This is a genomic window from Pseudomonas mandelii (assembly GCF_024138395.1).
Lineage (GTDB): Bacteria > Pseudomonadota > Gammaproteobacteria > Pseudomonadales > Pseudomonadaceae > Aquipseudomonas > Aquipseudomonas mandelii_E.
On record NZ_JAMYDU010000002.1, the window covers coordinates 173015 to 402953 of the forward strand.

At 58.9% G+C, this 229939-nt stretch carries 209 protein-coding genes and 4 pseudogenes (2 of these 213 cut by a window edge); 116 read left to right on the plus strand and 97 right to left on the minus strand.

All coding sequences use genetic code 11. The features are described 5' to 3' along the window. The 3 genes from NHU87_RS04155 to NHU87_RS04165 all read right to left on the minus strand — a co-directional run. Positions 1 to 368, minus strand: the 5' portion of a protein-coding gene (locus tag NHU87_RS04155) for an autotransporter outer membrane beta-barrel domain-containing protein (RefSeq protein WP_253545896.1). It extends 1684 nt beyond the left edge of the window; 368 of the gene's 2052 nt are visible here — the first part of the coding sequence; its start codon is at positions 366 to 368; its stop codon lies beyond the left edge, outside the window. A 349-nt stretch (positions 369 to 717) separates the two neighbouring features. Continuing rightward, positions 718 to 1554, minus strand: coding sequence for an amino acid ABC transporter permease (locus tag NHU87_RS04160; protein ID WP_253545898.1), 837 nt, complete (start codon positions 1552 to 1554; stop codon positions 718 to 720). After that, positions 1551 to 2372, minus strand: coding sequence for an ABC transporter substrate-binding protein (locus NHU87_RS04165; RefSeq protein WP_253545900.1), 822 nt, complete (start codon positions 2370 to 2372; stop codon positions 1551 to 1553). Before NHU87_RS04165 ends, NHU87_RS04160 begins: the two co-directional genes overlap by 4 nt. Before the next feature lie 111 nt (positions 2373 to 2483). Between NHU87_RS04165 and NHU87_RS04170 the strand changes: the two genes are divergently transcribed. Beyond that, positions 2484 to 3383, plus strand: coding sequence for a homocysteine S-methyltransferase family protein (locus tag NHU87_RS04170; protein ID WP_253545902.1), 900 nt, complete (start codon positions 2484 to 2486; stop codon positions 3381 to 3383). 120 nt (positions 3384 to 3503) lie between these two features. On the opposite strand, the gene NHU87_RS04175 is transcribed toward NHU87_RS04170, so the two are convergent. The 3 genes from NHU87_RS04175 to NHU87_RS04185 are packed head-to-tail and all read right to left on the minus strand — an operon-like array spanning position 3504 to position 5273. Further along, complete coding sequence (locus tag NHU87_RS04175; protein ID WP_253545904.1) at positions 3504 to 4175, minus strand: GNAT family N-acetyltransferase; 672 nt, start codon at positions 4173 to 4175, stop codon at positions 3504 to 3506. Between the two features lie 17 nt (positions 4176 to 4192). After that, the gene (locus NHU87_RS04180) at positions 4193 to 4639 is read right to left on the minus strand and encodes a GNAT family N-acetyltransferase (RefSeq protein ID WP_253545906.1); all 447 of its coding nucleotides are present in this window, start codon (positions 4637 to 4639) and stop codon (positions 4193 to 4195) included. Positions 4640 to 4649: 10 nt separating this feature from the next. Further along, complete coding sequence (locus NHU87_RS04185; RefSeq protein WP_253545908.1) at positions 4650 to 5273, minus strand: FMN-binding negative transcriptional regulator; 624 nt, start codon at positions 5271 to 5273, stop codon at positions 4650 to 4652. Between the two features lie 90 nt (positions 5274 to 5363). Here NHU87_RS04185 and NHU87_RS04190 point away from each other — a divergent pair, with 90 nt between their 5' ends. Next, the gene (locus tag NHU87_RS04190; RefSeq protein WP_253545910.1) at positions 5364 to 6917 is read left to right on the plus strand and encodes a PLP-dependent aminotransferase family protein; all 1554 of its coding nucleotides are present in this window, start codon (positions 5364 to 5366) and stop codon (positions 6915 to 6917) included. A gap of 17 nt (positions 6918 to 6934) precedes the next feature. On the opposite strand, the pseudogene NHU87_RS04195 reads toward NHU87_RS04190, so the two are convergent. The 6 genes and pseudogenes from NHU87_RS04195 to aspA all read right to left on the minus strand — a co-directional run. Further along, positions 6935 to 8032 (minus strand): annotated as a pseudogene (locus NHU87_RS04195) (polyamine ABC transporter substrate-binding protein); the annotation flags it as partial. Positions 8033 to 8045: 13 nt separating this feature from the next. Further along, positions 8046 to 9077, minus strand: coding sequence for a histone deacetylase family protein (locus NHU87_RS04200; RefSeq protein WP_253545912.1), 1032 nt, complete (start codon positions 9075 to 9077; stop codon positions 8046 to 8048). A gap of 248 nt (positions 9078 to 9325) precedes the next feature. Next, a complete protein-coding gene (locus NHU87_RS04205; RefSeq protein WP_253545914.1) occupies positions 9326 to 10318 on the minus strand; it encodes an AraC family transcriptional regulator in 993 nt (330 codons plus the stop codon). Between the two features lie 150 nt (positions 10319 to 10468). Beyond that, positions 10469 to 11473: an asparaginase gene (locus tag NHU87_RS04210; RefSeq protein ID WP_253545916.1), complete on the minus strand. Its 1005-nt coding sequence runs from the start codon at positions 11471 to 11473 to the stop codon at positions 10469 to 10471. Between the two features lie 166 nt (positions 11474 to 11639). Beyond that, positions 11640 to 13091 (minus strand): alanine/glycine:cation symporter family protein, encoded by a 1452-nt coding sequence (locus NHU87_RS04215; protein ID WP_253545918.1) that lies wholly within the window; start codon positions 13089 to 13091, stop codon positions 11640 to 11642. Between the two features lie 506 nt (positions 13092 to 13597). After that, complete coding sequence (gene aspA, locus NHU87_RS04220) at positions 13598 to 15022, minus strand: aspartate ammonia-lyase (RefSeq protein ID WP_030132480.1); 1425 nt, start codon at positions 15020 to 15022, stop codon at positions 13598 to 13600. A gap of 180 nt (positions 15023 to 15202) precedes the next feature. On the opposite strand from aspA, the gene NHU87_RS04225 reads away from it, so the two are divergent. The 5 genes from NHU87_RS04225 to NHU87_RS04245 all read left to right on the plus strand — a co-directional run bounded on the left by NHU87_RS04225 (position 15203) and on the right by NHU87_RS04245 (position 19152). Beyond that, positions 15203 to 16120: a LysR substrate-binding domain-containing protein gene (locus NHU87_RS04225; RefSeq protein WP_253545920.1), complete on the plus strand. Its 918-nt coding sequence runs from the start codon at positions 15203 to 15205 to the stop codon at positions 16118 to 16120. Positions 16121 to 16424: 304 nt separating this feature from the next. Beyond that, positions 16425 to 16916, plus strand: a complete 492-nt coding sequence (gene purE / locus NHU87_RS04230; protein ID WP_003196369.1) for a 5-(carboxyamino)imidazole ribonucleotide mutase — start codon at positions 16425 to 16427, stop codon at positions 16914 to 16916. A gap of 11 nt (positions 16917 to 16927) precedes the next feature. Beyond that, positions 16928 to 18010: a 5-(carboxyamino)imidazole ribonucleotide synthase gene (locus NHU87_RS04235; protein ID WP_253545922.1), complete on the plus strand. Its 1083-nt coding sequence runs from the start codon at positions 16928 to 16930 to the stop codon at positions 18008 to 18010. 259 nt (positions 18011 to 18269) lie between these two features. Next, positions 18270 to 18518, plus strand: coding sequence for a GlsB/YeaQ/YmgE family stress response membrane protein (locus NHU87_RS04240; RefSeq protein ID WP_253545924.1), 249 nt, complete (start codon positions 18270 to 18272; stop codon positions 18516 to 18518). 97 nt (positions 18519 to 18615) lie between these two features. Beyond that, a complete protein-coding gene (locus NHU87_RS04245) occupies positions 18616 to 19152 on the plus strand; it encodes a DUF3299 domain-containing protein (protein WP_253545926.1) in 537 nt (178 codons plus the stop codon). A gap of 116 nt (positions 19153 to 19268) precedes the next feature. Here NHU87_RS04245 and NHU87_RS04250 read toward each other — a convergent pair whose 3' ends face one another. Both NHU87_RS04250 and NHU87_RS04255 read right to left on the minus strand, forming a co-directional pair. Beyond that, a complete protein-coding gene (locus tag NHU87_RS04250; protein ID WP_253545928.1) occupies positions 19269 to 20168 on the minus strand; it encodes a D-hexose-6-phosphate mutarotase in 900 nt (299 codons plus the stop codon). 82 nt (positions 20169 to 20250) lie between these two features. Next, positions 20251 to 20655 (minus strand): acyl-CoA thioesterase, encoded by a 405-nt coding sequence (locus NHU87_RS04255; protein WP_253545930.1) that lies wholly within the window; start codon positions 20653 to 20655, stop codon positions 20251 to 20253. A gap of 367 nt (positions 20656 to 21022) precedes the next feature. Between NHU87_RS04255 and NHU87_RS04260 the strand changes: the two genes are divergently transcribed. From NHU87_RS04260 to NHU87_RS04295, 8 genes are all read left to right on the plus strand, one after another. After that, entirely contained in the window at positions 21023 to 22321 is a 1299-nt protein-coding gene (locus tag NHU87_RS04260) for an MFS transporter (protein ID WP_253545932.1), read from the plus strand. Between the two features lie 249 nt (positions 22322 to 22570). Then, entirely contained in the window at positions 22571 to 23569 is a 999-nt protein-coding gene (locus NHU87_RS04265; protein WP_253545934.1) for a phosphate ABC transporter substrate-binding protein PstS, read from the plus strand. A gap of 501 nt (positions 23570 to 24070) precedes the next feature. Beyond that, positions 24071 to 26104: an ABC transporter permease subunit gene (locus NHU87_RS04270; protein ID WP_253546627.1), complete on the plus strand. Its 2034-nt coding sequence runs from the start codon at positions 24071 to 24073 to the stop codon at positions 26102 to 26104. Positions 26105 to 26119: 15 nt separating this feature from the next. Further along, complete coding sequence (pstA, locus tag NHU87_RS04275; RefSeq protein ID WP_253545936.1) at positions 26120 to 27790, plus strand: phosphate ABC transporter permease PstA; 1671 nt, start codon at positions 26120 to 26122, stop codon at positions 27788 to 27790. 205 nt (positions 27791 to 27995) lie between these two features. Beyond that, positions 27996 to 28829 (plus strand): phosphate ABC transporter ATP-binding protein PstB, encoded by an 834-nt coding sequence (pstB, locus tag NHU87_RS04280; RefSeq protein WP_253545938.1) that lies wholly within the window; start codon positions 27996 to 27998, stop codon positions 28827 to 28829. Positions 28830 to 28900: 71 nt separating this feature from the next. Continuing rightward, a complete protein-coding gene (phoU, locus tag NHU87_RS04285; protein ID WP_007896483.1) occupies positions 28901 to 29662 on the plus strand; it encodes a phosphate signaling complex protein PhoU in 762 nt (253 codons plus the stop codon). 165 nt (positions 29663 to 29827) lie between these two features. After that, positions 29828 to 30778, plus strand: coding sequence for a response regulator (locus NHU87_RS04290; RefSeq protein WP_253545940.1), 951 nt, complete (start codon positions 29828 to 29830; stop codon positions 30776 to 30778). 206 nt (positions 30779 to 30984) lie between these two features. After that, the gene (locus tag NHU87_RS04295) at positions 30985 to 31881 is read left to right on the plus strand and encodes a peptidoglycan DD-metalloendopeptidase family protein (protein WP_253545942.1); all 897 of its coding nucleotides are present in this window, start codon (positions 30985 to 30987) and stop codon (positions 31879 to 31881) included. 113 nt (positions 31882 to 31994) lie between these two features. Here the strand turns inward: NHU87_RS04295 and NHU87_RS04300 are convergent, their stop codons facing one another. From NHU87_RS04300 to phoB, 3 genes are all read right to left on the minus strand, one after another. Beyond that, complete coding sequence (locus NHU87_RS04300) at positions 31995 to 33335, minus strand: hemolysin family protein (RefSeq protein ID WP_253545944.1); 1341 nt, start codon at positions 33333 to 33335, stop codon at positions 31995 to 31997. A gap of 124 nt (positions 33336 to 33459) precedes the next feature. Continuing rightward, positions 33460 to 34746, minus strand: coding sequence for a phosphate regulon sensor histidine kinase PhoR (gene phoR / locus NHU87_RS04305; protein ID WP_253546629.1), 1287 nt, complete (start codon positions 34744 to 34746; stop codon positions 33460 to 33462). A 74-nt stretch (positions 34747 to 34820) separates the two neighbouring features. Further along, positions 34821 to 35510 (minus strand): phosphate regulon transcriptional regulator PhoB, encoded by a 690-nt coding sequence (phoB, locus tag NHU87_RS04310; RefSeq protein WP_007896474.1) that lies wholly within the window; start codon positions 35508 to 35510, stop codon positions 34821 to 34823. 152 nt (positions 35511 to 35662) lie between these two features. On the opposite strand from phoB, the gene NHU87_RS04315 reads away from it, so the two are divergent. Next, complete coding sequence (locus tag NHU87_RS04315) at positions 35663 to 36055, plus strand: COG4315 family predicted lipoprotein (protein WP_253545946.1); 393 nt, start codon at positions 35663 to 35665, stop codon at positions 36053 to 36055. Positions 36056 to 36121: 66 nt separating this feature from the next. On the opposite strand, the gene ubiA is transcribed toward NHU87_RS04315, so the two are convergent. Together ubiA and NHU87_RS04325 are read right to left on the minus strand one after the other, a co-directional pair. Continuing rightward, the gene (gene ubiA, locus NHU87_RS04320) at positions 36122 to 37012 is read right to left on the minus strand and encodes a 4-hydroxybenzoate octaprenyltransferase (RefSeq protein ID WP_253545948.1); all 891 of its coding nucleotides are present in this window, start codon (positions 37010 to 37012) and stop codon (positions 36122 to 36124) included. After that, positions 37012 to 37575, minus strand: a complete 564-nt coding sequence (locus NHU87_RS04325; protein ID WP_253545950.1) for a chorismate--pyruvate lyase family protein — start codon at positions 37573 to 37575, stop codon at positions 37012 to 37014. The genes ubiA and NHU87_RS04325 overlap by 1 nt, the downstream gene beginning before the upstream one ends. A 200-nt stretch (positions 37576 to 37775) precedes the next feature. On the opposite strand from NHU87_RS04325, the gene NHU87_RS04330 reads away from it, so the two are divergent. The 3 genes from NHU87_RS04330 (at position 37776) to NHU87_RS04340 (ending at position 39570) form a co-directional block, all read left to right on the plus strand. Next, positions 37776 to 37943, plus strand: coding sequence for a rubredoxin (locus NHU87_RS04330; protein WP_007896465.1), 168 nt, complete (start codon positions 37776 to 37778; stop codon positions 37941 to 37943). A gap of 10 nt (positions 37944 to 37953) precedes the next feature. Beyond that, positions 37954 to 39102: an NAD(P)/FAD-dependent oxidoreductase gene (locus tag NHU87_RS04335; RefSeq protein WP_253545952.1), complete on the plus strand. Its 1149-nt coding sequence runs from the start codon at positions 37954 to 37956 to the stop codon at positions 39100 to 39102. Between the two features lie 192 nt (positions 39103 to 39294). Continuing rightward, positions 39295 to 39570: an HU family DNA-binding protein gene (locus NHU87_RS04340; RefSeq protein ID WP_003213368.1), complete on the plus strand. Its 276-nt coding sequence runs from the start codon at positions 39295 to 39297 to the stop codon at positions 39568 to 39570. A 192-nt stretch (positions 39571 to 39762) separates the two neighbouring features. Here NHU87_RS04340 and NHU87_RS04345 read toward each other — a convergent pair whose 3' ends face one another. From NHU87_RS04345 to tssA (NHU87_RS04430), 18 genes are all read right to left on the minus strand, one after another. After that, the gene (locus NHU87_RS04345) at positions 39763 to 40920 is read right to left on the minus strand and encodes an ankyrin repeat domain-containing protein (RefSeq protein WP_253545954.1); all 1158 of its coding nucleotides are present in this window, start codon (positions 40918 to 40920) and stop codon (positions 39763 to 39765) included. 115 nt (positions 40921 to 41035) lie between these two features. After that, the gene (locus tag NHU87_RS04350) at positions 41036 to 42046 is read right to left on the minus strand and encodes a hypothetical protein (RefSeq protein WP_253545956.1); all 1011 of its coding nucleotides are present in this window, start codon (positions 42044 to 42046) and stop codon (positions 41036 to 41038) included. 82 nt (positions 42047 to 42128) lie between these two features. After that, positions 42129 to 42512, minus strand: coding sequence for a hypothetical protein (locus NHU87_RS04355; RefSeq protein ID WP_253545958.1), 384 nt, complete (start codon positions 42510 to 42512; stop codon positions 42129 to 42131). Then, complete coding sequence (locus NHU87_RS04360) at positions 42502 to 42990, minus strand: hypothetical protein (protein WP_253545960.1); 489 nt, start codon at positions 42988 to 42990, stop codon at positions 42502 to 42504. The genes NHU87_RS04355 and NHU87_RS04360 overlap by 11 nt, the downstream gene beginning before the upstream one ends. Positions 42991 to 43146: 156 nt before the next feature. Further along, positions 43147 to 43482, minus strand: a complete 336-nt coding sequence (locus NHU87_RS04365; protein WP_253545962.1) for a barstar family protein — start codon at positions 43480 to 43482, stop codon at positions 43147 to 43149. Beyond that, positions 43479 to 47852 (minus strand): RHS repeat-associated core domain-containing protein, encoded by a 4374-nt coding sequence (locus tag NHU87_RS04370; protein ID WP_253545964.1) that lies wholly within the window; start codon positions 47850 to 47852, stop codon positions 43479 to 43481. Before NHU87_RS04370 ends, NHU87_RS04365 begins: the two co-directional genes overlap by 4 nt. 12 nt (positions 47853 to 47864) lie before the next feature. Further along, entirely contained in the window at positions 47865 to 48299 is a 435-nt protein-coding gene (locus NHU87_RS04375) for a DcrB-related protein (protein ID WP_253545966.1), read from the minus strand. Positions 48300 to 48317: 18 nt separating this feature from the next. Then, entirely contained in the window at positions 48318 to 50255 is a 1938-nt protein-coding gene (locus tag NHU87_RS04380) for a type VI secretion system Vgr family protein (protein ID WP_253545968.1), read from the minus strand. Positions 50256 to 50426: 171 nt separating this feature from the next. Then, the gene (gene tssH / locus NHU87_RS04385; RefSeq protein ID WP_253545970.1) at positions 50427 to 53105 is read right to left on the minus strand and encodes a type VI secretion system ATPase TssH; all 2679 of its coding nucleotides are present in this window, start codon (positions 53103 to 53105) and stop codon (positions 50427 to 50429) included. Further along, on the minus strand, positions 53098 to 54150 hold the full coding sequence (tssG, locus tag NHU87_RS04390; protein WP_253545972.1) for a type VI secretion system baseplate subunit TssG: 1053 nt from the start codon (positions 54148 to 54150) through the stop codon (positions 53098 to 53100). The genes tssH (NHU87_RS04385) and tssG (NHU87_RS04390) overlap by 8 nt, the downstream gene beginning before the upstream one ends. Next, the gene (tssF, locus tag NHU87_RS04395) at positions 54114 to 55973 is read right to left on the minus strand and encodes a type VI secretion system baseplate subunit TssF (RefSeq protein WP_253545974.1); all 1860 of its coding nucleotides are present in this window, start codon (positions 55971 to 55973) and stop codon (positions 54114 to 54116) included. Before tssF (NHU87_RS04395) ends, tssG (NHU87_RS04390) begins: the two co-directional genes overlap by 37 nt. Beyond that, complete coding sequence (gene tssE / locus NHU87_RS04400; protein ID WP_253545976.1) at positions 55970 to 56482, minus strand: type VI secretion system baseplate subunit TssE; 513 nt, start codon at positions 56480 to 56482, stop codon at positions 55970 to 55972. The genes tssF (NHU87_RS04395) and tssE (NHU87_RS04400) overlap by 4 nt, the downstream gene beginning before the upstream one ends. Next, the gene (locus NHU87_RS04405; protein WP_253545978.1) at positions 56476 to 56922 is read right to left on the minus strand and encodes a hypothetical protein; all 447 of its coding nucleotides are present in this window, start codon (positions 56920 to 56922) and stop codon (positions 56476 to 56478) included. Before NHU87_RS04405 ends, tssE (NHU87_RS04400) begins: the two co-directional genes overlap by 7 nt. Continuing rightward, positions 56919 to 57356: a type VI secretion system amidase effector protein Tae4 gene (locus NHU87_RS04410; protein ID WP_253545980.1), complete on the minus strand. Its 438-nt coding sequence runs from the start codon at positions 57354 to 57356 to the stop codon at positions 56919 to 56921. Before NHU87_RS04410 ends, NHU87_RS04405 begins: the two co-directional genes overlap by 4 nt. An 82-nt stretch (positions 57357 to 57438) precedes the next feature. Then, a complete protein-coding gene (locus tag NHU87_RS04415) occupies positions 57439 to 57927 on the minus strand; it encodes an Hcp family type VI secretion system effector (RefSeq protein ID WP_253545982.1) in 489 nt (162 codons plus the stop codon). 233 nt (positions 57928 to 58160) lie between these two features. Beyond that, a complete protein-coding gene (gene tssC, locus NHU87_RS04420) occupies positions 58161 to 59654 on the minus strand; it encodes a type VI secretion system contractile sheath large subunit (protein ID WP_253545984.1) in 1494 nt (497 codons plus the stop codon). Between the two features lie 15 nt (positions 59655 to 59669). Then, the gene (gene tssB, locus NHU87_RS04425; protein ID WP_007894500.1) at positions 59670 to 60179 is read right to left on the minus strand and encodes a type VI secretion system contractile sheath small subunit; all 510 of its coding nucleotides are present in this window, start codon (positions 60177 to 60179) and stop codon (positions 59670 to 59672) included. An 80-nt stretch (positions 60180 to 60259) separates the two neighbouring features. Then, entirely contained in the window at positions 60260 to 61291 is a 1032-nt protein-coding gene (tssA, locus tag NHU87_RS04430) for a type VI secretion system protein TssA (protein WP_253545986.1), read from the minus strand. A gap of 405 nt (positions 61292 to 61696) precedes the next feature. On the opposite strand from tssA (NHU87_RS04430), the gene tagH (NHU87_RS04435) reads away from it, so the two are divergent. The 42 genes from tagH (NHU87_RS04435) (at position 61697) to NHU87_RS04640 (ending at position 113091) form a co-directional block, all read left to right on the plus strand. Beyond that, entirely contained in the window at positions 61697 to 63091 is a 1395-nt protein-coding gene (gene tagH / locus NHU87_RS04435; protein ID WP_253545988.1) for a type VI secretion system-associated FHA domain protein TagH, read from the plus strand. Between the two features lie 75 nt (positions 63092 to 63166). Then, positions 63167 to 63673: a type VI secretion system lipoprotein TssJ gene (tssJ, locus tag NHU87_RS04440; protein ID WP_253545990.1), complete on the plus strand. Its 507-nt coding sequence runs from the start codon at positions 63167 to 63169 to the stop codon at positions 63671 to 63673. A gap of 15 nt (positions 63674 to 63688) precedes the next feature. Beyond that, positions 63689 to 65023: a type VI secretion system baseplate subunit TssK gene (gene tssK / locus NHU87_RS04445; protein ID WP_253545992.1), complete on the plus strand. Its 1335-nt coding sequence runs from the start codon at positions 63689 to 63691 to the stop codon at positions 65021 to 65023. A gap of 6 nt (positions 65024 to 65029) precedes the next feature. Beyond that, positions 65030 to 66328 (plus strand): DotU family type VI secretion system protein, encoded by a 1299-nt coding sequence (locus NHU87_RS04450; RefSeq protein WP_253545994.1) that lies wholly within the window; start codon positions 65030 to 65032, stop codon positions 66326 to 66328. Then, entirely contained in the window at positions 66325 to 69825 is a 3501-nt protein-coding gene (tssM, locus tag NHU87_RS04455) for a type VI secretion system membrane subunit TssM (protein ID WP_253545996.1), read from the plus strand. The genes NHU87_RS04450 and tssM (NHU87_RS04455) overlap by 4 nt, the downstream gene beginning before the upstream one ends. Further along, a complete protein-coding gene (gene tagF, locus NHU87_RS04460) occupies positions 69822 to 70472 on the plus strand; it encodes a type VI secretion system-associated protein TagF (protein WP_253545998.1) in 651 nt (216 codons plus the stop codon). Before tssM (NHU87_RS04455) ends, tagF begins: the two co-directional genes overlap by 4 nt. Next, the gene (locus NHU87_RS04465; RefSeq protein WP_253546000.1) at positions 70473 to 71204 is read left to right on the plus strand and encodes a PP2C family protein-serine/threonine phosphatase; all 732 of its coding nucleotides are present in this window, start codon (positions 70473 to 70475) and stop codon (positions 71202 to 71204) included. It abuts the gene before it with no gap. Then, complete coding sequence (locus NHU87_RS04470; RefSeq protein WP_301271345.1) at positions 71201 to 74245, plus strand: serine/threonine-protein kinase; 3045 nt, start codon at positions 71201 to 71203, stop codon at positions 74243 to 74245. The genes NHU87_RS04465 and NHU87_RS04470 overlap by 4 nt, the downstream gene beginning before the upstream one ends. Then, the gene (locus tag NHU87_RS04475) at positions 74245 to 74961 is read left to right on the plus strand and encodes an ABC transporter ATP-binding protein (protein ID WP_253546002.1); all 717 of its coding nucleotides are present in this window, start codon (positions 74245 to 74247) and stop codon (positions 74959 to 74961) included. Before NHU87_RS04470 ends, NHU87_RS04475 begins: the two co-directional genes overlap by 1 nt. Then, complete coding sequence (locus NHU87_RS04480) at positions 74961 to 76157, plus strand: ABC transporter permease (protein WP_253546004.1); 1197 nt, start codon at positions 74961 to 74963, stop codon at positions 76155 to 76157. Before NHU87_RS04475 ends, NHU87_RS04480 begins: the two co-directional genes overlap by 1 nt. Positions 76158 to 76194: 37 nt before the next feature. Continuing rightward, positions 76195 to 77892: a formylglycine-generating enzyme family protein gene (locus NHU87_RS04485; protein ID WP_253546633.1), complete on the plus strand. Its 1698-nt coding sequence runs from the start codon at positions 76195 to 76197 to the stop codon at positions 77890 to 77892. 84 nt (positions 77893 to 77976) lie between these two features. Beyond that, positions 77977 to 78906 carry a type VI secretion system-associated lipoprotein TagQ gene (tagQ, locus tag NHU87_RS04490; RefSeq protein ID WP_253546006.1) on the plus strand — a complete coding sequence of 310 codons (930 nt, stop codon included), beginning with the start codon at positions 77977 to 77979 and terminating at the stop codon, positions 78904 to 78906. Positions 78907 to 79770: 864 nt separating this feature from the next. Beyond that, the gene (tssA, locus tag NHU87_RS04495; RefSeq protein ID WP_253546008.1) at positions 79771 to 81327 is read left to right on the plus strand and encodes a type VI secretion system protein TssA; all 1557 of its coding nucleotides are present in this window, start codon (positions 79771 to 79773) and stop codon (positions 81325 to 81327) included. A 32-nt stretch (positions 81328 to 81359) separates the two neighbouring features. Continuing rightward, positions 81360 to 81863, plus strand: a complete 504-nt coding sequence (gene tssB / locus NHU87_RS04500) for a type VI secretion system contractile sheath small subunit (protein WP_253546010.1) — start codon at positions 81360 to 81362, stop codon at positions 81861 to 81863. A 28-nt stretch (positions 81864 to 81891) separates the two neighbouring features. After that, positions 81892 to 83367 (plus strand): type VI secretion system contractile sheath large subunit, encoded by a 1476-nt coding sequence (gene tssC / locus NHU87_RS04505; protein WP_008007668.1) that lies wholly within the window; start codon positions 81892 to 81894, stop codon positions 83365 to 83367. A 12-nt stretch (positions 83368 to 83379) separates the two neighbouring features. Next, positions 83380 to 83787: a type VI secretion system baseplate subunit TssE gene (tssE, locus tag NHU87_RS04510; protein WP_007894554.1), complete on the plus strand. Its 408-nt coding sequence runs from the start codon at positions 83380 to 83382 to the stop codon at positions 83785 to 83787. A gap of 10 nt (positions 83788 to 83797) precedes the next feature. Further along, complete coding sequence (locus tag NHU87_RS04515) at positions 83798 to 84301, plus strand: PAAR domain-containing protein (protein ID WP_253546012.1); 504 nt, start codon at positions 83798 to 83800, stop codon at positions 84299 to 84301. 6 nt (positions 84302 to 84307) lie between these two features. Beyond that, positions 84308 to 85159 carry a hypothetical protein gene (locus NHU87_RS04520; RefSeq protein ID WP_253546014.1) on the plus strand — a complete coding sequence of 284 codons (852 nt, stop codon included), beginning with the start codon at positions 84308 to 84310 and terminating at the stop codon, positions 85157 to 85159. Further along, the gene (locus NHU87_RS04525; protein ID WP_253546016.1) at positions 85147 to 85527 is read left to right on the plus strand and encodes a hypothetical protein; all 381 of its coding nucleotides are present in this window, start codon (positions 85147 to 85149) and stop codon (positions 85525 to 85527) included. Before NHU87_RS04520 ends, NHU87_RS04525 begins: the two co-directional genes overlap by 13 nt. Before the next feature lie 190 nt (positions 85528 to 85717). Beyond that, positions 85718 to 86095, plus strand: a complete 378-nt coding sequence (locus NHU87_RS04530) for a hypothetical protein (RefSeq protein ID WP_253546018.1) — start codon at positions 85718 to 85720, stop codon at positions 86093 to 86095. After that, positions 86088 to 86483 carry a hypothetical protein gene (locus NHU87_RS04535; protein WP_253546020.1) on the plus strand — a complete coding sequence of 132 codons (396 nt, stop codon included), beginning with the start codon at positions 86088 to 86090 and terminating at the stop codon, positions 86481 to 86483. The genes NHU87_RS04530 and NHU87_RS04535 overlap by 8 nt, the downstream gene beginning before the upstream one ends. Before the next feature lie 129 nt (positions 86484 to 86612). Next, entirely contained in the window at positions 86613 to 86834 is a 222-nt protein-coding gene (locus NHU87_RS04540; protein ID WP_253546022.1) for a hypothetical protein, read from the plus strand. After that, a complete protein-coding gene (locus NHU87_RS04545; RefSeq protein ID WP_253546024.1) occupies positions 86831 to 87253 on the plus strand; it encodes a hypothetical protein in 423 nt (140 codons plus the stop codon). The genes NHU87_RS04540 and NHU87_RS04545 overlap by 4 nt, the downstream gene beginning before the upstream one ends. Beyond that, the gene (locus NHU87_RS04550) at positions 87246 to 87671 is read left to right on the plus strand and encodes a hypothetical protein (RefSeq protein ID WP_253546026.1); all 426 of its coding nucleotides are present in this window, start codon (positions 87246 to 87248) and stop codon (positions 87669 to 87671) included. Before NHU87_RS04545 ends, NHU87_RS04550 begins: the two co-directional genes overlap by 8 nt. Before the next feature lie 27 nt (positions 87672 to 87698). Next, entirely contained in the window at positions 87699 to 89486 is a 1788-nt protein-coding gene (gene tssF / locus NHU87_RS04555) for a type VI secretion system baseplate subunit TssF (RefSeq protein ID WP_253546028.1), read from the plus strand. Beyond that, positions 89450 to 90457: a type VI secretion system baseplate subunit TssG gene (gene tssG / locus NHU87_RS04560; RefSeq protein ID WP_253546030.1), complete on the plus strand. Its 1008-nt coding sequence runs from the start codon at positions 89450 to 89452 to the stop codon at positions 90455 to 90457. Before tssF (NHU87_RS04555) ends, tssG (NHU87_RS04560) begins: the two co-directional genes overlap by 37 nt. A gap of 4 nt (positions 90458 to 90461) precedes the next feature. After that, positions 90462 to 93119, plus strand: coding sequence for a type VI secretion system ATPase TssH (gene tssH, locus NHU87_RS04565; protein ID WP_253546032.1), 2658 nt, complete (start codon positions 90462 to 90464; stop codon positions 93117 to 93119). A gap of 10 nt (positions 93120 to 93129) precedes the next feature. Beyond that, entirely contained in the window at positions 93130 to 94650 is a 1521-nt protein-coding gene (locus tag NHU87_RS04570) for a sigma-54 interaction domain-containing protein (protein ID WP_253546034.1), read from the plus strand. A 93-nt stretch (positions 94651 to 94743) separates the two neighbouring features. Next, on the plus strand, positions 94744 to 94884 hold the full coding sequence (locus tag NHU87_RS04575; RefSeq protein ID WP_253546036.1) for a type VI secretion protein: 141 nt from the start codon (positions 94744 to 94746) through the stop codon (positions 94882 to 94884). A gap of 17 nt (positions 94885 to 94901) precedes the next feature. Beyond that, positions 94902 to 96098 (plus strand): type VI secretion system-associated FHA domain protein TagH, encoded by a 1197-nt coding sequence (gene tagH / locus NHU87_RS04580; protein ID WP_253546038.1) that lies wholly within the window; start codon positions 94902 to 94904, stop codon positions 96096 to 96098. A 5-nt stretch (positions 96099 to 96103) separates the two neighbouring features. Next, complete coding sequence (gene tssJ, locus NHU87_RS04585; RefSeq protein WP_038980687.1) at positions 96104 to 96604, plus strand: type VI secretion system lipoprotein TssJ; 501 nt, start codon at positions 96104 to 96106, stop codon at positions 96602 to 96604. A gap of 2 nt (positions 96605 to 96606) precedes the next feature. Beyond that, complete coding sequence (gene tssK, locus NHU87_RS04590; RefSeq protein ID WP_253546040.1) at positions 96607 to 97938, plus strand: type VI secretion system baseplate subunit TssK; 1332 nt, start codon at positions 96607 to 96609, stop codon at positions 97936 to 97938. Positions 97939 to 97943: 5 nt separating this feature from the next. After that, the gene (icmH, locus tag NHU87_RS04595; protein ID WP_253546043.1) at positions 97944 to 98819 is read left to right on the plus strand and encodes a type IVB secretion system protein IcmH/DotU; all 876 of its coding nucleotides are present in this window, start codon (positions 97944 to 97946) and stop codon (positions 98817 to 98819) included. 13 nt (positions 98820 to 98832) lie between these two features. Then, positions 98833 to 102357 carry a type VI secretion system membrane subunit TssM gene (tssM, locus tag NHU87_RS04600; RefSeq protein WP_253546045.1) on the plus strand — a complete coding sequence of 1175 codons (3525 nt, stop codon included), beginning with the start codon at positions 98833 to 98835 and terminating at the stop codon, positions 102355 to 102357. After that, positions 102357 to 103085, plus strand: coding sequence for a PP2C family protein-serine/threonine phosphatase (locus NHU87_RS04605; RefSeq protein ID WP_253546047.1), 729 nt, complete (start codon positions 102357 to 102359; stop codon positions 103083 to 103085). The genes tssM (NHU87_RS04600) and NHU87_RS04605 overlap by 1 nt, the downstream gene beginning before the upstream one ends. Then, positions 103082 to 104113, plus strand: coding sequence for a serine/threonine-protein kinase (locus NHU87_RS04610; protein ID WP_253546049.1), 1032 nt, complete (start codon positions 103082 to 103084; stop codon positions 104111 to 104113). The genes NHU87_RS04605 and NHU87_RS04610 overlap by 4 nt, the downstream gene beginning before the upstream one ends. Before the next feature lie 28 nt (positions 104114 to 104141). After that, complete coding sequence (locus NHU87_RS04615) at positions 104142 to 106184, plus strand: type VI secretion system Vgr family protein (protein ID WP_253546051.1); 2043 nt, start codon at positions 104142 to 104144, stop codon at positions 106182 to 106184. A gap of 53 nt (positions 106185 to 106237) precedes the next feature. Next, a complete protein-coding gene (locus tag NHU87_RS04620) occupies positions 106238 to 108928 on the plus strand; it encodes a glycoside hydrolase family 19 protein (RefSeq protein ID WP_253546053.1) in 2691 nt (896 codons plus the stop codon). Further along, the gene (locus NHU87_RS04625; RefSeq protein ID WP_253546056.1) at positions 108925 to 109695 is read left to right on the plus strand and encodes a hypothetical protein; all 771 of its coding nucleotides are present in this window, start codon (positions 108925 to 108927) and stop codon (positions 109693 to 109695) included. Before NHU87_RS04620 ends, NHU87_RS04625 begins: the two co-directional genes overlap by 4 nt. A gap of 92 nt (positions 109696 to 109787) precedes the next feature. Beyond that, entirely contained in the window at positions 109788 to 110327 is a 540-nt protein-coding gene (locus tag NHU87_RS04630; RefSeq protein ID WP_253546057.1) for a hypothetical protein, read from the plus strand. Positions 110328 to 110521: 194 nt separating this feature from the next. Further along, positions 110522 to 111517, plus strand: coding sequence for a lysozyme inhibitor LprI family protein (locus NHU87_RS04635; protein WP_253546059.1), 996 nt, complete (start codon positions 110522 to 110524; stop codon positions 111515 to 111517). Between the two features lie 233 nt (positions 111518 to 111750). Further along, complete coding sequence (locus NHU87_RS04640) at positions 111751 to 113091, plus strand: lysozyme inhibitor LprI family protein (RefSeq protein ID WP_253546635.1); 1341 nt, start codon at positions 111751 to 111753, stop codon at positions 113089 to 113091. Between the two features lie 69 nt (positions 113092 to 113160). Here NHU87_RS04640 and NHU87_RS04645 read toward each other — a convergent pair whose 3' ends face one another. Next, on the minus strand, positions 113161 to 113541 hold the full coding sequence (locus NHU87_RS04645; RefSeq protein ID WP_253546061.1) for a DUF6124 family protein: 381 nt from the start codon (positions 113539 to 113541) through the stop codon (positions 113161 to 113163). 483 nt (positions 113542 to 114024) lie between these two features. Here NHU87_RS04645 and NHU87_RS04650 point away from each other — a divergent pair, with 483 nt between their 5' ends. Beyond that, on the plus strand, positions 114025 to 114408 hold the full coding sequence (locus NHU87_RS04650; protein WP_163910639.1) for a helicase: 384 nt from the start codon (positions 114025 to 114027) through the stop codon (positions 114406 to 114408). 273 nt (positions 114409 to 114681) lie between these two features. Here the strand turns inward: NHU87_RS04650 and NHU87_RS04655 are convergent, their stop codons facing one another. After that, on the minus strand, positions 114682 to 117795 hold the full coding sequence (locus tag NHU87_RS04655; RefSeq protein WP_253546063.1) for a metallophosphoesterase: 3114 nt from the start codon (positions 117793 to 117795) through the stop codon (positions 114682 to 114684). A gap of 480 nt (positions 117796 to 118275) precedes the next feature. On the opposite strand from NHU87_RS04655, the pseudogene NHU87_RS04660 reads away from it, so the two are divergent. Next, positions 118276 to 118520: pseudogene (locus NHU87_RS04660) on the plus strand (helicase); the annotation flags it as partial. Positions 118521 to 118638: 118 nt separating this feature from the next. Here NHU87_RS04660 and NHU87_RS04665 read toward each other — a convergent pair. From NHU87_RS04665 to exbB, 7 genes are all read right to left on the minus strand, one after another. Then, complete coding sequence (locus tag NHU87_RS04665) at positions 118639 to 118908, minus strand: hypothetical protein (protein ID WP_253546065.1); 270 nt, start codon at positions 118906 to 118908, stop codon at positions 118639 to 118641. 115 nt (positions 118909 to 119023) lie between these two features. Next, positions 119024 to 120424: an aminoacyl-tRNA deacylase and HDOD domain-containing protein gene (locus NHU87_RS04670; protein WP_253546067.1), complete on the minus strand. Its 1401-nt coding sequence runs from the start codon at positions 120422 to 120424 to the stop codon at positions 119024 to 119026. A gap of 78 nt (positions 120425 to 120502) precedes the next feature. After that, complete coding sequence (gene recG, locus NHU87_RS04675; RefSeq protein WP_253546069.1) at positions 120503 to 122578, minus strand: ATP-dependent DNA helicase RecG; 2076 nt, start codon at positions 122576 to 122578, stop codon at positions 120503 to 120505. Between the two features lie 9 nt (positions 122579 to 122587). Next, positions 122588 to 123517 (minus strand): hydrogen peroxide-inducible genes activator, encoded by a 930-nt coding sequence (locus tag NHU87_RS04680; RefSeq protein ID WP_008007618.1) that lies wholly within the window; start codon positions 123515 to 123517, stop codon positions 122588 to 122590. Positions 123518 to 123806: 289 nt separating this feature from the next. Continuing rightward, a complete protein-coding gene (locus NHU87_RS04685; RefSeq protein WP_038980715.1) occupies positions 123807 to 124553 on the minus strand; it encodes an energy transducer TonB family protein in 747 nt (248 codons plus the stop codon). After that, positions 124550 to 124978, minus strand: a complete 429-nt coding sequence (exbD, locus tag NHU87_RS04690) for a TonB system transport protein ExbD (protein ID WP_038980717.1) — start codon at positions 124976 to 124978, stop codon at positions 124550 to 124552. Before exbD ends, NHU87_RS04685 begins: the two co-directional genes overlap by 4 nt. A gap of 6 nt (positions 124979 to 124984) precedes the next feature. Continuing rightward, a complete protein-coding gene (gene exbB, locus NHU87_RS04695; RefSeq protein WP_253546071.1) occupies positions 124985 to 125941 on the minus strand; it encodes a tonB-system energizer ExbB in 957 nt (318 codons plus the stop codon). Positions 125942 to 126131: 190 nt separating this feature from the next. Between exbB and NHU87_RS04700 the strand changes: the two genes are divergently transcribed. Continuing rightward, positions 126132 to 126989 carry an SDR family oxidoreductase gene (locus tag NHU87_RS04700; protein WP_253546073.1) on the plus strand — a complete coding sequence of 286 codons (858 nt, stop codon included), beginning with the start codon at positions 126132 to 126134 and terminating at the stop codon, positions 126987 to 126989. Positions 126990 to 127127: 138 nt separating this feature from the next. Here the strand turns inward: NHU87_RS04700 and NHU87_RS04705 are convergent, their stop codons facing one another. From NHU87_RS04705 to NHU87_RS04730, 6 genes are all read right to left on the minus strand, one after another. Next, positions 127128 to 127868, minus strand: a complete 741-nt coding sequence (locus tag NHU87_RS04705) for a hypothetical protein (protein WP_253546075.1) — start codon at positions 127866 to 127868, stop codon at positions 127128 to 127130. Between the two features lie 51 nt (positions 127869 to 127919). After that, the gene (locus NHU87_RS04710) at positions 127920 to 128300 is read right to left on the minus strand and encodes a RidA family protein (protein ID WP_253546077.1); all 381 of its coding nucleotides are present in this window, start codon (positions 128298 to 128300) and stop codon (positions 127920 to 127922) included. Positions 128301 to 128324: 24 nt separating this feature from the next. Then, positions 128325 to 130430, minus strand: a complete 2106-nt coding sequence (spoT, locus tag NHU87_RS04715) for a bifunctional GTP diphosphokinase/guanosine-3',5'-bis pyrophosphate 3'-pyrophosphohydrolase (protein ID WP_253546079.1) — start codon at positions 130428 to 130430, stop codon at positions 128325 to 128327. Positions 130431 to 130487: 57 nt separating this feature from the next. Continuing rightward, on the minus strand, positions 130488 to 130751 hold the full coding sequence (rpoZ, locus tag NHU87_RS04720; RefSeq protein ID WP_003177259.1) for a DNA-directed RNA polymerase subunit omega: 264 nt from the start codon (positions 130749 to 130751) through the stop codon (positions 130488 to 130490). A 167-nt stretch (positions 130752 to 130918) separates the two neighbouring features. Further along, the gene (gene gmk / locus NHU87_RS04725) at positions 130919 to 131539 is read right to left on the minus strand and encodes a guanylate kinase (RefSeq protein ID WP_050681654.1); all 621 of its coding nucleotides are present in this window, start codon (positions 131537 to 131539) and stop codon (positions 130919 to 130921) included. A 12-nt stretch (positions 131540 to 131551) separates the two neighbouring features. Further along, a complete protein-coding gene (locus tag NHU87_RS04730; RefSeq protein WP_253546082.1) occupies positions 131552 to 132415 on the minus strand; it encodes a YicC/YloC family endoribonuclease in 864 nt (287 codons plus the stop codon). A 269-nt stretch (positions 132416 to 132684) separates the two neighbouring features. Between NHU87_RS04730 and rph the strand changes: the two genes are divergently transcribed. Next, on the plus strand, positions 132685 to 133407 hold the full coding sequence (rph, locus tag NHU87_RS04735) for a ribonuclease PH (protein WP_030132447.1): 723 nt from the start codon (positions 132685 to 132687) through the stop codon (positions 133405 to 133407). A 29-nt stretch (positions 133408 to 133436) separates the two neighbouring features. Further along, a complete protein-coding gene (locus tag NHU87_RS04740; RefSeq protein WP_217856866.1) occupies positions 133437 to 133805 on the plus strand; it encodes a DUF4870 domain-containing protein in 369 nt (122 codons plus the stop codon). A gap of 176 nt (positions 133806 to 133981) precedes the next feature. Here NHU87_RS04740 and NHU87_RS04745 read toward each other — a convergent pair whose 3' ends face one another. Beyond that, positions 133982 to 134761 (minus strand): exodeoxyribonuclease III, encoded by a 780-nt coding sequence (locus NHU87_RS04745; protein WP_007934608.1) that lies wholly within the window; start codon positions 134759 to 134761, stop codon positions 133982 to 133984. Between the two features lie 82 nt (positions 134762 to 134843). On the opposite strand from NHU87_RS04745, the gene pyrE reads away from it, so the two are divergent. Then, on the plus strand, positions 134844 to 135488 hold the full coding sequence (gene pyrE / locus NHU87_RS04750; protein ID WP_007894680.1) for an orotate phosphoribosyltransferase: 645 nt from the start codon (positions 134844 to 134846) through the stop codon (positions 135486 to 135488). Positions 135489 to 135538: 50 nt separating this feature from the next. On the opposite strand, the gene NHU87_RS04755 is transcribed toward pyrE, so the two are convergent. The 7 genes and pseudogenes from NHU87_RS04755 to coaBC all read right to left on the minus strand — a co-directional run bounded on the left by NHU87_RS04755 (position 135539) and on the right by coaBC (position 142765). Next, positions 135539 to 136282, minus strand: a complete 744-nt coding sequence (locus tag NHU87_RS04755) for a hypothetical protein (RefSeq protein WP_253546084.1) — start codon at positions 136280 to 136282, stop codon at positions 135539 to 135541. A gap of 111 nt (positions 136283 to 136393) precedes the next feature. Further along, positions 136394 to 137452 carry a type IV toxin-antitoxin system AbiEi family antitoxin gene (locus NHU87_RS04760; RefSeq protein WP_253546087.1) on the minus strand — a complete coding sequence of 353 codons (1059 nt, stop codon included), beginning with the start codon at positions 137450 to 137452 and terminating at the stop codon, positions 136394 to 136396. A gap of 543 nt (positions 137453 to 137995) precedes the next feature. Next, a complete protein-coding gene (locus tag NHU87_RS04770) occupies positions 137996 to 138253 on the minus strand; it encodes a zinc ribbon-containing protein (RefSeq protein ID WP_253546090.1) in 258 nt (85 codons plus the stop codon). 200 nt (positions 138254 to 138453) lie between these two features. After that, complete coding sequence (gene argB, locus NHU87_RS04775) at positions 138454 to 139359, minus strand: acetylglutamate kinase (RefSeq protein ID WP_008007602.1); 906 nt, start codon at positions 139357 to 139359, stop codon at positions 138454 to 138456. 17 nt (positions 139360 to 139376) lie between these two features. Further along, positions 139377 to 140753, minus strand: a pseudogene (locus NHU87_RS04780) (phosphomannomutase/phosphoglucomutase); the annotation flags it as partial. A gap of 342 nt (positions 140754 to 141095) precedes the next feature. Next, positions 141096 to 141551 carry a dUTP diphosphatase gene (gene dut, locus NHU87_RS04785; protein ID WP_253546093.1) on the minus strand — a complete coding sequence of 152 codons (456 nt, stop codon included), beginning with the start codon at positions 141549 to 141551 and terminating at the stop codon, positions 141096 to 141098. A 5-nt stretch (positions 141552 to 141556) separates the two neighbouring features. Next, positions 141557 to 142765 (minus strand): bifunctional phosphopantothenoylcysteine decarboxylase/phosphopantothenate--cysteine ligase CoaBC, encoded by a 1209-nt coding sequence (gene coaBC / locus NHU87_RS04790; protein WP_253546637.1) that lies wholly within the window; start codon positions 142763 to 142765, stop codon positions 141557 to 141559. A 135-nt stretch (positions 142766 to 142900) separates the two neighbouring features. Between coaBC and radC the strand changes: the two genes are divergently transcribed. Then, positions 142901 to 143575 (plus strand): RadC family protein, encoded by a 675-nt coding sequence (radC, locus tag NHU87_RS04795; protein ID WP_253546096.1) that lies wholly within the window; start codon positions 142901 to 142903, stop codon positions 143573 to 143575. 134 nt (positions 143576 to 143709) lie between these two features. Here radC and NHU87_RS04800 read toward each other — a convergent pair whose 3' ends face one another. After that, positions 143710 to 145299 (minus strand): ABC transporter substrate-binding protein, encoded by a 1590-nt coding sequence (locus tag NHU87_RS04800; protein WP_253546099.1) that lies wholly within the window; start codon positions 145297 to 145299, stop codon positions 143710 to 143712. A 444-nt stretch (positions 145300 to 145743) separates the two neighbouring features. Between NHU87_RS04800 and rpmB the strand changes: the two genes are divergently transcribed. Beyond that, positions 145744 to 145977, plus strand: coding sequence for a 50S ribosomal protein L28 (gene rpmB, locus NHU87_RS04805; RefSeq protein WP_007894701.1), 234 nt, complete (start codon positions 145744 to 145746; stop codon positions 145975 to 145977). Positions 145978 to 145988: 11 nt separating this feature from the next. Continuing rightward, entirely contained in the window at positions 145989 to 146144 is a 156-nt protein-coding gene (gene rpmG, locus NHU87_RS04810) for a 50S ribosomal protein L33 (RefSeq protein WP_007894709.1), read from the plus strand. A gap of 189 nt (positions 146145 to 146333) precedes the next feature. Here the strand turns inward: rpmG and NHU87_RS04815 are convergent, their stop codons facing one another. Beyond that, a complete protein-coding gene (locus NHU87_RS04815) occupies positions 146334 to 146696 on the minus strand; it encodes a cupin domain-containing protein (RefSeq protein ID WP_253546102.1) in 363 nt (120 codons plus the stop codon). A 226-nt stretch (positions 146697 to 146922) separates the two neighbouring features. On the opposite strand from NHU87_RS04815, the gene NHU87_RS04820 reads away from it, so the two are divergent. After that, on the plus strand, positions 146923 to 148416 hold the full coding sequence (locus tag NHU87_RS04820; protein ID WP_253546105.1) for an aldehyde dehydrogenase: 1494 nt from the start codon (positions 146923 to 146925) through the stop codon (positions 148414 to 148416). A gap of 191 nt (positions 148417 to 148607) precedes the next feature. Beyond that, entirely contained in the window at positions 148608 to 149750 is a 1143-nt protein-coding gene (locus tag NHU87_RS04825; protein WP_253546108.1) for an MFS transporter, read from the plus strand. Positions 149751 to 149795: 45 nt separating this feature from the next. Here the strand turns inward: NHU87_RS04825 and NHU87_RS04830 are convergent, their stop codons facing one another. Both NHU87_RS04830 and NHU87_RS04835 read right to left on the minus strand, forming a co-directional pair. Then, the gene (locus NHU87_RS04830; RefSeq protein ID WP_253546111.1) at positions 149796 to 151370 is read right to left on the minus strand and encodes a phospholipase D family protein; all 1575 of its coding nucleotides are present in this window, start codon (positions 151368 to 151370) and stop codon (positions 149796 to 149798) included. 56 nt (positions 151371 to 151426) lie between these two features. Further along, positions 151427 to 152848 (minus strand): PLP-dependent aminotransferase family protein, encoded by a 1422-nt coding sequence (locus tag NHU87_RS04835; protein WP_253546115.1) that lies wholly within the window; start codon positions 152846 to 152848, stop codon positions 151427 to 151429. Between the two features lie 179 nt (positions 152849 to 153027). Between NHU87_RS04835 and NHU87_RS04840 the strand changes: the two genes are divergently transcribed. Beyond that, positions 153028 to 153273, plus strand: a complete 246-nt coding sequence (locus tag NHU87_RS04840; protein ID WP_253546118.1) for a DUF1127 domain-containing protein — start codon at positions 153028 to 153030, stop codon at positions 153271 to 153273. A 143-nt stretch (positions 153274 to 153416) separates the two neighbouring features. On the opposite strand, the gene NHU87_RS04845 is transcribed toward NHU87_RS04840, so the two are convergent. Then, positions 153417 to 154730 carry an NAD(P)/FAD-dependent oxidoreductase gene (locus NHU87_RS04845; protein WP_253546121.1) on the minus strand — a complete coding sequence of 438 codons (1314 nt, stop codon included), beginning with the start codon at positions 154728 to 154730 and terminating at the stop codon, positions 153417 to 153419. A 147-nt stretch (positions 154731 to 154877) separates the two neighbouring features. Here NHU87_RS04845 and NHU87_RS04850 point away from each other — a divergent pair, with 147 nt between their 5' ends. Beyond that, positions 154878 to 155231, plus strand: coding sequence for a YkgJ family cysteine cluster protein (locus NHU87_RS04850; RefSeq protein ID WP_253546124.1), 354 nt, complete (start codon positions 154878 to 154880; stop codon positions 155229 to 155231). Positions 155232 to 155330: 99 nt separating this feature from the next. On the opposite strand, the gene NHU87_RS04855 is transcribed toward NHU87_RS04850, so the two are convergent. Further along, positions 155331 to 155819 (minus strand): Lrp/AsnC ligand binding domain-containing protein, encoded by a 489-nt coding sequence (locus NHU87_RS04855; RefSeq protein ID WP_003206849.1) that lies wholly within the window; start codon positions 155817 to 155819, stop codon positions 155331 to 155333. 156 nt (positions 155820 to 155975) lie between these two features. Here NHU87_RS04855 and dadA point away from each other — a divergent pair, with 156 nt between their 5' ends. The 6 genes from dadA (at position 155976) to NHU87_RS04885 (ending at position 162091) form a co-directional block, all read left to right on the plus strand. After that, positions 155976 to 157280, plus strand: coding sequence for a D-amino acid dehydrogenase (gene dadA, locus NHU87_RS04860; RefSeq protein WP_253546127.1), 1305 nt, complete (start codon positions 155976 to 155978; stop codon positions 157278 to 157280). Beyond that, the gene (locus tag NHU87_RS04865; RefSeq protein WP_253546130.1) at positions 157252 to 157605 is read left to right on the plus strand and encodes a RidA family protein; all 354 of its coding nucleotides are present in this window, start codon (positions 157252 to 157254) and stop codon (positions 157603 to 157605) included. The genes dadA and NHU87_RS04865 overlap by 29 nt, the downstream gene beginning before the upstream one ends. Positions 157606 to 157704: 99 nt before the next feature. Beyond that, positions 157705 to 158784 carry an alanine racemase gene (gene alr / locus NHU87_RS04870; RefSeq protein ID WP_253546133.1) on the plus strand — a complete coding sequence of 360 codons (1080 nt, stop codon included), beginning with the start codon at positions 157705 to 157707 and terminating at the stop codon, positions 158782 to 158784. Between the two features lie 121 nt (positions 158785 to 158905). Then, positions 158906 to 159454, plus strand: a complete 549-nt coding sequence (locus NHU87_RS04875) for a cupin domain-containing protein (protein ID WP_052964500.1) — start codon at positions 158906 to 158908, stop codon at positions 159452 to 159454. 170 nt (positions 159455 to 159624) lie between these two features. Next, positions 159625 to 160050: a c-type cytochrome gene (locus tag NHU87_RS04880; RefSeq protein ID WP_367399008.1), complete on the plus strand. Its 426-nt coding sequence runs from the start codon at positions 159625 to 159627 to the stop codon at positions 160048 to 160050. 118 nt (positions 160051 to 160168) lie between these two features. Then, positions 160169 to 162091 carry an acetyl-CoA hydrolase/transferase C-terminal domain-containing protein gene (locus NHU87_RS04885; RefSeq protein WP_253546136.1) on the plus strand — a complete coding sequence of 641 codons (1923 nt, stop codon included), beginning with the start codon at positions 160169 to 160171 and terminating at the stop codon, positions 162089 to 162091. Between the two features lie 127 nt (positions 162092 to 162218). On the opposite strand, the gene NHU87_RS04890 is transcribed toward NHU87_RS04885, so the two are convergent. Then, positions 162219 to 162791: a xanthine phosphoribosyltransferase gene (locus tag NHU87_RS04890; RefSeq protein ID WP_253546139.1), complete on the minus strand. Its 573-nt coding sequence runs from the start codon at positions 162789 to 162791 to the stop codon at positions 162219 to 162221. Between the two features lie 57 nt (positions 162792 to 162848). Beyond that, positions 162849 to 164858 carry a DNA helicase Rep gene (gene rep / locus NHU87_RS04895; RefSeq protein WP_253546142.1) on the minus strand — a complete coding sequence of 670 codons (2010 nt, stop codon included), beginning with the start codon at positions 164856 to 164858 and terminating at the stop codon, positions 162849 to 162851. Positions 164859 to 165121: 263 nt separating this feature from the next. Here rep and NHU87_RS04900 point away from each other — a divergent pair, with 263 nt between their 5' ends. Beyond that, positions 165122 to 166786, plus strand: a complete 1665-nt coding sequence (locus NHU87_RS04900) for a putative bifunctional diguanylate cyclase/phosphodiesterase (RefSeq protein WP_253546145.1) — start codon at positions 165122 to 165124, stop codon at positions 166784 to 166786. Positions 166787 to 166891: 105 nt separating this feature from the next. Here NHU87_RS04900 and NHU87_RS04905 read toward each other — a convergent pair whose 3' ends face one another. Next, positions 166892 to 168280 carry a NorM family multidrug efflux MATE transporter gene (locus NHU87_RS04905; protein ID WP_253546148.1) on the minus strand — a complete coding sequence of 463 codons (1389 nt, stop codon included), beginning with the start codon at positions 168278 to 168280 and terminating at the stop codon, positions 166892 to 166894. A gap of 157 nt (positions 168281 to 168437) precedes the next feature. Between NHU87_RS04905 and NHU87_RS04910 the strand changes: the two genes are divergently transcribed. From NHU87_RS04910 to NHU87_RS04920, 3 genes are all read left to right on the plus strand, one after another. Beyond that, positions 168438 to 169358 carry a LysR substrate-binding domain-containing protein gene (locus NHU87_RS04910; protein WP_048396276.1) on the plus strand — a complete coding sequence of 307 codons (921 nt, stop codon included), beginning with the start codon at positions 168438 to 168440 and terminating at the stop codon, positions 169356 to 169358. Between the two features lie 184 nt (positions 169359 to 169542). Then, positions 169543 to 171519: a methyl-accepting chemotaxis protein gene (locus tag NHU87_RS04915; protein WP_253546151.1), complete on the plus strand. Its 1977-nt coding sequence runs from the start codon at positions 169543 to 169545 to the stop codon at positions 171517 to 171519. 261 nt (positions 171520 to 171780) lie between these two features. Next, entirely contained in the window at positions 171781 to 172995 is a 1215-nt protein-coding gene (locus NHU87_RS04920) for an aldose 1-epimerase family protein (protein ID WP_253546154.1), read from the plus strand. A gap of 12 nt (positions 172996 to 173007) precedes the next feature. Here the strand turns inward: NHU87_RS04920 and NHU87_RS04925 are convergent, their stop codons facing one another. Continuing rightward, positions 173008 to 174540, minus strand: a complete 1533-nt coding sequence (locus NHU87_RS04925; protein ID WP_253546157.1) for a Fic family protein — start codon at positions 174538 to 174540, stop codon at positions 173008 to 173010. Between the two features lie 107 nt (positions 174541 to 174647). Then, complete coding sequence (locus NHU87_RS04930; protein ID WP_253546160.1) at positions 174648 to 176141, minus strand: YifB family Mg chelatase-like AAA ATPase; 1494 nt, start codon at positions 176139 to 176141, stop codon at positions 174648 to 174650. 452 nt (positions 176142 to 176593) lie between these two features. Here NHU87_RS04930 and NHU87_RS04935 point away from each other — a divergent pair, with 452 nt between their 5' ends. Beyond that, a complete protein-coding gene (locus NHU87_RS04935) occupies positions 176594 to 176860 on the plus strand; it encodes a HigA family addiction module antitoxin (RefSeq protein WP_253546163.1) in 267 nt (88 codons plus the stop codon). An 11-nt stretch (positions 176861 to 176871) separates the two neighbouring features. On the opposite strand, the gene NHU87_RS04940 is transcribed toward NHU87_RS04935, so the two are convergent. Together NHU87_RS04940 and NHU87_RS04945 are read right to left on the minus strand one after the other, a co-directional pair. Beyond that, positions 176872 to 177399 (minus strand): BRO-N domain-containing protein, encoded by a 528-nt coding sequence (locus NHU87_RS04940; protein WP_253546166.1) that lies wholly within the window; start codon positions 177397 to 177399, stop codon positions 176872 to 176874. A 476-nt stretch (positions 177400 to 177875) separates the two neighbouring features. Continuing rightward, on the minus strand, positions 177876 to 178142 hold the full coding sequence (locus tag NHU87_RS04945) for an accessory factor UbiK family protein (RefSeq protein WP_237885082.1): 267 nt from the start codon (positions 178140 to 178142) through the stop codon (positions 177876 to 177878). Positions 178143 to 178558: 416 nt separating this feature from the next. Between NHU87_RS04945 and glnK the strand changes: the two genes are divergently transcribed. The 4 genes from glnK (at position 178559) to sutA (ending at position 181336) form a co-directional block, all read left to right on the plus strand. Beyond that, positions 178559 to 178897 (plus strand): P-II family nitrogen regulator, encoded by a 339-nt coding sequence (gene glnK / locus NHU87_RS04950; RefSeq protein ID WP_002555808.1) that lies wholly within the window; start codon positions 178559 to 178561, stop codon positions 178895 to 178897. A 35-nt stretch (positions 178898 to 178932) separates the two neighbouring features. Beyond that, the gene (locus NHU87_RS04955) at positions 178933 to 180270 is read left to right on the plus strand and encodes an ammonium transporter (protein ID WP_253546170.1); all 1338 of its coding nucleotides are present in this window, start codon (positions 178933 to 178935) and stop codon (positions 180268 to 180270) included. Positions 180271 to 180484: 214 nt separating this feature from the next. Beyond that, positions 180485 to 180910 carry a secondary thiamine-phosphate synthase enzyme YjbQ gene (locus NHU87_RS04960; protein WP_253546173.1) on the plus strand — a complete coding sequence of 142 codons (426 nt, stop codon included), beginning with the start codon at positions 180485 to 180487 and terminating at the stop codon, positions 180908 to 180910. A gap of 102 nt (positions 180911 to 181012) precedes the next feature. Further along, the gene (gene sutA, locus NHU87_RS04965) at positions 181013 to 181336 is read left to right on the plus strand and encodes a transcriptional regulator SutA (protein WP_030129119.1); all 324 of its coding nucleotides are present in this window, start codon (positions 181013 to 181015) and stop codon (positions 181334 to 181336) included. A 187-nt stretch (positions 181337 to 181523) separates the two neighbouring features. On the opposite strand, the gene NHU87_RS04970 is transcribed toward sutA, so the two are convergent. Genes NHU87_RS04970 through lptM form a run of 6 tightly spaced genes read right to left on the minus strand, consistent with a single transcriptional unit; the run spans position 181524 to position 186131 of the window. Further along, positions 181524 to 182228 carry an HAD family hydrolase gene (locus tag NHU87_RS04970; protein ID WP_253546176.1) on the minus strand — a complete coding sequence of 235 codons (705 nt, stop codon included), beginning with the start codon at positions 182226 to 182228 and terminating at the stop codon, positions 181524 to 181526. Then, positions 182225 to 183124 (minus strand): tyrosine recombinase XerC, encoded by a 900-nt coding sequence (gene xerC, locus NHU87_RS04975; protein ID WP_253546179.1) that lies wholly within the window; start codon positions 183122 to 183124, stop codon positions 182225 to 182227. Before xerC ends, NHU87_RS04970 begins: the two co-directional genes overlap by 4 nt. Positions 183125 to 183126: 2 nt before the next feature. Continuing rightward, entirely contained in the window at positions 183127 to 183852 is a 726-nt protein-coding gene (locus tag NHU87_RS04980; RefSeq protein ID WP_253546182.1) for a DUF484 family protein, read from the minus strand. A 13-nt stretch (positions 183853 to 183865) separates the two neighbouring features. Further along, positions 183866 to 184696 (minus strand): diaminopimelate epimerase, encoded by an 831-nt coding sequence (gene dapF / locus NHU87_RS04985; RefSeq protein WP_253546185.1) that lies wholly within the window; start codon positions 184694 to 184696, stop codon positions 183866 to 183868. Between the two features lie 4 nt (positions 184697 to 184700). After that, on the minus strand, positions 184701 to 185948 hold the full coding sequence (gene lysA / locus NHU87_RS04990) for a diaminopimelate decarboxylase (protein WP_253546188.1): 1248 nt from the start codon (positions 185946 to 185948) through the stop codon (positions 184701 to 184703). 9 nt (positions 185949 to 185957) lie between these two features. After that, a complete protein-coding gene (gene lptM / locus NHU87_RS04995; RefSeq protein ID WP_123720251.1) occupies positions 185958 to 186131 on the minus strand; it encodes an LPS translocon maturation chaperone LptM in 174 nt (57 codons plus the stop codon). 308 nt (positions 186132 to 186439) lie between these two features. Between lptM and cyaY the strand changes: the two genes are divergently transcribed. The 4 genes from cyaY to rnk all read left to right on the plus strand — a co-directional run bounded on the left by cyaY (position 186440) and on the right by rnk (position 187654). After that, positions 186440 to 186772, plus strand: a complete 333-nt coding sequence (cyaY, locus tag NHU87_RS05000; RefSeq protein WP_237885072.1) for an iron donor protein CyaY — start codon at positions 186440 to 186442, stop codon at positions 186770 to 186772. 4 nt (positions 186773 to 186776) lie between these two features. Next, positions 186777 to 186995, plus strand: a complete 219-nt coding sequence (locus NHU87_RS05005) for a DUF1289 domain-containing protein (RefSeq protein WP_253546191.1) — start codon at positions 186777 to 186779, stop codon at positions 186993 to 186995. Then, positions 186904 to 187140 carry a hypothetical protein gene (locus NHU87_RS05010; protein WP_253546657.1) on the plus strand — a complete coding sequence of 79 codons (237 nt, stop codon included), beginning with the start codon at positions 186904 to 186906 and terminating at the stop codon, positions 187138 to 187140. Before NHU87_RS05005 ends, NHU87_RS05010 begins: the two co-directional genes overlap by 92 nt. Positions 187141 to 187243: 103 nt before the next feature. Next, positions 187244 to 187654, plus strand: coding sequence for a nucleoside diphosphate kinase regulator (rnk, locus tag NHU87_RS05015; RefSeq protein WP_063342163.1), 411 nt, complete (start codon positions 187244 to 187246; stop codon positions 187652 to 187654). Positions 187655 to 187661: 7 nt separating this feature from the next. Here the strand turns inward: rnk and NHU87_RS05020 are convergent, their stop codons facing one another. The 3 genes from NHU87_RS05020 to NHU87_RS05030 form a co-directional block, all read right to left on the minus strand. After that, positions 187662 to 190508, minus strand: a complete 2847-nt coding sequence (locus NHU87_RS05020; protein WP_253546194.1) for a class I adenylate cyclase — start codon at positions 190506 to 190508, stop codon at positions 187662 to 187664. Positions 190509 to 190702: 194 nt separating this feature from the next. Beyond that, positions 190703 to 190948: a TIGR02647 family protein gene (locus NHU87_RS05025; protein ID WP_007894898.1), complete on the minus strand. Its 246-nt coding sequence runs from the start codon at positions 190946 to 190948 to the stop codon at positions 190703 to 190705. A 227-nt stretch (positions 190949 to 191175) separates the two neighbouring features. After that, positions 191176 to 191460 (minus strand): hypothetical protein, encoded by a 285-nt coding sequence (locus tag NHU87_RS05030; RefSeq protein ID WP_030129109.1) that lies wholly within the window; start codon positions 191458 to 191460, stop codon positions 191176 to 191178. Positions 191461 to 191585: 125 nt separating this feature from the next. Here NHU87_RS05030 and NHU87_RS05035 point away from each other — a divergent pair, with 125 nt between their 5' ends. Continuing rightward, the gene (locus tag NHU87_RS05035) at positions 191586 to 192245 is read left to right on the plus strand and encodes a glutathione S-transferase family protein (RefSeq protein WP_253546197.1); all 660 of its coding nucleotides are present in this window, start codon (positions 191586 to 191588) and stop codon (positions 192243 to 192245) included. Positions 192246 to 192364: 119 nt separating this feature from the next. Here the strand turns inward: NHU87_RS05035 and argH are convergent, their stop codons facing one another. Next, positions 192365 to 193759 (minus strand): argininosuccinate lyase, encoded by a 1395-nt coding sequence (argH, locus tag NHU87_RS05040; RefSeq protein WP_253546200.1) that lies wholly within the window; start codon positions 193757 to 193759, stop codon positions 192365 to 192367. Between the two features lie 342 nt (positions 193760 to 194101). Here argH and NHU87_RS28550 point away from each other — a divergent pair. The 8 genes and pseudogenes from NHU87_RS28550 to rsd form a co-directional block, all read left to right on the plus strand. Next, positions 194102 to 194224 (plus strand): annotated as a pseudogene (locus tag NHU87_RS28550) (sensor histidine kinase); the annotation flags it as partial. After that, positions 194221 to 194967 (plus strand): LytR/AlgR family response regulator transcription factor, encoded by a 747-nt coding sequence (locus NHU87_RS05045; RefSeq protein ID WP_007899317.1) that lies wholly within the window; start codon positions 194221 to 194223, stop codon positions 194965 to 194967. The pseudogene NHU87_RS28550 and the gene NHU87_RS05045, both read left to right, overlap by 4 nt. A gap of 136 nt (positions 194968 to 195103) precedes the next feature. After that, positions 195104 to 196045, plus strand: coding sequence for a hydroxymethylbilane synthase (hemC, locus tag NHU87_RS05050; RefSeq protein ID WP_253546203.1), 942 nt, complete (start codon positions 195104 to 195106; stop codon positions 196043 to 196045). Next, positions 196042 to 196809, plus strand: coding sequence for a uroporphyrinogen-III synthase (locus NHU87_RS05055; RefSeq protein ID WP_253546206.1), 768 nt, complete (start codon positions 196042 to 196044; stop codon positions 196807 to 196809). Before hemC ends, NHU87_RS05055 begins: the two co-directional genes overlap by 4 nt. A 16-nt stretch (positions 196810 to 196825) precedes the next feature. Beyond that, positions 196826 to 197980, plus strand: coding sequence for a uroporphyrinogen-III C-methyltransferase (locus tag NHU87_RS05060; RefSeq protein ID WP_253546209.1), 1155 nt, complete (start codon positions 196826 to 196828; stop codon positions 197978 to 197980). Then, the gene (locus NHU87_RS05065; protein WP_253546212.1) at positions 197977 to 199215 is read left to right on the plus strand and encodes a heme biosynthesis protein HemY; all 1239 of its coding nucleotides are present in this window, start codon (positions 197977 to 197979) and stop codon (positions 199213 to 199215) included. Before NHU87_RS05060 ends, NHU87_RS05065 begins: the two co-directional genes overlap by 4 nt. A 342-nt stretch (positions 199216 to 199557) precedes the next feature. Next, the gene (locus NHU87_RS05070; RefSeq protein WP_253546216.1) at positions 199558 to 200109 is read left to right on the plus strand and encodes a disulfide bond formation protein B; all 552 of its coding nucleotides are present in this window, start codon (positions 199558 to 199560) and stop codon (positions 200107 to 200109) included. 179 nt (positions 200110 to 200288) lie between these two features. Then, on the plus strand, positions 200289 to 200747 hold the full coding sequence (gene rsd, locus NHU87_RS05075; RefSeq protein WP_253546219.1) for a sigma D regulator: 459 nt from the start codon (positions 200289 to 200291) through the stop codon (positions 200745 to 200747). A gap of 62 nt (positions 200748 to 200809) precedes the next feature. Here the strand turns inward: rsd and NHU87_RS05080 are convergent, their stop codons facing one another. Next, complete coding sequence (locus tag NHU87_RS05080; protein ID WP_253546222.1) at positions 200810 to 201475, minus strand: FKBP-type peptidyl-prolyl cis-trans isomerase; 666 nt, start codon at positions 201473 to 201475, stop codon at positions 200810 to 200812. Between the two features lie 192 nt (positions 201476 to 201667). Here NHU87_RS05080 and NHU87_RS05085 point away from each other — a divergent pair, with 192 nt between their 5' ends. Further along, a complete protein-coding gene (locus NHU87_RS05085) occupies positions 201668 to 202810 on the plus strand; it encodes an AlgP family protein (protein ID WP_253546225.1) in 1143 nt (380 codons plus the stop codon). Here the strand turns inward: NHU87_RS05085 and NHU87_RS05090 are convergent. Further along, complete coding sequence (locus NHU87_RS05090; RefSeq protein ID WP_253546228.1) at positions 202807 to 203271, minus strand: TIGR02444 family protein; 465 nt, start codon at positions 203269 to 203271, stop codon at positions 202807 to 202809. The two genes, NHU87_RS05085 and NHU87_RS05090, sit on opposite strands and share 4 nt — an antisense overlap. Before the next feature lie 50 nt (positions 203272 to 203321). Between NHU87_RS05090 and NHU87_RS05095 the strand changes: the two genes are divergently transcribed. The 3 genes from NHU87_RS05095 to NHU87_RS05105 all read left to right on the plus strand — a co-directional run bounded on the left by NHU87_RS05095 (position 203322) and on the right by NHU87_RS05105 (position 206697). Further along, complete coding sequence (locus NHU87_RS05095) at positions 203322 to 205232, plus strand: ATP-binding cassette domain-containing protein (protein ID WP_253546231.1); 1911 nt, start codon at positions 203322 to 203324, stop codon at positions 205230 to 205232. Then, positions 205232 to 205813: a mechanosensitive ion channel family protein gene (locus NHU87_RS05100; protein ID WP_253546234.1), complete on the plus strand. Its 582-nt coding sequence runs from the start codon at positions 205232 to 205234 to the stop codon at positions 205811 to 205813. The genes NHU87_RS05095 and NHU87_RS05100 overlap by 1 nt, the downstream gene beginning before the upstream one ends. Positions 205814 to 206064: 251 nt before the next feature. Then, positions 206065 to 206697: a LysE family transporter gene (locus tag NHU87_RS05105; RefSeq protein WP_253546237.1), complete on the plus strand. Its 633-nt coding sequence runs from the start codon at positions 206065 to 206067 to the stop codon at positions 206695 to 206697. 174 nt (positions 206698 to 206871) lie between these two features. Here the strand turns inward: NHU87_RS05105 and NHU87_RS05110 are convergent, their stop codons facing one another. From NHU87_RS05110 to NHU87_RS05130, 5 genes are all read right to left on the minus strand, one after another. Next, on the minus strand, positions 206872 to 207615 hold the full coding sequence (locus NHU87_RS05110; RefSeq protein ID WP_253546240.1) for a penicillin-binding protein activator LpoB: 744 nt from the start codon (positions 207613 to 207615) through the stop codon (positions 206872 to 206874). A 3-nt stretch (positions 207616 to 207618) separates the two neighbouring features. Next, positions 207619 to 208206 carry a penicillin-binding protein activator LpoB gene (lpoB, locus tag NHU87_RS05115; protein WP_007899345.1) on the minus strand — a complete coding sequence of 196 codons (588 nt, stop codon included), beginning with the start codon at positions 208204 to 208206 and terminating at the stop codon, positions 207619 to 207621. A gap of 39 nt (positions 208207 to 208245) precedes the next feature. After that, entirely contained in the window at positions 208246 to 208617 is a 372-nt protein-coding gene (locus tag NHU87_RS05120) for a YcfL family protein (protein WP_007899347.1), read from the minus strand. Positions 208618 to 208633: 16 nt separating this feature from the next. Further along, positions 208634 to 210028, minus strand: a complete 1395-nt coding sequence (locus tag NHU87_RS05125) for a COG3014 family protein (protein ID WP_253546243.1) — start codon at positions 210026 to 210028, stop codon at positions 208634 to 208636. Between the two features lie 206 nt (positions 210029 to 210234). Further along, on the minus strand, positions 210235 to 211635 hold the full coding sequence (locus NHU87_RS05130; protein WP_253546245.1) for a COG3014 family protein: 1401 nt from the start codon (positions 211633 to 211635) through the stop codon (positions 210235 to 210237). A gap of 153 nt (positions 211636 to 211788) precedes the next feature. Between NHU87_RS05130 and NHU87_RS05135 the strand changes: the two genes are divergently transcribed. Together NHU87_RS05135 and NHU87_RS05140 are read left to right on the plus strand one after the other, a co-directional pair. Continuing rightward, a complete protein-coding gene (locus tag NHU87_RS05135) occupies positions 211789 to 213687 on the plus strand; it encodes an FTR1 family protein (RefSeq protein WP_253546248.1) in 1899 nt (632 codons plus the stop codon). 126 nt (positions 213688 to 213813) lie between these two features. After that, positions 213814 to 214269 (plus strand): YaiI/YqxD family protein, encoded by a 456-nt coding sequence (locus NHU87_RS05140; protein WP_008012502.1) that lies wholly within the window; start codon positions 213814 to 213816, stop codon positions 214267 to 214269. A gap of 125 nt (positions 214270 to 214394) precedes the next feature. On the opposite strand, the gene elbB is transcribed toward NHU87_RS05140, so the two are convergent. Further along, positions 214395 to 215063 carry an isoprenoid biosynthesis glyoxalase ElbB gene (elbB, locus tag NHU87_RS05145; RefSeq protein ID WP_253546251.1) on the minus strand — a complete coding sequence of 223 codons (669 nt, stop codon included), beginning with the start codon at positions 215061 to 215063 and terminating at the stop codon, positions 214395 to 214397. Between the two features lie 114 nt (positions 215064 to 215177). On the opposite strand from elbB, the gene NHU87_RS05150 reads away from it, so the two are divergent. Beyond that, the gene (locus NHU87_RS05150) at positions 215178 to 216425 is read left to right on the plus strand and encodes a sterol desaturase family protein (protein WP_253546254.1); all 1248 of its coding nucleotides are present in this window, start codon (positions 215178 to 215180) and stop codon (positions 216423 to 216425) included. On the opposite strand, the gene NHU87_RS05155 is transcribed toward NHU87_RS05150, so the two are convergent. After that, a complete protein-coding gene (locus NHU87_RS05155; protein WP_253546257.1) occupies positions 216406 to 217038 on the minus strand; it encodes a DedA family protein in 633 nt (210 codons plus the stop codon). The two genes, NHU87_RS05150 and NHU87_RS05155, sit on opposite strands and share 20 nt — an antisense overlap. Positions 217039 to 217245: 207 nt before the next feature. Between NHU87_RS05155 and hemB the strand changes: the two genes are divergently transcribed. Together hemB and ppk1 are read left to right on the plus strand one after the other, a co-directional pair. After that, the gene (gene hemB, locus NHU87_RS05160) at positions 217246 to 218259 is read left to right on the plus strand and encodes a porphobilinogen synthase (protein ID WP_008076082.1); all 1014 of its coding nucleotides are present in this window, start codon (positions 217246 to 217248) and stop codon (positions 218257 to 218259) included. An 18-nt stretch (positions 218260 to 218277) separates the two neighbouring features. Then, positions 218278 to 220500, plus strand: coding sequence for a polyphosphate kinase 1 (ppk1, locus tag NHU87_RS05165; RefSeq protein ID WP_253546260.1), 2223 nt, complete (start codon positions 218278 to 218280; stop codon positions 220498 to 220500). A gap of 167 nt (positions 220501 to 220667) precedes the next feature. On the opposite strand, the gene ppx is transcribed toward ppk1, so the two are convergent. The 5 genes from ppx to NHU87_RS05190 form a co-directional block, all read right to left on the minus strand. Then, the gene (ppx, locus tag NHU87_RS05170) at positions 220668 to 222170 is read right to left on the minus strand and encodes an exopolyphosphatase (protein ID WP_253546263.1); all 1503 of its coding nucleotides are present in this window, start codon (positions 222168 to 222170) and stop codon (positions 220668 to 220670) included. Between the two features lie 246 nt (positions 222171 to 222416). Further along, a complete protein-coding gene (locus NHU87_RS05175) occupies positions 222417 to 223154 on the minus strand; it encodes an amino acid ABC transporter ATP-binding protein (RefSeq protein WP_253546266.1) in 738 nt (245 codons plus the stop codon). Next, positions 223141 to 223791: an amino acid ABC transporter permease gene (locus NHU87_RS05180; protein WP_253546269.1), complete on the minus strand. Its 651-nt coding sequence runs from the start codon at positions 223789 to 223791 to the stop codon at positions 223141 to 223143. Before NHU87_RS05180 ends, NHU87_RS05175 begins: the two co-directional genes overlap by 14 nt. Next, the gene (locus NHU87_RS05185; RefSeq protein WP_253546271.1) at positions 223788 to 224456 is read right to left on the minus strand and encodes an amino acid ABC transporter permease; all 669 of its coding nucleotides are present in this window, start codon (positions 224454 to 224456) and stop codon (positions 223788 to 223790) included. Before NHU87_RS05185 ends, NHU87_RS05180 begins: the two co-directional genes overlap by 4 nt. A 22-nt stretch (positions 224457 to 224478) precedes the next feature. Then, complete coding sequence (locus tag NHU87_RS05190; protein ID WP_253546273.1) at positions 224479 to 225264, minus strand: transporter substrate-binding domain-containing protein; 786 nt, start codon at positions 225262 to 225264, stop codon at positions 224479 to 224481. A gap of 256 nt (positions 225265 to 225520) precedes the next feature. Between NHU87_RS05190 and NHU87_RS05195 the strand changes: the two genes are divergently transcribed. The 5 genes from NHU87_RS05195 to NHU87_RS05215 all read left to right on the plus strand — a co-directional run. After that, positions 225521 to 226228: a FadR/GntR family transcriptional regulator gene (locus NHU87_RS05195; protein ID WP_253546275.1), complete on the plus strand. Its 708-nt coding sequence runs from the start codon at positions 225521 to 225523 to the stop codon at positions 226226 to 226228. A 122-nt stretch (positions 226229 to 226350) separates the two neighbouring features. Next, positions 226351 to 226680, plus strand: a complete 330-nt coding sequence (trxA, locus tag NHU87_RS05200) for a thioredoxin TrxA (protein ID WP_007899382.1) — start codon at positions 226351 to 226353, stop codon at positions 226678 to 226680. Positions 226681 to 226927: 247 nt separating this feature from the next. After that, a complete protein-coding gene (gene rho, locus NHU87_RS05205) occupies positions 226928 to 228187 on the plus strand; it encodes a transcription termination factor Rho (protein ID WP_007899384.1) in 1260 nt (419 codons plus the stop codon). A 142-nt stretch (positions 228188 to 228329) separates the two neighbouring features. Next, positions 228330 to 229796, plus strand: a complete 1467-nt coding sequence (gene ubiD / locus NHU87_RS05210) for a 4-hydroxy-3-polyprenylbenzoate decarboxylase (protein ID WP_007899385.1) — start codon at positions 228330 to 228332, stop codon at positions 229794 to 229796. Beyond that, on the plus strand, positions 229796 to 229939 hold the 5' portion of the coding sequence (locus NHU87_RS05215; protein WP_253546277.1) for a CDP-6-deoxy-delta-3,4-glucoseen reductase. It continues 825 nt past the right edge of the window; 144 of the gene's 969 nt are visible here — the first part of the coding sequence; its start codon is at positions 229796 to 229798; its stop codon lies beyond the right edge, outside the window. Before ubiD ends, NHU87_RS05215 begins: the two co-directional genes overlap by 1 nt.

The following is a 229939-nucleotide window of genomic DNA, read 5'->3' on the forward strand; positions in this document are numbered from 1 at the left end:
CGCTTGATGTGCAGGGAGTGAAAGTTCCGGCTTTCCCCGAATTCGCCGCCGTTCGCGACATCGAGTTGCAGTACGTTTTCACCACCGCCACCGTCAACCAAGCCGTTGAAGCGGCCGCGTCCACTGACCGTAACAAGATCATTGGTGTCACCCAGTTTTAATGCGATGCCTTCAGGTCCGGATTCTGTCTTGGTGACTTTGGTTGCGAAGGTATCTGGATGCTTGATGAATGCCTCGATCCGTGCCATTTGGTCGGCGGGTGACGGAATGCCGGCTGGCTGTTGGGCAAGCGCGGAGCCTGCGTGGCCGAGGGCGAGGGCTATCGCCAGCGCCATGTAATGGGGTCGAAAAGTGTGTCGGATGGGCATCGGGTTCAGCCTCTCGTGAAAAGAGACCAAACTTTAAAATCGATGCCAATGCCCGGATGCCGGGCGTTTCCGGGCGTTGCGCAAGACCCGGAGACTTCGCTTGTAGCCGAATCAACAACGGAATTCGACCCTGTACGAATTCACTCGTCCATCAGGCGTCTTTCCCTACAGCGCTCTAGGACGTGTCCGTTGGCGAGATATCAAAAGCTCATCTACCGGTGCCCGATCAACCCGCTGCGGTGTTTATCAAAGCTGCGCTTTGAAGATCAAAAGATCGTCCGAACGCGGCCCGAGCCTTCGGCAACTCCTACGGGGGATTTGCGTACATCCGACGGTTGCGATCTTTTTGCTAACTACGGCTCAAATAGGCCTTCCCATAATGCCGCTCCATCCGCGCCTGAATCAGCTCCAATCCAATCGACATCAACCAATAAATAATCGCCGCCGTCGTGAGCATTTCGATGTAGCGATAGCTCGAGCGCCCATACGACTGCGCCAAAAACATAACCTCCCAAACCCCCATCACCGAGATCAGCGACGAGTCTTTAAGCATCGAGATAAATTGGTTGGTGGTGGGCGGAATGATGGTGCGCATGGCCTGGGGCAGGGTGACGCGCCAGAAGATTACGGTTTCGCGCATGCCCAGGGCCAATGACGCTTCGCGTTGGCCGTGGGGGACGCCGAGGATGCCGGCGCGGAAGATTTCGCTCAGGTAAGCGCCGTAGTTCAGCGACAGGGCGATGATGCCGGCGGCAATGGCGCCGGGTACGATGCCGAGTTGTGGCAAGCCGAGGTAGATCAGCAGGATCTGGATCAGCAGCGGTGTGCCGCGAAAAAATGAGGCGTAGAAGCTCGCGATGCCGAACGCCACCGCGCTTTTCGACAGCCGCGCCAAGGCGGTGATGAAGCCCAGCAGCGATGACGCCACGATCGAGCACAGGCACAAAAACAGCGTCAGCGCCGCGCCTTGCAGAAAGCCGTTGGGCGCCAGGTGCAGGCCGATCAGGTTCGGCAGTTTGTCGAGGATGATCGAGAACTTCAGGTCGAAGCTCAGGAAGAAACTGGCGAACAAGCTGAACATCGCCGCCCAGGTCAGGTACAGCCGAGTACGGAAGCCGAAGACCCGTTGCAGCAATGACTCAGCCACTGGTTGCGGCGGCTGAGGTGGTTTGGGGAAAGAGGTCATTTGCTGATGTCGGCGCCGATCCATTTTTGCGACAGCTTGCTCAAGGTGCCGTCCTGTTTCAGCTGGGCAAACACATCACGTACTTTGGCGTCCCACTGGGCGTCGCCTTTTTCGATGGCCACCGAGTTCGGCTCCGAGTACAGCGGATCACCGGCGAGCTTGAAGCGTTTGTCTTCGTTCAGGCGCGGTTGCGCGGTCACCAGGTTGGTGAGAATCGCGTCCAGACGAACGCCATCGCCCAGGCCCAAATCCTGGAACGCGACGTTGTCGGTGTCGTACGGGGCGATCTGCACATTCTCGAACGGGTACTGCAACTGGGTGTCTTCGGCGCCTTCGATCACCAGGTTTTTGTTCAGGTAGCTTTCATAGCTGGAGGCGCTGGTGAGGCCGACTTTCTTGCCGCTCAGGTCCTTGGCGCTGTGAATGCTGTCGTCTTTGGCATTGACCACAATCACCGCCGGGGAGGCGTAGTACTCGACCGGGAAGTCGAAGACTTCAGCGCGGGCTTTGCTCGGGGTCATGGAGCAGATGCAGATGTCGTAACGCCCGCTCCAGCGACCGGCGGCGATCACATCCCAGGACGGCGTTTCGAGGCGCAGCTTGACGCCCAGTTTGTCTGCCACGGCTTTTGCCACGTCAACGTCGAAACCGTCGAGCTGGTTTTGATCGTTGAGAAACGAGAAGGGTGGATAGCTTTCCATCAACACGCCCACCAGTTCTTTCTTTTTCTCGATGCGATCCAGAGTGGCGCCCGCAAAAGCTTGAGTGGAGGCAGCCAGAATCGTCAGGCCCAGGGCCAGCAGTGGTTGAAATTTCACAGTTGATCCCTGAAAAAAAGAGGTTGTTATTAACCGGGTGGTGCGTATTAAATAGTTATAAGAACGACTCTGATAGTGAGTTATTTTCATAAGCTTATGAGTGAAAAGCATATGGGCGCAGGCAGCACGGTAATTCTGGATGGCGGCATGGGTCGTGAGCTGCAACGCCGAGGGGCGCCGTTCAGGCAGCCTGAATGGTCCGCGCTGGCTTTGAGCGAAGCGCCGCAAGCGGTGGAGGCGGTGCACGCGGCTTATATCGAAAGCGGTGCCAACGTGATCACCAGCAACAGTTACGCGGTGGTGCCGTTCCATATTGGCGAAGAGCGTTTTGCCGCTGAGGGTCAGGCGCTCGCGGCGTTGGCCGGTGAACTGGCCCGGCGTGCGGTCGATGCGTCGGGCAAACCGGTGCGCGTGGCCGGTTCATTGCCGCCGTTGTTTGGCTCCTACCGTCCGGACCTGTTCGACGCTGCGCGGGTGACTGACCTGCTGACGCCTCTGGTCAATGGTCTGGCGCCTCATGTCGATCTGTGGCTGGCGGAAACCCAGAGCTCGATCGTCGAGGCACGGGCGATCCACGCCGGTCTGCCGAAGGACGGCAAGCCGTTCTGGCTGTCGTTTACCTTGAAGGATGAAGACACTGACGAAGTGCCTCGTCTGCGTTCCGGTGAACCCGTGGCTGAGGCTGCCGCGATGGCGGCTGAGTTGGGCGTCGAGACCTTGCTGTTCAACTGCAGCCAGCCAGAAGTGATCGGCGCTGCGATCGATGCGGCGCGGGAAACCTTCGAGCGCTTGGGGGTGAAGATCCACATCGGCGCGTACGCCAATGCCTTCCCGCCGCAGCCGAAAGAGGCTACGGCCAATGATGGGCTGGACCCGTTGCGCGACGATCTCGACCCTCCGGGTTATCTGCAATGGGCGGCCGATTGGCAGAAACGCGGGGCCAGCCATTTGGGCGGCTGCTGCGGGATCGGGCCGGAGCATATTGCGGTGTTGGCCCAGAAGTTAGCGTGATGCCATTCGCGGGCAAGCCTCGCTCCTACAGGTTTTCGGTTGACCATAATATGGTGATCGACGCAAAACCCTTGTAGGAGCGAGGCTTGCCCGCGAAGGCGTCCTCCCTGTCGCCGAAGATTACCCGCGGCACTCAACCAGAGTTTTCACCTGCCCCGATTCCGTCTGGTTCTCATCGGACAACCACCGCTCGAACCCCGCGCCGATTGCCGGCCATTCCGAATCCAAAATCGAATACCACGCCGTGTCACGGTTCTGCCCTTTGACCACCATGTGCTGGCGGAAAACCCCTTCAAAACTGAACCCCAACCGCTCGGCCGCGTACTTGGAGCGGGCATTGCCGTTGTTGCACTTCCACTCCAGACGCCGATAACCCAACGCAAAGGATTCCCTGGCCAGCAGGTAAACCGCCTCGGTACTTTTCGGCGAACGCTGCATCGGGGCGCCGAAGGTCACATGGCCGATCTCGATGCGGCCCTGAGAAGGCACAATCGACATCAGGCTGAGGATACCCTGCACGTCGCCACTGGCGCGGTCGATCACCGTGAAGAAATACGGGTCGCTGTTGGCCGCATGGTTATTCAGCCAATCGTTGAACGCACTGCGCTCCGGGAAAGGACCATAAGGCAAATAGTCCCAGAGTTTCGGATCCGAGCCCGGGCCTTCGAGGGCTTTCCACAAGCCGTCGGCGTGACGGGCCGGGTCAAGTTTTTCCAGGCGGATGAAACGCCCTTCGATCAGTTGAACCGAGGGCGGCGGAACACCTTTCCAGTCCGCGAGTGAAGTCGACATGCTGCTCTCCTTGAACCTTAAAGGGCTTTGCGAAACTGGATGAAACCGGGGCGCTCGGCGATGCGCTCATAGAGCTGGATCGCGGTGGCGTTGGTTTCGTGGGTCAGCCAATGGACCTTGCAGCACCCATCGGCCTTGGCCGTGGTGTAGACGAATTCAATCAGTTGCCGCCCGACACCGGTGCCGCGGGTTTCTGGCGTCACCAGCAAGTCTTGCAGGTAACAGGAGTTTTCGATGCTCCAGTTCGAGCGGTGGTAGATGAAATGCACCATGCCCACCGCTTTACCATCGGCCCAGGCTAGCGCCCCATGGGTCGGTTCGCTCGGATCGAGCAGGCGCTGCCAGGTGCTCTGGGTGACTGCGTCGGGCAATTCGGTGTTGTAGAAGCGCAAGTAGGCTTGCCACAGCGGCAGCCAGGCAGCGTGATCGTCGGCGGTGACCTGGCGGATGTCGATCTGACTCATGTGGGTTCCTTTAACGCATCAATTTGGCGAGGGCCTGGTCGTGCACATCCGGGCTGGCGGCCAGCCCCTCGCGCACACCGGCGATGTCTGCGGCATTGCGGTTCTGGCTGAGCTTGCGTTTGCCCTCCAGACGCTGGATCGGCAAGGCAAAACCGACGATGGCCTTGAGCATGCCATCAATGTAGTCGGTGGGAGCGTCATCGACTTTCCATGGGTTGGAGCGCCCCGACTCATGACGATCAGTCAGAGCGCTGACCAGAGTGCGCAGGCGATCGGCGTCGGTGAACACCTCGGCCATGCCATAGGCGTGCACGGCGACGTAGTTCCAGGTCGGCACGACTTTGCCGTGCTCGGCTTTGCTCGGGTAAAACCCCGGGCTGACGTAGGCATCGGCACCCGCAAAAATCATCAGCGCCTCGGCACCGTTCAGCAATTCTCGCCATTGTGGATTGGCCCGGGCGAGGTGGCCGTAGAGGGTGCCATTCGGGCCTTGGTCAACATTCAGTAGCAGCGGCAGATGACTGGCTTGCAGGCCCTGTTCACCGTGGGTGACCAAAACGGCAAGACGCGTGTCGCGTATCTGCTGATGCAGTTCGTTCAATTCATCGATGGCGAAGTTGCTGGTCGTGTACATGGAAATATTCCTTGGCGAATGCCTGCATCCTAGGCAGGCTATTGGTCTGTTGTAAGAGCCATTAATGACCAATCTCATAGGTCCATTACCATGTCGAATACACCGCTTCCCTCGTCGTTCAATCCGGCGGGTATCGAACTCGACCGCCGTCAGGGCCTGAGTCGTCAGCTCTATCAAGCGCTGCGGGTGCGAGTGCTCGACGGACGATTGGCCAGCGGCACACGACTGCCGGCCAGTCGCGATCTGGCGACGGCGTTATCGATTTCCCGCAATAGCGTGGTCCGTGCCTACGATCAGCTCTACGCCGAAGGCTTCATCGAGGGGCGTGTTGGCGACGGGACTTATGTCGCGCAATTGCCTCAAGCCGCGGTGTCGGTGAAAAAATTATCCACAAAAGTATCCACAGGGTTTTCAACAGGGTTACCCACAGCCTTATCCACAAATTGGCTGGATTTACCTGTGGTTTCAACCAGTAAAGTTATCCACAGCGGTGCTTTGGGCCGGGTTGAAAAGAACCATTTGTCCTTGCCTCCCAGTGGTCCGCCTCGGGCATTTCGTGTCGGCGTTCCCGCTTTTGATCTATTTCCTTTCGAAGTCTGGGCCAAGCTGAACGCGGCTTTCTGGCGTAAGCCGGATTTACAGCAACTGTGTTACGGCGACCCTGCGGGTGATGCACGATTGCGAGGGCTGATTGCTGCGTACTTGCGCAGTTCGAGGGGCATGCAGTGCTCGGCTGAGCAAATAGTGATCACCAGTGGCGCGCAACAGGGGATTAGCCTTTGTGCACAGTTGCTGGTGGAGCCTGGCGATGGGGTGGGCATTGAAAATCCGGGGTATCGAGCGGCAGGGCATGCGTTCGCTGTCGCCGGCGCGCGATTGCACGGGATAGCGGTGGACAGCGAGGGCATTGATTGCACCGAATTGGCGGGGCACAGCGATTGTCGATTGGCTTATGTCACGCCGTCGCATCAGTACCCGACAGGGGTGGTCATGAGTCTGGCGCGACGTCTTGAATTGTTGGCTTGGGCCGAACGCACCCAAGGCTGGATCGTCGAGGACGACTACGATGGCGAATACCGTTACAGCGGCGCGCCGCTGGCACCATTGGCTGCACTCGATCGGCAGGGACGGGTGCTGTATGTCGGCACCTTCGGCAAGGTCGCATTCCCGGCATTAAGACTGGGTTATCTGGTGTTGCCGCCCGGATTGGTTGAGGCGTTCTCCCAGCGTCGTGCGGTGGACGTGCGGCACTCGGAGGTCAGCACGCAAGCGGTAATGGCTGAGTTCATGGCGGCCGGGCACTTCCAGCGACACATCCGGCGTATGCGCCGTGCTGCGTTGAGTCGGCGTAACGTCTTGCTCAATGGCTGGCCTGGGGATATCCCGGGCGTCGGCAAGCTGCCCAGTGTGGCGGCCGGTTTGCACCTGACGGTACGTGTCGACAGCGTGGCCCGTGAGCGCGAATTGATCGAACAAGCCGCCAGCGTCGGGGTGGAGATCAATGGTTTGAGCAGTTATTGGCTGCCGGACACAACGCTCCCCGAGGACCAGCGAGCGGGGCTGGTCCTGGGGTTCGCCGCAGTGCCGGAGACGGCTATCGAATCGGCACTGGCGAGGCTCAAAGAGATTTGGCGCGCAGTGTAAGCGGCGCCGCCCGGATCAGTGCCGGACTTGATCTTGGTCCAGGCGCGGGTCCGTGCCCGTTCGGCATCGCGAGGCAACGGTTGCAGGGTGTAGAGCGTGCTCATCGCCGCTTCGGTCGGGTACAGGTTCGGGTTGTTGCGAATCGCCGGGTCGACCATTTCCGTGGCGTCCTTGTTCGGGTTCGGGTAGCCGACGAAATCGCTGACCGGTGCGATGACTTGGGGTTGCAGCAAGTAGTTGATGAAGGTGTAGGCGTCTTCCGGGTTTTTCGCGCCTTTCGGAATGGCGAGCATGTCGAACCAGATCGGCGCGCCTTCTTTGGGCAGGCGCATGTCGACGATCACGCCATTCTTGGCTTCCTTGGCGCGGTTGGCGGCCTGGGAGAAGCTGCCGGAATAGCCGACCGCCACGCAGATGTCACCGTTGGCAATGTCGGCCATGTACTTGGAAGAATGGAAGTAGGTGATGTACGGACGAATCTTCATCAGCAGCGCTTCAGCCTTGGCGTAGTCCGCCGGCTTCTGGCTGTTAGGGTCCAGGCCCAGGTGTTGCAGGGCCAGCGGCAGGATCTCTGACGGCGAGTCGAGCAGCGCCACGCCGCATTGTTTGAGCTTGCTGATGTTCTCTTCCTTGAAGATCAGGTCCCAGCTGTCCACCGGTGCGTTGTCGCCCAAAGCCGCCTTGACCTTGTCCGGGTTGAAGCCGATCAGAATGGTCCCGTACATGTACGGCACGGCGAATTTGTTGCCCGGGTCGTTGGCTTCGATCAACTTCATCAGCTTCGGATCGAGGTGGTTCCAGTTCGGCAGTTTGCTGCGGTCCAGTGGCTGGAACACCCCGGCTTCGATCTGCTTGGCGAGGAACACGTTGGACGGCACCACCACGTCGTAACCGGAGTTGCCGGTCAGCAACTTGGCCTCCAGTGCTTCGTTGGTGTCGAAGATGTCGTAGACCAGTTTGGTCTGGGTGTTCTGGGTCTTGAAATCTTCCAGCGCTTTGGGGGTGATGTAGTCGAACCAGTTGTACACCCGCAATGTGCGCTCTTCAGCGTGCACGGCGCCACTGACTATCATGGCGCACAGGGTTGGAACGATCAGACGCTTGAGTCGGTTCATTTGTTCTAATTCCTCATTGGGCGCTTTCAAAACCTTCGAGAACGTTCACGGCATTGATGCCGATTTCCTCTACCGCGTAACCGCCTTCCATCACGAACAGTGTCGGCTTGCCGAGGCCCGCGATGCGCGCGCCCATCGCCAGGTAATCCGGGCTGTCGAGTTTGAACTGGGAGATCGGGTCGTCCTTGAACGTATCGACGCCCAAGGACACGACGACGATGTCGGCGCCGTACTTTTCGATTTCTTTGCAGGCCTGCTCCAGCGCCGCGCTCCAACGGTCCCAGCCTGAACCGGCGGGCAAAGGGTAGTTGAAGTTGAACCCTTCGCCCGGGCCTTCACCGTGTTCGTCTTCGTAGCCGAGGAAGAACGGAAACTCGGCTTCCGGATGGCCATGGATCGAGGTGAACAGCACGTCGCTGCGCTCGTAGAAAATTGATTGGGTGCCGTTGCCGTGGTGGTAATCGACGTCGAGGATCGCGACCTTTTTGTGGCCTTGATCGAGGAATGCCTGAGCGGCGATGGCGGCGTTGTTGAGGTAGCAATAACCGCCCATCAAATCGCTGGCGGCATGGTGTCCCGGTGGACGGCACAAGGCGAAGGCGCTGCGGGCACCGCGCTGAATCACCGCTTGTGCCGTGAGGGCAACTTGCGCCGCGCTATATGCCGCTTGCCAAGTGCCGGCGGTAATGGGTGCGCCGCCGTCGAAGCTGTAATAGCCGAGCTGGCCGTGCAGGCTGGTGGGCATGATCCGGCGCAAGGTGCGGGCCGGCCAGGTGTAGGGCAGCAAGTCGCCGTCGGTGCCGAATTCGGTCCAGCGCGCCCAGGCCCCTTTGAAGAAGTCGAGGTAGTCGCGGCTGTGGATGCGCTCGATCGGTCCGAGACCAAAATCCTGCGGCGCCTCGACCGGGCCCAGGCGACGGTACTGTACGCGTGCCAACACATGGTCGGCCCGCGAGGGCATTTCGAAGCAGGGCATCAATTGCCCGTCCATCAATTCACAGCGTCCGTGATGCAAGTGGTGATCGTCCGAGTAGATCGTCAGCATTTCTTGTTCTCCGCAGGCTGATTCGGTTGCACACAGTCTTGCGGCGGGCAGCGTTTGGGAGAACGGCAGGAAAGGCCAAAAGGGGATCGATATGGCCAAAAGATTTGACCGAAATTCGCCCCTTATTGGCACGCCGACGCCCTCGAATGACGCACCTGACCCTGTAGGAGCGAGGCTTGCCCGCGAAGGCGTCTTCAAATACGCCAAAAGCTTCGCGGGCAAGCCTCGCTCCTACAAGGGTTGGGTTGTCAGGGGCGGAACTGACTCGGCGCCACACCACTCCAGCGCACAAACGCATGACGGAAACTGGCGGTCTCGCTGAACCCCAACGTCTCGGCAATCCGATAGATCGGCAGTTGATCTTCGCAGAGCATTCGCTTGGCCTGCTCGAAGCGCAGCTCATCCAGCAATTCCTGATAGCTGCACCCCAGATCCTTCAGGTGCCGACGCAAGGTGCGTGCCGAACAATTCATCTGTTCGGCCAAACCATCCAGGCCCGGCGCCGCGTTGAGCTGCGCAGCGAGTAGTTGGCGGATACGCCCGAGCCAGGCCTGGCGCCCGGTGAACTCGGTGTTTTGCTTGCGACAACGTTCGGCCATGGCTTGGTGGGTGATGGCGTCGGCCAGAGGCAGGGGTTGTTCGAGCCAGCGTTTGTCGAAAGCAAAGGCATTGGACACAGCATCGAACTGCAAGGGGCAGTCGAAACGTTCGGCGTAGCGCGCCTGATAGTCCGGCGCCGGATGTTCGAAGCGGGCGCCGAGTAGAGGCAGGGGGTGGCCGAGGAGGTCTTCGCAGGTGACTTTCATCGAGACCAGGCAAAACTCGACATTGAACGGTGCCAGCGCCGGATTTTCCCGATAGTCGCCGGCGGTAAGCCAGATGCGCTCGTTCTCTTCTTCCAGGCTCAATTCGAACAGTGTTCCCAATAGCGCCGGATAGTGCAGCGCCAACCGCAAGGCGTCACCTAAAGTGGCGCTGGTGAGTAAGGCGTACCCGAGCATGCCGTAGGAAGAAACGTGCATCCGCCGGCCCAGTTCCAGGCCGATATCGCGACGTAACGCGACGGCGTTGGCGCAAACCAGCATCTCCTGATTGGTGGTGATGCGCGTATCCGCCCGGCTCAGATCCGCCGCGCTGATGCCGCTGCCAGTCAGTAACGCCTCGCTGGACAGGCCTTCGGCCTTGAAAGTGTTGAGCACCAGGGAGACAGCGTTGAGGGTGGTGAGATGGGAGTGGAGCATGGGGGCTTCCGGCGTTGGGCATGCCGGAAAGGGAGCAAGTTGTATGCCGGTTGAGACAACCTGTAGGAGCGAGGCTTGCCCGCGAAGCTTTTGGCGCACTTGAGGCCGTCTTCGCGGGCAAGCCTCGCTCCTACAGGGTGATGTGTTGTGTCAGATAAGTTCGCCGCACAGGTCGAGTTCAATCAGCCGTCGAACTTCAGCCGTCTCAAGCCCTGCACCCAGCAGCCCATGCAACTTGCCGAATGCCGCCTCGCGAGTCATGCCGCCACCGGACAACACACCGGCGTCACGCAAGCGGCTACCCGCCTCGTACACATCGAGTTGCACGCCACCTTCATGACATTGCGTAACCGCGACCACCACCACACCTTTGTCCCGCGCCCGTTCCAAGCTGGCGAGAAACTCGGGGTTGTCGCTTGGCCCGGTACCGCTGCCATAACATTCCAGCGCCAGCCCCTGAATACCGCTGTTGAGCAGGCCATCCAGCTGATCAGCACCGATGCCCGGGAATAGCGGCAGCACCGCGACCTTCGCCAGGTGTTTAGGCTCGTTGTAGTTCAGCTGCGCCGGCACGGCAGTCGCCTTCACGCCGCCGCCCTGACGCTCCAGCCGCTTGAACGGATGACGGCCGAAGCTGCGAACCTTGGCGCAACGGGTCGGGTCGAGCAGTTCGCCGTGGAAGTACAGATGAACGCCCGGCGCCAGGCCTTGGCCAAGGGCAACCAATGCACCGCTGAGGTTTTCCCAGGCATCGCTGTCGGTCACGCCGGCCGGCAACATGGAGCCGGTGAACACAACGCGGGCATGCAGGCCGAGTAACTGAAAGCTCATGGCTGCGGCGCTGTAGGCCAGGGTGTCGGTGCCATGCAGGATCAACACGCTGTCGCAGCCCTGGACATCAACGGCGTCGACCACCGCTTCGCGCAATTGCTGCCAGTAGGCGGGCGTCATGTTGGCGCTGTCGATCAGCGGCGACATCTCGCGAAAGCGCCACTGCGGCACCACCAGTTCAGGCTGGCTGTGCAGATACTCGCGCATCCGCGCTTCGAAACCGGACGCCGGCGCCAGGCCGTGGGCGCTGGCTTGCATGCCAATGGTGCCACCGGTGTAGAGCACCATGACGTGCTGGGCGGCTGGGTAACTATTGGGGATCATCTGGAGGTCTCCACAAGAGATGACATGTGGGAGCGAGCCTGCTCGCGAAAGCGGTCAATCATTCAACATTGATGTTGGCTGATACACCGCTTTCGCGAGCAGGCTCGCTCCCACAGGTGATTCACTTTAACTGACGGGCGCAGGGGATGCGCCCGTCTTTTACCGGTCAGCGTTGCGCTGCAGGTACGCCTTGCGGCTCGGCTTCGGTCTTGCCAGCGGCGGCTGGCGGATTGGCTGGCCATGCTTTCAGGTCCAGGTCCAGATCCGGGAACTTGCTCGAATCGAACACCGGGGTCTTGATGCCGGCAGCGCGCTGGTCATCGTAGTCACGCATGATACGCATGCCGACCTTGAACAGCAGGAACAGCGCGATCAGGTTCACGAACGCCAGCAGGGTCATGGTGATGTCGGCGAAGGCGAACACGGTGCCGAGGTTTTCGATGGCACCCCAAAAGATCAACACCAGTACCAGTGCGCGGTAGCCGATCAGCGCCTTGCGGTTTTCACCGAGCATGAAGCGCAGGTTGTTCTCGCCCAGGTAGTAGTTGTAGAGGATCGAGGTGAACACGAACAACGCCAGGGCCACGGAGATGAACATCCGGCCCCATTCGCCGACCACGGCAGCCAGGGAGTTCTGGGTCAGGGCGATGCCGTCGCCTTCGAAGCCCGGGGTGTAGAAGCCCGACAGCAGGATCAGCAATGCGGTGCAGGTGCAGATCACGAAGGTGTCGAGGAATACGCTGAACGCCTGAACCACACCTTGCGAGACCGGGTGCTCGACCGAGGCCACAGCAGCCACGTTCGGCGCACTGCCCAGGCCTGCTTCGTTGGCAAACACGCCGCGCTTCACGCCCATGACAATGGCGCTACCGATCAGGCCGCCGAACGCCTGGTCCAGACCGAAGGCGCTTTTGACGATGGTGATCAACATGCCTGGAACGTGGTCGAACTGCAGCACGATCACGTAGATGGTCACGCCGATGTACACCAGAGTTTTCACCGGTACCAGCAGGTCAGCGACCTTGGCGATCCGCTTGATACCACCGATGAATACCAGACCCAGCAATACCGCCAGGCCAAGGCCGGTGTACGTGGTGTCGAGGCCGAAGGCGTTGTTCAGCGAGTGGGTTACGGCGTGGGCTTGCAGGCCGTTGAAGGCGAAGCCAAAGGTGATCAGCAGCAGGAACGCCATGATCATGCCCAACCAGCGTTTCTGCAGGCCGTGCTGGATGTAATAGGACGGGCCGCCACGGAACTGGCCTTCGGAGTCGCAGCGCTTGTAGAGCTGGCCGAGGGAGCATTCGAAGAAGCTGCTGGACATGCCGACCAGCGCGGTCACCCACATCCAGAACACCGCACCGGGGCCACCAAGGGTCACGGCGATGCCGACACCCGCGATGTTGCCCGCACCGACGCGGCCGGCGAGGCTGAGCATCAGGGCCTGGAAAGAGCTGAGCTGGCCAGCGCTGCTTTTGAGGCTGTCACGGAACACCGCGAACATGTGAAAGAAATGACGGAACTGAACGAAACGCGAGCGGATCGTGAAGTAGCTACCGAGCCCGACAATGAGCACGATCAGTACTTTCCCTGAGAGGAAGTCGTTGATGACTTCGAGCATGGATTATTCCTCGCTATTTTTTGTGTGTGCAGATACTGGATGGACCGACACATCGCGTTACACCGGCTCGCGCGGGGCACAACAGGTGGATCGAGGTTCGTTCCGTTTCCATATCGCGGGTTTTATTAGTTCGGGTTTCGCATGGGTTTGGGCCTCGTTAACGACGACCGCTCACGCGAAGAGGGCCGGCACTATACCTAGGAGAGTGCCGTCCGTCTGCACGATTGTGGTGCAAGCGACGAAACGAGAGCGCTGCAAAATCAAAATCGCAGCCTTCGGCAGCTTCAATAGGGGTGTGTGTCAAACCCTGTAGAAGCCGTCGAAGGCTGCGATCTTGGCAGCACTGAAAACATTCAACATGTTGTGAAAATCCGCAAAAGGGTTAAAAAAAAGGGCTTGAGGGAGTAAATCCCCAAGCCCTCAAAAGGTGAGAGGTGTCTAGTCCCTCGACCTGGTGAGCGTGGCTCTTCATGCTCTTGGTTAAAAGAGAAGGAGCCGGCGTTTGGTCAAGCCTTCAGAGGCACCAGACGCGGAGCGATCATGTTTTCCGGGCGCAGGATGTCGGCGAGCATTTCTTCGTCGAGCAAGCCTTCTTCGCGCACCAGTTCCAGCACGCCGCGGCCGCTTTCAAGAGCGATACGGGCAATGCGGGTGGCGTTTTCATAGCCGATGTACGGGTTCAGCGCGGTGACCAGGCCGATCGAGTGTTCGACCAGTTCACGGCAGCGCTCTTCGTTGGCGGTGATGCCGACGATGCAGTGCTCGCGCAGCATGTCCATGGCGCGCTGCAGCAGGCGGATCGAGTCGAAGATCTTGAAGGCGATCAGCGGCTCCATCACGTTCAATTGCAGCTGGCCGCCTTCGGCAGCGATGGTCAGGGCCAGGTCGTTGCCGATGATCTGGAACGCAACCTGGTTCACGGCTTCCGGGATGACCGGGTTGACCTTGCCTGGCATGATCGAGCTGCCTGGCTGACGCGCTGGCAGGTTGATTTCGTTGATGCCGGTGCGTGGGCCGCTGGACAGCAGACGCAGGTCATTGCAGATCTTCGACAGCTTGACCGCGGTGCGCTTGAGCATGCCGGAGAACAGCACGAAGGCGCCCATGTCAGAAGTGGCTTCGATCAGGTCGGCGGCCGGCACCAGCGGTTGACCGCTAATGGTTGCCAGACGCTGAACGGCCAGGGCCTGGTAACGCGGGTCAGCGTTAATGCCGGTACCGATCGCGGTGCCGCCCAGGTTCACTTCGGTCAGCAACTCAGGTGCCAGGGTTTTCAGACGCGCCAAGTCTTCGCTCAGGGTAGTGGCGAAGGCGCGGAATTCCTGACCCAGGGTCATCGGCACGGCGTCTTGCAGCTGGGTACGGCCCATCTTCAGAACGTGGCTGAATTCTTCACCTTTGGCGGCGAACGACTGGATCAGGCTGTCTAGGCTGGCAAGCAGCGCGTCGTGACCCAACAGCAGACCCAGACGGATCGCGGTCGGGTAAGCGTCGTTGGTCGACTGCGCCATGTTCACGTCATTGTTCGGGTGCAGGTACTGGTATTCGCCCTTGCTGTGGCCCATGGCCTCCAGCGCGATGTTGGCGATGACTTCGTTGGCATTCATGTTGGTCGAAGTGCCAGCGCCGCCTTGAATCATGTCCACCACGAATTCTTCGTGGAAATCGCCGCGGATCAATCGGGCACAGGCTTCGCTAATGGCAGCGTGCTTGGCTTCGCTCAGGTGACCCAACTCGCGGTTGGCGTCAGCGGCGGCCTGTTTGACCATCGCCAGACCAACAACCAGTTTCGGGTAATGCGAAATCGGAACACCGGAGAGGCGGAAGTTATTCACCGCTCGCAGGGTCTGGATGCCGTAATACGCTTGAGCAGGCACTTCGAGTACGCCAAGCAGGTCTTTTTCTGTGCGGAAAGATGCAGCGGAGGACATGATAGAAATCATCTCGATATGGACCCGGTCTGTGCCGGAACACTGCAAATGCTAGGCTTGTGAAGAATTTTGGGCCAATGCTGTTAAACACTAGCCTATGCGCATTCGGCATAATGTCCGTGTGACGCCGCGTGTGCGGCGAGCGTGTGACCTAAATTGGTGCATGTCCGGGAGGGCGTGATGAATCTGGAAAGTAAATGGCTCGAGGACTTCAGTGCTCTGGCCGCCACCCGCAGCTTCTCCCAGGCAGCTGAACGACGCTTCGTGACCCAGCCGGCATTCAGCCGGCGGATCCGCAGCCTCGAAGCCGCGCTCGGGCTGACCTTGGTCAATCGCTCCCGCACGCCGGTTGAGCTGACAGCGGCGGGACAACTGTTTCTCGTGACCGCGCGAACCGTGGTCGAACAACTCGGTGAGGTGCTGCGCCACCTTCATCACCTGGAGGGGGGGCAGGGTGAGGTGATGCAGGTTGCCGCCGCTCACTCTCTGGCGCTGGGTTTCTTCCCGCGCTGGATCGCGCAGTTGCGCAACGAAGGGCTGAATATCGCCACGCGTCTGGTGGCGACCAACGTGGGTGATGCCGTGCATGCGTTGCGCGAAGGCGGCTGCGATCTGATGCTGGCGTTCTATGACCCGGACTCCGCGATGCAAATGGACCCGGAGATTTTCCCGTCGCTGCATCTGGGCGATACCGAAATGCTCCCGGTCTGCGCCGCCGATGCCGATGGCAAACCGTTGTTCGACCTGGAAGGCGAGGCCAGCGTGCCGCTATTGGCCTACAGCGCCGGTGCGTTTCTTGGACGTTCGGTGAACATGCTGTTGCGCCAGCGGGCGTTGCGATTCACCACCATTTACGAAACCGCCATGGCCGATAGCCTGAAAAGCATGGCGCTGGAAGGCCTTGGCATCGCCTGGGTACCGCAACTGAGCGTGCGCGCCGAACTGGCTCGCGGTGAGTTGGTGGTCTGCGGCGGCCCGCAATGGCATGTGCCGTTGGAGATTCGTCTGTATCGCTGCGCGCTGGTGCGCAAGGCGAACGTGCGGTTGCTCTGGCGCAAGCTTGAGGGCGGCGTAGTCCAAACCACCCCCGGGCAATAAGGTTTTGTAGGAGCCAGGCTTGCTGGCGAAGGCGTCCGTAAGATCGCCTTCGCCGGCAAGCCTGGCTCCTACAGGTTAGGTCGATTTACAATGTTTTTGCCTGACCTTCGGGTCAATAAAACCGGGACTTTGGCCCGAATGACAGATGGTCGCTATGGGGGCTGTTTATCTGCTTCATTGAGGTATACTGCGCGGCCTTCGGCCGGTTCGTCCGGCCATTTTTCGTACAATCAAGCCACGCATTTCTGCGTGGCTTGTTGTTTTTTGACGCGCCTGCGGGCGCCCAGAGAGAAGAGGCACGACGATGAGTGCACTGGTTGGCGTGATCATGGGCTCCAAGTCCGATTGGTCCACCCTTAGCCACACCGCCGATATGCTGGAAAAGCTCGGCATCCCTTACGAGGTGAAAGTGGTCTCTGCCCACCGCACCCCGGACCTGCTGTTCCAGTATGCCGAAGAGGCTGAGGCCCGTGGCATCGAGGTGATCATTGCCGGTGCCGGTGGCGCGGCCCACCTGCCAGGCATGTGTGCGGCCAAGACCCACCTGCCGGTACTGGGCGTGCCGGTGCAGTCGTCGATGCTCTCGGGCGTCGACTCGCTGCTGTCTATCGTGCAAATGCCAGCAGGCATTCCGGTCGCCACCCTGGCCATCGGCAAGGCCGGCGCGATCAACGCAGCCCTGCTTTCGGCGAGCATTCTGGGCGCCAAGCATCCGCAATTTCATACCGTGCTGAAAAAATTCCGCGCTGAGCAGACAGACAGCGTCCTGGACAATCCAGACCCACGCATCGCCTGAGGTTGTTGACGATGAAGATCGGTGTAATCGGTGGCGGCCAGTTGGGTCGCATGTTGGCGCTGGCGGGCACTCCGCTGGGCATGAATTTCGCTTTCCTCGACCCGGCGCCGGACGCTTGCGCAGCCGCGTTGGGCGAACACCTTCGGGCCGATTACGGCGATCAGGATCACCTGCGTCAGTTGGCCGATGAAGTCGATCTGGTGACCTTCGAGTTCGAAAGCGTCCCGGCCGAAACCGTGGCATTCCTGTCGCAATTCGTCCCGGTGTACCCGAGCGCCGAAGCGCTGCGCATCGCTCGCGATCGCTGGTTCGAAAAGAGCATGTTCAAGGATCTGGGGATTCCGACTCCCGCATTCGCCGACATCCAGTCGCAAGCCGATCTGGACGCCGCCGTGGCTTCCATCGGCCTGCCGGCCGTGCTGAAAACCCGCACCCTGGGTTACGACGGCAAGGGCCAGAAAGTCCTGCGCAAGCCTGAAGACGTGGTCGGCACTTTCGCCGAACTGGGCAGTGTCGCCTGCCTGCTGGAAGGCTTCGTGCCATTCACCGGCGAAGTCTCGCTGATTGCCGTGCGTGCTCGCGATGGCGAAACGAAGTTCTATCCGCTGGTTCACAACACCCACGACAGCGGCATCCTCAAGCTGTCCGTGGCCAGCACCGACCACCCGTTGCAGGCGTTGGCTGAAGACTATTCCAGCCGGGTGCTCAAGCAGCTGGAGTACGTCGGCGTGATGGCGTTCGAGTTCTTCGAAGTCGACGGCGGCCTAAAGGCCAACGAAATCGCCCCCCGCGTACACAACTCCGGGCACTGGACCACCGAAGGCGCCGAGTGCAGCCAGTTCGAAAACCACCTGCGGGCCGTTGCCGGTCTGCCGCTGGGTTCGACGGCCAAGGTCGGCGAGAGCGCGATGCTCAACTTCATCGGTGTCGTGCCGCCAGTAGAGAAAGTGATCGCGATCGACGACTGCCACCTGCATCACTACGGCAAGGCCTTCAAGGTCGGCCGCAAGGTCGGTCATGCCAATCTGCGCTGTGCAGATCGTGATACGTTGGCTGCGCAGATCCTTAAGGTCGAAGCGCTCATCGCCGAATAGTTTCATGTGGCGGCGGCGGAACCTTCAGTGGCCGCCGCTCTCTGATGGCAGGATGCCAAAGTCTGGCTAGGCTTTGGTGTCCTGTCTAACCAATACTGTTCCTTTTTGACAGCGTCTGTTGCCGTCATGCTGCGTTGCCGCTCCTCGCCATAGCGCGCTATGACTCGTCGCGGCGCCTTGCCTGACGACAACAGCCACTTGTCAAAAGAGGAACGTATTGGTTAGACAGGACACACCAACTCAATCAGAGGGAAATGCCATGGGAATTATCGGAACCATCTTTATCGGCTTGATCGTCGGCCTGCTGGCTCGGTTTCTGAAACCGGGCGATGACAGCATGGGCTGGATCATGACCATCCTGCTCGGTATCTGCGGTTCGCTGGCGGCCACTTACGGCGGCCAGGCCCTCGGCATCTACCGCGCTGGCGAAGGCGCAGGTTTCATCGGTGCGCTGGTCGGCGCGGTGGTATTGCTGGTGATCTACGGCCTGATCAAAAAAAGGACCTGATTGAAGTGACAAAGCCCTCTCTGCGCCATCGCCGGAGAGGGCTAGAATGCTCGGCGTTGCCATCGTCACATTGTCCTGTCCTTTGCCGAGCACTTTCATGCGCCGTTTTCTGTTGACTCTTCTCTTCCTGGGCGGTGGTTTGGCCCATGCCGGCGAAATGCCGGAAACCGACTGGCTCGAACTGATGCCCAAGTCGGACCAGAAAGCCCTCGAGGCCATGCCCGAAATCGACCACAACTCCCCGGAAGCCAATGGCACCTTTACCCAAAAAGGTGGCATGAAGCAGAGCAAGGGCTTGCCGGCGGTGATGTACTCGACCAAAACCGTGCCGTCGATGAACGACAAGCACATCCGCATTGGCGGTTATCCGGTACCGCTGGAATCCGACGCCAAGGGCCACAGCACGCTGTTCTTCCTGGTGCCGTATCCAGGCGCTTGCATCCACGTGCCGCCACCGCCGCCTAACCAACTGGTGCTAGTGCGTTATCCCAAAGGCTTGAAGCTGAATGACATCTATACGCCGCTGTGGGTGACTGGCACGCTGAAGATCGAGAAGGTCAACAACGACTTGGCGGACGCAGCGTATGCGCTGGATGCAGCGCAGGTGCGGGTGGTCAAAGAGTCGGATTTGTAGAACACCAAATGTGGGAGCGAGCTTGCTCGCGATAGCGGCATAACAGCCAACCTGGATGTTGAATGTTATGGCCTCATCGCGAGCAAGCTCGCTCCCACAGTGATTTATGGTGTTGTTTACAAAGGTTTGCTGGCGATGCTCACGCCCAGGGTATGACTCGCCCCCGGCGCCAGCGTCACCACATCACCCATCACATTCGCCGTTTCAATGCACAGCATGCGCTGCCAGCCATCGTCGGCCATGTCACTGAACGCTGCGGCGCGGTCGATCCAGGGGTTCCAGATCACTGCCGAACGCGAACCGCTGCTGGTCAGTTCGATGCGTCGTTCCCAGTGCGGGTCAACGATGCTGAGCTTCGGCGGGGTATTGAGATAGATGCGGTCGGTCTCGCCGGTAAAATGCAAATCACCGGCCTGGGTGACGGTTTTCCAGTCATCCAGGGTTTCGATATAGCTCAAGCCATTCAGCCCTTCAACGTGCACGTTGCGCACATCGCTGACTGCGAAATAGCTGTGCAGTGCCTGGCTGATCGTGACGTGTTCAGCGCCCTTGTTTTCGCTCGTCAGGCTGATATGCAACCGCTCATCCAGACGAATGCTCAGTTTCAAGTCCACCTGATGCGGCCATCCCGGCAGACCTTCTTCGGGGTAGGGCAGGACGAACTCCACCTTCAGGCTTTCGCCCTCGGTTTCGATGCCGAGCAATTCCCAATCCATCGCTCGCACCAAGCCGTGGGCCGTTGGCGGTTCATTGCCGACGCGCATGGCCTGGACACTTTGCGGGTTGCGCGACAGGTTGCCGAACCATGGCCAGCAAACGGGCACGCCGGCGCGGATGCTCTTGCCGGCCTTGAACACCGCCTCGTCGTTGAGCCAGATCAGCGGCGGTTCGCCGGCCAGTTGATAACTGAGAATGTGCGCGCCTTGCTGGGCCACCAGTAATTCGGCCTGACCGTGGCGGATGCGCCAGCAGTTCAGTTCATCCAGTTTCACGGCTTCAACGTTGGGCGTGCTCATGGGGCAACTCTCAATCAGGAACAATGACTGCAATGGACCGTAAAATAGTCGCCGGGTTTAACCCACCGTTACGAGCTTCGATTTAACGAGCTCTAGGCGGAACCGAGCGAGTGCGGCCGCTGCCGTCGATGGCGACGAACACGAAGACGGCTTCGGTCACTTTACGCCATTCGCTGGACAGTGGATCGTCGCTCCAGACTTCGACCATCATCTGAATCGAGCTGCGGCCGATTTCCAGGGCCTGGGTATAGAAGGAGAGCTGAGCGCCCACCGCTACCGGCACCAGGAACGCCATGCGATCGATCGCCACGGTGGCCACGCGGCCACCAGCCACCTTGCTGGCCATGGCAGTGCCTGCCAAATCCATCTGCGCCACCAGCCAGCCGCCGAAAATATCGCCAAAGCCGTTGGTTTCACGCGGAAGCGCGGTGATTTGCAGGGCCAGGTCGCCTTGCGGGATTGGATCGTCTTGTTCGAGCTCTATCATGCCGGGGGTGCCTCTGACCCGTGACTCTTCATTTGTACTTCAGGTTGAATAGCCGTCTCTAAGAAAAACGATTCAGCCCCGAACATACTACGTTCGTCACGTTTTTCGTAAGGCGCCTAAAGGGAAACTCTGCGAAATCGGCTGACAGGTGCCAACGACGGTTTCGCACAGCAACCCCTTACAAGCCGTTGCAATGTTACGAGTATATCGATCGGTAGACTCCGAGACGACCGTCCGGTTCTCATTTTGACCGTCAAATACGCGCCTCTATGTGCTTTTTCGAACAATTTGCTATCGTGCCGAACCTGCCCAAGCCTCTGCCAGCGTTGTCGAGGTTGCAGATCCGACTATAAGAGAAGCCCTTGCCATGACCACAGCGCCCTCGAGCATCGCGCAGCCCACCCAATCCGCACGTCCGCTGACCCGCAACGACTACAAGACGTTATCGCTGTCTGCCCTGGGCGGCGCGCTGGAGTTTTACGACTTCATCATTTTCGTTTTCTTCGCCACGGTGGTCGGCAAACTGTTCTTCCCCGCTGACATGCCCGAGTGGCTGCGCCTGATGCAGACGTTCGGCATCTTCGCCGCTGGCTACCTGGCGCGCCCGTTGGGCGGCATTGTCATGGCGCACTTCGGTGATCTGCTGGGGCGCAAGAAGATGTTCACCTTGAGCATTTTCATGATGGCCGTGCCGACCCTGATCATGGGCTTGCTGCCGACTTATGCGCAGATTGGCATGTGGGCGCCGATCCTGTTGCTGCTGATGCGTGTGATCCAGGGCGCGGCAATTGGCGGTGAAGTGCCTGGGGCCTGGGTATTCGTTTCCGAACACGTGCCGCAGCGGCACATCGGTTATGCCTGCGGCACGCTGACCTGTGGTCTGACCGCCGGTATTCTTTTAGGCTCCTTGGTCGCTACCGCAATCAACAGCATTTACACGCCGGTGGAAGTGTCGGATTACGCCTGGCGGATCCCGTTCCTGCTGGGCGGCGTGTTTGGCCTGTTCTCGGTCTACCTGCGCCGCTGGCTCCACGAAACCCCGGTGTTTGCCGAACTGCAACTGCGCAAAGCGCTGGCCGAAGAAGTGCCGTTGCGCGCCGTGTTGCGCGACCATCGCGGTGCGATCCTGATTTCCATGCTGCTGACCTGGCTGCTGTCCGCCGGCATCATTGTGATCATTCTCATGACCCCGACCGTGCTGCAGACCGTCTATCACTTCTCGCCGACTACCGCATTGCAGGCCAACAGTCTGGCGATCGTGTTCCTGAGCCTGGGCTGTGTGGCCTCTGGTGTATTGGCTGACCGCTTCGGCGCCGGTCGGATATTCGTGTTCGGTAGTACCGCGCTGCTGATCAGTTCGTGGACGTTCTATCACAGCCTGTTCAATCATCCCGACTGGCTGTTCCCGATGTATGCGCTGACCGGTTTGTTGGTCGGAACCATCGGTGCGGTGCCGTATGTAATGGTCAAAGCCTTCCCGGCGGTGGTGCGTTTTAGCGGGTTGTCGTTTTCCTACAACCTGGCTTACGCGATTTTCGGTGGCCTGACGCCGATGGTAGTGACGTTGCTCTTGAAGGAAAGCCCGATGGGGCCTGCCTATTATGTGGCGATCATTTGTGGGGTCGGGATTGTGGTGGGTGGATATCTCTGGAAGAAGGGGCGCTAGCCGACTTTTTGTCACGTCTGCACTGACGCCTTCGCGGGCAAGCCTCGCTCCTACGGGTCATGCGCTAATTTGCAATGATGCTAATCCTGTAGGAGCGAGGCTTGCCCGCGAAGAACGATAACGCGGTCCGCCTGCGAAAAAACCAAATACTGGCCTTTCATCCAATTGTCATATTTCAGCCATAGAGTGTTCACACGGCCTGCTGATACTTGGCCCCGACTTAACACACCTATCTGCTAGGAGTAAGGCATGAAACTGAAGCGTTTGATGGCGGCAATGACTTTTGTCGCTGCTGGCGTTGCGACTGCCAATGCGGTTGCCGCTGTTGACCCTGCTATCCCGAGCTACACCAAGACCACTGGTGTGTCGGGCAACCTGTCCAGCGTCGGCTCCGATACCCTGGCTAACCTCATGACCCTGTGGGCTGAGAACTACAAAAAAGAATACCCGAACGTAAACATCCAGATTCAGGCTGCCGGTTCTTCCACCGCGCCACCTGCGCTGACTGAAGGCACCGCTAACCTGGGCCCGATGAGCCGCAAGATGAAGGACAACGAGCTGCAAGCCTTCGAAACCAAATACGGCTACAAGCCAACCGCTATTCCGGTTGCCGTGGACGCCTTGGCTGTCTTCGTACACAAAGACAACCCGATCCAGCACCTGACCATGGAACAGGTCGACGCGATCTTCTCCTCGACGCGTCTGTGCGGTGGTAAGACCGACGTGAAAACCTGGGGCGACCTGGGTGTGACCGGCGACCTGGCCAACAAGCCGCTGCAACTGTTCGGTCGTAACTCGGTATCCGGCACTTATGGCTACTTCAAAGAAGAAGCCCTGTGCAAAGGCGACTACAAGCCAAACGTCAACGAACAACCAGGTTCGGCTTCGGTCGTACAGTCGATCAGCTCCTCGCTGAACGGCGTTGGTTACTCGGGCATCGGCTACAAGACCGCCAGCGTGAAAACCGTGGCCCTGGCCAAGAAAGGCAGCACCGAGTTCGTTGAAGACACCGAAGAAAACGCCCTGAACGGCAAGTATCCGCTGTCGCGTTTCCTCTACGTTTACGTCAACAAGGCCCCGAACAAGCCTCTGGCTCCGCTGGAAGCCGAGTTCGTGAAACTGATTCTGTCCAAACAGGGTCAGGAAGTGGTTGTGAAAGACGGCTACATCCCGCTGCCAGCCAAGGTTGCTGCCAAAGCACTGGCTGACCTGGGTCTGCAAGAAGGCGGCAACGTCGTAAAAAAGTAAAACCCTAGGTCCGGGGTAAACCCGGACCTGTGTAGGAGCGAGGCTTGCCCGCGAAGGGATCGCCGCGTTTTCAAGGGAGATCCGAGGCGATCCCTTCGCGAGCAAGCTTCGCTCCTACAAAGGCTCAGGGTTGCCACGATGGCAGCCCGGCCCTCCCAAATTTCCGATCCACTGCCAGTTCCCACGGGCGGCGGATTTGTTGCGTCACTGCATTGTCATCTTTCTGTCATACAGGATCGCTAGGGTGTGCGCATGACTGATCTGGCCAATTCCACCATGACTACAAATCCCCCCAAGCGAATTGACTTCAATACGCCTGAGCTGCACCGCAAGCGCCGCATTCGTGCGCTGAAGGATCGCCTGACCCGCTGGTACGTCCTCGTCGGCGGCCTTGCCGTTCTCGGCGCGATCACGTTGATCTTCTTCTTCCTTGGTTATGTCGTCGCGCCCCTGTTCCAGGGTGCCGACCTGACCACCAAAGACGCCATCACGCCCGCCTGGATGCAAGATGCCGGCAAGCCGTTGATGATTTCCCTCGAAGAGCAGAACCAGGTCGCCATGCGGGTTTCCGACAAGGGCCAGGCATTGTTCTTTGATATCGACACTGGCGCCGAGCTGCGCCGCGTCGACCTGCCGATTCCGGCTGGCACCAGCGTGGCCTCCATCGGTGAAGATCAGCCTGGGCAGCCATTGGTGGCGGTAGGCTTGTCCAACGGCCAGGCGCTGGTGTTCCGTCACACCTATAAAGTCAGTTACCCGGAAGGCAAGAAAACCATCTCGCCGGCCATCGAATATCCGTACGGCGAAACACCCATTGTGCTGAACGAGGCGGGCGGTGCTCTGGAGCATGTCAGCCTCAACGCCAATGATTCGACCCTGCTGCTGGCCGGCTCTAGCGGTGCGCAGCTGCATGTCATGTCGCTGACCAGCGAAGAAAACATGATGACCGGCGAAATCACCAGCGAGCAGAAGCGCATCGACCTGCCGCAAATGGCCGAGCCGGTGAAGAACATCTTCGTCGACCCGCGTCAGCAGTGGCTGTACGTAGTCAACGGCCGTGCTCAGGCCGACGTTTTCAGCCTGCGCGACAAGAGTCTCAACGGTCGCTACAAGTTGCTTGAAAACGGCGATGCAGAAGTGACCGCCAGCACTCAATTGTTGGGCGGCATCTCGCTGATCGTCGGCGACTCCAAGGGCGGCCTCGCCCAGTGGTTCATGGCTCGCGATCCGGATGGCGAACAACGCCTCAAGCAGATCCGTACCTTCCAGATGGGCACTACGCCGATCGTTGAAATCACCGCCGAAGAGCGCCGCAAAGGCTTCGTTGCCCTGGATGCATCTGGCAAGCTCGGCGTGTTCCACAGCACCGCTCACCGCACTTTGCTGGTGGACCAGGTGGTCGACGGCCAAGGCCTTTTCGGCATGTCGCCACGGGCCAACCGCGTGATCGTGGAGCAGGGCGGCAAGCTGCAACCGTTGCTGCTCGACAACCCGCACCCGGAAGTCTCGTGGAGCGCGTTGTGGAGCAAGGTCTGGTACGAGAACTACGACGAGCCTAAATACGTCTGGCAATCGACCGCCGCCAACACCGACTTCGAACCCAAGCTGAGCCTCTCGCCGCTGACCTTCGGTACCCTGAAAGCCGCGTTCTACGCCATGCTGCTGGCCGCGCCACTGGCCGTCGCCGCGGCGATCTACACCGCGTACTTCATGGCTCCGGGCATGCGCCGCAAGGTCAAGCCGGTGATCGAGCTGATGGAAGCGATGCCGACGGTGATCCTCGGCTTCTTCGCCGGCCTGTTCCTCGCACCTTATGTCGAAGGGCATTTGCCGGGCATCTTCAGCATGCTGATGCTCCTGCCGATCGGCATTCTGGTGGCGGGTTTCGTCTTCAGTCGCCTGCCTGAGTCCATCCGCCTGAAAGTGCCGGACGGCTGGGAAAGCGCGATTCTGATCCCGGTGATCATGTTTGTGGGCTGGCTGTCGCTGTACATGAGCCCGTACATGGAAACCTGGTTCTTCGGCGGCGACATGCGCATGTGGATTTCCCACGATCTGGGCATCACCTATGACCAGCGCAACGCTCTGGTGGTCGGTCTGGCCATGGGTTTCGCGGTCATTCCGAACATCTACTCCATCGCCGAAGATGCCGTGTTCAGTGTGCCTCGCGGCCTGACCCTGGGCTCCCTGGCCCTCGGTGCCACGCCTTGGCAGACCATGACGCGCGTGGTGATCCTCACCGCCAGCCCGGGCATTTTCTCGGCGCTGATGATCGGCATGGGTCGTGCGGTCGGTGAAACCATGATCGTGCTAATGGCCACCGGTAACACCCCGGTCATGGAAATGAACCTGTTCGAAGGCCTGCGCACCTTGGCGGCCAACGTCGCAGTGGAAATGCCCGAATCGGAAGTCGGCGGCAGCCACTACCGCGTGCTGTTCCTCTCGGCGCTGGTGTTGCTGTTGTTCACCTTCGTCATGAACACCCTCGCGGAACTGATACGTCAGCGTCTGCGCAAGAAATACTCGTCGCTTTAAGAAAGGTAGAAGTCTGTGAAACAGAACTCCCTGAATGGATGGTTCAAGAGCGGCGCCCCCGGCGTCTGGATCAGCGGTGGCGCGGTGTCCATTGCGGTCATCATGACCATTGGCCTGCTGGCGGTGATTGCCGTGCGCGGTCTGGGTCACTTCTGGCCGGCGGACCTGATCCACGCCAGTTACAACGTGCCTGGCCAAGCCAACCACCTCGTCATCGGCGAAGTGGTGCAGAAGGAAGAAGTGCCACGCGAGCGCCTGAAAAGCGCTGGCCTGCCGGTGCCCGATCAGGGCCCGGAGTTCATGACGCGCGAGCTGATCAAGGTCGGCAACCGTGATCTGAACGGCACTGACTTCACGTGGATTGTCGGCGAGTGGCTAACTAACCAAACGACCCCGCCTGAGCTGATGGCTGTCGAGCGTCGCGAGTGGGGCAACTTCTACGGCTACCTGGTCAACGTCAAACAGGACGGCAAGGTCATTGCTGAAGGCGAGGCCGCATGGCCTGAGTTGCAGGCGCGCGTGGAACGCGTCAACCAACTCGCCGCACAGCTCAAGACCCTGGAAAAGGTCGACATCGGCGCGATCAACGCAGGGCTCGAACGTGTGCGTCTGCACGGTCGCAAACTGGAGCTGGACGGCCGTCTCGACGCTGCCGCACAAGCGGACCTGGAGTCCGAGCGCGCCGAGTTGAATGCCCGTTATCAGGAAATCGAAGCGCGTCTGAATGATCTGCACGCTCAGTTCAACCGCGACAGCCTGACCGCTCGCGACGCGAACGGTAAAGAAGTCGAGATCGGCATCGGTAAAGTGGTTCACGCTTACCAACCGAACGCCATGGGCACCATCACCAAGATCGGCTTCTACTTCAGCAAGGTCTGGGAATTCCTCAGTGATGACCCGCGTGAAGCCAACACCGAAGGCGGGATTTTCCCGGCGATTTTCGGCACCGTGATGATGACGTTGATCATGGCAATGATCGTGACGCCATTCGGCGTGCTGGCGGCGGTTTACCTGCGTGAATATGCGCGGCAAGGGCCGATGACCCGGCTGATCCGCATCGCGGTGAACAACCTGGCGGGTGTTCCGGCCATCGTTTACGGCGTGTTCGGTCTGGGCTTCTTTGTTTATGTGCTCGGCGGTTCGGTCGACCGGTTGTTCTTCCCTGAAGCACTGCCGGCACCGACCTTCGGTACGCCGGGCCTGCTCTGGGCGTCGCTGACCCTGGCGCTACTGGCGGTGCCAGTGGTGATCGTGGCCACCGAAGAAGGCCTGGCGCGGATTCCTCGCACCGTTCGCGAAGGCTCGCTGGCCCTTGGCGCGACCAAGGCTGAAACTTTATGGAAGATCGTGCTGCCAATGGCCAGCCCGGCGATGATGACCGGCATGATCCTCGCCGTGGCCCGTGCCGCCGGTGAAGTGGCGCCGTTGATGCTGGTGGGCGTGGTGAAACTGGCGCCGTCGCTGCCGCTGGATGGCAACTACCCGTACTTGCACCTGGACCAGAAGATCATGCACTTGGGCTTCCACATTTATGACGTCGGCTTCCAGAGTCCGAACGTCGAAGCCGCGCGGCCGCTGGTGTACGCCACTGCATTGCTGCTGGTACTGGTGATTGCCACGTTGAACCTGTCGGCCGTTTATATCCGTAACCATCTGCGCGAAAAATACAAAGCACTGGATAGCTAAGTTGATTGGTCGCCGCTGCCTCTTGTGGGAGCTGGCTTGCCTGCGATGCGAACGATGCGGTGTATCAGAGGCACCGCAGTGATGCCTCGCAGGCAAGCCAGCTCCCACAGGGACCGGCGCCAGACAGAGATTTTGAGTAAGCCGCCGGCCCGAATACCAAGCCAGCGGTTCAACGAACCGAATTTGTTAGCACAGGGAGCCTCCCATGCAGCACGAAGCACACACTCACGGCATCAACATGTCGGCCCTGGGCCGCGACAAACAGAGCCTGAGCCTCGAGCAGGAAACCGTGGCCATCGAAGTGCCGGGCCTTAATCTGTTCTACGGCGACAAACAAGCGCTGTTCGACGTCAGCATGAACATCCCGAAACAGCGCGTGACCGCCTTCATCGGCCCGTCCGGCTGCGGCAAATCCACGCTGCTGCGCACCTTCAACCGCATGAACGACCTGGTGGACGGCTGTCGCGTCGACGGCGAGATCAACCTCTACGGCAACAACATCTACCGCAAGGGCGAGGACGTAGCCGAGCTGCGTCGTCGCGTCGGCATGGTGTTCCAGAAGCCTAACCCGTTCCCGAAAACCATCTACGAGAACGTGGTTTACGGCCTGCGCATTCAGGGCATAAACAAGAAGCGCGTGCTGGACGAAGCGGTCGAGTGGGCATTGAAAGGCGCGGCGCTGTGGGAGGAAGTCAAAGACCGTTTGCACGAGTCGGCGCTCGGCTTGTCCGGTGGTCAGCAGCAACGTCTGGTGATTGCCCGCACTATCGCCGTGGAGCCGGAAGTCCTGCTGCTCGACGAACCGTGCTCGGCACTCGACCCGATCTCCACGCTGAAAGTCGAAGAGCTGATCTACGAACTGAAATCCAAATTCACCATTGTTATCGTGACCCACAACATGCAACAGGCCGCGCGGGTTTCCGACTACACGGCGTTCATGTACATGGGCAAACTGGTGGAATTCGGCGACACCGATACCCTGTTCACCAATCCGGCGAAGAAGCAGACCGAAGACTACATCACCGGTCGTTACGGCTAGGAAGCCGCGGTTGTTCACTGAACTGACGCTGCGGTCCACCGCACCTTACCGGACGCTCCAAGGACGCCAACATGATTAGTAAAGAAGGCCTTACCCATCACATCTCCGCGCAGTTCAACGCTGAGCTGGAGGAAGTCCGCAGCCACCTCCTGGCCATGGGCGGGCTGGTGGAAAAGCAGGTCAACGACGCGGTGACCGCGCTGATCGAGGCCGACTCCGGTCTGGCCCAGCAGGTGCGCGAGATCGACGACCAGATCAACCAGATGGAACGTAACATCGACGAAGAATGCCTGCGCATTCTGGCTCGTCGTCAGCCGGCGGCGTCGGACTTGCGTTTGATCATCAGCATCTCCAAATCGGTGATCGACCTCGAGCGTATCGGCGACGAAGCCACCAAGATCGCCCGTCGTGCCATTCAGTTGTGCGAAGAAGGCGAAGCACCGCGAGGTTATGTCGAGGTTCGCCACATTGGCGACCAGGTGCGCAACATGGTTCGCGATGCTTTGGACGCGTTTGCCCGCTTCGACGCCGACCTAGCGTTGTCGGTGGCGCAATACGACAAGATCATCGACCGCGAATACAAGACCGCACTGCGCGAGCTGGCCACCTACATGATGGAAGACCCGCGCTCTATCTCGCGGGTCTTGAGCATTATCTGGGTGCTGCGTTCGCTGGAGCGAATCGGCGACCACGCGCGCAACATCTCCGAACTGGTGATTTACCTGGTGCGTGGCACCGACGTGCGTCATCTGGGCCTCAAGCGCATGAAAGAAGAAGTTGAAGGCACAAGTGCCGAAACCGCTAATGTTCCGGGTAAAGCTGACGATAAGTAAGATTGCCCAAGAAAAGCGCCCGGCCTTTTGGCCGGGCGTTTTTGTGTGTGGTGATCGTCGTTAGAAGCAGCACCCGCGAACGAAAAGTCCCGGCGTGACTGAAGAGTTTTGGCAAAGTGCCATCAGCCAGCGTTATGCTTGCCGGGATTTTTAAAGGGGTGTTGGATGAGCAAGATCAGTGTGTTGGTCGTGGACGATGCGTCGTTCATTCGTGACCTGGTGAAGAAGTGCCTGCGCAACTACTTCCCCGGGATCCGGACCGAAGATGCAGTCAACGGTAAAAAGGCCCAGGCCATGCTGGCCAAAGAAGCGTTCGACCTGGTTCTGTGCGACTGGGAAATGCCGGAAATGTCCGGTCTGGAACTGCTGACCTGGTGCCGCGAGCAGGACAACCTCAAGACCATGCCGTTTGTGATGGTCACCAGCCGTGGCGACAAAGAGAACGTCGTCCAGGCGATTCAGGCCGGGGTTTCCGGCTACGTCAGCAAGCCGTTCACCAACGAGCAACTGCTGACCAAGGTCAAACAGGCGCTGAACAAGGTCGGCAAGCTCGACACCTTGATGAACAGCGCGCCGACCAAAATGAACTCGGCGTTCGGCAACGATTCCCTCAGCGCACTCACTGGCGGCAAGGCAGCGATCACTGCGCCATCGGCAGCACCGGTCAACCCCTTCGCCAAACCTGTCGCCGCCGCGCCTGCCCCGGCTGCGGCACCGTCTCGCGGCTTGCTCAACAGCCCGCCGGTCAAGGCGCCTACTGCCTCTGCAGCATCGGTTGGCGGTCGTGGCCAAGGCCAACTGCGCCTGCCGAGCGGCACTCAGCAATGCGTGATCAAGGCCTTGAGCATCAAGGAAGCGCTGCTGGTGGTGAAACGCACCGACACCCTGCCGCAAGTCCTCGACAGCGCCGTGCTCGACCTGGAGCAGGGCGATAACGCGGAAATTGCCCGTCTCAATGGCTACCTGCATGCCATCGTCGCCTTCGAGCCGAAACCTGACAGCGAGTGGCTGCAGCTGACTTTCCGTTTTGTCGACCAGGATGCGCAGAAGCTCGACTACATTTCCCGCCTGATCGCCCGTGGCACCGCGCAGAAGCATTTTGTGCCTGGCGCATAATCTTCGCCGCCTGACAGTCCGTCTTCGCGGGCAAGCCTCGCTCCTACAGATTTACATTGTCCCGTAGGAGCGAGGCTTGCCCGCGAAGGGGCCATCGAACTCACCGCACATCCCTTGAACCGCCCATCTTGAAACATCTGCCGACTACGCTGGTCCATTTCAGCTGCTAGGCTCCTTCCCAGGCCTTACTCGACAGAATCTTACCCATGCTCGCGCGCCTGCTGTTTTTCTGTGGTCTGTTCATAGCCTCCACTTCAGCTGTGGCCATGACGATTTACCGCTCCACCGACGCCAGTGGCGTGGTCTCTTACAGCGACCGCCCCACCAAAGGCGCCAAGGTGTTCGTTTTTCGGGACCGAATGGTCGAGCGCCTCGAGCGGCAGGTGTACCTCGATATCAAGAAGCAGAGGGGCATGGACAGTGTGTTCGTGCGCAACGATCTGTATGCGCCGGTCGAGATCGAGCTGAGTTTCGCCGGGCTGAATAACGTCAGCGGCGCGCCGAGCCGACCGATCCGTCGGGTTCTGCCGGCGCGCAGTAACATTCGTCTGGCGCTGCTCAAGGCGACGAAGGCCGGAAGGCCGCTGACGTATACCCCAAGGTTCGAATATTCCCTGGGCGACCCCGCAGGGGCCGCCATGGCCTATCGATATCCATTGCCCTGGCGTGGTGGGCCGTTTCGGCTGAGTCAGGGCGCCAATGGCCAATACAGCCACTATGGGCCGAAGAACCGTTATGCGATGGACATCGCCATGCCTGAAGGCACGCCGATCATCGCGGCGCGCGGCGGGATGGTGGTGAAAACCGAGAATCGCCAGACCGGGCGCGGCAACGATCCGTCGGGTAATTTCGTGCGGGTGTTGCACGATGACGGGACCATGGGCGTGTACCTGCACCTCAAGAAAGGTTCGGTCAGCGTGCGGGAAGGTCAGCGAGTGGTGGTGGGCAGTGCGCTGGCGCTGTCGGGCAACACCGGCAACAGCAGCGGCCCGCACCTGCACTTCGTGGTGCAGCGCAATACCGGGTTGGGGCTGGTGTCGATTCCGTACCAGTTCAATCAACCGGTAGGCGCGTTGCCCAACTTTGCGTTGGGCAAGCAGTGATGGGTTGTCTGGTCTGACGCCTTCGCGGGCAAGCCTCGCTCCTACAGTTAATTTCGTACCTGTAGGAGCGAGGCTTGCCCGCGAAGGGAGCGCTGCGAATCCGGATCAGCCAGTTAATCGAGCATCAACACCTTGGCCAAAACAATCTTCGGCCCTTTCATTTTCTTGATGATGATTCGCAAGCCTTCGACTTCCAGCACTTCTTCCTCTTCCGGCACCCGTTTCAGGGTTTCGTAGACCAGCCCGGCGAGGGTTTCCGCTTCGATGTGGTCCAGGTCGATGCCCAACAGGCGTTCCACCTTGAACAGCGGCGTATCGCCCCGCACCAGCAGCTTGCCCGGTTGATACGCGAGGATCCCGCGTTCGGCCTTGCGGTGTTCGTCCTGAATGTCGCCCACCAGCACTTCCAGCACGTCTTCCATGGTCAGGTAGCCGATGATGTTGCCATCGGCCTCCTCGACCACAGCGAAATGCGAACCGCCCTTGCGGAACTGTTCCAGCAGCTGCGATAGCGGCATGTGACGAGACACGCGCTCCAGCGGACGGGTCAGTTCGGCGAGGTTGAATGACTCGGGAATGTGATCCAGGGCGGCCAGTTCCAGCAGCAAATCCTTGATGTGCAGCAGGCCGACGAACTCCTGGCGCTCGCTGTCATACACCGGGTAGCGGCTGAACTTGTGACGACGGAACATCGCCAGAATTTCCTTGAGTGGCGCGTTGAACTCCAGCGTCACCAGGTCTTCCCGGGAGTTGGCCCAGTCGACCACTTCCAGCTCGCCCATTTCCACCGCCGAGGCCAGAACGCGCATGCCTTGGTCGCTCGGGTCCTGGCCGCGGCTGGAGTGCAGGATCAGTTTCAGTTCTTCACGGCTGTAATGGTGCTCGTGATGCGGGCCGGGTTCACCTTGCCCTGCGATGCGCAGGATCTGGTTGGCGCTGGCGTTGAGCAGGTAGATGGCCGGGTACATGGCCCAGTAGAACAGGTACAGCGGCACCGCCGTCCAGAGCGACAGCAACTCGGGTTTGCGGATGGCCCAGGATTTGGGTGCCAGTTCGCCGACCACGATGTGCAGGTACGAAATGATGAAGAACGCCGTGAAGAACGACACGCCTTTGACCACTTCGGGGGAATCGACGCCCACGGCAGTCAGTACAGGTGCCAGAAGGTGCGCGAACGCCGGTTCGCCGACCCAGCCCAGGCCAAGGGAGGCGAGGGTGATACCCAATTGGCACGCCGACAGGTAAGCATCGAGCTGACTGTGCACGGTGCGCAGGATGTGTCCGCGCCAGCCGTGCTGTTCTGCGATGGCTTCGACCCGGGTCGAGCGTAATTTGACCATGGCAAATTCCGCCGCAACGAAAAAGCCGTTGAGCAAAACCAGGATCAGAGCAAAAAGAATCATGCCGAAATCGGCGAATATTGTTGCGAGGGTCAAGCCAGGGGAAGGGTCCATGATGGAGTTTTGCGGGTTCCGTGTATTAAAAAAAAGGAGGTAATTCAGTGCCTGAAGGGCAGGCACAAGTCAGCCAATGTAGCGGCTGACTCTTGGCTTGCCTAGTGGCGAGTGCTGGCCGGTATTAATCGAGGGCGCTGATGACGCGGGATTTTGACACCTGGGCTGGCGCGAAATGGCAAGTAAACGTGCTGCCGTGGCCTGGCACACTGCTGATTTCCATTCGTGCCCGATGGCGCAGCAACACGTGTTTGACGATGGCCAGCCCCAACCCGGTGCCGCCGGTGTTGGAGTTGCGGCTGGAGTCGACGCGGTAGAAGCGTTCAGTCAGGCGCGGCAAGTGCTTGCTGTCGATGCCGATCCCCGAATCCTGCACGCTCAGGTGTGCGCCTTGATCGTCACCCCACCAGCGAATGCGGATATTGCCTTCGGCCGGGGTGTACTTCACTGCGTTGAACACCAGATTGGAAAAGGCGCTGCGCAATTCGGCTTCACTGCCTTTGAGCAGAATCGTCGGGTCGGCTTCCAGGGTGATGTGCTGGTTTTTTTGGCCGGACAGTTGCTGAGCGTCGCTCTTGATCGATTGCAGCAGACTGTCGACAGACACCGGTTGATTGTCCGACGGGTAATCGGTGGCTTCCAGTTTGGCCAGCAGCAGCAAATCGTTAAGCAAGGTCTGCATGCGCCCGCCTTGCTGTTGCATCTGCTGCAAGGCGCGGGTCCAGCGCGGATTCACTTCCTCGACGTTATCGAGCAGTGTTTCCAGGTAGCCACAGATCACCGTCAGCGGCGTGCGCAGCTCGTGAGATACGTTCGCGATGAAGTCTTTGCGCATCTGTTCCAGCTGGTGGATACGCGTCACATCGCGCACCAGCATCAAGTGTTCGTTGTTGCCGTAGCGGGTGATGTACAGCTGAATACGCAGGCGATCATTGATCGGCGAGGGAATTTCCAGCGGTTCGGCGTAGCTGTCCTGCTCGAAGTATTCCTTGAAGCGCGGATGGCGCACCAGGTTGGTCACGGGCTGGCCACTGTCCTGAGGAGTTTTGAGGCCGAGCAGGGTTTCGGCGGCGCGGTTCCACCATTCCAGGTTTCCATCGCTGTCGAGCATGATCACCGCGTCTTTCAGGGCGGCCGTGGATTCCTGCACTCGGTCGATCACCGCTTGCAGGCGCCCGCGCACCCGTTGGTCGCGGCGTTGCAGATGGTAGATGCTGTCGAACACTTCGCCCCACAGGCCATAGCCATCGGGCGGTGCTTCATCGGGTTTGTGCAGGCGCAGCCATTCGTGCAGGCGCAGCAGTTGCTTGAGGGTCCAGGCCAGATAAAGGCCCAGGCCCACGGCGAGGCTCCAGCCGTAGAAGCCGGAAATCAGACCGATCACCAGGCAGGCGGTGACCAGCAACAGCATGTGGCGAATCAGGGTGCCATGCCAGTTTTGGTTCACGGAAAAATGCGTCCTTGTCAGCGAGTCTGGCGGTCGGCTCAGGCCTTGGTGGAAAACCGGTAACCGGTGCCGCGCACGGTTTGTACCAGATTTTCATAGGCATCGCCGAGGGCTTTGCGCAGGCGACGGATGTGCACATCGACCGTGCGCTCTTCCACATAGACATTGCCGCCCCAGACCTGATCCAGCAACTGGCCACGGGTGTAGGCACGTTCCTGGTGGGTCATGAAAAATTGCAGCAAACGGTATTCGGTCGGGCCCATCTCGGCAGGTTTGCCGTCAATGGTCACGCGGTGGCTGATCGGGTCCAGCAGCAGGCCACCGACTTCGATCGGCGCTTCGCCATCGGTCGGGCCAGCGCGGCGCAGTACGGCTTTCAGGCGAGCCACCAGCTCGCGAGGGGAAAACGGCTTGGTGATGTAATCGTCGGCGCCGACTTCGAGACCCTGGATCTTGTTGTCCTCTTCACCCTTGGCGGTGAGCATGATGATCGGGATGTCCCCGGTCAGCTCATCTCGCTTGAGGCGGCGGGCCAATTCGATGCCGGAAGTGCCGGGCAGCATCCAGTCGAGCAAAATCAGATCCGGTTTGCGGTCGACGATAATGGCATGGGCCTGCTGCGAGTTCTCTGCCTCCAGGCAGTCATAGCCGGCCATTTCCAACGCAACGGCGATCATTTCGCGAATGGGCGCTTCGTCGTCGACGATCAGAATGCTCCTGCCAACCATGCGTTAACCCTCTTGTCATTTAACTGTCTTGCGCCGCATTAGATAACGGAATTATTGCAGTCGTGTGACAGTATTTTAGCCGTCCTGCGATTGTCGTGATCCTGAACTAAGCTCTAAGTCCGAATCCTGACAACCACAAAAGGAAGGTTTCCATGACATCGCACACTTTCTCCTTCAAAACCCTGATGTTGGCCACTGCCTTGATTTTTCCGACGATGGCTTTCGCCGCCGAACCGGCGATGATGAAAGGCGACATGATGGTCGACCATAAGGGTATGACCGTTTACACGTTCGACAAGGACACTGGCGGTAAGTCGATGTGTAATGACGATTGCGCCAAGATGTGGCCACCGATGATGGCTCCGGCAGGCGCCAAGGCCGAAGGCAAATTTACGCCAATCAAACGGGATGATGGCACGATGCAATGGGCTTATGACGGTAAGCCGCTATATACGTTTATGAAGGATGAAAAACCTGGAGAAATGAAGGGTGACGGGATGAAAGATGTCTGGCACGTCATCACCAATACCGGACCGAAGAAGTAAGCGAGTTCAAGAACCACGGCCTCGTTCCTGTAGGAGCGAGGCTTGCCCGCGAAGGCGTCAGTTGCTTCAGCGCACCGCGTAATCCAGCACAATCCCGATAAAAATCGCCAACCCCGCCCAGTGATTGTGCAAAAACGCCTGGAAGCAGCGCATCCGGTCCTTGCTGCGGGTGTACCAGAACTCCCACGCAAAACAACCCGCCGCCGCCAACAGCCCGAGGTGGAACCAGCCGCCGAGCTGGAATTTCGAACCCGCCAGCAGCAGGCATCCCAACGCCAACCCCTGCAACGTCAGAATAATCACCCTGTCGGCATCGCCAAACAGAATCGCCGTGGATTTCACCCCGATCTTCAGGTCGTCATCGCGGTCGGTCATGGCGTAATAGGTGTCGTAGCCCACGGTCCACAACAGGTTGGCGATCCACAGCAACCAGGCCGCCGCCGGCAGCTCACCGGTTTCGGCGGTGAATGCCATCGGCATGCCCCAGGAAAACGCTGCGCCCAGTACCACTTGCGGGTAATAGGTGTAGCGCTTCATGAAGGGATAAGTGAACGCCAGGGCCAAGCCGCCCAGCGACAGCCACACAGTCGTCGCATTGGTGAACAGTACCAGCAGAAAACTCACGCCCATCAGCACCGCGAAGAACACCAGGGCTTCTTTCGAACTGATCCTGCCGCTCACCAGTGGCCGCTGTTCGGTGCGTTTCACGTGGCCATCGACCTTGCGGTCCGCCCAGTCGTTGATCACGCAACCGCCGGCACGGGTCAGTACCACGCCTAGCACGAAAATCACGATATTGGCCAATGAAGGCGAGCCTTCACCGGCAATCCAGAGTGCCCACAGCGTCGGCCACAGCAGCAAATAAATGCCGATCGGCTTATCCATGCGGGTCAGCTGAATGAAATCCCAGGCCCGAGGATTCACGCGGTTCAGGGACTTGAGCAGGCTCTGGTACATCAGCAATTCTCCGGATGGACGCGGGTGGCGTTCCACAAGGTCGGCAGGAAGATCTCGGCCACTAGCACGCTCAAGGCACCGCGGTCGAAACGCGAGCGCCGGCCCCACAGTTCAGGTGCCTGAGCATCCACCGGCAACCATGCTTGAGGATAGTGACAAACCTCGATGGCCCGGCGCTGAAATGCCTGATCACAAAACAGCAATTCGCCCAGCGAGCGGCTGCCCAGTTCGTCCATATGCAATCCATCGCCCTGCAACGCGCTACGCGCCGCGACGCTACGGGCAAACACCCAGGCTTCACCGTGGCCGCGCAAATACACCTCGCGCACCCAGCCTTCACTGCCTTCGGCCAGTTCCAGCGCCGCACATTCGTCCGCGCGCAACGATTGCCAGCCTTCGAACAGCGGCGTGACGCTGAAGACATCATTTGACAGGCGGATCAGACGCCGAGTCAGCGACCCTTCATCGAACAGCCAATCGAGCGTAGACGTGTCGGGGAGGGGCGTCAGTTGACTTCGGGTAAGCCAAACCGGTGTCGCGGAGGGGGATTTTGAGTGCGGCACAGTGAGTCATTATTGGCAGCAAATGAGGCGGCGAGCTTACCATGTCAGGCGACGAATTTGATTGACCCCGCCTGCCGTTGCGCCGAACAGGCTTGCATCTGCCGGGCCCGATCAGTACAAAACGCCCTGAGCCGGACGGCAACGCTTCATCTATCGACCGTTCGCGCCGGCAAAAGCCTGAATCCTGAGGAAATACCTGAATGAAAAAGTGGCAATGTGTGGTCTGCGGCCTGATCTATAACGAAGCCGAGGGCTGGCCGGACGACGGTATTGCGGCGGGCACACCATGGCAGGACGTGCCGGAAGATTGGCTTTGCCCGGACTGCGGCGTAGGCAAAATGGATTTTGAAATGATTGAAATCAACTAAGGAGCAAGGAATGAACGCACCTGTCGTGATCGTCGGCACCGGGCTGGCTGGCTACAACCTGGCCCGGGAGTTTCGCAAACTCGATGGCGAAACTCCGCTGCTGCTGATTACCGCAGATGACGGACGCTCCTACTCCAAGCCGATGCTCTCCACCGGCTTCGGCAAGAATAAAGACGCCGACGGCCTGAGCATGGCCGAGCCGGGCACCATGGCCGAGCAATTGAAAGCCGAAGTGCGCACCCACACGCGCATCAGCGGTATCGATCCGGGCCACAAGCGCCTGTGGATCGGCGAAGAGGCGGTGATCTACCGCGACCTGATCCTGGCCTGGGGCGCGGAAACCGTGCGGGTGCCGATCGAAGGCGACGCGGCGGATGCCGTTTTCCCGATCAATGATCTTGAAGACTACGCACGCTTTCGCGCGGCCGCGGCCGGCAAACATCGAGTGTTGCTGCTGGGCGCCGGTTTGATCGGTTGCGAATTCGCCAACGACCTCATCCTCGGCGGTTACGAGGTGCAACTGGTTGCACCGTGCGAACAAGTCATGCCGACCTTGCTGCACCCAGCGGCGGCCGCTGCCGTACAGGCCGGTCTGGAAAGCCTGGGTGCGCGCTTCCACCTCGGGCCGGTGCTCAATCGCTTGCAACGAGTGACGGACGGGCTGGAAGCGCATCTGTCCGATGGCCAAGTCATTCCTTGCGACGTGGTGGTGTCGGCCATCGGTCTGCGTCCGCGCATCGACCTGGCGGCTGCTGCCGGGCTGCAGGTCAATCGCGGCGTGGTGGTCGACCGTCACCTGAAAACTTCTCACGCCAACATCTACGCTTTGGGCGACTGCGCCGAGGTCGACGGGCTGAATCTGTTGTACGTCATGCCCCTCATGAGCTGTGCGAGAGCGCTGGCCCAGACCCTCGCCGCAAACCCTACAGCGGTGAGTTATGGCCCGATGCCAATCACCGTGAAAACCCCGGTCTGCCCATTGGTGGTTTCACCGCCACCACGGGGCACGGAGGGCGTCTGGACGGTCGAAGGGCAAGGCGCGGATATCAAGGTGCTGTGCCGCGACAGCGCCGGCAAACTGCTGGGTTATGCCCTGACAGGCGCGGCGGTGATGGAAAAACTCGCCCTGAACAAAGAGCTTCCAGCCTTGCTGGCGTAAATAGCGGTCGTTCTGTCGGAATCACCCCACTTTTGCCCCTACAAAGGTCGCGCGGAGACTGGCGCCGCTCTAAAGCGCGTGCCATTCTCACTCCCGTCTGCCGCAGAGTAGAGCACCTGCGGCGCCTTGGGCGCTGTTCCAACGAGAACAGCACGGACATAACAACAAAAAACCGTCAAAGGGGCTTCACTAATGCGTAAACCAGAACTCGCCGCTGCAATTGCGGAAAAAGCAGACCTCACCAAAGAACAGGCCAACCGCGTTCTCAACGCCGTTCTCGAAGAAATCACCGGCGCTCTGCACCGCAAAGACAGCGTCACGCTGGTGGGCTTCGGCACCTTCCTGCAACGCCATCGCGGTGCACGTACGGGCAAAAACCCGCAGACCGGTGAGCCAGTCAAAATCAAAGCCAGCAACACTGTTGCGTTCAAGCCAGGCAAATCGTTGAAAGACAGCGTTAATCCATAATTGCGGTGAACTCCCGGAAAAAAACGGGAGAACCGTATTGAAAAATGGGCACGCCGATTGAATCGGGTGCCCATTTTTTGTTGAACGTAGAGATGAATTTCTAACGAAGTCCCTCTACCAGTATCTTGTCTTTTTCTTCGCCCCAAGGATCGTCCAACAGGTCTTGGTTGGTGCTTTTGCCGCTCAACTTTTCTACTGCGTTATCTCTGGATCCGGAGCCGGAATGACCACACTCGCCCAACTGGCCGTACGTTTGCGTTGTGTCAGAGCACGTAATGCTGCTGCGTCAGGCTCGCCCTTTTTCGTGAATTTGACAGGTGCCAAAACATAAAGCGTTACCTTTTCGTCGTCGGGGATCATCTCTTTTTCAGTTTTCGTATCCCAGGCTTTATCCACGGCCACGAAAGCATCCACTTTATCTGGCCAGGCCAGGTTGGCATACATGGCATCGGAACGACGAATCAAGAAGTATTCCGACAAGGGGCCATCATCGAACGTGTGGCGAGCGAGCAGAGACAGCAACTCAACCGGAAAAACCCAAGGACTGTGGGGGGTAAAACCTTGCTGCGTAAGAGGCCAGTCGCCAGGCAAGCATACGAATAATTCGGTATTAGGACTTTTGGCAAAAAGTCCGATGGTGAAGAGTAACTTGAACTTGTTTTTGCCATCAATACAGCTGATACGCAGCTCCAGACCCTCTTCATTAGTGAAGGGACTCAGTTGTGCGGGTAAAACCCAGCCAGCGGTGTTGTGCACGAAAGTGACTATAGAACCACCAAATTCCTCGGGCCGGCTTTCAACAATGTCCATGATACTGACCGCCCCCGATTTTCTTAAGGTGGACGCAATCTCTGTAAATCCCCAGGTATTGGCGATGTCCAATGGCGCGGTATTCAGCCTGGTGTGCAATCGATTGATGTTGGCATGGTGTTCTATAAGAAGATTAACGACGTCCTGATGCCCAAAGGTAATCGCGTCAATCAGCGGGGTGGTTATGCTGTTAGGCCACCCATCCACCAAAGCACCGGCCTCAAGAAACCATTGGCATGTTTGTAGATGTCCATTGCCAGCGGCTGCGGCAAGTGGCGTGCTATTGCCGGAACTGACGGCAGGCTGGTCCAGCGCAATACCTAAAGACACCAATAAGCGGCAAATTTCGGTTTGACCCTGTTCGGCAGCCATGTGCAGCAGGGTCTCATGCCCATCAAGGCCATACATGGGCAGGTGCAATAAAACGGAATTTTTCTCTAGGTGCTTTTTTAGTGAGGCTGCATTTCCCGAGGTGATGTCTGCGTGAATGGCTAATAAAGTCTTGATGTTTTTTTCATAAATTTCTTCTGGGCTGTTCATTTAAAAAATACCTTTTGTCATTTGAGCACCCATATTTTTCAATGCGTTTTGGACACTGGCCAGCCCGCCGACGTCTGATTGTTGTAGTATTTTAAGGCGCCGTTTGTGAGAGCTTCTATAGGCTGTACAAGATATTGTAGAACGAGGTTGGATTGTCTTTTATCAAGGATAGATCTTGGTCTATGGATGTTTTTTCGAATGATGATTTATTGATTGCCATTCGACGAGTGATTATGGCTTCCAGCAGTTTTCTGAACAACGTCTCATCATGGACGTATTTTTTTAGCTTTAAAATCTCGCGAGGCTTGTTTTTCAGAATATAAAATGAGTAGTTCATCAAGATAATATTGGAGACAAACAGATTTTCCGTTGATTGAAGAGGGTTGATCGTGTCGATCAAAATGTTAAATATCTGCCTCTTGTTTTTAGCGTATGCCTGCAAAAATACATCGGGGTACATGAATTCGCTATGACGATCATTTAACCTGAAACGGTAATTTGTGTCGTCGGGTTCGGTCAATAATGTGACGAGGCTTGTTTGATAATTTTTTAACGTGCTTAGCAGTACATGTTCTTTTCTGCTATCAAACTTGATTGCTTTGTAAACCAGGTCGATAACATACAAAAAAGCTACAGGCCCCCGGGTGTCGGTAGCCATTACCAACTGATTATCCTTGATGCTGAACCGACGATACGCTTCGTCATCAATACTCAATTCGAAAAGCAGGAACCTGAGCATGTAGTTCCTGAACTGTGCATCCGCGTCGAGAGAACTGTTCTTCAAACTGATCAACTGAATCAGAAAGAAGAAAATAAAATAGTCTTTGTTGGTTCGTTGACAGTTGTCGATTTCAAGCAGATAGCCAAAGCGGGACAGGACCAAGAGAAGGGCATAGCAATCCGGCTCCGTGAAACCGTTTTTGGACATGGTTTTTTCGAAGGCGCTTAGGGAGAATAAATCGTGCCAGCGGCTTATGTAAAAGGTCGAACCATTGTGTTTTCTAGCGGCGACAGACAGCAGTGAAGGCTCGTCTTCTTGGTAAAAAACAGCACCCAGCTCTTTCGGACATGGACGGATGTTCAGGAAATTTTCAAACTTGTATGAAAGGAGATTGAATATATTCATGTTGGTTTCGCCTGTTATTCTTCCTGGCAGTTTGATGGCGCCCCATCCTCATCATCAATAGCGCTTATTCTGGAACTTAATGTCATCCTGCTGCATACACATAAATTGCATCTTCTGAAATGTATATTATTTTGCTGTTTGGATGTGCCGGGGCTGGAGAGATTAATAACTCGCGCAGATCGCCTGAAGTCACGGTGTCATCAAGAAAGCTCAGGAGGTCGTTTCTTTCTGCTTTATACAATTCTCCCTTGAAAATTATTTTTTTACCTTTGTAAGTGATCAATTTGTGTGCCACATAATAGTAGTCTGAAGTCAAGTGAGGCCCCAGATCTCTAAGTGAGTCGAGCGCTTGAATGAAATCGCCTGAAAGTGTTGGCTGTAACATCATTGAATAGATAGCCTCTCTGCTTTCATTCGGGTCTAATTCAAGCTTTTTCAGTTTTTCAAACCGATAATTATTTTTCATGCTGGTTCGGTTGATACGAACTAAGCCAAGAGGAGAAATCAGAAATATATATTTCATTTAAAATCAAATCTAGAGGTATATCCTCAATGCTATCGGCTATCTCGTCATAAGGGGTAGGCAATACATAGGAAAATCCGAAATCATCATCGAGAATTATTGAGCCATTAAAGATTCGTTGACGCTTTGTAAGTTTTTTTACTTGGCCAAAAGACATCCCTGTAGAAAGCATACCTCTGTAAAGTCCCTTGTAATGTACATTGCAGCCAATTGAGAATATTGCTCCGTCAGAAAGGGTTGCTATGGTGATGGTGTCGTTTACCACATAGGCCACCCTCGTTTCGCCGTCCGGTAGATTATAATTTTTTATTTTTATGTTGTGTTTTTTATATAGCTCATCGATATAGTTGGAAATGTTTTCCCCTAATAGTATGTTTGCTGCGGAGTGCTTGGAATTGATGTCTGCTGTAAAGTCAATCATGTTTAAGCCCCGCCATTCATTAATATGCCATTAACATAGGCTGGAGAGAAAATTGGGGCGGCTTCGCCACCCAGCAGGAGCAGGCTCCCTCGTCATAGTGACCAACGAATATGGATATTCATTGGCATAATGATTTTGTTTATTTTCACTGAAGGGCTAGCGCTCAAGGAGTAAAAGGATAGATGAGGGCGTTTCTTTGAATTTGCACTTATAATTGACGAATTCAACAATAAATATAAGCGTCTCTCGTAAATTTTGTTGAGCGGAGGTGATGTTTTTTGTTTGGATGATTATTCTTTCAGAGGGAGCTATGCTTATTTTTGTCATTCCTTCTTCTGGGTATCGCAAGCCAAATAGGCAGTCAATTACGGCGTCGACATTCTTGCCGTAACCATCAGGGAAGCCAATTTTTTTTGCGAGGGCTTCATACAGTTGATCGGTATCTTTTATTTCAGAAAAATCCAGCTCAATCGTTGTTTTTATGTTCATCATTTCCATCCTCCAAGATTTATTTCTATGAATGAATCATAGTGATCGTGAGAGTAGTAAGCCTGGCCTGTTTTTTTGTCGACGACAATGCGGCGAGCACCATTGGTTCCTACGTTAGGTGTTTTAACCGTCCATTCGTGATAGGGCCCGCTTCCTGTGTTCAGTCTTTGGCTGTTGGGGTTCCCGATTGTGTGGGTGTTACTGAAAGGGGTGCCGTCGTTGGAGTAGCGAGGCTGCCTTAATTTAATTCGATTAATGGTGCTTTGCAGCTCTCTCATTTCCTGTTTTGACATGCTATGCCCCCATTTGCTTTTGATCGCGGCATGGGCTTGCTTAGGATTTTTAGCAAAATGAGAGCATTTTAAACCCAATGGGTCGATATAACTTTGCGGGTTGGAGGCATAAGCGTAAGCATTTAATCCCCCCGCCAACCCAATCGGATCCGGCGTAGTAAACCGCCCCACATCCGGATCATAAAACCTGAACGTATTGAAATGCAGCCCCGTCTCCCGGTCCAGGTACTGCCCCTGAAACCGCAGGTTCTGCTCTTCAATGTAATACGGCTCGCGCACCTCTTCTAACGTGTTGCCCCACACCCGATAAGTTGCCTGCCAGACATTGTGGCCGTCCGCCTCGGTGAGTTGTTCCGGCAGGCCATTGAGATCGTTGTGGTAGTAGCGGATTTTTTGCAGCGGGCCGGTGCCGTCGACGCGGGCCAGGGGTTCGTAACCTTCGTCTTCGTAGAGGTAAAGGCTGGTCTGCTGATGGCGATGTTCCTGCAACAGACGCAAGCCGTCCCAAGTGAAGCGGGTTTCTCCCAGTGGATAACCCTTGCTGTCGTGTTCGGTCTTGGCGATGCGCCGGCCCAGTGGGTCGTAGGTCATCCTGACCATGCTGCCGTTTTCATTGCGCACTTCCACCAAGCGGCTTTCGGCGTCGTAGGCAAAGCGTTGCAGGCCCCGTTTGGCGCTGCGTTTTTCGATCATCCGGCCAAACGCGTCATAGCGATAACGCTTGTCCTCGTAGGTCAGCAGTTTGTTGTGCACCACCAGCCCAGCGCCGGGTTGCGGGCCGTCCAGCAGGTTGGCGGCGGCGTCGTAGGCGAAGGTTTCGCGCTGGCCGTGCAGGCTGTCCTGGCTGGCGATGATGCGGCCGGTGGCGTCGTAGTGCAGCAGTTGGCGGTGTTGCGTGGCTGGTTGCTGGTCGAGTTTGCCGATCAGGTTGTCGGCGGGGTCGTACTCGAAATGTTTCTGCACGGCGGCCGGCATCAGCGAGGGCTGGCTGGTGTGTCGGCGTTGGCGTGAGCGTAAGCGCCCGCTGCGGTCGTATTCGCTGCGGGTGCTGATCTGGCCTTGGGTGCGCAGCACTTCGCGGTGCAGGCGATCGCGTTCGAAGTCGCTGATGACCTGGCCGTCGAGGTTGATCTGGTGCAGGTGGCCGCTGCCGTAGTACAGACGATTGATCCAGCGGCCGTCGGGCAGTTGGGTCTGGATCAGGTTGCCGAGTTCGTCGTAGTGATAGTGCAGGCTGCCGGTCGTGCTCTGTTCTGCGAGCAACTGGCCGAGGGCGTCGTAGGCGAAGCTCAGGGTTTGTGCGTTGCCGTGGTAGTCGGTGAAGGTGACGGCGGCGAGCTGGTCCAATGGGTCGTAGGTGTAGTCGGTGCGGCCATCGTCGGTGAGTTTGGCGATCAGCCGGCCCACGGCGTCGCGTTCCAGCCGATGAACGATGGAGGCCGGAGGTGCTTCGGGGACGACGGCCAGGCCGTTGCCGTAAGGCGCCGGAATCGCCGTGACCGCTGCGACGTTATCCAGCAGGTCATAGGTGTAGCGCTTGGCGCTGCCATCCAGATCCTGTTGTTCGGTCAACCGATCGCCAGTGTCCCAGGCAAACCGATAACGCTCGCCATTCTCATTGGTCAGCGCTTGCAGCCGCCCGTAGCTGTCATAACCGAATTGCACCTGCCGGCCATGGGCGTCGGTGCGCTGACGCACCTGGCCGCGACGGTTGTGTTGATAGAGCGTGGTGTGCCCGGCCGGGTCGGTATAACCGGTCAACTGGCCGCTGACGTCGCGCTGATACTGCTCGGTGCGCCCGTCCGGTAATTGGCTGCTGAGCAAACGCCCCTGGGCGTCGTAGCTGAATTGGGTGCGCTCGCCGAGGGCATCGGTGATGGTCTGCAGATAGCCCCGGTTGTCGTAGCTGAACCGCGTCGGATAACCCGAGCAATCAATGTGTTCGATCAATTGGCCGAACGGGTTCCAGCGCAGCTTTTTGCTTTTGCCGGTGGCGTCGATAATTTCGATCACCTGGCCTTGGGTGTCGTAGCGGTATCGCGTGATGTGGCCCAGTGGATCGGTCTCAGCGATGCAATTGCCGCGCTGATCGTAGCGATACTGCCAGCTGTTGCCCGCGGCGTCGGTGTCCACCAGCGGCAAGGCCCAGAGTTCCAGCCATAGGGTCGATTCGCTGCGGCCCAGCGGGTCGGTTTCGCCGATCAGGTTGCCGGCGTCGTCGTAGCTGTATTCATAGCGCCCGCCCTGCGGGTCGGTGGCGCCGAGCAATTGGCGTTCGTCGTTCCACTCGAACTGCCAGGTCTGGCCGAGGTTGTTGGTGTACTCGGTGATCTGGTGCTGGGCGTTCCACCGCCGCGTACTGACGCGCTGCAAACCATCGGTGATGCGCGTGACACCGGCGCCGAGGTCATAGTCGAACTGGTAAGTGTCGCCCTCATCGGTCCAGTGCCCGACCACGCGCCATTCCAGGTCTTCGATCAACGCCCATTCATAGAAGCAACGCAGCCCCGTGGGCAATTGATGCTCGACCATCCGCTGTCCGGCGTCGTAACTGAAGCGTCGTTGTACCTGGCCGGTGGCGTCGCGCACTTCGGCCAGGTTGCCTGACTGATCGTAGCCATAACTCACCAACATTTCGCGGTATTGGTCAGGGTAGACCCGTTCCACCTGACTGACCCGTGTCTGAAGGTAAGTCAATTCCACCTGAACCAAGTCAAAGGTGTCGCGCAGTTTTACAAGGCGTCCGACGTCGTCATAGTCGAGGTAGATACGGTTGTCGTTGCGATCGCCTAATTGATCAAGGCGCAGCAACGCGGTATTGCCCGGTGTTGGATTGAACAAGCGGTACACACCGTCATCGCTTTCAATCAACAACTGCCCATTGCGATGCCGCCGGACACTCAGCCCTTCACCCGCACTGAACACCGCGCCGCCCAAGGGGATCGAACCCATGTCGATGCGCCGGCCCTGCTCGTCGGTGTAGACCAGCGTTTCACCGCCCTCCGCGTGAGGCAGGATTTCCACCCGCACCTCATAAGACACACTCCAACCCGCCCCGAACAGCCCATCACGACGCTCGTCGCGGCTGTTGTAGAAGCGCTGCCAATCCATCGGCAAGATGCCAGGCAACACGAAATCCAGCTCTTCATCGCCACCCAACACCTTGGCCCCGGTCGCCGCATGCACCGGATTCGACGACCCCATGGCGGCGTTGGCCATGGCGCCCATCGCGCTGCTGACAGCCATCGACGTCGCGCCACCGACCAGCATGCACGGCAATTTGCTGAAAAATTTCCCCTTGCCGCCCTTGAGCATCAGCAGCGCCGTGACCGCCAGCCCCACGCCCGGAGTCTTGCCGCTACGGATTTCGCGTACCACCACCGAACCGCCGCCAATGGTCACGTTGGAGGAAATCAGCCCGGATGACACCACCTTGGCATCGCAGGTGCTGCGGTCGCCACTGCGCACGGCGGGCTGGCCGTTGATGGTGACTTTGTCCGAGCCCTCGGCCATAAACTGCGGCGGCATCGGCGGATGCTTCATGCAAACGAGCAGGTCCAGCGGCTTGGGCACCGCTCCGGGCGCGGGGGTGGCGACGGTGGGGCGCCACATCTGGGAGAAGAAGCTTTCGGCCATGTCGAGGTAACTGGCTTCGGCTTCCGGCTCGGGTATTTCCAGCTCGGTGCCGGCCGGCGCCACATGGGACTGAATGGCGCCTGCGGCCCGTGCGGCGGGCTTGTTGTTGGTGAGGGTGTTGGTGGAGCCGGTGAGAATGTTCGCCTGCACCGTGGGTGGAAACAGCGAATTACTGAAACTCTCGCATAAATTGCTCAGGCCCTTGTCGGCCCCGGTCTTGCTCATGGCGAGGCCGACGATCGTGCCCACCACCAAGCCGAGCACGATGCAACCCAACCCCCCGGTGACGACGGTGATGCCCGTGGCCGCCACCACGGCAGCGGTGGCCAGCGCGGTAATCGCGATATTGGCCGCCACTTCCAGCACGCCGCCGAGGATGTCGGCCATCAACGAGGTGTGGTTGAGTGCATCACCCAGCCGGGCGGCCCAGAGCGCGTCAGACATGCAAAGTGCTCATCAGGCCAGAACGTCGAATAGCAGCGAACTCTTGATCGTCGCCCAATGCGCGGCTTCGGCATCGCCGAGTTTTTCGGCCTTCACGTAGCTCAGGGCGAGCATTTTGCGGGTGCCGGGCAACACCAGTGCCAACTGGTATTGGAAAACTTTGTCGTTGCCCTTGTTGAACTGGCTGCGTAACTCGATGCCTTCGACTTGCTGGCTGGCACCCAGACGCACGGCGACGCCCGGTTGGAAACGCAAGTCTTGCACTTGTTTTTCCAGGCGCTTGAGCTGGTCGTCGAAGTTGCTTTGCAGGGTTTCGCCCTCGGCCAGCAAGCTGCGGCTGACAATCAGCGAAGTGCCCAGTTCAGGGAACTTGAGGATATTGATCGTCGCGTCTTGCAGTTCGCCTGCTGGCAGTTGGAACTGGAATTCATTGATTCGGTAAGTCATGGAACACAGCTCTCGTGATTAGCCCTTGGGCTTGGGAAACGCGGCATTGATGTTGGCGTCGATGCTGGCCTTGACGCCTTGGCCATCCGGCGTGGCGCCAGCGCTGCCGCCGTTGTTCAGGTGCAGCACACCGCCGGTGTTGATCTCGGCATCACCGCTGGCATAGAAGCTGATTTGCACGCCGGTCAGGTTGATCTGACCGCTGGCATTGAGCTCCAGGATGCTTTCACCACAGACCAGCCGCAGGTTCTCACCCACTTCAATGACGTAGCTCTGGCTGATGCTGTCGGTCTTGCGCTGACCCACCGAAAGAATGTCTTCCTGTTTAACGATACGCAGGCGGTTGTTGCCGATGGTCACCGTCTCGTTATGCCCGATGCTTTTGTTGCGGTCGTGGCCGACCGAGTGGCTTTCATCCACCTCGACCACGATGTCCTGATTGCGCTCGGCATGGATGTACAGCTGCTCGGCACCTTTCTTGTCTTCCATGCGGATTTCGTTGAAGTTCGCCGGTGAGCCGCCCTTGCTCGAGCGGCTTTTCATGCCGCTTTGGGTGGCGTTTTCCGGCAAATCGTAGGGCACGGTTTGTTCAGCGTTGTAGACGCGGCCGGTGATGATCGGCCGGTCCGGGTCGCCTTCGAGGAAGCTGACGATCACTTCCTGGCCGATCCGTGGGATCTGCATCGAGCCCCAGTTTTTCCCGGCCCAGGATTGCGACACGCGAATCCAGCACGAACTGTTTTCGTTGGACTGGTCGTGGCGGTCCCAATAGAAATGCACTTTCACCCGGCCGAACTGGTCGGTCCAGATTTCCTCGCCCTTGGGGCCAACCACCAGTGCGGTCTGCGGGCCTTTGACGATGGGGCGGTGGGTGTTGGGGAGGGGGCGGTAGCTTTGTTGCGCGTCGATGCAGGTCAGGCTGCTTTCGAACTGCGCCGAAGCGCCAGCGCCGCCGGTTTCACCGCTTTCCTGGGAAATGTAATAGCGGGTGCCGACGATCAGGTATTCGCGGTTCTGGTCCTGGCGGCTGAAGCCGGTGAGGCTGAACAAATGACCCGACCCCAGGCCTCGGGCATTGCCAGCGAACTCGACCTGTTCGTGCAGGGTCTGCAAGGCTTCGATGCGGGTGCGGGCGTAATGTTCGCCGTCTGCGCTTTGCACATAGGTGCCGGGGTAGTCGTACAGCGGATAGTCGCCGGCGGTGTGCGGACGGGGCATGGCCGAGCGCACGTCGATGCGCGCGCTGGGGCGCTGGAAGTCGTAGTCGTTGAGTTCCAGCGAGCCCGGCTGGACTTGCTGGGCCAAGTGCCAATCGTGGATGTGATCGCGTTCGCGCTGCTGTTCATTCTTCGGGTAGTAGGGCACCGAGGCGTAGCCGGGCACGCTGGTGTGAGCGCCGTAGGCATCGGCCAACACCAGCACGTGACGACCCTGTTCATGGCGGAAGAAGTAGTAGATCCCTTCCTGCTCCATCAGGCGGCTGACGAAATCGAAGCTGGTTTCGCGATACTGCACGCAGTATTCCCACTCGCGATAGGGCCGGCTCAGGGCATCTTCGAAATCGGAAAAACCCAGGTCGCGAAACACCTGCTTGATGATCTGCGGGATGGTCAGGTTCTGGAAAATCCGGCAATCGGAGGTGCGAGTCAGCAGCCAAAGCCAAGGCCGCAACGTGGCCTGGTAGCTGGCGAACTGGCCCTGGTCGACGTTCTGGCTGCAACGGGCAACGATGCCATGGAAATAGCGCTCGCCACCGCCGTCCAGTTGCAGGCTCAGGCACATGGGTTTACCCAGCAACTGGTTGAGGTCGATGGCGTTGTCCAGCGAGTGCAGTTGCAGCTCATAGTTGAACAGCCGCCCCAACTCTTCGCCGCCGCCCATGTCCTTGAGCAACAGCACATCCGGCCCCAGGGGGCTGGTGATTTTTGCCAGGCGTGAGAGTTGCTCGAATAGCATCAGTTATCCCGTAAATGTTGTAATCGCCGCGCCGCTTTTCCCTGCCGAAACCGGATCAAATGTGGGAGCTGGCTTGCCTGCGATAGCGGTGTGACATTCAGCATTGATGCCGATTGATACACCGCTATCGCAGGCAAGCCAGCTCCCACAGTGACCGCATTCCTCCAGGGGCTATGCGGCGTCGCTGAAGTCGTAGTGCAATTCGTTATCCCGGGCGCTGATCCGCACGCCTGCCAGCGCTTTGCCTTCGAGCATGCGGGTGAGGAACTCGCGGCTCATGTCCGGCAGCAGGCTGTTGGTCAGAATCGTGTCGATCATTCGCCCACCGCTTTCGGTTTCGGTGCAGCGCGAGACGATCAGGTCGATCACCGCGTCGTCGTAATCGAAGGCCACTTTATGGGTGTTCTCCACGCGCTTTTTGATGCGGTTGAGTTGCAGGCGGGTAATGGCCTTGAGCATCTCGTCGCTGAGCGGGTAGTACGGAATGGTCACCAAGCGGCCCAGCAAGGCCGGCGGGAAAATCTCCAGCAGCGGCTGGCGCAAGGCCTTGGCGATTTCTTCGGGCTCGGGCACGTTTTGCGGGTCTTTGCAGACGCGGGCAATCAACTCGGTGCCAGCGTTGGTGGTCAGCAGGATCAAGGTGTTCTTGAAGTCGATCACCCGGCCTTCGCCGTCCTCCATCACGCCTTTGTCGAACACCTGGAAGAAGATTTCATGCACGTCCGGGTGGGCTTTTTCCACCTCGTCCAGCAGCACCACGCTGTAGGGTTTGCGCCGCACGGCTTCGGTCAGCACGCCGCCTTCGCCATAGCCGATGTAGCCCGGTGGCGCGCCCTTGAGGGTGGACACGGTGTGAGCTTCCTGGAATTCGCTCATGTTGATGGTGATGACGTTCTGCTCACCGCCATACATGGCTTCGGCCAGGGCCAGGGCCGTTTCGGTCTTGCCCACGCCGGAGGTGCCCGCGAGCATGAACACACCAATCGGTTTGCTCGGGTTATCGAGGCCGGCGCGAGAGGTCTGGATGCGTTTGGCGATCATCTGCAAGGCGTGGTCCTGGCCGATGATGCGTTTCTTCAAGTGCTGGTCGAGGTTGAGTACGGTTTCCAGTTCGTTACGGGCCATGCGGCCCACCGGAATACCCGTCCAGTCGGCGACCACCGAGGCCACGGCCTGGTAATCGACCGTCGGCAGAATCAGCGGGGTTTCCCCTTGCAGAGCGGTGAGACGCTGTTGCAGGTCCACCAGTTTCTCGCGCAGGACGTGGCTGTCTTCACTGCCAACGTCGCGGTCTACCACACCGACGCTTTCGCGCAGGGTGGCGCGGGTGGCGAGCAGTTCGTCCACCAGGGTTTTCTCTTCGCCCCAGCGGCTTTCGAGTTCGGCCAGGCGTCCGCGCTCGGCGGCCAGCAGGTTTTCGCTGTTGCTCTGGCGGGCGCCGATGACGATGCCGATGGCGTGCTCGCGGGCGATGATGTGCAGTTCGGTTTCCAGCGCCTCGATGCGACGACGGCTGTCGTCCACTTCGGCCGGCACGGCGTGCAGGCTGATGGCGACCCGGGCGCAAGCGGTGTCCAGCAGGCTCACGGATTTGTCCGGCAACTGGCGCGCCGGGATGTAGCGATGGGACAGCTTGACCGAGGCTTCCAGGGCTTCGTCGAGGATCTGCACCTTATGGTGTTTCTCCATGGTCGAGGCTACGCCGCGCATCATCAGCAGCGCCTTGTCTTCGGACGGCTCGGCGACTTGCACCACCTGGAAGCGGCGGGTCAGGGCCGGGTCTTTCTCGATATGCTTCTTGTACTCGGCCCAGGTCGTGGCGGCCACGGTGCGCAGGGTGCCCCGGGCCAGGGCCGGTTTGAGCAGGTTGGCCGCGTCCCCGGTGCCGGCGGCGCCACCGGCACCTACCAGCGTGTGGGCTTCGTCGATAAACAGGATGATCGGTTTTGGCGAGGCCTGGACGTCTTCGATGACCTGGCGCAGGCGCTGTTCGAATTCACCTTTCATGCTCGCGCCGGCCTGCAACAGGCCGACGTCGAGGCTGCGCAGTTCCACGTCCTTGAGCGCCGGCGGCACGTCACCGGCGACGATGCGCAGGGCAAAACCTTCGACCACGGCGGTTTTACCGACGCCGGCTTCACCGGTCAGAATCGGGTTGTTCTGCCGACGGCGCATGAGGATGTCCACCAGTTGGCGGATCTCTTCGTCGCGGCCGACAATCGGATCAAGCTTGCCACTGCGGGCCTGCTCGGTGAGGTCGACGGTAAAACGCTTGAGCGCTTCCTGCTTGCCCATGGCGCTTGGGGCCATGGCGTCGCTGGCTTCACCGGGCACGCTGCCCGCGTTGAAACCATCGCTGGCGCTGAGCGCATTTTCCGGCGAGTCACCGACATATTCGTCAAAACGCTCGCTCAGAGCTTCGACCTTGATCTTGTCGAACTCTGCCGACAGCCCCAGTAGTCCATGGCGCAGGCTCGGCGTCTTGAGGATGCCCAGCACCAGGTAACCGGTACGCACCTGGCTTTCGCCGAACATCAGGCTGCCGTAGACCCAGCCACGTTCCACGGCTGCTTCCACGTGGGAGGACAAATCAGTGATTGAAGTCGAGCCCCGTGGCAAACGGTCGAGGGCTTCGGTCAGATCCCGGGCAAGGCGCGCCGGCTCGATGTTGAACTGGCGGATGATGCGGTGCAGGTCCGAGTCCTGCAGTTGCAGCAACTGATGAAACCAGTGGGCCAGCTCCACATAAGGGTTACCGCGCAACTTGCAGAACACGGTGGCGGCTTCGATGGCTTTGTAGGCCACGCTGTTGAGTTTGCCGAACAACGCGGCGCGACTGATTTCACCCATGCTCTTGGCTCCTTGAGATCTGTGAGGTGTTGGCCTGCTCGGCGTAGTGCCGGGCCAGGATTAAATCCTTGGCATCTTTTTCGGGCTGACCCAGCCAGGTATTGAAACCCAGGCGGAACTGGCGATTGAGTTGCAACGCCGGTACTTCGCGCTGTTTCAGAATCAGGTTCAGATCCCAGTCCAGTTCATGGCCCAGGTATTCGGCCACCCAGGCCACCAGCTCATTGAAGGGTTGGCTACCGGGCAGCATGCCCATGTAGTCATCCAGCTTGAGTGGCCCCAGGCGAATGCGGAATTTGTGCTGGCGATCCCAGACGTAACGGCCCAGACAAAAATCCACGCCCAATTGATGGGCGCTGACGCCGACGCGGCTGCGCTCCGGCAGCTCCAGCCATTGGCCGACGTACTCTTCGATCTCCACCGGCAGGCCGAAGTACTCGCTGAGAATGGCCTTCAAACCGTCCGGGTAGCGGGTTTGTGCCGACAGGTGACCGCTGTAATGCAACTTCGCCGTGTCGGGGATCAGCCCTTGTTTGAGCAGGCTCGGCATGCCCCGACCGCTCAGTGCCGCCAGGCGTGCCGACCAGTAGTCATCGTCCGGGCGGTCATGGCTGACCGTTGGCCGCGCTTCGGCCCAGGCGCGGTAAAACAAGCTCAGCAGGCGGTGATGGAACACATCCAGAAAGCGTTTACTGGTGCTGTCGGCGTTGTTGCGCTGGCGTTCGCGCACATATTCGGTGAGGTGCAGCGGCAATGGGCCGTTGGGCCCGCCGAGGCCGAAAAAGAATTGCTCCAGGCGCGCCGGCGCACCGTCGATACCCGGCTGTACCGACGCCAGGGTCGCCGGGGCGAAGGTGCAATCGGCCTGTTGCCCAAGGCGCAGCGGATCATCGGCCAGGCGCAACGAATGGCCCAGCCGCGGCAGTTCAGGCGATTCGCACTCGATGCGCCGCAACGCCTGGAAGAAGTCGTATTCCCAGGGCTCCTGGTGCATCGCGTCCAGAGTACTCACAGGGTCGGACGGCGTCCGGGCTTGGCTTTCCATCGCATGATCTCGCCGCGTTCGGTGGTACGGATCACCGTCTCGGTAAAACTGTTGATCGACACGTAGCGTGCCAGGAAGCGCTCGAACACTGCACCGAGCAAGAAGACTCCAGTGCCGCGAAACGCGTTCTCATCGAATTCCAGGGTGATCTCCAGGCCCCGACCAAACACAATCGGGCCCGGCATGGGCAAGCGTCGGGTGCAGGCCTTGCTGCTGACTTCGCGCAGGCCTTCGATCTGCAATTGCAACGCCGCGTCGTTGCTGTCGCCGTACAGGCGCAGCAGTTCGCGCAGAGCGGCGGCGCCCTGGCCTTGTTCGCTGAGGGACAAGTAATTCAGCGACAGCTGACTGATCAACCGCCACGCCTTGGCGTCGTGGGCATGGCTGGCGCGAGGGCGGCTCGGGCCTGCCACGCAGCGTACCGCCGCGACAGGTGCGCTGTCGGCCAGGGTGAAATCAGTCTTGCTATTGCCCACGCTCATGAACAGCGGCAGGTCGCGGTTGGTGCACAACGCCGTTACGCCCAATTGGCGCAGGTCGTGGCGATAAGGCGCCTGCTGGCTGTCCACCAGGCTGACGAAGGTTTCGCTGCCGATGTAAGTCGAGCGCGGGCCGTTGCGCCGCTGGCCGCTGGACAGCACGCGGGGTTCGCGCCGCACCGTGTACCAGGCCTGATCGCGGCCGTAGCGAGACGGATCGCGTACCGCATAGAACGGCAAAAAAGACTGCTCCGACCCGGTGCCGTGACCAGTAAGGGTGGTCAGGGAATGAATCTCGAAATCCATCGGCCGGGTGCGGTCGGCGATCACATGGTGTTCATTGACCCGTTCCGACAAGTGAATGCGATCCAGGCGTTTGGGAAACAGATTGATGGCCGGGGTGCAGAAGGGCAGGAACTGCGCGGCTCCGACGCTGCCTTCCAGGCTCGGATCGTGACGGTCGAACAGCACGATCAATTCCAGTTCCTGGCCGTCGCAGCGTTTGACCGCCCGGCTCAACTGGGTGAAGTCGACAAACAGAAAGCGCTGGGGCAGGGCGAAGTATTCCTGCAACAGGCGATAGCCCTGGAAGGCCCGCGAGACCACGGGCAGCGCGGCGTCGGTATCGTCAAATCCCACGGAACGCAGTGCATCCTGCGGCAGGCGTTCCACCCAATTACCGCCGGGCTGACGGGCGAACACGGCGCAGGCGTTGCCCAGTAGCTGTTCGTAGAGGCGGAAGGGCTGCTCGTCTGCGCCACTGAGGTACAGCGGCAGGTTGTCCAGGGCCAGACTGTTGAACGGCAGTTCGGCGCCGGTGCGCAGGGTCAGGCGCAGACCAGCCTTGGCCTTGGGTTCGCTGGCGGCCAGGCGCCCGAGCACGGCGGACGGGTTGCCGAAGTACTCGGCCCGGCTGACCTGCAACGGCCACAACGTCACCGCGTGGGCGGTGCGGTACTCGCAGCAGGTTTGGGTTTCGCGGCCCAGGGAGGCGCGCAGAACCGTGTCCCGGGGTAGGGGGAAGCCGCTGCTCAGCGAGCCTTCATCAGGATCGGCCTGCAATTGCACCACGGTCATCGATGGTGTCGGAGCCAGGTAATGGGGGTACGCGATTTCCAGCAGGTTATGAGTAAAGGTCGGGTATTCGGCATCCAGCTTGAGCTGTACCCGCGCCGTCAGGTAGGCGAACCCTTCCAGCAAACGCTCGACGTACGGGTCGGCGCAGTCCATGCCGGACAATGTCAGCCGACTGGCGATTTTCGGGTATTCCTGGGCGAACTCCGCCGCGCTTTCGCGCACGTGATGCAATTCCTGGTTGTACAGTTCCAGCAGGCGCGGATTCATGGGCGTCTCCGCTGTTCGGCGTTGACCACTCGCACATGGCCGGATTCCAGGTCCAGATCGGTTTGCAGCATCAGGCGCAGCGGCACTGGCTGCGCCCAAAGATCGCCTTCGATCTCGAAACTCAGGGCGTTGTGGTTCATCTCGGCGGATGCCCGGGCCCGCACGCGCAAAGTGTTACGCAGAATCCGCGGTTCGAACGTGGCGATGGCCTGGTGGATCAACGCTTCAAGCGCCGCGATATCGACGTTCGACACACTGTTGCCGGCCAGAGCTGGCAGCCCGAAGTTGACCACCGACGTGCCGGCCGGGGTGTGCAACGTCGCATCGGCGCTGAGCAACGAAGTGGTGTTGAGCAGCCACGCCAGGTCACGCAGCACTGAGGCTTTGAGTTGGGTCAGGGAGAGCACGCGCTTGTCGGCGCTTTCCTTGAGGTTGCTCGGGTCGTCGTCGGTCAACCGGTCCAGCAGGGACGGTTGCAGGCGATCGCGGGTGGCGATTTCGGTTACCACCGGAATAGCGCCGTAAACATTTTCTGATCTTGCTGGCCAAGCCCGCACATGGCGCTGGGGTTGACTGACGAGGCTTCCAGAACACCATTGATCTTGCGCACAGCCTGGGATTTTGTATCGCAGTCCCGACTGGGCGCTGGTTCGGGCATGCTCCGTTCGACTAGAAAGATCGGAACGCCTTTGAACATTTCTACCCGCAATTCACCCTTTGGGTTCAGGTTGAAATAGCACGGCCATTCCATACCCAGTTCCAGATGAGTCTGATCAGGTTTGAGGACTGCGCATTGACCGTTCAGGTCGACCAGCTTAAGTGCCTGGCCCGCGAATGTTCCTTGAGTGCGAGCAGGTGCGTCGAGTTGATCGGGGTCGGTTTCAGCGCAGGCATTCAAGCTGATCAACAGGCTGCACAGGAGTGTGGCCCGTAGCGTTGGTCCTATCATGTCAACTCCCAGAACCAGACCTGTCTGGAAAGGAAGTCACCATCAAAGAAGCCTTTGGTTCGGCCACGATTCCATAGATCGATGTGGTCGCCTGAACGTTGGCCTTCAGACTCTTGTGCACGGGCAAAGCAATCCTTGAAAAAGATGATCCCGGTCTTCTGGCTGAGTGTCAGCCGATCGGCTGCGCTACCACTCAGAATGGTCGGACGCCCTAAATGATGTCGCCAGAGCCAGTTTGCCAGGGACTCGGCGCCACGGGCATGGTCATGCTTGCATTTGGGATCGGTATAGGTCGACTTGTTGACCTTGATTGTCAACTCGCCATTCAACGCGACACTCATGCGAATCGCGCACTGGTTGCCCCAAGGCTGGTCGCAGGGATCCTTGACGGTGGGATAGCTGCTCCACAAATTAATAAACGAAGGCTTGGCCATGACTCAGACACCGGATGGGAAAGGATTGGATTCGAGCAAGCACCAAAATGCCCCCGACGTATAACGGCGGGGGCATGTTCGATTACACCTTGACGTTCTGGCGGATGTTCCAGCCGAACTTGACCGGCCCGCCTTCCTTGGTGCCATCGGCCTTTTGCGGCTGGTAGTCCACCAGCACCTTGGCGAAGTTCAGGGTGAGGTTTTCGGTCAGGCGATCATCGCTGCCCGAGCCGCCGGTGCTCAGGGAGGTGATCAACACTTCTTCCAGATTGATGATCATGTACTCGACCTGGCTTTCGCCGCCGGCCTTGCGCACGGTCAGCTTGACCTTGTCGATGTGCTTGCCGCTGGCGCAGTGCATCATCAGGTTCGGTGAGGCTTTGTCGACATACTTGGTCAGCGACAGGTCCTGGATATTCACCTTGCCGGCACCGCCGCCGCTGCCCACGTGCATGTTGCCGGACTGAGCCATGCCCCAGCTCCAGTTCAAGACGTCGATTTCGTCCTTGTGGGCCTTGTCCATGGACTCGCCCTTGATGTCGCCGATCTTGATGAAAATATCAACAGCCATGTTTTCTCCCTGTGTGGTCTCTACCACATTGTTTGGTTAACGCCGACCTTGCGAAATCTGTTCAACGCTCTTGCAGAATCACGCTTCTCGGGCCTGTCCCAAATGCCAGTCAAGGCACAGAGCCTGTGGGAGCCGGGCTTGCCCGCGATGCAGGCACTGCGGTTTTCAGCCGGACCGCGTTGATGCCATCGCGGGCAAGCCCGGCTCCCACACAAGCGTGCCTCTGCAGATTTTTACGCGCCTTTGGCCGAAGGCAGCTTGGATACCAGGCGCAGCGACACGGTCAGACCTTCAAGCTGATAGTGCGGGCGCAGGTAGAACCTGGAGTTGTAGTACCCCGGGTTGCCTTCCACGTCTTCGACGATCACTTCGGCTGCCGCCAATGGGTGCTGGGCCTTGGTGGTTTCGGTGGAGTGCGCCGGGTCGCCGTCGACGTAGTTGAGGATCCAGTCCTGCAACCAACGCTGCATTTCGTCCTTCTCTTTGAAGGAGCCGATCTTGTCGCGCACGATGCACTTCAAGTAATGGGCGAAACGGCAGGTGGCGAACAGATACGGCAGGCGCGCGGCCAGGTTGGCGTTGGCGGTGGCATCCGGGTCGTCGTACTCGGCCGGTTTCTGCAACGACTGAGCGCCGATGAACGCGGCGAAGTCGGTGTTTTTCTTGTGCAGCAGCGGCATGAAACCGTTCTTCGCCAGTTCTGCTTCACGGCGGTCCGAAATGGCGATTTCGGTCGGGCACTTCATGTCCACGCCACCATCGTCAGTCGGGAAGGTGTGCGCCGGCAGGTTTTCCACTTCACCGCCAGACTCCACGCCACGAATGCGCGAGCACCAGCCGAAGTGTTTGAACGAGCGGTTGATGTTCACCGCCATCGCGTAAGCGGCGTTGGCCCATGTGTACTTGGAGCTGTCGGCACCGTCAGTGCTTTCTTCGAAGGCGAAGGCCTCCACCGGATCGGTTTTGGCGCCATACGGCAGACGCGCGAGGAAGCGCGGCATGGTCAGGCCGATGTAGCGCGAGTCTTCCGATTCGCGCAGCGAGCGCCAGCCGGCGTATTCCGGGGTGGTGAAGATCTTGGTCAGGTCGCGCGGGTTCGACAGTTCCTGCCACGAGCCCATGCCCATCACGGTCGGCGATGCCGCAGCGATGAACGGCGAGTGCATGGCGGCGCAGACTTTCGACAACTCGCCCAGCAACTCGACATCCGGCGGCGACTGGTCGAAGTAGTAATCGCCCACGAGGCAACCGTAAGGTTCGCCGCCGAACTGGCCGTATTCTTCTTCGTACATCTTCTTGAAGATCGGGCTCTGGTCCCACGCAGTGCCCTTGAATTTCTTCAGGGTCTTGTGCAGGTCGGTCTTGGAGATGTTGAGCACACGAATCTTTAGCTGCTCGTCACTCTCGGTGTTGTTGACCAGGTAGTGCAAACCACGCCAGGCACTTTCCAGTTGTTGGAATTCCGGGTGATGGATGACCTGATTGACCTGGGCGGTGAGCTTGGCGTCGATGGCGGCGATGATTGATTCGATCGACTTGATGGCGTCGTTGGACACCAGGTCGGTCTGCGCCAGGGCCTGTTCGGCCAAGGTGCGCACGGCGGTCTCGACGGCTTCGCGAGCGCGTTCGGTCTTGGGTTTGAATTCTTGCAGCAGCAGGGAGGCGAACTCGCTGGCTTCTTCGGTGGTGCCCAGTTTCTGAGCGTCTGCACGTACTGAATCGGTCATGATCATTCGTCCTGATTAAGCCTGAGGCTCGGCTGGCTTCGGCGCACTGGCAAGCGCCTGGAGCAGCGCCGGATCCTTGATGGCCTTCATGATGATTTCTTCGGCACCGGTCTTGCCGTCCATGTAGGTCAGCAGGTTGGCCAGTTGAGTGCGCGCTTCGAGCAGCTTGTTCAGCGAGTCGACCTTGCGCGCCACGGCGGCCGGGCTGAAGTCGTCCATGCTTTCAAAGGTGATGTCCAGGCTCAGGTTGCCTTCGCCGGTCAGCTCGTTCGGCACGTGGAACGCGACGCGTGGCTGCATGGCCTTGAGGCGCGAGTCGAAGTTGTCGACATCCACCTCGAGGAACTTGCGATCGGCCACAGGCGCCAGAGGCTCGGCAGGCTTGCCGGCGAGGTCCGCCATGACGCCCATGACGAAGGGCAACTGGACCTTTTTCTCGGCGCCGTAGAGCTCGACGTCGTACTCGATCTGCACTCGAGGCGCGCGGTTGCGCGCGATGAACTTCTGAGAACTTTGCTTCGCCACGTTGCTGCTCCTGGTCGCTCAAGCGACGGTGTTGGCGTCATCGGCGGTGCCGGTGACGTGACTGCGTGATCCGTACGCTTTTATTCGCTGTCTGGTCCGCGCAGGTTTTCAAATTGGCTCATGCCGTCGGGAATCAGGTTTCGCACGATGGCCGCGAAGTCGGCGTGCACCAGATTCTTCGCCCGATTCAACAGCACCGGCAGCGGGCTGGAGGGCTCATGGCGGGTGTAATACGCAAGAATCCGGTCCAGGCTGCGCAGCACCTCGTCGCGGTTGTTGATTTCGCCGCTGGTGGTGCCAGTGCCGCGCGGTGCGCTCGGTGCGGCGGTGTATTCAGCGGGCGCGGAACTGTCGTCGTGGATGGCATCGGGCAGGGCGCTGTCGCCGCTCTGCGGGGCGAATTGGCCGAGAATCTGCAAGGCCATTTTGAGCGGTTGCTTCAACGGGCCAAGGTCGACGCCCTGGGCGGAACCGACCTGTTCGCTGACCTGCTGCTCGATGGCCTCGGCGACGCTGCGGGCCTCGTGCAACGCTGCGCGGGTGATTTCCAACTGTTCGGGATCGCTGTCCAGGAACGCCCCGGCGAGTTGCTCGGCACCGAGGTTTTCGTCAGGGAAGCTTTGCAGGCCGCTGGCATTGGCGGCGGCGCGCAGGCTGACAGCACCAAAGGTTCGCGAACGGGCCAGGATGCTTTCGCGCAGCAGGCGAATGGTGGCATCGGACGTCAGGCCGGCGAGGGCATTGATGCGCACGGTGGGGTCATTGTTGTCTTCGGCATCCAGGCGCGGATGCAGGTCGGCCCAGTACTGCTTGAGCAATTCGCTGATCAGCGTCAGGACGCGGGCCAGGCCGGTGACGCCTTCGAGGGCAAGGGAACTTTGCAATAGGAAATGGGTGACACGCAGGTCTTTGCTGCGTTGCAACAAATCCAGGCTTTGCTGCTGGATGCTGCGCCATTCAGGGGGGGCGGCGGGCAATATCGAATCGCCCATGCTGCGCTCGGGCTGGCCTTGGGAATCGCGTTCCAGGCGCAAAAAATCCGCGTCGTATTCCAGATCTTCGCCACACGGCGAAGTCGCGGAAACGGCGGCAAGCAGCGAAAGCACTTCCACTGAATTTGATCTCCCTATCGCCCGCTGACAAAGTCGGGCCGTTCACATGTTAGTTCCAGATGGAACTTCACATGTTTCCTTGAGTGTAATGGCCTTTTAGATTTTTGATGATCTTAAAGTGCCATCATTTATATTCAAGAAGTTCTGCATTTTTGGTGTAGTACTTGTGGCTTGTCAAGGTAAGCTATTTCCTCTGTGTGACAGATGTGAGGTGCTTAACAACCCGCGCGACCGATGGGTCGAGGCAGGCACTGAAACAGGTTTTTTGTCACGCAGGCCGGTTAAGATCAGCAATCATGCTGTTAAAAAACCGATTTCAGGTTGTTTTTGCAAGGTTGACGGAGCGAGTCTGGCGGGAATGAATCCCGATTCGCCCGCGCGCAAAGTGTTCAGCAAGGAGGCAAGATGTCGCTGTGTTTGACTATCACTAGTTATCACAAGATTACCCCTGGCCAGTGCTCTGAAAAATCCATGGATCAGGGAGTGATGGCAATTGGCCGTAATTCTGATAATGACTGGGTATTGCCCGATCCAGAGCGTTTGGTCTCCGGAAAACATTGCGTTATTCAATACAAAGATGGCCGGTATTACTTAACCGATAACAGCACCAACGGTGTGGAGTTGGTCAAGGCCGGTATTCGTCTGCGCAAGGGAAACAGCGAGCCGTTGCAAGATGGCGAAGTTATCCGTATCGGTGATTATGAAATCCAGGCGCGTATCGATTTCAGTCTGCCGCTGACCGACGGCAACCCTTTCGCTGATTCGTCCAGCAGCTTCGAGGCCCTGATAGGGCGTCAGGGCGCCGTCGTGAATACACCGATGTCGTTGCCCCAGACACCACCTGCACATTTCCAGGGCGTATCGGCCATGGACACGATGCCGGACCTGTTCGACTTTCTGACACCGACCAGTGTCCCGCCGGCCACCCAGCCCGACCATGTCCCGGCCGAACAGCACGACTTCCGCCCACCGACCCCGATCCCCGACCCAACACCCGTGGCGGGGCCCGCGCCGCAGACACCGACCCCACTGATTCCGGAAGATTGGGATCTGTTCAGCGAGCCTGCGCCGATGGCGGTCGCCCCTTTGCCTGTTGCAGAGGTTGCGCCGCCACCCGTGCCTCACATCAGCGTACCGATCGAACCGGCACCCCTTTGCGAACCGCCCGTGGCCATAGTCGAACGCCCGGTCAACCCGGCCGACAATTCTCAACCCGATCTGTTGCAAGCCTTTCTGCGCGGTGCCGGACTGGATCAAGTGCGCCTGGACAAGGCTCAGGCCGAGGCGCAAATGGAAAGCATCGGCCGCAGTTATCGGCTGATGGTTGAAGGCCTGATCGATGTCTTGCGCGCCCGTAGCAGCCTCAAGGGCGAGTTCCGCATTCAGCAGACGATGATTCAACCGGTGGAAAACAACCCGCTGAAATTCGCTCCCAACGTCGATGAGGCCTTGCTGTTGCTGTTGCGCCACAGCAATCAGGCGTTCATGGCGCCGGACCTGGCTGTGCGCGACAGCTTCGATGACTTGCGTGCCCACCAATTGGCGGTGATGGCCGGCGTGGAAGCTGCGATCAAGCACCTGCTGGCGCGCTTCGAGCCTGCGCAACTGGAAGAGCGCATGGGCAAGCCCGGTGGCCTGTCGAGCATTTTCAATGGCTCGCGACAGGCCCAGTACTGGCAGCAGTTCACCGAGCTCTACAGCAATATTTCCCGCGAGGCCCAAGAGGATTTCCACGACCTGTTCGGTCGGGAATTCAGCCGCGCCTACGAAGCACACAGCACAAGGCAGCGCCGCGGTTGAGCGTCGCTATTGCATAACGCGATTCATGGCAAAAAATGGAACAACGGATAGCTGAAACGTCATTGAGGACGCAGGATGATTCCCAGGTTTTTACTCGCAGTCGCCACCGCGCTTCTGCTGACCGCATGTGCCAAGGATACGGCCAAACCCCAGCCCGAAGAGGCTGAAGCCGACACTGCCGCCGTCGAGTTGCACTTTCACGCCATTGCCGGGCTCAACCCCGGCGCCACTGGCCAGCCAGCCCCGGTCCGGGTGCGTATTTTCGAACTGAAAAATGCCGCCACCTTCGACCGTTCCGATTATTTCGCACTGGCCGAACGCGCCCAGGCGACGCTCGGCGCAGACCTGATCGACCAGGACGAAGTGCTGATCCAGCCCGGCCAGCAGTTGAGCCTGCAGCGCGACCTCGACCCCGCCACCCGCCATATCGGCGTACTGGTGGGGTATCGCGAGCTGGATCAGTCGTTGTGGCGCGCGGTGATGAATGTCCCGCCGCGCCAATACACCGAATACCAGATCAGCCTCGACGTGCGAGCCGTGCGCGGCGCCGTCGTGGTTGCCCCATCCAGCCCTGCCCAATAAGCAATCGGAGCCCCCATGTCCTGGAACAATCGTGTGGTCTGGTCGGAAGGCATGTTCATTGGAACGCAGCACTTCCAGCAGCATGACCGATACCTGGAAAACCTCATCGACGCCCGCAGCCGCCCGTTATCGGCCGGCGCCTGGGGTTTCTCCGAATTGCTGATCGATCAAGGTCTGCTGGCCCAGGGCAAACTGGCGATCATCGCGGCGCGGGGCCTGTTGCCGGATGGTACGCCATTCAACATTCCCCAGGATGACCTGGCGCCGAGCCCGCTGAATGTCGATGACCACCTGCGCGATGGTTTGGTGTACCTGGCCTTGCCGCTCAAGCGTGCCGGCGCGCGTGACACCGTTGACGAAGGCGAAGCCCTGGGCGCTGCGCGCTACGTGAGCCAGGTGCGCGAAGTACGGGACGACAACGCGCCATTCGAAAACCAGGCCCCGGTGGCCGTGGGTTCGAGGGCGCTGCGATTATTGGTTGCCCAGGATGGCATCAGCGACTACGCCGCCATTGGCCTGGTACGAATCAAGGAGAAACGCGCCGACCGAGCCTTGGTGCTCGACGACACTTACATCCCGCCGCTGCTGGATGTAGTCGCCTCCAAACCCTTGGCCGCGTTTCGCAGCGAACTGCTGGGCCTGCTGCATCAGCGCGGCGAAGCCCTCGCCGGGCGGGTGGTGGCGTCCGGTGCCGGTGGCGCCTCGGAGATTGCCGATTTCATGCTGCTGCAACTGGTCAACCGTGCCCAGCCGCTGATCCAGCACTTGAGCCAGTTGAGCCCGTTGCACCCCGAGCGGTTCTACAGCGAGCTGGTGAGTCTGGCCGGGGAGTTCTCGACTTTTACCGCTTCCGGGCGGCGACCCCAGGAATACCCGCAGTACCAGCACGATGACTTGGCGCTGAGTTTCGCGCCGGTGATGCAAGCCCTGCGTGAGGCGCTGTCGATGCTGATCGACAGCAAGGCCACGCCGATTCCGATCGTCGAAAAAGCCTACGGCGTCCATGTGGCGATGCTGGCCGACAAGGCCCTGCTCGACAGCGCCAGCTTCATCCTGGTGGTGCGCGCCGATGTGCCTGCCGAAACCCTGCGCAGCCACTTCGGCCAACAGAGCAAGGTCGGCTCGGTGGAGCACATCCGCAACCTGGTCAACCTGCAATTACCGGGTATTGGCCTGCTGCCGCTGCCGGTGGCACCACGGCAAATCCCGTATCACGCCGGCTCCACTTATTACGAACTGGACCGGGGCAGCGAGCATTGGCAGCAACTGGCCAACTCCGGCGGTTTTGCGTTCTACATCGCGGGGCAATTCCCGGGGCTGAACCTGGCTTTCTGGGCGATCCGAGGATAAACCGCAATGAGCAACGACGATCGTACCCAATTCATGCCGACACCCGGCGGCCGTGGCGCCGAACCGGTCCGTCCGGAGGCTGGTCGCGCCCAGCCCGCGCCGCTTTCGATGCCGGCCGCGCCGCTTTTGACCGGCACGGCCGAAGGTCTCAACCCCCTGGAGAGCGCGGCTGGCCCGTTGCTGGCGTTGCTGACCCGCTTGCGCAACACCATTGCCCACCCGGCACCGGCGAGCCTGCGAGCGCAACTGCTGGCCTACCTGCGCCAGTTCGAGGAACGCGCCGAGGCTGCCGGGGTGGTGCGCAACGATGTGTTGCTGGCCCGTTATGCCTTGTGCACCGCCCTCGATGAAGCGGTGTTGAGTACGCCGTGGGGTGGTGCCAGCGACTGGGGCAAACAGAGCCTGTTGATCACCGTGCATAACGAAGCGTGGGGCGGCGAGAAGGTGTTCCAGCTGTTGGAACATTGCCTGCAAAGCCCCCGCGAACGTTTGTATCTGCTGGAGCTGTTGTACCTGTGCATGTGCCTGGGTTTCGAAGGGCGTTATCGGGTCATGAACGACGGTCGCAGCCAACTGGAAGCCTTGCGTGAACGCACCAGTGCGGTTATCCGCAGCGCCCGTGGCGATTATGAACGTGAACTGTCGCCCCATTGGCGCGGCGTCACCGTGGCCCGTGACCGGCTGGCGCAATTCATGCCCCCATGGATCGCCGTGGCCATCGGCGTGGCATTGCTGCTGGCACTGCTGTTCGGCCTGCGCTTGAAACTGGCCGCCGATGCCGAGCCGGTGTTTAAAAATATCCATGCGCTGGGCGAGATCCCGGTGCAGGCAATCGACCGTCCGGTGGTGCAACCGAAACTGATCGAGCGTCCCCGCCTGGCGGGCTTCCTCGCCGATGAAATCAAGGCCGGTCGGATCGCCGTGGAAGATGCTGTTGACCGTTCTGTGGTGACCATCCGTGGCGATGAGCTGTTCGCCTCGGGCAGCGCCAGCATCATCGACAATTTCCAGCCATTGATGCTGCGCATCGCCGATGCCGTTCGCAAGGTCAAGGGTCAGGTCCGCGTGACCGGCCACAGTGACAATCGCCCGATTGCCACCTTGCGGTTTCCATCGAATTGGGCCTTGTCCGAGGCGCGAGCCACTTCGGTGCTGCAAATCCTTTCGGCCAAAACCGGCCAGCCCGAACGCTTCAGCGCCGAAGGCCGCAGCGACACCGAACCGTTGGCCTCGAACGCTACAACAGAGGGCCGCGCACGTAATCGTCGGGTCGAAATCACAGTGTTGGCGGAGGGGGTCGAGTGAAGGTGTTTTTCAGTTTTATCATCCGCTGGGTCATTCCGTTGCTGGGGTTGATTGCCCTGAGCCTGATCATCTGGTTTGTCGGGCCGCTGCTCGAATTCCTGGTGCCCGAAGGCCGGCGCTGGGCGCTGATCATTCTGGTGTTCACGGTGTGGATCGCCTATCGGCTGTTTCGCATCATCCAGGCTCGCCGTCAGGCCGCCGAAGTGATGCGCAGTCTGGCGGCGCAAACCCCGCCGGACCCGACCAGCATTGCCACCTCTGCGGAGCTCGAAACCCTGCGCCAACGCATGGACGAAGCCTTGGCGCTGTTGAAGAAAGCCAAGCTGGGCGGTGACGAGCGACGTAACCTGTACGAACTCCCGTGGTACGTGATCATCGGCCCACCGGGTTCGGGCAAGACCACGGCGCTGGTCAATTCCGGGCTGCATTTTCCGTTGGCGGCGCAGTTGGGCGCCGGGGCGGTCCGCGGCGTCGGTGGCACGCGCAATTGCGATTGGTGGTTTACCGATCAGGCTGTGCTGCTCGATACCGCCGGGCGCTACACCACCCAGGACAGCGACGCGACGGTCGATAAAGCTGCGTGGCTGGGTTTTCTCGGCCTGTTGAAGAAACAACGGGCCCGGCGTCCGATCGATGGCGCGTTTATCGCCATCAGCCTCTCCGACCTGCTGCTGGGCAGTGACGCGGAGCGCGCCGCCCATGCCGCCGCGATCCGTCTGCGTATCCAGGAGCTGTACACGCAACTCGGCGTGCGCTTTCCGATCTATCTGATGCTGACCAAGCTCGATCTGGTGCCAGGATTCATGGAGTATTTCGATACCCTGAGCAAAGAAGAACGGGCCCAGGTCTGGGGTATGACTTTTGCCCTGGATGACGGTAAAAACAATGACAGCCCGCTGGCCCATCTGCAAAGCGAGTTCACCGGTCTGGAACAGCGCCTCAACGATCGTTTGGTGGAGCGTTTGCAACAGGAACGCGACCCGGCGCGGCGCGATCTGATCTACGGCTTCCCGCAACAGTTCGGCGCACTGAAAGATTGCCTGCAAAGTTTCCTTGAGGGCGTATTCAAACCCAACGCCTTTGAAGAGCGGGTGCTGTTGCGCGGGGTGTATTTCACCAGCGGCACTCAGGAAGGCAGCCCGATTGACCGGCTGATCGGTTCCATGGCCCAGAGCATGAACCTGGACCGCCAGCACCTGGCGCGCCAGAACGGCACCGGGCGCAGTTACTTCATTGAAAAACTCTTCAGCGCCGTGGCCTTTGCCGAGCGTGGGCTGGTGGGGGTCAACCCGAAAGTCGAACGTCGGCGCAAGTGGATCGCCCGGGGTGTGCTGGCCTCGACCGTGGCCCTGGTGCTGGTGGTCGGGACCTTGTGGTGGGTCAGCTACCGCGCCAACCAGGCGTATATCGCGCAAGTCGATCAGAAAGTCGCACCCCTGGGCCAGGCCGTGCAGAACCTCAGCCCGGCACAACGGGACGTGCTCGCGGTGTTGCCATTGCTCAACGCAGTGAAGCACCTGGCCGACGACGCGCCGAGCTGGGCCGAAGGCTTGGGCCTGTATCAGGGCGACATGCTGGAAGCCGAGTCTGGCAGCGTCTATCGCAAGCTGTTGATCGCGGTCTTCGCGCCACGCTTGCTCACGCGCATCGAAGAGCAACTGCACGGCGGCGGCAATTCGGACTTCCTTTACGAAGGCTTGAAGGCCTACCTGATGCTCGCCGACAGCGAACATTACGATGCCGATTTCATCAAGGCGTGGATCGCCCTGGACTGGGATCGCAGCCTGCCGCGTGACTTGCCGGCCGAGCAGCGTCTGGCCCTGGAGGAACACTTGCAGGCACTGTTCGAGCGCCATCCGCCCACCGCACGTCTGGACCCGCGGCTGATCGACGACCTGCGCCGGCAATTGCAGCAGCTGCCAGTGGCCCAGCGCGTCTATGACCGAGTCAAGCGGCAGAAACTGCCGGACGGCATCCCGGACTTTCGTCTCAACGAAGCGGCCGGGCGTGATGCCGCGCTGGTGTTCAGCCGCAAGAGCGGCAAGCCGTTGGGCGAACCCTTGAGCGGCTTCTTCACGGCCAAGGGTTACCGCCAAGGGTTTTTGCTGACCAGCCTGAACCAGACCGGCACCCTGGCCGAGGAGCAGTGGGTGCTCGGTCACGACCAGGCAGAACAACAGAACGTTGTCAGCCTGGCCGCCGACGTGCGCCGCCTGTATTTCCAGGATTACCAGCGCCAGTGGGACGCCTTGCTGGCGGATATCGACTTCGTGCCAATCACCAGCGTGGCTCAGGCCGCCGATGTGTTGCGGGTGATTTCCGGCCCGACTTCGCCGTTGAAAAAACTGCTGGTGGCGGTGGCGAAGGAAACCGACCTGCAACAGGAAGAACGCCTGCTGGCCGCCAAGGGCGCGCCGGTGGAGGGTGGGGTCGACAAGCTCAAGGAGCGCTTGGGCAGCTTGCTCGGCCAAGAGCAGACGGCGCAAAACACACCGGATGCCAGTGACGATCCAGTCACCGCGCATTTTGCCGGACTCAACAGCATCGTCAGCAAAAGCGAAGGCGAGCCGGCGGCCATCGACGGCCTGCTGGCCGACATGAATGCCCTGTATGTGCAGGTCAGCGCCATGGTCGGCGCCAGCGGCGACGCCTTGCTCGGCGAAGCCAAGAACCAGGCTACAGCGGCTGCGACACGGGTCAGCCTCAACGCCGAACGTCAGCCGCCGCTGGTGCAGGGTCTGGTCAAGTCGGTGGTCAACTCCACAACCAACAGCATGATGGGCGGGGTGCGCAATCAACTGAACGCGGCCTGGACCAGCGAAGTGGTGAACATCTATCGCCAGTCCCTGGCCGGGCGTTACCCGATGTCGCCGGGCAGTGCGCGGGACGCGACCCTTGACGATTTCGGCCAGTTCTTCGGCGTGGGCGGGGTGATGGACAACTACTTCCGCAAATACCTGCAACCGTACGTGGATACCTCGACCCAGGCTTGGCGCTGGCAACCGGGCGCCGCACAGAAGCTCGGCATCGCCCCCGGCGTGCTGCAAACCTTCCAGCGGGCAGCGACCATCCGGGATGCGTTTTTCCGTTCTGGCGGCACTCAGCCGATGGTGCGCTTCGAACTCAAGCCAGTGGCGATGGACGCCACCATCACCCAGTTTTTACTCGACCTCGACGGCCAGCAATTGAGCTACGACCACGGCCCGAGCCGCCCCACCTCCATGCAGTGGCCCAACCCCGGCAGCATTGGTGTGGTGCGGATCTCGATCATGCCGCCTTCAGCCAGCGGTCGTTCGGGCATCACCCTGGACGGGCCTTGGGCCTGGTTCCGTCTGCTGGAGCAATCGGACCTGACCGCCAGTAACTCGCCGGATCGCTTCAACCTGCGCCTGCGGGTCGACGGCGCCAGCGTCTCTTATGAGCTGCGGGCCAACAGCGCCTTCAACCCGTTCAAGAGCCGTGTGCTCAGCGGTTTCAGCCTTCCGGAGCGTTTATGAGCACGCCGGGCTTTTATGGAAAGCTGGCCAGTCGCGGGGACTTTGTCAGCCGTGGCTTGCCGCAGAGTTTTATCGCCCCCTGGGATTCGTGGCTGGCGGCGGGCCTGCTCGCCAGCCAGAGCCTTGGGGACCGTTGGCTGGATGCCTATCTGGTCAGCCCGCTGTGGCGTTTTATGCTCGGGCCCGGTGTCTGTGGGCCGCAGGCCGCCGTTGGCGTGGTGATGCCGAGCATCGATCGGGTTGGCCGGTATTTTCCGCTGACCGTCGCGGTGCTGCTGGATCACGACGCTGATCCAGCGTCGGTGGTGGGCGGTTCGGATGTCTGGTTTGAGCACGTCGAGCAATTGCTGTTGAGCACATTGAGCGTGGAGGCGAGTTTCGAAGCCTTCGGTGCAGGACTGGAGATGCTAGGCAGCCCGGCGTACCTGCCACGCGCTCCAAGCAGCCGTTTTGCCGGCCTGCATCGCTTTGATGCCACCGACCCGAAGGCGCGAATGACCGCGCTTGCCGAACTGGCCTGCGAAGGCGCAAGCCTGTGGTGGGGCCAGGGTTCGGAGCGTATCGCCCCCGCTTTATTGCGGTGCCAGGGATTGCCGGCCGCCGCTGATTTTGCGCAATTTTTGCTCGGTCAAGAAGGTGTTGTGTAGATGTATTCAAGCGTTGGAAGGATCCTCAAGTCTGCAAGCAAGAGCCATGTCGGTATGGTCCGCCAGGTTAACGAAGACGCTTGCCTGGACTTGCCGCAAAAAGGCCTGTGGGTGGTCGCCGATGGCATGGGCGGGCACGCGGCGGGCGACTACGTCAGCAGTCTGATTGTCGACAGTCTGCGCAGCATTGCCGTGGGCCGCTCGCTGGATGAATACGTCTCGGCGTTGAAAACCGACCTGTTGCGGGTCAACGCCGCCGTGCGTGAAGAAACCGCCAACCGCGGCGTGACGATGATGGGCAGCACGGTGGTGGTGCTGGCGGCGCGCGACTTGCGAGGGATGTGCCTGTGGGCGGGTGACAGCCGCTTGTATCGCCTGCGTGACGGCCGGCTCAAACGCATCTCGCGGGACCACAGTTACGTTCAGGATCTGCAGGACAGTGGCTTGCTCAGTGAAGCCGAGGCTCGGGTGCACCCACGGTCCAATATTGTCACCCGGGCCATCGGCGTCCAGGCACAGCTGGAGCTGGCGATGGTCGAGCTGCTGTTGAAGCCCGGCGACAGTTACCTGTTGTGCAGCGACGGGCTGAACAAAACGGTTGAAGATCATGAAATCCGCGAGGTGCTGAGCCACGACAAGCCAGAGGAAATCGCCAGCAGCCTGGTGTCCCTGGGCCTGATGCGCGGCGCTCCGGACAACATCACCGTCATCGTCGTGAAGGTGCCGTCATGAATTCCGTCCTGCACATTCTGATCCCCGGCTATGACATAGACGGCGAGATTGGCGAAGGCGCCATGGCCAACGTTTACCTGGCGACCCAGCGCTCGCTGGAACGCAAGGTGGCGCTGAAGGTCATGGCCGCCGCACTGGCGGCGGACCCGAGTTTCTGTGAGCGATTCCTGCGCGAAGGCAAAACCCTGGCGCGCCTGTCTCACCCACATACGGTCACCATCCATGACATCGGCCATGTCGGTGAGCTGTATTACATGGCCATGGAATTCCTGCCCAACGGCACGCTCAAGGAGCGCATCGCCGCCGGCCTGACGCCGGAACAGGGCCTGATCTATATCCGTCAGATCGCCTCGGCCCTGGGCTATGCCCATGGGCTGGGGCTGGTTCATCGCGATGTCAAACCGGCGAACATTCTGTTCCGTGCCGATGGCACGGCGGTGCTCTCGGATTTCGGCATCGCCAAGTCCATGGATGACCGCACCCAGTTCACCCAGGCCGGTTTCGCCGTCGGTACTCCCAGTTACATGAGCCCGGAACAGGCGCGCGGCCAGGATATTGATGGCCGGGCTGATCTTTATGCCCTGGGCGTGGTGCTCTACGAAATCCTCGTCGGCAAACTGCCGTATACCGGCAACGACGCACTCTCCACGGCCCTGGCGCATTTGACCGAACCGTTGCCGGAGCTGCCAGTGCACCACGGGCGTTATCAAGAAGTGCTGCGCAAGCTGTTGGCCAAGGATACGGCCGAGCGTTTCCCGAATGCAGCGGCGCTGTTGCAGGCGCTGGATAATCTGCCCGGGGAATCGGCTGACGCGACCACCATCCGGCCATTGCCAATTCCGGTATCGCCGATTGCGGGGAGCAATGATCTGGCGGGACTGACGCCGGTGTCCATCGATATACCGACCGGCCCCGCGCAGCGTCAACCTCGACCCAATCCTGTTCCGCCGACTATGAAGCCGACGCCGTCGTCCACGGTATCGGAGCAGCGAAAGGGGCCGGTGTTGGCACTCGCCATCGTTGCGGTGGCCGTGGCGCTGGCCTTGGGCGGCGCGGGTTATTGGTGGCTGTCCGGTGACGTCGAAGCCGACGCCAAGGTGCCGGTGGTTTCAGCACCGCCGGCCAGTGCGCCACCAACCGTGGCGCCACCCGTAAAGCCCCCGGTGACAACGGAGGTCGATGGCGGTCAGCGTCCGCTGTTGATGGCCGGCAAGAAAACCTTGTTCCAGCGAGTACTCAGCAAGCCGGGGGCGAAACTTGCCAGCGAGCCGGGGGCCACTCCTGACAAGGCCTTGCCGGCGTTCTCGGTGCTTTATGTCTATCAGCGCAAAGAGGTTGATGGCAGCCCTTGGCTGCGTGTCGGCGCCGCCACCGACGGGCGCAGTGACGGCTGGTTATCGGCCGCGCAAGTCAGCGACTGGAAGCAAAGCCTGGTGCTCAAGTTCACCGAACGCTCCGGCCGTGCGCCGGTGATGTTCCTGCGTCAGCCCGGCGAAGTGGAGAGGTTATTGGCCGATCCGTCGGCTGCAAAAAACCTGTTGCTCAAAGCCCAGCAGAATCGCGAAGACAACCAGCAGGTACTGGCTCTGGAACCGGCCGCCAGTGCGGTGCCGCAGAATCAGTTTTACCTGTTGCCGATTTTCGATTCGCGCGAGAGCTTCGATGAGAACGGCCAGTCGGTGCAGTTGCTGAACGTGGCGTCCATCGACCCCGGTGATGCGCCGAAGGCCGCTGCCAACAACACGCCAATCACTACCGCCAACGCCGACGCGTTCCGTACCGCCGTGATGCTGGTGGTCGATACCACCGTGTCCATGCAGCCCTACATCGATCAGGTCCGAGACGTGGTGCACCAACTGCAAACCCGCATCGCCGAACGCGGCGAGCTGGACAGCGTCAGCTTCGGTCTGGTGGGATTTCGCAGCAGCATCCAGAAAACACCGGGGCTGGAATACGTCGCCAAAACCTTGATCACCCTGGACCAGGGCCGCGACCCGCAGCGCTTCATGGACCTGGCGCGGCAGGTTAAGGCGTCCACGGTCTCTAGCCATTCGTTCAACGAAGATGCGTTTGCCGGTGTGATGGAAGCGGTCGAGGGCATGGACTGGTCCGGCTATGGCGGGCGCTTGATCCTGTTGGTCACCGATGCCGGTGCCTTGCGCAAGAACGACCCGTATGCCGCCACGCAAATGAACGAGGCCGAAGTGCGCCAGGCCGCGCTGGGCAAGCAGATCAAGATCTACGCCTTGCACTTGCTCAGCGACGCCGGCAAGAAAACCCATGGCGGTGCGCAAAGCCAATATCGCACCCTGACCGCCGACGCCAACCCGCAGATCGGCGACCTGTACATTCCGGTGCCGGGCGCCGATGTGCGCAAGTTCGGCGAGCGGGTCGACGAGATCGGTTCGGTGTTTGCCGACCTGGTGCATCAGGTGCGCAGCAACAAGCCGCAAACCGTGCCGCTGCTGAGCGCCGCGCCGAGCCTGACCGACAAATCGGCGGCCGTCGGCTACGCGATGCACATGGACTTTCTGGGACGTAAAGCTGCCAGCCAGGCGCCGCAACTGGTCAGCGCCTGGACCGCCGACCGCGACCTGACCAACCCGGCACTGCCGGCATTCCAGGTGTGCGTGATGCTGACCAAGTTGCAGCTCAACGACTTGCAGCAATCGCTGAAACTGATCGTCGATGCGGCCCGCAAGACCCAGACTTCGCCGAAGAATTTCTTCCAGGAAATTGCCAGCGCCAGTGCCTACATGAGCCGCGATCCCTCGGCCTTGCGCAAGGGTGCAAACCTGGCCGATGGCGGGGTTCTGGGTGAGTACCTCGAAGGGCTGCCCTACCGGAGCAAGTCGCTGAACATGACCCAGGATTTGTGGCTTTCGTTGAGCGTGGCGGAACAGGAGGATTTTATCGACGAGCTGGATTCGAAGATCCGCCTCTACGAAACCTTCCACAACGACTTGGCCAACTGGGTGCGTTTCGGCGATGCCGAACCGGGGGATGCCTTGTACCGCGTTCCATTGTCGACGCTGCCGTGATGCTGAACATGAACGCAGTGCATAAAAACCGGGGCGTCGGCAGCCAGCGCTACAGCCTGGTGATTCCACGGTTGCAACTGCATGCCGGTGAACAATTGGCGGTGGTCGGTCCCAGTGGTTGTGGCAAAAGCACGTTGCTCGATTTGCTGGCGCTGGTGCTGGCTCCGGATCAGGCCGGGCAGTTTGATTTTTCGCCCGGCCAAACCAGGACGGACATTACCGGGCTGTGGCGCGCAGATGCGCAAAGTGCCTTGGCGGACCTGCGCCGCCGGCACTTGGGCTACGTGCTGCAAACCGGTGGCCTGCTGGATTTTCTGGACGTGCGCGGCAACATCGACCTGTCGCGCAAACTGCTCGGCTTGAATGACGACGGCAGTGTGGATCGCCTGGCCGGGGCGTTGGATATCGCCGATCAACTGGGCAAAAAGCCGGGTGATTTGTCCGTCGGCCAACGGCAGCGGGTGAGTTGCGCCCGCGCCTTGGCCCATGGGCCGCATCTGCTGCTGGCCGATGAACCGACCGCCGCCCTCGATCCGCTGAACGCCGAACGAGTGATGCAGTTACTGGTGACCCAGGCCCGCGAACACGGCGTGTGCTGCGTCGTCGCCACCCACGACGAGTCACTGGCCCGCGCCAGCGGTTTGCAGGTGCGGCGCATCAGTTGTCATCGCGACGTCGATGGCGGTGTCACCGCCACCCTCGGGGAGGCCTGCTGATGCGCAGCGCGCTGGTGGCTTCCCTGGCCTGGCAGGATTACCGCAACGATGCGTGGCTGTCGGCCTGTTCGATACTGGCGCTGGTGGCGGTGGTCGCACCGCTGCTGGTGCTGTTCGGCTTGAAATTCGGCCTGGTCAGCAATTTGACCGAGCGCTTGGAAAACGACCCGGCCACCCGGGAAATCATTCCCTTGGGTGGCGGCCGGTTCAATGCCGCGGTTATCGAGCAATTGAGCCGGCGCAGCGACGTGGCTTTCGCCTTGCCGCGCACCCGGCAGATTGCCGCGACGGCGGATCTGAGCGCTGGCGCTTCGACGGTGACAGTCGAAATGATCCCCACCGCCGCCCACGACCCCTTGCTCGGCAGTCTGCCGGTGCCCCAAGGGCTGGATCAGGTGCTACTCAGCCAGACCGCCGCCGAAAAACTCGGGGCCAAGGCCGGTGATTGGCTGGAGGCCAGTTTTGGCCGGCAGGTGGCTGGTCGTGGCGAGGCGCAGCGCACTCGCGTCCGGGTGTTGCACGTTCTGCCGCTGGAAGCCTTCGCCCGGGACGGATTGTTCGCGCCATTGACGTTACTGGAAGCGGCTGAAGATTACCGGGACGGTCGCGCCGTGCCAGCGTTCGGTTGGCCAGGTGACGCGGTGGGCGTGACGGAGCAGCGGGTGTATCCGGCGTTTCGCCTGTACGCCCGCAGCCTCAAGGATGTCGAGCCGCTGCGTCAGTACTTCGCTGCACAGAATCTACTGGTCTCGACCCAGGCCCAGACCATCGCCCAGGTCCAATCGCTGAGCCGCAACCTGTCGATCGTGTTCTGGATCATCGCCGGATTGGCCTTGGCGGGAGCGTTCGCGGCGATTTTTGCCGGCGCGCTGGCGGCGGTCGAACGCAAGCGCCGAGAGTTGTCGGTGTTGCGCCTGCTGGGGTTTTCCACGGCGGCGTTGCTGTTGTTTGTGGTGGTGCAGGCGCTGTACAGCGCCGGCCTTGCCGCCCTGTTGAGTGCCGGACTGTATGGCCTGGCGCAATCGGGCCTGAACCATTTATTTGCGCAGATGCCGGGCGAGTACGCCAGCCATCTGCTGGCGCGTCACTACGCGTTGGCCCTGGCGGCCGTGCTCGGCGTCAGCGCCGTGGCGGCAGTTTGTGGTGGCTGGCGAGTGGCGCGAATCCAGGCGTGTGAAGGAATCCGAGATGTATAAGTTACTGTGCGCCGCCGTGGCGCTGAGCCTGGCCAGCATGGGCGTGGCTAGTCTGGTGAGCGGCGATGAAAGCACCGACAAACTGGACAACCCCAAGCCGCTGGCCGACGACGTCAGCCTGCCGCTGCCGTGCGAAGGGCAGATGGTGTTCCGTTACGTCTACATCCTGGCGCAAGGCACTCTGGACGACCGCGAGATCAGCCTCGGCTATCCATTCAGCGAGGGCGAGACCGGTTATCAACAGTCGTTCATCTCCGGTTACCGCCGGGACTTTATCAACGGCCAGTTCACCCTCAAGGATCTGCCCAAGGATTGGGGCAAGACCATCACGCCGTTGATGCCCAAGACTGACACCGAGACCCCACTCAAACCGATGCTCTATTTCATCGGCAAATACGAAGTCACGGCTCGCCAATACGCCCAGGTCATGGCCCAGGCGCAATCGTTGGCCAGCGGCGAGCCGGCGCCGGCCTGCGAGGCCTTGCAAGCCGAGGCGCCGCAAGGCATGGCCGGGCGTTTGCCCAAGGTGAAATTGTCGCGATTCGAGGCCGAACGCTTCTCGGCGGTGTATAGCGCCTGGCTGATGAAATACCACAAGGATCTGCTGCCGGTAAGTGGTCGTGGTGCCTCGGCGGAAGAGGGCGGGCTGGGTTTTGTGCGCTTGCCGACCGAGGTCGAATGGGAATTTGCTGCCCGTGGCGGGCAAGCCATTAGCCGTCAGGACCTGGAAGGGCGTCTGTTTCCCCGGCGTCTGGAAGGCAGCGAAAGCGACGGACCACTGGCGGACTGGGCCGTCTTCAATCAGGTCGCCGGTGGCACCGGCCAGGCTGCGCGTCTGATGCCGATCGGTACCAAACTGCCAAACCCCATCGGCCTGTTCGACGTGATCGGCAACGCCGCCGAGATGGTCCAGGAGTCCTTCCAGCTCGTGCACGCCGGACGCCGCCAAGGCACCTATGGCGGCTTCGTGGTCAAGGGCGGCAATTACCTGGAAGGCGAGGGCACCTTGTTCACCGGGATGCGCCGCGAGTACCCGCTGTTCGCCGCCGATGGCACCGAACAAAGCAACGAAACCACCGGGTTCCGGGTCGCGATTGGCGCGTTGTCGGCGCCGCGTTCGCGCTACAAGGAACTGTTTGCCCAATGGCAGAAAGAAGGTCGGCTGGCTTCGCTGACCGATGCCATCGACGACGCCCAGGACCCGACCAAACGCCTGGACAGCATCATTGCTGCCAGCGTCGACCCGCGCCTGCAAGCCGAGTTGGGGCTGGTCAACGAAGAGCTCAAACGCAACGTCTCGCTCATCGCCCAGCAGCGCGAGGAAGCGGCCGGCAACCTGATCCAGTCGGCGGCCCTGGTGGCTGAGACCATCAACAACTACAACATTCGCCTGACCAATTTGCACAAGAGTCGCCAGCAGGCCGTGGACGCCAAGGACGAGGCCAGCGCCAAGCTGTTCGCTACCGCCATCGACAATGGCCGCAGCGCGCTGGATGGCGCGGTGGCGATCTACATCGACAACCTGGCGACCGGCACGCGCTACACCGATGCCGTCATCCAGGCGCAGTTTCAACGCATCAAGGAAGAGTTGGAGCGCAAGCCGGTACTGGGCAAGAGCCTGGTAACGCGCGCAACGTTATTCGTTCGCCATGTTGGTGATTATCGTCAGCAACGACGAGCCGACCCGGCGGCGATATTGAAGGAATTGCTCGCATCGAACGCCCAGCGGTCTTGATCGTTCGTTGTACAGCGAGCTTGGAAGGGACTCAGGCGGCGGTGGGCCGTGCTGAGCTGGTCAAACTTAAAAGAGAACACAACTATGCTTTCTTCTCGTAAACCTTTTGCTTCGCTTTCCAAGCGTCACTTGCTGCTGATGGCCGTCGGCTTCAGCACCGTACTGACCGGCTGCGCCACGTCGCCGACCTCCAAGGTCGCCTCGAGCACCAAGGTCGAGTACTACCCAAACTGCTACGAGCCGGTGCAGCACCTGCGTGCCACCGATTCGAACATGACCAAGTCAGTGGTCACCGGCGCGGCCGTCGGCGCTGTCGGCGGTGCACTGCTGGGTGCCCTGGTCGATTCCGAGAACCGTGGCCGCAACGCCGCCATCGGTGCAGCGGGCGGTGCCCTGGCCGGAGGCGCGACCGGTTATTACACCGAGCGTCAGAAGCAGATCGCCGATGACAACCAGCGCATCGCGTCCTATGCCTCCGACGTCAACAAAAGCACCGCCGACATCGACCGCAGCACCGCGTACGCCAAGACTTCGCAGCAGTGCTACCAGAACGCGTTCAGCAAACTGGTCGCCGACCGCAAGGCCAAGACCGTCAACGACGCCGAAGGCCGCAAGCGCCTGGCAGAAATCGTCTCGGGCCTCAAAGAGTCCAACGACCTGATCGTCGCGGTTAACGGTAAAGCCAGCGAAGACCTGAACAACTACACCCAGGCCTACGAAAAAGACCTGCAGCAAGTAGGTGTGCAGCGCACCGACGTGGTCACGGTGGCAACCGCCGACACCACGCCAGTCGTGGCGCCGACCAAGAGCAAAAAAGCGGTGAAACCGGCGAAAAAACCGGTGCTGCCAACCGTGCCGAAAGAAGCGGTCACCACCGAGAAAACCCTGCAGACCGCACAAGCCAAACAGGCGGAAAGCAAGCAAGTCGCCAGCGCCGGCACCACTCAGGTCAACAGCATGTGCAAGAACCCGGACCTGGGCGACTGGGCACCGGTGCCTTGCCCGAATGTCTGATTGAGTTTCCGTAGGTCTTGATCATTCCCATGCGTTGCGTGGGAATGATCTGTACTGGATGGGCCTTGGCGCTATGCGCCGCCACCTCCTGCGCTTGCGAATGATCCAGCGCTCGCTCCGCCACTGCACGTCATCCGACATTCTGCAAAGCGCCAACCTCCCGCACCCCCCGGAATACCCGCTCCTGGATAGCCACCACATCCGCCGTTTCAATCCAGACCTTCATATAGCAGGCGCTGAAAAAACCAGAAACGAGGGGTAGGAACGAGGGTAACTCTTTATAAAACACATCAGAGTTTTCCGCGTTTCAGAATGTTGCCTCAGCAATGTGCGAAGGGCTTTCGTTATTTCTGTACGCAGGTAATGAAGTTTGGGGCGAGCGGAGGGCACATTTAAAAGAAAATGGGCGAAGACGCAGTGCCATCATTATGATGTCACTGTGTTTATTGTCGTTCATCGCTATGTCCATGGGTAACTGTAACTTTCAGAAAGCTCCTACATTCATATTTTTTTATTCTTGTCATGCTTCATGCCTGCTTCAGGAGCCGAATTTCCGATGCGGCGCGCAGGCTTGATGAACCGCTCTAGCTCGTGGGTTTCTGGGGGGAATCGGAGTTCCTGACAATTGTTCAGATTTAGGGATATCCCTTTCTGATATAAGGAAATCCCCTATGAGCAATAGGGAGTACGTTCTGTTGTTATTGTTTAATCAGGTGCTTGCTAATGGCCATCATAGTGATTAGGATGCGCGCCTTGAAAGAGCACGAACTCAATTGGATGAGACTCATCGCAGCTCTTTGATACTGTCCGGCACCATTGCAACTCCAATGGCCGTATGACCGTAATCCTAATTAAAGGCCATGGATGTCCTACTCAAGCAAACTTTCCGCTCATTACCTTGAACTCGCAAAAGCCTCTGTTTCCAAAGAGAATTTCGCGGGCGAGGACGTTCGCTTTTCGAGCGAATATGAGGCGTTGGAAAGCGAGCTGGGCAAAGCCTCGTCCATGCATGAAAGCGGTCAGATCGACTGGCTGAAAATCCGCGAAAACAGTGAAAACCTGCTGCGCACTCAATCCAAGGATTTGCGTGTCGGCGCGTGGCTGACCTGGGCGCTGTACCAGCGCGAATCTTTCCAGGGGCTGCTGGCCGGCCTCGGTTTGTTGCACTACCTCTGTGAAAACCATTGGGCCGAGGTTCACCCGAACAAGGCCCGCACTCGCTCCGCTGCCATCAGTTGGTTGGTGCCGCGTCTTGAGCAGGTGCTGACCGAAAACGTCGCGATCAAAGAGCAGTTGCCGATGTTCCGGCGGCTGGTCGAACACCTTGAAGGCCTCGATGCCGCGTGCACCGAGCACCTGGGCGATGACGCGCCGTTGCTGCTGCCGATCTCCCGTCGCTTGAAAAACATGGTCCAGCGCGCCGCCGACAATCAGCCGGAACCCGGTGTGGTGGGCGCCGCGGTGGCTCAGGTCAAGCAGGCCGCAACCCAGCTGTTCACCCCCGGCGCACCGATCGACAACGAGAAAGAAGCCCACAAAGCCCTGCGTGCCCAGCAGGAAAGTGCTCGTCCGTTGTGTGCCTGGTGGCTCAAGCAGAAGGCTACTGATCTGCGTGCCCTGCGCCTCAATCGCACGCTGTTGTGGCTGCCCATTGACGCAGTGCCCGAGCGCAACGCTGAACAGATCACCGTTCTGCGCGGTCTGCCTGCCGACAAGCTCAAGTCCTATCAGGACCGCTACGACCAGGGGAAATACGCTGATCTGCTAGTAGAGCTGGAGGCGAGCCTGGCGAAGGCGCCGTTCTGGTTCGATGGCCAGCGAATGGTCTGGGAATGCCTTCAGGGGCTGAACGCCGAGATGGCAATGCGCGAAGTGGAAATCCACTTCGCGCTGTTGGTTCAGCGCCTGCCCGGCATCATCGAATTGCGTTTCCATGACGGCGCGCCATTCGCCGACCCGGCCACCCGCGCCTGGATCGGCGCTCACGTCATGCCGCACCTGCAAAGCGCCAGTGTGCCGCGCAAGGTCGAAGTCGCCGATACCCAGCCGGCCTGGGAAGTGGCCCTGGAAGAGGTCTTGCCGATTCTGCGCAAGGACGGCCTCAAGGCCGCCGTGCAGATCCTCAAGCAGGGCTTGCAAAGTGCCCACGGCGGGCGGGTCCGATTCTTCTGGCAGTTCGCCCTCGCGCGGCTGTGTTTCATGGCCAAGAAATACGAACTGGCCAAGACCCAACTCGAAACCCTCGACCAAACATTACAGGACTCAGGCCTGCACGCCTGGGAGCCCGATCTTGCGCTGCAAGTGCTGCATTTGCTGCATAGCTGCTGCGAGTTGCTACCGCAGAACCATGCAGTGCGTGAACGCAAGGAAGAGATTTATCGCAGGCTGTGCCACCTCGATCTTGAAGTGGTACTCGAATAGGCCCCCGGGCCACAACCGCAAGGAGAAAAGCCATGGCCAAAGAAGGCTCGGTAGCCCCCAAGGAACGCATCAACGTCACCTTCAAACCCGCCACCGGCGGTGCTCAGGAAGAGATTGAACTGCCGCTGAAACTACTGGCAATCGGTGACTACACCCACCGCAAGGACGAACGCAAAGTCGAAGATCGCAAGCCGATCAGCATCGACAAAATGACTTTCGACGAAGTGCTGGCCAAGCAAGAGCTGAGCCTGACGCTGAGCGTGCCGAACCGTCTTCAGGAAGAAGGCGACACTGAAGAATTGGCCGTGCAACTGCGCGTCAACTCGATGAAGGACTTCAACCCGGCCTCGCTGGTCGAGCAAGTGCCTGAGCTGAAAAAACTGATGGAACTGCGCGACGCGCTGGTGGCCCTCAAAGGCCCGCTGGGTAACGCGCCTGCGTTCCGCAAAGCCATCGAAGGCGTGCTCGCCGACGACGAATCCCGCGGTCGCGTACTGGGTGAACTGGGCCTGAACGCCGCAGCCCAGGACGCCTGAGCCCCTATCAGCCAAGGAAGCCAACACAATGAGCACTAGCGCAGCACAGCAAAAGAGCAACGAGAACGGCGAATACAGCATTCTCGACAGCATCATCGCCGAAACCCGCCTGACCCCGGACGACGAAGCCTACGACATCGCCAAACGCGGTGTATCGGCGTTCATCGAAGAGCTGCTCAAGCCGCAGAACAACGGTGAACCGGTCAAGAAGGCCATGGTCGATCGCATGATCGCCGAGATCGATGCCAAGCTCAGCCGTCAGATGGACGAAATCCTCCACCATCCGGACTTCCAGTCCCTGGAATCGTCGTGGCGTGGCCTGCAGTTGCTGGTCGACCGCACCAACTTCCGCGAAAACATCAAGATCGAAATCCTCAACGTCTCTAAGGACGACCTGCTGGACGACTTCGAAGATTCGCCGGAAGTGATGCAATCGGGCCTGTACAAGCACATCTACACCGCTGAATACGGTCAGTTCGGTGGTCAGCCAGTCGGCGCGATCATCGCTAACTACTTCATGTCCCCAAGCTCGCCGGACGTGAAACTGATGCAGTACGTGTCCAGCGTTGCCTGCATGTCGCACGCACCGTTCATCGCGGCTGCGGGCCCGAAATTTTTCGGCCTGGAAAGCTTCACCGGTCTGCCGGACCTGAAAGATCTGAAAGATCACTTCGAAGGCCCGCAATTCGCCAAATGGCAGAGCTTCCGTCAGTCGGAAGACTCCCGTTACGTTGGCCTGACCGTGCCGCGTTTCCTGCTGCGTAACCCGTACGACCCGGAAGAAAACCCGGTGAAATCGTTCGTGTACAAAGAAACCGTCGCCAACAGCCACGAACACTACCTGTGGGGCAACACTGCCTACGCGTTCGGCACCAAGCTGACCGACAGCTTCGCCAAATTCCGCTGGTGCCCGAACATCATCGGCCCGCAAAGCGGTGGCGCGGTTGAAGACCTGCCGTTGCACCACTTCGAAAGCATGGGCGAAATCGAAACCAAGATTCCGACCGAAGTACTGGTCAGCGACCGTCGTGAGTACGAACTGGCCGAGGAAGGTTTCATCTCCCTGACCATGCGTAAAGGCTCCGACAACGCGGCGTTCTTCTCCGCGAGCTCGGTGCAGAAGCCAAAGTTCTTCGGCATCAGCGCAGAAGGCAAGGCTGCAGAGCTGAACTACAAGCTCGGCACCCAATTGCCGTACATGATGATCGTCAACCGCCTGGCTCACTACTTGAAAGTGCTGCAGCGCGAGCAACTCGGTTCGTGGAAAGAACGTACCGACCTCGAGCTGGAACTCAACAAGTGGATCCGCCAGTACGTGGCCGACCAGGAAAACCCAAGCGCCGAAGTCCGTGGCCGTCGTCCACTGCGTGCAGCCCAAATCATCGTCAGCGATGTTGAAGGCGAGCCTGGCTGGTACCGCGTCAGCCTGAACGTGCGCCCGCACTTCAAGTACATGGGTGCCGACTTCACCCTGTCGCTGGTTGGCAAGCTGGACAAAGAGTAAACGGAGCGACTCATGACTGGATACGGCAGCCTTTTCGAACGCCTGGGTGGCGACGCGGACAAACGCGTCGGCTGGAGCCGCGAGGTTTCCGCCATGGCGTCGGTGGCTGCCCATCTGGCCAAGATGCTCAGCACCCGTGCGGGCAGCGTGCAAACGCTGTCCGATTACGGGCTACCCGATCTCAATGACATGCGCCTGAGCCTGCACGACTCCCTGAGTCAGGCCCGTCTGGCCATCGAAAATTTCATCGAAGCCTACGAGCCACGCCTGAGCAATGTGCGTGTCATCTCCCTGCCGCGTGACAACGATCAGCTTCGCCTGTCCTTCAGCATCGAAGGCCTGCTGGAAGTTGATGGTTTCAAGCGCCAGGTCAGTTTCGCCGCGCGCCTGGATGGCAGCGGTCAAGTCAAGGTCAATTAAGGAGACTCCGATGTCCGGCAAACCCGCAGCACGCGTCACCGACCCCACCGCTTGCCCGCTCCCCGGCCACGGCACCAACCCGATCGCCGCCGGTTCCGGCGACGTATTCTTCGACGGCCTCGCGGCCGCCCGCCAAGGCGATGCCTCGGCGTGTGGTGGTGCGTTGGTTGGCGATCTTGCGACTACCGTTTTGATCAATGGAAAACCAGCGGCAACGGTGGGTTCTGTTGGTACTCATGGCAATAAGGTTACGGCTGGGTCTTCGACGGTGATTATCGGGAACTCGCATACGCCGGTGCCGTTTGTGGCGCCGTTGCCGGTGATTATTCCCGGAATCTTCAATCGTGTTTTTGCGTTTAAAACTGCCAGTGGGAAAACGGTCGAGGGACTGAATTATAAAATAATTTCCGAAAGTGGAATCGAGAAGTTTGGTACCGCGGTAGCTGGAACGTCTGCCTGTTTCTCTACGGGGCAGAAACCTGAGTCCGTCTCGATTTTTGTAACTTCGGAGTAATATATCTTGGAAACGGTTGTTGAAATTGGCGGTGTGCCTTATACCTTTGTTACCGAAGACGGTGCTACCGCATTAAGGCTTGATGATAAGACGACCGCCAGCAACGATACGGATTTGGGGACTTTGAATCTCCCTGAAGTTTGGTTGGTGACTCGTTCTAATGGCGTACCTCTATTCGCTGTAAAACCCGATATCTGTGATAAGCCTTTTCGAATTCTAAGCGCTGAAAAGCTATACGCTGAGAAGATTCAATGGTTTGAACCATTGGCCGGCTTCTATCGCGAACGCTTATGGGTAAACCCCGAAAGCAATGTAGAAGGGTCGGAAGTGTATGGAGCTTATCGACAGCATACATGGCAATCGATTATTGATTTTGCAATCGTGGACAGGCCATCGCTTGTTTACTATAGAAATCTTCCCGGAGATTGGAAAAAACAACCTGAAGGTGGTGCCAAGTATCTTCTTTGTCTCGTTGAAGGGGATCCTTACTGGACAGATGGACTGGGGCAAATTCCATTCGCAGTGGATACCTTCCGAAAGTATTGGGAGGAAACCCACGAGGTTGATTCCGCGATCAGGAAGACTGGCCAAACCGGCCTAGACTGGGCAGACGGAACGCTCGGCGGCAGCGACGATGGCAGTAAGAATGTCTATGACAACTTCATAATCATCAGGGCCTGTTTGTGGGCTTCTGAGAACTTTGAGCTGGTGCTCGAGAAAAGAGCCATGAGCGGTCAAAGATTTGGGATCGACGGTGCGACAGTCGCAAGCACTGTGTTCAAACCCGCCTCTAATGTACGGCTCAAGACGTCGATTGACGCAGGCCTGTTGGCAAAATACAAAACATGGGAAGCGTGATTTTGAAAGTTTTCGTTGGTTTCGTTATTTATTTACTCGTCGGTGTCTTGTATTTCTACGTGCATGATATTGGTGTTGTTTACTACAAGTCGCATGTGGGCTTCACAGACAGGGGGGCCGCAATAGGTGGTACTGCAGAGCTGACGTTTTACTTTTTTATTTTGGCTAATTTTATCGTTTTCTTTGTGCCTAAGGTTTTGTTGAAGTTACTTGTGATAGCGGTGATGCTGAGTGTTGTGCTGTTTTATTTTTTGCCAGATAACCCGGTCCGAGCATTCGCCTATGGTGGTCTTACTACCAGTATGAGTCTGTTGGCGCTTGTATTGCGCTTGATAATTGAGCGGTGGCGCTCTAAAAGTTTCGTTTGAACGGGCAGCAACATGAACGAAGTTGGAGTGGTGTTTATATCCATGGATAGGCAAGCCAGGAAGTTTTCAACGGGTGTGACGCTTGAATCTGATGATTACACTCGTCAACAATACGCCCTTCGCATACACGGCGGAATCTTGAGATGACTCGTCTCTTGCGCCCCTATCCGTTCGCCTGGACTGTGTCGAAATGATTTGGCTACAGCGCTTCCTCATGGCGATGGGTGCGCTCGCCTGCGTGGCGCTCGTGGTGATCGTTTCCTACATGGACTTTTCGAAAGATCAGCCTCGCGTGTTGAGCGAGTACCCGAATGCGAAATGGCGTGGCGGTGCTGAGGATGGCCAGTTCGTCGAAATCACCAAATCTGAACGGCCCTATTATTTCGTTCAGATCAGAAATGATGATGGATCATTGTGGGATCAAGGTTGGCTGAAATCTGGAGAAGAAAACACTGAGCCATTCACTGTCGATAACGTGATGTTCTTCGCCGGCGAGGGCGTTATCTATCTTCAGCAACGCCAGATTCTGAGTGCCGATAGAGCCATGACCGGGACTGAGCATGAATAGCCGTCGAGTCATCAGTCTGATCGTGCATGCGCTGGTCTGCGTGCTCTACATCGTGCTCAATAACTTTGCAGTGCCTATCTACAAACAGCTCGCCGGCGGCCTGACCTCACGTGGCGTGGCCATCGGCATGGGCATGTACCTGGTTTTTTACTTTTTTGTTTTCCTCAATGTTGCTCTGGTCTTAATCAATCGCCTGGCCATCAAGTTTGGCGTGACGGTCTTCATGATGCTGGCGATCCTGTTTTACCTGCTACCGCAATACCCCGTTCGCGCCATGGCGTATTGCGCGTTGGCGGGTGGTTTGACGATGTTGGCGATTGTGCTGAGCCATGTCATGAACGCAGCCTTTGTCCGCTTGCGCGGGAAACAGGGAGCGGCCCAGTCGTGATGCGCAACCGTCGAACAATATCGCCCGTTGCGTTGATTGCGATCCCTGATCGGCGCGGCCGTGCTCCGTCAAACGCGAGCGCGAGGATCTTCAGCGCAGTTGGACCCTCAAGGATGGAGCCTTTTGCCCATGATTGACGTATCAGACGAGATGCGCATGTACCTGATGTTCATCGCCGACAGCAATCTGTTCGGCGGCACCGCGATCTTGAGTTTTCTGCTGATTGTCACGGCGATCAGCAAGCGACTGCGCCAGTCATGGCTGCATCGCGCGCTGACTTTCATGGTCCTGATTTCGTTGGTGGCCATCGAAATCGCCGGCAGTTGCTACTCATCGGTGCCTCCCGCATGAACATGCCGGCGCGCATCATCTGCTGCCTGTTGATCCACAGTGTTTTCTGTGTGGGTTACACGTTTCTGAATAACTTCGCGGCCGAGTGGTACATCTCGACCTACGGCGGCTTGACCTCCCGTGGCGTGAACATTCGTCTTACCAGCAAATTCCTCTACGAGTTCTTTTTCGTCTTCAACGCGGTGCTGGTGCTGATTCCTGTGCTACGTGTGAAGTTGATCCTATGGGCGATCTGGGTGGGGCTGATTCTTTTGTGGATGCTGCCGGATCATCCGCTGCGGGCGCTGCTCTATGGCATTGGCCAAGGGACATTCACCTTGACGGCGATCCTTCTCAGCACAGGGCTGGATAGCTGGTACAAGCGCAAATTTGCAGGCGCCAAAGCCTCGAAGCTCGCGTTGGGGGCCGACCATGCTTAGCCGCGCGCAACTGAGTTTCTTCATGGTTGCCTTGTGGTGGCCATTGCTTGGTGTGCTGATGATCTCTTCCTATCAGCTGTGGATTGGCGAGTACACGACGTACGATTCATCCCACACCCATTGGGAGTACCTGTTGTGGTGGGGCATTCCAGGGCTTTTGGGATTTTCGTTGTGGATGTCCCGATCCGCGAAGAGCCGAAACGAGCAACAAGCGCTGCGAATGGTCTGGTGGGCGCCGCTGAAGTTCATCCCTTTTTACATCGTGCCATGGGTGATTTATGGCGTGTGTTGTTTGATCGCCGGGCAGTCTCAGGACGCTTACATGGCGTTCGGCTCGATCATGCTTGTGCCTTATCTCCTGATCGGCGGTTACATGTGTGCCGGCGTGACAGTCGCGCTCTACAGGACATTTTTTTGATGAGATCCACTACCAGGCAGCTACCCCATGTCCTTTAACCACTACTACCAAAGCGAACTCACCGCACTTCGCCAGTTAGGTCGTCGTTTCGCCGAGCGTAGCCCGGCGTTGGCGCCTTTCCTCGGGCAGGCCGGGCGGGATCCGGACGTGGAGCGGTTGCTGGAGGGCTTCGCGTTCCTGACTGGCCGCCTGCGCCAGAAGCTCGACGACGAGTTGCCGGAACTCAGCCATTCGCTGATGCAGTTGCTGTGGCCCAACTACATGCGGCCGCTGCCAGCGTTCAGCATTTTGCAGTTCGACCCGTTGAAGCGTTCCGGGCCTGCGTTGATGGTCGAGCGGGATACGCCGGTGGAGAGTGTGCCGGTCGATGACGTGCGTTGCCGCTTCCGCACGTGCTACCCGACTGAAGTCCAGGCGCTGGATCTGGCCGCGCTGACTTACTCGGTGAAGGGCGACGGTTCGCTGTTGAGTCTGCGTCTGGAGATGAGCGCGGATGGTCACCTGGGCGAGTTGGAGCTGAGTCGTCTGCGTCTGCACTTCGCCGGTGAGCGCTACATCAGCCAGATGCTTTACCTGAGCCTGTTGCGCAATCTCGAAGGCATCGAGTTGATTCCGCTGGACGGTGCCGGCAAGGCCATCAAAGGTGTGAACGGTCAGCCGATGGCGTTCAAGATGCCCGGCGATCGCGTGCAGCCGGTGGGTTTTGCCGAGGAAGAGGCGTTGATTCCGTATCCGCTGAACACCTTCCGCGGCTATCGCTATTTGCAGGAATACTTCGCCTTCCAGGACAAATTCCTGTTCGTCGATGTCAACGGTCTGGACCTGCTCAAGGCCTTGCCGGAAGACACGTTGAAGCAGATGCGCGGCCTGGAGTTGCGCTTCGATATTCGCAAGAGCGGCATCATGCGTATGCGTCCGACCCTGGACAACGTGAAGCTCTACTGCACGCCGATCGTCAACCTGTTCGAGCATGATGCGCTGCCGATTCGCCTCGACGGCAAGCAGGATGAATACCTGCTGTTGCCGGCCGAATACGACCTGGAAAACTGCGGCGTGTTCTCGGTGGAAACCGTGACCGGCTGGAAGCCCGGCGGCCTTGGTTATCAGGAGTACGTGCCGTTCGAATCCTTCGAGCACGACCCGAGTTTCGACGTGCCCACCAGTCGTCCGCATTACAGCATTCGCCAGCGTTCGTCCTTGCTGCACGACGGCCTCGACACCTATCTGAGCTTCGGCATCCGCCACACCGAAGCCCATGAAACCCTGTCGATCGAGCTGATGTGCACCAACCAGAACCTGCCGCGCAAGCTCAAGCTCGGCGACATCTGCATGGCCTGTGAAGAGACCCCGGAGTTTTTGAGTTTCCGCAACATCACCCCGGCCACTTCGAGTTTCGCGCCGCCGCTGAACCGTGACTTCCTCTGGAAGCTGATCAGCAACATGTCGCTCAACTATCTGTCGCTGGCCGACGTCAATGCGTTGAAGGTGATTCTCGAAACCTACGACTTGCCGCGCTACTACGACCAACACGCGGAAAAAGTCAGTAAACGCCTGCTCGGTGGGCTCAAGTCGATCAAGCACCAGCATGTCGACAGATTGCACCGAGGGCTGCCGGTACGCGGGTTGCGCACCGAGCTGACCATCGACCCGGAAGGGTATATCGGCGAGGGCGACCTGTTCGTGTTCGCTTCGGTTCTTAACGAGTTTTTCGCGCTTTACGCCAGTCTCAACTCGTACCACGAGCTGCGGGTAAAAAGCACACAGGGAGAGGTGTACCAATGGACACCACGTATGGGCCTGCAGCCCCTGCTTTAAGCGGGCTGACCCGGGTAATACGCGAGTACTCGCTGTTTCAGGCCGTGCTGCTGGTCATTGACCGGCTGCGCGATGCACACCCGTACCTGAGCGAAGACGACCTGTACGACCAGCTGGAATTCCAGGCCAACCCGAGCCTGGGTTTCCCTGGCAGCGACGTCGATCGCGTGGAGTTTTTCAAAGAGCACGGACAGATGCGTGCGCGTCTGCGTTTCAACCTGATCGGCCTGGTCGGTTCCGGTTCGCCGCTGCCGGCGTTCTACGGCGAACAGGCCTTGGGCGACAGCGAAGACGGCAACCCGACCCGCAACTTCCTCGACCTGTTCCACCATCGCCTGCAACGGCTGATGCTGCCGATCTGGAAAAAATACCGCTACCGCGCCAGTTTTCAGAGTGGCGCGCTTGATCCGTTTTCGGCGCAGCTGTTTGCGCTGATCGGCCTCGGTGGCGAAGAGATTCGCAAGGCTCAGGAACTGAATTGGAAACGCCTGCTGCCGTACCTCGGCCTGCTGAGTTTGCGCGCGCACTCGGCGGCGTTGATCGAAGCGGTGCTGCGTTACTACTTCAAGCACGCCGAACTGACCATCGAGCAATGCATCGAGCGCCGCGTCGAAATCCTCGACGAGCAACGCAATCGCCTGGGCCGCGACAACAGCCTGCTCGGCGAAGACCTGGTGCTGGGCGAACACGTGCGCGACCGCAGCGGCAAATTCCGCATTCACATCCGCGAGCTCGACTGGCAACGCTTTCACGAATTCCTGCCGATCGGTTTCGGCTACCAGCCGCTGTGCGCGCTGGTGCGGTTCACCCTGCGTGACCCGCTCGATTACGACATTCGCCTGGTCTTGCGCCAGGAAGAAATCCGCGAACTGCGCATCGGTGAGCAGAACGCCTGTCGCCTCGGTTGGACCAGTTGGCTGGGCCGCGAAAAAGCGGACGGCGTGGTGACCCTGGGCAGCAAAATTCATTAAGGACGTGAGCATGATCAACGTAGACCTGCAACAACTCATCCAGGCGCTGGACGCCGAAACCCGCCGTGATCTGGAGCGTTCGGCCGAGCGTTGCGTCGCCCGTGGCGGCAGCAAGATCCTCGTCGAAGACTTGATGCTCGGCCTGCTGGAGCGTCCGAACGGCTTACTCGCACGCGCGTTGCAGGACGCCGATGTCGATGCCGGTGAACTCAGCGCCGCGCTGCAATCGCGGGTCGAACACAGCGCTTCGCGCAACCCGGTGTTCGCCCCGGAACTGGTGCAGTGGCTGCAAGATGCGCTGCTGGTGGCCAACCTCGAACTGGGTCAGACCCAGGTTGAAGACGCTGCGCTGATCCTCGCTCTGCTGCGCAATCCGATGCGCTACGCAGGCAGTCGCTATCAGCCGCTGCTCGCCAAGCTGAACATCGATCGCCTGAAAGAATTTGCCCTGTCGCAACAGGAGCAACCGGCGGCTAACGGCAAACCGGCGGCGCAGGGCGAATCGCTGTTGCAGCGCTTCACCCACAACCTGACCCAACAGGCCCGCGACGGCAAACTCGACCCGGTGCTGTGCCGCGATGGCGCGATCCGGCAGATGGTCGACATCCTCGCCCGTCGCCGCAAGAACAACCCGATCGTGGTCGGTGAAGCCGGCGTCGGCAAAACGGCAATCGTCGAAGGCTTGGCGTCGCGCATCGCAGCCGGTGAAGTGCCACAGGTACTCAAAGGTGTCGAATTGCTGTCGCTGGACATGGGCCTGTTGCAGGCTGGCGCCAGCGTCAAAGGTGAATTCGAACGTCGCCTCAAAGGCGTGATCGACGAAGTCAAAGCCTCGCCGAAACCAATCATCTTGTTCATCGACGAAGCTCACACCCTGATCGGCGCAGGCGGCAATGCCGGTGGTTCCGACGCGGCCAACTTGCTGAAACCGGCCCTGGCCCGTGGCGAGTTGCGCACCATCGCCGCCACCACGTGGGCGGAGTACAAAAAATACTTCGAAAAAGACCCGGCCCTGGCCCGTCGTTTCCAACCGGTGCAACTGCACGAACCGACCGTCAGCGAAGCGGTGACCATCCTGCGTGGTCTGGCCCAGGTTTACGAGAAGAGCCACGGCATCTACCTGCGTGATGACGCGGTGGTGGCGGCGGCCGAGTTGTCTGCCCGTTACCTGGCAGGTCGTCAGCTGCCGGACAAAGCCGTCGACGTGCTCGACACCGCTTGCGCCCGCGTGCGCATCAGCCTCGCCGCCGCCCCGGAAAGCCTGGAACGTCTGCGTGGCGAACTGGCCGAAGGTGGTCGTCAACGCCAGGCCCTGCGTCGCGACGCCGAGGCCGGTCTGCTGATCGATCATGAAGCACTGGATGCTCTGGAAGATCGCCTGGCCGACGCCGAAGACGAAATGGTCGCTCTGGAAACTCTCTGGACCGAGCAGAAAGCACTGGCCGAGCGCCTGCTGGAGCTGCGTCAGCAACTGGCCAAGGCTCGCGAAGCCGCTGCCGTTGAACCGACCATCACGGTCGAAGAAGACGCTGAAGGCACCGTGATTGAAACCCTGCCAGTAGACGAAGCACAAAGCGTCGCGTCCCTGGAAACTGCGCTGAACGAAACCCACCGCGCCCTGACCGAAGCTCAAGTCAAAGAACGTCTGGTCAGCTTCGAAGTCTGCCCGCGTCTGGTGGCCGAAGTGATCAGCGCCTGGACCGGCGTGCCATTGGCCCAACTGGCTCGGGAACACAATGCCAAGGTCGCGAGCTTCGCCACCGACCTGCGCACCCGTATTCGTGGTCAGGAGCAAGCGGTTCATGCCCTTGACCGTTCGATGCGCGCCACTGCCGCTGGCCTAAACAAACCCGATGCTCCGGTCGGCGTGTTCCTGCTGGTTGGTCCAAGCGGTGTCGGCAAGACCGAAACCGCCCTGGCCCTGGCCGACTTGCTCTACGGCGGTGATCGCTTCATCACCACTATCAACATGTCCGAGTTCCAGGAGAAGCACACCGTCTCCCGTCTGATCGGTGCGCCACCGGGCTACGTCGGTTACGGCGAGGGCGGGATGCTCACCGAAGCCGTGCGCCAGAAGCCGTACTCGGTGGTGCTGCTCGATGAAGTCGAGAAAGCAGACCCGGACGTGCTCAACCTGTTCTACCAAATCTTCGACAAAGGCGTGGCCAACGACGGGGAAGGTCGCGAGATCGACTTCCGCAACACGCTGATCCTGATGACCTCGAACCTGGGCAGCGACCGCATCAGCGAACTCTGCGAAAACGGTGCGCGGCCGACTGCCGAAGTCCTCGAAGAAACCATTCGCCCAGTGCTCAGCAAGCATTTCAAACCGGCGCTGCTGGCGCGGATGCGTGTGGTGCCTTACTACCCGGTCGGCGGCCCGGTGCTGCGCGAGCTGATCGAAATCAAACTGGGTCGTTTGGGCGAACGCCTGAACCGTCGTCAGCTGGATTTCACTTACTCCCAGGATCTCGTCGATCACTTGGCCGAACGCTGCACCCAAAGCGACAGCGGCGCGCGCCTGATCGACCACTTGCTCGACCTGCACGTGCTGCCGCTGGTGGCTGACCGTTTGCTCGACGCCATGGCCACTGGTGAAAGCCTCAAGCGCGTGCATGCGACGCTCGACGGCAATGCCAGCGTGATGTGCGAGTTCGCCTGAGGTGGGTGTGATGTTCACTCAAGTGCCGCAACCGCTGGTCTATGCCGAAGCCTTGCTGGCGCAGTTCGCCAGCCTGTCGCGCGCGGCGGACGGTGCTGCGTTGCTGGGTGACTTCGTGCGCGGGTTGGCCGAGCTCAGCGGTTGCGAATTGACGCAACTGTATCTGCTGGACGCGACCCACACCTGTCTGGGGATGAACGCCGAGTGCCTGAATGGCATTCTGCAACCCCGGGAAGGGGCGAGCCTGCCGGCGGATTACAACGGTGAACAATTGCTGCAGTTCGCCCTGTGCCAGAACCGCGTGGTGTGCCTCAGCGAGCTGAGCGGCAGCCTGCACGAAACCAGCTTTCTGCCGCTCCAGGCCACGCCTTGGCAGTCGCTGTTGTGCGTGCCGTTGGTCAATCAACAAAAGGCTGTCGAAGGTTTGTTGCTGTGCGCCAGTCGCCGGCAGATCGACCTGCAAGGCTTTGCCGATTCCCTCAGTCAACTGGGCTCGTTCGTGCTCGGTCAACTGCACTTGCTGCAGCGTTTGCGTCAGCCGAGCGGCGATGTTCGACCGGCGCCGGTCAATGTCCCGAGCGCCAGCGGTTATGGCTTGATCGGCAAGAGCGCGGCGATGCGCCAGACCTATTCGCTGATCAGCAAAGTTTTGCACAGCCCGTACACCGTGCTGTTGCGCGGCGAGACCGGCACCGGCAAGGAAGTGGTCGCGCGGGCGATTCACGATTGCGGCCCGCGACGTTCCCAGGCGTTCATCGTGCAGAACTGCGCGGCGTTCCCCGAGAACCTGCTGGAAAGCGAACTGTTCGGCTACCGCAAAGGTGCCTTCACCGGCGCCGACCGCGACCGTGCCGGGCTGTTTGACGCGGCCAATGGCGGCACCTTATTGCTCGATGAAATCGGCGACATGCCGTTGTCGCTGCAAGCCAAGTTGTTGCGCGTGTTGCAGGAAGGCGAGATCCGCCCGTTGGGTTCCAACGATACCCACAAAATCGACGTGCGCATCATCGCCGCGACGCACCGGGATTTGTCGGTGCTGGTCAGCGAAGGCAAGTTCCGCGAGGACTTGTACTACCGCCTCGCGCAATTCCCGATCGAGTTGCCGGCCCTGCGTCAGCGCGAAGGCGACATCCTCGACCTGGCCCGGCACTTCGCCGACAAGGCGTGCGCGTTTCTGCAACGGGATGCGGTGCGTTGGTCCGACGCGGCGCTGGATCACCTGTCCGGTTATGCCTTCCCCGGCAACGTGCGTGAACTCAAAGGTCTGGTCGAGCGCGCGGTATTGCTGTGCGAAGGCGGCGAGTTGCTGGCCGAGCATTTCTCCCTGCGCATGGAAGCCATGCCGGAAGACAACAGCGGCCTGAACCTGCGCGAACGCCTGGAACAGGTCGAGCGCAGTTTGCTGCTCGACTGCCTGCGCAAAAACGACGGCAACCAGACCCTCGCCGCCCGCGAACTCGGGTTGCCACGGCGCACGCTGCTGTATCGCCTCGGGCGCCTGAATATCAATTTGGGTGATTTCGATGGGTAGGCAAAAGACCGTCGATTTCACCTCATTCGCTTCTGATAGCGCCGCCCAAACGGGTCGGCGCTTTGTGCTTTGTCTACCCCTGGAGACCCTCTGATGTCTGTTCGTCACTGGCAAGCCGTCCTGCTGGCCCTCGTCGTTCTATGCGGCCTCGGCGGCTGTAGCGGCAATTACAAATACAACGACAACACCTATCGCCCATTGGGTGATCCGCAGGCGGTCAATCGCGGCAAGTGACCGCAAGGAGTATCACCATGGAACTGGTTTTCGAAATGCTGAACACCAAGCAGTTCGTGCCCACGGATTTGTGCCAGAAGACCTTCAAGCAGGCCGGTGGCGTGATCGGCCGGGGCGAGGATTGCGACTGGATCATTCCCGACCGCAAGCGTCACCTGTCCAACCACCACGCGGTGATCAGCTACCGCGAAGGCACGTTTTTCCTGACAGATACCAGCAGCAACGGTATCCAGGACAGCGACAGCGGCGCGCGCCTGCGCAAGGGCGAGCCGATGCGCATCGAGCACGGCAGCGTGTATGTGCTGGGTGACTTTGAGATCCGCGCGCGTCTGGTGCGCGACCCGGCGACGTTCGACGTTGAAGTCGGTCGTCCGCAGGCCGCGGGCAGCATCATTCCGGACGATGCGTTCCTCGATCTCGACCCACTGAATGCCCTCGACCAGCAAGAGCGCGTGTACTCGGAAATCGATGAACTGATTTCCCCGAGCACCACGATCGAAGACACCCGTCAGCGTGCCGACTATGCGCGCATCGACATGGAAAGCCTGATGGTCCCGGAGCTGATCGATGCCCCGGCAGAGCCCGCACCGGCGCCTCCGCCGAAAGCGGTCGAACGTCAGAGCGAAGGGTTCTGGGAACACTTCGGTGCCGCCCTCGGCGTGGATCTCAAAGGCCTCGACCACGACGCCCGCGAAGCCCTGGCGCTGAACGCCGCGCGCTTGCTCAAGCAAAGCGTCGGCGGTTTGCAGCAGAGCCTGCGCACCCGCAGTGAACTGAAAAACGAACTGCGCCTGGCCCAGACCACCGTGCAAGGCACTCACAAGAACCCGCTGAAATTCGCCGTCGATGCCGGCGAAGCGCTGGGCATTCTGTTGCAGGGCAACAAGCCGGGTCAGTTGCCGGCGGAGCAAGCGATCTCCCGCGCGTTCCGCGATTTGCAAGCGCATCAGGTCGCATTGCTGACCGCCAGCCGCGCCGCCGTTCGCGGCACCCTGGAGCACTTCTCGCCGCAACAGCTGACCCTGCGTTTCGAGCGTGACAACAAGCCGTTGCTCGCGACCTCCGGCAGTCGCTGGAGGGCTTACGGCCGTTATCACCAGGCCCTGCGTCAGGACGATGACTGGAGCGAGCGACTGTTGGCCCGCGACTTCGCTCAGGCCTACGAAGAACAGATCCGCCTGATTTCCACCCTACACACCGACCACCAAGGATGATGCGCATGTCTCGCTGCTCGACCGCTTTTTTCAAGACGCTGACTGCGCTCACTGCCCTCGTGCTGCTGGCCGGTTGCTCGTCGCTATCGCCGTATTCCACCGTGACCAAACTCAACCTGAAGCTGACCGCCAGCGATCAGTTGAACCCCGACCTCAACGGTCGTCCGTCGCCGATTGTCGTGCGCCTGTTGGAGCTCAAGCACCCGGTGACGTTCGAGAACGCTGATTTCTTCAGCCTCTACGAACGCGCCAAGGAATCCCTGGTCCCGGACCTGGTGGCCAGCGAAGAACTCGAACTGCGTCCGGGTGAAACCATCGAACTCAAGCTCAGTGTGGAAGAGGGTAGCCGTTACGTCGGCGTGCTCGCGGCTTACCGCGACCTGCCGGAAACCAAATGGCGCTACACCGTGCAAATCACTCCGCTGGAAGTCACCGTGGCTGACCTGACCCTCGATCAGGCCGGCATCCGAAATACCCATGAAACGCTCGCCAAGGCAGATGACTGAACATGAATGCGCATAAAGTCATTTGGCAGGAAGGCATGCTGCTGCGCCCGCAGCACTTCCAGCACAACGATCGTTACTACGACCACCAGATGAAGACCCGCACCCAGTTGCTGGGCAGTTACACCTGGGGCTTCCTCAACCTGGAAATCGACTTGCAGTTCCTCAACATGGGCAAACTGGTGATCAGCCAGGCCTCGGGGATTCTGCCGGACGGCAGCCTGTTCGAACTGGGTGGCAACACCGAGCCGCTGGCCCTGGACGTGCCGCCGAACACTGGCAACACGCCAATCTATCTGGCGCTGCCACTGGTGACCGGTAACCACATCGAGTCTCGCCGTCCGGAGCAATCCGACGTGCTGGCGCGCTACACCGCGTACGACGCGGAAGTCGCCGACTCCAACGCCGGCGACGACTCCGCCAGCCAGGTCAGCTGCGGTCGTCCGGACTTCAAACTGTTGCTCGGCGAGCAGCAGAGCGACCAGGCCTACGTGAAGCTGAAGATCTGCGAAGTGCTCGACACCACGCCCGACGGCGTGATCAGCCTCGATCCGGACTTCGTGCCGACCTACATTCAGGCGCATTCGTCCAGCTACCTGCTGTCGTGCCTCAAAGAAGTCATCAGCATGCTCGGCCACCGGGGCGACACCATCGCCGAGCGGATTCGCTCCAACGGTAAGGTCGGTGGCGCGGAAGTCGGCGACTTCATGATGCTGCAACTGATCAACCGCACCGAGCTGTTGCTGCGCCATTACCTCGGCCTGGAACAGGTTCACCCGGAAGAGTTGTACCGCACGCTGCTGACCATGCTCGGTGATCTGGCGACGTTTTCCAGCGAGAGCAAACGCCCGCGTCTGGACAGCCGTTACCAGCACAGCGACCAGGGCGCCAGCTTCCGCAAACTGATGGAAGCGATTCGTCAGGTGCTGTCGATGGTGCTCGAACAGCACGCCATCGAACTGGTGCTGCAAGCGCGTCAGTACGGGATCATCGTGTCGCCATTGCACGACCACAAACTGTTGGGCTCGGCCTCGTTCGTGCTCGCGGCCAGTGCCAACTGCGACTCCGAAGAACTGCGTCATCGCTTGCCGGCGCACCTCAAGGTCGGCCCGGTGGAGCGCATCCGCCAACTGGTCAACCTGCATCTGCCGGGCATCAAGGTCAAACCGTTGCCGGTGGCCCCACGGCAGATCGCGTTCCACTCCAACAAAACCTATTTCATCCTCGAACTCAGTTCCGAAGACCTGGCGCAACTGGAGCGCTCCGGCGGCTTCGCGTTCCACGTGTCCGGCGAATTCGCCGAGCTTGAACTGAAATTCTGGGCCATCAGGAACTGACCGACATGATCAAGGACATGGAATACAACCAGGACGACAAAACCGTCCTGCTCGACCGTCAGGGCCACGGCCCGGCGTCGAGTCCGCTGACTGACTTCGCTGCACCGCCGCGTTTCGAACAGCTGGAAGAACGGATGATCTACGCCGCACGCCTGCGTCCGGCCGAAGCGTTCAACATCAGCCTCAATTCGCTGGTGGCCGCTGCGTCCGAACTGTTGTCGGAAGTGGTTCGCCTGAAGCACAGCGACACCCGCGAAGACCTGTACGCGCTCAACGAGCGACTGACCGCCGGGCTGAAGCTGTTTGAAGTACGCGCGCTGCACAACGGCGCCGAAAGCAGCCAGGTAATGGCCGCGCGTTATGTGCTCTGCACCGTGGTCGACGAAGCTGTCGTCACCACGCCGTGGGGCAACGAAAGCGAGTGGTCGCAGATGAGCTTGCTCAGCAGCTTCCACAACGAAACCTTCGGTGGCGAGAAGTTCTTCCAGCTGCTGGATCGCTTGTCGAAAAACCCGGTCAAGCACCTGCCGATGCTGGAGCTGATGTACCTGTGCCTGTCCCTCGGTTTCGAAGGCAAGTATCGGGTACAAGCGCGCGGCATGCTCGAACTCGAAGGCATCCGCGACGCCTTGTATCGACAGATTCGTCAACTGCGCGGTGACGTGCCGCGTGAGCTGTCGCCGCATTGGGAAGGCTTGAACGATCAACGCCGCAGCCTGGTGCGCATCGTGCCGGCGTGGATGGTGGTGCTGTTCACCGTGGTCTGCCTGGTGGTGATGTATTCGGGCTTCGCTTGGGTGCTGGGCGAGCAACGCGAAACCGTTCTGCAACCTTATCAGCCGCTAGATTCGGCCGCGGTCCAGCCGCAGTCGAAGCCGTAAACAGGGACGTGTGATGAAAAAGTTTTTCAAGAAAGTCGGCGCATTCCTGCGCCAGACCTGGGTCTGGACCCTGCTGCTGGTGCTGTTCGTCGCGCTGCTGGTGTGGTTCGTCGGGCCGCTGCTGGCGGTCAATGACTACAAGTTCTGGGAAGGTTCGACCTCCCGCCTGCTGACCATCAGTGTGCTGTTCCTGATCTGGGGCCTGACCATGGTCTTCGTCAGCTGGCGCGCCGGTGTGCGCAAAAAAGCCATCGAAGAAACCGAAGACGGTCAGGACCGTATCCGCCGCGAAGAGCTGATCGACGAAGAGCAAAAAGAGTTGAAGGCGCGTTTCAAGGACGCCCTGAAAACCCTGAAGACCTCGAGCCTGTATCGCGGCCGCAGCGAGCGCTGGCGCAGTGATTTGCCGTGGTACTTGCTGATCGGCCCGCAGGGCAGCGGCAAGACCAGCCTGCTGGACTTCTCGGGCCTTGAGTTTCCGATCAACAAGATCGACCGCAAACTCACCCGCGACACCCTCGGCACTCGGCATTGCGACTGGTACTTCGCCGATCACGGCGTGCTGATCGACACCGCCGGGCGCTACCTGACCCAACCGGATGCCGAAGTCGATGGCAGCGCCTGGAGCACCTTGCTCGACCTGCTGCGCAAGCGTCGCCGCAATCGCCCGTTGAACGGCGTGCTGGTGACCATTCCGGTGGAAACCCTCACCGGTGGCAGCGAGCAGGATATTGACACTCTGGCCCGTCAGGTGCGCGCGCGTCTGCAAGACGTGCATCAGAAACTGCACGTCGACGTGCCGATTTATCTGGTGCTGAGCAAGGCCGATCGCCTGCTCGGTTTCGACGAGTTCTTCGACCAGCTGACCCGCGAAGAAAGCGATCAGGTACTCGGCACCAGCTTCCGCAAAGAGCAGAGCGGTACTGACGTGGCCGTGCTGCGCGCCGAGTTCGAAGAGCTGCTGCGTCGCCTGAACAGCCAAGTGATCATGCGCATGCACCAGGAGCGCGACACCCAGCGCCGTGGTCGCATCCTCGACTTCCCGCATCAACTGGGGCAGATCGGCGAGCGTCTGTGCCTGTTCGTCGACATGGCGTTCACCGGCAACCGCTACCAGCGTGTCAGCCAGTTGCGTGGTTTCTACCTGACCAGCGCACCGCACCTGACCGAACAGATGGACTCGACCACCGCCGGTATCGGCGCCAGCCTGGGCATGAACGCCGGTATGCTGCCGACCCTGCGCAGCGGCCGTTCCCGGTTTATTCACCATTTGCTCAGCCGGGTGATTTTCCCCGAGGCCGATCTGGCCGGTCTGGACAAGCGCGAACGCAGCCGCATTCATTGGGGTCAACGTGCGCTGTACGTGGGCGCACTGGCGGCACTGGCGCTGTTCGGCATGCTGTGGGCTGGTGGTTTCTCGGCCAACTATGAGCGTCTGGAAAACCTGCGTAACCTGGCACAAAACTGGAATCAGCAACGCTCGGCCCTGACGGCGCGTGATGACTCGATGGCGGTGCTCAAGACCCTCGACACCAGTTACGCAGCGACTCAGGTTTTCCCGAACAAAGGTGACGTGTCGTACCATGAGCGTGGCGGCCTGTACCAAGGTGAAGATGCCAATCCGGTGGTCAAGAGTGCCTACGAGCGTGAGCTCGAAGCGCAACTGTTGCCACGGGTCGCGACGCTGCTGGAAGGGCAGATCCGCGCCAACATGAAGGACCGCGAACGCCTGCTCAACAGCCTGCGTGCGTACCTGATGCTGAACATGAAAGATCGCCGCGATGCCGCGTGGCTCAAGGATTGGGTCGCCACTGACTGGTCCCTGCGTTATGCCGGCAACACAGCGGTGCAGAACGGTTTGAACACCCACTTTGAGCGTTTGCTCAAGCAGCCGTTTATCTACCCGCTGAACGAGCAACTGGTGGCGCAGGCGCGTCAGGTGCTGCGCAGCGAGTCGTTGGCCAACGTGGTTTACCGGATGCTGCGCGAGCAGGCTCGCAATCTGCCGGAATACCGTTTCAGCCAACACTTGGGCCCACAGGGTGCGCTGTTTGTCGGCACCGATTACGTGATTCCGGGGTTCTACACCCAACAGGGTTATCAGCAGTATTTTTCGGTCCAGGGCACTGCACTGGTTACCGACATTCTGCGTGACAACTGGGTACTGGGCGAAGGCTCGGGCATCAGCGGCATGGACTTGCGTCGCCTGATGGTCGAACTGGAGCAGCTGTACTTCCGCGATTACGCCAACTTCTGGAGCGAAGCGGTCGGCCAGGTGGCATTGCCACCGATCAACGACGCCGGTGAAGGCGCCGAGCAACTGGCGGGCCTGACTTCCGCCAACTCGCCAGTGCTGCAATTGCTGGTGGAAGTGCGCGAAAACACCCGTTTCCAGGTCATCGCAGACAGCGCCGATGAAGCCGCCGAAGCGGCTGACAAGCTGGGCGATAAGGGCGGCAAGTTGGGTAAACTCGCTGCCGCCGCCGCGGACAAAGCGTCGGACATGGCGAAGAACTTGCCGGACACCGCGAAGAAATCCCTGCAACGTCGCTTCGAACCGCTGCACCGTTTGCTGGATGACAACAACGGCCCGGCCGCTGATCTCACCCCGGCCCTGACAGCACTCAACGACCTGCAACTGCAACTGGCAAGCCTGGCCCGTGCCAGCGCGCCGGATCAGGCCGCGTTCGAAATGGCCAAGACCCGCATGAGCGGCCAGCGTGATGCGCTGAGCAACTTGCGCAACGCGTCGAACCGTCTGCCGCGTCCGGTGAGCGTGTGGTTCAACGTGCTAGCCGAAGATACCTGGCGTCTGGTGCTCAACGATTCCTACCAGTACCTGAACCAGCGTTATCAGAGCGAGCTGTACAGTTTCTACGGCAAGGCGATCAACAAGCGTTACCCATTCAGCGCCCACAGCACCAGCGACGTTGCGATCAGCGACTTCCGCGAGTTCTTCAAGGCCCAGGGCATCGCCGATCGCTTCTTCGAGAACTACATGCGTCCGTTCGTGAGTGGCGATCCAGGCAACTACCGCCTGCGCAGCGTTGACGGTCACAGCATGCCGATCTCCAAGGTCTACCTCGACCAGATGGCCGCGGCACAAGTGATCCGCCAGAGCTTCTTCTCGATCAACCCGGCCGAGCCGCAAGTGCAGTTCAAACTGGAGCCGTACACCCTCGACCCGGCCGTCAGCCGTTCCGAGTTCAAGTTTGGCGACAAGACCATTGAATACCGTCACGGCCCGATCGTGCCGGTGTCGTTCAAATGGCCGACCGACGCCGAAGACGGTCGCACCAGCCTGGTCCTCGACAAAATGGCCGGCCGCCCGATCGGCATCGAGAAGAACACCGGCCCATGGTCGCTGTTCCGTCTGTTCGACCTGATGCAGACCGAGTACCTGACCGGTCGCGACGTGCTGGTACTCAAGGCTGACGTGGGTGGCCTGCGCGCCAACTACTTGCTGTCGAGCCAGCGCACGCCGAACCCGTTCGACATGGGCGTGCTGCGTACTTTCCGTATGCCGGTGCAGCTCTGATGCTGGTTGCCAGTCCCTGGCGCAGCGCTGCGCGTACCGATCCGGGCAAGGTTCGGGCGCGCAACGAAGATGCTTTCCTCGACTGTCCACAGCAGGGGCTGTGGGTGGTCGCGGACGGCATGGGCGGTCATCAGGGTGGCGACATCGCCAGCCAGTTGATCGTCGCCAGCCTGGCGGACCTGCCGGTGCAGGACGACTTCGACGAACGACTCAAAGGCATTCGCCAGTGCCTGCACTGGCTCAACCGCCGCTTGGGTCAGGAGTTGACCGTCACCGCCGGGCGTCATGACAGCATCATGGGCAGCACCGTGGTGGCGCTGCTGGTGGAAGGCAATCGCGCGGCCTGCATCTGGGCCGGCGACAGCCGCTGCTACCTGTGGCGCGGCCAGCGTTTGTATCAACTGTCCAAGGACCATTCGCTGCAACAGCAACTGATCGACGAGCAACAAATGAGTGTCGAAGACGCTCGTGCGCATCCTGCTGCTCATGCGCTGACCCGTGCGGTCGGCGCTGCCGAGCAGTTGACGCTGGATGTGTTGGAACTCGAGGTCTACCCCGGCGATGCATTTCTGTTGTGCAGCGACGGTTTGTATCAAGGGCTGACGAGCGATGCCTTGGGCAACGCCCTGAGCCTGACCGCGCCGCACGTTGCGCTGGAGCGTCTGTTCGACGGCGCTTTGCGTGGCTCGGCCCGGGACAATCTGACTGCCGTGGTGATCCGCCAATGACTGAACTCATGCCACCGATCGACGACCTGCTGGTGACCGAGGAAGAAGCCAATAACCTGACTTACTTCGCTTTCGCCAAGCCTTTAAACGGAAAGCCTCTAAACGGAAAGCCGCATAAGGTTGAGCCTGCACTGGCGCTGACCAAAGCCAGCGTCGGTGAACTGCCGGACGTGCTGGCGGGGCGTTACCGCATCGAGCGCTTGCTTGGTGCAGGTGGCATGGGCGCGGTTTACCGCGCACGGGACCTGCTGAGCGAACAGTTCGGCGATCCCGACCCTTACATCGCGCTGAAAATCCTCAGCGAAGAATTTGCCGAATCGCCGGACGCCAGCGCCTTGCTCTACAGCGAGTTCGCCCTGACCCGACGCCTGCGCCACGACAACGTGCTGCGACCGCACACCTTTGAAGTGGACACCGACTGCCAGCGTGCCTTCATCACCATGGAACTCATGCGTGGGCTGACCCTGGACAAATTACTCTGCGAGCGCCCCTTGGGCCTGCCGTGGAAAGAGCTGCGTGACATCGCGCTGCCCCTGCTCGACGCGCTGGCCTACGCCCACGTTCGCGGCGTGCTGCACGGCGACATGAAGCCGAGCAACGTCATGCTCAGCGAAGAAGGCGTGCGCCTGTTCGACTTCGGCCTCGGCCAAGCGGAAGAGGGCATCCTGCCCGGCCTGCCACACCTGAGCCGCAACCGCTTCAACGCCTGGACCCCCGGCTACGCCGCCCCCGAACTGCTTGAAGGCCAGCCGCTGTCGGCCAGCGCGGACGTTTACGGCGTGGCCTGCGTGATCTACGAACTGGCGGGCGGCAAACACCCGTTCCGCCGCTTGCCCTCGACCGAGGCCCGCGACGGACGCCTCGACCGCGAGCTGCACGCACCCCGAAACCTACCCAAACACTGCTGGCCAGCCCTGCGAAAGGCGCTGGCTTTCGATGCGGCAGATCGAACGATCACTGCCGCCCAACTGCGTGACGCTATGGGCGCCACATCGTCTTGGCTGCAACGTCTGCGACTGCGGGCGTAACGGATGACTACCGAACAGGGAGCAAGCAATGTTCAACTCAGCTAACGAAACGCACTTCAGCCTCACAGTCGAAGACTATGCCGGCGACTTGCAAGTGCTGTCGTTCACCGGCACTGAAGGCATCAGCCAGCCGTATCGCTTCGACCTGGAACTGGTCAGCGAAAACCCGGACCTGGACCTGGAAAAGCTCCTGCACAAGCAGGCGTTCCTCGCATTCGACCCGAAGGGTTCCGGCATCCATGGCCAGATCTACCGCGTCGCCCAAGGCGATGCCGGTAAACGCCTGACCCGCTACAAAGTCTCCCTGGTGCCGCACCTGCAATACCTGCATCACCGCACCAACCAGCGCATCTACCAGCAGATGTCCGCGCCGAAAATCATCGCGCTGATCCTGGAAGAACACGGCATCAAAGGCAACGCCTACCGCTTCCAGCTGAGCACCCCGTGCCCGGACCGCGACTACTGCGTGCAATACGATGAAACCGATCTGCACTTCGTCCAGCGACTGTGCGAAGAGGAAGGCATTCACTACCACTTCCAGCACAGTTCCAAAGGTCATCTACTGGTATTCGGTGACGATCAAACGGTGTTCCCGAAACTCGGCCAGCCCACCGCTTACGTGCAAGGCAGCGGCATGGTCGCCGACGAACCCGTGATCAAAGGCTTCAAACTGCGCCTGGAAACCCGCACCGGCCGCGTCACCCGCCGCGACTACGACTTCGAAAAACCTCGCCTGAAACTCGAAGCAGCTTATAAACCCGACGGCGAAAGCACCGAACCAGACCTCGAAGACTACGACTACCCCGGCCGCTTCCTCGACCGCGCGCGCGGCAAATTCCTCAGCCAGCGCGCCCTCGAACGCCACCGCGCCGACTACCAGCAAGCCGAAGGCCATGGCGACCAGACCACCCTCGTCAGCGGCCACTTCCTGGAAATCTCCGACCACCCGCGCACCGAGTGGAACGACCTCTGGCTGCTCACCGAAGTCATCCACGAAGGCAAACAGCCGCAAGTGCTCGAAGAAGGCGTGACCAGCGACACCACCGACAACAAAGACGACTTCCACCAGGGCTACCGCAACCACTTCCTCGCCACCCCATGGGCCGTGTTCTACCGTCCCGCGCTGGAACACCCCAAACCCCGCGTCCTCGGCAGCCAGACCGCCATGGTCACCGGCCCCAAAGGCGAAGAAATCCACTGCGACCAATACGGCCGCATCAAAGTGCAATTCCACTGGGACCGCGAAGGGGTGGCGGATGACAAAACCAGCTGCTGGATGCGCGTCTCTTCGAGTTGGGCGGGTGACCGTTATGGCGCCATCGCTATTCCGCGGATCGGTATGGAAGTGCTCGTCACCTTCCTCGAAGGGGATCCTGACCAGCCGTTGGTGACTGGTTGCCTGTACCACAAGGAAAACCAGGTTCCCTACGAACTGCCGGCGAACAAGACTCGCACCGTGTTCAAAACCCTCAGCTCACCGGGGGGCGGTGGGTTCAATGAACTGCGGATTGAAGACAAGAAGGGGGCGGAGCAGATCTTTATTCATGCCCAGCGGGATTGGGATGAAAACATTGAGCATGACCAGAAGATTCGGGTGGGGAATGAGCGCCACGATACCGTTGAGAAGAACACTTACACCGAGCTGAAGGCTGAGGAGCATCGGACCACGATCGCGGATCGCAAGAGTGAAGTGCGGATGGATGATCATCTGACGATTGGGCAGAACCAGCATGTGAAGTTGGGGACTGCGCAGCTGACCAGTGCGGGGAAAGAGATTCACCTCAAGGCTGGGGACAAGATTGTTATCGAGGCTGGGATGGAGCTCACGGTTAAGGCCGGTGGGAGTTTTATCAAGCTCGATGCGGGTGGTGTGACGGTTGTTGGGCCGGTGGTGAAGATTAATGCCGGTGGGTCGGCGGGGAGTGGGACCGGGATTGGGATTAAGCCACCGGTGCTGCCGGGGGCTGCGGATAAGGATAAGGCGGGGAGTTTGATGGATCAGGCGTTGGGGAATTCGCCTGAGGAACAGGTCAAACGCAAACCGAAACGAATGCTCAATTTTTCTGGTTAATCGACATAGACGGCAATCCAAGCCACCAGGGATCAGAATTTAGGTAATTGGTAATGACTGAAACAACAAGCAAAGTAGAGAAATGGTCGTATCCCCTGAAAGTAGGGTCAGCTGAGGCGACGGATCCACAGAAGTTCTATAAGGCTTTGGCGAAGGCAAAAGACGGCTACTACCCATTGGGGGCTAATGGCCTCTGGCATGGCGGGGTTCATTTCGACGAAGACACTGGTTTGGTGAATGATCTGACGGAAGTCAGATGCATCGCTGACGGTGAGGTAGTGGCCTATCGCATTGATGAGAAATACCCAACATCAGATTTTGGCTCGACGCATTCGGTTTATTCAACAGGGTTTGTGTTGGTTAAGCATCGGCTTGAGTTTCCGGTACCTCCTGCGTCAGCTCCTGCAGCCGGGCCAAGCCTGACGTTCTTCAGTCTTTATATGCACCTGCTGGATTGGGAGAATTACAAGACGAATCCGACGCTTAAACCACCGGGGTTTTGGGGGAAAGGCCTTTATGAAGTTAAAGCCAACGCTCCGGACAAGCCTTTAGGCATCCGGATGCGAAGCGGTAACGCCGGACACTTTCCGGTCTTGGCAGTTTTGCCCCGCGGGACAACCGTGGTTACGCAGCCTGCCCCAGCCAATCAAAATTGGGTGGCAGTTGTTAGCGTCAGCCCAGAGATTGCAGGCTTGCCTGCGAATGGATGGGTGTTCAAGGGCCAATTGAAGGACTTGGGTGGCGGAAAGTACTTCGTGGGCAATGAAGCACAAGACCCTATTCCCGGTGGCGCTCAGCACGGAGCGAATGTTCGTGATGCTCACACTAGCGGCCTACCACTTAGCCATTTACCAGCAGGTACGCGAATACGACTTGGTGAGGACCCGACCCCTAATAACTTTCGTAAACTTGCCGAAATCGTCAGTGGTCAGGCAACACCCGCCCTGATACCCGGCGCGGATGGGAAACTTCCGGGGTTTATTTGGTCGCAATCACTTACTCCACAGAGTGAGCCGCATAGCCCGATGGGGGATGTTGTCGTCCTCACTCCGACATACAAGATCAAGGCAGGTGAGGTTCTGGGGCATGTTGGCAAATATCAGAACCATTCAGATGCTGTTCCGAAGAACCTCCTGCACCTAGAGGTTTTTAGTTGTGAGGATGTGAAGGCGTTTACTGACCAAAGTAAGCCCAAGGGTGTCAGTTTACCCGCCGCCGAAAAGACGCTGGTCAAGATACCCAAAGGCTCACGGTTGATTACTCATTCGCAAAGTATGAGCGCGACCAATCCACCGAAAGCTGCTGATCCGAGTAGCGAAGTGGCGTATGACTTTTTCATTCCTGTAGGTTTACTTGAAGGACTGCCGGCGGAGAAGAAGATCAAAGAGTCAGTTGTCATGAATGGAACGACCACGACCACTTATTGGTGGCGTTTAGACGGTTTGCTCGGAGACGAACACGGCGATGGCATCGATGGCTGGTTTGCGGAGCCGGATACCACTCTGTCGCGTCATTCACCCTTTGAGTGGGAAGGCTTTACTTTCATTGACGAAACCGTCAGCAACGCTGACCACTTTGCTGCTTTCCTTCATGCACAGGAAAGCCTCAATGAGCAGGAGCGTGAAGCATACTTGCCAAGTGTTGAAACTGCGGCGTCGGGTTCGGTCACCGAGACTTTGTACAAAATCCTCGATAGGAATGGGGATAAAAAATTAGCACCTTCTGAAATAGCTGAAGCGCTGAATAAACCTTGGTTCTCGCAACCGATATCGCAAATGGTTACACGCTATGAAAATGAATGGAACTATAAAAAAGAAAAATGGGATGCTCTAGACGAAATCATTGGACATAGCGATTCTGATCCGCATAAGTCGTGGGTAGAGGAAAAGTCAAGAATTGAGCGTCTTAGTTGGTGGTTAAAGTTAATTGGACTTCACGGAATTACGGCTGATGCGATGGTGCAGCATATTCATCCGGTGGGGCTAATTTCGAATTTTGTGACGGTAGGCTCTAATAAGTGTAAAAAGTGTGGAAAAAACGTTGCGCTTTCGCATGATTTTATGAAGAGGATCTCAGCTCCATCCGTTACTGACGCATTTATTGAGGAGTTTGTTAATACCGCTAACGCGTTCTTTTCCAAATACGAGGTCAATTCGTGTTCACAGATAATTCATCTGCTGGGACAAGGTAAGCACGAGACTGGAAAATTTAAAAAATTCCGAGAAAGCTTGCGATATAGTCGGCAGAGTTATACACCGACCTCTTTATATAATATGGCGCCGACTGTCATAAATGCGGGGTTTGCAAGGTTGGGCTTGAATTTGACACAGGCTGAGAAAATTCAGTACGTTGACGATCATCTGATCGACAATGATCCGGGTTATGGTCGGCATAGTTTTGGCGTCAATCAATACCCTCAGAACGACTATCGTGGGCGAGGTTTGCTTCATTTGACGCACTATACTAATTACCATGCTTGCGCTCAAGCGATTGGAGTTTCCATTGATGCAAATCCGGAATTAGTCGAGTCCAACACCAAAGTAATAATTGAATCGGGGCTGTGGTTCTGGAAAACGAACAATATTGGCCCCATCGCCGATAATGGCTCGCTTTCAATGGATCAAAAAATTCGAGCCGTGACTAAGGTGATTAATCCCGCTTTTAAGGGGTTGGCTGAAAGGGATTCGTTTACGAAGGATATCGCTAATATTTTTGAAGAGCTTTACGGAGCATGCCCAGTATGAAAATGATAAAGAGCTTTAAGTTGCTTGCGTTGTTTTTATGTTTGCTTGCAATGAACTCTTTTGCTTGTGAGTCAGGTAAAAGTGATGCGTTTCCGGCTCTCAAAGCAGAAGATGGTTTCATAGTGTTCAATAATGAACCTTTAGTTGATGAAGGTGGTCAAGAAACTGAAGATGTTGCCATTGGAGTTGAATTTGTCCCCTGTGTGGGAAATAAAAAACGTATAGCTGGATTACCTTTTTTGGCGGCTACAGGAACCGTTAAAGCTGCTTTTTTTGAAAACAGCAAAACTGATGGGACGCCTAAGCTTTTTATAATCCATGGTGTCGAGATCAGATCGGATACAGGCGTAAACTATAAAGGAGACTATTATAGTGTTCATGTCTTTTCTAGGGGGGCGGCGGGTTATGTGAGGGATGATCGGCTATCGAATTATTTTGGTGCGGGGGGGGATATTACATCTGAACCCGGCGGCTTGGTGTTAGTTTATAATTTTCCCTATAAAACGGCCGATGAAATAAGCAAAAAAATTAATTCTAATGCATACAAACAGTGGGTCGACGGAAATGTTGTTAAGCTCACCATGAATAAAAAAACGCCTATTTATAGTTCGGCAAATTTGTCCGATATCACAAAAATGTACTTGATTAAGGGAGACATAGTTTTGCAGGAGGCAGTCGAGGCGGGATGGATACAAATTATGTTTAAGACCGCTAAAGGAAAAGAAATCCGTGGTTGGGTTCAGTGCGTTGACACTAGTAGTTGTTAAGAGCGTAAAGGGAAGGATTTATTTATGAGGTAGATTTAGCTGTCGACAAATGGACTTGTCTTTTCTATGTTTTGCTTAAGTAGGTGTTTGAGGTGCGTAAATTTTGTTTTCTATTATGTATATTTTTATTCTGCCGGGCCGCAGTAGCCCAGGATGCTAGCCTCTACCTATGGGGTGCTGTATTGGAAGGGCCATATAAAACAAATATTGTTGAAAACGCAGAATTGTCGATTGTGAAAACGGGGAATACAGACTACCCGTTATCTCTGGTCCTCGATGTCAAAAATATCGATGGAGTATCGGTTAGGCAGTTAGTTGATAAGTATGATGTGGCTGGTTCATTGCCAAAAATCGAATCAATATTTTTTTATCCGATTCAAGATGTCAAAAGTGCCTTTGTTTTGGTTTCATGGGAAATTAACCATAGAGGCATTGGCACCTACGGTACTCTCTATCAGGTTTATGCTTATGCGCGACATGGCAGCGGTAAGTTGATCCCCAATCAGTTAATTCAGGCTAATAGGTACTTAAGCGGGATCGACGGCGTTAGTGACGGTGTGCCCCAGAAATTTGCTTATAAGGACGCCGCCTCAATAAAGGCATACGTAAAAAAACACCTGAATACGCTATAACGCCGTCTTAAGGGGGCATTAAAAACAGCAAGGATGATTGGATGAATCGCTTTATTAGGCTCCTTAAGGAAAGAAGAAAATGGGACAGATTTACTTGTGGGGGTAGGTTAGCTATCGATAAATTAATCTAACCCCTGTTTTCTCGCTTTTCCCTACTTTGCGAATGCTCCCGATATAATTTTTATGGTTGTCAAATGATGAGATTCAAATTGCTTTCTAGTGGAGTGTCGTTCATTTCGCTTCTGCTACTCAGTTCCTTTACTTATTCGGCAAGCTTTGACTGCCGCAAAGCCTCAATAGAAGTAGAGAGAAAGATCTGTGGCACCCCGTCTTTATCTGCTCTGGATGAACAGCTAAGCGCAGTTTTCAAGCCATTAAAAAATATACGTACGTTTCAAATTATTGAAAACGAATGGCTTGAGTCTGAGCGCAATGCCTGTGAATCAACCGAGTGTTTGGAGGATGCTTACGATCAACAAATTCGTTTTCTAACACTGTTGCCGGAAATCGCTCCTGTCACTGAAAAAGACATCAAGCTTCTGCCAGCGGACAAAATATATACGCAAAGTTTTCGGCCTTGGAAAATCGTTGAGCTGTCGGGGCTCCCGAACGAGAAAGACGTCACTGAGCGTTTTCTTCTTTCCGCGGAAACGTTGTCAGGGATGTTGCATGTCATAGTTTTCGAAGGGCACTACGATACCCAGTTGTCTTCGTATAGAGGGAATTTATATGAGTATGTGGATAGAAATCCAATAGCACAGCCCATTATTCATACCATTGCTAAAGATATCGGATTCGATGGCGCGATAAATTTAGGGGGTAACGACGAGGGCAAAAGATTTGCCGGAATTTTAGATGGGTCTTTTTACTATCGGGAGCAGATAACTAGAAAACAGCAGAAAGGAATGGTTTATAAACTGGGGTCGAATGCACAACCGAAGGAGAGTAGTTTGCTAATTCAGAAATGGTCAAATGCCACTGAGCACGCCATAAGCGGGTTGCAATTCGGTACCATTGAGATGTTTGGGCCGATAAAGGCGTATTATTCGCATTCCCCTGGAGAAGAAACTATTGCACCTGTCAATACACCGGGAATGATTGGTATATTTACACTCCCATTTGGAGTAAGTCGCACCCGATTTTTTATTTTAAGAATGGCAGCAGAACGATCTGGCGTGCCAATATCTTAGATAAGACACTTACAAGGATAGTCAGTGGAACCGATGAAGATTTAATTCAGAACCCTACGCCAGTAGACATTAATGGTCGCGAAGCTATCGTGTACCTTCATGGTTATCTTCTGAAGATCGCTATCGCACCAGATGAATGAGCGTGAATTTTGCATCGGCGATGAAGTGGGATGTAGATGTTTCTATGGAAGGTTATGGTTTATATGACTTGTTCGATGACTGATCGTTTTTTTATGATCGCGCTTTGTGCGCTAGCTGTTAATTTTTCACCGCTGGCACCCGTTGTGTTTGCGCAGGACGTTTGTGACAAAATAACTACGAGTTCTCAGGGTGAGAGATGCTCCGTAAGTTTGAAGTCAGCTGCTGATTTTCAGTTAAATATCAGCTATCAGCAACTCATGGTGCGGCTTGAGGGCGGCAATCGGACCGATCCCGTTGTCGCTGCTGGCTATATGGCGAAGGTAAAAGAGTCTCAACGGGCCTGGATCAAATTGCGTGATACAGATTGCCTGCTCGATGCGTTCGAAGCGGAGCCTGGTTCGTCTGCGTATGTGACAGCCGTGAACAATTGCGTTGCGAGTATGAGTCGCGATCGCTCAGTCTTCCTGGACAACATTGCGTCCGACAATGGGAGTGACTCAGTGATTGGGCGTGGATCATGCCCATCCTCAGACTTCGCGCAGTTTCTGCCAGCGTTTTCCGCTAATGGTGAGTCCCAGAAGCGCCTAACCGCACTGGCGGTAAAAATACTGGTGTTGAAGCGGACCCCAGACCCTGGTCGCTTTGAACCGCAAATTACTGCTGAGACAGGCTCGAGCTTGGCGTTTCCGTTGATGGCTGCGATGGAAGGCAAGACTGAAGGGGTTGAGATCGAAACGGTCGACGACACTCACATGAACGTTGTGGATAAACGGGCCGGTAACAGCAACATCAAGATTTTTAACTTTGCTAAAAAGTCTTGCTGGACGCTGGTGGGGATTGAGGATTGGTCGATCAGCGAGAAGGAGCTTGTCGCACCCGGTAGACCCGGAATGAGCCGCGCCGAGAACTTCTGTTATCAACGTGCAGAGGGTTTGGGTGGTTTAGGGGCGCTTGAACAATACCGGTTGACTAAGGAGTTGTTTGAAGCGTCCCTGGAAAACTATGTCTGTGCTGCGGAGTCGGGTGATCCACAGGCGAGTCTGTCGGCGGCAAGTTTGAGTCTTTCGCAGATGGCACCTCAATTGGAAACCAGCAAGGTGGAAGCTTTGTTCAAAGCGGCATCGACGACACCGAGCGGCGCGCTAGGTTATGCCACTTATTTTTGTAGCGGTAATTCCACCGACTATAACGGCCCTTGCCTGCACCCCGAGCAGGCAGAAAAGGAGGCTATTCGCGCTATTTCCATGGGATCCACAGAGGCGATCAACTATTTGGGTTCTTCTTTTGAGAGTGGCGAGTTGGGAACGAAGGATATGTCCCGGGCGTTGGCCTGTTATCAGCTGTCAGCTGACAAAGGTAGCCCGCAGGGTAGCGACGGCGTGAAGCGTTTGGTTTCGCAAGGCTCAGACATAAAGGCCAGTCACTGCCTGTGAATTTCGCTTTGCAGATATAAACGTTGAAGAAGGGGGACGTGAAGCCCCCGTTCTCTATTCGCGAAGTTGCTACGCCTTAGCCCGATACTCCGCCGGATTCGGCGAATCAATATGATCCAGCGCTCGCTCCACCATCAACTGCACCCCATCCGCCAATCTGCTGAGCGCCAGGGCGACTGAGCGGCGAGTGCCGTCGATGTCGTCAGCCAGGTCGGCGGCGATGGCGCTAATGGACTTCAGGTCTTCTGAGGCGTTGGCCAGGAGGGCTTCGGTGTCGATGTCGGGGGAGACGGTGAAGAGTTTGCCTTTGCGCTTGGGTTTTTCGTTGGGTGGTGGGGCGAAATGGTGGTTGAGGGCGCGTTCGGCGGCTTCGTGGAGTTTTTTTGAATCGAAGGATTCGTAGGGGGATGTGGCTTCGTTTTCAGGAGGATTTGGTGTTGGCTTGAACATAGATGTAATCCCGTACTTAAGGAGCCGACACCGTTTCGCTTGCGCTTCGAAAGTGGTGGCAGCTGTGCATAGGTGTGCAAGACCGGCGGGATTACCCGGCAGACCCGAAGGTCTCCCATACACAGCAGCCATAACGGTTCGCGAGCATAGGAAAATGCTCGATGAATTGCCATAACCATTGTGTATCCCGCCGGACTTGCACGTCCGTGTCACCGATTTTGCGGTGACGAACAGAGGTTATCGGTGCAGCCGAGGGCTGCCTAGTTCACGAACAGCCCCACGTGTTGAAGGAAATGTCCGATGGAGTCGAGGGTAGAAAGACCAAAATATCTTCGCTTTTAAACAGCCGTGTTTCGTCAATGACTTGGTAGTCATCAGCGTCAAAAAGCGCAGCATCTTCTTCTAACGCTGCGCAATGGTGGCGTTATCGCTTGAAGCCGCTACACTGCGCCGGCTGTTCATTTTTCTATTGAGGCTGTGCGCATGAAATTTCGTTTTCTTCTGTGGATGCTGGGTTTGTTGATGGGTAAGGCCAGTCGGACTAATCCTGCGTTTCAGCAGCAGTTGGGTGACAAGGAGCTTGTTTTCCAATTACAGACCCTGGATGGGAAAGTGGCGCGGCATTTCTTTGTGAAGGATCAGCGCATTACCAGCAAGTCCGGCGTGTATGCCGAGCCTGCGTTTGCGATTGCGTTCAAGGATGCGGCGTATGGCTTTGCCACGATGCAGGCGAAGAACAAGCAGTTGGCGTTTATGCAGGGGATTCAGGACAAGTCGATTCAGATCAAGGGGAATCCGGCGTTGGTGATCTGGTTTCAGGGGTTGACTAAGTATTTGAAGCCTAGGAAAGCTAAGCCTAAGGCTTGAGATCTTTCAGTTAGATTGGCGGGTGATTCTTCGAACGAGCCCATTTGAGTCGTGCGCAGAAATTAGACTGAGGATGGGAGCGGATTTTTTATGCCTTACTGATTTGCGAAGTCAGTTTGTGCAGCAGGGCTTCGCTGGTAGTTTCACCACCATTGGTGTTTTGAGAAAAATCTTAGGAGCTCAGGATTGCCCTTCCGTTAAGAACAGCGGCATTGGCAAAAGGGACAGTTTGCGCAGTTGTCCCCTTATGCCCATTCATGGTGATTCTAGTGGCTAGGTGATGTCGTGCTCTTCGAGATTGGTTGCGCGCTTTTCATCTATATGCTGTAGAAATTTTCCTTTCAACATTGATCGTTCATTATTCGACGATCCACGGAGAACGTTAAATGCATCCCCTATACAGTCCCTTATCGCATCTAATGAACTAGTTGGTGCTTCAAAATAGTACAAGCTCAAGAGTCTGATAAAGATTGCTTGCGTGACAATATTGTTGCTTCCAGATTCTTTAAGTAGTTTTCGTATCGCTTGTATGCTGTGCTTGTTTAAGTTTTCTATAGTCAGCATTGTGGAAAGGAAGCTAATACATTGGCTTGAATTTTTCGTTTCAGTTAAAATGAAAGTTTCAAGTTTTGGAGTGGCTAAAGATTCCGCCATTAATGAAGAGATTAATTGCGGGATCATTAGTTTTATGAAGTTCTTAAACTGGCCTGGAGTTAGCGATCCAAATTGTGCTGGTAGTTCATCTGGAAACTCTTTCGGATCTGTTTCATGTAGGTAATTGGTTGTTGAAACGATGATTTTTGACCAAAGGGTCAACACATCATTTAGACAGGACCTCTTCAGCTCAATGTCATCGATGAGTTCGCTATTTCTTAGTATGTTTGAATATGCTTTCAATGCACCAATAAAATGCATATTGGTTGACAGTGGGGCAGCCGGATGCCTTTGTCTCGCATGGTCATGATCAATAGATGCTTTCGATGGAACCTCTGTTTCTTCAATAAATTTCGTTCTGTCGTTGTCATTAACCGGTATATTTAAAAAGTCGTCCTCAATTTTAGTAAGGGTTTCCTCTTGGTTAAAAACACCCAGTTCTTTTCCGTGAGTCTCAAATAGCGATATATCAATTTCAAATTCGGATGAGATCAATAATTGATGGCAGCACTCTTTCGCCATAATAAGAATGTCTTTTCGATCTCGATGCAGGCCTGTAAGTAAGTCGAGTTCGGTTGTGTATTTTGCGATTGAAATTGGCGTTAGAACCTTTGCTAAGGCCTCTTTGCTATCTGCAAGTTTATTTGCTAGAAAAAAGGCCCTAAAGCAGTCAAATTTAAAAGTGATTTTTTGATTGCTTTCATACAGCAATCCTTTCCTTAGGAGTTCCTCCGTAAATCCCCGTGATGGATCAGCGAGACCCCGTTTTTTAAAATAAGATGAAACAAATATCTCAAACTCGTTTGAATTTATCCATTCCACGCTTACCTCATCCATAGCTGTAGAAAGCTCGGAGAGAAAATGCGATTGGATGTTCGAGTCATAGTTCGAGCGAGATTTTGATTCTGTAAATTTTTCCAATAGGCCGAAAATTAACGCCTCTATGGCTGATGCTTGATTTATAAGCTTTGCTGAAGGCTGCTGCTCTATTACCCAAAGGAGTATGGAAACCAAAAATGGTGTTTGTGGTACATTTAATTTGGACAGTAATTTTTTTACAAGAGCAAATTTTTCTTCAGAGTTTTGATCGTGCTCACCGAACCATTTTCGTACCAGTTCTTTAGTTTGTTTTCTCTTGAATGAGTGTATGTATATAGGGGTCGGGTTTTTGCTTAATGAAGGTAATTTTTCAAGGCTTAGATCATCTTGTACCTCTTCGTTTGTAGCCAATATATAGCGTGGAGCAGGGTATTTGTCTCTAAATTCTTCAATTATTTTTCGATGTGCTGCATTATGAATGTTGAAGCTGTCAAAGATAACAAGTGCTTCACCATTCTCTAATAAGCTGATCAAATCCCTCTTGGTAATTTCATTTCCTATGAACTCAATCGCTTGAGTGAGAATGGCTGCGATAGTTAACTTGGGAAGTACTGTTATGTCAATTAAGAGGCCTATCCTTGCATTGCCATGAAATTCCATGAAGCGGTTAACAGCAATGTGATTAAGCAAGGTTGATTTGCCTGATTCTCTTTTTCCAATAAACATAATGTCTATTTTTTCTTGGGATAAGCTGTGCAGACTTACAAAATCATCGGTGCCATTTGTATCTAAGCTTTCGCTCGCGGAAAGATTTTTTTCGCTTTTTTTGGCAAGAGGGGGTTCAACAAAGATTGATGATAAATGTTTAGGGGCGATATCAGAAGCTGAAAAAGATAGAAGCTTAGAGTTAGCTTTTTCTAAAGCTGCATTTATTGCGGTACTAGAAATTGAGGTTTTTGACACGCCATTGTTTTTCGATATGTTAAACTCAAATACGCCATTTTCAGCGAACCTTGGAGATATATCAAACACATTTCGCTGGCTGTAGTACTCTCGCGCTTCTATTCGCCACGTATTATTTTCATTACAAATATCTATGATGGAGTAGCCGTTATAGTGATCTCTGCTTTCATAAATGCATCCTGTATTGCTAATAAATAGATTTCCTAGTGTCGACGTTGTGTGGCCTGCATTGTTATCATGGTTGTGGCCGCATAGTAAAGCGTCGAAGTTCGTGGCTAGCACTCTTTGTATTCTGTTTTTTTCGTCGGGTGCAAGCCAGTCTAAAGTATGGTGCATTAGGGCAATTTTTATATCGCAATCACGTATTCCCTCTAGTGCGAGCTCAATCTGCCGTTCGCCTACGTATAAATTGTTTCTATCTTTACTTCCTCCGCCGCTGGTCCGCCAAGTACTGTTTAGTGAAGCTACTCCTATTTTTATAGGATCAATTTTGAAGGCTTTTGTAGTAAAAAGTATATTTTCTTGATACGTTGATGAGTCTATTTTTTTTGAGAGCTCGATATAACCATCTAAGTGTCCCCAAATAGCGTTATTGCCTTTATTAAGCAAGTTGTCAACTAGCTTGTTTGCGTCTTCAGAGTTTTTTACGTTGGAGAATATAGACTCGTATATTTCTTCTCTGGCTTTTAGATTTATGTCGTGATTTCCTGGGCAGCAAAGAAATTCTACTGCCGAGTTGGCTGCGTTGAGTATTTTCCTTATTACTGTCTCTTGGGCCTGTATCGCAGTTTTGGAGGTGTCGCCTCTGTTGGCGATATCCCCGGTGCATAATATCGCATCAATTTTCTTTTTCTTATTTTCTGCCGTTATATCTTCGCATAACGCCGCTATTGTGCGGGCGTGATCGGCACTGTTAGTTATGTGTAAGTCGGAAATATGTAGGATTCGCATTGTTCTATCCCTTGATTGAAATCCAGATGTGAACTTCTGCTCTGGCTGATATGCAGAAGCTCGTCGGAGCTTGGCAAATCAGTCTGCTGAGTAGCTGAATCTATGAGTCCATGCTCGAAATGGCGAAAACTCTGAAAATGTAAGCTGTCGAAATCGCAAGCGAAATGTGGAAAATAATTTGTAGAATTCGATACGCATAAAATCCCATCCCAATACTTATACAAACTGTCTCGGAATATCGCCGCGTGAGGCGAATTTCCTTTGTTACACAGCGCTAAGCCAGTTGTGAACATCGGCCATCTGCTGCTGGCGCGATGCCAGTATCAGTAGGGTAAATTACCTAACGGATAGTAAATCGCACAAGTATTTATTAGGCGTAGCGCATAGAAGCAATGATTACAACATCGGTGATGCTTGCCGAATCGTTCGTTGCTGAGCCTGCTGAGAAAGTGAACCGAAAATTTTGACGAAGGTGACGCGCATTTCTTTGTGCGGGACCACCGCATTACCAGCAAGGCTGGCGTGTATGCGGAGCCGGCGTTTGCGATTGCGTTTAAGGATGCGCGTATGGTTTTGCCACGATGCAGGCGAAGAACAAGCAGTTGGCGTTTATGACGGGGATTCAGGACAAGTCGATTCAGATCAAGGGCAACCCGGCGCTGGTGATCTGGTTTCAGGGGTTGACCAAGTATTTGAAGCCGCGGAAGGCCAAGCCGAAGGCATAGGTCTTTCAGGTAGCTCGCCGGGATTGTTCGAGAGCAAGCTCGCCTTTACAGCCATCCGACTCAGAAGGTTCGCGGGCGTCGCGTGGCTGGGCCTCTAAGTCGCTGAACGGATCAAGTGTCATGCGCTACGTTTCTGCGCGCGCCTCTCCTGCAGATAGCGTCCTTGCAGCGCCAGGATCTCAGACTTGCTCAGAACGCCTTTTCTCTTGAGATTGACGAGCAACTGTTCGATGCCATCCAACTCAACGAAATCGCCAGCCAAGCGGGTAATGTTCACGGCCATACGGCTCAGGTCGTCAGGATCAGCAGTAGCCTCGTGATCTTTAGCAAGCTTGCGGATTTGACTTGCAACACTCATCGGAAAGCCCTCTATTTGCAGTCGAATCATAGCGGGGCTCAGGTTTGAGGTGGTCAGGTAAACCGAGTTGGATTCATCGCGAGCAGGCTCGCTCCCACAGGGATTTAGGTGATCCTTGTGGGAGCGAGCCTGCTCGCGATGCTTTTCAGGCCTGACTGAATTGCGAAGCCAGTTCGCGCAACAGAACTTCAGCCTCAAGCACTTTGCTGACCACGTCGTTGGCCTTGTCGCGAGTCAGGCCTACGCGTTCCAGCAACGCATCCGGGATGTCTTCATCCGGCCCGGAGCCAATCCCGCGTCCACGCAGCAATCGCACAGCCAAACACACGAGGTTCGGGTATTCGGCGTAGTCGCCGTCGTAGCTTGGGTCGTGCTGGAAGCGCAGGGCGGTGGCCAGTTCGTCGGGCATGTCCCAGTAGCGCATCAGCCACGCGCCGATCTGTTCGCGGCTGATGCCCAGCAGGTGTTGTTCCACGTAGCTGTGGCACAGGTGCGGGTTGACTTCCAGGTGGCGGCAGATCAGTGAGAAGTGCGGCGGGAATACGTGGGCCAACAGCAAGTAGCCGAAGTTGTGCAGCAGGCCGGCGAGGTAGGTCAGGCCGGCTTCGGGGCGCCGGGCGCGAGGCATGGCGCGGGTCAGGCCTTCGATGACGGCGGCGGTGTAGATCGATTGCTGCCAATACGGCGTGGTGTGTTGCGGGTGGTCTTTGGGCAGGCTCAGGGTTTTGCCGAGGGCCAGGCCCAGCGCCAGGTTGATCACCAGATCGAAGCCCAGCACGCGGACGATGGCGTCTTCCACTGAACGAATCTTGCCTGGCGAGGCGTAGTACGGCGACGCGGCCCAGCTGACGACTTGTGCGGCCAGGGCCGGGTCGGTTTCGACGACGCCGGTGATGTCGTCGATGGTGGCGTTAGGGTCGACCCGCAGTTTGATGATTTTTTGAGCGGTCTCGGCCAGCGGTGGAATCTCGATGGTCGCTTCCAGACGCTGCTGGATGCGCCGCGCGGTGAACGCTTGAACGGCCTGGGTGATTTCCTCGCGGTCATCGTCGGGACGGTCGAGGTTCGGGCGGATGCGGTTCACGGCTTCGCCGAAATTGCCGGCGCTGGCCTTGGTCAGCATGGTTTTGAAAGCGTCGCTGGAGATTTCCAGCAACACGCCCGGCTCGCCCGAGTTGATCAGCAACGTCGGTTCGCGCAGCAGGCTTTCTTCATACAGACACGGCGAGCTGGTGAGTGCCGGCAGGCCGGGCAGCAGGCTCAGGTTGTGCTTGCCGAGCATCTTTACCAGGCGTTCGGTGGATACGGCGGTCAACCGGCGACCGGTGAGTTCGGCGAGGCGGTTGAGGTCGAGCAATTGGCTCTGCGAAAACAGCACCATGAGCGCGCCGACGGCATCGTCCAGCAACACTGCCTGCACTTTACGCGCGGCGTTCAGGCCGTGATGATCGAGGACTTCTTCGTAAGCGATGCCCAGTTTGCCGAGCAGCAGCCGAATAACAGACGGAGCGTGCGGGGTTTCGGGGGCGAGGGCAGCTTCTGTCATGGTCTGTATCCGGTTGCAAACAATTGCAGGAGTATAACCAGCTTGTTTAAAGCCAGGGCCCAGAAACTGCGACAGTGCTCACACTTGTCCGTATTGCTGCCCATGGCGTAGCCAGCGGTCGAGCAGCGGGCTGACGTGATCTGGCCAACGCTCGAGCAGTGCCTGAGCGGCGTCGCGTACGGCGGGCAATAAATCGGCGTCGCGCATCAGGTCGGCGACCTTGAATTGCAGCAGACCGGTCTGGCGTGTGCCGAGCATTTCACCAGGGCCGCGCAGTTCGAGATCTTTTTCGGCGATGACAAAACCGTCGTTGGTTTCGCGCATGATGCCCAGGCGCTGACGGCCGATCTGCGACAGCGGCGGATGGTAAAGCAGCACGCAATGGCTGACGGCGCTACCCCGGCCGACGCGGCCACGCAGTTGGTGCAGCTGTGCGAGGCCGAGGCGTTCGGGGTTTTCGATGATCATCAGACTGGCGTTGGGCACGTCGACGCCGACTTCGATCACCGTGGTGGCGACCAGCAGTTGCAGGTTGCCGGCCTTGAACTCGGCCATGACGGCGGCTTTCTCGGCGGGTTTCATGCGACCGTGGATCAAACCGACTTTCAACTCGCCGAGGGCGGCGGTGAGGTCTTCGTAAGTGGTTTCGGCGGCCTGACAGGTCAACTCTTCAGACTCTTCGATCAGCGTGCACACCCAATAGGCTTGTCGCCCTTCGGCACAGGCGCCGCGCACCCGTTCGATCACTTCGACACGACGGGTGTCGGTGACCAGCACCGTGTTCACCGGCGTGCGGCCGGGCGGCAGTTCGTCGAGGATCGAGGTGTCGAGGTCGGCGTAGGCGCTCATGGCCAGCGTCCGGGGAATCGGCGTGGCAGTCATGATCAGCTGGTGTGGACACATCCGTCCGCCGACGCCTTTCTGTCGCAATGCCAGACGCTGCTGCACGCCGAAGCGGTGTTGTTCGTCGATGATTGCCAGCGCCAGGTTCTTGAACTGCACTTCTTCCTGGAACAGCGCATGGGTGCCGACCACCATTGGCGTACCGTTGGCGATTTGCTCCAGCGCGGCTATGCGGTTTTTACCCTTGAGCTTGCCGGCCAGCCACGCGACTTCGATGCCCAGCGGTTCGAGCCAGCGCTTGAAGGTGATGAAGTGCTGCTCGGCGAGAATTTCGGTGGGCGCCATCAGTGCGACTTGGTATCCGGCCTCCAGCGCTTGCAGCGCGGCGAGGGCAGCGACCACGGTTTTACCGGCGCCAACGTCGCCCTGAATCAGCCGCAACATAGGCTCGTGCTGACTGAGGTCGTAAGCGATTTCGTTGCCGACCCGTTGCTGGGCGCCGGTCGGCGTGAAGCCAAGGTTGGCCAAATACTGAGCAGGCAGCTTCGTGGCTTTCGGCATCGCCGGGGCACGCAGGGCGCGCATGCTCTCGCGCAGGCGCTGCTGGGACAGTTGATGGGTCAACAGTTCTTCGAAGGCCAGCCGATGTTGCGCCCAGTGATGACCGAGGGCGAGTTCGTCGACGTCGGCATCGGCGGGCGGGTGATGCAGGTAGCGGATCGCATCGGCCAACGGCGCCAGTTGATAGTCCCGGGCCAGCTCTTTCGGTAGCCAGTCGGGCAGGCTGCTGGGGCCGAGCAAAGTCAGGGTTTGCATGCACAACTGGCGCAAACGCTGCTGGGTCAGGCCTTCGGTGAGCGGGTAGACCGGGGTCAGGGTTTCATCCACCGGCGGCGGCTCGTCGCCGGTGATGGCGCGGTATTCCGGGTGGTAGATCTCCAGCCCCGATGCACCGGGCCGTGCTTCGCCGTAGCAGCGAATGCGCGTGCCGCGTTTGAGGCCTTCTTTCTGGGCGTTGCTGAAATGATAAAAGCGCAGGCTGAGCCCGCCGGTACCGTCCTGCAGACGGACAACCAGGCTGCGGCGTCGGCCCATGACCACGTCGGCGCCGCTGACGGTGCCTTCGATCACAGCGTCTTGCCCGGGTCGCAAATGGCCTATCGGGACTACGCGAGTGCGGTCCTGATAACGCAACGGCAGGTGAAACAGCACGTCCTGGAGATTCTCCAGGCCGACCTTGGCCAGTTTCTCGGCCATGGCTTCGCCGACACCCTTGAGTGCCGTCACCGACACTTGCGACAACTCGGTCATGGCAGCGACTTAACCGGCCACCACCGGCGCTGGCGGCTTGGCCACCGAGCACAGGCGAATGGAGTCGGCGAGAATTTCAATCGCCTTCGGCCGCGGGAAGCTCGCGCGCCAGGCGATGGCCACGGTGCGGAATGGTACTGGCGCGCTCAATGGGCGCACTTCGATTACGCCGGGGGCGTAGTGGTGGCTGTCCACCGCTGAGAGCGGCAGGATCGAAATGCCCAGGCCGGACGCGACCATGTGGCGAATGGTTTCCAGTGAGCTGGATTCCACTGTGGTGTGCTTGGCGCCGTCGTTGCCTTTGGCCAGGGTCGGGCAGGCTTCCAGCACTTGATCGCGGAAGCAGTGGCCTTCGCCGAGCAGCAGCAGGCTCTTGTCGTTGAGCAGGGCGGCGTCGATGGATTCTTTTTGGGTCCACGGGTGCTGGGCCGGCATCAAGACGTAGAACGGCTCGTCGTAGAGTTGCAAGGTCAGCACGTCGGCTTCGTTGAACGGCAGGGCGATGATGATCGCGTCGAGTTCGCCGTTGCGCAGTTTGTCGCGCAGCACGTGGGTGAAGTTTTCTTCGATGTACAACGGCATCTGCGGGGCGACCCGGTGCAGTTGTGGAATCAGATGCGGGAACAGGTACGGGCCGACGGTATAGATCGCGCCGACTTTCAGCGGCGCGGTCAGCTGGTTCTTGCCGGCCTGGGCCAGTTCGCGGATGCCTTGGGCCTGCTCCAGGACTTTCTGTGCCTGGGCGACAATGCCTTCGCCGACCGGGGTCAGGCGCACGGCGCTCTTGCTGCGCTCGAAAATCAGCACACCGAGTTCGTCTTCAAGCTTTTTCACGCCCACCGACAGGGTCGGTTGGCTGACGTGGCAACGCTCAGCCGCATGGCCGAAGTGCTGCTCTTGGGCGAGGGTAACGATGTAGCGTAATTCTGTCAGAGTCATAGCAAGCGTCCATGAAGTTGCGGGCCAAGCATACCGGCTGCAATCGATAGACGCACGTTATCAGACTGAGTGTGTTGAGTGACACAGGGCAATGCGGGTTTGGCGTTTCCGGATATGCAAAAGGCACCTTTCGGTGCCTTTTTGGCGAGATCGCGGATCTTTCTGAAGTAAGCATGACCCCTGTGGGAGCGGGCTTGCCCGCGATGAGGCCATTCACATCCAACATCTTTGTTGGCTGTTATATCGCTATCGCGGGCAAGCCCGCTCCCACAGGGTTTTGTATTACTTCTTAACGGCGGCGTTCCAGCGAGTAAACAAACGGTGCAACGATTTCGATGGAGCCGTTGTTCAGCATGTCGGCCGGTGGCTTGGGCAGCGGTTGGGCGCGGCGGATCATTTCCAGGGTAGCCCGGTCCAGATCGGCGTTGCCGGAGCGGCCCACCAGTTCGAACGACAACACATTGCCTTCAGCATCCACTACGAAGCGCAGACGATTCAAACCTTCCTTGCCCCGCGCCTGTGCACTGGCCGGGTACTTTTTGTACTTGGCCAGGTGCGCGAGCAGGGTGCCTTGCCAGCTGGCCTTGGCGGCTTGCTGCGCTGGCGATGGACCGGGTGCCGGCTGAGCGGATTTCTCCGTCGGTGCCTGGGTCGGTTGCGCGTCGCTCGGTTTTTCCTCGGAAGGTTTCTCCTTTGGCGGCTCCGGCTTCTTCTCCACAGGCTTGGGCGGTTGAGGCTTCGGTTTGGGTTTGACCGGCTTCGGCACGGCAATCTCGGCCTTCGGCGCTTCAGCGAGTTTCGGCAGCGGCAGTTCTTCCACCGGGGCCGGTGGTTGCGGCGGCGTGATCACCTTCGGCGGTGCGGGCGGTGGTGGGGCTGGAACCGGCGCCAGTTCGACCATCATCGCCTGCGGCGGCAACTCGATCGGCGGGCGCGACGTCCAGTTCAGCGCCAGCGCAATGGCCAGCGCATGGACGCCCAGCACCACGGCCAGGCTCCCGCTGTAACGCGTCAGCTTTTGGCGCGTGTTGATCATTTCTTGGCTGCCGTCTCGAGTCCGACTAGGCCGACCTTCAGATAACCGGCGGCGCGCAGGGCGTCCATCACGCTCATCAAGTCGCCGTAGTCCACGCCTTTGTCGGCCTGGAAGAAGATCGTCGTGTCTTTCTTGCCTTTGGTTTTGGCGTCGAGGGTGGCGCCAAGGGTCTCGGCCTTCACTTCGTCTTCGCCGAGGAACAGGCGCTGGTCAGCTTTCACGCTGAGGAACACCGGTTTCTCTGGCCGCGGCGCCGGTTTGGCGGTGGAAGCGGGCAGGTCGACCTTGATGTCCACGGTCGCCAGCGGGGCGGCCACCATGAAGATGATCAACAGCACCAGCATCACGTCGATGAACGGCGTGACGTTGATTTCGTGGTTCTCGGCCAGATCGTCGTCTGCGCCTTCTTTCAAATGCAGGCCCATGGCCGATTACCCCACTTTCACCATGTGCGGTTGCGAGCTACTGCGCTCGGCCGGCAGGTGGTCGAGATCACGGCTGACCAGCAGCAGGACTTCTGCCGAGGCGTCAGACACTTGCGCCTTGTAACCGGCGATGGAGCGGGCGAAGACGTTGTAGATGACCACCGCAGGAATCGCTGCAACCAGCCCCAGCGCGGTTGCCAGCAGGGCTTCGGCAATGCCGGGAGCCACGACGGCGAGGTTGGTGGTCTGGGTTTTGGCGATGCCGATGAAGCTGTTCATGATGCCCCACACAGTGCCGAACAGGCCGACGAACGGTGCGGTGGAACCGATGGTGGCGAGTACGCCGGTGCCGCTGCTCATGTTGCGACCGCAGGCGGCGACGAGGCGCTCGAGGCGGAAGCTCACGCGTTCCTTGATGCCTTCCTTCTCGCGGCTATTGGCCGACAGGCGCATTTCTTCCAGCGCGTCGTGGACCAGCAGGTTGGCGAGAGTGCCTTCCTTGGCCGCTGTCGCGCTGGCTTCTTTAAGGGTGGCGGCTTTTTTCAGGTGGACGATTTCAGTGCGCAGACGACGCTTGGCGCCCATCAGCTCGAAGCCCTTGGCGATCCAGATGGTCCAGGTGATGATCGAGGCGATGGCCAAGCCGATCATCACGATCTTCACGATGATGTCGGCGTTCTGGTACATGCCCCACGGCGACAAGTCATGGGCCATGCCCAGGGTGTTATCAGCTTCGAGGACTTCCGGTACGTCAGCGGCGTCTACGGCCTGGACCGGATCGGTCGCGGCCGGTGTCACGGCAGGCGCGGCGGGTGTTTGAGCGGCAGCAGGCTGTGTGGCCGGCGCTTGTGCATCGGCGAAGGCGGCGGTCGGCGCCAGCATCAGGCTGAGCAGCAGGGCGGCCACCGCGCTCCAGGCGCGAGGTCGTTTGGTTGGCGAAGCGGGGAATTGATTGGGTGTCATGCTGGCCGGACCTGAAAGGAAAAAAACGGTAAATGTTCTTCCAGGCCTCGTGAGGCCGAGAACAAAAGTGGCGTGCATTATTGCAAGTAATTCTTGTTAACAAAAGTAATAGAGTATCTTTTTTTCCTTCATTGCTAGCCGCTCGTCCCTTGCCGGCGCTAGTCTGTAGCTTTCCGATAGGAGTTTTCTGATGTCCGCGCCTTCTGTTTTGATCGCCGGCTGCGGTGATGTCGGCAGTCGTCTGGCCACGCAATTGCTGGTTTCGGGGTGGGAGGTTCACGGCTTGCGGCGTGACGTATCACGTCTACCCGAGGGTGTGATTGGCGTTGCCGGCGACTTGTTCAATAAAGACTGTCCGGCGACCTGGCCAATCGGTGCGGTGGATTACCTGGTGTATTGCGCGGCCGCGACCGATCACGATGAAACCGGTTACCGCGCCGCCTATGTTCAGGGTTTGCGGCATGTGCTGGAGTGGCTGGACGACTATGGCCAGGCGCCTAAACGCCTGCTGTTCGTTTCCAGCAGTAGTGTTTACGGCCAGCAGGAGGGCGAGTGGATCGACGAGACCTCGCCGGCCGTGGCGGCTGGCTATTCCGGGCGTGTGATGCTCGAAGCCGAGCAGGTTGCTCTCGATAGCGGCATGCCGGCCAGCATCGTGCGCCTGACCGGTATTTACGGTCCGGGCCGCGAATGGCTGCTGACCCAGGTTCGCCAGGGTTATCGCGTGGCGATCGATCCACCGTTGTATGCCAACCGCATTCACGTCGATGACGCGGCGGGGTTGCTGGCGTTTCTGCTTGAGGCGGATCAGCGTGGCGTGACGCTGGATGATGTCTATATAGGCGTCGACGATGCGCCCGCATCATTGGCGGATGTGGTGGGCTGGTTGCGTGAATATCTGGGTGTGACCGAATGGGCCGACGATGCGAGCGTGCGTCGTGCCGGCAGCAAGCGCTGCAGCAATGCCCGGGCGAAGGCGTTGGGCTGGGTGCCGAAGTATCCGAGCTTCCGCGAAGGTTATGCCGCGATCCTCGAAGGCCGCTGCTGAAATCCAGTCACACACAACAACTGTGGGAGCGGGCTTGCCCGCGATGAGGCCATAACATTCAACATCCAGGTTGACTGTTTCACCGCCATCGCGGGCAAGCCCACTCCCACAGGGTTATCTGTTTGCTTCAGATTCGGGTTACTGCTTTTCCAGCAACCACTTGCGATCACCCGGCGTAAACGAAGGCATTTCGTCCGCCAGTGCGGCATTCACGGTTTGGAAAATCTCCAGTTCCTTGCCCTTGCGCGCAAAGATCCAGGTGTTGCCCTGGCCGTTCACCTGCAACCAGATGTTGTCGTTGCCGCCGCTCATCGACGCGCAATCGCCCGCCAGGCACAGGGCATAACGATCCGCACCGGGCAGGCCGGCAACCTGGCCATCGGGCTGGAACTGCACGGTGTTGCCTTCGCCGGGGCCGCTGAGGATTTTCCAGCTGCCGCCCATGTAAGCCGAATACAGCGCCCGCTCGAAACTCGCGCCAATCGGTGCGCCTTCCGGAACCGGGATTGGCGCACGGTCGAAAATTTGTTCCGGCTCGTTGTCGTTGGCGGCCTGGCTAAGTTGCTTGCCATCACGCTTCAGCTCGCTGGCGGAGCTGCCATAAAAGTCGACTTTCCAGGCGCCGGACTCTTCGCCCAGCAGCTTGCCTTCGACATGTTCAAAACCATTGGTGTAGCGGGCCTGACCGGCTCTGGTGTTGACGTCCCATTCCAGGTTCGGGCCATAGACCTGGAGCGCTTCCCGCAGGGGGCCGCCTTTGGATGCAGCATCGATCGCCGACTGATTGATCCAGGTGCCGCTGATATCACGATCGGCAGGGTCGCTGGCACAACCGCCCAAGAGAAGGGCGACCAGCGAGAGAGCTAGCGCTTGGCGCATGGTGGAATCCTTTCAAAACAAGATCGGCGCAGCCAGGCTGCGCCGGACACGTTACTCGATGACCAGAATGGCATCCATTTCAACCTGCGCACCCTTTGGCAGGGCTGCTACGCCGATGGCGGCGCGGGCTGGGTAAGGTTGGTCGAAGTACTTGCCCATGATCTCGTTGACCTTGGCGAAGTGGCTCAGATCGGTGAGGAAGATGTTCAGTTTGACGATGTCCTTGAACGAGCCACCGGCTGCTTCAGCCACGGCTTTGAGGTTCTCGAACACCTGGACGGTCTGGGCTTCGAAGCCTTCAACCAGTTCCATGGTTTTTGGGTCCAGAGGAATCTGACCCGACATGTAAACGGTGTTGCCAGCCTTGATCGCCTGGGAATAAGTACCGATGGCGGCCGGGGCCTTGTCGCTGTTGATAACGGTCTTGGTCATGTATGACTCCTTGTAAAGGGTGGGCTACGCGCGCATGCGGGTGATGCGGATGACCCCGGTCAGGGCGCGCAGTTTCTTGATCACGCGGGCCAGGTGCACGCGGTCGTGCACGCTGACCACCAGTTGGACCACGCTGATACGACCGTCGCGTTCATCCATGCTGATTTTTTCGATATTGCCGTCGGCCGCGTTGACGCTGCTGGCCAGCAGGGCGATCAGGCCGCGCTGGTGTTCCAGTTCGACGCGCAGCTCGACATTGAATTCGCCGGTGACATCCTTGGCCCACGAGAGCTGGATGCATTTTTCCGGGTTGTGGCGGATTTCGCTGATGTTGCGGCAGTTGTCCAGGTGCACCACCATGCCTTTGCCCGCGGACAGATGGCCGACAATCGGGTCGCCCGGGATCGGCGTGCAGCATTTGGCGTAACTGAGTACCAGGCCTTCGGTACCGCGAATCGCCAGCGGACCTTCCGGGCTCGGCAGCTGTTCGCCTTCGCCAAGCAGGCGGCGGGCGACCACGTAAGCCATGCGATTGCCCAGGCCGATGTCTTCGAGCAGGTCTTCGATCAGTTCTAGGCGGTATTCGTGGAGCATCACCTGCACGCGCTCGGCCGGGACTTTTTCCAGGGAGCTGTCGAAGCCGTTGAGCACTTTGTTCAGCAAGCGTTCGCCGAGGCTGATGGACTCGGAGCGGCGTTGCAGTTTCAGCGCGTGGCGGATGTGTGTCCGCGCCTTGCCGGTGACCACGAAGTTGAGCCATGCCGGGTTCGGCCGCGCGCCGGGGGCGCTGACGATCTCGACCGTGGAGCCGCTTTGCAGCGGTTCGGACAGCGGCGCGAGACGACGATTGATCCGGCAGGCAATGCAGCTGTTGCCCACGTCGGTGTGCACCGCGTAAGCGAAGTCGACCGCCGTGGAGCCTTTGGGCAGCTCCATGATCCGGCCTTTAGGCGTGAACACGTAGACCTCGTCCGGGAACAGGTCGATCTTCACGCTTTCGATGAATTCCAGCGAGTTGCCGGCGCGTTGCTGCATCTCCAGCACGCCTTTGACCCACTGGCGGGCGCGGGCGTGAGTGCCTTTGGGCTGCTCGTCGCCGCTGGATTTGTACAGCCAATGGGCGGCGATGCCATTGTTGGCCATCTCTTCCATTTCACGGGTGCGGATCTGGATCTCGATCGGTACACCGTGCATGCCGAACAGCGTGGTGTGCAACGACTGATAGCCGTTGGCCTTGGGGATCGCGATGTAATCCTTGAAGCGCCCGGGCAAGGGTTTGTACAAATTGTGCACGGCACCCAGCACGCGGTAGCAGGTATCGACCTTGTCGACGATGATGCGGAACGCGTAGACGTCCATGATCTCGTTGAAGGCCCGACGCTTGCCGCGCATTTTCTTGTAGATGCCGTAGAGGTGTTTCTGACGACCGCTGACCTCGCCCTGGATGCCATCAATGGCCAGACAGTGGCTGAGGGACTCTTCGATCTTGTTGACGATTTCCTTGCGGTTGCCTCGGGCGCGTTTGACCGCCTGGTTGATCCGCGCGGAACGCATCGGGTGCATGGCCTTGAAGCCGAGGTCTTCGAACTCTATGCGGATGGCGTGCATGCCCAGCCGATTGGCGATGGGCGCATAGATTTCCAGGGTTTCCTTGGCGATCCGCCGGCGTTTTTCGCCGGACAGCACTTCCAGCGTGCGCATGTTGTGCAGGCGGTCGGCCAGCTTGACCAGGATCACGCGAATGTCGCGCGCCATGGCCATGGCCATTTTCTGGAAGTTTTCGGCCTGGGCTTCGGCTTTGGTCTCGAAATTCATCTGGGTCAGTTTGCTGACCCCGTCGACCAGTTCGGCCACGGTTTCGCCGAACTGCGCTTGCAGCGCTTCCTTGGCAATACCGGTGTCTTCAATCACGTCGTGCAGCATGGCCGCCATCAGGCTCTGATGGTCCATATGCATGTCGGCAAGAATATTCGCAACCGCGAGTGGGTGCGTGACGTACGCCTCACCGCTGCGGCGGCGTTGGCCATCGTGAGCTTGTTCGGCGTAGAAGTACGCTCGGCGGACCAGATTAACCTGGTCCTTGCCGAGGTAGGTCGATAAGCGATCGGCGAGGGCGTCTATGCTCGGCATGATAATTCCTGCCGTTCGTTGTGACCCCGCGCCGTGCTACGTCGACCAGGCATGGACTTATACTGCCTCGTTGGACTCGTCCTCGAACGCTGCGAACAGCGGTTCGTCTTCGACGATTTCAGCGTTGGCGATGAACTCGTAGCTCATCAGGCCTTCAGCGATTTCACGCAGCGCTACAACAGTAGGCTTGTCGTTTTCCCACTGAACCAGGGGCTCTTTGCCGCCGGTGGCCAGTTGACGGGCACGCTTGGTAGAGAGCATGACCAGCTCAAAGCGGTTTTCCACGTGTTCTAGGCAGTCTTCAACGGTTACGCGGGCCATGGTATTCCTCGGAGCGAATGCAATATGCGCGCTGCCCGGTTGGGCGAGCGGACTCAACAGTTTAAAAAATCACCAGCGATTAGGGAAGCGCTGATTTTTTGACCAAGCCCTTCAACGCGCTGCAAGTGCCAATGTAAAGCCCTTGCAACGGTTTTGGGAAGCGCTGTTTAGCCGAGCAATTCGGCCAATAATTTGCCGTGACGCTGCTGCTGACGCTTCTGATGCAGCTGATTGGCACGGAAAATCGCCTGCAAATCGCGCAGTGCGTGGGCGAAATCGTCGTTGATGATCAGGTAATCGTAGTCGACGTAGTGGCTCATTTCGCTGACGGCTTCGCGCATCCGGCCTTCGATGATCTCGTCGCTGTCCTGGCCACGATTGGTCAGGCGCTGATGCAAGGCTTGCAGAGATGGCGGCAGAATGAAGATCGAGCGGGCCTGGGGCATCAACTTGCGCACTTGCTCTGCACCCTGCCAGTCGATTTCCAGAATCAGGTCGTGGCCTTCGTCCAGGGTCTGCTGCAGGTGGCTTTGCGAGGTGCCATAGAGATTGCCGAACACTTCGGCGCGCTCGAGGAAATCCCCGTGCTCGATCATCTTCACGAACTCGCTGCGTTCGACGAAGTGATAGTTCACGCCGTTCACTTCACCGGGGCGCATGGCGCGGGTGGTGTGGGAGACCGAGACGCGGATCTCCTGATCAGCGTCGGTCAGGGCCTTGACCAGGCTGCTCTTGCCCGCGCCCGAAGGGGCGGAAATGATGTACAGGGTGCCAGTGCTGTGGGTCATGTCGGGTTTGCCTTACTCAATATTCTGCACTTGTTCGCGCATCTGCTCGATCAACACTTTGAGGTTGACCGCCGCTGTCGTGCTGCGCGGGTCGAAGGCTTTGGAGCCCAGTGTGTTGGCTTCGCGGTTGAGTTCCTGCATCAGGAAGTCCAGGCGCCGACCGGCAGCGCCGCCGGATTTGAGCACCCGGCGAACTTCGATGATGTGAGTGCTCAGGCGATCCAGTTCTTCGGCGACGTCGCTCTTTTGCGCGAGCATGACCATTTCCTGCTCCAGTCGCTGCGGGTCGAGGTCAGCCTTCATGTCGGTGAAGCGGTCGAGGACTTTCTGGCGTTGGGTGGCGAGCATCTGCGGGACCAGCTCACGCAGGATCACCACATCCCCTTCAATAGAGGTCAGGCGCTCGTTGATCAATCGCGCCAGCTCAGTGCCTTCTCGCTCGCGACCGGCCTTGAGTTCTTTCAGGCCCTGATGGAACAGCGCCAGGGCTTCGGCATTCAGCGCTTGCGGGTCGGCGGCATCGGCCACCAGCACGCCGGGCCAGGCCAGAACTTCCAGCGGGTTCAGTGCGGCGGGGTTCTTGATCAGGCCGGCGACTGTCTCGGCGGCAGCAACCAATTGCGCGGCGCGCTCGCGGTCCACTTGCAGCGGTTTGCCGGTGCTTTCTTCGGTAAAGCGCAGGGTGCATTCGAGCTTGCCCCGGGAGAGTTCCTGGCGCAGGGCTTCGCGGACCGCGCCTTCGAGGTCGCGGAAAGACTCCGGCAAACGCAGGTGCGGTTCCAGGTAGCGACTGTTGACCGAGCGCAACTCCCAGCTCAGGGTGCCCTGGATGCCGGCTTTTTCGACGCGGGCGAAAGCGGTCATGCTGTGCACCATGGAGGTACCTCGCAATGCAGGTCGGCGCGTAACCCATGGTTTCGCGGACCCGCTATCTGTGAATTAAAGCCGACAGGCAGCAAAGGCGCAGGATTGTAGCGCAGTGGGGCGGATGCGCCCAAACACACGCGGTGACAAAGAGCTGCAGACCGTCGGCTACGCTCTATTCAGGGCCTTCAATCGTCGGGCGATTTTTTTAGAAGTGCCCACGGGCGGCCCACGGCTCTATAATGCTCGGCAGTTTTCCGTCCCCCGTACAGGTAATCCCTATGAAACGTCCAAGTGGTCGCGCTGCCGATCAGCTCCGCTCGATCCGCATTACCCGCAACTACACCAAACACGCCGAGGGTTCTGTACTGGTCGAGTTCGGTGATACCAAAGTCATCTGCACCGTCAGCGTCGAGAATGGCGTGCCACGTTTCCTGAAAGGTCAGGGCCAGGGTTGGTTGACCGCCGAATACGGCATGCTGCCGCGCGCCACGGGCGAACGTAACCAGCGTGAAGCGAGCCGCGGCAAGCAAGGCGGCCGTACTCTGGAAATCCAGCGTTTGATCGGCCGTTCCCTGCGCGCTGCGCTGGACATGTCCAAGCTGGGCGACGTCACCCTGTACGTCGACTGCGACGTGATCCAGGCTGACGGCGGTACCCGCACCGCGTCCATTACCGGTGCCATGGTTGCACTGATCGACGCCTTGAAAGTGATCAAGAAGCGCGGCGGCCTGAAAGGTGGCGACCCGCTCAAGCAAATGATCGCTGCCGTTTCGGTGGGCATGTACCAGGGCGAGCCTGTGCTTGACCTCGACTATCTGGAAGACTCGGCTGCCGAGACTGACCTGAACGTGGTGATGACCAGCACTGGCGGCTTCATCGAAGTTCAGGGCACTGCCGAAGGCGCGCCGTTCCAGCCTGAAGAGCTGAACGCGATGCTGGCACTGGCGAAGAAAGGCATGAACGAGATTTTCGAACTGCAGAAGGCTGCATTGGCCGACTGATCGGACCCGCTTCACGCAAGGAGGACGCCATGAGTGACGAACAACTGCCGCTACCCACACCGAGCCGAGAGGTTCGTCAGTGGGCGATGTTTTGTCACCTGTCTGCCTTGCTGGGGATCTGGCTGCCGTTCGGCACGCTGATCGGGCCACTGATTCTCTGGCAGATGAAGCGCGAGTCAGACCCGTTCATCGATGCACAAGGCAAGGAAGCGCTGAACTTTCAGATCACCGTCGCCATTGCCTCCGCCATCTGCTTCCTGCTGATGGTGGTGATCATCGGGTTCTTCCTGTTTGGTCTGGTCGCGATCGGTGCGCTGGTGTTGACCATCATTGCCGGCGTGAAGGCCAATGAAGGGTTCCCTTACCGGTATCCGTTTACCTGGCGACTGGTGAAGTAAGGCGTAGCACAGAACCCTTGTGGGAGCGGGCTTGCTCGCGAAGGCGTCGTGTCAGGCGACATTAGTATCGACTGATACACCGCTTTCGCGGGCAAGCCCGCTCCCACAGAATGCAAATCATTGCCCACAAAAAAGCCGACAGCGATGTCGGCTTTTTTGCGTCTGCAAAAACACGCTTAGATCGTCAGCGTCCAGTCATAGTCCACGATCAGCGGTGCATGCTGCGAGAACCGTGGCTGACGTGGCAGGCGTGCGCTGCGTACGAAGCGGCGCAGGCCTGGGGTCAGCAACTGGTAGTCGAACCGCCAGCCCAGGTTGAGCATCTCCGCCTGTTCGTTGTCCGGCCACCAGCTGTACTGGTCGCCTTCACGGCTGACTTCGCGCAGGGCATCGACATAGCCCATGTTGCCGACAATCTCGTCCATCCAGGCACGCTCAGGTGCCAGGAAGCCCGGGGATTGCTGGCTGTCGCGCCAGTTCTTGATATCCAGCTTCTGTTGCGCCACGTACAGCGAGCCACAATAAATGTACTCGCGACGTTTGCGTCGCTGTTTATCCAGATAACGGGCGAAGTCGTCCATTAGCTTGAACTTCTGGTTCAAATCTTCATCGCCGTTCTGCCCCGAAGGGAGCAGCAAGGTCGCGATGCTGACCTTGTCGAAATCGGCTTGCAGGTAACGCCCGTAGCGGTCGGCCGTCTCGAAGCCGAGACCGCTGATGACTGCCTTCGGTTGCAACCGCGAGTACAAAGCCACGCCACCTTGGGCGGGAACTTCAGCTTCGCAGGCATAAAGGAAGTAGCCATCCAGTTGGAAGGCTGGATCGTCCAGTTCAAAGGCGGAGGCACGGGTGTCCTGCAGGCAGATGACGTCGGCATTCTGTGCTTGCAGCCAACTGAGCAAACCACGCTCGACTGCAGCCTGAATCCCATTGACGTTCACACTGATGATCCGCATAAGTGGCCCCAAAAATCGCGTGCGGGTATGATACACGGCGTCTACCTAATTAGCTAAATCCGTGGTATTTGGGGTTTTTTTCATGCAAGCGTATCAGCGCGACTTCATTCGTTTTGCCATTGATCGTGGCGTTTTGCGCTTCGGTGAGTTCACCCTGAAGTCCGGACGCACCAGTCCTTACTTCTTCAATGCCGGCCTGTTCAACTCCGGTTCTGCCCTGGCGCAGCTGGGTCGTTTCTATGCGGCAGCCATCGTCGAGAGCGGTATTTCGTTCGACGTGCTGTTCGGCCCAGCCTATAAAGGCATCCCGTTGGCGGCGACTACCGCCGTGGCGCTGGCCGAACATCATGGCCGTGATCTGCCATGGTGCTTCAACCGCAAGGAAGCCAAGGCCCACGGCGAAGGCGGTAGCCTGGTCGGCGCACCATTGACCGGCGACGTGCTGATCATCGACGACGTGATCACCGCAGGCACCGCCATCCGTGAAGTGATGCAGATCATCGCTTCCCAGGACGGAGCCAAAGCCGCGGGCGTATTGATCGCCCTGAACCGTCAGGAACGCGGCAACGGCGAATTGTCGGCCATCCAGGAAGTGGAGCGTGACTTCGGCATCCCGGTGATCAGCATTGTTTCGCTGAATCAGGTGCTGGAGTTCCTGGCGGACGATCCGCAACTCAAGCAGCATTTGCCGGCAGTTGAAGCCTACCGCGCTCAGTTCGGCGTCTAAAGAAAAGGCCCTGTGAGAACAGGGCCTTACTTTGTATGTCCGGGAAGCTGTTACTCCCGTAGGTGCAAGGCGCGCAACAAGGCATCAATTTGCCCGAAGGCGTCCTGTTGCCATTGATCCGGTGTGCGATCCCCAAGGATTTGGCTGTCTTCGACGAAACGTCTTACTGAGGTCGGGCCGTAGCCCTCGGCGATATCAAACTTTTCGCAGATGAACTGAAAACCCTGTTCGCCACTACCCATTTCAAGTACTGGCCGACACTCATCTGCGAGCGCTTCTATACCTCCAGGATAATTACGAACGCAATAGTAGATGTCGTACGCATCCTTCTGTTTATGCCTTCCGTTCAGGGCGTATCCCTTCATCGCAAGCAGTGCGGGGATCGAGCACACAGCGACCTCGACACGATTAGTGCCGCCCGTAGGCATGGGGCCCTCAATTGCAACCATCTGATAAAAACGCGTAGCCAAGTCGGCGCCATCAGCGCGTTGAACTGCAAAGTCATTGAGGATGGGCGGCTTATTTTGGATGATTTCGGCGTCTCGCGGCATTAAGAAGTCCACGATCACATCTATGGCAGCTCCACCATCCTTCACGGGAACCTGGCGAACGAGTTGGAATCGCCGAAGTTCCCCTCTTTGCTCGTACCCATTACCCATCAGTGCTTCGATCAATGTCGCGTACTCACCATCACCGAGGGCCTCTGCGTCCAGGCTCAAATCGACATCAAGGGTACCAACATGTTGCATATCGTCATTCGCAAGCAGAAGCCACGGTACCGCTCCACCGATCACTGCAAACTTGCCTTGAAGGAACCAAGAATTTGACCCATTTCGACTAATACCGCCTTCACTGCAATTGTCGTTCTGTCGTCATAATCCGAAGCAGATTGAGGCTCTTGAGGACTAGCGGGGCCATGTCAATTTTTCCTGTCGTAGATACTCGGCGGCTTCCTTTCCGCGCTCTCCTGTAACCGACAGGTCCAGATAGGTCTGGACTGGACTGGTGCATATGGCGCCCGGAGCGGCTTCAACGGTGTCCAATAGAAGTCCTTCGTCCTTGGGTAAAGTGATCACTACGTTTTCTCCCTTTGATGCGGGAACTAACTGTAATGCGTTGACCAATTTTTCCAGACCTTCAATATCCGTATAGAAGTAGTTCGTGCTGACTCGAGCATAGGGAGCGAGCCATTGGGCGGCAGAAAATGAGGAAAAAAGCGCGTGTCCGTTGCTCCTTTCGCCGATAGCGTTCCGTGCCGCATTTTCCAATGCGCTGCCGTGTAGGGGGGTATAGAACTTTTTACGGTCCCCTGATGGAAGCTCATACGTTTCGACCCATGCATCCAAAAGGGATTGAGGGTCGGATAGACATACGCCCTCACTTGTTGCTCGTGCCCATTCTCGATTCAGCAACGCTGTGCGGACATTACTGACTTGACCCAGACTCGCTCCGGCAGCTTTGGAGAGTTCCATCACCCGCCAGGCACGGTCCGGTTCCCGAAGCATCATACGAATGATTTGAGCTGACTTTGGTTTGAAGAGAGACTTCAGTTCCCTGTTCTCCGAGGGCGGCTTGTCAGTCACTTGATGGTCAATGAATACACCATCGAACGAAACCCAGGAATTACCCTCCAGATCCAGATATCCGACACCTTTTTCCCGACACGCTTGTCTGGCAACGGGCGAAAGATAAGGTGCGATCACGATAGGTGTAACACCTATGCCTCGCTCGTTCACATAGTCGCGAAGCTGAAGTATGGCTGCGTTTATGAATCTGGGCTGGCCACTTGCTTTCACCTCGCAGGCCAGAGAGTGCGATTTCCCTGATGTGTTTATCTCGACAATGAAGTCGGGAGTCCAGGCTTTTGAAAGCGGGGCAGATTTCAGGCTTTTAATCTCGAGGATCGGTACCTTGCTCAGGAGGTTGTGCAGCGCTTCTCTTGAATGTATTTCGAGCTCTTTCATTGATTTGACCCTTTTCAACGAATGCTGAAAATAGCCATTTGGGTGAAAATTGTCGAGAATTTTCACCCAATACGATAATTTCAACGACTGTTGAAATCGAGTAAATACTGAAATGTGAAAACGCGCGTACTGCTAACCCAGCTTCCGCCATTTGTCGATGAGCCGCACAGCGAGCCATCTATTGATCAGCGCAAATACCAACATCACCTAGACGACCTCACGTAAAGGGAGCGATCCACGTCGAAGTATTAAAGGTCCACCTGCTGCCACGAATGATGCTAACGGCGGCCGGTAGGTTGACGTAACAAGTGCCATGAAGGCGCTTGTCAGGGGCAGGGCGCACCCGAGTTAAGCATCAAATACCTTTCCTCGGCTGCGTTTTCTCGCTTGCGGGCCTGACTGTTTTTCATCCATCTTGAACATGAAAGTGGTCAGTGTCAGCAGCGAACCGCTGACCGCGACGATGTCACTGAACGGCATTCAAACCAAGCGTCCTGGGGCGTCGATCATGAACGAAGATCTGCATGGCTCAGTCCTCCAGGATTATTCTTTGCTGGTGCTACCGAATGTGGCCTTTTTGATCCCGACGGGTTTATTGGCTTTCTCCGGGTACGGATCAATAGCGGCATCGCCCTGACCGGTCAGAATTTTCCAGGCATGACGGGTATGGGGGGTTTTCCGGATTTGCGGGCACGGTGGCATCGAGGTCTTGGCTTGATTCGAGTATTCGTGACCGCAATCGACGCAGGCATAGGTGCCAGGGGAAACATCGCTGCCATAGGGAGCGTAATCTTTTTGCATGGTAAATCTCCTGTGAAGACAGGGAAGATCCTATGCAGATTGCTTCCTTCGCGATGTCGGACGTTTCGCCCAATCAGGTCAGGCGTTTCCTGCGCGCATAAAAAAGATCGCAGACTTCGTCGGTTCCTACAGGGTTTTCGTACATCCGAAAATCCGCTGTCGTAGGCGCTGTCGAAGGCTGCGATTTTTTAAGGTTTGAATCAGTGGCGCTTGCGATTGCTGATCAAGGTGCCCACACCGGTATCGGTGAAGATTTCCAGCAGAATCGCGTTCGGCACCCGACCATCGATGATCAATGAGCTGCCCACACCGCCTTGTACCGCTTCCAGCGCGCAACGAATCTTCGGCAGCATGCCGCCGTAGATAGTGCCGTCGGCGATCAGGTCGTCGACCTGTTGAGTCGTCAGGCCGGTCAGAACCGTTCCCGACTTGTCCATCAGGCCGGCAATGTTGGTCAGCAGCATCAGCTTCTCGGCTTTCAGTGCCTCGGCTACTTTGCCGGCCACCAGATCGGCATTGATGTTGTACGACTCGCCGTTGGCGCCGACGCCGATTGGCGCGATCACCGGAATGAAATCGCCTTTGACCAGCAGGTTCAGCAGGTCGGTGTTGATGCCGACCACTTCGCCCACTTGGCCAATATCAATGATTTCCGGCTGGGTCATTTCCGGCGTCTGACGGGTAACAGTGAGCTTTTTCGCGCGAATCAGTTCAGCATCTTTACCGGTCAGGCCGATGGCGCTGCCGCCATGACGGTTGATCAGGTTGACGATGTCCTTGTTGACCTGGCCGCCGAGGACCATTTCCACCACGTCCATGGTCTGCGCGTCAGTCACGCGCATGCCATCGATGAAGTGGCTCTCGATCGACAGGCGCTTGAGCAGGTCGCCGATTTGCGGGCCGCCACCGTGAACCACCACCGGGTTGATGCCGACGGCTTTCATCAGCACGATATCGCGGGCGAAGCCGGTTTTCAGCTCCTCGCTTTCCATCGCGTTGCCGCCGTATTTGATCACCAGCGTCTTGCCGACATAGCGGCGAATGTAAGGCAGCGCTTCGGACAGGACCTTGGCGGTGTTGGCGGCGGCTTCGCGTTCGAGGGTCATTCAGGGCTCCGGGTGAATCAAAACGGTAGTTGGAGATCAGGTGCAACGCGTTTCAGCTGGACGTGGAACACATCCTTGATGCGCTGCAATTCAGCCTCGTCATCGGCCTCGAAGCGCAGCACCAGCACCGGTGTGGTGTTGGAGGCGCGAACCAGGCCCCAGCCTTTGGCATAGTCGACTCGCACGCCGTCAATGGTGGTCAGGTCGGCGCCTTCACCCCATTGCGCATCGTGCAATGCATCAATGATGCTGAATTTGCTCTCTTCGGTCACATGGATATTGATCTCTGGCGTAGAAATATCGTTCGGGAAGGTCGCGAACAGCTCTTCCGCGGTGGATTTTTCCTTGCTGAGGATCTCCAGCAGCCGCGCGGCGCTGTAAATACCATCGTCGAAACCGAACCAGCGTTCCTTGAAGAAAATATGCCCGCTCATTTCACCGGCCAATAGGGCGCCGGTTTGTTTCATTTTCTTTTTGATCAACGAGTGACCAGTCTTCCACATTAGCGGGCGACCGCCGTATTCCTTGATCAATGGTGTCAGGCGGCGGGTGCATTTGACGTCGAAGATGATCTCCGCATCCGGATTGCGTGCCACGACGTCGCGGGCGAACAGCATCAGCAGGCGGTCCGGGTAGACGATGCTGCCGGTATTGGTAACGACGCCTACACGGTCGCCGTCGCCGTCGAAAGCCAGGCCCAGGTCGGCGTTGGTTTCCTTGACCTTGGCGATCAGGTCCACGAGGTTTTCAGGCTTGCCCGGGTCCGGATGGTGGTTCGGGAAATTGCCATCGACTTCGCAGAACAGCGGGATGACTTCGCAGTTCAGGGCTTCGATCAGCTGCGGGGCGATCACGCCGGCCGCGCCGTTACCGCAATCGACCACCACTTTCAGGCGGCGTGCGAGTTTAATGTCCTGGACGATTTCGGTGTTGTAGCGGTCGAGGATCTCGACCTTGGTGATGCTGCCCTTGCCGCTGCTCAGGTTGTTGGTCTTGAGGCGTTCGTGCAGGGCCTGGATCTGTTCGTTGGCCAGCGTGTCGCCAGCAATGACGATCTTGAAGCCGTTGTAATTCGACGGGTTGTGGCTGCCGGTGAGCATGACCCCGGATTTGCCGGCCAGTACGTTGGCGGCGTAGTACAGCGCAGGGGTTGGCACCAGGCCGACGTCGCTGACGTGGCAGCCGCTGTCGGCCAGGCCCTGGATCAGTTGTTCCACCAGTTCCGGGCCGGACAGGCGACCGTCGCGGCCGACGGACACATTGGGTTCGTTCTGGGCCAGGCTCTGGGAGCCGATGGCGCGACCAAGCCAATAAGCGGTTTCAGCGTTCAAGAATTCCGGGACGGTGCCGCGAATATCGTAGGCGCGGAAGATGCTGTCGGGGAACTTGGGTGCGACTTGGGCTGGGGTGCTCATCTGTAGGAATGCTCCATCTCGAAAGTGGCTGGACCTGCCGGCGAAGAACTCGTCGGCTGGCTCGGACTGAAGGGTATGACGGCGTTTTCCACCGAGAGTTCGTGGTGTGTAAAGGCCATGCCACCTGCGTTTGCGAGGTAATGACCAGCCAATGCCTTGATTTTCGGGGCTAAATCTTGCAGATGACAATTTGAATTTGTGGAGAGCAACCCTTGCCCTCTGTAGGCGCTGCCGAAGGCTGCGATCTTTTGATCTTGATCTTTAAAGTCAAAAGATCGCAGCCTGCGGCAGCTCCTACAGGGGTTTAGCGTTTCTACCGGGTCATTTGGTGCCGGAATGTCCGAAACCGCCGGTACCACGCTGGGTTTCGACGAACTCTTCGACCATCTCAAAATGCGCTTGAACCACCGGTACCAACACCAGTTGGGCCAGGCGCTCGCCTACCACCATGTTGAAATCGGTCTGGCCACGGTTCCAGCACGACACCATCAGCGGGCCTTGGTAATCGGAGTCGATCAAACCGACCAGATTGCCCAGCACGATGCCGTGCTTATGGCCCAGGCCTGAGCGCGGCAGAATCAGCGCGGCCAAACCTGGATCGCCAATGTAGACAGACAAACCGGTCGGAATCAGCAGAGTTTCGCCCGGCTTGATGACGGTGTCTTTTTCCAGCATGGCGCGCAGGTCGAGGCCGGCGGAGCCAGGCGTGGCGTACTGGGGCAACGGGAATTCGGTACCGATGCGTGGGTCGAGGATCTTGGCTTGCAAAGCGTGCATGTAAATTAAACCTGGTTCAGACGTTCGGCGATAAAAGTGATCAGCTGGCGAGCGATTTTGCTCTTGCTGGTCTGGGCGAAAAGTGTGGCGTGCAGCTCACGGTCGATCACGCTGCAGGCGTTTTCTTCGCTGTTGAAGCCAATGCTCGGGTTCGCGACGTCGTTGGCGACGATCAGATCGAGGTTCTTGTCCTTCAACTTGCGGGCAGCGTAATCGAGGAGGTGTTCGGTTTCGGCGGCGAAGCCGACACTGAACGGGCGATCGGGACGGGTGGCGATGGTTGCCAGGATGTCTGGGTTACGCACCATCTGTAGCAACAAGCCGTCGCCGTTCGTAGGATCTTTCTTGAGTTTCTGTGGGGCGACGACTTCCGGACGGTAGTCCGCGACCGCAGCAGAGGCGATGAACAGGTCGCAAGGGATCGCCGCTTCGCAGGCGGCGAGCATGTCGCGGGCACTGACCACATCGATGCGCGTGACGCGATCCGGGGTCGGCAGGTGCACGGGGCCTGTGATCAGGGTCACGCGGGCGCCGGCTTCTACCGCGGCTTCGGCCAGGGCAAAGCCCATTTTCCCGGAGCTGTGGTTGGTGATGTAGCGCACCGGGTCGATGTTTTCCTGGGTCGGGCCGGCGGTGATCAGCACGTGTTTGCCGGTCAGCGCCTGGCGCTGGAAGCAGTCTGCCGCGCACTGCGCGAGGTCGTTGGCTTCGAGCATGCGGCCCATGCCGACGTCGCCGCAGGCCTGGCTGCCGGAGGCTGGGCCGAAGACTTTGAGGTTGCGGCTTTCGAGGGTTTGCAAATTGGCCTGGGTCGCCGGGTCGCGCCACATGGCCTGGTTCATCGCCGGGGCAACCGCGACTACGGCGTCGGTGGCCAGCACCAGCGTGGTCAGCAGGTCGTCGGCAATGCCTTGGGCCAGACGGGCGATCAGGTCCGCGGTAGCGGGAGCGATCAGCACCAGGTCGGCCCACTTGGCCAGTTCGATGTGGCCCATCGCGGCCTCGGCCGCCGGGTCCAGCAAATCGAGATGGACCGGATGCCCGGACAACGCCTGCATGGTCAACGGGGTAATGAATTCGCTGCCGCCACGGGTCATGACCACGCGCACTTCGGCGCCCTGGTCGATCAGACGGCGAACCAGCTCGGCGCTCTTGTAGGCAGCAATGCCGCCGCCGACGCCCAGAACGATGCGTTTCCGATACAGCCGCTGCATAGGTCTGCCTTTCATTTCGTTGATGACTGCTTGGCGATACCCCCTCCCCAGGGATGAATTCGCCAGCAAAAAAGATGGGCTACGATATCACAGCGTCCGCTATGGAACAGCGGCGCCCACAGACATGGAGGTGTTATGAGCATTCGCGATTGGCCGGCGGCGGAGCGGCCGCGGGAGAAGTTACTTGAGCAGGGTTCGGCGAGTCTTTCCGACGCCGAGCTGCTGGCAATCTTTCTACGGACCGGCGTATCCGGCAAAAGCGCGGTCGATCTGGCGCGACACCTGCTGCATCAATTTGGCAGTCTGCGCACCTTGCTGGAGGCCGATCAGCCGACCTTCAGCGGTCAGCTTGGGCTGGGGCCGGCAAAGTTCGCCCAGTTGCAGGCAGTGCTGGAAATGGCGCGGCGGCATTTGGCTGAGCGTTTGCGTCACAAGTCGGTGCTGGAAAATCCATTGGCGGTGCGTGACTACCTCAAGTCGATGCTGCGCCATGAGCCCCACGAGGTGTTTGGTTGCCTGTTTCTCGATTCCAAACACCGGGTGCTGGCCTTTGAGGCGCTGTTTCGCGGCTCCATCGACACCACCAGCGTCTATCCTCGGCAGGTGGTCAAGCGTGCCCTGGCTCACAACGCCGCAGCGCTGATCCTCTGCCACAACCACCCGTCGGGCAATCCCGACCCCAGTCAGGCCGACCGAATGCTGACCAAGCGCCTGCAAGAGGCCCTGGACCTGATCGATGTGCGGGTGCTCGACCATTTCATCGTTGGGGACGGCGATCCACTGTCCATGGCGGAGTATGGGTGGATGTGAGCGAGGGATACGGAGCTAAGTGAGTCCATGTGGGAGCGGGCTTGCTCGCGATGACGTCGGCAAATTCAACATAGTTGTCGCCTGAAAGTCAGCTATCGCGGGCAAGCCCGCTCCCACAGGTTTTGTATTGGTGCTTATGGTTTGAGGACTACCTTGGAGTAATCCTGACGACCGAACGGGCTGACCTGATAGCCCTGCACATCCTTACGTGTCAGCGCAAACGCCGTCGGGTGAGCCAGTGGCAGCCACAACGCCTGTTGTTGAATCTGCGCCTGAGCCTGCTCGTAGAGCTTGGTGCGCACGCCTTGCTCGCCGGTGGTCTTGCCGGCGCTGATCAGTTTGTCCAGGTCCGGGTTGCAGTAGCGGGCGAAGTTGGTGCCGGATTTGACTCCCGCGCAGGAAAACTGCGGCGTGAGGAAGTTGTCCGGATCGCCGTTGTCACCGGCCCAGCCCATGAACAGCAGATCGTGCTCGCCGGCCTTGGCGCGGCGAATCAGTTCGCCCCATTCGATCACGCGAATCTCGGCCTGAATGCCGATTTCCGCCAGGTCGGACTGCAGCAATTGCGCGCCGAGGCTTGGGTTTGGGTTTAGCAGACTGCCGGAAGGGCGGGTCCAGATGGTGGTCTGGAAACCATTCTTGAGCCCGGCCTTGGCCATGAGTACCTTGGCCTTTTCGATGTCATGCGGGTAACCCGGCAAGCCTTTGGCGTAGCTCCAGGTGTTAGGCGGATACGGGCCATTGGCAGGTTCAGCGGTGTCTTCGAACACGGCCTTGATGTAGTTGGCCTTGTCGAAGGCGAGGTTGATCGCCTGACGTACTTCGGGTTTGTCCAGCGGCGGATGCTGGCTGTTGATGCCAACGAATGCGGTCATGAAGGCGTCAGTTTTTTCCACCTTCAAAGTCGGCTCCTGCTTCGCGGCCTGTACGTCCAGCGGTTTGGGCGACAGGGCGATCTGGCACTCGTTGCGGCGCAATTTCTGCAAGCGCACGTTGGCGTCCGGCGTGATGGCGAAGATCAGCGGGTCTACCGACGGCTTGCCACGGAAATAATCCGGGTTGGCCTTGTAGCGAATCGAGGCGTCTTTCTGGAAGCGCGTGAAGATGAACGGGCCGCTGCCGATCGGCTGGCTGTTGAGTTTCTCCGGGGTGCCGGCCTTCAGCAGTTTGTCCGCGTACTCGGCTGAATAGATCGAGGCGAAACCCATGCTCAGGGTGGGCAGGAAAGTCGAGTCCGGATGATCGAGGGTGAAGCGGATGGTAAGCGGGTCCAATGCGTCGATCTTCTTGATCAGCGCGGGTAACTGCATCGACTGGGCATGCGGGAAGCCGCTCTGGGCAATTTTATGCCATGGGTTCGCCGGGTCGAGCATGCGGTCGAAGCTGAACTTCACATCTTCGGCGGTCAGGTCACGCGTCGGGCTGAAGTATTCGGTACGGTGAAATTTCACCTGCGGGTGCAACTTGAAGACGTAGGTCAGGCCGTCGGGCGTGACTTCCCAGCTGTCCGCCAGGCTGGGAATCACTTTGCCGCTGGCCGTGTCGAAGTCCACCAGACTATTCATCAGCACGTCGGCCGAGGCGTTGGTGGTGGTCAGCGAGTTGTATTGCACCACATCGAACCCTTCCGGGCTGGCTTCGGTGCAGACGCTCAGGGCGGCGGCATGGGCCAAAGGGCTCAGTAGAAGCGGGGCGAGCAGCAGCGGTAGGGCAGCGAGGCGCATGGTCGGATTCCTTTACAGATCGAAGGCCCATCTGCAAGTGCAGTCTGGAAAAGGCTTACCCTAGTGGGCTCTTTTGCAAATGACTATCCCCTTTTTCATTTTAAGGGGACTATGTGCGTTGTTTTCGGTGAGTGCTGACCGAGGAAAACCCTGATTGGCCTTCTGGCTGATTTTCTGCGACGAGCGGTCGCCATCGACGACAGCCTTTGTCCAAGGCGCTCTGAGCCCGAAAAGTGGGGTTTTTGTTGATTCAATGCACACCGATTGTTGTTGCTCTCTGGTCTTTCTGGTATAAAGCAGCGCTCTTTTCTAGGGGCCCGGTTCCTTCACTGTAGGTGTAGCCGGTAAGACCTCTAAAGAAACGCGGCGCCTGGCGCCAAATGACTGAGAGATTAAGCGGCCAACCCATGCCGGGTTGGGCATGTGGTTTTAGAGGGCTGAGGCATGTCGAGAGTATGTCAAGTTACCGGTAAGGGTCCGGTGACTGGGAATAACATTTCCCACGCAAACAACAAAACCCGTCGTCGTTTCCTGCCGAACCTGCAGCATCACCGCTTCTGGGTTGAAGAAGAGAAACGTTTCGTGCGTCTGCGCGTATCTGCCAAAGGCATGCGTATCATCGACAAGCGTGGCATTACTGTCGTGCTGGCCGAAATCCGCAAAGCTGGCAAGATCTAAGGGAGCTAATCATGCGTGAATTGATTCGTTTGATTTCGAGCGCCGGTACTGGTCACTTCTACACTACCGACAAGAACAAGCGCACTACGCCGGACAAAATCGAGATCAAGAAATTTGATCCGGTTGTTCGCAAGCACGTGATCTACAAAGAAGGCAAAATCAAGTAATTGATTTTTCCCTCTTACGAAAAAGGCCCGTATCGCGAGATACGGGCCTTTTTTGTTGCCTGTGGATTTTGTGTTGTCTGGCTGGGCCTCATCGCGGGCAAGCCACGCTCCCACAGGTTTTGTGATTGACACAGATCCTTGTGGGAGCGGGCTTGCCCGCGATGAGGCCCAGCCAGACAACACAAATCCTCAAACCTTCTGTTCAAACACCACATAGATCTTGCGGCACGGCTCCAGCACTTCCCAGGTGCCTTTGAAGCCCGCCGGAATCACGAAGCGATCGCCCACGCGCAGTGTCTTGGCATTGCCATCACCATCGCGCAGCACTGAAACCCCCTGAACGATTTCGCAGTATTCGTGCTCGGTGTAGTTCACTAGCCACTGGCCGACCTCGCCTTCCCAGACCCCTGCACTCATCTGGCCGCACGGGCTATTGTAGTGGTTGTACACCGCTTGCTCGGGGTCACCCTTGAGGACTTTTGTCGGGTCGGGCCGATAACGGTCGGGCTGGGTGTTGGCCTGGCTGAAATCGACGATATCCTGAATGCTCATGCTGCTATTCCCCGTGATTGCGCTGGAAAGTTGAAAGTCTATGTTTATTAAAATGAACACTGCAAGGCCGTTTACTGACCTTGTGTCAAATATATTGATACAACCCCGGCCGCTGGTTTAGGGTAACGGTTGCCTTGAGCCGAAAAGCAGGCTGGCCGGGCAGGATTCCTGACAGCACCCGCATAGAACGCGGGGCACTCGTATTCAATAAGAGGAGGACACTCGAATGACCACCCTGACTCGTGCCGACTGGGAACAACGGGCTCGCGATCTGAAGATCGAAGGCCGCGCCTACATCAATGGTGAATACACCGATGCTGTCTCTGGCGAGACCTTCGAGTGCATCAGCCCGGTCGATGGTCGTCTGCTGGGCAAGATTGCCAGCTGTGACACCGCCGACGCCCAGCGCGCGGTGGACAACGCCCGCGCCACTTTCAATTCCGGCGCCTGGTCGCGCCTGGCGCCGGCCAAACGCAAAGCCACCATGATTCGTTTTGCCGGCCTGCTGAAACAGCACGCTGAAGAGCTGGCCCTGCTCGAAACCCTGGACATGGGCAAGCCGATCAGCGATTCCCTGTACATCGACGTTCCCGGCGCGGCGCAAGCCCTGAGCTGGAGCGGTGAAGCCATCGACAAGATCTACGACGAAGTCGCTGCTACCCCGCACGATCAACTGGGTTTGGTGACTCGCGAGCCGGTCGGCGTGGTCGGTGCGATCGTGCCGTGGAACTTCCCGTTGATGATGGCCTGCTGGAAACTCGGCCCGGCGCTATCCACGGGTAACTCGGTGATCCTCAAGCCTTCCGAAAAATCGCCGCTGACTGCCATTCGTATTGCGGCGCTGGCGGTTGAAGCCGGCATCCCGAAAGGTGTGCTGAATGTGCTGCCGGGTTACGGTCACACCGTCGGCAAGGCCTTGGCCCTGCACAACGACGTCGACACCCTGGTGTTCACCGGTTCAACCAAGATCGCCAAGCAACTGCTGATCTACTCCGGCGAATCGAACATGAAACGCGTCTGGCTCGAAGCCGGCGGCAAGAGCCCGAACATCGTGTTCGCCGATGCGCCGGACCTGCAAGCCGCCGCCGAAGCCGCTGCCGGTGCCATCGCCTTCAACCAGGGCGAAGTCTGCACCGCCGGTTCGCGCCTGCTGGTGGAACGTTCGATCAAGGACAAATTCCTGCCGCTGGTGATCGAAGCCCTGAAAACCTGGAAGCCGGGCAACCCGCTGGACCCGGCGACCAATGTCGGCGCACTGGTGGATACCCAGCAGATGAACACTGTGCTGTCTTACATCGAATCCGGTCACACCGATGGCGCCAAACTGGTGGCTGGCGGCAAGCGCATTCTTCAGGAAACCGGTGGCACTTACGTCGAGCCGACGATTTTCGATGGCGTGAGCAACGCGATGAAAATTGCTCAGGAAGAAATTTTCGGTCCGGTGTTGTCGGTCATCACGTTCGACAGCGCTGAAGAAGCCATCCAGATCGCCAACGACACGCCTTACGGTTTGGCCGCTGCAGTCTGGACTGCCGATATCTCGAAGGCTCACCTGACCGCCAAGGCTTTGCGCGCCGGTAGCGTGTGGGTCAATCAGTACGACGGCGGCGACATGACCGCGCCGTTCGGCGGCTTCAAACAGTCCGGCAACGGTCGCGACAAGTCGCTGCATGCGTTCGACAAGTACACCGAGCTGAAGGCGACCTGGATCAAGTTGTAAGTTGTTAAAGAGAGGTCTGTTGCAGTAACAGACCTCCCGAACGACGCAGATCCCTGTGGGAGCGAGCTTGCTCGCGATAACGGTGTAACAGTCGACATCAATGTTGAATGTTGCGCCGCTATCGCGAGCAAGCTCGCTCCCACATTGTTTTGTGTGATCCGAAAAAATAACAATCCACAGGAGCGTGGAACATGCGTTGGGCGACGTATTTCGCCGTTTTGGCATCTGTCTTGAGTGTCGGCCTGGCCCTGGGTGTCAGCATGCCGCTGGTATCGCTGCGTCTTGAAGGCTGGGGTTACGGCTCGTTTGCGATCGGCGTGATGGCGGCGATGCCGGCCATTGGCGTACTGCTGGGGGCGAAGATTTCCAGCCATCTCGCGGCTCGTCTTGGCACGGCCAATCTGATGCGCCTGTGTTTGTGGGCGGGTGCGATATCCATCGGTTTGCTTGCCGTGTGGCCAAGCTACCCGGTCTGGCTGCTGCTGCGGTTGATGATCGGGGTGATCCTGACCCTCGTCTTCATCCTCGGCGAAAGCTGGATCAACCAATTGGTGGTCGAGCAATGGCGCGGCCGATTGGTGGCGCTGTATGGCAGCAGTTACGCGTTGAGTCAGCTGGCCGGGCCATTGTTGCTTGGGTTCCTGGGCACCGAGCACGATTATGGCTTCTGGGTCGGCGTCGGTTTGCTGCTGATTTCACCGTTCCTGCTGTTGGGTCGCAGCGGCGCACCTACCAGCGAAGCTTGCAGCGTGACCCTCAGCGACTTGCTGACCTTTTGCCGCGGCCTGCCGGCAATTGCCTGGGCGGTGTCGCTGTTCGCCGCGTTCGAAGCGATGATCCTGACCTTATTGCCGATCTATTGTCTGCGTCAGGGCTTCACGACGGAAATCGCGTTGGCGATGGTCAGCACGGTGGTGGTGGGTGATGCCTTGCTGCAATTGCCGATAGGCGCGCTGGCCGATCGTGTGTCGCGGCGTACGTTATTCACTAGCTGCGCGGTGCTTTTGTTGCTGTCGAGCCTGGCGATTCCGTTGCTGATCGATACATTGCTGATCTGGCCGCTGTGGGTATTGTTTGGTGCCAGTGCCGGCGGTTTGTTCACCTTGTCGCTGATCCTCATTGGCGAGCGTTATCGCGACGATGCCTTGGTGCGCGCCAATGCCCATATTGCGCAGTTGTGGGGCATTGGTTGCCTGATCGGGCCATTGGCAGCCGGTGCCGGCAGCCAGTGGATCAGCGGACATGCCTTGCCGTTGCTAATGGCGGCGGGCGCGTTGGGGCTGGTGATTCTGGTGTCGAGGCAAGGGGCGTTTGGGGCGGTGCAGCCGGCATAAATAGATCAAAAGATCGCAGCCTGCGGCAGCTCCTACGCGCCTGAGCTACAACATTTTCTCCAGGCCAACCATGCTGCTGAGCCATGAATTGAAGTGTCGCCACCAACCTCCCGGTTCTTCGGTCAATGTGTGCTGCTTGCCGTCATCTTCGGTGACCCAGACGATCTGACCCTTTTCCAGTCGGGCATGGTAGCTGAGGGCAGGCGCCATGCCCTCCAGTGCCAGTTCGCGCACCCGGCCGGCGAGTTGCGGGTTGTCCACCAATACCCCGACTTCGGTGTTCCACAGTACTGAGCGTGGGTCGAAATTGAATGAGCCGATGAAGGCTTTCTGTCGGTCGAAAACAATCGCCTTGCTGTGCAGGCTGGAATCGGAACTGCGGTAGGACCCGCTGTGAAACAGGCGTGGTCCGCTTCCGTTGTCGCCATTGTCGCCGGGCTGACGGCGCAATTCGAACAATTGCACGCCATGCGCCAGCAAGGCTTTGCGATACGGCGCATAACCACCGTGCGCCGCCGGTACATCGGTGGCTTCCAGTGAGTTGGTCAGCACACTGATCGATACGCCGGCATCGGCACGACCGGTCAGGTACACCAGTCCCGGTTGGCCGGGTACGAGGTAGGCCGAGACCATGATCAGTTCTTTGCTGACCCCATCGAGTTCAGGCGCCAACTGGGTGGTCAGCAGCAAGTGCGGTTCCGGCTCACCCTTGGACAGCACCTTGCTTGGTGCGTCCCACAGCGCCTGGTTCCAGGCCCAGATCAGTTCCCGACGCCAGACATCCAGGCGCGGTTTAGTGGTGTAGGCCATCAACTGCTGATAAAGGGCATGGTCCTGTTTGCGCGTTTCCTCCAGGGACTCTTCTAGTCGGGTTCGGGTGTTTCTCAGGTCCCTGGCTGTCGGCTTGCTCGAGAGAAACTGCTCGATCGGCTTGCTCAGGGCGCTGTTCCAGTACTGGTCGAAGCTGTGCCCCAACTGCTCTGCGACCGGGCCGAAGCCGAGCATGTCAATGTCGGTGAAATTGAGGTTGGGCTCGGCATCGAAATACTCGTCCCCCAGGTTGCGCCCGCCAACAATCGCCGCGCTGTTGTCCGCCACCCACAGTTTGTTGTGCATGCGCCGGTGTTGCAGCGACAGGTTGAACAGTCGGCCCATGGTTCGCGTGACGCCGGTGCTGCGGCCCAAGTGCAGTGGATTGAACACGCGAATTTGAATCTGCGGATGTGCGGCAAGCGTCGCAGTGATCCGGTCAAGGCCATCGCTGGTGGTATCGTCGAGCAGAATCCGCACCCGCACGCCGCGGTCGGCGGCATTGAGCAGCTCGCTCACCAGTATTCGTGTGCTGATGCCGTCATGGACGATGTAGTACTGCAAATCAAGGCTGCTTTGGGCGTTGCGAATCAACTCGGCGCGGGCGGTGAAGGCTTCTGCGCTATCGGAGAGCAAGCGAAAGCCCGATTGGCCCTGATGGGGGGCAGCTTGTGCCTGGATCGAGCGGCCGAACGCTGAGCTCGCCGCCGGCAGGGCCTGACTCGGTTCGCGAGGGATATTGAGTGTCGTGCAGCCACTAAGGAGCGAGGCGAGTAACAGAAGAGCAAGCAGGGGCTGTCTGATTCTCACGGAGCGTATTCCGGATGGCGGCGGTTAGCATATGGACGCCGCATCCCGAAGAAAGGTCAGTCGGTTTCCGCCAGCAGTTTGATCGCTGTCGCACCGACCTTGCGCACGGCTTCTTCGATCTGCGGGGTTGTTTTGGCAGCGTAGTTCATCCGCAGGCAATTGCGGTATTTGCCCGAGGCGGAAAAGATACTGCCGACCGCAATCTGTACGCCTTGGTCATGCAGCGCCCGATTGAGTTTCAGGGTGTCAAAGCCCTCGGGCAGTTCGACCCACAGCATGAAGCTGCCTTGCGGACGGCTCGCCCGAGTGCCAGCGGGGAAATAGCGGCTCACCCAGTCAATCATCGCGTCGCGATTGCGTTGGTATTGCGTGCGCATCCGCCGCAAGTGCGGTTCGAAGTGCCCGGCCTTGAGAAACTCGGCAATCGCAATCTGCGGTTGCGGCGCGGTGGAACCGGTGCTGATGTATTTCATGTGCAGCACCCGTTCCAGATAACGGCCCGGTGCGACCCAACCAATGCGCAGGCCCGGTGCCAGGGTCTTGGAAAAAGAACTGCAGAGCAGGACGCGGCCGTCTTCGTCGAAGGATTTGATCGTGCGTGGGCGCGGGTAGGTGTAGGCCAGTTCGCCATACACATCGTCCTCGATAATCGCCACGTCGAAACGCTGTGCGAGCGTCAACAACGCACGTTTACGCGACTCCGGCATGATGTAGCCCAGCGGGTTGTTGCAGTTGGGGGTCAACTGTATGGCTTTGATCGGCCATTGCTCCAACGCCAGTTCCAAGGCATCGAGGCTGATGCCGGTGAGCGGGTCGGTGGGGATTTCCAGGGCTTTCATGCCCAAGCCTTTGAGCGTCTGCATAGCGCCGTGAAAGCTCGGCGAATCCACGGCGACGATGTCTCCTGGCTCGCAGATGGCGCGGATGCTGGTGGACAGCGCTTCGTGGCAACCGGTGGTCACCACCAGATCGTTGGCGCTCAACTGGCAGCCGGAATCGAGCATCAGCCGCGCAATCTGTTCGCGCAATTCAAGGGTGCCGTAGATGTTGTCGTAATACAGACCGGGCATGTCCTGCCGACGGCTGATTCGCGCCAGGTTACGCAGCAGCGGTTTCATGGTCGGCGTGGTGATGTCCGGCATGCCGCGACCCAGTTGCACGACGTCCTTGCGCGGTACGGCGCGGATCAATTCCAGCACTTGATCCCACTGCGAAATATCCACCGGTCGTTGGGCCGGCCGGCCAACCACTGGCAACTCTGGCAGCTCGCGACTCACCGGTACAAAGTAGCCGGACTTGGGTTTGGGCATCGCCAGACCGACGTCTTCCAGCATTCGATAGGCTTGCTGCACCGTGCTCAAGCTGACCCCGTGTTCGACACTCAATGCCCGCACCGAGGGCAACCGGTCGCCGGGGCGATAGAAGCCTTGTTCGATACGCGTGCCGAGCAATTCGGCGAGGTTGACGTAGAGGGTCATGGCGCAGTCTCGGTATGGGTGATTCGGTTAACCAGTACAGATGGGGCGAAAATATGTGATTCAGAGGCTGAAACGGAAAATCTGTATGGATTTAATACATCCTCGTTGAATCTGTAATGCTTTTTGCCGTCCGCGCATCATGAAAGCTCTGGCTACCCAAGTAAACAGGAGCAATGAAAATGAACGGCTTGAGCGATGTGCGGCTGACGTTACACAGTCAGGAACTGGCGGCAGGGCAAAAAAACGGCGCACGCGAGGCGGTCATGCGCAACGCACCGTCCGGCCTCGGTCGCTGGGGCCTGTTCTGGCATCGTCTGCACACGCGCAAGGCGTTGCTGACGTTGACACCGGAGCAGTTGAGGGATGTAGGGCTGAGTCGGGAGCAGGCGTTGGAGGAGGGGCTTAAACCGTTCTGGCGGATCTGAGTTCCAGGGCGCTTTTGCGGGCCTCATCGCGGGCAAGCCCGCTCCCACAATGGTCGCTGGTGTTCACAAGAATTGTGTTCGCCGCCAATCCCTGTGGGAGCGGGCTTGCCCGCGATGAGGCCCGTAAGAACGCAGCTAACCGATCAGACCAACTCCTTCATCCGATGCCACAACATCCCCAACGCCAACAACGGCGAACGCAAATGCTTGCCGCCGGGGAAGGTGATATGCGGCACCTTGGCAAACAGATCGAACCCTCCACTCTGCTGACCACTGATTGCCTCCGCCAACAACCTGCCCGCCAAGTGCGTGGCATTCACCCCATGACCGGAATAAGCCTGGGCGTAATACACATTCGGCTGCTCGTTGAGCCGACCGATCTGTGGCAGGCGATTGGCGCCGATGCCAATCATCCCGCCCCATTGATAGTCGATTTTCACCCCGGCCAATTGCGGGAACACCTGCAGCATCTTCGGCCGCATGTACGCGGCGATGTCTTTCGGATCGCGCCCTGAATAATGGCATGCACCACCGAACAGCAAGCGTCTGTCCGCCGAGAGTCGGTAATAATCCAGCGCCACCCGTTGATCGCAGACCGCCATGTTCTGCGGCAGCAAGGCGTGAGCCTGCTCTTCACTCAAGGGTTCGGTGGCGATGATGTAACTGCCGGCGGGCAGCACCTTGCCGCCGAGTTGCGGATTGAGATCGTTGAGATAGGCGTTGCAACCCAGCACCAGCGTCTTCGCGCGAACCGAGCCTTGGGCAGTGTGGACTTTGACCTCGGCGCCGTAATCGATGCGGGTCACCGCCGATTGTTCGAACAACTTCGCGCCCAATTGCCGGGCGGCGGCCGCTTCGCCCAGTGCCAGGTTCAAGGGGTGCAGGTGCCCGGAGCCCATGTCGATCAGACCGCCGACATAGCGGTCGGAACCCACCACGCTGTGCATTTCGTGGGCTTGCAGCAGGCGGGTTTCGTAACGGTAACCGAGGCTGCGCAGTTCCTCGGCGTCTTCGGCGAAGCCTTCCAGGTCGTGGGCCTTGTTGGCGAGGTCGCAGTACCCCCAGGTCAGGTCGCAAGGGATCTGAAAACGCTCGATCCGCTGTCGGACGATTTCCACTGCTTCCAGCCCCATCAGTTTCATCTGACGCACACCGTCTGCACCGATCACGTCGGCGAACTGATCCAGGCCATGTCCGACGCCGCGAATCAATTGCCCGCCATTGCGTCCGCTGGCGCCCCAGCCGATCTTGTGCGCTTCCAGCAGCACCACGCTGAAGCCACGTTCGGCCAATTCCAGCGCAGTGTTCAGCCCGGAGAACCCGCCGCCCACCACACATACGTCCGCCACCAACTCACCGGTGAGCACCGCAAGGTCGGGTTGCGGCAGGCTGCTGGCGGCGTAATAAGAGGCCGCGTGTTGATGGCTCGGGGCAGGTTGCTGAACGGGGGCGTTCATGTGCGTCATCCTGAGTTCGTGTGTTTGAAAAAGTTGACGGAGCATAAGCCGCCGCTTCGGACACGGGCAACACCGGTCGGTGTTGCTGTCTGAATCGGAGCTTTTGCGTCAGAATCCCGGTCTATTTCGCATTCGGTCACCGCTTCGATGAGTTGCAACAGTCAGAAAATTCGCACGCTGCGCCAGCAGATTCCCTCTTTCGAGTGCGTGCCCGGCTGCCATGACTGCTGTGGGCCGGTGACCACCTCGCCCGAAGAAATGTCCCGCCTGCCACGCAAGACCCGGGCCGAGCAGGATGCGGCGATGGAGGAACTCAATTGCGTCCATCTGGGCCCCAATGGCTGCACCGTGTATGACGAGCGACCGCTGATCTGTCGGCTGTTCGGTACCACCAAGACGTTGCCATGCCCCAACGGGCGGCGACCGGTAGAGCTGATCCATCCGCGGGTCGAGAAGCAGATTCATGAGTACATGGCTTCGACGCGGCAGGTCTTGGTTTAGACGTTGTCAGCTAAAGATCGCAGCCTGCGGCAGCTCCTACGGGTGTACGCGTTCCTCTGTAGGAGCTGCCGAAGGCTGCGATCTTTTGATCTTTGCTTTTCAATCCGGAATCGGCAGGTTCAAGCTCTCTTTCACTTCTTCCATCACGATATAGCTCTTGGATTCGCGTACATGCGGCAGCTTGAGCAGGATATCGCCCAGCAGTTTGCGGTACGAGGCCATCTCGGAAATCCGCGCTTTCACCAGGTAATCGAAGTCCCCGGACACCAAATGGCATTCCAGCACGTGGGGCAGTTTCAGCACCGCGCGTCGGAACTCTTCGAAAGTATCGCCGGATTTGTAGTCGAGGCTGATCTCGACGAACACCAGCAGGCTACCCTTGAGGTGCTGCGGATTCAGGCGGGCGTTGTAGCCCATGATGATCCCTTCACGCTCCAGTCGCCGGACCCGTTCGGTGCAGGGCGTGGTGGAGAGGCCGACCTTTTCCCCCAGCTCGGTGAAGGAGATACGCCCGTCCGCTTGCAGGATCCGCAGGATGTTGCGGTCGATCTTGTCCAGCTCACGTTTGGTCTGGGTGTTGGTCCGCATAGGGGATGCGCCTCCGTGAAAAGGGTTTTTGCCGAGAATTGTCGCCAAATATAGGCACTTATATAGTGAAAAGCACTGGCTAATCTTTTTTAAACTGCCCACATCTTCGGTCTGCACAATAAACGTCAGCGGTAAGCCGCGATGAGGGATATGAAAATGCGCGTTCTGGTCTTGGGTAGCGGCGTCATCGGTACCGCCAGTGCCTATTATCTGGCACGGGCCGGCTTTGAGGTGACGGTCGTGGACCGTCAGCCAGCGCCGGCCATGGAAACCAGTTTCGCCAACGCCGGGCAGGTTTCGCCGGGTTATGCCTCGCCGTGGGCCGCTCCGGGCGTGCCGCTCAAAGCCATCAAGTGGCTGTTGCAGCGTCACGCGCCATTGGCGATCAAGGCCACCGCCGACATCGACCAATACCTGTGGATGGCGCAGATGCTGCGCAACTGCACCGCTAGCCGTTATGCGGTGAACAAGGAACGCATGGTGCGCCTGTCCGAGTACAGCCGCGACTGCCTCGACGAATTGCGCGCCGAAACCGGTATCGCCTACGAAGGCCGCAGCCTGGGGACTACCCAGCTGTTCCGCACCCAGGCGCAGCTTGATGGCGCCGCCAAAGACATCGCCGTGTTGAAAGAATCCGGCGTGCCTTTCGAATTGCTCGACCGCGCCGGCATTGCCCGGGTCGAACCAGCCCTGGCCAGTGTCACCGACATCCTCGCCGGTGCCTTGCGCCTGCCGAACGATCAAACCGGCGACTGCCAGATCTTCACTACCCGCCTGGCCGAAATGGCCACGAAGCTGGGTGTGGAGTTCCGTTTCGGCCAGGATATTCAGCGCCTCGATTTCGCCGGTGATCGCATCAACGGCGTGTGGATCGACGGCAAGCTGGAAACCGCCGACCGCTATGTACTGGCCCTCGGCAGCTATTCGCCGCAATTGCTCAAGCCATTGGGCATCCGGGCTCCGGTGTATCCGCTGAAGGGTTACTCGCTGACCGTGCCGATCATCAACCCGGCGATGGCCCCGACGTCGACCATTCTCGATGAGACCTACAAGGTCGCGATCACCCGTTTCGACAACCGCATCCGCGTCGGCGGCATGGCTGAAATCGCCGGTTTTGACTTGTCGCTGAACCCGCGTCGACGCGAAACTCTGGAGATGATCGTCAACGACCTTTATCCTCAGGGCGGCGATCTGCCTCAGGCGAGTTTCTGGACAGGCCTGCGTCCGACTACCCCGGATGGCACGCCGATTGTCGGTGCCACGCCGTTCAAGAATCTGTTTCTGAACACGGGCCACGGCACGCTCGGCTGGACCATGGCCTGTGGTTCCGGGCGTTTGCTGGCGGACCTGATGGCCAAGCGAACGCCGCAGATCAGTGCCGAAGGCCTTGATATTTCCCGTTATGGCAACAAACTTCAGGAGTCCGCAAAACATGTCAATCCAGCGCCAGCTCACCAATGAGCGCATGAGCCAGATCGTTGTCCACAACAGTACGGTGTATCTGGCAGGGCAGGTCGGTGACGACATGAGCGCCGGGATTGAACAGCAGACCCGTGAAACCCTCGCCAACATCGAGCGTTTGCTGGATCTGGCCGGGACCGACAAGAGCCGTCTGCTGTCGGTGACGATTTACCTGAAAGACATCGACGCGCACTTCGAAGGCATGAATTCGGTATGGGACCAGTGGCTGCCAAAAGGCGTCGCCCCGGCCCGCGCGACGGTTGAATCGAAGCTGTGCGAACCGCAAATCCTGGTCGAGCTGTCGGTTGTCGCCGCGCTGTCATAACGCTCAACCAGAAAGATCCCTCTCCCGGTGCTGTTGGCGGTTCACGCTGTCAGCCAGCGCCGGTTTTTTTTCCAATGACCGACTTAGAAGTCTGCCGCCATGCGTCCAGCCCGTGCCCTGATCGACCTTCAAGCCCTGCGCCACAATTACCGGATCGCCCGTGAAGTCACGGGGGCAAAAGCCCTCGCGGTCATCAAGGCCGATGCCTATGGTCATGGCGCGGTACGTTGCGCCCAGGCACTGGAAGCCGAGGCGGACGGGTTTGCCGTGGCGTGCATCGAAGAGGCGTTGGAGCTGCGTGCCGCCGGGATTCGTGCGCCGGTGTTGTTGCTCGAAGGTTTTTTCGAAGCCGATGAGCTGTCGTTGATCATCGAGCATGACTTCTGGTGCGTGGTGCATTCGCTGTGGCAGCTCGAAGCCATCGAAAAAGCCGCGCTGAGCAAACCGATTACGGTCTGGCTCAAGCTCGACTCGGGCATGCATCGGGTTGGCTTGCACCCGGCGGATTACCAGGCGGCCTATCAACGGCTGCTGGCCAGCGGCAAAGTGGCGAAGATCGTGCTGATGAGTCACTTCGCCCGCGCCGATGAACTGCACTGCCAGACCTGCGCCGATCAGGTCGCAGTGTTCGAAGCGGCGCGGAAGGGGTTATCAGCCGAAATCAGTCTGCGCAATTCACCGGCGGTGCTCGGTTGGCCGCAGATTCCCAGCGATTGGGTGCGCCCGGGCATCATGCTCTACGGCGCGACACCGTTCGAAGAAGCCAATGCCGTGGCCTCGCGCCTGCAACCGGTGATGACTCTGGAGTCGAAAGTGATCAGCGTGCGTGAATTGCCGGCCGGCGAGCCGATCGGCTACGGCGCGAAATTCATGACTTCCAAACCGATGCGTGTGGGCGTGGTGGCGATGGGTTATGCCGACGGTTATCCGCGCCAGGCACCGAGCGGCACGCCGGTGCTGGTGGCCGGGCAGCGTAGTCAGTTACTGGGCCGGGTGTCGATGGACATGCTTTGCGTCGACCTGACCGACGTGCCGCAAGCCGGCCTCGGTTCGCCCGTCGAGTTGTGGGGCAAAAATATCCTCGCCAGTGACGTCGCGATGGCTGCGGGCACGATTCCTTATCAGATTTTCTGCAACCTGCATCGGGTGCCACGGCTCTATTCCGGGCCTGACGAGTAACGTTTCTGACCGGAAGTCGCTTCGCCAAACAGGATTCAGGCCCAAGTGTTGTAAATACTGAACGCTGTCGCCATGATAACGCTCAATATTCCTGCAACCTGAATCCCTGGAGGCTCCAGCATTGGACGTCGGTGAACGACTGCAATCGATCCGTAAGCTCAAAGGTCTTTCCCAGCGTGAGCTCGCCAAACGCGCGGGTGTTACCAACAGCACCATTTCGATGATCGAGAAGAACAGCGTCAGCCCTTCGATCAGTTCGCTGAGGAAGGTACTGGGCGGGATTCCCATGTCCATGGTCGAGTTCTTTTCCGAAGAAATCCTGCAGGAAAAACCGACTCAGATCGTCTACAAAGCCCACGAGCTGATCGATATTTCCGATGGGGCAGTGACCATGAAACTGGTCGGTCGGGCTCACCCAAGCCGGGCTATCGCGTTCCTCAACGAAATCTACCCGCCAGGCGCCGACACCGGTGACGAGATGCTCACCCATGAGGGCGAGGAAACCGGGATTCTGTTGGAAGGGCGGCTGGAACTGGTGGTCGGGCTCGAAACATTTGTGCTCGAAGCCGGCGACAGCTACTACTTTGAAAGTACCAAGCCGCACCGTTTTCGTAATCCGTTCGATGCCCCGGCGCGACTAATCAGCGCAGCTACCCCAGCGAATTTCTAAGAGAAGAGGCGTCCTGCCCGGATTGTGGAGACGCCCATGCTGTATTCCCATCCCACGACAAGACCCCTTCGACTTTGGGGTTGTTTCAGTGTGACGGGCTTACCGCTATACTTGCGCCCGCCTGCGAACCGTGGCCGTGGGCGTGACTAGCCACCATTGAGGGTGAACGCGTGAATCTAATTATGAAAATGCTGGCCGTACCAGCAACCGTATTGGCCCTTTGGGCAGTCAGCGCACAAGCTGCGACCAACGACGAAATTGCTAAACGCCTTGAGCCAGTCGGCAAGGTTTGCGTTCAGGGTAAAGAGTGCAAGGGGATGGAAGTCGCTGCTTCAGCGGGTGGTGGTGATGCCAAAACCCCTGACTCAGTGATTGCAAAACATTGCAACGCTTGCCACGGCACCGGCCTGTTGGGCGCGCCGAAAGTCGGTGATGCCGCAGCCTGGGGCGAGCGCGCCAAGAAAGAAGGCGGCCTTGACGGCTTGCTGGCGAAAGCGATCTCCGGCGTCAACGCGATGCCACCCAAAGGCACCTGCGCCGATTGCTCTGATGCCGATCTCAAGGGCGCCATCCAGAAGATGTCCGGTCTGAAGTAAGCCCCTCTTAAACGAAAAGCCGCTTACGAGCGGCTTTTTTGTACCTGCGATTTTCCCCTGAGGCTATTCTTTGCTGCAAAGACCCAACCCCAATTCATGGAACGGGCGGGAGGATCAGATGGTGCAGTTGTGCTCTATCGAGCAGGCGGTCGATGATGTCCTGGCGCGGTTGCCGGCGCACATTCACATGGGCTTGCCGCTGGGGCTGGGCAAGCCCAATCACTTCGTCAACGCGCTATATCAACGGATCGCGCGGCTGCCAGAGCGGCAGCTGACGATCTACACCGCCCTGTGTCTCGGCCGCCCGCCATTGGGCGATGGTTTGCAAAAGCGCTTCCTCGAACCCTTCATCGAGAGGGTGTTCGGCGATTATCCAGAGCTGGATTTCCTCGCCGACCTGCATCGCGACAGCCTGCCGAGCAACATTCACGTCCTTCAATTCTTCCTGCAGCCAGGCAGCCTGCTTGACAGCGCACCGGCCCAGCAGGATTACGTCAGCAGCAATTACAGCCACGCCGCCCGGGACATCAATGCCGCCGGCTTGAACCTGGTCGCGCAACTGGTCGCCAGCCACAGCGAGCATCCCGATCGCCTGAGCCTGAGCTGCAACCCGGACATCACCCTCGACCTGTTTCCAATGATCGCCAAGCGCCGGGCGGCGGGGGAAACGATCCTTCTGGTGGGCCAGGTGCACAACGATTTGCCGTACATGCCCGGCGATGCGGAAATCGGCATCGACTCCTTCGACCTGCTGATCGACGCGAAGGACCGCACCACGCTGTTTTCCACGCCGAATATGCCGGTGGGTTTCCAGGATCACTTCATCGGGCTGCACGCCAGTACGCTGGTGCGCGATGGCGGCACGCTGCAGATTGGCATCGGCGCCATGGGTGATGCCCTGACGGCAGCGTTGCTGGCGCGACAGGCTGACAGTGAGGGTTACAAGGCGTTGTTGGCGGATCTGAATCTCAGCCAGTGGGCGCAGTTGATTGAGCGCGAAGGGGGTATCGAACCGTTCGCCAAGGGCCTTTACGGTTGCAGCGAAATGTTCGTCAACGGCTTGCTGGTGTTGGCCGACGCCGGGATCGTGCGGCGCAAAGTTTACCCGGACGTGCCGACCCAGCAGCAGGCAAATGCCGGAACGCTGGACGAGGCCGCGCAGACTGACGGCATCTCGGTGCATGGCGGGTTTTTCCTCGGGCCGCGCAGTTTCTATGAACGCCTGCGGGAGATGCCTCAAGGTAAACGGCTCGAATTCAACATGACCCGCATCAGCTACATCAACGAGCTCTACGGTCAGGAAGAACTCAAACGCTTGCAGCGCCTCGATGCGCGCTTCATCAACACCGTCTTCACCATGACCTTGCTCGGTGCCGGCGTGGCCGATCAACTCGAAGACGGGCGGGTGCTGAGCGGTGTCGGCGGGCAATACAACTTCGTCGTCCAGGGCCATGCGCTGGAAGGCGCGCGTTCGATCCTGCTGCTGCGCAGTTGGCGCGAGTCGGGCGGTGACGTCAGTTCGAATATCGTCTGGCAATACGGCCACTGCACGATCCCACGGCATCTGCGGGACATCGTCGTCACCGAGTACGGCATCGCCGATTTGCGCGGAAAAACCGACGCGGCGGTGATCGAGGCGTTGCTGAATATCAGCGACTCACGTTTCCAGCCAGGGCTGATCGAGCAGGCGCAAAGCGTTGGCAAATTGCCGAAGCATTTCCGACTCGATCCGCGTTTCGCCGACAACAGCCCACAGCGGTTGCAGGCCATTCAGGGGCGGCATTCGAACCTGTTTCCGGAATATCCGTTGGGCTGTGATTTCACTGCTGAGGAACGGGATTTATTGCGGGCGCTGAACTGGTTGAAGAGCAAGTTCAAGCTCACGGAAATTCTGGAATTGGGCAAGGCGGCACTGGATGCGCCAGCGGCTTCGGAATTTCCGGTGCATCTGGAGCGGATGCAGCTGACCAATCCGGAAGGGCTGAAGGAGGATTTGTTTCAACGGTTACTGCTCACCGGCCTCAAAGCCACCGCACAGTAACGGCCACCACAAAAACCTGTGGGAGCGGGCTTGCCCGCGATGGCGGTGGAACAGCCAACATCAATGTTGAATGTCATGACCTCATCGCGGGCAAGCCCGCTCCCACAGGTTCGGTGATGTAGCTGGTTTATTCGATGAAGGTCACGACGCCATCCTTCAGCGACTGCACCCGAGCCAACGATTCAACGCGATAACCCTGAGCATCCAGTTCCGCACGGCCACCCTGGAACGACTTTTCGATCACGATACCCAAACCCGCGACGGTCGCGCCGGCCTGTTTGATGATCGAGATCAGCGCTTGCGACGCCTTACCGTTAGCCAAAAAGTCGTCGATGATCAGCACGCGGTCGCTGCTGGTCAGGTGGCGTGGGGAGATCGCCACGGTGCTTTCGGTCTGCTTGGTGAATGAGTAAACGGTCGCCGACAGCAGGTTTTCAGTCAGGGTCAGGGACTGATGCTTGCGGGCAAAAATCACCGGCACGCCAAGGTTCAGGCCGGTCATGATCGCCGGGGCAATGCCCGAGGCTTCGATGGTGACGATCTTGGTGATGCCCGAGTCCTTGAACAGCGTGGCGAATTCGTCGCCGATCAGCTTCATCAGGGCCGGGTCGATCTGGTGGTTCAGAAAGGCGTCGACTTTCAGAACCTGGTCGGAAAGCACGATGCCTTCTTCACGAATTTTCTGGTGCAGTGCTTCCATGAAGCTTTCCTCTTTTGGCGCCTTGTGGCCCCTGAATGCTTATAAAAGTGCTCGATTCTAGCGCTTTAACATCGCGCGTATATCCGCCAATGCGGTATTACCGCGAACCGCTTTGACTTCGGTCGGGGTGTCGTCGGTGCCTTCCCAGGCCAGGTCGTCCGGCGGCAGTTCATCGAGGAAACGGCTAGGCGCGCAGTCGATGATCTCGCCGTATTGCTTACGCTTGGCGGCGAAGGTGAACGCCAGCGTCTGACGCGCTCGGGTAATCCCGACGTAGGCCAGGCGACGTTCTTCTTCGATGGTGTCGGCTTCAATGCTGGAGCGGTGCGGGAGAATTTCCTCTTCCATGCCCATGATGAACACGTAGGGGAATTCCAGACCCTTGGAGGCGTGCAAGGTCATCATCTGCACGCCTTCGGCACCGTCTTCCTCTTCCTGCTGACGCTCCAGCATGTCGCGCAGAACGAGTTTGCCGATGGCGTCTTCGACGGTCATCTCGCCTTCTTCGTCTTTCTCCAGGGTGTTTTTCAGCGCCTCGATCAGGAACCAGACGTTACCCATGCGGTAGTCGGCGGCCTTGTCGCTGGAGCTGTTGGTGCGCAGCCAGTTCTCGTAGTCGATGTCCATGACCATGCTGCGCAGGGCGGAGATCGGGTCTTCGCCGGCGCACTGCTCGCGGACCTTGTCCATGAAGCGCTTGAAGCGCGACAGGCGATCGGTGAAGCGCGTGTCCAGATGCTCGCCCAGGCCGATTTCGTCGGTGGCGGCGTACATCGAGATTTTTCGCTCGGTGGCGTAGTTGCCCAGCTTCTCCAGCGTGGTCGAACCGATCTCCCGGCGTGGGACGTTGATCACCCGCAGGAAGGCGTTGTCGTCATCCGGGTTCACGATCAGGCGGAAGTAGGCCATCAGGTCTTTCACTTCCTGACGTCCGAAAAAGCTGTTGCCGCCGGACAGGCGATATGGAATCTGGTGATGCTGCAGCTTCAGCTCGATCAGCTTGGCCTGGTAGTTGCCGCGATACAGAATCGCAAAATCGCTGTAGGGCCGATCAGTGCGCAGGTGCAGGGTCAGCAGTTCCACGGCCACGCGCTCGGCTTCGGCGTCTTCGTTGCGGCAACGAATCACGCGGATTTCGTCGCCGTGGCCCATCTCACTCCACAGCTGTTTTTCGAACTCGTGCGGGTTGTTCGAGATCAGCACGTTCGCGCAACGGAGAATGCGGCTGGTAGAGCGGTAATTTTGCTCGAGCATCACCACTTTCAGGGACGGGTAATCGTCCTTGAGCAGCATCAGGTTTTCCGGACGGGCGCCACGCCAGGCGTAGATCGACTGATCGTCGTCGCCCACCACGGTGAACTGATTACGCTTGCCGATCAGCAGTTTTACCAGCAAATACTGGCTGGCGTTGGTGTCCTGGTATTCGTCCACCAACAGATAGCGGACCTTGTTCTGCCATTTTTCCAGGATGTCGGCGTGTTCCTGGAACAGTTTTACCGGCAGCAGGATCAGGTCGTCGAAGTCCACCGCGTTGAACGCCTTGAGCGTGCGCTGGTAGTGGGTGTAGACGATGGCGGCGGTCTGTTCCTTGGGGTTGCGGGCGTTTTCCAGGGCTTCGGGCGGCAGGATCAGGTCGTTTTTCCACGAGCCGATCATGTTCTTGATCTCGTCGACGCCGTCGTCGCCCGAGTATTCCTTCTGCATGATGTCGGTCATCAGGGCTTTGACGTCGGTCTCGTCGAAGATCGAGAAGCCCGGTTTGTAGCCCAGCCGCACATGTTCCTTGCGGATGATGTTCAAGCCCAGGTTGTGGAAGGTGCAGACCGTCAGGCCGCGGCCTTCGCCACCCTTGAGCAGCGTGCCGACCCGTTCCTTCATCTCGCGCGCGGCCTTGTTGGTAAAGGTCATGGCGACGATGTACTGGGCGCGGATGCCACAGTTCTGGATCAGGTGCGCAATTTTGCGGGTGATCACGCTGGTCTTGCCGGAGCCTGCGCCGGCGAGCACCAAAAGAGGGCCGCCGACGTAGCTCACGGCTTCTTGCTGCCGGGGATTGAGTCGGGACATACGGAATCAGGGAGTCATTAGCGAAATGGGCCGGCATTTTAACAGGCTCAGCGAATTGTGCTGCTCTCTCCGACTTGTGACGCAACACGCGATCTCTATTTGCCGGTTTTGCTACTTTCACGCAGGATGCGCATTGAATTTGCGTCTAATGTTCGTATTTAAGACACAAAACCCGTGTTTGATAACCGATGTCATTTGGTCATTGGTTATCCGCGCGGCATAATGCCCGCCGCCTACATCTTTGCAGAGTCTAGGGAGCTAGCTTGTCTACGCCTGTCGAACCCTTGCGTTTGCTGCTACTGGCCGAAGAGCCGGCGTGGGCAGCGTTGTTGCGCGAGTGTCTGGCTCCGATGGGGAGTTCGGCTGTGCTGCTCAGCGCGCCGAGCTGGGAGTCGGTCAGCAATTTGTTCGATGACAACCGCAGCGCGGTGTTGTTGACAATTCCTGCACTTCAGCCGGCACCCGGCCGTTGCAACCTGCCGACCGTGTTGCTGCTCGAACATGAGCCGCTGGCGCCGCCCGACGGTGTGAGCGACTGGTTGGTGCGCAATCTGCTGGATTCCGGCATGTTGCGCCGATGCCTGCGCCATGTGCGTGAGCGCGGCGTGCTGGAAAACACCTTGCAGCGCCTGGCCGAACAGGACCCGTTGACCGGTATCGCCAACCGTCAGGGTTTCCAGACCTTGCTGGCGGCGCGTCTGGCCGATAACGAAGGCCGCGGCCTGGCCCTCGGTCATCTCGACCTCGACAACTTTCGACACGCCAACGACGCCCTCGGCCATCAGGCGGGCGACCGGTTGATTCTGCAAGTGGTCTCGCGGCTGAAAAGCCAACTGGAGGCCAGCGATCAATTGGCCCGGCTGGGCAGCGATGAGTTCGCCCTGCTGATCGACACCCGCCGCGCTCCTCAGCGCGCCGAATGGATGGCCGAACGCATTACCGAAGCCCTGTCTGAACCCTATTGGATCGACGGCGAAAGCCTATTGATCGGTTCCAGCCTCGGCATCGCTCACGCACGAGCGCAGGCCGGTGCCGACCCGTTGATGTGGCACGCGCACATCGCCATGCAGCAGGCCAAGAGCACACAGGGCTGCACCTTTCATATCTTCAACGAACGGATCAATCGCAATGCCCGCAGCATCGCCGACCTCGAAAGCGAGTTGCGCCGGGCCTTGCGCCGCGATGAGCTGGAGTTGCATTACCAACCACGGCTGAACCTTGAGGACGGTCAGATCGTTGGCCTCGAAGCCTTGGTGCGCTGGCGTCATGGCGAACGCGGCTTGCTGCCCCCCAGCGAATTCGTGCCGCTGGCCGAGCAAAGCGGCTTGATTGTGCCGCTGGGTTACTGGGTGATTTCCCGTGCCCTGCGAGACATGCAAGCGTTGCGCGAACGAGGTCTGCCAGCGCTGCACATGGCGATCAACCTGTCGTTCCGGCAGTTTCAGGACAGCCAGTTGCTGTCGACCCTGAGCCGGCTGATTGCCGAGCGAGGCGTGGAGGCGCAATGGCTGGAATTCGAACTGACCGAAACCGCGGTGATGCGTCGCAGCGATCTGGTCAAGCAGACCATGGACGCCCTTGGGCGTTTGGGCGTGCGTTTCTCGCTGGACGATTTCGGCACCGGGTTCTCTTCGTTCGTGCATCTCAATAGCCTGCCGATTGCGTTGTTGAAGGTCGACAAGAGCTTTGTCGGCGGCATGGAAGAGCGGGAAGAGAATCGCAAACTGGTCCACGCGATGATCAACCTGGCGCACAACCTCAACCTGGAAGTGGTCGCCGAAGGTGTGGAAACACCGGAGCAGCTGGATTTGTTGCGCGGCTTTGGTTGCGATCAGGTGCAGGGGTATCTGATCAGCAAGCCGTTGCCGTTGGCGGAGTTGGTTGAGTATTTGGCCTTCGGTAGCAGCCAACAGGTTGTGTTGGCTTAACGACGTACTTGTAGGAGCGAGGCTTGCCCGCGAAGGCGTCGTGTAAGTCGACATTGTTGTTAACTGACATGACGCCTTCGCGGGCAAGCCTCGCTCCTACAGGGCCTAGGCGATCTCGAAACGCTGCGCTGACGCCGGCTCCCGCCGAATCATCCGCTTCATCTTCCACTCAAACGCCAGCGTCAGGCTCACCGCCGCACACGCCAGCCCCAGCGCCAGACCCCACCAGACCCCCATTGGCCCCCAGTTCAAATGGAAGGCCATCCACCAGGCGGCCGGTGCGCCGATCAGCCAGTAGCAACCCAAACCCACCAGGAACGTGGTCTTGGCATCCTTGAGCCCGCGGATGCAGCCCATGGCGATGGTTTGTGTGCCGTCGAACAGCTCGAACCATGCCGCCACCGCCAACAGACTCACGGCCAGATTGATGACTTCGCGGAACGCCGGGTCGTTGTGGTCCAGGAACAAGCCGATCAACTGATGCGGCAGCAGCCAGAAGACCATCGCGAAACCGAGCATTGCCGCCGCCCCGAAGGCGATCCCTACCCGTCCGGCCAGCCGCGCATAGAGCAATTGCCCGGCGCCGTAATGCTGGCCGATGCGCATGGTGATCGCGTAGGAAAGCCCCGCCGGAATCATGAACGCCACCGAGACAATTTGCAGGGCAATCTGGTGCGCCGCCAGTTGCGTACTGCCCATGGTGCCCATGCACAGCGCAGCGAAGGCAAACAGGCCCACTTCCACCGCATAGGTGCCACCAATCGGCAGGCCCAGGCGCCACAATTCCTTCAAGTACTGACGGTTGGGCCGCGACAGACCCTGGCGCAATGGATACGCGTCGTAGGCCGGATGCCGACGTATGTGCAACGCGAGCGCCAGCGCCATGAGGTTGGCAACGATCGCCGTGACCAGACCGATGCCCACCAGGCCCATTTTCGGTAGGCCGAACATGCCGGTGATCAACGCATAATTGAGCAGGAAGTTGGCCACGGTGCCGGCGAGGCTGATAACCATCACCGGTGTCGCCCGGCCGATGGCGCTGGTGAAGCCGCGCAGCGCCATGAAGCTCAGGTAGCCGGGCAGGGCGAACGGCAGAATCAACAGAAACTGGCCGGCAGCCTGGACGTTGGTTTCGGTCTGGCCGAACAGCAGCAACACCGGTTTCAGGTTCCACAACAGCAACCCCGCCACCAGCGCCATCAACCAGGCCAGCCATAACCCGGCCTGGGTCAGCCGCGCGGCGCCAATGATGTCGCCCGCGCCCTGACGGATCGCCACCAGGGTGCCGACGGCGGCAATCACGCCGATGCAGAAAATCGACACGAACGAATACGTCGCCGCACCCAGACCGCCACCGGCCAACGCTTCGGGGCTCAGGCGCGCCATCATCAAGGTGTCGGTGAGGACCATCAACATGTGCGCCAACTGCGAGGCAATCAACGGCCCCGCCAGCCGCAGGATGGCCCAGAGTTCAATACGCGCTGGATGCTGCATGATCATCACGCTCGAGTGTCAGAGAGAACAGGAAGCGTCGATTCTCGGCGCTCTGCGGGGTTTTCACAAAGGGATAAAAAGGATGGGTGGCATGATTAAAACTCATGCAGGGGAGTTTCTGATAAGTTGGTGCGATCGCGCTATAGGAGCTTTCCTGATGTCCCGTCGTCTTCCTCCCTTGTATGCCCTTCGAGCATTCGAAGCGGCGGCGCGGCATAGCTCGTTTACCCGCGCCGCCGAAGAACTGTCGATCACCCAAAGTGCGGTCAGTCGGCACATTCGTACGCTCGAAGAGCATTTCGCCTGTCGACTGTTTCATCGCAGCGGGCGCAACCTGCAACTGACCGAATCGGCGCGACTGATCCTGCCCGGCATTCGTGAAGGCTTCACCGCCCTTGAGCGGGCCTGCAATACTTTGCGCGCCGAGGACGACATCCTGCGCATGAAAGCCCCGTCGACTCTGACCATGCGCTGGCTGTTGGCCCGGCTCAGCCGTTTTCGGCACCTGCGACCGGGGAACGAGGTGCAATTGACCAGCGCCTGGATGGACATCGATAGGGTGGACTTCAACCACGAACCCTTCGACTGCGCCGTCATCCTCAGCAACGGGCATTTTCCACCGGACTGGGAGGCGACTTTCCTGTTCCCCGAAGAACTGATTCCGGTGGGCGCGCCGAATCTTCTGAAGGATCAACCGTGGGACGTTGCGCGCCTGGCCAGTACCGAGCTGCTGCACCCGACGCCGGACCGTCGCGACTGGCGCAACTGGCTGGAGCGCATGGGCCTGACTGATCAAGTCTCGCTCAAGGGCGGGCAAGTGTTCGACACGCTGGAGCTGGGCATGATCGCCGCTGCCCGAGGTTACGGCGTGTCCATGGGCGACTTGCTGATGGTGGCGGAAGATGTCGCACAGGGACGTCTGAGTTTGCCGTGGCCGACGGCCGTCGCCAGTGGTGAGAATTATTACCTGGTCTGGCCGAAAACCCGCCCCGGCGGCGAGCGTTTGCGCCGCCTCAGCGATTTCCTGCAAGGCGAAGTCCGGGCCATGGAATTACCGGATGTCGAACGTCTGGGCTGAATCGATGGAGCCGGCGCAATGGCGGCCTTGAGCCATATCCCCGCTAATTACTCAAGTATTCAGCGTTGCCGCCGAAAATCTGCTGATGGCACCGTCGTGCAGGTGCCATGTTTTCCCACCATCAGAAATTTTGCCGAGTGTGCGATGGGATCAGAATGATCCGGCCACTGGGTCAGGAGCTGTCATGTCTCAACCTCGTGCTCGGATTGCCTCACAGCTGGGTCTTGCGCTTGCCGTGATACTGGCGATTGTCATCAGCGGCAGTACTGTGTTCGCCCTGCGCTCGCTGGACACCGCCAACCTCGCCACCCGCGAAGAACATCTGGCCAGTGAGGCCCGCTTGCTGGCCGATCAGTTGAGCACCTTTCACGGCACCTTGCGTGAGAGCACCCAGCGCCTGGCCGGCCTGTTCGAGAAGCGCTTCAGCGCCGGTTTGAGCGTGCACCCGGATGAGCCGGTAACTGTAGCGGGTGTGCAGACTCCCGGTTTGCACCTGGGCAGTGATGTGTTGAACAACAACTTCGCCGAAGTCGACGAGTTCAAGCAGATGACTGCAGGCGTCGCGACCGTGTTCGTGCGCAGCGGTGAAGAGTTCATTCGGGTCAGTACGAACGTCACCAAACAGGACGGCAGCCGCGCCATTGGCACTCTGCTCGACCACGCGAACCCGGCTTACGCCCGTTTGATGGCGGGGCAGAGTTATGTGGGTCGAGCCTTGCTTTTCGAACGCTTCTACATGTCGCAGTACACTCCTGTACGGGACAGCAGCGGTAAGATCATTGCCGTGCTGTACGTAGGATTCGATTACACCGATGCTCAGAATACGCAGTTCGCCAACCTCAAACGCTTCCGCATCGGCCAGACCGGCTCCTTGGCGTTGCTGGATGAGCAAGGTAAATGGCTGGTGCCGATTGCCGGTGTGCAAGCGCTGGATCAGGCGGTCCCGAGCATCGTCGGTCTGGCCAAGACACCGGGCAAAGGCGACTTCTGGAGCGACACGTCGCAAGACTTCTACAGCATTGCCGTGCCGTTCGAAGGCGGGCCGTGGTCGGTAGTGGCGAGCATGCCGAAAACCGAAATCCGCGCGGTGACCTGGAGCGTCGGCATTCAATTGGCCATCGGGAGTCTGCTGGCGATGTTGCTGGCAGTCGGCTCGGCGATCTGGTTGCTGCGCAGCAAACTGGCGCCGCTGGGTGATCTGGTGCGTCAGGCCGAAGCCTTGGGTGCCGGTGATTTGAGTGTTCGCCTGAACGTGTCGAGCAATGACGAAATCGGCCAGCTTGCCCGTGCCTTCAATCAGATGAGCCAGGCCCTGTCGACCATGGTTGAGCACATCCGCAAAGCCTCGGGAGAGGTCAATAGCCGTGCCCAGGCATTGTCCGGTTTGTCTGGGGGTGCCTATGAAGGGATGGAGCAGCAGTCCGGCGAAATCACCAGCATGGCCGGCGCCGTGGAAGAATTCAGCGCCACCTCGCTGAACATCGCCGACAACATGGGCAACACCCAGCGTCTGGCGCAGGAAAACGCACAGCAAACCCAGATCGGTCGTACGTCGATGGACGAAGCGTCCTCGTCGCTGGAGCAAATCGCCGGTGCGCTGAACAGCACCGCGACAGTGATCAATACCTTGGGTCAGCGCTCCCAGGAAATCGGCGGCATTGTCGGGGTGATTACCTCGATCGCCGAGCAAACCAACCTGCTGGCGCTCAACGCCGCCATCGAAGCCGCCCGCGCCGGTGAGCAGGGTCGTGGGTTTGCGGTGGTGGCCGATGAGGTGCGTAACCTGGCTTCACGCACCCGCCAGGCCACCGACGAAATTTCCGGGATGATCCAAAGCATCCAGCAGGAAACCGGCAACGCCATCAGCACCATGGAGCAAGGCAACGTGCTGATGCAGGAAGGCCTGTCGCGCAACGCCAACGTCGCTTCGGCGCTGGCGCGGATCGATGAACAAAGCCGCTCGGCCGGTCAGCAATTCGCTGCGATCACCACTGCGACCCAGGAGCAAAGCAGCACCGCGACCTTGCTCAGCAGCAATCTGCAAAGTATTGCTTTGGCAAACAGTGAACAGCGCGAAGTGGTATCGAACCTGGCTGTGACTGCCAAAGAACTGGAGAAGCTCGCGGCGGACTTGCGGCATGAGGTTGACCGGTTTCGCTGAGTCGCTGCCGAAATCGTCATCGCGAGCAGGCTCCCACAGTTGATCTCGGGGGTTCACAAATTCTGTGTTCACCTTCGATCCAATATGGGAGCGAGCCTGCTCGCGATGGAATCGACTCAATTCCCGATTTGCCAAATCTGCAGATCAATTCCTCTTTAGTGGTCTTCCTTGGCATTTAGCACCAGTGTCTCGTTTTTTATGCTTGCTGAAACGTTTCTTCAAGTCTATAAAATTGGCACAATTCCAAGAAAGGCTGCTGCCATGACCCCGCTCAAACTCTTTGTTGCCCTCAGCGCACTGTCCGCTGCCTCCCAAGCCATGGCCTGGGATTATGTCCTGCTCGACACCGATAAAGCCGCCCAGAACTGGCAAATCACCAGCCAGCAACTCGGGGTAAAAACCGACAAACCCTTCAGCGTGACGCTGCGCACCTTGCACGGCGGTCGGCAAGAGGGCGTCAGCATCGTCGACATCGATAACGGCACGATGAAACTTTCGGTAGTACCGACTCGCGGCATGAACGTCCTGCAGGCGTCTGTAGGCGATGTGCGCATGGGCTGGGATTCGCCGGTCAAGGAAGTGGTCAATCCGTCCTTCATCGAGCTCAACGGCCGTGGTGGCCTGGGCTGGCTGGAAGGTTTCAATGAACTGGTTACCCGCTGCGGCTACGAATGGGTCGGTCACCCCGGCATCGACAACGGAGAACTGCTGACCTTGCACGGCCGCGCCGCCAACATCCCTGCGAACAAAGTCACCCTGCACATCGATGAAAAACCGCCATACGCCATCAGCCTGCGTGGCGAGCTGAAAGAGCAGGCGTTCAAGAAAGTCGACTTCTCCGTCGCGACCGAACTGGTTACCGAACCCGGCAGCGTAGCGTTCACCCTCAACGACACCCTGACCAACAACGGCGACTATCCGAAGGAATATCAGGCGCTGTATCACAGCAACTTCAGCACCCCATTCCTGGAACAGGGCGCTCGCTTCGCCGCGCCGGTGAAACAGGTGTCGCCGTTCAACGACAAGGCCAAGGGCGATCTGCCGGACTGGCAAACCTACCGCGCACCGACCAAGGACTACGACGAAACGGTCTACAACGTGGTGCCGTATGCCGATGCCAAGGGCGATACGTTGACCGTGCTGCATAACAAGGCCGGCAGTCTGGGTGTTTCGGTCGGCTTCAACACTCAAACACTGCCCGTGTTCTCTCTATGGAAAAACACCGATACCCAAGGGCAAGGCTATGTCACGGGGCTGGAGCCGGGGACGAGTTTTTCCTACAACCGCCGGTATCAGCGGCCATTGAACCTGGTGCCGACGATTGGGCCCAAGGAACACAAGCAGTTCCGCATCAGCTACAGCTTGCTGGCGGATAAGGTGGCTGTGGATAAGGCGTTGAAGCAGGTGAGCGAGATTCAGGGCGGGCGGGAGACTGAGGTGCGGCAAACGCCGTTGGTTGATCTCACCAAGGGGTGATGTCCCGCCCGTTTACTTCAAATCGCTGAAAGCTTCCTCGACGGCACGTGCGATGCGTTCTCCTAACTCGGGCCTCTCTACAAGCAGTGGATAGCGTTTGAGTAATTTGTTGGAAAGCGTGTGCCCATTTTGGCGGACGGCTCTGATGATTTGATCCAATTCATTGTCCGGTGCCTCGAGGAACTGTTTGATGTTTTTACGCGCAGTGTCATTCGCCAAAAGAAACTGCGCTTCCAGCCGCATTTCTTGAGTCAATGTATCTTCAATGACCTGTGCCAGATAAACCGCATGAGCCGTCAGATCCGGATAGCGCCAAGTCGGCAGTGCATCGTCATAGCCCGCGAAGTGGAGGTTATAGAGAACACCGTCCTCTGCTTCAATGGTCTCGCCAAATCGGTAGTCGGCCCCGTAATGCTGCATTAGCGGGCGGGAGAAACTCTCAAGCACTCGATCATAGGTGGCTTTGTTTTGAGTGCTGTGAGTAATCGTGGCCGAAACTGGAAGAATGATGGGTGGGGGTAAGGCTCCATCGCGCCGTAATACATCGTTAATCAAGAAGCGAGAAATTCGTCCATTGCCATCAGCCATTGGATGGACATAAACGAAGCCAAAAGATGCAACGGCCGCCCGCAGGATCGATGATTGACCCTGGGTTTTTTGCAGGAATTGACTCAGGCCCGCGAGCATTGAGCGTGTGTGGTCCCAATGTGGTGCGATGTAATCGACCACGGGCTGATAGCGCGCGGTGTGTCCTACATAAACCGGCGAACGGCGGATGCCGTAGCGCAGGGCAGTCTTCCCAAGAATTTCACGCTGCAATGCCTCCAGTGTGTCTGGCAGCAGGGGATCGGCATGCGTTCCGCATTCGGTTTCCATGACATTGGCGAAGCGACGTATACGATCCTCTTGATCCTGCTCATGCTCGATAAGGAAACTGGCGCGACTTTCCTTGACCGTAAGCCAAACGGTACTGCGCATGATCAGATCGATGCCGAAATCAGATTCGAGCTCTTCCAGTTTGTTGGCAATGTCATAGCGTTCAGCGGCTTGGACTTCCTGATTGCGGCGAATGATAGGGCAGTACGCCTTGTTGCCCGGCAAGTTATCTCGAACGCGCCAACGCGGATTATTGACGGCTGTTCCGACGAAGTAGTCCTGCGGATTCAATGCTTCGACATAGTTGCCTGTTTTGGCGGGTACTACGTTCAGTTCATCCGACATCAACCATTCATAAAAAAAGCATGCTCTTCGGGCAAATGTCCCGATAGGTTCTCGAGTAATCCATTCTTCAAGTGCTTCTTTTACCGTCTCAAGCGCAAACAGGCGTGCGAGAAATTCCAAGTGAACACCTTCATAGCGCAGAGCAAAGGCCAAGTGATCACTGATATTCGGCTCGGGGCGATAAACCTCCGGATAGATCTCTTTGCGAAGATCCCGCACTTGAGTACTTGAACGGCGTGTACCGATCTCGCTGCTGACGGGAAACGGTTGTGCAGGCGTTATCCGGTACTCGCTAGACAGCCAGGCATAGCCGATGCTGGACATAAATTCGCTTACTCGTGCAGAAAAACGATTAGAAATGCATGTTTCATTAAAAAAACGCTTACCGCAACTGATCGCCACTTATTCGGAAAAAATGCTTACAAAACTACCTAAAGACTCGTCGGCCTATATTGCAAGGCTTCCGCCAAATGCTCGCGTCTGATCTCATCGGTTTGCTCAAGGTCCGCCAAGGTGCGAGCAACCTTGAGCAGTCGATGGGCCGCTCGAAGCGATAAGGTCAGCCGTTCACACGCCGTTTCCAGCCAGGTTTCGTCAACTGTGGATAACTTGCAGTGTTTGCGCAGGCCCGGCAAATCGAGGAATGCATTAGCACAGCCTTGGCGCTTTTGTTGCTGTTCTCGTGCATCAGCGACCAACTCGGCGGCGGTGGCCGTGTCGTCGCCGGGTTTCGACGCAGGATTCAGCGCCGTGGCTTCGCGAGCAACCGTCAGGTGCAGATCGATGCGGTCCAGCAGCGGCCCCGACAGTTTGTTGCGATAGCGCTGAACCATGTCCGGCGTGCAGGAACAACGGCCGCTCGGCTCGCCAAGATATCCACAGGGGCAGGGATTCATCGCGGCGACCAGTTGAAAGCGCGCCGGGAAGCGTACGCGGTCCTTGGCGCGGGAAATCACAATGTGGCCGGATTCCAGTGGCTCTCTCAATACCTCCAACACCTTGCGGTCAAACTCCGGGAGTTCATCGAGGAACAGCACACCGTGGTGGGCGAGGGTGATTTCGCCGGGTTGTGGTTTCGAACCGCCGCCCACCAGTGCCGGGCCTGAAGCGGAGTGGTGTGGCTGTCGGAAGGGGCGCTGCGGCCAATGACTCAACGGCACACAACTGGCGACGGATTGAATCGCCGCAACTTCCAGCGCTTCACTCTCGGCCAATGGCGGTAACAGCCCCGGCAGACGACTCGCCAACAAGGTTTTCCCGGTCCCTGGCGGTCCGCTGAACAGCAAGTTATGAGCCCCGGCCGCCGCAATCAGCAACGCGCGCTTGGCCGCGAGTTGCCCCTGCACTTCATTCAAGTCTGGATAAGGTTTGCTGGCGTAGAGCAAGCCATTGGAAGCGTAGGGTGCGATGGGCGTGTGGCCATTGAAATGCGCGACCGCTTCCAGCAAATGATCCACCGCAATCACTTTCAACCCCGAAGCCAGGCAGGCCTCCTCGGCATTCGCTCGCGGCACCACCAGCGTGCGCCCGGCCTTGCGCGCCGCCAGCGCAGCGGGCAAAACACCGCGAACCGCCCGCACCGCGCCCGACAGTGCCAACTCTCCCAGGCACTCCACGTCATCCAGCGTCAATGTCGGCACTTGGACACTGGCGGAGAGAATTCCCAAGGCAATTGCCAGATCGAATCGCCCGCCGTCCTTTGGCAGATCCGCAGGGGCGAGATTCAACGTGATACGCCGTGCCGGAAATTGCAGCCCTGAATTGATGATCGCGCTGCGCACTCGATCCTTGCTTTCCTTCACCGCCGCTTCCGGCAAACCGACCATTGTCAGAGAGGGCAAGCCGTTGGCCAGATGCACTTCTACGGTAACGGCGGGTGCTTCCACGCCAACCTGGGCGCGGCTGTGGACGATGGAGAGGGACATGGTCGTTCCTTGAGCTGAAGAAGAGCACCGCTTCCTGCGGTTTTTGAAGGGTAGTCGTGGGCCGAGGATTTAGCGTGGTGGCGGAGTAACCAAACCTTCGCAGGATGTTGCTGGGGTGGCGAGCTGCTCCAGTCAGTTAAGTCGTAACGCGATCTGTAGCAGCTACCGAAGGCGGCGTTCGGCTGCGCAGCAGTCGTAAGTTCGCGTTATACGGTCTGCCTGGTGCACCGCGTGATCTGATTTCACGGCTGCTGCGCAGCCGAACGCCGCCTTCGGCAGCTGCTACAAAGGTTACGCCGCGGCTGGTATTTAGGCGTAATCAGCCGCGGCAGCAAGTTTTTTGTAGGACCGGTCTTGGATAAATGAAGGACTTCGGTGAAAACTCGCGGACGCACTTGTCGGATCGAGGTGGCTGCTTATGATCACAGCTTATCGATCCCTCAGGAGGGGAAATGAGCAATTCTGGAATGCGGCCGATTCATCCTGGAGAAATCCTGGAAAAGGAGTTTCTTGAGCCGCTGGGCATTATTACAGCGGATGGTTTGGCTAGTTCGTTGAATAAGGTCGGGGGTGACGTGAGAGCCCTTGTGATGCAGGAGAGTGGTATCAGTCCTGAGCTCGCAAAGAAGCTCTCGCTCTACCTGAAAACCACGCCCGAGTTCTGGCTAAACCTGCAAACGACCTACGATCTGCGTAGAGCCGAAATCGAACGTGGTTGAGCTTCGGGTAATTAAAAAGACTGCAGCACCCGCGAAGCACGCTTCCACCAGGGCGCATTGACCGTACCTCGCGGTCGCTCCTCATTCGGCAGCAGTTGCGGAACATCCTGCAACCGAATCCACGGTTGGTTATTCCAGTGCAGCAAACTCAATGACATTTCCGGCCAATTCAGCAGGCTCAGAATCGGGCGTTCGGTTGAAGTTGGTTGTTGGGCATCTCTGAGCGCCGGCACCACGTCGTGGGTAAGCCATTCGCGCAGGCCTCGGTATTCGGGGCAGTAGTGGTAGATCAGTAACGCATAGACGCCGGATTCGCTGATCAGCAGGGTGTTTTCGACGGTGCCGTGGATGAGCATCTGCAGATTCTGGTGTTGGTCGGGATCGAGTTTGCGTAGTGCTCGTTCGTCCAGGAAGAGGCGGAGCAATCGGCCGAGGTCGCGGGCGCTGAACCAAGGTTGGTTTTCCAGGAGGAGGGCGTGGAGGTGGAGTTTGTGGCGGGTGAAGGTGTGTGGGGTCAGGTAAGTGTCATCGCTATTCATTGATACAGCTCCTTTTGCTAAAGGGGCTGCCGTCAACCGTCGCCAAACGATTGGGTGGCAGCTGTACGCGGGTTGGCGAACCGGAGCAAAAGGAACCCGGCAGACCCGAAGATCTCCCACGCACAGCCGCCATGACTCGATATGGCGGAAATAAACCCGCCATCGGATGGTCGTCGTGCGCCTTAAGCTTCCGGGTCGCCAAACCCAGTGCTGAACTTTCAGCATTGGGTGAGCTTAGGAACCGGAGCTTTGCGGCGCAATCGGACGGCGGATGAGAACTTTGTAGGACGTTGCCGGGATTTTTGAGGGCTTAAAGATCAAAAGATCGCAGCTTTCGGCAGATCCTACAGGACACATTGAATGATCGTTCCCACGCTCTGCGTGGGAATGCATCCCGTGACGCTCTGCGTCACACCTGAAGCGGAACGCGGAGCGTCTCTGGCGGCATTCCCACGCAGAGCGTGGGAACGATCAGCTTACTCGGTGTCAGCAGGTGGATTCAGCTTCGCTTCCAGCTCAGCCACTTTCGCCTCAAGGCTCTCCAACCGTGCGCGGGTCCGTGCCAGGACGACCATCTGGCTGTCGAATTCTTCCCGGCTCACTAGGTCCAGCTTGCTGAAGCCGCTCTGCAACAAAGCCTTGAACTGGCTTTCGATTTCGCTTTTCGGCAGTGGGGTGTCGCCGCTGAAGAGGCGGGAGGCGGTGCCGCTCAGGGCGTCGAGGAAGTCTTTGGGCGCGAGCATGGGAAATGTCCTGTCAACAATGGCAGGCAGTGTATCACGCAGTGTCTATAGTCAATCTCGGCAGCTGCGATGCACGCTTTTCGCGCAGTCGAGTGGGCAGCCGCGCACTGTTGTTGTGCGTAACGGTTGCGTCAATCGGTCGAAAGGTTCTGCGGCAACGGCCAAGGCATTGAAATCAATGGGTTTTGGATAGATGGCAAGCTTTCTGCTTAGTCGCTGGTGACCCATGCACTGATGCAGTCGCTGTGACGAATGCAGTGCGCCAAGCGGAACGGGGGAAGTTTCGTGCGGAGTGGTTAGCTGGCGTCGGACGGGCAGGTAAGGCCGACGATGCGTTACAAAGCCAGGCACTGCGCTTAGACTTGAGTCGGGTTTGTTTTCCTGGGGCAAGTCCACCAATTCGGGAGAGAGTTTTCATGAAGCTAGTCACTGCCATCATCAAGCCGTTCAAACTGGACGACGTGCGCGAGTCGCTGTCCGAAATCGGCGTGCAGGGCATTACCGTTACTGAGGTCAAAGGCTTCGGTCGGCAGAAGGGTCACACCGAGCTGTATCGCGGCGCGGAGTACGTGGTCGATTTTCTGCCCAAGGTGAAGATCGATGTCGCCATTGACGACAAGGATCTGGACCGGGTTATCGAGGCGATAACCAAGGCCGCCAACACCGGCAAGATCGGTGACGGCAAGATCTTCGTGGTCAATCTGGAACAGGCGATTCGCATCCGTACCGGCGAAACCGATACCGACGCAATCTAAGCCGCCACAAACCCAACGCCCCAGGAGAAAACAATATGACTCTGCGTAAAATCGCAGGGCTAGGAGCCCTGTTGTCCCTCGTAATGCCCGGCCTGGCCATGGCGGCAGACGAAGTGGCGGCCCCAGTCCTCAATTCCGGCGATACCGCCTGGATGATGACCTCGACAGCCCTTGTGCTGTTCATGACCATTCCCGGCCTCGCGCTGTTCTACGGCGGCATGGTTCGCTCGAAAAACATTCTTTCCGTGATGATGCAGTGCTTCGCCATTACCGGTCTGATCAGCATTCTGTGGGTCATCTATGGCTACAGCATTGCGTTCGACACCACCGGCATGGAGCAGGGCGTCGTCAACTTCAACTCGTTCTTCGGCGGCATGGGCAAGGCGTTCCTCGCCGGTGTCACGCCTTCGAGCCTGACCGGCCCCGCGGCGCTGTTCCCCGAGGCGGTCTTCATTACCTTCCAGATGACGTTCGCCATCATCACCCCAGCGTTGATCGTCGGTGCCTTCGCCGAGCGGATGAAGTTCTCCGCCATGCTGATCTTCATGGGAATCTGGTTCACCCTGGTTTACGCACCGATTGCGCACATGGTCTGGTCCGGCAACGGCGGCCTGATGTGGGACTGGGGCGTGCTCGACTTCGCCGGCGGCACCGTGGTGCACATCAACGCCGGTGTGGCCGGTCTGATTGCCTGCCTGGTATTGGGCAAGCGTAAGGGCTTTCCGACCACCCCGATGGCTCCGCATAACCTCGGCTATACCCTGATGGGCGCCGCGATGCTGTGGATCGGCTGGTTCGGCTTCAACGCCGGTTCCGCCGCCGCCGCCAACGGCACTGCCGGCATGGCGATGCTGGTCACCCAGATCGCCACCGCTGCTGCGGCGCTGGGCTGGATGTTTGCCGAGTGGATCACCCACGGTAAACCAAGTGCACTGGGTATCGCTTCGGGTGTGGTGGCCGGTCTGGTTGCAATCACTCCGGCGGCAGGCACCGTGGGCCCGATGGGTGCTTTGGTGATCGGTCTGGCGGCGGGCGTGGTGTGCTTCTTCTGCGCAACCACCCTGAAACGCAAACTCGGGTATGACGACTCCCTGGATGCCTTCGGCGTGCACGGTATTGGCGGTATCCTCGGCGCAATCCTGACCGGTGTGTTCGCGGCACCCTCCCTAGGTGGTTTCGGCACCGTCACCGACATCGCTGCTCAAGTCTGGATTCAGTGCAAAGGTGTGGGCTTCACGGTGATCTACACCGCGATCGTCACGTTCATCATCCTCAAGGTCCTGGACGCCGTCATGGGTCTGCGTATCACCGAGGAAGAAGAAGCTGTCGGCATCGATCTGGCGCTCCACAACGAACGCGGCTACAACTTGTAAGCACGCGCATGAAAAATTTGCCCGGCTTGCCGGGCATTTTTTTGTCCGGGATTTGTCAGTGGAGGAAGCGCTGTAAGGTTTTTTCATACAGGTTCAGTCGTGTTTACGACGGGCGTTTTTCTACGGCCAATGGCTTACACGATTGAAGGAAATTTTGGGCCTTTGTTTTTTTCCGGAGCGCGCTAGAATGCGCCCCGAACGTGCGGAGAACTGTATGTGGCAACAGACTCTGATTACCCTGCGGGCACGGCCCCGGGGCTTTCATCTGGTAACGGACGAATTACTCGCCGGTTTGCCTGAACTCAAGACGTGTCGGGTCGGTCTGTTGCATTTGTGGCTACAGCATACCTCGGCGTCGTTGACCATCAACGAGAACGCCGATCCGGCGGTACGTCGCGACTTCGAACGATTTTTCAATCGTCTGATCCCACAAGGAACAGACGGCTATGAGCATAACGACGAAGGCCTGGACGACCTCCCGGCGCACTTCAAGGCCAGCGTACTTGGCTGTCAGCTCAGTTTGCCGATCTCGGCAGGCCGATTGGCGTTGGGGACCTGGCAAGGTGTTTATCTGGGCGAGCACCGTGATCACGGCGGTGCCCGTAAAGTCCTCGCCACCGTGCACGGTGAAGGGGCATAAACCGCTGGTTACCAGCGGTGGTTGATTTTTTTCCGGCAGCCGTCGACAGACAGCAAAGCTGGGCTATAACTAATCTGCTTTTCGCAAGTCATGAGGTAGAACATGAGCGACGATGATCTGGAAAACGACGACCTCGAAGTAGGCGACGAAGACGAAACCGAAGAAGGCCTTGAAGCGGCGGCAGAAGACGTCGCTGAAGATGACGGCGGTGATACGCCCGTTCCGACTGCCAAAGGCAAGGCCAAGGCTGCGGTATCGGTCGATGAGCTGCCGAGCGTCGAAGCCAAGAACAAGGAACGCGACGCCCTGGCCAAGGCCATGGAAGAGTTTCTTGCACGCGGCGGCAAGGTGCAGGAAGTGGAGGCCAATGTGGTCGCTGATCCTCCCAAAAAGCCTGATAACAAGTACGGCAGCCGGCCTATCTAAGCGCCTGCTTCTTGCTTGCTGAAAAAGCCCGCCGTCGCTACGGGCTTTTTCATGGGTGAGGATAAGTGGGCCGAAGAGCTTCGCGGGCAAGCCTCGCTCCTACAGGATTGGCGTCGTATGCAAATATCGCACTCAACGCCAATCCCTGTAGGAGCGAGGCTTGCCCGCGAAGGCGATCTCAAAGCCGCTACGAAACCGAATTCCACTGCGCCAACAATCCCGGCAATTCGTTCAGGCTACGAATCTCGGCATCCGGCGCCTTCTCGGCTTCCCACACCTTGCCCGCCGGGTTGAACCAGATTGCCCGCAACCCCGCCTGCTGGGCGCCGGCAATGTCGTCGCCAGGATGGTCGCCGATGTGCACTGCGGTTTCAGCGGTCGCGCCGCCCCGCAGCAGCGCCTCATGAAACAGTCGCGCATCGGGCTTGGCGATGCCGATGTCTTCGGCGCACAGGGCAAACTTGAAGTAATCCGCCAGCCCCAATCGACGCACATCGGCATTGCCATTGGTGACCACGCCAAGTGCATAGTGATTGGCCAGAATTTCCAGGGTCGGTTGCACCTCGGGGAAGATTTCCAGCTGATGCCGGGCGTGCAGGAACACTTCGAAACCCTGATCGGCCAGCTCGGATGCGTCGGTATGCCCGTAACCGGCTTCTTCCAGCGCATGGAACAATACCCGCCGACGCAGGGCGCTGATGCGGTGCTTGAGGCTCGGTTCGTTGCCCAGCACTCTCTCGCGAATCGACCACAAATGCTCCACCGGCACCGCGCCCAGGCTCGGTGCGTGCTCGGTCAGCCATTCACGTAATACGATTTCGGCGCTGGCGATCACCGGGGCGGTGTCCCACAGGGTGTCGTCGAGGTCGAAGGTGATCAATTGAAGGGTCATGAATCATCGCCTTTAATGCGTTTGGCCCGTGGATGGGCACTGTCGTAGACCGTCGCCAGGTGCTGGAAGTCCAGGTGGGTATAGATCTGGGTGGTCTTGATGTCCGAATGGCCAAGCAGTTCCTGGACCGCCCGCAAGTCCTGAGAGGATTCCAGCAAGTGGCTGGCGAAGGAGTGGCGCAACATGTGTGGATGCAGATTCTGCCCCAGTTCGCGCTCGCCGGCGGCCTTGACCCGCACCTGAATCGCCCGAGGGCCGAGGCGCCGGCCTTGCTGGCTGACAAACACTGCGTCGTCCGCCGGGTTGGTCATTGCCCGCAACGGCAACCATAACTCCAGTGCTTCGCGAGCCTTCTTGCCGACCGGCAGTAATCGCGTCTTGCTGCCCTTGCCGAGCACCTGGACCATGCCGTCAGCCAGGTCCAACTGATCAAGGTTGAGCCCGGTCAATTCAGAAAGGCGCAGGCCGGAGGAATAAAACAGTTCCAGAATCGCCTGATCCCGACGCGCCAGAAAATCATCCTCTACCGCACCCTCAAGCAGTTGCAGCGCGCGGTCGGTGTCGAGGGTTTTTGGCAGGCGGCGTTCGCCCTTGGGCGGTGCCAAGCCATTGGCCGGGTCGTGGTCGCACAGACCTTCACGGTTCAGATAGTGATAGAGCCCGCGCACTGCCGACAGCAGCCGCGCCAAGCTGCGGGACGATTGACCTTGGGAATGCAGGCGAGCGATCAGGCTGCGCAGGCGCTGGATGTCCAGCGCGGCCCAGCTGTCGACATTCTGTTTGACGCACCAGCCCAGCACTTTGTCGAGGTCGCGGCGGTAAGCGTACAGCGTGTGCGGCGACACCTGCCGCTCACTGCGCAGGTGTTCGCAGTAAGCGTCCAGTTGTCGTTCCATGGTCAGCGTACCGAGCGCAGGGAGCTGTTGACCCGTGGCAGCACGCGGCCCATGACTTCGGCGATGTAACTCAGGAACAGCGTGCCCACCGAGCTCTTGTAGTGCTGCGGATCGCGGCTGGCGATGGCCAGAACGCCGTGGATGCCCTGGTGACTGATCGCGACGACGGCGGTGGAGCCGATCTGCTTGCGCTGTTCTTCGCCGAACAGGAAGTCCAGTTCATGCTCACGCAGGCTGCCGCTGACGCTTTTGTCTTCCGAGAGCAAGCCGCCGATGGCCGTTTGCGCCTCGGCATGCGTCACCCAGCGGCCCACCGGCATCGGGTTGTCGCCCAGCAGGATCAGGCTGACGAAGGGCACCTGGAAATCCTGGCGCAAGCTGTCTTCAACGCTGATCACCACATCTTCCAGGCTGGTGGCGTCCATCAGCGTGAGAATCAGGCGGCGGGTCTTGTCGAAAAGTCGGTCGTTGTCGCGGGCAACGTCCATCAAGTGCGAGAGACGATGACGCAACTCGATGTTGCGGTCGCGCAAAATCGTCATCTGGCGTTCGACCAGCGAAATGGTGTCGCCGCGCTGGTGCGGAATGCGCAGGGCCGGGAGCAGTTCTTCGTGCTCGATGAAGAAATCCGGATGAGCCTCCAGGTACGCGGCAATCGCCGCCGCCTCAAGGCTTTCGGAAGGAGATTCGTCGGGCTGCAGGGCGGGAACCTGGGGCTTGTCGGTCATGGATTTCGCTCACTCAAAGACGCACTTGTCCTTCGTATACGCGCACTGCCGGGCCGGTCATCATGACCGGTTGGCCAGGGCCTGCCCATTCAATGGACAGACGCCCGCCGGGCAGGTCGATCAATAGCGGCGAATCCATCCACCCCTGGCTGATCGCGGCCACTGCGGCAGCACAGGCGCCGGTTCCGCAGGCCTGGGTTTCCCCGGCCCCGCGCTCCCAGACGCGCAACTGCGCACGGCTCCGGTCGATGACCTGGAGAAAGCCGACATTGACCCGCGCCGGGAAGCGCGGGTGATGTTCGATTTTCGGCCCCAGTTCATGCACCGGTGCGTTGTTGATGTCGCTGACCCGCAACACGGCGTGGGGGTTGCCCATGGACACCGCGGCCAGTTCGACCAGGGTGCCGTCGACGTCGACCTGATAGCTCAGGGCCTGGCTCGGGGCTTCGAACGGAATCTCGGCCGGTACCAGACGAGGAGCGCCCATGTTGACGCTGATCTGGCCATCGTTGCGGATGTCCAGTTCGATGATGCCGCTTTTGGTCTCGACGCGAATCAGCCGCTTGGCGGTCAGGCGTTTGTCGAGCACGAAGCGGGCGAAGCAGCGCGCACCGTTGCCGCATTGTTCCACTTCGGAGCCGTCGGCGTTGAAGATCCGATAGCGGAAATCCACGTCCGGATTGCTCGGCGCCTCAACGATCAGCAACTGGTCGAAACCGATCCCCGTGTGCCGATCACCCCATTGCTTGGCATGCTTGGGCAGGATGTGCGCGTGCTGGCTGACCAGGTCGAGGACCATGAAGTCATTGCCCAGGCCGTGCATCTTGGTAAAACGCAGCAGCATGGTTTTACTCCGGCAGCAGGCTTTCGCCAGCAAACAACTCGGCTACCGTCTCACGGCGACGCACTTCAAATGCCTGATCACCGTCCACCAACACTTCAGCGGCACGGCCACGGGTGTTGTAGTTGGAACTCATGACAAACCCATAGGCACCGGCCGAATGCACGGCCAGCAGATCGCCTTCTTCCAGAGCCAACTGACGATCCTTGGCCAGGAAGTCACCGGTTTCGCAGATCGGCCCGACGATGTCATAGGCGCGAGCGGCGCTGGTGCGCGGGCGCACGGCGGTGACGTCCATCCAGGCTTGATACAGCGCCGGGCGGATCAGGTCGTTCATGGCCGCGTCGACGATGGCGAAGTCTTTGTGTTCGGTGTGCTTGAGGTACTCGACCTGGGTCAGCAGCACGCCGGCGTTGGCGACGATGAAACGGCCCGGCTCGAACACCAGCGCCAGGTCACGACCGTCGAGACGCTCGCGCACGGCTTTGATGTAGTCGCCAGCCAATGGCGGCTCTTCATCGCGATAACGCACGCCCAAACCACCACCGAGATCGATATGGCGCAGGTAGATGCCGCAATCGCCGAGGCGGTCGACCAGGCCCAGCAGGCGGTCGAGGGCGTCGATGAATGGCGGCAGGGTGGTCAGTTGCGAACCAATGTGGCAATCGACGCCGACCACTTCCAGGTTAGGCAGTTGCGCGGCGCGGATGTACACGTCTTCGGCGTCGGCGATGGCGATGCCGAACTTGTTTTCCTTCAGACCGGTAGAAATGTACGGGTGAGTGCCGGCATCGACGTCCGGGTTCACGCGCAACGAGATCGGCGCGCGAACGCCCAGCTCGGCGGCGACTACTTGCAGGCGTTCGAGCTCATCGGTGGACTCGACGTTGAAGCAGTGCACGCCGACTTCCAGCGCCCGACGCATGTCGTCACGAGTCTTGCCGACACCGGAGAACACGATCTTGTCAGCAGTGCCGCCAGCGGCCAGCACGCGTTCCAGTTCGCCACGGGAAACGATGTCGAAACCGGCGCCCAAACGCGCCAGGACATTCAGTACACCCAGGTTGGAGTTGGCCTTGACCGCAAAGCACACCAGGTGTGGCATGCCGGCCAGCGCATCGGCGTACGCCAGGTATTGGGCTTCGATGTGGGCACGGGAGTAGACGTAGGTCGGTGTGCCAAAGCGCTCGGCGATGGCGGACAGGGCAACACCTTCCGCGAACAGCTCACCGTCACGGTAGTTAAAAGCGTCCATAGCGTTCCCTTAGTAGACGTCGTGCTTGTGTGCCTTGGAGGCAGGCTGCTGTTGCGAGGACTTGGCCTGCTCGGCAGGATCCTGGTTCTCATCAGGCAGGTACAGCGGGCCTTTTTGACCACAGGCCGACACAAGGCAAGCAACCGCGACGAGCGCAGCAAGGGAAGAGATCAGGCGCTTCATGGCGAAATCCTTGAAAATGCGTTAATTGCGCCGGAGTATACCGGCCACCCGGCAGCTTGCCTATGCGACGCACCTCCCGTCCGGCGGGGCTTGGCCTGATGCCAGTAAGTTATGTGCAGTCCATTGTGGGAGCGGGCTTGCTCGCGAAGGCGTTGGTTCAGTCAACAAAGATATTGAATGTGCTGACCCCTTCGCGGGCAAGCCCTCTCCCACAGATCGGTACTTGGACGTTATCCTTTGCAATCACCGGGGCTCGCCCGTATCTTGCGGCGCTTGAGCGTGAGTAGACACTTTTTGAGGTTCCCGCAATGAGTTTGACCGAAGCCCGTTTCCACGATCTGGTCGATGCCACCCAGCAGACGCTGGAGGATATTTTCGACGAGAGTGGCCTGGATATAGATCTGGAGAGCTCGGCCGGTGTGCTCACCGTCAAGTTCGAAAACGGCACCGCGCTGATCTTTAGTCGCCAGGAGCCATTGCGTCAGCTGTGGCTGGCAGCCGTGTCGGGTGGCTTCCACTTTGACTATGACGCAGAGAGCGAGCGCTGGATGTGTGACAAGAGCGAAGAGCAGCTCGGTGAGATGCTTGAGCGCATCGTCAAGCAGCAAGCCGACGTCGAACTCGATTTCGAAGGTCTGTGAGGTCGTGACCCAGCCTGCCTCCGTTCGTCCGCCCAAACCGCTCTATAGCAACGTTAGCCCGGCGGTGCCTTCGCCGTGCAGCGGTGTGTGTCGACTGGATGAACAGAAGGTTTGTCTGGGGTGTTTTCGCCATGTCGAAGATATTCGCGAATGGCGTTCGGCGGATGATGATCGGCGGCGGGCGATTTGCGCATCGGCCCTCGACCGCAAGAGTAGAGGCTAACCCGACCTCTATAGGAACTGCCGAAGGCTGCAATCTTTTGATTTTCAGCGATTTCGGTTCCGTAGAAAAATCAAGATCAAAAGATCGCAGCCTGCGGCAGCTCCTACGCTGCCGGGTGACGGCTTGTATATTTATTGAGCTGTGATAGTGTCCGGATACGCCTCAACCCATCGAGGCTCGTGAAAACCCCGCCTTTTTCTGGCGGGGTTTTGCTTTTTTCGTGCAGAAGAAAGGAGTCTGCCCTGATCATGACCGCACCTTCCATCACCCTTACCCGTCTGGACGTACAACGTCTGGAGCGCCTGATCGACAGCCTGGATGACACGCTGCCGGGCGTTATCGCGCTGCAAACCGAACTGGATCGCGCCGATACCCTGGTCGGTCACGATGAAGTGCCCGCCGATGTCGTGACCATGAATTCCCGTGTGCATTGCCGTGAAGAGAGCAGCGGCAAGGACTATCACCTGACCCTGGTTTACCCCAAGGATGCCAACGCTGACGAAGGCCGGATTTCCATTCTGGCGCCGGTGGGCAGTGCATTGTTGGGCTTGAAAGTCGGCCAACACATCGACTGGCCAGCTCCGGGTGGCAAGACCCTCAAACTGACCCTGCTGGAAGTTGAATCGCAGCCTGCCAATGGCGGCGATTACAACGTCTGACCCCGCCTCAGACCTGCTCGAGCGCCTCGTTCAGTGCGCGTTCCAGGTCGGCCTTGTAGCGCAGATACAGCTGGCTTGAACCCTGACCATCACCGAGCAGGCCCGACAGGTCCAGGTCGGTGATGTAGCAGCGATAGCGTTCAGTCTCGCGGCGCTGCTCGACGATTTCCCCGGCGACCACACTGAACAGTTGGTCGCCATGTTCCAGCTCCGAAAACTCCCGCTGATTGCAATACAACGTGACCTGCACCTGCCCTGGTGCGGCTTTGCCGACGATGGCCTGCACGTCATAGAACGGTTTGTTGACCGGGGTTTGCGGCGCCGGCCGGGCTTCGACCCGTCGCGGCCGTGCGGTACCTGACGGCAACAACTGGTAATACAAAGTCTCCAGGCTCAGTGGCTGGGCTGCGTCCATCGGCAGCAAGGCATCGCGCCGGTACTGGATCGATTGCAGGAAACGTTGCAGCGGCACCAACAGGCTTTGTTCGTCGTGATAAGGCAAACGCTGCTGCCACAGGGCATTGAATTCATCCAATACATACACATCGGCCTGGTGTTCGTTGATCCGGTAGAACACCTGAACGCAGTCGGGTTGCCCCATGGGCAGGATCAGCGCCAGGTCGTGGTCTTCCAGTGCCATCGGGTCCAGATGAAACGGGCTGTAGCTCGCGAGTTCTTCGCTGAGGTAGTTGAATAGCTCCGGCAGGGTGGCGAGGGCGACGTGATTGACCTGGCCCGGCACCAACTCCAGCACGTGGTAATGCTGCTGGACCTGAATCAGGTAACGATGATTGAGTTTGCTCAGCAGCAAGTTCTGCGCGGTGTCGAGGATTTCTTCGACCCGCCGGGCAATGAATTGCGCGCGGTTGTGGCAGAAGCAACGCACCCGCAGCTTGGGCTGTTGTGGCCCGTCGGGCAGGTTATTGAGGTAATCGCGCAGGCAGTCGAGCAGGGCGTGGGGGCCGTCAAAACGGCTGACCAGCACCTCGTTCCAGCTATTGAGCGTGACCTGATCCAGGGTCAGCACCAGGTTTTCCCGCACGCCGGCGTAGCTCAGGGAGTCGGTGCGCTCGGTGGTCATCAGGATGTTCAGGTCGCGATGGTGCCTGAGCGGATCGACGCCGACGTTCACCAGAATCAGTATTTCGCTCGGCACACTGGCGCGCAGCAATGACTCTTCGGCGACGGTGTTCAGGGGCAGGGCGATGCTTTGTTGCAGGCTGCCGAGCAGATTGAACAGTTCGAATTCGCTCAAGTCGCTCGTGCCGGGGTGCAGGGCCAAGCGGGTGCTGCTGTCGATCACGCCGTTGCGGTGGCACCAGGTGAGCAGTTCCAGTAACTGGCGGCTGCGCTTGATCGGTGAGAAATGCTCCCACTCGTGGACGGTCAGGCTGCCGTTATACAAACCCCATTGGGTTTGCCCCGGTTCTTTTTTGTTTGGGGCCTGCACCAGCGTCAGAGTGTCCTCGGCGAGATCGGGGGCGATGCCCGGGTTGATGAACTCGACCTTGTCGGCCTTGCGCTCGAAGGCTGCATACAGCCGCCGGCCCAGCACATTGAGGTCGCGCTTGTTGATCAGGCTGACGGTCTGTTCGTTGCGGGCAAACTGCGTCAGGAAGCGGTAGCTGTAATTCAGCTCGCCAACCAGGGCTCGGCGTTCGGCGCTGACCTGGCGGACTTTCCACTGGCTGCGGCTGTCGAGCAATGCGAGCTGACGCTGATCCCAATGCCATTCCTGGGCCAGGCGTTCGAGTAATGAACGCTGCCAGCTCTGGGTACGACCGCTGCTGCCGGTGAGCTTGCGGTTGACCTTCAGGTACAGCGCGCGACGTACCAGCTCCAGCCGTTCCGGTTCGCCCCGGGCCGTGAGGTATTCCTCGATTCGCCGGTAAACCACGACGTATGGATCCAGTTCATCGAGGTCCAGTTGATTGGCAAACACCGCTTGCTTGAAACGCAGGCTCAGGCACTGGACCTTGGGGTGTTCGCTGGCGTAGACCTCGGTCAGTAGCAGTTTGAGCACCGATTTGTAGGGTGACTCGATGCCTTTGAACAACTGCCAGAGCCCGGCACCGATAAATTCCCCGGGCGGGATATACGCCAGATGCCCCAGATCCAGGGTTTCGTCCGCACGGATGAAACGCTTGGATAACAGCGTGTGGGTATACCGGTCATACGCCGCCTCTTCGTAAACCGGCACTAGCCACCAGATGGGGGTGCGGCCGGCCAGCCAGATCGCGGTGCGGTAGAACTCGTCCAGCAGCAGGTAGTGCTGGGTGGTACCGCAGTCTTCCGAACTCAGTTGGGTGTCGCGCTCGCCGAGCACGAAGCGAGCCGGGTCGATCAGGAAAAAATGCGCCTCGGCGCCCTGGCTGGCGGCCCATATCTCAAGCAACTGACATTTCTTGCGCAGCTCAGTGAGTTCGCTTTCGCTCAAGTCCGGCCCGTGACAGACCCATACGTCCATGTCGCTCTGGTCAGCCTGGGCCAGCGTGCCGAGGCTGCCCATCAGGAACAGGCCGTGAATCGGTCGCGGTGGATTGCTGCCGTGGCGCGGCTTGTAAGAAAACGAGCGGGTCAGGCGCTGGGCTTCGGCGAGGGCGTTGGCGTCAGGTTCGAAGTTCGACAGCCCGGCCGGAGTGCTGCCCGAAACGTAACCCGGCAACAGCGGATGATTGACATGGAAAAACAGCGGCAGCAGGGTCAACACCGTTTGCTGGCGGGTCGATAACCCTTCCATGGCACGGGCCATGCGGCCCTCGTTGAGCTTCAGAAAACGGGCGCGCAGTTGGCTGAGAACCTTGCGGTCGATTCCCTCGTCCAGATCGGGGCGGATTTCATGGGTGCGGGTCATGTCAGCTCAATCCGGCTCGCGGGGCTCGGACGTGGAGGGCTCGGGATGAGGGGCAGTTTAGCGCCTCGGCCCCGGGACTTTTAAGCTGATTTTGTATTTCTGGCGTCAGGTTTCTATCGCACGACGACAGCGGGCATCAAAGTGTGCCCGCGGAAATCCCGTAACAGAGGTTTCCGTGGGCGATGCGGTGATGTTCAGGCTGTTTCGCGCACGGACAGAATGGTTAGAACGGTTTGCACATTTTGTGCAGCGTCACGCCCCAGGCTGGTCAGATAACCGCCATCGGGCTGGGTGATCAATTCTTTATCGAACAGTCTTTGGGCGGCGGCAATGGCTTTCGGGGCAGCGGTCTGATGAATTTTCAAACCTTCCTGGGAACTGTCCAGGTTGAAGAGGGCGAGGATTTCCAGTTCGGCAACCAACTCAGGGGTAAGCGACATAAGGACTCCAGACTTTCTAGGAATTGGACGATAGCGCTCCTAAGGTGATCCCACTCGCGCAGCATGTCCAGTGCTGGCAACAGGGTTTTTTCGTCTTGGGGAGGGAGCATTCCCAAGCGGGAGATGGTTTCTGTAGGAGCGAGGCTTGCCCGCGAAGAACGATATCGCGGTCTTCCTGAAAAACCGCGTCATCGTTCTTCGCGGGCAAGCCTCGCTCCTACGGGAGGTTATTTCTTTTCCGGCGGCAACTCTGGCAGCGCGCGCAGCGCGGTTTCGTACCATTCGGTGTTGAACGCGCGGTCTTCTTCGAGGATCGCGTCGATTTCCACCGCCAGTACGTGGGCCATCAGGTTGAGGATTTCTTCACGCTCGTAACCCACCAGGGTCAGTTTGTTGAAGGTCGCCTTGGCCGCTGGCGGGTTATCGCTTTCGATCTGGTTCTCGATCGCTTCGATCAGCGTCGTCTCGGTGAACTCTTCTTCGTCGTTATCGATATCGTTTTGCTCGCTCATGGCAGGCTCCTCAAGGAAAGGCGGCCAGTTTACCTGCATTCAGCGCTGTGATGCTGCTGGCAAGAAGTGCCCGGGCGTTCTATAACTGGCGCTGCCAACCCCCTGCACGGCCTGGAGGCTATCTAATGCTCAAGCTTTATGGATTTTGCGTCAGCAACTACTACAACATGGTTAAGCTGGCGTTGCTGGAGAAGGGACTGCCATTTGAAGAAGTGCCGTTTTACCCAGGCACTACCCCCGAGGCGCTAGCCATCAGCCCGCGTGGAAAGGTTCCGGTGCTGGGCGTCGAACAAGGTTTTATCAACGAAACCAGCGTAATTCTCGAGTACATCGAGCAGAGCCAGAAAGGCACGCCGCTGCTGCCGAGCGACCCCTTCGAGCGAGCGCAGGTTCTGGCCCTGGCCAAGGAGATCGAGCTGTACATCGAACTGCCCGGCCGCGCCTGTTATGCCGCGGCGTTTTTCGGCATGACGGTACCGGAGGCTATTCAGGAAAAGACCAAGGCAGAGTTACTGCTGGGGTTTGCCTCGCTGGGTAGACACGGCAAGTTCGCCCCTTATGTAGCGGGTGACAGCCTGAGCGTGGCCGATCTGTATTTTATCTACAGCGTGCCGCTGGCGTGTGCAGTGGCGCAGAAGCTGTTTGATATCGATCTGTTGGCCGAGATGCCGGCGGCCAGGGCGCTGCTGGAGCGTCTGGAGCAGAAACCGCATGTGCAGCGGATCGCGAAGGACAAGGACGCGGCGATGCCCGCGTTTCTGGCGATGATCGCGCCCAAAAAGTAGACGTGTAACGATCTTGAGAATGCCTTCGCGGGCAAGCCTCGCTCCTACAGGTTATACGTCGTGCGGCAATGGTGCGAACAACACAAATCCTGTAGGAGCGAGGCTTGCCCGCGAAGCTTTTAGCGGCTGGCGAGCAACGCCTGGCCGCGAGCAACAGCCTTCTTGACCTGCGCCGGCGCAGTCCCGCCGATGTGGTCGCGGGCATTCACCGAACCTTCCAGGGTCAGCACGGCAAATACGTCCTGCTCGATCTGATCGCTGAACTTGCGCAGTTCTTCCAGGCTCATTTCCGCCAGGTCCTTGCCGCTTTCCACGCCGTATTTCACGGCATGGCCAACGATCTCGTGGCAATCACGGAACGGCAGGCCGCGGCGAACCAGATAGTCAGCCAGGTCGGTGGCGGTGGAGAAACCGCGCAGAGCTGCCTCGCGCATTATCGCGTGTTTCGGCTTGATCGCCGGGATCATGTCGGCAAAGGCCCGCAGCGAATCGCGCAGGGTATCGGCGGCATCGAACAGCGGTTCCTTGTCTTCCTGGTTGTCCTTGTTGTAGGCCAATGGCTGGCCTTTCATCAGAGTCAACAGACCCATCAGCGCACCGAATACCCGGCCAGTCTTGCCGCGAACCAGCTCCGGGACGTCCGGGTTTTTCTTTTGCGGCATGATCGAGCTGCCGGTGCAGAAACGGTCCGGCAGATCGATGAACTGGAACTGCGCGCTGGTCCACAACACCAGCTCTTCGGAGAACCGCGACAAGTGCATCATCGCGATGCTCGCGGCCGAGCAGAACTCGATGGCGAAGTCGCGATCGGACACGTTGTCCAGGGAGTTTCCGCCGACGGCGTCGAAGCCCAGCAGTTGAGCGGTGTATTCGCGGTCGATCGGGTAAGTGGTGCCGGCCAGCGCGGCGCTGCCCAGCGGCATGCGGTTGGTGCGCTTGCGGCAGTCGACCAGACGCTCGTAGTCGCGGCTGAGCATTTCGAACCAGGCCAGCATGTGGTGCCCGAAGGTCACCGGCTGGGCGGTTTGCAGGTGAGTGAAGCCCGGCATGATGCTGGCGGCTTCGCGCTCGGCCTGCTCCAGCAAGCCTTGTTGCAGGCGGGTAATTTCGCTGAGGATCAGGTCGATCTCGTCACGCAGCCACAGGCGGATGTCGGTGGCTACCTGGTCGTTGCGGCTGCGGCCGGTGTGCAGCTTTTTACCGGTCACGCCGATGCGGTCGGTCAGACGCGCCTCGATGTTCATGTGCACGTCTTCAAGGTCGATGCGCCAGTCGAACTGGCCGGCCTCGATTTCACCCTGGATGGTGTTCAGACCATCGATGATGCTGTCGCGCTCGGCATCGGTCAGCACGCCGACCTTGGCCAGCATGGTGGCGTGGGCGATCGAGCCCATGATGTCGTGGCGATACAGGCGCTGGTCGAAGGTGACGGAGGCGGTGAAGCGGGCGACGAAGGCGTCGACGGGTTCACTGAAGCGGCCGCCCCAGGACTGATTGGTCTTGTCAGTGCTCATGAATTCGCTCGTATCGGCTTGAAGAAAGATGGCGTGGAACGCTGACGCGGATAATAACAGGGTTGCCGATTCTGTCGCTGACACTGGTCGACAGGTTTTTTTCTCATCGTGCGACCCCTGCTCGAAGCAAGCGATACGGAAATTGCGCAACGATATTTTTCAATTGAGCAATATCGTCCCGGCAACCGTCTACAGTTGGACAGAGGATCAGCGCACTTCTCGATGCTGCAGCTGACTATAGAGAGAAGAGGGGTGTTCATATTGCGTATCAGAAAACCCTACGGCGATGCCTCGCCAGTGCGGGCCTGGGCCGTCAGTCACCCGGCAGATGAAAATTTAGCCGCCGGTCTCGCGGCACTTTTTGGCCCTCGCGCTAGTCTTAGCGTGGATCGCGGTGACGGACGTCACTTCACCTGTCTACGCTATCCTTGTGCGAGACTCACGCAGGAATCCAGCGCAATATGAATGTCCTGATCGTTGATGACGAACCCTTGGCCCGCGAGCGCCTGAGCCGAATGGTCGGCGAACTCGAGGGATACAATGTCCTGGAGCCCAGCGCCACGAACGGCGAAGAAGCGTTGGCACTGATCGACAGTCACAAACCGGATATCGTGCTGCTCGATATTCGCATGCCGGGCCTCGATGGCCTGCAAGTGGCTGCACGATTGTGCGAACGCGAAACCCCGCCCGCCGTGGTGTTTTGCACCGGGCCCGATGAATTTGCCGTGGAAGCCCTACAGGCCAGCGCCGTGGGCTATCTGGTGAAGCCAGTGCGCACAGAACAGTTACACGAAGCATTAAAGAAAGCCGAGCGACCCAATCGCGTCCAGCTCGCGGCCTTGACTCGCCCGGCAGCCGAAACCGGTAGCGGTCCGCGCAGCCACATCAGCGCCCGCACCCGAAAAGGCATCGAACTGATTCCGTTGGGTCAGGTGGTCTACTTCATCGCCGACCACAAGTACGTCACCTTGCGTCATGAAGGCGGTGAAGTGCTGCTCGACGAACCACTCAAGGCCCTCGAAGACGAATTCGGCGACCGTTTCGTGCGGATTCACCGCAACGCACTGGTTGCTCGCGAACGCATTGAGCGGCTGCAACGCACGCCCCTGGGGCATTTTCAACTGTTTCTCAAAGGCCTGAACGGCGATGCCCTGATCGTCAGCCGACGCCATGTGGCCGGCGTGCGCAAAATGATGCAACAGCTTTAATCCGCCATTCAGGGCGGGTTTCTACCCTATTACCGGACATTCAGGGCCAGGGAGGCCAAGCAGTTTCTGATACAAGTCAAAGTGGATTTGGCTGAGCTGTTATTATCTGCCGTATCTATTCAGTACGGATTGATCCATGTCCTCTCGCGAAATCCGCATCGCCACCCGAAAAAGTGCTCTCGCCCTGTGGCAGGCCGAATACGTCAAGGCTCGTCTGGAAGAGGCCCATCCAGGCCTGCTCGTGACGCTGGTGCCCATGGTCAGTCGTGGCGACAAGCTGCTCGATTCGCCGCTGTCGAAAATCGGCGGCAAGGGCCTGTTCGTCAAGGAACTGGAAACCGCGCTGCTGGAAAACGCAGCCGACATCGCCGTGCACTCCATGAAAGACGTGCCGATGGACTTCCCCGAAGGCCTCGGTCTGTTCTGCATTTGCGAGCGCGAAGACCCGCGCGATGCCTTCGTCTCCAATACCTACGCCAGCCTGGATGAGTTGCCGCCAGGCAGCATCGTCGGCACCTCCAGTCTGCGTCGCCAGGCCCAGCTGCTGACCCGCCGCCCGGACCTGGAAATCCGCTTCCTGCGCGGCAACGTCAACACTCGCCTGGCCAAGCTCGATGCCGGCGAATACGACGCCATCATCCTCGCCGCGGCGGGTTTGATTCGCCTGGGCTTCGAAGATCGCATCACCTCGGCCATCAGTGTCGAAGACAGTCTGCCGGCCGGTGGCCAGGGCGCGGTCGGTATTGAATGCCGTAGCGCCGACACTGATATCCACGCGCTGCTGGCGCCGCTGCATCACCAGGACACGGCCATTCGTGTAACTGCCGAACGTGCCCTTAACAAACATCTGAATGGTGGCTGCCAAGTGCCAATTGCCTGCTACGCCGTGCTTGAAGGCGAGCAGATCTGGTTGCGTGGTTTGGTGGGCGATCCGAGCGGCGGTCTGCTGCTCAGCGCCGAGGCCCGTGCGCCACGGGCTGATGCCGAGGCGTTGGGTGTGCAAGTGGCCGAAGACCTGCTGAGCCAAGGCGCCGCCGACATTCTGAAAGCAGTCTATGGCGAGGCAGGGCACGAGTGACTGGCTGGCGCCTGTTGCTGACGCGCCCTGCGGATGAGTCGGCGGCGCTTGCCCGTGTGTTGGCAGACGCGGGGGTTTTCAGCAGCAGCTTGCCGCTTTTGGATATCGAGCCGATTCCTGCCTCTGACACAATGCGCGAAGTGATTCAGAACCTGGAAAGCTATTGCGCGGTGATCGTGGTCAGCAAACCGGCCGCCAGAATCGCGGTCGATCTGCTCAACCAGTACTGGCCGCAGCCACCGGCTCCGAAGTGGTTCAGCGTGGGGGCGGCGACGGCGCAGATCCTCGAGGATAACGGGCTGGATGTGAGCTTCCCGGTCGACGGCGACGACAGCGAAGCCTTGCTTGAGCTTGCGCCGTTGCGCGAGGCTGTTGCCCGACCCCACCCACGGGTGCTGATCATGCGCGGGGAGGGTGGGCGCGAGCTGCTGGCTGAGCGTTTGCGCGAGCTTGGTGCTAGTGTCGAGTATCTGGAGTTGTACCGACGCGGTTTGCCGCAGTACCCGTCGGCAACGTTGCCTGACCGGATCAAAGCGGAACGCTTGAACGGGCTGGTGGTCAGCAGTGGACAGGGTTTTGAGCACCTGCACCGATTGGCTGGCGATACCTGGCCGAGCATGGTGCGGCTGCCGTTGTTTGTTCCAAGCCCCAGGGTCGCCGAGCTGGCACGCGCCGCCGGGGCCCAAACAGTTGTGGATTGTCGTGGCGCCAGTGCCGCGGCCTTGCTGGCGGCGTTACGGGAACACCCCGTGCCCGTTTTCTAATGCAAAGGATGGATACGTGAGCGAAACAGCCTTGCCTAAAGATGACGTCCGGCCCGTGCTTGATGCGCCGGCTGATGCACCGGTTGAAACTGCGCTACCTGCTGTTGAGCAGCGCCGAGGCAATGGGTTGGCAATCGTCGCGCTGCTGTTGGGCGCTGCCGGTGTTGCCGTGGGCGGTTGGGGAGTCTGGCAGGTGCGTCACCTGCAAGCCAATAACCAGCAACAGTTGAGTCAGGTTCAGGCGCTGAACGATCAGGCCCAGAGCTTGAAACTCAACGAGCAACGCCTGACGGCTCGCCTCGAGCAAATGCCGGCCGCCGAGGAACTCGACGCGCGCAGTCGCTTGGTCACTCAACTCCAAGGCGATCAGCAACGTCTGAATCAACGTCTGGAAACCGTCCTCGGTGCGAGCCGCAAGGACTGGCGTCTGGCCGAAGCCGAGCACTTGCTGCGTCTGGCCAGTCTGCGTCTGTCGGCGTTGCAGGACATCAGTAGTGCCCAGGCCCTGGTGCAAGGCGCCGATGAAATTCTCCGTGAACAGAACGACCCCGGGGCTTTCGCCGCTCGCGAGCAAGTGGCCAAAACCCTGGTAGCCCTGCGCAGTACCGAACAGCCGGATCGCACCGGCTTGTTCCTGCGACTGGGTGCCTTGCGCGATCAAGTGATCAACCTCACTGAGCTGGCACCGGAATACAAGGACCGTGGCGAATCCCTGCTGGGCCTGACAGCCGATGGCGACGGTGCCAGTCGCTGGGCACAATGGTGGGATCAGATCTCGCGCTATATCCGCATCGATTTCAACGCCGACAAGAATGTTCGTCCATTGTTGGCAGGGCAGAGCCTGAGCCAGGTGCGTCTGGCCCTGAGCCTGACGCTGGAGCAGGCGCAGTGGGCCGCGCTCAATGGTCAGGCCGCGGTTTACACTCAGGCGCTGGCCGAGGCGCGGGACGTTCTCAAGGGCAACTTCAATCCGGACAACCCTCAGAGCAAGATCATGCTCGAGCAGGTGGCCGAGTTGAGCAAGCAGCCGGTCACGGTGGTCACGCCGGATCTGACGGGCACGTTGAGTGCGGTTCAGGCTTACCTTGAGCGCCGCAACGTCAACGCCGAAGAATCGGTGAAACCTATGGCCAAACCTGCCGCGAGCACTACGCAGGAGGCCATGCCATGAAGCGCCTCTATGTGATCGTGTTCGTGGTTATCGCCGCTGCCGCCGCGCTGGGGCTGGCGATTGCCGAGCATTCCGGCTACGTGCTGATCGCCTACAGAACTTTCCGTTACGAATCGAGCCTGTGGGCAACCCTGGCTCTGGTGGTCGTGCTGTGGCTGGTGTTCTGGGGCATCAAGGCGTTGATCGAGCTGGTGACGACTTCCGGTGGGGTGGTCAATCCATGGTCGCGGCGCAATCGCAGTCGGCGGGTGCAAGTAGCGATAGAGCACGGTCAGCTGGATTTGGCCGAGGGCCGGTGGGCCAGTGCGCAGCGTCACCTGTATCGCGCCGCGGAAGCCGAGCGCCAGCCGCTGCTGTACTACCTCGGTGCTGCCCGCGCCGCGAACGAACAAGGTCACTACGAGGAAAGCGACAACCTGCTGGAGCGCGCCCTCGAGCGACAACCCCAGGCCGAGCTGGCGATTGCCTTGAGTCATGCCCAATTGCAGACGGACCGCGGCGACACTGAAGGCGCTCTGGTTACCCTGCAAGCCATGCATGAGCGTCATCCTCATAACGTCCAGACGCTGCGCCAGTTGCAACGCCTGCATCAGCAGCGGGGCGACTGGTCGGCTGTGATTCGCTTGTTGCCGGAGTTACGCAAGGACAAGGTGTTGCCACCGGCCGAGCTGGCTGAACTGGAGCGTCGCGCCTGGGGTGAGAATCTTTCGTTGGCGGCGCACCGGGAAGAGGACGGAACGGTCGGTTTGCAATCGCTCAATCGCGCCTGGCAGCAACTTACCGCCGCTCAGCGCCAGGAACCGCAACTGGTACTGGCCTATGCCGAGCAATTGCGGCAACTGGGCGCACAGGTCGAGGCCGAAGAGGTCCTGCGTATAGCCCTCAAACGCAAATACGACAGCCATCTGGCGCGCCTGTACGGGCTGGTTCGCGGCAGTGATCCGGCCAGGCAACTGCACACTGCCGAGGGTTGGCTTAAGGATCATCCCGCCGACCCGAGCCTGTTGCTGACGTTGGGGCGTTTGTGTCTGCAAAGCAGTCTGTGGGGCAAGGCTCGGGATTATCTGGAAAGCAGCCTGCGTGTGCAGCGCAACCCTGAAGCCTGCGCCGAACTGGCGCGGTTGCTGGCGCAACTGGGTGACACCGATCGCAGTAACCAGCTGTTCCAGGAGGGCTTGGGCCTATTGGATGAGCGCTTGCTGGCGGCCCCGCTGCCCGTGCCGGTTCACGCCTGACGGCCCCTGTAGCAGCTGGCGCAGCCTGCGTTCGGCTGCGCGGCAGTCGTAAAACAGACACCACGGTTTGGTCAGACAAGCCGCATCAAACTTAGACGATTGCTGCGCAGCCGAACGCAGGCTGCGCCAGCTGCTACAAGGGGCGGGAATCGCTTCGAATCCGCCATTGTTTCAGCGTTGTAATCCTTCGCCGGCAAAGTCCTACAGGGGACTACATCAAATCCTCTCGACACTGTCGGGAATTCCCTACACTTCTGGTGAAGTGTCCGTGGCAGCCTGCCTTGAAAGGCTGCCGCGCTTTCCTCTACCGTAACCACCTGTCTCTACTGTTACGGAAAAGCCATGTCTTTGGCCTGCTCACGCTCCTTGTTTTTCATGGTTTTCATTGCAGGTGCCCTGGCCTTGGGCGTTTCCTATCACCTGGAATATGTGGTCGGCCTCAAGCCTTGCGGGTTGTGCCTGTTGCAGCGGGTTTGCCTGGCTCTGCTCACGGCTGTCTGCCTGGCGGCTTCAGTGCAGGGACCTGGCCGCTTTGGATCCTTCCTGTATTGGTTGCTGGGTCTGCTTTGCAGTCTGGCGGGTACCGTCACGGCGTGGCGGCAAGTGGTGTTGCAGAGCGATCCGGTGCATCAGCTATCGGCATGCTCGCCCAATCTGGCCGATCTGTTTGCCAGTACGCCCTGGTTGTGTGTCGTGCAGCGAATGTTTAAAGGAACCGCCGACTGCGCGGAAATTTCCTGGACGCTGTTCGACCTGAGCATCCCGGAATGGAGTCTGCTGTTCTTCGTTGCGATGATGCTTCTGGGTGGGTATCAGTTGCTGCGCCTTGTCTGGATCACGTGTCAGCGACCGCTCAGCGGCGACTCGTCGCACCGGGTACTGGCAGGTGATTAAACACTTGTATGAACTTTATCTCCTGCGTACCTTGAAGCCATAGGCGCGCGGGCATAATCTGGCCCGCACGTGTCATTGGATTTATGTTGCTCGAATGACGCTCTGCCTGGTCGATTCTTGATCTTCAAGTGCGCGACAGGTGTAGAGCAGCATGACCCACAAGGGAAGAGAGAATCACCATGCTCGAAAGTTGTCAGAATGCTCAGGAACGTTGGGGTGGAGTGCATCTGCTGATCGATCGCTGGTTGCAGGAGCGTCACGAACTGGTTCGGGCCTATGACGCTCTCGGCGCCAAGCCCGAAGCTTTGGGCGAGAACCGAAAACCGTTGCAGGAATTCTGCGGTGTGCTGGTCGACTACGTGTCTGCCGGGCATTTCGAAATCTACGAACAGCTGACGAGCGAAGCCAAGGCGTTTGGTGATACTCGCGGTCTGGAGTTGGCCGAGACGATTTACCCGCGCATCGACGTCATCACCGAGAAGCTGTTGGCGTTCAACGATCTGTGTGATGCAGGCAAGTGTGTCGCGGAGAAATTCAAGGAGCTGGGTGGCTTGTTGCACGAACGCTTCGAACTGGAAGACTGTCTGATCGAAGTGCTGCACACCGCTCACAAGGAAGAGGATTCGGTTCAGGCCTGAACCTTATCCAGCAACACCCTCAAAACGGTGCGCAAATGCGCGCCGTTTTTCATTTCCGGCTTTCAGGTTTTCGCGCCGCGCAATTCGACTTCGAATACCAGCGGCGTGAACGGCGCGATCAAATCGCCGGCACCCTCGGCGCCATAGGCTTGGGACGATGGAATCACCAGACGCCATTTTGCGCCGACCGGCATGTTTTGCAGCGCACTGCGCCATCCGCTGATTACGCTATCAAGACTAAACCACTGCGCCTCGCTGTTCTGGTCGAACACTGAACCGTCAGGCAGGCGTCCGATATACAGCACCTGAACCTTGCCATTCGGACCGGCCTTGGCACCGGTGCCCGGCGCCAACTCTGTCAGCAATATTCCATCGGCCAGTTCGCGAACGCCAGGTTTGGCTTTTTCTTCAACGAGAAACCGTCGCTCGTTTTCCAAAGCCAACTCGCTTTGCGGCACAGGCGATTGCATGGCAACCCGGGCTTCATGCTCGGCCAGAATCTGTTCGATCCGCTCATCTTTCAGTGCCAGCGGCTTGCCTTGATAGGCTTGCTGCAAACCTTCGAGCAATGCTTGAAGTTGCAGATCCGGAACTTCCTGGCGCAAGCGTTCGCCAAGGCTTGCGCCCAGGCTGTAAGCGAGATCGTGAGCGTCATTTGCGGCATTTTTTTCGGCGGCCTGGGCCACGGAAAAAAACACGCACAGCGATAAAAAAAGGTAGCGCGTCATGGGCACTCTCCGACCTGAGATGCGCAGGATTATGCCAGTGTGGATGCGCTCGAAGGTGAACTGGTTTCAGTTGCGCGCAGAACATTTTGGCGATGTTGCAACGGAGTGCTTTCGATACTGTCAACATGCCCTAGCGGCGGTAGCAGCAGAGGTCTAGTATGAGCCGCATTCACGTCAGCCAGGAGGTAAACCATGTCGGCCACCAAGAAGCCTGTAAATACTCCGTTGCACTTACTCCAACAACTCTCGGGCAGCTTGCTCGAGCATTTGGAAAACGCTTGTTCCCAAGCTCTGGCTGATGCTGAAAAACTGCTCGCCAAGTTGGAAAAGCAGCGCGGAAAAGCGCAGGAAAAACTGCACAAATCCCGGACCAAATTGCAGGACGCTGCGGCGGTCGGCAAGGCCAAGGCGCAAGCCAAGGCCAAAGAGGCGGTGAAAGAACTTGAGAACTTGCTCGATGCCCTCAAGGATCGCCAGTCCGAAACGCGCAGCTACATCCTGCAGCTCAAACGCGACGCTCAAGAAAGCCTGAAACTGGCCCAGGGTGTCGGTCGTGTCCAAGAAGCTGTCGGCAAGGCGTTGTCCCTGCGTTCGGCCAAGCCAGCTGCAGCACCTGCGAAGAAAGCCGCTGCCAAACCAGCTGCTGCAAAAGCACCCGCCAAGCCTGCTGCCAAAGCTGCAGTGAAAGCCGCAACCAAGCCAGCCGCAAAACCGGCGGCGAAAAAACCAGTCGCTGCCAGTGCTGCGAAACCAGCGGCTAAAACGACGGCTGCCAAACCTGCCGCCAAGCCCGCTGCTGCCAAAACAGCTGCCGCTAAACCGGCTGCAAAAACCACGGCTGCGAAACCCGTCGCGGCAAAAACTGCAGCGGCTAAACCTGCTGCCAAGCCAGCCGCTAGAACTGCCGCCGCGAAGCCGGCTGCCAAACCCGCCGCCAAACCTGTCGCGGCCAAAACCGCCGCAGTCAAGCCTGCTGCGAAATCCACTGCGAAACCTGCTGTAAAAGCTGCGGCCAAACCCGCTGCTAAACCGGCCGCTAGACCTGCTGCTGCGAAACCTGCTGCTGCCAAGCCAGCCACTGCTGCCAAACCAGCCGCGGCAAAACCTGCTGCAAAACCAGCAGCCAAAACCGCGGCCAAGCCAGCAGCAAAACCGGCCGTGAAAAAGCCAGTCGCCGCTGCCAAGCCGGCCACTGCGCCAGCGATCAAGCCAGCAACTTCAGCCCCGGCTTCCTCGGCTTCGCCAGCGCCTGCGGCAACCACCTCGACCACCACGTCTGCGCCAACGCCAGCCGCGTCGTCGAGCACCAGCACCACCCCAACCAGCGCTTCCTAAGTGCCGGTTACCGCGACGCGCAGCTGATGCAGCGCGTCGCGGTCCAGGTTGGCGGCGCCTGCCGCCATACCTTCCAGCCAGGCCGAGAGATCGGTCGCCTCATTCTGCGGCCAGCTCTTTGCCGATCGCTCCAGTCGCAACAACAGCGCTCGTTCAGCTTGCAGTTCCAGGGCTTTGACTTGCTCGCGCAACATATTCAGTTCGACGTCTTCGGTCGCGCCGGCTTTCCATTGGCTGCGCAACGCCCGTAGCGGTCGCACGACCTCCGCGTCCCAAGGCTCGGCCACATGGCGAAGCTGTTGCAATCGTTGTTCGTTGCAGGCGACTCCTCGCTGTCCCAGCCACAACCCACAAAGCAGCAGGCACACGTTCACCCCCCTCGACTGCAATTGCAGGCAAGCAGCTTCAACGCCGGGACGGGCGTAAGTGCCAAGGGAAAAGCTCCACAGGTCAGAGGACATAGTGCTACTCGCGCCAGTTGCGAGCGAAGCTGGTAGACTCCGCCGCCATTATGATTCGACTTCAGAACCTGACTTTACAGCGTGGCCCGCAACGTCTGCTAGAAGACGCCGAGCTGACCCTGCACGCCGGCCACAAAGCCGGCCTTATCGGTGCCAACGGCGCCGGCAAATCGAGCCTGTTCGCCTTGATTCGTGGCGAACTGCACCCGGACTCGGGTGACTGCTTCCTGCCGGCCGACTGGCGCATCGCCCACATGCGCCAGGAAATCGAGACGCTCGAACGCATCGCGGTCGACTACGTGCTCGATGGTGACCTGCGCCTGCGCGAGGTGCAACGCGACCTCGCCGCAGCCGAAGCGGCCCATGACGGTGCCGCTCAGGCCCGCCTGCACTCGGAACTCGACAGCGCCGACGGCTACACCGCCGACGCCCGGGCTCGAAAGCTGCTGGCCGGGCTTGGGTTCACCAACGAGCAGATGGATCGACAGGTAGGAGATTTCTCCGGTGGCTGGCGGATGCGTCTGAATTTGGCGCAGGCTTTGATGTGCCCTTCAGACCTGTTGCTGCTCGATGAACCGACCAACCACTTGGACCTCGACGCCATCATCTGGCTCGAAGAGTGGCTTAAAAGCTATCCCGGCACCTTGATGCTGATTTCCCACGACCGAGACTTCCTCGATGCCGTGGTCGATCACGTAGCCCACGTCGATCAGCGCAAGATCACCCTGTATCGCGGTGGTTATAGCGCCTTCGAACGCGCCCGTGCCGAACGTCTGGCCCAGCAACAGCAGGCCTACGAGAAGCAACAGGTGCAACGTGCGCACATGGAAAGCTACATCGCCCGCTTCAAGGCCCAGGCCACCAAGGCCCGTCAGGCCCAGAGCCGGATCAAGGCGCTGGAGCGGATGGAAGAGTTGTCCGCCGCCCACGTCGATTCGCCGTTCGACTTCGTCTTCCGCGAATCGACGAAAATTTCCAGTCCGCTGATCGACCTGTCGGATGCTCGTCTGGGTTACGGCGACAAAGCCGTACTGGAGAAGGTCAAGCTGCAACTGACCCCCGGCGCGCGGATCGGTTTGCTCGGCCCGAACGGCGCGGGTAAATCGACCCTGATCAAAAACCTCGCCGGTGAGCTTAAGCCATTGGCCGGTCGCCTGACACGCGGTGAAAACACCGTCGTTGGCTACTTCGCCCAGCATCAGCTCGATTCCCTCGACTCCAAGGCCAGCCCGTTGCTGCACTTGCAACGCTTGGCGCTGACCGAGCGTGAGCAGACCTTGCGCGACTTCCTCGGAGGGTTCGACTTCCGCGGCGCGCGTATCGATGAGCCTGTACTGAATTTCTCCGGCGGTGAGAAAGCGCGTCTGGCCTTGGCATTGATCGCTTGGGATCGTCCGAACCTGTTGCTGCTCGACGAACCTACCAACCACCTGGACCTGGAAATGCGTCTGGCGCTGACCATGGCCCTGCAGGAATTCAGTGGCGCGGTACTGGTGGTTTCACACGATCGCCATCTGCTCAAAAGCACCACTGACAATTTCTATCTGGTGGCAGATGGCAAGGTCGAGGAGTTCGATGGCGACCTGGAAGACTACGCCCGTTGGCTGGTCGAATACCGTCAACGCAATGCCCCGGTCAGCAATACCCCGGTCAATCCGGACAAGACCGACAAGAAGGCCCAGCGCCAGGCCGCTGCTGCATTGCGTCAGCAGTTGGCACCGCACAAGCGCGAGGCCGACAAGCTTGAAGCCGAGCTGGGCAAGCTGCACGAGAAGCTGGCGAAGATCGATACCAGCCTTGGCGACAGTGACATTTACGAGCCGATGCGCAAGAACGACTTGCGTGATCTGCTGGCTGAACAGGCCAAGCTGAAGGTGCGTGAAGCCGAGCTGGAAGAAGCCTGGATGGAAGCGCTGGAACTGCTGGAAAGCATGCAGGCGGAGCTGGAGGCTCTGTCCTGATGGAAGCCTTCAAGCTGCCGTTGCCGGCTGGGTGGGGCGAGCCGCTCTGGCTGGTCGTGCAAATCCTGCTGATCTTGCTGGCCGGCTATATCGCCCAGCGTCTTGTCGCTAAATGCCTGACTCGATTGGGCGAGCGCTATCCGTTTCCGCCGCAGTTTTTCATGCCGCTGCGCGGCGGTTTGCGCTGGCTGATCATGGGCAGCGCACTGATCTTTGTGCTGGAACGCCTTGGCGTATCGGCCACGGTACTCTGGACGGCATTGTCCGGTTTCGTTGCGGTGGCTGCCGTGGCGTTTTTCGCCATGTGGAGTGTGCTGTCCAACCTGCTGTGCGCGATCCTGATCTTCACCGTCGGCCCGTTCCGCATCGGCGATGTGGTCGAATTGGTGGATACCACCGACAAGCCCGGCGTCAAAGGCCGGGTGGTGGCAATCAATCTGCTCTATACCACGCTGATCGAAGCCGAAGAACTCGGTACCGGCAGCGCCATGGTGCAAGTGCCCAATAGCCTGTTCTTCCAGCGCTCGGTTCGACGCTGGCGCGGCACGGATGTGTTCCCTTCGAACGGGTTCGAAAAGTAAGCCTTCTGTTGCCTGACACATCCCTTTCGCGGGCAAGCCCGCTCCCACAGTTTTTGGGTTGGATTGCAGGTTTGTGATTAGACCGAAACCCTGTGGGAGCGAGCTTGCTCGCGATGGCGGTTCGTCAGACGATAGGTCCTTCAAGCCGTAAACGCTGGTCGGCAGTCGCCATGTCCGACAAAAAACGATAGTCATCGGCCCAAAGGCGCATTAGCTTAGACGTCTGTCACGAGTCTGAGTCGAGGTGTGCGATGCTGCTTCAAACATGGCTGGCGTTTTTTGCCGCCTGCTGGGTGATCAGTCTTTCCCCCGGTGCCGGCGCCATTGCGTCGATGTCCAGCGGTTTGCGCTACGGTTTCTGGCGCGGTTACTGGAACGCCCTGGGCCTGCAACTGGGCCTGGCGTTGCAGATTGCGATTGTCGCTGCCGGTGTGGGGGCGATCCTCGCGGCCTCCGCGACAGCCTTTTACGCGATCAAATGGTTTGGCGTGGCGTATCTGGTCTACCTCGCGGTCAAGCAATGGCGCGTGCTGCCCAATGACATGAGCGACGACGCTGCCATCCGGCAGATCGGCAAGCCGATGGCGCTGGTGTTTCGCGGTTTTCTGGTGAATGTCAGCAACCCCAAGGCCCTGGTGTTCATGCTCGCGGTGCTGCCGCAATTCATCGACCCCCACGCGCCGTTGGTGGCCCAGTACCTGATCCTCGGCGTGACCATGATCTGTGTCGATCTGATCGTCATGGCCGGCTACACAGGTCTGGCGGCCAAGGTGCTGCGTTTGCTGCGCACACCCAAGCAGCAAAAACGCATGAACCGCACCTTCGCCGGGCTGTTCATTGGCGCGGCGGCGTTCATGGCGACCCTGCGCAAAGCGGCGGTGTAAAACCTTCAGGCACAAAAAAGGCGACCTCTTCAGATCGCCTTATCGTTCCCATGCTCTGCGTGGGAATGCCTCAACGGACGCTCCGCGTTCGGCTCTTTGGGATGCAGAGCGTCCCGGGCTGCATTCCTTTGCTGCGCGTGGGAACGATCAGGCAGTGAGTGATCGATCCGGATCTCAGTGCAGAATCACCGGCGCCGTATCCCGCGGCAGGTTATTGCGCAGCGGGGGCTGCCCCGGCTGCTCATAGCCACCGCCACCGAGCTGTTGGCTCAGTTGCGCAGCCACATCCTCACCCAGCGCCTTGGACACGTCACGCACCACCCGTGGGCGGTTCAGCGAAATCTTGATATCCCGACCATTCACCAGTTTGGTGTCCTGACCTTCGCCCATCGCCGTGAAGGCTGAGGTGATTTCATAGGTCTTGGTGTTGATCAGACTGAAATCCGCCACCAGCGTCAGCCCCAGTACCGCGGAATAGCTGTCGGTGTTGGCCAGTTCGTTCATGTCGCGGGTGAAGTCGATGTCTGACACGGTGCCGAACAGCACATAATCGGCACCCTTGAAGCTACCGGCCTTGATCCGCTTGATCACGTCATACACGTCACCTTTGGACGATGCCGTGTAAGGCGTGCCCTGCACCAGCTGGAACATTCCGGTGCGCAGAATCTCGCCCTTGATGTCGCCGGTGAATTTTCGCAGTTCACCTTGTTCGATGTAGCTGCTGGTCGCTTCGATCTCGTTGTAACTCGAAGAGCCGCTGGCGCCGTAATAACTCTGGCTGTGGTTGCTCTGTGCCGAAACGATGTGGATGTATTGCTCCACGCGCTCCTGGTACGCCAGATCCGTCACCGCGACTTTCGGGGCCGCTTGCACGCTGAACGCGCAAGCCAGGGCCATCATGCCAATCCATGTGCGCATCGATTAACGCTCCGTGGTTTTGCGAATCTCTTTTTCGTCCATCCACTCGGCCAGACCGCTTTCAACGTCGATCAACTGCAGGCTGAATTTGTAGAAGACGTCCTTGTAATCGCTGCTGCGCTTGACGATCGAGCTGATCGAGCCTTCGATGCGATACTGGGCAGCGATCATGTTACCAGTCTTGGCCACGGTGCTTTTCTTGTACAGGCCGCTCTGGTTTTGCAGCTTGAGCTGGTCAACCTGGCTTTGCATGGCCGTGTTGTCGCTGGCGAAGCGGGCGACGCCGGTCTTCATCAGTTGAGTCTTGATGCTGGTGGTGATTTCGCGGGTATCGATGTACTCGCTGGTCTTGTTCTTCACGTCGTAAACCTGAACCACCGGACGGCCTTGCAGGATGCCGGACTGGGCCAGGGAGCGGGTCATGGATTCGGCGATCATTTGCAGGTCGGTGGAACCGAACTCATTGGTGACGGTTTCTACGGCCTTGGTGTCGCCATAGCTGATGTTTTTACTGCCCAGGGTCGGCGAAGTGTTGGCGCAACCGCTGGCCAGAAGGGCGATGACGGCGATGAACGAAAAGCGTGCAAACATGGGAATGCTCTCTAGAACTGAATGAAAAGGGTGTGGTACTTAAGGCGTTTTGATTTCGAGACGGAAATCCACGGCTTTGGCGGTTGGCGCAATGGCCTGAATGAAACTGGTCTGCTCGCCGTACATCATCTGGCTTTTCCAGGTTTCTTCTTCGGCAACCGGGAAGCCTTCAGGGCCGAGCCAGGCAAAACGGTAGTAGAAAGTCTTGTTGTTGTAGCTGGTATTACTCAGCTGCGCATTGACCGTCATGAAGCCGTTTTCCCGGGCCACGCGCATGGCGCCGACCACGATGTTCTTGAGCTTGCCCATGGCCACGACCTTGCTGGCAGCGCTGCCTGGCTCCGGCGGTGGCGGGGTGGCGCAGCCGGCCAGCAAGGCCAGGGCGACGACAGCGATGAATTTGAAACGCATGCAAAAGACTCCGTTCTTAAGGTTGTTTGAGGCTGGCCATGGCGGTCGGGTTGGCGCTCGGGATCAGGTGCGCAGCCACGCCGCTGGCGAATACTTGATTGCCCACGGCGCGCAGGGTGATGACCTGAAAGCGCTGATCGACGGTGACCTTGACCATCGAGCCGCCCACGGCGCTCGGCAGCGTGACGCTGTGTTCGCCTGTCTTCAATCGCAGGCGCACCACCTGAGTGTTGTCCGGCAGCGTGCGCCACGTACGGGTATCGGCGCCTTCGAGCACAGCTGAAGAGATACCGACTGCAAGGCCCGCCAGCGGGTTGGTTTCGTTGATTTGCTTTTGTGCCACGCCACGGGTGATCGCCCGCACGGTGGTGCGCAAGATGATGCCCGGCATGTCGTCACGCAAAGCGCGGCGGGACATGGCAGTGGTGCTGTTGAGTTGCGTCAGGTTCAGTTGCTGACCGTCCACGCCGATCTGGGCGAAGGTGGCGGTGGAGGTATCCGGTTTGATGATCGGGAACGACAGCGGCGTGATCACCACGTTGTTGCTGATCGGCAATGGCAGCGGAATGCGGATCGAATCGCGGGACGGCGCCAGACCGCTTTGCACCACGATCAGGATGTCGCTGTTCTCGTCCTTGGCGGGTTTGTCGAGGTTCACCAGCGCCTGTTCCAGCAACGGTGTGTTCGGACGCAGTTCGGCGGCTTTGCGATAACCCGGCGCCGCCAGATCTTTCTCGCCCAGGGCTTCATAGACGAAGCCGGCCAGGTAATGGCTGAACGCACTCTGGTAGCTGTTTTTCAGGCCGACCACTTCCGGCGCGTCGAGGCTGGCCACCGGATAACCCTGAAGATCCTTGTACTGGGTTTTGACGCCTTCCTTCTCGGCTTGCTCTTCGCTCTTGAGGTATTCCTTGTCACGCAGCTCGGCAATCACCGCTTCACGCTCGTGCGTCTTCTTGATCGCGGTACGCGCGCCGTCGAAATCGTTCACCGCCAGCAGGTTGAGGGCCATCTGCGTGGTCAGCATGACTTTTTCGTAGTCGTAGCCTTCGTAGCGACGAACCTTGTCGTTGACCAGGAAGCTGCCGAACTGAGCCAGGTATTTGTCGGTGTCGAGTTTGACCGCGTCTTCCCACTTGCCCACCACCTGATCGGCGCTGGTCCAGGCGTTCTGGCTGCCGGACAAGTCGCCCTTGGCGCGCAGCAGTTCGCCTTTCTCGAAGTAATAGAGCAGGTCTTTGTCTTTGCTGGTGTTGTTCTTTTCCAGCAGGGTCAATGCGGCGTCGACGTTGCCGGCAGCCAGTTGCTGGTTGGTTTGTGCAAGTTCCGAATCGTAGTTACGAAAGGCCGAGCAGCCGGAAAGCAACGTGACAGCGCTGAGCGCGATCATGGTGTGGGCGCGGAATGCCATAAGGGGTACGTCTTCCCTGAATATAAGCAGCCGCGTGCTGGTCGGGCTGTTGGGACCTATCGACAGGGAGACTGGCGTCCTGCCAATTCCTCATAAAAAGAGGAGCTTAAATGCCGTATCGCAATAACGACGGCGCGGCATTATAAACAGGGATGCTGGCCATGTAATGGCTTTTTAATTACATGCTTTCACAAATGTGCCATTACTTATTTCAGACCGGATACCACACTGCTTTTAGGTGCAGAGGAAGGTTCGAAAGCCACCCCGTTGCTGTAAATCCGCCCGCCTAGCGCTCGCAGGCCTATGACCTGATGGTTCTGCTCAATGCGGATTTTCAGCGGCGCGACGCCGGGCGCGTTGGGCAGGCTGATCAGGTGCTCACCTTTTTTCAGGCGCAAGCGCGCCACCAGGGTGATGTTGGGCAAGGTGCGCCAGGTTCGGGTGTCCGCGTGCTCGAAGCCATCATGCTTCGTCACGTAAGAGGCTTTGCTCGGGTCGCGTCGGTTGTCTGTGCCCTGGACAGAAGCGGCCAGGTAGGCGCGATACGCGGTGCGTTGAATGATGCCTGGCATATCGTCGCGCAAGGTGCGCAGCGACATGTCGGTGATGCTGTTGACGGGTATCAGTTGCTGTTTGCGACCGTCGATAGTCATCTGCGTGAACGCTGGGGTTGACGTGTCGGGAACCATCACCGGAAACGACACGTTGGCGACGATCACCTGATTGTCTTCCAGGCGCACCGGATAGGGGACACGAACCGAACTGCGCGCCGGCGCCAAGCCGCTTTGCACGATGATCAGCACATCGCTTTCATTTGCTTTGGCTTTGGGTTTGTCGAGTTCGCGCAATGCGTGTTCGAAGAAGGGCAGGTCGGGTCGCAACTCGATGGCCTGGCGATAACCCGGGGCGGCAAGATCACGCTCACCCAGCGCCTCATAGGTAAACCCGGCCAGGTAGTGACTGAACGCACTCTGATAGCCGTTTTTAAGCGCGATCACGGCAGGCGCATCAAGGGTCATCACGGGGTAGCCCTGAAGATCCTTGTAGTGCACGCGAACGCCCTGAGCATTGGCTTCTTCTTCGATTCGCTCGTATTCCTTTTCCCGCTGGCGGGCGATCAGTGCTTCACGTTCGTGGGTTTTCTTGATGTCGGCGCGGGCACCGTCGAAGTCATTCACGGCCAACTGGTTCAGGGCCATCTGCGTGGTCAGCATGACTTTTTCGTAGTCGTAGCCATCGTAGCGACGCAGTTTGTCGTTGATGATGCTGCCCCAGTGATTGCCCAGCGCGGACAAAAGCTGTGTGCCGGTAGACTCGACGGTGTCCTGGCGCTGGATCACCATTTGCTCCGCGCTGCGCCAGGCAACCTGGCTCTGCGGCAACGCACCAGCGGCACTCAGGACTGCACCTTTTTCGAAGTAGTAGAGCAGATCCCGTTCTTCTGACGGGTTGTGCAGTTCCAGCAGTTGGAGAGCACCCTGCGGATTTCCCGCTTTCAACTGGGTGGTTGTTTGCTCCAGTTCCAGGTCGTAGTCGCGGTAGGCGGCGCAACCGATCAGTTGCAGGGCGAGGCTTAACAGCAGCGAGAAAAACAGATGTGAACGCATGGACGATGATTTCTTCCCTGAACTGAGCCGCTGGAGGGTGGCAATTGGCCGCTAAATGTACACGCCGTTGTGCAGGAAATACCAACAAAGCTTGAGTGAAACTCATTCAGAGTGAACAATGTGTTACTTCGTATTTCCATTTGAGATTTATTCATGACTGCCTCCTCTCGTTTTCTGGCGTGGCTCGTGCTGCCGATGATCGCGTTCTGCAGCTTCAATGCGCTGGCCGAAACCGCGGAAGGTGCGCCCAAGGCCCTGCATTTGCTCGATTACATCGGCGCCGATTACCCAGCGACGGTGGAGGCGGGCAAAGTCATCGATGAGTCCGAATACCGCGAACAGCAGGAATTCCTCAAGGTGCTGCAAGGTTTGATCGCCGATTTGCCGGCCAAACCCGAGCGCGCAGAACTGGAGCAGGGCGTCAGCAAACTTGGCGCTGCGATTGCCGCTCGCAAGGATGGCGCGGATGTTGCCCGTCAGGCGCGGCAGCTGGGGGCAAAACTGGCGGTGACCTATGAGGTCAGTCAGGCTCCGGTCATTACCCCGGACCCGACTCGCGGCGCGCCGCTGTTTGCCCAGCAATGCTCGGTGTGCCATGGCGATGCGGGCGCTGGTGATGGGCCGGCAGGTGTCGGCATGACGCCACCGCCGGCCAACCTGCGCGATGCCGTGCGACTGGACCGCTTGAGCCTCTACGCGATCTACAACACGCTGGGCATGGGCGTTGAAGGCACCGACATGCCGGCCTTCGCCGATCAACTCGATGATCGCCAGCGTTGGGACCTGGCGACCTATATCGCCAGCTTCAGCGCCGATCCGGCCACGGCAAAATCCGGGAAAACCTACAACATCGCCGATCTGGCACGTCAGACGCCAGCCGAAGTGCAGGCCGCCGAAGGTCCGCAAGCAGCCGCGATCTTCCGCGCGCAACGGGCGCAACCGCCGCAGGTCCAGCGTGGCCCGGGGCAGTTGCTTGATTACACGGCCGCAACGTTGGACAAGAGCATCGCCGCCTACCGCGCCGGCGATCACGATCAGGCCTACGACCTGTCGGTGGCTGCGTACCTGGAAGGCTTCGAGCTGGTCGAAAGCTCTCTGGACAACGTCGACGCCAACGTGCGCAAAGACACCGAGAAGTCCCTGATGGCTTACCGTCAGTCGTTGCAGGACGGCTTGCCGGTGGCCCAGGCCGAGCAGCGTCTGGAGGCGGCCAAGATCAAGTTGAAAGAATCCGCGGGCCTGCTCGGCAGTGATGGCTTGAGCTGGTCGCTGAGCTACATTTCCGGTCTGTTGATTCTGTTGCGAGAAGGCCTGGAAGCGATTCTGGTGCTCGCGGCGATCCTCGCGTTCCTGCGCAATACCGGTCAGCAATCGGCGGTGCGTAGCGTTAACGTTGGTTGGGGACTTGCGCTGCTGGCCGGGCTGGCGACCTGGGCGGTGGCGGCGTATGTGATCGACGTCAGCGGTGCCCAGCGTGAACTGCTGGAAGGCGCGACGGCGTTGTTTGCCAGTGTCATGGTGCTCTGGCTTGGTGTGTGGATGCACGACCGTCGCCACGCAGCGGCTTGGCAGGATTACATCAAGAGCAGCCTGGTGAGCGGGGGCGGGCGTTTCGGCTTTGCGATCCTGGCGTTCTTCTCGGTGTATCGCGAGCTATTCGAAGTGATCCTGTTTTACGAAACCCTGTGGTTGCAGGCCGGGCCGGCAGGACACAACGCCGTAATGGCGGGCGGAGCGACGGCGCTGGTATTGCTGATCGGTCTGGCTTGGGTAATTTTGCGCGGTTCGGCGAAACTGCCGCTGGCGTTGTTCTTCGGCATCAATGCCGGGCTGTTGTGCGCGTTGTCGGTGGTGTTTGCCGGCCATGGTGTGAAGGCGTTGCAGGAAGCCGGGATCTTCGGCACGCGGCCGGTGCCGTTCTTTGACTTCGACTGGCTGGGGATCCACGCTGATGCCTATTCGCTGAGTGCTCAGGCTGTGGCGATCATTGCAATCATCTTGCTGTACAGCCGAAGCCGGATGGCCGAGAAGCGTAGGGTGCAGGTTTCTTAAAAGGCATTCGCTTCGCTCATGTTCGCGGGCAAGCCTCGCTCCTACAGGATTCGCGGGCCAGTTGGGTCGCGTATAACCTGTTGAAGCGAGGCTTGCCCGCGAAGCTTTTTAGAAGAGGGAAACACTATGCGCGTGTGGATCGATGCCGACGCTTGCCCGCGGGCAGCCAAGGATCTGGTGGTGAAGTTCGCCCTCAAGCGCCAGTTCGAAGTGGTGCTGGTGGCCGGTCAGCCGCAGATCAAACCGGGCCTCGCCCTGGTGAAGCTGATCGTGGTGCCCAGCGGCCCGGATGCCGCCGACGATTACCTGGTGGAACACGCGGTGCCAGGTGAACTGGTGATTTGCAGCGATGTGCCGCTGGCGGACCGGCTGGTGAAGAAGGGCGTTGCGGCATTGGATCCACGGGGCAAGGAGTTCGATGCGCAGAACATGGGCGATCGACTGGCGGTGCGTAACCTGTTCACCGATCTGCGTGAGCAGGGGCAGATGAGTGGTGGACCGGCACCGTTTGGCGATCGTGAGAAGCAGGCGTTCGCCAATGCGCTGGACCGGATACTTACGCGGTTGTCGCGCAAGTCTTAAGCAAGACGGTAATGATCGTTCCCACGCTCTGCGTTGGAATGCCTCAATGGACGCTCTGCGTCCGCTTTGGGACGCAGAGCGTCCCGGGGCTGCATTCCCACGCGGAGCGGGGGAACGATCAGGTCTCAGGCATCGTTTTCGTGGGTCAGTTCCAGCACCCGGTCGACCAGTTTGTTGATGCCGGAAGCAGCCTCGCTGATCGATTGCGCCAGCATATACGCCGGAGTGCTCACCAGTTTGCGCGCCTTGTCTTCGACGATATCGGTCACCGCGCACTCGGCATGGGTGGCGCCCATCTTGTTCATCGCGGCGGCGGTATCGGCATCGTTGCCGATGGTGCAGGTCACACCCGGGCCGTAGATTTTTGCGGCCAGGGCCGGCGAAATGCAGATCAACCCCACTGGCTTACCGGCCTCGGCGAACGCTTCGGTCAGCGCCAGGACGTCAGGCTGAACGCTGCATCCGGCGCCTTCGACGGCAAAGTTCGACAGGTTCTTGGCCGACCCGAATCCGCCAGGAACGATCAGCGCATCGAAGTCTTCGACGCTGGCTTCACGGATATCCTTGATATTGCCCCGGGCGATCCGCGCCGATTCCACCAGCACGTTGCGCGCCTCGGGCATTTCTTCGCCGGTCAGATGGTTGATCACGTGCAAGTGCGCGATATTGGGTGCGAAACACTGCACCTGGGCACCGCGCTGGTCCAGCCGCAGCAGGGTGATCACGCTTTCGTGGATCTCCGCGCCGTCGTATACGCCGCAGCCGGAAAGGATCACTGCAATTTTTTTGCTCATGGGCTTTTCTCCAGATTCATGGCGTTAAATGTCCACTAATTTGTCACTCGTTGCCATAGGGTTAGTTCGCGGCTACACCTAATCTCTGCTGAACAATTCTGATCAGGGCGCGTCATGGACTTCATTCTGTATGCGGTGCCGTTTTTCTTTGTGCTGATTGCGGCCGAGTTGCTGGCCGACCGTTGGCGCGGGGTGAGCAATTACCGCATGGCAGACGCAATCAACAGCCTCAGCACCGGCGTGCTGTCGACCACCACGGGCCTGTTGACCAAAGGCATCGGCCTGGTGACGTATGCCTTCGCCCTGAAGCACTTGGCCGTGATTGAGCTGTCGGCCGACAACGTCTGGGTTTGGGTGTTTGCTTTCGTCTTCTACGACTTCTGCTACTACTGGCTGCACCGCATGGGCCACGAGCGCAACATCCTCTGGGCCGCGCACTCGGTGCATCATCAGAGCGAGGATTACAACCTCTCCACGGCCTTGCGCCAGACCAGCACCGGGTTTCTGTTGAGCTGGATTTTCTACCTGCCCATGGCCGTGCTCGGCGTGCCGCTGGTGGTGTTCGTCAGCGTTGCGGCGCTGAATCTGCTGTACCAATTCTGGGTGCATACCCGGCATATTCCCAAGCTCGGCTGGTTCGAATGGTTCTTCGTCACGCCGTCCAATCATCGGGCTCACCATGCACAGAACGCTCTCTACATGGATCGCAACTACGGCGGGGTGTTCATTTTTTGGGACCGTCTATTTGGCTCGTTCCAGGAAGAGGACGACAACGAACCGGTGATTTTCGGCGTGACCACGCCGCTGGCGAGCTGGAATCCGTTGTGGGCGAACATGCAGTTCTATGTGCAGTTGTGGGAGGACGCCCGGCGCGCCGAACGCTGGTGGGACAAGCTGCGGATCTGGTTCATGCGCACCGGTTGGCGGCCAGCGGATGTGGCGGCCAAATACCCGATGAACAAACCGGACCTGAGCCAGTTTCGCAAATTCGAGGTACCGCTGGACGGGCGCCAGCAGTGGTATGTGGCGCTGCAATTTTGCGTCTACATCGCCTTGGGCAGTTACTTGATGAACCTGGAACAGAGCCTGCCGACGTCGGCCCTGGTGTTGGGCTGGGGGGCTGTGGGATGGGGGCTGTTTGTGTTGGGCGCGGCCCTGGAAAATCGCCCGCAGGCATTGAAGCTGGAGCTGTTTCGGCTGGCATCGAACCTGCCGCTGGTATGGCTGGCGCCAATGGTCGGGTTATGGCCGGACAGTGCAATGGGCAGCGCGGTGGGCTGGGTGGGGCTGCTCAGTTACAGCCTGCTCAGCGGCATCGGTCTCTACTGTTGTAGAAACCGCTTCACTCGATGGGCGTCGTAGGTTCGCCGGACTTGGCCTGTTCGGCTTTCAACGCTTGCTCGTCGGCGTAGATCTTCTTCGCCAGACGGGCATTCTTGAAGCGCCGCCGCAGCCACAGGCCAAAGCCCAGGACCAGCAGGGCGCCCAGCACCCACAGCTCATACTTCTTGACGCTGCCCAGCATGCCTTCGAGCACTGCGCCGAAGTGATAGGCGGCGGAAGCCAGCGCGGCGGCCCAGATGGCTGCGCCAATCCCGTTGAGCAGCAGGTAACGTCCCGGCGGATAGCCCGACAGACCGATCGCCACCGGCATCACGGTGCGCAGTCCATAGACAAAGCGAAAGCTCAGCACCCAGATGTCCGGGTGCTTGCGGATATGTTCCAGCGCCCGATCACCCATCAATTGCCAGCGCGGTTTGCGCGCCAGCAATTTGCGCCCGTGCTTGCGTCCCAGGAAGTACCACAGCTGGTCGCCGGCATAACTGCCGAGGAATGCCACGAGCATCACCACCTTGATGTCCATGTATCCACGGAACGCAAGGAAGCCCGCGAGCACCAGGATGGTTTCGCCTTCGAAGAACGTGCCGAGAAAGAGGGCGAAGTAGCCGTAGTCATGCAGAAATTGTTGGAGCATTGTCTGGGTGCTGGCGAAATGAACGCGCAGCCTAACCCCTCGGACACATTCAGGAAAGTGTCAAAATGTGTCTCGACGTGAACATTTCCTACAAGGACAATGGATGCGACTACCCGTCACAGGGCTAAGCACAACTGTCATTCGTTCGTCATAATGGCCGCTTATAACTGTCACGCTCGCCCGCCAGCGCGGGCTCAGGAGTCTGCCGTGAGCTTTACCCCCGCCAACCGTTTGTTTCCTGCAACCCGCCTGCGTCGCAATCGTCGTGATGATTTCTCGCGTCGACTGGTCCGTGAAAACGTGTTGACCGTCGATGACCTGATCTTGCCGGTGTTCGTGCTGGACGGTGAAAACCGTCGCGAAGCGGTGGCCTCGATGCCGGGCGTTGAACGCCTGACCATCGACCTGTTGCTTGAAGAAGCGGCCAAGTGGGTCGAGCTGGGGATTCCGGCATTGGCATTGTTCCCGGTGACGCCACCGGAACTGAAATCCCTGGATGCCGCCGAAGCCTGGAATCCCGACGGCATCGCCCAGCGCGCCACCCGAGCCCTGCGTGACCGGTTCCCGGAACTGGGTGTGATCACCGACGTCGCTCTGGACCCGTTCACCACTCACGGTCAAGATGGCATTCTCGACGAAGAAGGCTACGTGCAGAACGACATTACCGTCGACGCACTGGTTAAACAGGCCCTGTCCCACGCCGAAGCCGGCGCTCAGGTGGTGGCCCCGTCGGACATGATGGACGGGCGCATCCAGGCGATCCGCGAAGCGTTGGAACTGGCCGATCACGTCAACGTGCGGATCATGGCTTACTCGGCCAAATACGCCAGCGCCTATTACGGCCCGTTCCGCGATGCAGTGGGCTCGGCGCTGAACCTGGGCAAGGCCAACAAGGCCTCCTATCAGATGGACCCGGCCAACAGCAACGAAGCCCTGCACGAAGTGGCGGCGGACTTGTCAGAAGGCGCGGACATGGTCATGGTCAAGCCAGGCATGCCGTATCTGGATATCCTTTACCGGGTCAAAGAAGAATTCAAAGTGCCGACCTTTGTCTATCAGGTCAGCGGCGAATACGCCATGCACATGGCAGCGATCCAGAATGGCTGGTTGAGCGAAGGGGTTATCCTCGAATCCCTGACCGCTTTTAAACGTGCAGGCGCTGATGGCATCCTGACTTACTTTGCCGTCCGCGCTGCTCAATTGTTACGAGAGCAAAAATAGCCCTCCCAGGAACATTCGATGAATACCGAAGGACTCACTGAAGTTGCCGTAATAGACGCTCAACCTGTGGTGGAGCAAATCGCCGAAACCCCGCCGGAGCTGGAGCCTGCTCCACCCGCGTTGGTGGTCGAGCCCGCTGTTGCGGCGCCAGCGATTGCGATTCCCGGCCTGGATGACAGCAGCCTGTACATCCATCGTGAGCTCTCGCAACTGCAGTTCAACATCCGCGTGCTGGAACAGGCGCTGGATGAGTCCTACCCATTGTTGGAGCGGCTGAAGTTTCTGCTGATTTTCTCCAGCAACCTGGACGAGTTCTTCGAGATTCGTGTGGCCGGCCTGAAGAAGCAGATCACCTTCGCCCGTGAACAGGCCGGCGCCGATGGCTTGCAACCGCATCAAGCTCTGGCCCGCATCAGCGAATTGGTGCACGGCCACGTCGATCGCCAATACGCGATCCTCAACGACATTCTGTTGCCGGAACTGGAGAAACATCAGGTCCGCTTCATCCGTCGCCGCTACTGGACCACCAAGCTCAAGACTTGGGTTCGTCGTTATTTCCGCGACGAGATTGCGCCGATCATCACCCCGATCGGCCTTGACCCGACACACCCGTTTCCATTGCTGGTGAACAAGAGCCTGAACTTCATCGTCGAACTCGAAGGCATCGATGCCTTCGGTCGCGACTCCGGTCTGGCGATCATCCCGGCGCCGCGTCTGCTGCCGCGGATCATCAAAGTGCCGGAAGAAGTCGGTGGCCCTGGCGACAACTACGTGTTCCTGTCGTCGATGATCCACGCTCACGCCGATGACCTGTTCCAGGGCATGAAGGTCAAGGGCTGCTACCAGTTCCGCCTCACCCGAAACGCCGACCTCTCGGTCGATACCGAAGATGTGGAAGACCTGGCCCGCGCCCTGCGCGGCGAGTTGTTCTCCCGTCGCTACGGTGACGCGGTGCGCCTGGAAGTAGCTGACACCTGCCCGAAACACTTGTCCGATTACCTGCTCAAGCAGTTCAACCTGCACGAGACGGAGCTGTATCAGGTTAACGGCCCGGTCAACCTGACCCGCCTGTTCAGCATCACCGGCCTGGACAGTCATCCGGAGCTGCAATACACCCCGTTCACCCCGCAGATCCCGAAACTGCTGCAAAACAGCGAGAACATTTTCAGCGTGATCAGCAAGCAGGACATCCTGCTGCTGCACCCGTTCGAGTCGTTCACCCCGGTGGTCGACTTGCTGCGCCAGGCGGCCAAGGATCCGCACGTGTTGGCGGTTCGTCAGACGTTGTATCGCAGTGGCGCCAACTCCGAGATCGTCGATGCGCTGGTGGACGCTGCGCGTAACGGCAAGGAAGTGACGGCGGTGATCGAATTGCGCGCGCGGTTCGACGAAGAATCCAACCTGCAACTGGCCAGCCGGCTGCAAGCGGCCGGTGCGGTGGTGATTTACGGTGTGGTCGGCTTCAAGACCCACGCCAAGATGATGCTGATTTTGCGTCGCGAGGCTGGCGAGATTGTCCGCTACGCCCACTTGGGTACTGGCAATTACCACGCGGCCAACGCCCGTCTGTACACCGACTACAGTTTGCTGACCTCCGACGACGCCTTGTGCGAAGACGTCGGCAAACTGTTCAGCCAGTTGATCGGCATGGGTAAAACCCTGCGCATGAAGAAACTGCTGCACGCGCCGTTCACGTTGAAGAAGGGCATGCTCGACATGATTGCCCGGGAGACGCAATTTGCTCTCGACGGCAAGCCGGCGCACATCATCGCCAAGTTCAACTCGCTGACCGATCCGAAGGTCATCCGCGCGTTGTACAAGGCCAGTCAGTCCGGGGTGCGTATCGATCTGGTGGTGCGCGGCATGTGCTGCCTGCGCCCGGGCATCGCTGGCGTCTCCCACAACATCCACGTGCGCTCGATCATCGGTCGCTTCCTCGAACACACCCGGGTCTTCTACTTCCTTAATGGCGGTGAAGAGCAGATGTTCCTGTCCAGCGCCGACTGGATGGAGCGCAACCTCGACAAGCGCGTCGAGACTTGCTTCCCGGTCGAGGGCAAGAAGCTGATTTTGCGGGTCAAGAAAGAGCTGGAGCTTTATCTGACCGATAACACCCACAGCTGGAGCCTGCAGGCGGACGGTCGCTACATCCGCAACACGCCGACCGGCAACCAGAACCCGCGCAGTGCCCAGGCAACCTTGCTTGAGCGTTTGGGCAGCCCGATTCTGGCTGTTCGTTAACGCGCAAACCTGTGGGAGCGAGCTTGCTCGCGATGGGGGCAGCATGTTCAACATCTATGTTGACTTGTCAGTCCGCTATCGCGAGCAAGCTCGCTCCCACAGGGGGTTGCGTCGTCTGCCGAATCGCGGGCACAAAAAAGGCCTTCCGAAGAAGGCCTTTTTCAATTTTAGCGGACGTTCAGCACGAAGCCGACGCGGGTCAGCCACTCTGCTTCCAGAGCAAAATCGGCCTGGGTCAACTGGTTGTCGTCCAGCCAGTGTTCCGGGAACAACACCTCCAGGCTATGGCCATTGGCGTGCAGTACCACTTGTGGCATTTCCTGGGTACCGCGAATGTGATGGAACAGAATCGCAAAACGCAGCAGCACGCATAGGCGAATCAGCTTGATGCCGTCGTCGCCGAATTCAGCGAACTTGTCCTTGGGAATGTTGCGTCGGTGGCCACGCACTAGCAGCGCGAGCATTTGCTGGTCTTCGCGGGAGAATCCGGCCAGGTCCGAGTGCTCGATCAGGTAGGCGCCGTGCTTGTGGTACTGATAGTGGGCGATGTCCAGGCCCACCTCATGGACCTTGGCTGCCCAGCTCAGCAGTTCGCGCCAGACGCCGTCATGCAGCTCCCAATCTTGTGCGACTTGATCGAAGGCATGCAGCGCCTTGCGTTCGACTCGTGCGGCTTGTTCGAGGTCGACGTGGTAACGCTCCATCAGCGAACTGAGGGTACGCTCGCGGACGTCTTCATGATGATGACGGCCCAGCAGGTCATAAAGCACGCCTTCGCGCAGGGCGCCTTCACAGTGGTCCATGCGTTGCAGTTCGAGGGCATCGAAGATCGCTTCGAGAATCGCCAGCCCGGCAGGGAAAATCGCTCGACGGTCAGGCTTGATGCCTTCGAAATCGATTTTCTCGACATCGCCCAGTTTGATCAGCTTGCGCTTGAGCCAGGCCAAGCCTTGGGCGTTGACCTCGCCAGTGCCATGGCCGCCGGCCTTCAGCGCCAGGCCGATAGCGCGAATGGTGCCTGAGGAGCCGATGGCTTCATCCCAGGTCAGGCGGTGCAGGGCGTGTTCGATGCTCATGATCTCCAGCCGCGCCGCGGTATACGCCTGGGCGTAGCGGGCCGGGGTGATCTTGCCATCCTTGAAATAGCGTTGAGTGAAGCTGACGCAACCCATTTGCAGGCTTTCACGCAGCAGCGGTTCGAAGCGCTGGCCGATGATGAATTCAGTACTGCCGCCGCCGATGTCGGCCACCAGGCGTTTGCCGGGGGTATCAGCGAGGGTATGGGAGACGCCGAGGTAAATCAGGCGCGCTTCTTCACGGCCGGAGATGACTTCTACCGGATGGCCAAGGATTTCTTCGGCGCGACGGATGAATTCGGCGCGGTTACGGGCTTCGCGCAGGGCGTTGGTGCCGACGATCCGCACGGCGCCGGGCGGCATACCGCTGATCAGTTGGGCGAAACGCTTCAGGCAGTCGAGCCCGCGCTGCATGGATTCTTCGCTGAGCTGACGCTCTTCGTCGATGCCGGCGGCCAGCTGAACTTTCTCCCCGAGACGTTCGAGAATCCGGATTTCGTCATTCTGGGCCTTGGCCACGACCATGTGAAAGCTGTTGGAGCCCAGGTCGATTGCGGCGATCAGGGACAGATTCTTGGCTTGGGATTGCGGCATGGTCAGGGGGTCTCGGTCGATAACCCCGACATCGTGCCACGATCAAACGCTGCCGCCAACGCGTAGGAGCTGTCGAAGGCTGCGATCTTTTACCACGGGGGCTTTTGCAGTGTTGCGAATGGCCTCTTCGCGGGCAAGCCTCGCTCCTACAAGGAATCTGTGTTGCCCACAAACCCGCGCGCGGCACAAAACCCTGTAGGAGCGAGGCTTGCCCGCGAAGACGTCCGAACAGGCACTGAAGATCTATCAGCCCGCCGCCTCAACCGTCCCAATGAAATTCGCCAGCTCCGCCGTCTGCGGGTTGGCAAACAATACCTTCGGATCCCCCACCTCATGCACCTTGCCGTGATGCATGAACACCAATTTATCCCCCACCTCCCGGGCAAAGCGCATTTCATGGGTGACCATGATCAGCGTCATGCCCTCCTTGGCCAGCTGCCGAACCACGCTCAGCACTTCGTTGACCAGTTCCGGGTCCAGGGCCGAGGTGATTTCGTCACACAGCAGCACTTTCGGTGACATGGCCAGCGCGCGAGCAATCGCCACCCGCTGTTGCTGGCCGCCAGACAGTCGATCCGGGAAGGCATCGAACTTTTCCCCCAGCCCGACCCGTTCCAGCATCTGTCGCGCCAGTTCGGCGGCTTTGGCTTTCGGCACTTTTTGCACCACTTGCGGCGCGAGCATGACGTTTTCGCCCACGGTCAGATGCGGGAACAGGTTGAACTGCTGGAACACCATCCCGACTTTCTGCCGCAGGCTGCGCAGGTCGGCGCGGGCGGCATCGAGGTATTCGCCGTCGACTTCGATCACACCGTCGTTGATCGACTCCAGACCATTGAGGGTGCGCAGCAAGGTGGATTTGCCCGAGCCGCTGCGGCCGATGATCGCCACCACCTGGCCTTCCTCGACACTGAGGTCGATGCCTTTGAGCACATGGTGGTCGCCGTAATATTTATGCAGGGCGGAAATTCTAAGCAGAGGCATGCAGTCTCCTTTCCAGGTAGCGCGCACTGAGGGACAAGGGGTAGCAGAGCAGGAAGTAACCGAGCGCCACCAGGCCGTAGACCATGAAGGGTTCGAAGGTCGCGTTGGCGAGCATGCCGCCGGTTTTGGTCAGTTCGGTGAAGCCGATGATCGAGGTGACGGCGGTGCCTTTGACCACTTGCACCGAGAAGCCCACGGTTGGCGCCACGGCGATGCGCAGGGCTTGCGGCAGGATCACGTAACGCAATTGCTCCAGCGGATTGAGCGCCAGGCTCGAGGAGGCTTCCCACTGGCCGTTGGGGATCGAATCAACACAACCACGCCAGATCTCCGCCAGGTAAGCGCTGGTGAACAGCGTCAGGGCAATCGCTGCGGCCATCCACGGCGAAATCTCCACACCGGCCAGCGCCACACCGAAGAACACCAGAAACAGCTGCATCAATAGCGGCGTGCCCTGGAACAACTCGATGTAGGTGCGGGCGAAGTTGCTGGGCAGGGGTTTTTTTGAAATCCGCATCACCATGATCAGCAAACCGATGAGCCCACCGCCGATAAACGCCACCAGCGACAATGCCAGAGTCCATTGCAGGCCCGTGAGCAGGTTGCGCAGGATGTCCCAGAAGGTGAAATCGCTCATTGGCTGCTCCTAGCTATGTAGCGCCGGCCGATCCAATTCAGCAATTGGCGGATCAGCAGCGCCATGCACAGGTAGATCAGTGTGGTCAGGGCATAGGTTTCAAAGGCGCGGAAGTTGCGCGATTGAATGAAGTTGGCGGCAAAGCTCAGCTCTTCGGTGGCGATCTGCGAACAGACCGCCGAGCCGAGCATCACGATGATGATCTGGCTGCTCAGGGCCGGCCAGACCTTGCCCAGCGCCGGCAACAGAACCACGTGGCGGAAGGCTTCGAAACGCGTCATCGCCAAGGCGGCTGCGGCTTCCAGCTGCCCGCGGGGGATCACTTGAATGCCAGCGCGGATGATCTCGGTCGAATAGGCGCCAAGGTTGATCACCATCGCCAGCACCGCCGCCTGCCATTCGGAAATCTGCAGGCCCAGCGACGGCAAACCGAAGAAGATGAAAAACAACTGCACCAGGAATGGTGTGTTGCGGATCAACTCGACGTAAACCCCGAAAATGCCGGCGAACGGGCGGATGTTCCACGCCCGCACCAGTGCCCCGACGATGCCCAGGCCGACCCCGAGCATTGCGCCAATGGCTGTCAACTCAAGGGTGAACAGCGCACCGCGCAGCAGCAGGCCGGTGTTTTCCACCACCGGCAAGAAATCGAACTGATAAGCCATAAATCGTCTCCCGCGCGAACGATCAGAGATCGGCCGGCAGCGGCTCTTTCAGCCAGGTTTGCGAATTTTTTTCCAGCGCACCGTCAGCCTTGGCCGTGGTGAGGATGTCGTTGACCTTGCCCAGCAGCGCTGGCTCGTTCTTGTTCACGCCGACGTAAACCGGCGAGTCCTTGAGCTTCACTTTCAGGGCCGGCACGCGTTTCGGGTTTTTCTCGCTGATCGCCACCATCACCACGTTGCCGCTGGCAATCAGGTCGACTTGCCCTGCGAGGTAGGCGGCGATGGTCGAGTTGTTGTCTTCGAAGCGTTTGATGGTCGCGCCTTCGGGAGCGACTTTGGTCAACTCGATGTCTTCAATGGCGCCACGGGTGACGCTGATGGTTTTGCCCTTGAGATCGTCCAGGCCCTTGATGGCGGCGTCTGGCGGGCCGAACACGGCGAGGTAGAACGGTGCGTAGGCACGGGAGAAGTCGATGACTTTTTCGCGCTCAGGGTTCTTGCCGAGGCTGGAAATCACCAGGTCGACTTTGCCGGTGGTCAGGAACGGAATGCGGTTGGTGCTGTTGACTGGGGTCAGTTCGAGTTTGACCTTGAGCTGGTCGGCCAGCAGTTTGGCGGTATCGATGTCCAGGCCCCGAGGTTTCATGTCCGGGCCGACCGAACCGAACGGCGGGAAGTCCTGAGGCACCGCGACTTTGAGGGTGCCGCGTTTGACCACATCCTCCAGACCGTCGGCGTGGGCGGGTGCCTGGCTCAGCATCAGGCTGGCAAACAGAACTTTGATGAGGGCGCTGTAACGCTGGGTCATGGCAAATCTCCGGATCGGCGGGGAATGATTCTGCGGATCGACAGAGCACGGGCCATGCCAAGATTCGTTTTTGGGGGCCGCAGGCCACGGTTTTACTAGGGTTGTTCGGTCTTACTGGTCTGAACAGTTGGGTGGTATTTCGCACCCTGATGACGCACCCGTGAAAATTCCCGAACCCCCTTGGGGCACGACTTGCCGGACGTCGCGAATAGCTTTACAACTAGCCGCTCATTGGCCTGGTTCGTCTGAAAAAACCATGAACTCCATCTCCCGCGCCGTACCTGAAGTGGCGCTGCAAGCCATCCGCAAACTGATCACCGAGCAAGGTTTCGGGGCGGGGGATGCGTTGCCCTCGCAACGGGACCTGGCGGTGCAATTGGGGGTCAGTCGGGCGTCGTTGCGTGAGGCGTTGTCGTCACTGAGTGCGCTGGGCGTGATTAGTATCCAGCCGGGCAAGGGCGTGTTCGTGCAGGCACCGGTCGATCTGCCCCGGGGCGATGCGACGCCGGGCTGGCCGTTCGCGGCTCAGGCATCGCCGCTGGACATCTTCCAGTTGCGCTACGCGCTGGAAGGTTTTGCCGCCGGGCTGGCGGCGGTGACTCTGAGCACCGATGAGCTCGATGCCCTGGAAGACAATGTCGCCGCCATGCGCACCGAATTGCGTGCCGCCGACTTCAATGCAGCGGCACGACTGGATTTCGAGTTTCACCGGCGCATTCTTCTCGCCAGCGGCAATCAGGCGATGCTGAGCATCCTGACGGCTAGCGCCGACATCTTCCTGGAGAGCCAGAAGCTACCGTTCATCCGGGCCGAACGGGCCATGGAAACCTGGCAGGAACACCGTAAAATCCTCCGCGCGCTTACGCGCCGGGCCTCTGGTGCCGCGCAGAAGGCCATGCAAGAGCATGTGCGCAACGCCGCCCTGCGCACCGGAATCGCTTTCGTCGCTCCCGCCACCTCATGACTTGAGCTATACCCAAACTCATGGGCCACCATAGCGAGACTCAATCATCTGCGGCTTCCTGAACACGGGAAGGGCGGCTATGATGGGCCACGTTTTTTATTGCTTACAACCCGGAGACATCCATGAGCAGCGATCTTATCAAGCACGTCACCGACGCTAACTTCGAAGAAGAAGTACTGAAGGCTGCTGGCCCTGTGCTTGTTGACTACTGGGCTGAGTGGTGCGGCCCTTGCAAAATGATCGCCCCGGTTTTGGACGAGATCGCTGGCACCTACGCTGGCAAGCTGACCGTTGCCAAGCTGAACATCGACGAAAACCAGGAAACCCCGGCCAAGCACGGCGTACGTGGTATCCCGACGCTGATGCTGTTCAAGAACGGCAACGTCGAAGCCACCAAGGTCGGCGCGCTGTCGAAGTCGCAACTGGCTGCTTTCCTCGACGCCAACATCTAAGCGTTGTTATAAAGCGTCATGAAAAGGCCCCGCATAATGCGGGGCCTTTTCGTTATTGAGGGCTAGACGCTCCGAAACTCAGGTGGTACATTCGGCCCCGCACTGGTTTCTCCACTGCCCCCTGCTAGCCGTCGCCGACGCACTCCTTTTCGAATAAGTACGCGATCCTGTCGCCTTCTCTGCGGCGCGGCCTCATTAAGCCAAAAGCTTAATTTCCCCCCTCCATAAATGATTACGTCATTCCTATATGAATCTGACTGAACTCAAGCAAAAGCCGATTACCGAACTGCTCGAATTGGCCGAACAGATGGGCATAGAAAATATGGCCCGTTCGCGCAAGCAGGACGTGATTTTCTCCCTGCTCAAAAAGCACGCTAAAAGCGGCGAGGAAATCTCCGGTGATGGCGTGCTGGAGATTCTCCAGGACGGCTTCGGCTTCCTGCGCTCCGCTGACGCTTCCTATCTCGCCGGCCCAGACGATATCTATGTCTCGCCGAGCCAGATCCGCCGCTTCAACTTGCGCACCGGTGACACCATCGTTGGCAAGATCCGCCCTCCAAAGGAAGGCGAGCGTTATTTCGCGCTGCTCAAGGTCGATACGATCAACTACGATCGTCCAGAGAACGCGAAAAACAAGATTCTCTTCGAGAACCTGACCCCGCTGTTCCCGACCGTGCGCATGAAGATGGAAGCTGGCAACGGTTCCACCGAAGACTTGACCGGTCGTGTCATCGACCTGTGCGCCCCGATCGGCAAAGGCCAGCGCGGCCTGATCGTTGCACCGCCGAAAGCCGGTAAAACGATCATGCTGCAGAACATCGCGGCCAACATCGCTCGTAACAATCCTGAAGTTCATCTGATCGTATTGCTGATCGACGAACGTCCGGAAGAAGTGACTGAAATGCAGCGCACCGTGCGCGGCGAAGTGGTTGCCTCGACGTTCGACGAGCCGCCGACCCGCCACGTGCAGGTTGCCGAAATGGTGATCGAGAAGGCCAAGCGCCTGGTCGAACACAAAAAGGACGTGGTGATCCTGCTCGACTCCATCACCCGTTTGGCGCGTGCCTACAACACCGTGATCCCAAGCTCCGGCAAGGTGCTGACCGGTGGTGTCGATGCCCACGCCCTGGAGAAACCGAAACGTTTCTTCGGCGCGGCACGGAACATCGAAGAAGGCGGCTCGCTGACCATCATCGCCACCGCGCTGGTTGAAACCGGCTCGAAGATGGACGAAGTGATCTACGAAGAATTCAAAGGCACCGGCAACATGGAACTGCCTCTGGATCGCAAGATCGCTGAAAAACGTGTGTTCCCGGCCATCAACATCAACCGTTCCGGTACTCGCCGCGAAGAGTTGCTGACGGCCGACGACGAACTGCAGCGTATGTGGATCCTGCGTAAGCTGCTGCACCCGATGGACGAAGTCTCTGCCATCGAGTTCCTGGTCGACAAGCTGAAGCAGACCAAGACCAACGACGAGTTCTTCCTGTCGATGAAGCGCAAGTAAATCGCAGAAAATCAGCAAAAGCCGGGGAAACCCGGCTTTTTGCTATCTGATTTTTGATGAACCGGCAGTTCGTGGTTCTGAATAGAGGGGTTCGGCGCTAAACTGCCTGCCCCGAACGCCACGGCCAACACGAGGCTCACGCATGCAGTATCGCGACTTGCGCGACTTTATCAGCGGCCTGGAAAAGCGCGGCGAACTCAAGCGCATCCAGGTTCCAGTGTCCCCAGTGCTCGAAATGACCGAGGTCTGCGATCGCACATTGCGCGCCAAGGGCCCGGCGCTGCTTTTCGAAAACCCTACCGGTTATGACATTCCCGTACTCGGCAACCTGTTCGGCACCCCCGAGCGCGTGGCGCTGGGCATGGGCGCAGAAGCGGTCAGCGAGTTGCGCGAAATCGGCAAGCTGTTGGCGTTCCTCAAGGAACCCGAGCCGCCGAAGGGCTTGAAGGACGCGTGGTCCAAGCTACCGATTTTCCGCAAGATCATTGCCATGGCGCCGAAAGTCGTCAAAGACGCGGTGTGCCAGGAAGTGGTCATCGAAGGCGACGATGTCGATCTGGCGATGTTGCCGGTACAGACCTGCTGGCCGGGCGACGTCGGCCCGCTGATCACGTGGGGCCTGACCGTCACCAAAGGTCCGAACAAGGATCGCCAGAACCTCGGGATCTACCGTCAGCAAGTGATCGGCCGCAACAAGGTGATCATGCGCTGGCTGAGCCACCGTGGCGGCGCGCTGGATTACCGTGAATGGTGCGAGAAACACCCCGGCCAGCCGTTCCCGGTGTCTGTGGCCTTGGGCGCTGACCCGGCAACCATTCTTGGCGCCGTGACGCCTGTGCCGGACAGCCTCTCCGAATACGCTTTCGCCGGTCTGTTGCGCGGCAATCGCACCGAACTGGTGAAGTGCCGCGGCAACGACCTGCAAGTGCCGGCCACCGCCGAGATCATCCTTGAAGGCGTGATCCATCCGGGCGAAATGGCCGACGAAGGCCCGTATGGCGATCACACCGGCTACTACAACGAAGTCGATAGCTTCCCGGTGTTCACCGTCGAGCGCATTACCCACCGCATCAAACCGATTTACCACAGCACCTACACGGGTCGTCCGCCGGATGAGCCGGCGATTCTCGGTGTGGCACTGAACGAAGTGTTCGTGCCGATCCTGCAAAAGCAGTTCCCGGAGATCACTGACTTCTACCTGCCGCCCGAAGGCTGTTCGTACCGCATGGCCATCGTGACCATGAAGAAGTCGTATCCTGGGCATGCCAAGCGGGTAATGCTCGGTGTCTGGTCGTTTTTGCGACAGTTCATGTACACCAAGTTCGTTATCGTCACCGACGACGATATCAACGCACGGGACTGGAACGACGTGATCTGGGCCATCACCACACGCATGGACCCCAAGCGTGACACGGTGATGATCGACAACACGCCGATCGACTACCTGGACTTCGCCTCGCCGGTCTCCGGCCTGGGTTCGAAGATGGGGCTCGATGCCACGCATAAATGGCCGGGCGAAACCACTCGCGAGTGGGGCCGGGTTATCGTCAAGGATGAAGCCGTTACCCAACGGATCGATGCCATCTGGAATCAGTTAGGAATAGATTGATGCGTGTAACCTTGCAGCCCTCCGGAGCAGTGCTGGATATTCTGCCCGGCGAGCGAATTCTCGATGGCGCGCGGCGCCTGGGCTATGAATGCCCGCAAAGCTGTCGCAACGGCAATTGCCATGTGTGCGGCGCGTTGCTGGTG

Bases quoted from the DNA above. Each gene is read 5' to 3' on its own strand.
- spoT (WP_253546079.1), bottom strand. From the start codon at position 130,430: ATGCCGAGCATAGACGCCCTCGCCGATCGCTTATCGACCTACCTCGGC.
- NHU87_RS05025 (WP_007894898.1), bottom strand. From the start codon at position 190,948: ATGTCGCTTACCCCTGAGTTGGTTGCCGAACTGGAAATCCTCGCCCTC.
- NHU87_RS04680 (WP_008007618.1), bottom strand. From the start codon at position 123,517: ATGACTCTGACAGAATTACGCTACATCGTTACCCTCGCCCAAGAGCAG.
- NHU87_RS04380 (WP_253545968.1), bottom strand. From the start codon at position 50,255: ATGCTATTCGAGCAACTCTCACGCCTGGCAAAAATCACCAGCCCCCTG.
- dut (WP_253546093.1), bottom strand. From the start codon at position 141,551: ATGCACGCTTTGCAAGCCAAGATCCTCGACCCACGCATCGGTACCGAA.
- NHU87_RS04945 (WP_237885082.1), bottom strand. From the start codon at position 178,142: ATGCTCGCGCCCAAAGACTTCCTCGACGCCCTGAGCGGCACCGCCTCC.
- NHU87_RS04375 (WP_253545966.1), bottom strand. From the start codon at position 48,299: ATGACTTACCGAATCAATGAATTCCAGTTCCAACTGCCAGCAGGCGAA.
- NHU87_RS04845 (WP_253546121.1), bottom strand. From the start codon at position 154,730: ATGAACGCCCCCGTTCAGCAACCTGCCCCGAGCCATCAACACGCGGCC.
- NHU87_RS04210 (WP_253545916.1), bottom strand. From the start codon at position 11,473: ATGATCCCCAATAGTTACCCAGCCGCCCAGCACGTCATGGTGCTCTAC.
- NHU87_RS04215 (WP_253545918.1), bottom strand. From the start codon at position 13,091: ATGCTCGAAGTCATCAACGACTTCCTCTCAGGGAAAGTACTGATCGTG.
- NHU87_RS04970 (WP_253546176.1), bottom strand. From the start codon at position 182,228: ATGACCCTTCAATTGATCACCTTCGACCTCGACGACACCCTGTGGGAC.
- NHU87_RS04645 (WP_253546061.1), bottom strand. From the start codon at position 113,541: ATGTTCAAGCCAACACCAAATCCTCCTGAAAACGAAGCCACATCCCCC.
- NHU87_RS04360 (WP_253545960.1), bottom strand. From the start codon at position 42,990: ATGATTGACTTTACAGCAGACATCAATTCCAAGCACTCCGCAGCAAAC.
- cyaY (WP_237885072.1), top strand. From the start codon at position 186,440: ATGAGTTTGACCGAAGCCCGTTTCCACGATCTGGTCGATGCCACCCAG.
- lpoB (WP_007899345.1), bottom strand. From the start codon at position 208,206: ATGTTTGCACGCTTTTCGTTCATCGCCGTCATCGCCCTTCTGGCCAGC.
- NHU87_RS04665 (WP_253546065.1), bottom strand. From the start codon at position 118,908: ATGATTCGACTGCAAATAGAGGGCTTTCCGATGAGTGTTGCAAGTCAA.
- NHU87_RS05130 (WP_253546245.1), bottom strand. From the start codon at position 211,635: ATGCGTTCACATCTGTTTTTCTCGCTGCTGTTAAGCCTCGCCCTGCAA.
- trxA (WP_007899382.1), top strand. From the start codon at position 226,351: ATGAGCAGCGATCTTATCAAGCACGTCACCGACGCTAACTTCGAAGAA.
- NHU87_RS04910 (WP_048396276.1), top strand. From the start codon at position 168,438: ATGTCCCGTCGTCTTCCTCCCTTGTATGCCCTTCGAGCATTCGAAGCG.
- xerC (WP_253546179.1), bottom strand. From the start codon at position 183,124: ATGGAACGACAACTGGACGCTTACTGCGAACACCTGCGCAGTGAGCGG.
- NHU87_RS04345 (WP_253545954.1), bottom strand. From the start codon at position 40,920: ATGAACAGCCCAGAAGAAATTTATGAAAAAAACATCAAGACTTTATTA.
- tssF (WP_253545974.1), bottom strand. From the start codon at position 55,973: ATGAATCCGCGCCTGCTGGAACTGTACAACCAGGAATTGCATCACGTG.
- NHU87_RS04225 (WP_253545920.1), top strand. From the start codon at position 15,203: ATGAATCTGGAAAGTAAATGGCTCGAGGACTTCAGTGCTCTGGCCGCC.
- tagF (WP_253545998.1), top strand. From the start codon at position 69,822: ATGAGCACGCCGGGCTTTTATGGAAAGCTGGCCAGTCGCGGGGACTTT.
- NHU87_RS04410 (WP_253545980.1), bottom strand. From the start codon at position 57,356: ATGGCCAAGCCTTCGTTTATTAATTTGTGGAGCAGCTATCCCACCGTC.
- rho (WP_007899384.1), top strand. From the start codon at position 226,928: ATGAATCTGACTGAACTCAAGCAAAAGCCGATTACCGAACTGCTCGAA.
- NHU87_RS04800 (WP_253546099.1), bottom strand. From the start codon at position 145,299: ATGCGCCTCGCTGCCCTACCGCTGCTGCTCGCCCCGCTTCTACTGAGC.
- NHU87_RS04840 (WP_253546118.1), top strand. From the start codon at position 153,028: ATGAACGGCTTGAGCGATGTGCGGCTGACGTTACACAGTCAGGAACTG.
- tssG (WP_253545972.1), bottom strand. From the start codon at position 54,150: ATGGAAAGCCAAGCCCGGACGCCGTCCGACCCTGTGAGTACTCTGGAC.
- NHU87_RS05105 (WP_253546237.1), top strand. From the start codon at position 206,065: ATGCTGCTTCAAACATGGCTGGCGTTTTTTGCCGCCTGCTGGGTGATC.
- NHU87_RS05090 (WP_253546228.1), bottom strand. From the start codon at position 203,271: ATGTCCTCTGACCTGTGGAGCTTTTCCCTTGGCACTTACGCCCGTCCC.
- NHU87_RS04850 (WP_253546124.1), top strand. From the start codon at position 154,878: ATGAGTTGCAACAGTCAGAAAATTCGCACGCTGCGCCAGCAGATTCCC.
- purE (WP_003196369.1), top strand. From the start codon at position 16,425: ATGAGTGCACTGGTTGGCGTGATCATGGGCTCCAAGTCCGATTGGTCC.
- NHU87_RS05070 (WP_253546216.1), top strand. From the start codon at position 199,558: ATGTCTTTGGCCTGCTCACGCTCCTTGTTTTTCATGGTTTTCATTGCA.
- NHU87_RS05095 (WP_253546231.1), top strand. From the start codon at position 203,322: ATGATTCGACTTCAGAACCTGACTTTACAGCGTGGCCCGCAACGTCTG.
- NHU87_RS05100 (WP_253546234.1), top strand. From the start codon at position 205,232: ATGGAAGCCTTCAAGCTGCCGTTGCCGGCTGGGTGGGGCGAGCCGCTC.
- NHU87_RS04640 (WP_253546635.1), top strand. From the start codon at position 111,751: ATGATCGCGCTTTGTGCGCTAGCTGTTAATTTTTCACCGCTGGCACCC.
- NHU87_RS04160 (WP_253545898.1), bottom strand. From the start codon at position 1,554: ATGACCTCTTTCCCCAAACCACCTCAGCCGCCGCAACCAGTGGCTGAG.
- lptM (WP_123720251.1), bottom strand. From the start codon at position 186,131: ATGAAGCGCCTGATCTCTTCCCTTGCTGCGCTCGTCGCGGTTGCTTGC.
- NHU87_RS04605 (WP_253546047.1), top strand. From the start codon at position 102,357: ATGCTGGTTGCCAGTCCCTGGCGCAGCGCTGCGCGTACCGATCCGGGC.
- exbD (WP_038980717.1), bottom strand. From the start codon at position 124,978: ATGGGCCTGCATTTGAAAGAAGGCGCAGACGACGATCTGGCCGAGAAC.
- NHU87_RS04915 (WP_253546151.1), top strand. From the start codon at position 169,543: ATGTCTCAACCTCGTGCTCGGATTGCCTCACAGCTGGGTCTTGCGCTT.
- dapF (WP_253546185.1), bottom strand. From the start codon at position 184,696: ATGCTGCTGCGTTTTACCAAGATGCACGGCCTGGGCAATGACTTCATG.
- argH (WP_253546200.1), bottom strand. From the start codon at position 193,759: ATGAGCACTGACAAGACCAATCAGTCCTGGGGCGGCCGCTTCAGTGAA.
- NHU87_RS04940 (WP_253546166.1), bottom strand. From the start codon at position 177,399: ATGAATAGCGATGACACTTACCTGACCCCACACACCTTCACCCGCCAC.
- NHU87_RS04200 (WP_253545912.1), bottom strand. From the start codon at position 9,077: ATGCTGACGATCTACTCGGACGATCACCACTTGCATCACGGACGCTGT.
- tssF (WP_253546028.1), top strand. From the start codon at position 87,699: ATGTCCTTTAACCACTACTACCAAAGCGAACTCACCGCACTTCGCCAG.
- tssC (WP_253545984.1), bottom strand. From the start codon at position 59,654: ATGACCGATTCAGTACGTGCAGACGCTCAGAAACTGGGCACCACCGAA.
- NHU87_RS05010 (WP_253546657.1), top strand. From the start codon at position 186,904: ATGTCGAAGATATTCGCGAATGGCGTTCGGCGGATGATGATCGGCGGC.
- rpmB (WP_007894701.1), top strand. From the start codon at position 145,744: ATGTCGAGAGTATGTCAAGTTACCGGTAAGGGTCCGGTGACTGGGAAT.
- NHU87_RS04370 (WP_253545964.1), bottom strand. From the start codon at position 47,852: ATGTCTGACGCGCTCTGGGCCGCCCGGCTGGGTGATGCACTCAACCAC.
- ubiA (WP_253545948.1), bottom strand. From the start codon at position 37,012: ATGTACCAGAGCCTGCTCAAGTCCCTGAACCGCGTGAATCCTCGGGCC.
- NHU87_RS04865 (WP_253546130.1), top strand. From the start codon at position 157,252: ATGTCAATCCAGCGCCAGCTCACCAATGAGCGCATGAGCCAGATCGTT.
- NHU87_RS04450 (WP_253545994.1), top strand. From the start codon at position 65,030: ATGAGCAACGACGATCGTACCCAATTCATGCCGACACCCGGCGGCCGT.
- NHU87_RS05190 (WP_253546273.1), bottom strand. From the start codon at position 225,264: ATGACCCAGCGTTACAGCGCCCTCATCAAAGTTCTGTTTGCCAGCCTG.
- ppk1 (WP_253546260.1), top strand. From the start codon at position 218,278: ATGAATACCGAAGGACTCACTGAAGTTGCCGTAATAGACGCTCAACCT.
- NHU87_RS04205 (WP_253545914.1), bottom strand. From the start codon at position 10,318: ATGCTCCACTCCCATCTCACCACCCTCAACGCTGTCTCCCTGGTGCTC.
- NHU87_RS04540 (WP_253546022.1), top strand. From the start codon at position 86,613: ATGATTGACGTATCAGACGAGATGCGCATGTACCTGATGTTCATCGCC.
- tssJ (WP_253545990.1), top strand. From the start codon at position 63,167: ATGATTCCCAGGTTTTTACTCGCAGTCGCCACCGCGCTTCTGCTGACC.
- tagQ (WP_253546006.1), top strand. From the start codon at position 77,977: ATGCTTTCTTCTCGTAAACCTTTTGCTTCGCTTTCCAAGCGTCACTTG.
- rnk (WP_063342163.1), top strand. From the start codon at position 187,244: ATGACCGCACCTTCCATCACCCTTACCCGTCTGGACGTACAACGTCTG.
- glnK (WP_002555808.1), top strand. From the start codon at position 178,559: ATGAAGCTAGTCACTGCCATCATCAAGCCGTTCAAACTGGACGACGTG.
- NHU87_RS04180 (WP_253545906.1), bottom strand. From the start codon at position 4,639: ATGAGTCAGATCGACATCCGCCAGGTCACCGCCGACGATCACGCTGCC.
- coaBC (WP_253546637.1), bottom strand. From the start codon at position 142,765: ATGCAGCGGCTGTATCGGAAACGCATCGTTCTGGGCGTCGGCGGCGGC.
- phoU (WP_007896483.1), top strand. From the start codon at position 28,901: ATGATTAGTAAAGAAGGCCTTACCCATCACATCTCCGCGCAGTTCAAC.
- NHU87_RS04905 (WP_253546148.1), bottom strand. From the start codon at position 168,280: ATGCAGCATCCAGCGCGTATTGAACTCTGGGCCATCCTGCGGCTGGCG.
- NHU87_RS04405 (WP_253545978.1), bottom strand. From the start codon at position 56,922: ATGATAGGACCAACGCTACGGGCCACACTCCTGTGCAGCCTGTTGATC.
- NHU87_RS04575 (WP_253546036.1), top strand. From the start codon at position 94,744: ATGTCTGTTCGTCACTGGCAAGCCGTCCTGCTGGCCCTCGTCGTTCTA.
- NHU87_RS04255 (WP_253545930.1), bottom strand. From the start codon at position 20,655: ATGATAGAGCTCGAACAAGACGATCCAATCCCGCAAGGCGACCTGGCC.
- NHU87_RS04480 (WP_253546004.1), top strand. From the start codon at position 74,961: ATGCGCAGCGCGCTGGTGGCTTCCCTGGCCTGGCAGGATTACCGCAAC.
- rpmG (WP_007894709.1), top strand. From the start codon at position 145,989: ATGCGTGAATTGATTCGTTTGATTTCGAGCGCCGGTACTGGTCACTTC.
- NHU87_RS04570 (WP_253546034.1), top strand. From the start codon at position 93,130: ATGTTCACTCAAGTGCCGCAACCGCTGGTCTATGCCGAAGCCTTGCTG.
- pyrE (WP_007894680.1), top strand. From the start codon at position 134,844: ATGCAAGCGTATCAGCGCGACTTCATTCGTTTTGCCATTGATCGTGGC.
- tssB (WP_253546010.1), top strand. From the start codon at position 81,360: ATGGCCAAAGAAGGCTCGGTAGCCCCCAAGGAACGCATCAACGTCACC.
- NHU87_RS04855 (WP_003206849.1), bottom strand. From the start codon at position 155,819: ATGCGGACCAACACCCAGACCAAACGTGAGCTGGACAAGATCGACCGC.
- tssC (WP_008007668.1), top strand. From the start codon at position 81,892: ATGAGCACTAGCGCAGCACAGCAAAAGAGCAACGAGAACGGCGAATAC.
- NHU87_RS04515 (WP_253546012.1), top strand. From the start codon at position 83,798: ATGTCCGGCAAACCCGCAGCACGCGTCACCGACCCCACCGCTTGCCCG.
- rph (WP_030132447.1), top strand. From the start codon at position 132,685: ATGAAACGTCCAAGTGGTCGCGCTGCCGATCAGCTCCGCTCGATCCGC.
- sutA (WP_030129119.1), top strand. From the start codon at position 181,013: ATGAGCGACGATGATCTGGAAAACGACGACCTCGAAGTAGGCGACGAA.
- tagH (WP_253546038.1), top strand. From the start codon at position 94,902: ATGGAACTGGTTTTCGAAATGCTGAACACCAAGCAGTTCGTGCCCACG.
- NHU87_RS04365 (WP_253545962.1), bottom strand. From the start codon at position 43,482: ATGATGAACATAAAAACAACGATTGAGCTGGATTTTTCTGAAATAAAA.
- NHU87_RS04265 (WP_253545934.1), top strand. From the start codon at position 22,571: ATGAAACTGAAGCGTTTGATGGCGGCAATGACTTTTGTCGCTGCTGGC.
- NHU87_RS05080 (WP_253546222.1), bottom strand. From the start codon at position 201,475: ATGACGCGCTACCTTTTTTTATCGCTGTGCGTGTTTTTTTCCGTGGCC.
- NHU87_RS05035 (WP_253546197.1), top strand. From the start codon at position 191,586: ATGCTCAAGCTTTATGGATTTTGCGTCAGCAACTACTACAACATGGTT.
- NHU87_RS04935 (WP_253546163.1), top strand. From the start codon at position 176,594: ATGAGCAATTCTGGAATGCGGCCGATTCATCCTGGAGAAATCCTGGAA.
- tagH (WP_253545988.1), top strand. From the start codon at position 61,697: ATGTCGCTGTGTTTGACTATCACTAGTTATCACAAGATTACCCCTGGC.
- NHU87_RS04185 (WP_253545908.1), bottom strand. From the start codon at position 5,273: ATGTACACGACCAGCAACTTCGCCATCGATGAATTGAACGAACTGCAT.
- NHU87_RS04350 (WP_253545956.1), bottom strand. From the start codon at position 42,046: ATGAATATATTCAATCTCCTTTCATACAAGTTTGAAAATTTCCTGAAC.
- NHU87_RS05125 (WP_253546243.1), bottom strand. From the start codon at position 210,028: ATGGCATTCCGCGCCCACACCATGATCGCGCTCAGCGCTGTCACGTTG.
- NHU87_RS05195 (WP_253546275.1), top strand. From the start codon at position 225,521: ATGAACTCCATCTCCCGCGCCGTACCTGAAGTGGCGCTGCAAGCCATC.
- NHU87_RS04700 (WP_253546073.1), top strand. From the start codon at position 126,132: ATGTCCGCGCCTTCTGTTTTGATCGCCGGCTGCGGTGATGTCGGCAGT.
- NHU87_RS04610 (WP_253546049.1), top strand. From the start codon at position 103,082: ATGACTGAACTCATGCCACCGATCGACGACCTGCTGGTGACCGAGGAA.
- NHU87_RS05135 (WP_253546248.1), top strand. From the start codon at position 211,789: ATGACTGCCTCCTCTCGTTTTCTGGCGTGGCTCGTGCTGCCGATGATC.
- NHU87_RS04545 (WP_253546024.1), top strand. From the start codon at position 86,831: ATGAACATGCCGGCGCGCATCATCTGCTGCCTGTTGATCCACAGTGTT.
- radC (WP_253546096.1), top strand. From the start codon at position 142,901: ATGAGCATTCGCGATTGGCCGGCGGCGGAGCGGCCGCGGGAGAAGTTA.
- NHU87_RS04650 (WP_163910639.1), top strand. From the start codon at position 114,025: ATGAAATTTCGTTTTCTTCTGTGGATGCTGGGTTTGTTGATGGGTAAG.
- NHU87_RS04825 (WP_253546108.1), top strand. From the start codon at position 148,608: ATGCGTTGGGCGACGTATTTCGCCGTTTTGGCATCTGTCTTGAGTGTC.
- NHU87_RS04485 (WP_253546633.1), top strand. From the start codon at position 76,195: ATGGGCGTGGCTAGTCTGGTGAGCGGCGATGAAAGCACCGACAAACTG.
- NHU87_RS04885 (WP_253546136.1), top strand. From the start codon at position 160,169: ATGGTGCAGTTGTGCTCTATCGAGCAGGCGGTCGATGATGTCCTGGCG.
- NHU87_RS04685 (WP_038980715.1), bottom strand. From the start codon at position 124,553: ATGATCAACACGCGCCAAAAGCTGACGCGTTACAGCGGGAGCCTGGCC.
- NHU87_RS04170 (WP_253545902.1), top strand. From the start codon at position 2,484: ATGGGCGCAGGCAGCACGGTAATTCTGGATGGCGGCATGGGTCGTGAG.
- NHU87_RS04980 (WP_253546182.1), bottom strand. From the start codon at position 183,852: ATGACCGACAAGCCCCAGGTTCCCGCCCTGCAGCCCGACGAATCTCCT.
- NHU87_RS04920 (WP_253546154.1), top strand. From the start codon at position 171,781: ATGACCCCGCTCAAACTCTTTGTTGCCCTCAGCGCACTGTCCGCTGCC.
- NHU87_RS04930 (WP_253546160.1), bottom strand. From the start codon at position 176,141: ATGTCCCTCTCCATCGTCCACAGCCGCGCCCAGGTTGGCGTGGAAGCA.
- NHU87_RS04710 (WP_253546077.1), bottom strand. From the start codon at position 128,300: ATGACCAAGACCGTTATCAACAGCGACAAGGCCCCGGCCGCCATCGGT.
- NHU87_RS04290 (WP_253545940.1), top strand. From the start codon at position 29,828: ATGAGCAAGATCAGTGTGTTGGTCGTGGACGATGCGTCGTTCATTCGT.
- NHU87_RS04535 (WP_253546020.1), top strand. From the start codon at position 86,088: ATGAATAGCCGTCGAGTCATCAGTCTGATCGTGCATGCGCTGGTCTGC.
- NHU87_RS04335 (WP_253545952.1), top strand. From the start codon at position 37,954: ATGAACGCACCTGTCGTGATCGTCGGCACCGGGCTGGCTGGCTACAAC.
- NHU87_RS04615 (WP_253546051.1), top strand. From the start codon at position 104,142: ATGTTCAACTCAGCTAACGAAACGCACTTCAGCCTCACAGTCGAAGAC.
- alr (WP_253546133.1), top strand. From the start codon at position 157,705: ATGCGTCCAGCCCGTGCCCTGATCGACCTTCAAGCCCTGCGCCACAAT.
- NHU87_RS04925 (WP_253546157.1), bottom strand. From the start codon at position 174,540: ATGTCCAGCATCGGCTATGCCTGGCTGTCTAGCGAGTACCGGATAACG.
- NHU87_RS04300 (WP_253545944.1), bottom strand. From the start codon at position 33,335: ATGGACCCTTCCCCTGGCTTGACCCTCGCAACAATATTCGCCGATTTC.
- NHU87_RS04745 (WP_007934608.1), bottom strand. From the start codon at position 134,761: ATGCGGATCATCAGTGTGAACGTCAATGGGATTCAGGCTGCAGTCGAG.
- dadA (WP_253546127.1), top strand. From the start codon at position 155,976: ATGCGCGTTCTGGTCTTGGGTAGCGGCGTCATCGGTACCGCCAGTGCC.
- NHU87_RS04250 (WP_253545928.1), bottom strand. From the start codon at position 20,168: ATGAGCACGCCCAACGTTGAAGCCGTGAAACTGGATGAACTGAACTGC.
- tssE (WP_007894554.1), top strand. From the start codon at position 83,380: ATGACTGGATACGGCAGCCTTTTCGAACGCCTGGGTGGCGACGCGGAC.
- NHU87_RS04620 (WP_253546053.1), top strand. From the start codon at position 106,238: ATGACTGAAACAACAAGCAAAGTAGAGAAATGGTCGTATCCCCTGAAA.
- gmk (WP_050681654.1), bottom strand. From the start codon at position 131,539: ATGACCCACAGCACTGGCACCCTGTACATCATTTCCGCCCCTTCGGGC.
- argB (WP_008007602.1), bottom strand. From the start codon at position 139,359: ATGACCCTCGAACGCGAAGCCGCCGCCAACACCGCCAAGGTCCTGTCC.
- NHU87_RS04670 (WP_253546067.1), bottom strand. From the start codon at position 120,424: ATGACAGAAGCTGCCCTCGCCCCCGAAACCCCGCACGCTCCGTCTGTT.
- NHU87_RS04740 (WP_217856866.1), top strand. From the start codon at position 133,437: ATGAGTGACGAACAACTGCCGCTACCCACACCGAGCCGAGAGGTTCGT.
- NHU87_RS04655 (WP_253546063.1), bottom strand. From the start codon at position 117,795: ATGCGAATCCTACATATTTCCGACTTACACATAACTAACAGTGCCGAT.
- NHU87_RS04245 (WP_253545926.1), top strand. From the start codon at position 18,616: ATGCGCCGTTTTCTGTTGACTCTTCTCTTCCTGGGCGGTGGTTTGGCC.
- rep (WP_253546142.1), bottom strand. From the start codon at position 164,858: ATGTCCCGACTCAATCCCCGGCAGCAAGAAGCCGTGAGCTACGTCGGC.
- tssK (WP_253545992.1), top strand. From the start codon at position 63,689: ATGTCCTGGAACAATCGTGTGGTCTGGTCGGAAGGCATGTTCATTGGA.
- NHU87_RS04475 (WP_253546002.1), top strand. From the start codon at position 74,245: ATGCTGAACATGAACGCAGTGCATAAAAACCGGGGCGTCGGCAGCCAG.
- NHU87_RS04550 (WP_253546026.1), top strand. From the start codon at position 87,246: ATGCTTAGCCGCGCGCAACTGAGTTTCTTCATGGTTGCCTTGTGGTGG.
- NHU87_RS04815 (WP_253546102.1), bottom strand. From the start codon at position 146,696: ATGAGCATTCAGGATATCGTCGATTTCAGCCAGGCCAACACCCAGCCC.
- ppx (WP_253546263.1), bottom strand. From the start codon at position 222,170: ATGCCGCAATCCCAAGCCAAGAATCTGTCCCTGATCGCCGCAATCGAC.
- NHU87_RS04890 (WP_253546139.1), bottom strand. From the start codon at position 162,791: ATGGAAGCACTGCACCAGAAAATTCGTGAAGAAGGCATCGTGCTTTCC.
- NHU87_RS05185 (WP_253546271.1), bottom strand. From the start codon at position 224,456: ATGGCTTATCAGTTCGATTTCTTGCCGGTGGTGGAAAACACCGGCCTG.
- NHU87_RS05045 (WP_007899317.1), top strand. From the start codon at position 194,221: ATGAATGTCCTGATCGTTGATGACGAACCCTTGGCCCGCGAGCGCCTG.
- NHU87_RS04315 (WP_253545946.1), top strand. From the start codon at position 35,663: ATGACATCGCACACTTTCTCCTTCAAAACCCTGATGTTGGCCACTGCC.
- NHU87_RS04525 (WP_253546016.1), top strand. From the start codon at position 85,147: ATGGGAAGCGTGATTTTGAAAGTTTTCGTTGGTTTCGTTATTTATTTA.
- tssJ (WP_038980687.1), top strand. From the start codon at position 96,104: ATGTCTCGCTGCTCGACCGCTTTTTTCAAGACGCTGACTGCGCTCACT.
- NHU87_RS04530 (WP_253546018.1), top strand. From the start codon at position 85,718: ATGATTTGGCTACAGCGCTTCCTCATGGCGATGGGTGCGCTCGCCTGC.
- NHU87_RS04235 (WP_253545922.1), top strand. From the start codon at position 16,928: ATGAAGATCGGTGTAATCGGTGGCGGCCAGTTGGGTCGCATGTTGGCG.
- pstB (WP_253545938.1), top strand. From the start codon at position 27,996: ATGCAGCACGAAGCACACACTCACGGCATCAACATGTCGGCCCTGGGC.
- recG (WP_253546069.1), bottom strand. From the start codon at position 122,578: ATGACCGAGTTGTCGCAAGTGTCGGTGACGGCACTCAAGGGTGTCGGC.
- phoB (WP_007896474.1), bottom strand. From the start codon at position 35,510: ATGGTTGGCAGGAGCATTCTGATCGTCGACGACGAAGCGCCCATTCGC.
- NHU87_RS04835 (WP_253546115.1), bottom strand. From the start codon at position 152,848: ATGACCCTCTACGTCAACCTCGCCGAATTGCTCGGCACGCGTATCGAA.
- NHU87_RS05085 (WP_253546225.1), top strand. From the start codon at position 201,668: ATGTCGGCCACCAAGAAGCCTGTAAATACTCCGTTGCACTTACTCCAA.
- NHU87_RS04240 (WP_253545924.1), top strand. From the start codon at position 18,270: ATGGGAATTATCGGAACCATCTTTATCGGCTTGATCGTCGGCCTGCTG.
- NHU87_RS04295 (WP_253545942.1), top strand. From the start codon at position 30,985: ATGCTCGCGCGCCTGCTGTTTTTCTGTGGTCTGTTCATAGCCTCCACT.
- NHU87_RS04635 (WP_253546059.1), top strand. From the start codon at position 110,522: ATGATGAGATTCAAATTGCTTTCTAGTGGAGTGTCGTTCATTTCGCTT.
- NHU87_RS04270 (WP_253546627.1), top strand. From the start codon at position 24,071: ATGCAAGATGCCGGCAAGCCGTTGATGATTTCCCTCGAAGAGCAGAAC.
- NHU87_RS04340 (WP_003213368.1), top strand. From the start codon at position 39,295: ATGCGTAAACCAGAACTCGCCGCTGCAATTGCGGAAAAAGCAGACCTC.
- NHU87_RS04415 (WP_253545982.1), bottom strand. From the start codon at position 57,927: ATGGCTGTTGATATTTTCATCAAGATCGGCGACATCAAGGGCGAGTCC.
- tssH (WP_253545970.1), bottom strand. From the start codon at position 53,105: ATGGGTGAAATCAGTCGCGCCGCGTTGTTCGGCAAACTCAACAGCGTG.
- NHU87_RS04260 (WP_253545932.1), top strand. From the start codon at position 21,023: ATGACCACAGCGCCCTCGAGCATCGCGCAGCCCACCCAATCCGCACGT.
- NHU87_RS04330 (WP_007896465.1), top strand. From the start codon at position 37,776: ATGAAAAAGTGGCAATGTGTGGTCTGCGGCCTGATCTATAACGAAGCC.
- NHU87_RS05155 (WP_253546257.1), bottom strand. From the start codon at position 217,038: ATGCTCCAACAATTTCTGCATGACTACGGCTACTTCGCCCTCTTTCTC.
- hemC (WP_253546203.1), top strand. From the start codon at position 195,104: ATGTCCTCTCGCGAAATCCGCATCGCCACCCGAAAAAGTGCTCTCGCC.
- NHU87_RS05020 (WP_253546194.1), bottom strand. From the start codon at position 190,508: ATGACCCGCACCCATGAAATCCGCCCCGATCTGGACGAGGGAATCGAC.
- elbB (WP_253546251.1), bottom strand. From the start codon at position 215,063: ATGAGCAAAAAAATTGCAGTGATCCTTTCCGGCTGCGGCGTATACGAC.
- NHU87_RS05030 (WP_030129109.1), bottom strand. From the start codon at position 191,460: ATGAGCGAGCAAAACGATATCGATAACGACGAAGAAGAGTTCACCGAG.
- NHU87_RS04760 (WP_253546087.1), bottom strand. From the start codon at position 137,452: ATGAAAGAGCTCGAAATACATTCAAGAGAAGCGCTGCACAACCTCCTG.
- NHU87_RS05065 (WP_253546212.1), top strand. From the start codon at position 197,977: ATGAAGCGCCTCTATGTGATCGTGTTCGTGGTTATCGCCGCTGCCGCC.
- NHU87_RS04470 (WP_301271345.1), top strand. From the start codon at position 71,201: ATGAATTCCGTCCTGCACATTCTGATCCCCGGCTATGACATAGACGGC.
- NHU87_RS04355 (WP_253545958.1), bottom strand. From the start codon at position 42,512: ATGAAAAATAATTATCGGTTTGAAAAACTGAAAAAGCTTGAATTAGAC.
- aspA (WP_030132480.1), bottom strand. From the start codon at position 15,022: ATGTCCTCCGCTGCATCTTTCCGCACAGAAAAAGACCTGCTTGGCGTA.
- NHU87_RS05140 (WP_008012502.1), top strand. From the start codon at position 213,814: ATGCGCGTGTGGATCGATGCCGACGCTTGCCCGCGGGCAGCCAAGGAT.
- tssM (WP_253546045.1), top strand. From the start codon at position 98,833: ATGAAAAAGTTTTTCAAGAAAGTCGGCGCATTCCTGCGCCAGACCTGG.
- NHU87_RS05150 (WP_253546254.1), top strand. From the start codon at position 215,178: ATGGACTTCATTCTGTATGCGGTGCCGTTTTTCTTTGTGCTGATTGCG.
- icmH (WP_253546043.1), top strand. From the start codon at position 97,944: ATGATCAAGGACATGGAATACAACCAGGACGACAAAACCGTCCTGCTC.
- NHU87_RS05175 (WP_253546266.1), bottom strand. From the start codon at position 223,154: ATGCCTCTGCTTAGAATTTCCGCCCTGCATAAATATTACGGCGACCAC.
- tssG (WP_253546030.1), top strand. From the start codon at position 89,450: ATGGACACCACGTATGGGCCTGCAGCCCCTGCTTTAAGCGGGCTGACC.
- NHU87_RS04625 (WP_253546056.1), top strand. From the start codon at position 108,925: ATGAAAATGATAAAGAGCTTTAAGTTGCTTGCGTTGTTTTTATGTTTG.
- NHU87_RS04190 (WP_253545910.1), top strand. From the start codon at position 5,364: ATGTCGAATACACCGCTTCCCTCGTCGTTCAATCCGGCGGGTATCGAA.
- NHU87_RS05180 (WP_253546269.1), bottom strand. From the start codon at position 223,791: ATGAGCGATTTCACCTTCTGGGACATCCTGCGCAACCTGCTCACGGGC.
- NHU87_RS04960 (WP_253546173.1), top strand. From the start codon at position 180,485: ATGTGGCAACAGACTCTGATTACCCTGCGGGCACGGCCCCGGGGCTTT.
- tssK (WP_253546040.1), top strand. From the start codon at position 96,607: ATGAATGCGCATAAAGTCATTTGGCAGGAAGGCATGCTGCTGCGCCCG.
- NHU87_RS04820 (WP_253546105.1), top strand. From the start codon at position 146,923: ATGACCACCCTGACTCGTGCCGACTGGGAACAACGGGCTCGCGATCTG.
- lysA (WP_253546188.1), bottom strand. From the start codon at position 185,948: ATGGACGCTTTTAACTACCGTGACGGTGAGCTGTTCGCGGAAGGTGTT.
- NHU87_RS04465 (WP_253546000.1), top strand. From the start codon at position 70,473: ATGTATTCAAGCGTTGGAAGGATCCTCAAGTCTGCAAGCAAGAGCCAT.
- tssA (WP_253546008.1), top strand. From the start codon at position 79,771: ATGTCCTACTCAAGCAAACTTTCCGCTCATTACCTTGAACTCGCAAAA.
- NHU87_RS04730 (WP_253546082.1), bottom strand. From the start codon at position 132,415: ATGGTGCACAGCATGACCGCTTTCGCCCGCGTCGAAAAAGCCGGCATC.
- exbB (WP_253546071.1), bottom strand. From the start codon at position 125,941: ATGACACCCAATCAATTCCCCGCTTCGCCAACCAAACGACCTCGCGCC.
- ubiD (WP_007899385.1), top strand. From the start codon at position 228,330: ATGCAGTATCGCGACTTGCGCGACTTTATCAGCGGCCTGGAAAAGCGC.
- NHU87_RS04955 (WP_253546170.1), top strand. From the start codon at position 178,933: ATGACTCTGCGTAAAATCGCAGGGCTAGGAGCCCTGTTGTCCCTCGTA.
- phoR (WP_253546629.1), bottom strand. From the start codon at position 34,746: ATGCTGTTGCTGGTCACCGCCTGCCTGGTGATCGGTCTGATTTCCGGC.
- NHU87_RS04175 (WP_253545904.1), bottom strand. From the start codon at position 4,175: ATGTCGACTTCACTCGCGGACTGGAAAGGTGTTCCGCCGCCCTCGGTT.
- NHU87_RS04705 (WP_253546075.1), bottom strand. From the start codon at position 127,868: ATGCGCCAAGCGCTAGCTCTCTCGCTGGTCGCCCTTCTCTTGGGCGGT.
- NHU87_RS05120 (WP_007899347.1), bottom strand. From the start codon at position 208,617: ATGCGTTTCAAATTCATCGCTGTCGTCGCCCTGGCCTTGCTGGCCGGC.
- NHU87_RS04770 (WP_253546090.1), bottom strand. From the start codon at position 138,253: ATGCAAAAAGATTACGCTCCCTATGGCAGCGATGTTTCCCCTGGCACC.
- NHU87_RS05110 (WP_253546240.1), bottom strand. From the start codon at position 207,615: ATGCGCACATGGATTGGCATGATGGCCCTGGCTTGCGCGTTCAGCGTG.
- rsd (WP_253546219.1), top strand. From the start codon at position 200,289: ATGCTCGAAAGTTGTCAGAATGCTCAGGAACGTTGGGGTGGAGTGCAT.
- rpoZ (WP_003177259.1), bottom strand. From the start codon at position 130,751: ATGGCCCGCGTAACCGTTGAAGACTGCCTAGAACACGTGGAAAACCGC.